Consider the following 198434-nt stretch of genomic DNA (forward strand, 5'->3'; position numbering starts at 1 on the left):
GGATAAAAAACGCGCCAATGCCCTTCACCGAATCCCCTCGCACCCCAACACCCTCAACCTCGCTCTCAACCCCAAAAAACCATCGAGCAATCTATTAATAGCTATCAATAACGACCCATCAACACCAATGACCAATAGCATCTCAATGGCTTAAGCTTGTTGTTTGAGGGCTGATGTTAGATGATTGACTATTCAATTAGATCGCTTGGCGGCCCGTAAGACTCGATATGAATATCAAATTGGTTTTTCTCATGATGGCGGCATTCAGTATTGGTCTGAGTGCCTGTTCTGCGGGGCCTATCAGTCGAGCAGACGCGCCAGGATTTTCACAGGAAGGTGAAGCCACCTTTTATGCGGATAAGTTTCAGGGGCGGCTGACTGCCAGTGGTGAGCGCTTTAATCAGCAGGCCATGACAGCTGCTCATCGGCGTTTACCCTTCGGCGTTAAGGTCAGGGTGACTAATTTGGCTAATCATAAAAGCACGATTGTGCGCATCAACGATCGTGGCCCTTTTGTGTCAGGTCGAGTGATTGATCTGAGTAAGTCGGCCTTCCGGCGAATTGCAAATATCCGAGCCGGTGTCGTGAATGTCAAAGTAGAGGTCGTAGATTAATTGGGTGTCGCTTTTAAGCTATTTGACGCTGATGTTCAGGGTGGGCGTTAGGGTTAAAACGATCATATTTAAAATGACCAGACTTGATATTGTGACTTAATATGAGTGAGAGCAGCTATGACATCGCCAGGTAAACTCTTTTTCTTCTGCGGCAAGATGGGCGCAGGCAAATCCACAATGTCGAAGAAAGTGGCTGATCAGCACCATGCTGTGCTGATTTCTGAAGATGATTGGTTGAGTGCACACTATCCCACTCAAATTAAGACATTGGATGATTACATGAGGCTCTCTAGCACAATTAAGCCTTTTATTCAGTCTCATGTTGAACAGATTTTAAAATCCGGTACAGATGTTGTGATGGATTTCCCTGCCAATACCGCTGCGCAACGGGCCTGGTTTGCGTCTATTGTCTCTGATGCCGAGTGTGATCATGAATTGATTTATTTGGATTTAACGGATGCCCAGTGCTTATCTCAGATCGGCCAGCGTCGGTTAGAACAGCCTGAGCGTGCTGCTTTTGATAATGAGACTACCTTCTATCAGGTGACTCAATATTTTGAAGCGCCACAGGATGATGAAGCTTTCCATATCGTGAGGATTGAACCTCGTATTAATTGATCAGGATATCGGGATGATTCGTACGTTTGTTCAAGATGACATGGAGGCTGTGCTCTCGATTTGGCTCGATGCATCGATTGAAGCGCATCACTTTATTGAAGCCGCTTATTGGCAATCGAAAGTCCAAGTGATGCGGGAGGTTTACCTCCCAGCCTCAGAGACCTTCGTTTTTGAGCGTGAAGACGGCGTGATCGGCTTTTACAGCCTCTATGGAGATCATTTAGCCGCGCTCTTTGTTGAGCCTCAGGCTCAGGGCAAAGGGATTGGAAGCGCCTTGCTGAGCGATGCCAAAAAGCGGCGGGCAGCGTTACAATTGACGGTCTACCAAGAGAATCCCCCCAGTGTTCTGTTTTATCAGCACCAGGGCTTTGAGATCCAGCAAGCACAGCAAGATGAGCATACTGGCCATGCTGAATGGCTTATGACGTATGCGCATCGCTAGCACATGGCTGAGCGCCATTGAGGGCGATGCTGGGATGCCTTGTCTCCTTGTCTCTACTGGATTACAGTGCAATGAATTAAACAACCGTTTGCTACGCTTATGACTTCTAATCAAAAGCTTCAAGGTATTCAACGTTTTGTCGATATGATTCCCCATTGTGCTGCTTTTGATATGCAGGCATTGTCGGTGACCGATGAGCTGCTGGTGATGACACTGCCACCCAATGAAGCGTTGGAGGGGAACGCCGATGACCATTTGGTGCATGGTGGTGTGTTGACGATGTTGATGGATACCTCCTGTGGCGCTATGGCGGTGCTGGCACTGCCTCAGCCGGAGTCCTGCCCGACGGTCGATTTACGGCTGGATCACTATCGACCCGCTGTGATGGGCGCCCCTTTGTTTTGCGAGGCTCGGGTGATGCGCTTTACCGATAAGATCGTGTTCACCGAGGGGTTGATTTACCAAGAGCGCGAGCGACCAGTGGCACGCGGTATCGGCACCTTTATGCGAATGGGCGTGGAACGCACGCCAAAAGGTTTTGCCGAATATCTGTTTGGACAGGAGGCAGGGCAATGAATGAGACGGAGCTGAACGGCCAGGAGCCGGTTGAGGGAAGTGCTTCGGCCGCGACTGTCATGCAGTGGCTTGCCCGTATTCCTTATGCTCGGTTTATGGATGTGCAGGTGCATGAGGCCGCTGACGGTTTATCTTTTGTGTTGGCACCGCATCGCCATAATGTTGGTAATCCGGCATTGCCAGCTTTGCATGGCGGTGTCATTGCGGCCTTTATGGAAACTTGTGCCGTCCTCGATGTGATGGCGCATACCGGCGGGCGACAAGTCCCTAGAGTGGTAGATTTCTCCATTGATTACCTGCGTTCAGGGCAGCTGCAACCGACTTATGCGCGTTGTCAGATGAACCGTCTTGGGCGGCGTGTGGTCAATGTCAGCATCACGGCCTGGCAGTCTGATGAGTCAAAGCCCATTACCATGGCCCGTGCACATTTAATCTGGCCTGAAACCTGAGGCGCCTGTCTTTCGGTCGTGGCTGTCATGAGGCTTTTGACTGTCATGATCCCCTTGAAATGTTGGCCTATGGCCCCATTTGTCTCTTCACGCTAAGTCGTTTTGTATTTTGGGAGAGACATCATCATGAGCCAGGCCGAGAAACAGACTCTTGGTTTCCAAACGGAAGTTAAACAGCTGTTGCACCTGATGGTGCATTCTCTGTATTCCAATCGTGAAATCTTCTTACGTGAGCTGATTTCCAACGCATCCGATGCGTGCGATAAACTGCGCTTTGAGGCGGTTCAGCAGTCAGATTTGTTGTCTGAAGATGCTGAGCTGCGCGTTCGGGTCAGCTTTGATGCGCAAGCCGGTACCGTCACCATTGATGATAATGGTATCGGGATGAACCGTGAGGAAGTGATTGCTAACCTCGGGACTATTGCACGCTCAGGTACCGGCGAGTTTCTGAAACAGCTCACCGGTGATCAGAAACAAGATGCCAGCCTAATTGGTCAGTTTGGGGTCGGGTTTTATTCAGCTTTTATTGTCGCCGATGAAGTTGAGGTGGAAACTCGTCGAGCGGGTGAAGCCCATGACCAAGGTGTGCGCTGGACCTCACGTGGTGAAGGTGAGTTCACTATTGAGCCGGTTGAAAAAGCCACTCGTGGAACGCGGATTACTTTGCATCTGAAAGAGGATGCAAAAGAGTTTGCTGATGGTTTCCGCTTGCGCCACATTATTCGCACTTATTCTGATCATATTGGTCTGCCGATTGAATTGCCGGTAGAGCAACAAGCTGAGGATGATCAGGAACCCACTGAAGCTTGGGAAGTGGTCAATAAGGCCAGTGCTTTATGGACGCGTCCGAAGAGTGACATCAGTCAGGAAGACTACGAAGAGTTTTATAAGCATATTTCCCATGATTTTGAGGCGCCGCTCACTTGGGCCCACAATAAAGTGGAAGGTAAGCAGGAATATACTTCTTTATTGTATGTACCTAAACGCGCACCGTTTGACTTATATAATCGAGATGCGCCGAAAGGGTTAAAATTGTATGTACAGCGGGTCTTTATTCTGGATAATGCAGAACAATTCCTACCGCTGTATCTGCGTTTTGTGAAAGGGGTAATCGATTCTGCTGATTTACCACTGAATATTTCGCGTGAGATTCTGCAGCAAAGTCCGCTGACGGATAGCATCAAATCGGCGTTGACTAAGCGTGTCTTGGATATGCTGGAAAAACTGGCGAAGAACAAGCCGGAAGAATATGCCAGCTTCTGGGCTGAGTTCGGAGAAGTGCTGAAAGAAGGGCCTTCAGAAGATCCGTCCAACCGTGAAAAAATTGCAGGATTGCTGCGCTTTGATTCCACCCACGATGACGGTGGCAAAAAAGCGGTTGCGCTGAAAGACTATGTTGAGCGAATGAAGGAAGGCCAGGATAAGATTTATTACCTGGTGGGCGATAGTCTGAGCCAGTTGAAATCTTCGCCGCATCTGGAAGGCTTCCGTAAGAAAGGGTTAGAAGTCCTGCTGTTGAGCGATCGTATTGATGAGTGGTTAATGAGCCATCTACATGAGTTCGACGGAAAATCTTTTGTGGATGTCGCTCGCGAAGGCGCAGACCTGACTGAGCTGGATTCTGAAGAAGAGAAGAAAGCGCAGGAAGAAGCCGCTGAAGAGAAAAAAGCACTGGTTGAACGTCTATCTAAAGCGTTAGAAAGCCGTGTCAGTGAAGTGCGTGTCTCGACCCATCTGACTGAATCACCCGCCGTACTGATGATTGGTCAAGGTGACTTAGGTCCGCAGATGCGTAAGATTCTCGAAGCGGCCGGTCAGCAGGCACCTGATAGCAAGCCGGTGTTGGATATCAATCCAAGCCACCCGCTGATTGCGCGTTTGGAAGCTGAGGCGGATGATAGCCGCTTTGGTGAGCTGGCAGGCATTGTGTGTGATCAAGCGGCGCTGGCTGCGGGCCAAGCGTTAGAAGAGCCTGGTGAATTTGTTCGTCGCCTGAACCGCTTACTGCTGGAAATGAGCCAGTAATCGGAAGCTTGCGTTGCGCTGAAGGCGCAAGATGTTGCTTACAGGAGGCCTTTGGGCCTCCTGTTTTGTTTGATGTCTTTAATGAGAGGCGATTGACGGATTTGATAAAATGATTCACGGAAATGTGGTATTTATTATGCTATTTTACGTCGTGTCTACATAGCGCTACACCTGGAAACGCAAGCGCATGATTTCGCTCATTTCAAGTGTCGCGAGCTATGGACAATTTCCTGTGCCCCCGTTATCGTTTTACAAGTGGCCTTTTTTCTTTCAATACCGGGGCAGCTGAAACCGGTTTAGGGATTCTCTGGAGACGTCGTGGAGCGTAGAACTCTTGTCAAAGCGCTGTCCGTGAGCGGCTTTGTGGCGCTCGGCAGTGGTTCTGTAATGCGCCAACTGCTTAATTCTGCGCCAGCCCAACAGGCTGCGCAATCACCTGTGTTGCTGCCCAAGAGTTTTGGGGTTGGGGCTGCTCAGGGGCAATGGGCGGGTGCTCAGCTGGCACATGGTATGGAAGATATGGGCATGCCGGGTTCAGCTTCGCAGCAGGCTGCAGGTTCTGCCGGGCGAATGTCGGTAGGTGAGCATCAGCTGGCTCAGCAGGATGCTGCGATCAAAGATCATATGCCTACCCAGGATATGTCCCCAGCGGACAAGGTCCGTTATTTTGAAAGTGTTTTTGATGATGACTTCTTTATTTCTGATGCCAAGCTGGCGTTGCTTCGAGAAACTCAGCGACGCTTGGATCGGCTTCAGCGCTTAGTGGGCCATGGTAATTTTAACCTTTTGTCCATGGATCAGGCCTTTCGTTATGCGCGTAACTACAGCCAGGTCGGCGATTTTACTGTTCAGGAAAAATCACTTTTTGAAGAGTTGTTTGAGGCGGATGCCCGACGTTATGGCTTTTATGGTAACAAGGTAGTTGACAGTCTGACCGCAACGATTCCATTGAAAGAAGTCGAGAAAATTCCTGGAACCGGCCACTTTTTATATCGTGATAAGTCGATCGATTTCTATAATCGGCTGCGTAATCAAGTCGGTGATACGTTAGTACTGACCTCCGGTGTGCGCAGTGTGGTGAAGCAGATGCACCTTTTCTTTGCCAAGGCTGACCAGTCTGCGGGTAACTTATCTAAGGCATCACGATCGTTGGCTCCGCCCGGTTATTCCTATCATGCGATCAGTGATTTTGATGTCGGTAAAGTGGGCTTTGGCTATCGTAACTTTACGGCCGATTTTGCTGAAACAGATGAGTACAAGCGTATTCAGGATTTGGGGTTTGTGAAAATCCGCTATACCGCCGATAACCACTTGGGTGTGCGTTATGAGCCTTGGCATATCCAGGTTACCTGATGATGGGCCTACCTCAATTCATATGGCTAATCCAAACACCGCCTCCGGGCGGTGTTTTGGCAAGCTGCTCTCTCAATGACTTAAACTGACGTTTTTCCTCAGTGACTCAAGCTGACTTAAAAGGACCGATATCGCTTTATGGCTGAGACTCCCACGCCCAAGATTTTTCATGCCCTTTTTTTGTTATGTGGTCTTGTGATCGCGATTGCTGCTTATCGCGAGATGACGCGCGAAGAGGTTGAGCCTGTTGAGGTGTTGCAGCGGCCTGATCCTATCCGCCATTGGCCCAACTTGGCCGATGCGGATAGTGTCGATGTGCGGAAAATGCAGTTTTTTGGTTTGCTCAAGCCCTTGGTTGATTATGAAAATGCTCGGTTACGTCAGGAACGGGCTCAGTTAATGGCACTGTATGTTGATCGTGACCAATTGACTGAACATCAACAGCAGCAGTTGTCGCAGTTGGCAGCACGTTTTAAAACGCCAGTACCGGAAGTGAATACCCAATGGCATCGATTGTTGCGCCGTGTGGATGAGCTTCCTGTGGCGCTGGTGTTAGTTCAGGGGGCAAATGAATCGGCCTGGGGAACGTCTCGATTTGCGGTCAAGGGCAATAATCTGTTTGGGCAGTGGTGTTTTAAACGTGGTTGTGGCTTGGTGCCACGTGCGCGCTCCGAAGCTGCTCGGCATGAAGTCAAACGGTTTTCTACCGTACTGGCTAGTGTGCAGAGCTATATGAATAACTTGAATACCCATCGAGCTTATTTTCAGCTGCGACAGCGGCGTGCTCAGTTGCGCGCTGCTGGGAAAACCGTAAGTGCTTTAGCGTTGGCCTCTGCGTTACAAAACTACTCTCAGCGTGGGCAAGCGTACGTGCGAGAGTTGAAAGCGATGATTCGAATTAATCGCCCTTTAATTGAGCAGCTTGCGCCTGCTGAGACGCCTTAACGATCAGTGGTCAAGCCGATTCCTTCGTGCTTGACCACTTGTCTTGCTTAAATGGCTCATCGAGCTTGAATCTCTCCTCTTCCTTGACCCCTTGTGTTCATTCTTGTGGCTATCTGCTTGCTGCACTGTACTTGAATGGACTCCCTGTGTTTTCCTGGCCGTGTTAGCCTGATCGCTATTGTCTGAAGAGCAGATCATGGTGTCATGAGGCGATGAGCCTTGAGGTCATCTGTTCTGAAGTTGTCATCGTTGGTCAGCCGAATGGTTGATCACTGAATGGCTATTGGGAGGTTTTATGCATACGTTGGCTCAGTTGCCATTTGAGTCGCGCTACACGCAGTTGCCGACGCGACTATATCAACGCCTACGTCCAACGCCTCTAACATCACCTGTTTTGGTGGCGTTGAGTGCTGATGCCGCGCGCCTGATTGATCTTGATCTTTGCCAATTACAACCTGAGCAACTAGCCGCGCATTTTGGTGCGGGTGAACCTCTTCCTGGGGATGATCCTGTGGCAATGAAGTATGCGGGTCATCAATTTGGTGTCTGGAATCCTCAATTGGGGGATGGGCGCGGCTTGTTACTCGGGCAAGTGCGCAATGACCGTGGTGAGCTTTGGGATCTACATTTGAAAGGATCTGGACGGACGGCTTATTCGCGCTTTGGTGATGGTCGAGCGGTCTTGCGTTCTTGCTTACGTGAGTTTTTAGGTAGTGAGGCGCTGTTTCATTTGGGCATACCCACGACTCGGGCATTGTGTGTGGTGATGGGGCAGGGACAAGTGCGTCGTGAAATGCCAGAGCCAGAGGCCACCCTGGTGCGGATGACCCGCTCTCATGTGCGCTTTGGACACTTTGAGCATTTGCACTACAGTGGTGATCGAGCGGGTTATGAAGCGTTAATGCAGCAGGTCATTGAAGATCATTGGCCTGATTTATTGGCGATACCCGATCAGGCTGAGCGCTGGGCGCATTGGTATGAAGAGGTGTTGAAGCGAACAGCTGAGTTAGTGGCCAAATGGCAAGCCTACGGTTTTTGTCATGGGGTGTTGAATACAGACAATATGTCTATTTTAGGGGAGACCATTGATTATGGCCCCTTCGCTTTTTTAGATGAGTATCGGCCGGATGCGGTATTTAACCATTCTGATGACCAAGGTCGCTATGCGTTTGATCGTCAGCCCAAGATTGTGCATTGGAACCTGACCGCACTGGCGGAAACATTAACGCCTTATGTGTCTGTTTCCACGCTCGAAGATATTCTGGCACGTTATTCGGATTATTTTCAGCAGGCCTATCGCCAGCAATTGAGCGCCCGCCTAGGACTTGCTGTTGAGCAATGGCCTCTAGTCGAGCGGTTTCTGCAGTTATGTCGTGAGCAAAGTGTCGATTGGACGTTGTTTTTACGTGATCTGGCCGAAAATAAGGATGAGAAACAGTTATTGGATCATGTGTCGGATCAGGATCTGTTTCAGCACTGGTTAAGGCATTGGCGAAAGGCTGTTGATGAACGGTTTGATTCTATTGAGCAGCGTGTCGAAGCGTTATGTGCGGTGAATCCATGGGTGTTGCCACGCACACATGTGTTACAGGTGGCGATTGAGGCTGCTGAACAGGGCGATTTTACCGAGGTCGCACGTCAGTTACGCAGTTATCGCCAGCCCTACCAGCGTTTACCCGGCCATGAAGATCACGCTGCACCGCCTCCCGCGGGGAATTTTGTCCATTTAAGTTGTTCTTCCTGAGGGGTAGGTTGCTCTTCTGGAGGGGTAGGTTGCTCTTCTGGAGGGGTAAGTTGTTCTTCTGGAGGGTTAATTGGCTCGTCTTGATGGCCTCTATATCGGAATCTGTATTCAGGCACAGACGTGAAAGGCGCAATCCGCTAGAATCAACCCTCTATTTCATGGGTGAAATGAAGGATCAACATGAGCCAGATGTTTCCGGTTACCGTACTGGGTGGTGGCAGTTTTGGCACTGCACTGGCGACCATTGCAGCAGAAAATGGCTATCCGGTGACCTTGTGGGTGCGTAATGCTGAACTTGCGCAAACGATTAACGAGACACGCTACAACCCACGTTATCAACCCGATTTGAAGTTGCCTGAATCGTTAACCGCCACCAGCGACCTTAAGGCCGCATTAACAGGCGCAGAGCTCGTCTTTATGTCGATTCCCAGTAAGGGGTTCGCCGATGTATTGGCGCAAGCGCGGTCTTATTTGACCCCAGACCAGATCTTGGTCAGTACCACCAAGGGGATCGAAGCCAATGGGTTTAAACTGATGAGTCAGATCTTGTCTGAAGAGACTGGCTCGACCCATATTGGGGTCTTGTCTGGGCCTAATCTTGCGGGTGAGATTGCCAAACACCAGCTGACGGCGACAGTGATCGCCAGTGAAGATGATCAGACCCGTTCACGTGTCCAACAAGTGTTGGGCTCGCACTATTTTCGTGTCTATGCCAATACGGATATCTATGGGGTTGAGCTAGGTGGTGCCTTGAAGAATATTTATGCCATTGCCGCAGGTATGGCCTCGGCACTGGGCATGGGGGAAAACACACGTAGTATGTTGGTGACACGCTCTCTGGCGGAAATGAGCCGTTTTGCCGTCAGTTTGGGGGCCAATCCCATGACGTTTCTGGGGCTGGCAGGGGTGGGCGATTTGATTGTGACATGCTCATCACCGCTATCACGCAATTACCGCGTGGGGCAGGCGTTGGGAGAAGGCCGTTCATTGGACGAAGCCGTTGATGCACTGGGGCAGGTGGCCGAGGGGGTCAATACGGTACGCTTGGTGAAGCATAAGGCCGAAGCCATGGGGATTTATATGCCTTTGGTGACGGGCCTTTATGAGGTGCTCTTCAATGATCATGATCCACGCGATATTGCTCACTTGATGATGAATAATCAACAAAGTACGGATGTGGAATTTGTTTTGCCCCGTGAGGAAGTGATTAAATCAGCACAAAAGGTTGCACGGATGCCTGCAGTCAAAGCATCAGGAGATCAAACTCATGAATGAACCTAAGCCTTCTTTAATGAAAGATGAGCAGTTTTGGCTGCGTCTACCCTTTATGCTGTTGTTTTTTCTCGCCTATCAAATCACCGAACTGGTGATTTTTGGGGTGATATTGATTCAACTGCTGTATCGCATGCTCATGGGTGAGCGGCAAATGCAGTTACTGCGTTTTGGGGCTCAGTTAAGTCAGTATGCGTATGAGTGCTTCCGTTATTTGACGTTTAATACCGAGACCAAACCGTTTCCATTTGCGGAATGGCCGCTAGGAGAAGCGCCGGAGCGCAACCCCTATATGCCGACGGCCGAAACCTCGACAACTGATGGCGTTGCGACGACCGGTAGGGCTGCGACGACTCAGGAAGCATCGACGTCAACGTCGGCTTCTGAGGAGAAAACGTCTAAGGTCGATCACTCGCAAGACTCTTTGGATGAAGGGGCTGACGCTGAATCGGGTCAGACCGGATCCCATCCAGCAGACCCTCGCGCATGAGCCGTTTCTGGTGGATGCGACATGCTGAGGCCGCGCCAGGTGCAGTGGATGCTCAGCGGGCTTTAACCCCCTATGGGCAGCAACAAGCTCAGCAAGTTGGGCAGTGGCTGCAGCAGCAATCGGTTCAACCCGAGGCGATTTATAGCAGTCATTACTTACGGGCACGGCAGACTGCTGAAGCATTGGGTCGCGCGCTACAGCTGGTGCCTGAGGTGCTGGCGGATGTGACACCAGAACACAGTGTTGATCAAGCGTTGGCACAATTATGGCCATTATCGGGGCGCCCAGTGTTGGTGGTGACTCACCAGCCGTTGTGGGGCGCCATGATGGCGCGACTATACTCTGAGCCCAATCAGCCTTGGGCGATTCCCCCAGCGGGCTTAGCTTGGATGGACGGCGAAGTGATTGCACCGGATTGCCTCCATCTAAAACAGGTGTTGGCTGAGGTGCTGTGCGAGCGTGATACTTCAACGGGGCATGGAGCGCCTTAAAGAAGTGTCTCAATGAAGTGCCTGAATGAAGTGTCTTCATGCGAGTGCATTAATCTTAATGCGAGTGGATAAGGATATAGACCGCGAATGATGGATGAATACTGGAACTGGCCTTTTAAAATCTGGCAAAGCAGTGCTGATGTGTTGGGTCGTCAATGGCTGGCAAGTCAATGTCGCCTGTTACGCCAACATTTGGATGAACTGGCACTCGCCCCGCGAGTGCCCCATGATATTCAGCGCGATCAGCTTGAGGTCGCTGGGCGACATGCCGAATTATTGAGCCCAATAGGCAGCGAAACGCAGCGCTATATTCTTTATCTTCATGGCGGAGGCTTTGCTCTTGGGTCCTTGGATACACATCGTGAGTTGGCTGCTTTGCTCGCTCGGGAGGCGCAGGCCCATGTGTTGTTACTGGATTACCGATTAGCGCCTGAACACCCCTGGCCTGCGGGGTTAGAAGATGCTCGGGCGGCCTGGCACTGGCTGCATGATACAGGTGTGTCACCGGAACGTTTGGTGCTAGCGGGTGACTCTGCTGGTGGTGCACTGGTGTTGGGATTGCTACAGCATCTACGCGATGCCCATTTACCTCAGCCTGCTGCAGCGGTGATGATGTCGCCCTGGGTCGATCTCACCTGTAGTGCGCTATCTATTGATTACAATGCGCCGACTGACTTGGTGATTCAACGCCCTCAGTTGAAAGCCTTCGCTGAGCTGTATGCCGGTCGTCGCCCTCTCAATGATCCCGGTATTTCACCGCTGTTTGGTGATTTATCTCAACTGCCGCCGATGTTGCTGCAGGTCAGTCAACATGAGTCATTACGAGACGATGCTGTGCGCCTGAAGCGCGGTTTGCAGCAGGCTGGAGGCGAGGTTGAGTTGGAAGAAGTGCCTTGGATGCCGCATGTGTGGCAACTGATGAGTAGCTGGTGGCCACAGGCTGCGGCATCATTACGTCAGGCCGGGCGCTTTGCGCGTCAGCATAGCGAGGCCTGATATCTCTGGTTATGACATCAGGTCAGACCGAGTTGGTGCAGCACAAAAATACCCATCGAGAGCGTCAATGTGGAGCCAACCGTGGTCATGGCCACAATATTGGCGGCTAAAGCGGCATTGCCTTTCATCGCCTGAGCCATGACGTAGCTGGCGGCAGCGGTTGGGCAACCAAAGAACAGCATCAGAATGCCCAGGGTCATGCCTTCATAACCGAGCCAAGCGGCGCCTGTCACCATTAGCATCGGTAGCCATAGCAGTTTGTAGGAGGAGGCCATTAAGGCGGTGGTCGATGTCCGTTGCAGGGCTGCCAAGTCCAAAGCGCCCCCAATGCATAGCAGCGCTAAAGGGAGTGTCATATTGGCAAAGTAGTGGCCGACTTTCAGGGCCAGTTGCGGAGGCTGCCAATGGAGTAATGACGCCGGGACCGCCAATGCGACCGCAATAATCAGTGGATTCTTGAGAATGCGGATCACAACGGCGCGCCATTCTAGACGTCGTTCATTTTGCCACAGGCTTAACGCGATGACCGACAGCAAGTTATAAAGCACAATCAGCTGCGCTAATAGAATCGCACCCAGTGCGATGCCGGCTTCACCATATTGATTGGCCACCAAGGCCAGACCAATAATCCCTAAATTGCCTCTAAACCCTCCTTGCACGAAAACGCCTCGATCGGCAGGATCAGGCAGCCGTCGTGCATGCCAGATCAGCACCCCAAAAGCGAATAATGTACTGACCAGTGCATAAATCATCAGGCCGGGCGCAAAGACGTCAGTGAGATCGGTTTTGAGAATATTCAAAAAGATCAGCACCGGTAAGGTGATCATAAACACCAGTTTGGATGCGGTGTGATTGAAGTTCTCGTTGATTAACCCGATGCGACGAAGCAATACCCCAAGAAATACAATGATAAACACGGGGGCGGTGACATTAAGGGTATAGCCCAGTGTATGCAGCAGATCATTGATATTCATGCGCTGATCAGGCCATAAGTAATCGCGGCAATGACGATCACTAAAAATAAACCATTACGTACTCGAGTATTACGTTGGGGGCGGCGGGCCATAAGGTCTCCTAAAGCTTGAATGGGGTGAGGTGGGGGTCTGTGTCAGCGTGCCCGATTACTGTGCCAGGTGATGTGATCAACGAACCCGCGATAATGGATATGAATAGTTTGCGGGAACTTTATGGCATGTTTTGGGTAGGACACTAGGCATACATTGTAAACGATCTGTTCGCAGATCGGACAAGGGCGGTCGTTTTTCTGTCAGTGATAGGCAGTCGATAGCAAGCACATCGATAGTAAACACATCGATAGTAAACACATCGATAGTAAACACATCGATAGTAGAGAACATCGATAGCAGAGAACATTGAGAGCAAGAATAGACCGGCGTTTTGTCTGACATGATCCGATGGAAGTTGAGTAATGATTAAAATAGAGGCCCTGGTTAAATACTTCGGCGCTTTAAAAGCCGTGGATGGACTGGCTTTTGAGGTGAATCCGGGGGATGTGCTGGGTTTTCTCGGCCCCAATGGGGCGGGCAAATCCACCACGATGAAAATGCTGACCGGTTATCTACATCCAGACAGCGGCTATATCAATGTGGCCGGTGTGGATGTCGTGCAAGAGCCCGCTTTGGCTCAGCAGCATATCGGTTATTTGCCTGAAGGGGCGCCTGCTTATGGCGATATGACCGTCGAGGCTTTTCTGCGTTTTATCGGTGAGGCCCGTGGAATGTCGGCAATCGCGTGTGAGTCGGCGATCAAGCGAGTGAGTGAGCAGGTTGAATTGCATAGTGTCTTGGCACGCCCCATCGACAACCTCTCGAAAGGGTTTCGACGCCGAGTCGGCCTGGCTCAAGCCCTATTACATGATCCGCAGGTCTTAATTTTAGATGAGCCGACCGATGGTCTTGATCCAAACCAAAAACGCCATGTCCGTGAATTGATCGCGGGGCTGGCGCAGGACAAGGTGGTGATCATCTCGACCCATATTCTTGAAGAGGTGATGGCCGTGTGCAATCGGGTGTTATTGATTGCCCAGGGCCGTTGCCGTTTTGAGGGGTCTCCTGCTGAGCTGGAAGCCTTATCACCTCACCACCAAGCCGTGAGCCTACATTTACCCGATCGTGATATTGCCGCAGATCAGGCCCAGCTCAAGACGTTACCAGATGTCGCTGATGTGGTCTGTGAACAAGCCCAGTGGCTGACGGTACTACCGCGTGCTGGCGCTTTCGTCTATCCGCAGGTGGATCAATGGCTGCGTGAACAGCAGATCACACCGCAAAGTGTACGGGTTGAATCTGGGCGATTGGATGAAGTCTTCACCACCTTAACCCGACCCGCCGCTGATGATGTCACGGGCGATGATGGACAAAACGGTGGCGGCAGCGGTGTAGGCGAAGGCTCTGATCAGCCTGATATTGATCAAAAGGGGATTGATAAAAAGGGTATTGATAAAAAAGGAGCCTCGGTATGACATCAACCCGTGGATTTCATGGCTTGAGGGCTTTATATAAACGCGAGTTGTCCGGCTACTTCAATACGCCATTGGCGTTGGTCTTTATGATCATCTTCGTGGCTTTATCGGGAGCGCTGACTTTTTATCTGGGCAATTTTTATGATCGTCGACAAGCCGATTTGTTGCCCTTCTTCCAGTTTCATCCCTGGCTTTACTTATTTCTTTTGCCTGCGTTGGCGATGCGCTTGTGGGCTGAGGAGCGTCGCAGTGGCACCTTGGAGCTGCTGATGACATTGGGCATTCCTTCCTATCAGCTGGTGTTGGGGAAATTTCTGGCCGCTTGGACGTTTGCCGGGCTGGCATTGGTGCTGACGTTTCCCCTGTGGGTGACCGTTAACTATCTCGGAGACCCCGATAATGCAGCCATTGTGACCAGTTACCTTGGGAGCTGGTTGATGGCTGGGGCTTATCTTGCGATCAGTCAGTGCTTGTCGGTGTTGACGCGTAGTCAGGTCATTGCCTTTATTTTGGCGGTTGCGGTGTGCTTTGTCTTGACCTTGTCTGGTTTTCCTATGGTGTTGGATGCTTTCCAGAGTTGGGCGCCAGGGGCGTTGGTTGATGCCGTGGCCAGCCTCAGTTTAATGACGCATTTTGAAGGCCTGAGTCGAGGGGTGATCACCTTCTCCGACGTGTGGTTCTTTGCCGTCACTATGGCCGTCTGGCTCTTGGCGAACCGTTGCTTGCTGGATATGAAAAAGGCGTAATCATGATGAGGACAATCCAACATTACTTCAAACAGGCGCCGGGTCGTATTCTGCTGGGCCTGGCGATGATTTTTGTGCTGGCTGTGGCCTTTGGCGATCATGCTTTTCGTAGCTGGCGCTGGGATATGACCGAAGACCAGTTATACAGCTTATCTCCCGCCACTGAGACATTGGTTAGCCAGATCCAAGAGCCTATGATCCTGCACTTCTATTATTCACGTGATCTGGCCCGCGATCTCCCTCAGATCCGCAGCTATGCTGAGCGTGTGCAAACGCTCTTACAACGCTATGCGGCGATTTCAAAGGGTAAACTCAAGCTGGAGGTGGTAAATCCTGAGCCTTTTTCTAAAGCCGAAGATGAAGCAGTTCAGTTTGGTTTGCAGGGCGTTGAAGTGGATAACAGCGGCCGTAAGTTATACCTCGGGCTGGCTGTGACCAATAGCGTTGATAAGACACAAACGATTCCTTTTTTACGGGCCAGCCAAGAGCCTTTTCTTGAATATGATATTGGCCGGATCATTGATGAGCTTTCCAATCGGCAAGCCCCGGTGATGGGATTGATGTCGGGCTTACCCATGGAAGGACAATTTAATTTCCAAACACGTCAGCCGCCTCAGCCATGGGCGATACTCAGTCAGTGGCGTGACCGCTATCGCGTTAAGGATTTGACCGCTGCGGCCAATGCTGATGTGAAACCGGATGTCCTGGTGCTGGTGGCGCCACAATATCTGGATCAAGCCACCTTGGATAAGGCGGATCAGTGGGTTAAAGCCGGTACACCGACGCTGGTTGTGGTTGATCCTAAGGCCGAGATGGCCGGACCTCAGCCGCCCAAAGCGGGAGCTGACGCGGTGCATCAATTATTAGCGGGTTGGGGAGTGCAATATGACCCCGGCCAGGTGGTCGGCGATTTGAACTTGGCGATGAAAATTGGTTTGCGTGATGGATCGACTCAGCGCCACCCGGCCCTGTTGCGCTTGGAAACACCGGAAATGGCGAGCCAAGCGCCGGTGAACCGAGATTTGGAGCAACTGGTGTTATCGACGGCAGGGGCTTTTTCCGTCAATGATCAAGGCCAACCCAATGCCTTTGAACCCTTGTTATCGACCACGCCAGAAGCCGCTCTTCAACCTATCTCGATCTATGCCGATGAGGATCCGACCCAAGCGCTGGATCAGTTCCAAGCGGGAGGTCAGACACAAGTTCTGGCCGCCCAATATCATGGTCATGTGCCGGGGCATGAGGATCAGGGGCTGAATCTCATTTTGGTTGGAGACAGCGACTTTCTTAGCGATCGGTTGTGGGCGCGCTACCAGCAATTTTATGGACAAACCGTATTGACGCCTTGGTCCGATAACGGCAGTTGGCTCAGTAATGCGGTCGATCAGTTGGCTGGTGGATCGGCGTTGATGGACTTACGCGGCCAGGGGCGTCATCAACGCCCGTTTGTGGTGGTCGATCAGCTGCAACGCCAAGCAGAGCAGCAATTTAGTCAGAAAGCAGAGGAACTCAAAGCCCAGTTGGCCGATACTGAACAACGGTTACAGGCGCTCCAGCAAGAACGGCAACAAACTCAACAAATGACGCTATCGCCTCAGCAGGAGAAAGAGGTTCAGCGCTTTATTGAGCGTCGGTCTGATATTCGTCAGGCCTTGCGACAGGTGCAGCATCAGCTGGATCGTCAGATTGATACGCTGGGGGCTTGGCTTAAGTTCATCAATATTGGGCTCGTGCCGTTGTTGCTGATATTGGCTTACTTATTCTGGGCATGGCGTCGTCGACACTCAGTGAGACATCAGTTGGCTGGACATCGGTCGACAGGGCAGCGGCAGGCTGGAGGTCAGTCATGAAAAAACCTTGGATGATGTTGGCTCTGGCGGTGATCGTGGTCGCTGGTGCCTTATCCCGTGAGTGGCTGGGGCAGCCGCCTATTGATACTGCTGTGGGGCAGAAATTATTACCTAATTTGCACAGTCAGTTAGACCAGATCAACCGAGTGGAAATTTTGACCGGTGATCACAAGTTACAAGTGGTATTGGCGCATGCTCCAAAGGGTTGGACGGTTGTGAATGCAGATCAGTATCCCGCTAACTTTCATATGATTCAAAAGTTAGTGACCGGATTGGCGAAGACTCAGCTGGTCGAGCCTAAAACTAAGCTTTCGCAGCACTACCCCACTTTGGGTGTCGAGGATCTGGGGCCGGATGCTCAACATGCCACGCTGGTGCGATTGATTGCTGATAAATCCCCCGTTGCAGAAGTGTTGATTGGGCTAAACCCTGAACTACGTTCGGGGCACTATGTGCGGTTATCCGGACATCAACAGAGTTGGTTGGTGGACCAAGCCTTTACCGTACCGAGCTGGCCTGGCGGTTGGTTGGCTCAACCCTTGGTGGACTGGCCGGCGGATCAGCTCAATCGGGTCATCTTAAGGCCTGCCCAAGGCAAGCCATTGGTGCTGGAGCGCCAACCGGATCAAATACGATTACAGCCCACACTGCCTGAAAGTTGGTCAGTGACTGATCCTGGCGCGCTGGCGGCACGAAGCCAGTTACTGAATCGCCTGAATATTGAAGCGGTCGCCCCTTGGCGCACTGAACATGATCGTGAGGGTTGGCAACCGCTTAAGTCGGCTGAGTTTGTCGCCAAAAGTGGCTTGCAGTTGACGGTGACACCGCTCAAAGGCGCTGAATCTAACTGGGTGAATATCGATTTAAACGTACCGGATGACTTACAACCGAGTATGCGAGAAACGGCCAAAACACTGCATCAGCGGTTGGACGGTCGTCGTTTTAAAGTCTCGGGCCGAGTTTATCAGCAGCTCCAAAGTGGAGTCTCTGATGTGGCGGGCCCTCCCGATCCGAAAACCACGACGCATCAGCAGTCAGCATCGCCCCAGTAAGCTCGGAGTGACGGCTACGACTCCTATGACCCGCCGATCGTTTGGCCGCGATCGGCGGGTTTTAGATGCCCTGATGATAAGCTTGCGGTGAGCAATACGAATGAATAAGTCTGATGATATTTACTTTAGTTTTCATTCTAACGTATGTTTGAACATCGATTGATCGCTATCGATTAAATGCTATCGATTAATCATTATCGATTAGAACGCTATTGATTAAACTCTAAAGTGGTGATCTGCTGGATCGGCGTCATCACTCTTCTTTGCCAGGATTATGCTGATGCCGGGGTTGTGCTGATGATGTCAAAACCTATTCTGAGCTTTGTTCATGCCAATGGCTTTCCCGGACAGAGCTATCGTAGTGTCTGGGCGCCTTTAGCGGAATATTTTGAACTTCAGATTGTCGATCGCCTAGGGCATCATCCGGATTATCCGATTGAATCTAACTGGTCACGTTCGGTTGATGAATATTTAGCACAGCTCCCGACTGATCGCGGCCCTATCGTGGCGTTGGGCCATTCTTTTGGCGGGGTTATCGTGTATATGGCCGCGCTAAAAGCCCCAGAACGATTTGCGGCAGTGGTGATGCTTGACCCGCCCTGGATGCGGGGGCCGGATCGCTGGTCGTTAAAACTAGGTAAGCGTTTGGGGCTGATTGACCGTATGACGCCTGCTGGCAAGACACGGGGTCGTCGCGCTCACTGGTCTTCACGAGATCAAGCCTCGGAGACACTGCGCCGTAAAGGTTTATTCCGTCGATTCACCGATACCTCTTTTAATGATTATATGACGGCCGGCTTGGAGGCCTCGCCGCAAGGTGGGGTGAAGCTTCGCTTTGATCCTGAGGTTGAGGTGAATATTTTTCGCAACCTGCCCGATCACTTGGGGCGACGCGCGAATCCGAGTGTGCCGGCGGGGCTGATTTATGGTCAACAAAGTGACTTACTTAACCCTAAGCGGTTGGCCCGATTGAAATCGCTGAATATTGCTTTTGATAGTGTGCCTGGCGGCCATATGTTCCCTTTTGAGCATCCTACGTTGGCCTGTCAGTGTGTATTGGACATGTTTCGTCGGCTGTGTCCATCAATGGTGGCCGCTTCTGCGCCGGATACTGAAACCGCTCTCGTATCGCAAGGGTAGTGTCTATGCCTGTTCATGAATTAATGCCTGTGCCTGAAGGCGCTCGGGAAGCCTGCTGGCACCTCCCTCACCGGCAATTGCGTGGTTTGGTTTGGGGGGAGCCTCAGGCGCCGCGAGTGCTGGCGCTGCACGGCTGGCTGGATTCCGCTATTTCATTTGCTCAAGTTGGGCCTGCTTTGGCTGCAGCGGGGTGGCAGTTGGTGGCTCCTGATTTCGCCGGCCATGGTTTTAGTGATTGGCATCCCGCTGGGCAGGACTATGCCATGGCCAGTTATGTGTCCGATATTTATGCGCTGATGGAGCATCAGCAGTGGGCGCCGATTCCCATTGTGGGCCACTCGATGGGAGCTGGCATTGCCGGTATGTTAGCAGCGGTGGCGCCAGAGCAGGTTAGCGCCCTGGTATTGTTGGATGGCTTGGGAACCTTACCCACCTCCGATGAGGAGGCGCCAGCTCAGATGGCACGTGCTTTGAAATTCTGGTGGCGGCGTTTGAATCAGCCGCCTAAGTTATCGCGGTTTGCTGATTTAAACGCTGCGACCCAGGCTCGCATGTTGGGCATTGGTGATGTCACTGAGGCGATGGCCTGGACGTTATGTCAACGCGCACTGAGACCGGTGACGGACGATGATCATGAGGCTGACGGTTGGGCCTGGCGTAGTGATCCGCGCTTGATGGCGCCTTCTTGGTTACGTTTGACCGAAGCACAAAATTTGGCTTTTCTGCGAGCGATCACTTGCCCCGTAACCATGCTGGAAGCGGATCAAGGTTTTCTGGTGGCGCGAGATTTTATGCCGCCACGACGTGAAGTCATCGAGCAGCTGACTTATCATCGACTACCGGGTGGACACCACTTTCATCTTGATGTCATGACTTGTGCATCAGTATGTGAGCATATTCGAGCGGCATTGAGTTCACTTTGAACGGTGTCGGTTAGAGGTGCAAAATGGTGAAGCCTGTGTATTTTTATAGGCGTCAATCTGTGTCTGGTGTGCGTTAATCGTCGTATGACGTGCTTCAATTTGAGTATGGCGTGCTTCAATGAAAGTATAGGAGCCCTCAGTGAAAGTCCCTAAGCCGTCTACTGCTGAAAGTGAGACTCATGCTGCTGATCAGCAAAGGGCTCATGCTGTGTCTCATGCTCACTCTTCGTCTCATGCGCAGTCTTCTGCCCACTCCTCGTCGCATGCTGACGCTTCGCCTCGAAAACCAACGATTGCATTAGTGCTGGGATCGGGGGGCGCGCGGGGTTATGCGCATATTGGCGTTATCGAGGAGGTGTTGGCGCGCGGCTATCACATTGCGGGGATTTCCGGCTGCTCCATGGGCGCTTTGGTTGGCGGCATTTATGCGGCGGGTAAACTCGGTGAGTACCGTGATTGGGCTTCTGATTTGCGTTATCTCGATGTGTTGCGCTTGGTGGATGTGACCTGGAGTGCTATGGGGGCGATGCGCGGTGAAAAGGTCATGCAGGTCATCAGTGATTTGGTCAATGGCATCCAGATTGAAGACTTACCGATTCCCTTTACCAGTGTGGCGACTGACTTAACCCGCAAGCGAGAAGTCTGGTTCCAGTCTGGTCCGTTGGAGCAAGCCATTCGCGCATCCATTGCCGTTCCCGGCGTCATTACACCGGTTCATCATCAAGGCCATATGTTGGTGGATGGCGGCTTAGTCAATCCGTTGCCGATTATTCCGGTGGTCAGTTATCACGCGGATATTGTGATGGCAGTGAATGCCACGGCACAGTACCCCGAGGTGTCACTGGAGGAGATGCTGCCGGATTGGACCATTAATCGAAATCGTACCAGCCCTTTTGGTGATTGGGTCGAGGGGCTGGTCGGTCGAGTGTCTGGCCTGTGGGGGCGTTTGGTGCCTGGCCACTTGGAGGCCACGCCACGTCGACAGGCCAAGGGCACCCCGGCCGAGGAAGAAAGCTGGAGTAAATTGGCCTTAATGCTGGAGTCTTTTGAGATGACTCAGGCCGCATTAACGCAATATAAGGTGGCCGGTTATCCACCGGATATTTTGGTGGATGTGCCGAAAAGTGTCTGTGCCGGTTATGAGTTCCATCGCGCTACAGAGCTGATTGAGTTAGGGCGGCGCTTAGCACGCAAAGCGCTCCAGGAACATGAGCTGATGCAACCGATCGCGCCGCGTGTTTGTCCTGAAACGATACGGACTCAATCTCCTGATGCGAAAAATGAAGCGTCTATTGATAAAAGCAAAGGCCCCGCTTCTGAGTCTGAGCGTTAGTCTGATGCGGTCTGCCGGTGCTTCACCCGCTATGATGCTGACGACCGTCTGGCAATCCCCCTGACGGTTCGTTGTCCCGCCATCGGTCTCGGTTATTCCCCATAGGTTTCGGTTGTACCCCATAGGTTTCGGTTGTACCCCATAGGTCTCGTGATTCTCACATCGACCGGTGCATGCCTGCTGAGGCGCCCTGGGCGGATGGCCGAGGGACAGCGCCGGTTCTGTCATGAGTCCTTTTTTAGTGCATTGCTTTGTTCTGGCAAGATATACTGCGAACAATTCGATTTTTGCGAGAAGAAAGGCCTTCCTGTTTCTTTCTTAGTTTATTTTGCTGATATAAGGGTTTGCACGTGTTGGAACAGTTAACACTACCTGAATCCTGGGTGATGGCGTTGAACGCCTTTCTGGATCAGGCGAATGGCTTATTGTGGAGTGGTTTAGCCTTTTTGTTGGTTGGCGTTGGGCTTTATTTTACCGTCGCTACTCGGGCCATGCAGCTGCGCTTTTTTGGTCACATGTTCAAAGTAATGGGCGCTTCCAGGCAAGGAGCCAATGGAGGCATCTCCTCCTTCCAGGCTTTCAGTACCAGTCTTGCGGCCCGAGTAGGGACAGGGAACTTGGCCGGTGTCGCGGTGGCCATCACCGCAGGCGGACCCGGTGCGGTCTTCTGGATGTGGGTCACCGCTATGGTGGGGATGTCGACCGCCTTTATTGAGTCGACCCTCGCCCAGGTCTTTAAGGTGAGTCACCATGATCAGACGTCTCGTGGTGGACCTGCGTATTATATTGAGCGCGGTCTCGGTCAGCGCTGGTTGGGCATCGTATTTGCGTTGTGTCTTATTGTGGCCTTTGGCTTTGCCTTCAATTCAGTACAGTCAAACTCGATTGCCCGGGCGATGGAAGGGGCATTCGGGTGGTCGCCGGGTTGGATCGGTTTGCTTCTGGTCGCGCTGTCAGCGCCGGTCTTTTTTGGTGGGATGAAACGCATTGCACGGTTGGCTGAGATGATTGTACCGGTGATGGCGCTGCTTTATCTGGCGCTTGCGGTCATCATTGTGCTGAGTAACCTGGATCAATTAGGCCATGTGATGGGGCTGATTTTTGGCGATGCCTTTGCGTTTGACAAGGTGGCGGCTGGCGGTGTCGGTTGGTTAACCTCGCAAGCCTTGGTCAACGGGGTTCAGCGTGGCCTCTTCTCTAATGAAGCGGGGATGGGCAGTGCACCTAATGCTGCAGCGACCGCAACGACAGCGCATCCGGCAGCCCAAGGGCTGGTGCAGATGATGGGGGTTTTCGTCGACACCTTGGTTATTTGTACCTGTACGGCGGCGATTATTTTGATGGCGGGAACGCCCGAAGCGTCCGAAGGGATCTCTGGCATTCAGTTGACTCAAGATGCATTGATCTTCCATGTGGGCGATTGGGGCGGCGATTTTATTGCCGTGGCCATTTTCTTATTTTGTTATACCTCACTGATCGCTAACTATTCCTATGGCGAGTCTAATCTAGAGTATATTGCGGGCCAACGTAATGCGCGCCCGGTGATTTTTCTGTACCGGTTACTGGTACTGGGCATGATCATGATTGGTGCGATCGCACAGCTGAAAACCATTTGGAGCTTTGCCAACTTGTCGATGGGCAGCATGGCACTGATCAATCTGATCGCGATCATGCTTTTGTCGCCGATAGCCATTCGTGTTTTGAAAGACTATGAAACACAACGTTTGACTCAAGATCTCCCCCGCTTTAAATCAGCGGATCATCCTCAGTTAGCGCCCAAGCTGGATCATGAAGTCTGGCCGGAAGGCGAAGAGCGCTGATGGTTTTATTCGCGGCGAGTGATCCCTTTTTAGCGCTTGTCGTTCTATGTTGGCGGTTTTGATTCCGTTTTAATGATCAGCCGTTGTTCAAAAAGCCCTGAATTTTTCAGGGCTTTTTTTGAAAACGAATAAATGGGTGAAATTTTAATAAGTGACTTCACGTATTTTTCCTGTTTTCTGGAATTTAGGTGGATTATTTTCCGAAAGTCCGGAATTGGCGTCTTAGACCATGGTATTGTGGCTATAGGCAGAATGATTTTCTGGGAATACACTGGAGTCATCTGAAGGACATAATCGAGGACAATCGATGTATCAGGACCGTGTTCGCTTGGCGTCCTTGCAAGGCAAGGTGATGAGTGCGGCTCAAGCCGCTGAAATGATTCAAGACGGTATGACGGTGGGGATGAGTGGTTTCACTCGTGCCGGTGAAGCGAAAGCAGTGCCTCAGGCACTCGCTGATCGCGCGGCGAAAAATCCCTTTAGTATCACTCTGATGACCGGCGCGTCACTGGGTAATGACTTAGATAAACAGCTCACTGAAGCCGGTGTGCTGGCGCGACGTATGCCGTTTCAGGTCGATACAACGCTGCGCAAAGCGATCAATGATGGCAAGGTCATGTTCACCGATCAGCATCTTTCTGAAACCGTTGAATTGCTGCGTAATCAGCAATTAAAACCGGTTGACGTGGCGGTGATTGAAGCTGTGGCCATTACCGAGGAGGGCGGTATTGTGCCCACGACCTCGGTCGGTAACTCGGCGAGTTTTGCGATTCTGGCCAAAAAGGTGATTGTTGAAATCAACCTGTCCCAGCCGATGACTTTGGAAGGGTTGCACGATATTTATATTCCGACCTATCGCCCTTTCCGTGAACCGATCCCGGTTGTGCGAACGGATAGTCGTATTGGTTTGCCCTATATCCCGATTGATCCATCGAAAATCGAAGCCGTCGTTATTTCTGAGAAGCAAGACTCTTGTTCGACGGTGCTTGAGCCTGATGATGAAACGCGGGCGATCGCTCGACACTTGGTTTCGTTCTTTGAAGGTGAAGTGGCTGCGGGCCGTTTGACTGAGCGACTGCTGCCCTTGCAAGCCGGGATTGGCAGTATTGCCAATTCGGTGTTGCATGGGTTGATTGATTCGCCCTTTAAAGACATGACGATGTATTCTGAAGTTTTGCAAGATTCGACCTTCGATCTGTTCGATGCCGGTAAATTACGTTACGCCTCTGGATGCTCCATTACCTTGTCCGAGCGCAAAAATGCAGAGGTTTTTGATCATCTACCGAATTACAAAGATCGCATTATTCTGCGTCCGCAAGAAATATCGAATCATCCCGAAGTGATTCGCCGGTTAGGGATTATTGCAATCAATACTGCGTTGGAGTTCGATCTCTACGGTAACGTGAACTCAACGCATGTGTGCGGTACCCGCATGATGAACGGCATCGGCGGCTCTGGTGATTTCGCGCGTAATGCGCACTTAGCGATTTTTGTCACCAAATCGATTGCCAAAGGCGGTGATATTTCCAGCGTGGTCCCGATGGTTAGCCATGTCGACCATACTGAGCATGATGTGGATATTTTGGTGACTGATCAGGGGTTGGCTGATTTGCGCGGTCTGGCCCCGCGTGAGCGTGCTCGCAAAGTGATTGATCATTGCGTGCATCCAGATTACCGGCCGCAGTTGCAGGATTATTTTGAGCGTGCTTGCGCCAAAGGTGGACATACCCCACACCTGCTCGGCGAGGCGTTATCTTGGCACCAGCGTTTAGAAGAAGCGGGCAGTATGCGTATCGAAGAGCCGATGCTGGCTTGATCGCCTTGTTGCAATATTGCGCAAGGTTTTAATGGTTCATATCGCTGTGATTGGCGCCCTTATATGGGCGCCTTTTTTGTTTGGCATATCAAATTGTTAGCGTGATTTAACCTGTTTTTATGGTCAGGGTGATATTTGCTTGTCTGCTACATTAGGTTTTTGAGATGATAGGCCGCCATTTGGTCGGGCTATGTTATGGCTGCCTGGTCTTGTCTGGGGTCTCAGTATCTTCGGCGTGTCTGGCCGTTTTTGAATCAGCTTCAGCCAGCTGTTCTAGGCGCGTTAGCACACCGCGTAGCAGGCTCAGTTCTTTGCGGTTTGGCCGTGCACGCCGGAAGAGGGCATGGAGCTTGTCCAGCGCTTGGCCTGAACGCTTATTCAGGAAGCCGCTGACGGTCAGCGCCTGCTCTAAATGGCTTTCAAAATGCTGAAGCTGTGATTGCAGTGGATAAGGCGTTTCTTGCGGCGCTGGAATGCTCTGGCGACGTGACGCCATATGAGTTTCATAGCACAGCACCTGAACGGCCTGGGCCACATTGAGGATATTGTAATCCGGATTGCCAGGAATATTGACCTGATGAGTACAGCAGGTGATTTCTTCATTGGTCAAGCCACTGCGTTCTCGGCCAAACACCAGTGCAACCGGGGTTTGCTGGCTTTCTTGGGCCATCAACTCGCCGGCTTGAGGCGGTTCCACTTCCGGTAGTGGAAAACTACGCAGGCGAGCACTCGCGCCAATCACCAGCCCGCAATCAGCGACAGCCTCTCGAAGCGAATCATAGCATTGAGCCTGCTCCAAAATGTCGACGGCACCGGCAGCCATTTGGGTGGCTTCGGGGTCGGGAAAGCAGCGTGGTTGTACCAGACGTAGTTGGGTGATGCCCATGGTCTTCATGGCGCGGGCGGCAGAGCCAATATTACCGGGGTGGAAAGTGTTCACCAGAATAACGATTTGATTGGCATTCATAAGCGTTGATGACTAAACCTTATTCATTAACGGCACCAAGGATGGCTCATTTGAAAACGATGCTCTGAAAGTCGCGGTTGTTTGACCCGTATCGCAATCAGTCATCGTGTAACCAGCACAGGTGTCTTTGCATGTTCAAAAGATTGACTCAACGTTTCCAGCTTTTTCTGGCCGCTGTTCTGGCGGCAGTTTTAGGCATCGCCATCGTGGGCGTACTGGCGATGCAGCACGTCATTAATGGCTATGATCGGCTGCTTGTGCACGACTTATCCCTAGAGCGTGATGTTTCGCACGTGGCACTGAATTTTAAAGTGCAGGTCCAGGAATGGAAAAATGTGCTGTTACGTGGTCATCAACCTGAACAAATGGACAAATACTGGGGACGCTTTCAAGCACGAGCGAAAGATATTCAATCGGCTTTAGCGCAAGTGGCGGCCCGTGTGCAAGATGATACCGTTAAGCAGGACATTCGTCAGTTCCTGTCTGCTTATCAAACGATGATGACGGCATACGCCGAGGGGCGAAACAAGTTTATTGCCAGTGGATTTGATCCTCAGGCAGGCGATCAAGCAGTACAAGGGATTGATCGAGAGCCAACAGCGCAAATGGAAGCGTTGGCCCAACACTTTGCTGATCAAGCCGCCGAATCATCGGTGATATTAGGCGAGCAAGCGGACAATCGGATTATGATGATTCTGACGGCTTTGTTGGTGGGCGCTGTGCTGGTCTTGTTGTTGGCCGGTTGGTTAGGACGTAAAGGCCTGGTCAGACCGATTCTCCATTTACGTGCTTCGGTGGTGGATTTATCCGAAGGTCGTTTTAACCAGCCTGTCCATGGGGTTGGGCGAGAGGATGAACTGGGCGATATGGCCCGAGCCACTCAGCGTTTACAGGATCACCTGAGAAGTTCGGTGACGAGTATGGAGGCTGCCGTTTCGGGGTTGAATCAGAGTGTGACTGAGTTGACCGAAGTGGCTGAGGGCATTCGCCATGGTGTGAGTGATCAGTCCCAGCGCACCGAGCTTGTGGCTGCGGCGATGAATGAAATGGTCTCGACCGTACAAGAAATTGCACAAAGTGCAGCGCATACAGCGGAATCGGCCAATGAAGCCGATCGGCATGCTGTTGATGGTGGCGAACGTATGGCCCAGGCTGCCAGCGATATGCAAACCCTGGAAAACGAAGTAGAGACATTGGCCGCTGACTTGGATCAATTGGTTCAGCATACGCGTGAGGTTTCCGGGGTACTGGATGTGATCAGTGGTATTGCTGAGCAAACCAATCTATTGGCTTTGAATGCGGCGATAGAGGCGGCACGTGCTGGCGAACATGGTCGAGGGTTTGCGGTTGTGGCCGATGAGGTGCGCCAGTTGGCCAGTCGTACTCAGGAGTCTACCGAGCAGGTGGCCCGTATTATTGATCAGGTGCAGCGTGGTGCCGGTAATGTTGTGGAGTCTATGCGGGTCAGTCAGGAGCAAACCCAGGTCAGTACTCGCAATGTACAGTCTGGCCACGAAATGTTGACGTTTATTATTGAGGCGGTCTCCAAAATGCGGGATATGACGACTCAGATTGCCGCTGCTGCAGAAGAGCAAGGGCAGGTGGCTGAGGAGATCAATCAAAATATTGTGTCCGTCTCAGAAGTGGCCCAACACAATGAATCGCAAACCGCATCTGTGGCGGGCACCGCCGATCAGCTGGCGCATTTAGCCCATGATGTTGAGATGGCGCTTAAATCTTTGAAAAACCAGGCAACTCATTGATTGAAGCACTTATTTAGACATCAACGCACTTATTCAGGCATCAAAGTATCTATTCAGACACCAAAACACTTATCAATACACTTATCAAGACATCAGGCGTATATGTTGAGTGGTTCATGTGCTGAGTGGCTTATATGATCAGTGGTTTATGTGATCAGTTGAGACTTGAGCCACTGCGCCAGTTGCTCATTGTGTGGCGCCGGGTGTGAGCCCGGCTGCCAAAGCGATAGCCAGGCCCCCGTTTCAACAAATCCCCATGGGGCTATCAGTCGGCCTCGTTCGAGTTCTGCGCTTACCAGGTATTCCGGCGCAATGGCAACGCCTAATCCAACCAAGGCAGCTTCCAGCAAATAATTCAGGTGTTCGAATCCCTCTCCGTAATGTAACTGTGTGGCATCCAACCCCATTTGTTGAGCCCATTGGGGCCAAGCACTTTGGCGGGAGCGAGTATGCAAGAGGGGCTCGTCCAGTAAAGCGTCTGCCGCAGGGTGATCGCCAAAGCGTTGGCAAGTCGGGCTCATGACCGGGCCAATGCGTTCCGGCATCAGGGGCCACACTTGCATATCATCAGGCCAGGGGGGATCAGCAAACTGAAGTGTGGCATCAATCCCTGATTGGCGAGGATCCAGTGTGCTTTCGCTTGCGGTTAAATGCAGGTTAAGGCTCGGCAGATCTTGTCTGAGCTGGTCTAAGCGCGGAATAAACCAGCGAGCCAATAAACTGCCCGGACAACTCAGTACCCAGGGGCGTTGGCTGGGTGAGTCGCTGATCTGTTGGCAGGTCTCTCGTAAGCGGGTGAAACTCTCGCGCGTGGTGGCTTTGAGCTGCATCCCTGCTTCGGTCAGCACTAAACCACGAGACTGTCGTTGAAAAAGCGTGACGCCGAGGGTGTCTTCAAGCAGCCGGATTTGTCGACTGACGGCCCCGTGAGTCACATTAAGCTGTGTGGCTGCATCACTCATGCTGAGCGTGTTAGCCGTTACATCAAAGGCATATAGCGCTTTAAGTGGCGGTATTCTTGAGGTTTTTGTCATTGCCTACAACACTTGTTTAAATAGGTTAGATGTCAGTTTTTCTCACAGGCTTGATTGATTTTATCGTTTTGGTTCCGGTCTTGTCTGCGTTAAAGTGCGTGACATAGTGATTTCAATTTAATCGACTGAATCGATCGACGTCTTGATGACCGATCACGCGAGGTTGTCCATGTCAGTGATATCGCAATCCCACCCAGCGGCTGCAGTGAGTGATGGTTTAAGAGCCGGTCCGGATGATCGGGGCTTTTTTGGTCGTTTCGGTGGGCGTTTTGTCGCCGAGACGTTAATGCCCTTGATTCTCGAGCTGCAGGCTGAGTATGAACGGGCTCAGCAAGACCCCGACTTTTACGATGAACTGCAAGCCCTACAAGCCGATTATGTCGGCCGTGCTAGCCCTTTATATTATGCCGAGCGGTTAACGGAGCATTTGGGCGGAGCTAAGATTTATCTCAAGCGTGAAGATCTCATGCACACCGGTGCCCATAAAATTAATAACTGCTTGGGGCAGATTTTATTAGCCAAACGCATGGGCAAACAACGCATCATTGCCGAAACGGGTGCCGGTATGCACGGTGTCGCGACCGCCACAGTGGCCGCTCGGTTCGGTATGGATTGTGTGATCTATATGGGCAGCACCGATATTCACCGCCAGCAGCCCAATGTCGACCGTATGCGACTGCTCGGGGCGCAAGTGATTCCGGTTGAAAGTGGCACTGGCACTTTGAAAGATGCCATGAATGAGGCGCTGCGTGATTGGGTGACGAATGTTGACTCAACCTTCTACATCATCGGCACCGTGGCAGGGCCACATCCATACCCGGCCATGGTCCGTGACTTCCAGTCAATTATCGGTCAGGAAGTGCGGGTTCAGATGCAAGCCAAAGAAGGTCGCCTGCCTGACTCATTAGTGGCCTGTATCGGTGGGGGCTCGAATGCCATGGGGCTGTTCCATCCTTTCCTGGATGATGCCGACGTCGCCATGATCGGGGTCGAAGCTGGGGGTGAAGGGGTCGAAACCGGTCATCATGCGGCGAGTCTGAATGGGGGCGTGCCTGGAGTGCTGCATGGCAACCGGACTTTCTTATTGCAGTCTGATGATGGTCAAATTCAAGATGCCCATTCCATCTCAGCGGGGTTGGATTATCCCGGCATCGGCCCTGAGCATGCTTGGTTACACGATATTCAACGTGTTGAGTATATCTCGATTACCGATACCGAGGCTTTAGAAGGCTTTAAAGTGCTATGCCGTCTGGAAGGAATTATCCCCGCCTTGGAATCTTCGCATGCGTTAGCCGAAGTGATGCGGCGTGCACCCTCATTACCGAAAGATCATCTGATGGTGGTGAACTTGTCAGGCCGTGGCGATAAAGACATGGCCACGGTGACTCATTATCTGGCCGATGAACTGGCCGCAGCGGCAGCAGAACAGGAGGGGCGGGCATGAGCCGTATTGAGCGTCGATTTCAGGCATTGAAAGCGGAGCAACGCGCCGCACTGGTGACCTTTGTTACCGCGGGTGATCCGAATCCTGAAGCCAGTTTAGCCACTTTGAAAGGCTTACCTGCTGCCGGGGCCGACATTATTGAGTTGGGGATGCCATTTACCGACCCGATGGCGGATGGGACCTCCATTCAAAAAGCCAGTCAGCGTGCTTTGGCTGCGGGTCAAGATATGCACAAAACCTTGGCCATGGTGAAAGCATTCCGCCAGGATGATCAGGACACGCCCTTGGTACTGATGGGATACTATAACCCGATCTACTGCTATGGCATTGACCGCTTTCTTGAAGTGGCCGCTGAGGCCGGCGTTGATGGATTGATCGTCGTCGACTTGCCCCCTGAGCATGATGATGAACTCTGCCTGCCTGCTGCCAAAGCCGGGATTCACTTTATTCGGTTGGCCACACCGACCACGGATGCCAAACGTCTGCCCAAAGTGTTGGAAAATACGTCCGGCTTCCTCTATTACGTCTCCAGTACCGGGGTGACCGGTGCTGCCGCCCCGACACCGGCCAAGGTTCAAGCGGAAGTTGAAGCGATTCGTCGTTCGACCGACATTCCCATTGCGGTCGGCTTTGGGATTCGTAAGCCCGAGCAAGCCGCTGAAATTGGCCGTTTTGCCGATGCAGTGGTGGTGGGGTCCGGTCTGGTTGACTGCATTGCACAAGGCGAAACGCCTGAGGCGGGAACGCAAGCCGTTCATCAACTGACTCAAGCCTTATCAAGCGCACTGAAACAAGCGCGCACTCCAGCCTAAGCCGGGTCTTGGCATGGCCTTAAGCGATGTTGAGCATTGATTGAGGCTGATGAAGGCCAAAATCTGACTCCGTGTGACCACGAGGCCTGCCTTAAGGCCTCGTGTGTCCTCTGTGGGTTGTCTGTATCCTTGTTCCTATCCCTGATTAAACCTGATGGAATCAATCAGGTATTTTGTCTTGTCTCAGAGTCTGCGATAATGCGCGCCCGCATTGTTAATCTTCAGGTCGTCTGTGTACCACATCAAAGAAGCATTTTATTCTCTGCAAGGCGAAGGCCAGCGCGCAGGTCGCCCGGCTATATTTTGTCGTTTTACCGGCTGTAATCTCTGGAGCGGCCGGGAGCAGGATCGCGCTACATCGCCTTGTACCTTATGTGATACGGATTTTATTGGTACTGATGGCCAGCATGGCGGCCGCTTTGGTGAGGCGCAAGATCTGGCCGACCACTTGCTGGCGCTGTGGCCGGATTCTGCAGAAGGGATTGCGGCGAAGCCTTACGTCGTTTTCACTGGCGGCGAGCCATTACTTCAGCTGGATGTTCCGTTGATCGAGGCTATGCAGACGCGCCGTTTCGAAGTGGCGGTGGAAACCAACGGGACTTTACCTTGTCCGCCACAAGTGGATTGGATCTGTGTCAGCCCCAAAGGGCATAGCCCCATTGTGCAGCGTCATGGTCATGAGCTTAAACTGGTCTATCCTCAGCCTGGGGTGAATCCCGCAGATTTCATCACGCTGGATTTTGAGCACTTCATCTTACAGCCGCTTGATGGCGAGCCTCAGGGATTAACGGAGAATTATACCCAGGCGGCACTGAATTATTGTCTGGCGCATCCTCGATGGACCTTGGGCTTGCAGACACACAAATTGTTGAATATTGACTGATGAATCTCTTTGTTAATGCCTTTACCCATTTGGATGCGTCACTATGGTGCCCTGAGCATGGCCTGACCGGAGCCAGCTGGTGGGTTGATTTGGAGTTACAGGGGCCGCAAGGAGACGACGGCATGATTCTCGACTTTGGCGAGGTCAAGCCTTGGACCAAACGGGCGATTGATGCCGGGCCGGATCATACCTTGCTGGTACCTGAACACGCTGAAGGCGTAACGGTTCAAACACTGCCTGATGAGCGGTTGTGCATCACCACACAAACCCCTTATGCCATGACCGTCACCGGGCCTGCTGAGGCGTTTACGCTGTTGCCTGTCGATCGCGTGACGCCTGAGGTGATTGCCCAGTATTTAATGGCCGAACTGAACCCCAAACTGCCGGTACCCGGTCAATTAACACTGGCCTTGCGCGCAGAACCGATCGAAGGTGCCGAGCTGCACTATAGCCATGGCTTGCGCCTGCACCAAGGGAACTGTCAACGCATTGCCCATGGTCACCGCTCGCGTTTACACATCTGGCGAGATGGTCAAGAAGCCCCTGAAGTTGCTGCCCGTCTTGCCGCCCGCTGGAATCATGCTTACCTCTATGATCAAGCCGATGATGTCTCACCATCACTCATGGGTGAAGCCCCTTCCGAGCCGCTGACTTCACTGGCCTATACCGCCGCTCAAGGCTTGTTTGAACTGACCTTGCCCACACATGTCTGCCATGCTTTACCGGTACAAACCACCGTTGAAAACCTGGCGGATGCACTGGCTCAGCAGTTGCATGAGATTGAACCGGGTCATCACTGGCGGGTGTGCCTGAATGAAGGCATTGATAAAGGCGCCTGTGCTCAACGATCAGCCTCATAAACGCGCATTGCTTATTGCCTCACCTGCCGGACAACATCGAATGAAAGTCCGGTAGGCCCTGCCCGGCGTGTTCTCTTTGGGTCGTTGTGCTTCTTTTGGGCATCAAGTAAAAGACGCTATGATGGCGTTTTGCCTGACTGGGGCCGGACGCTCTTATGTATACTCCAAGCGCATTGGCGATGACTGAAAAAGATGATATCGCCGCTTTTATCCATCACTTCGGGTTTGCTCTTCTGGTCACTCCTGATCTAGACGCTACCCATCTACCGCTTTTTCTGGATCGTGAGCAGAGCCCTATGGGGATGCTTTATGGTCATCTGTCGCGAGCGAATCCTCAAGCCCATACGCTGGACGGACAGCGTGTTCTTGCCATTTTTAGTGGGCCTCATAGTTATATTTCACCGACGTGGTATGCCTCTGCGCCTGCCGTGCCAACCTGGAACTACGCCGCAGTGCATTGTTATGGGCAGGTTGAGCTTTTAAGTGAAGCAGAGACGACCCGTTCGATGGACACACTCGTGACGCAATATGAGCCTGCTTTATTAAGCGATGATGCCGTCGCTCAGGCCCTCATGCCCAGCGCTTTTAAGCAGAAGCTACAGCAAGGGGTTGTGGGATTTCGGATTCTCCTGGACCAAATTCAGGGTAAAGAAAAGCTCGGCCAGCAGCGTCCTGATGCTGATCAACAAGGTGTATATCAGGCATTACAGCAAAGCGATCGACATGACGAGCGAGCACTGGCAGCCTATATGAAGCAGCGTCAATTGGGCACTGGCGCGCGTTGAGACCAATGCCTTGAATCGAATCGTGTCGGTGATAGCGGCCTGAATGAACAAGGAGTACATCGCATGGCCATGACAATCACAGCGCCAATGCCGACGCATTGGCATGCCATTCGCGCATTGATTCATGAATGGGGATATGAAGCCGATGAGGCGCAGGTGCAGGCATGGGTTGAAGCCTTAAACGCGTCTTCGCTGCATGCAATCTGGGTAGCCATTAGCGATGGTGAAGTCTGTGGCTGGCTGGTGGCTGAACAACGGATTGCACTGGGGGCAGGGCAGATCTGTGAGATCACCGGGCTTGTTGTGGGCGCACGGTTTCGTCGCCTGGGGGTGGGCCAGCACTTGATCAAAACGGCTGAACACTGGGCGCAGCAGCGACAGCTCAGTCAAGTCTTGGTACGCTCCAACATTACGCGTGTGGAATCCCACGTGTTTTACCCGTCGATGGGATTCTCGTTGAAGAAAACCTCGCATGTTTATGAGAAGGCATTAACGCTGCCTGCTTAAGAAGGCCTTGTGGGATACCGTGACGCTGAATCGGTACCGCCAGGATCACCGCACGAACGTCATGAAGGCTGCTGATGGGCATTTGGCAACAGTTAAAACATCGATGGGAACAGCGCCGGATACGCCAACTCGGGCTGAACCGTGAGCAGTGGGAAGCCGCCATTGCCGATTGGCCGGTTGCTCAGCGTTACCAAGGCGAAGCACGAGAGCAACTTTGGACATTAACGTTACGTTTTCTTGCCCATAAAACCATCGCTTCTGGCGGCGGTTATCCATTTGATGATACTCAGCGCTTAAAGCTCGCCACCATGGCGTGTGTGCCGATTTTGCATCTCGGTTTGGCTTGGTATGATCATTTTTATACCGTTATCTTGTATGAGGATGACTTTATCCCCAATCGGCCTTATCGCAGTGAAGATGGTGTGGTGCATGCTTCTGCCCCAGGGCTTAGCGGTGAGGCTTGGCAACAGGGGCCGGTGATTTTGTCTTGGTCTGCCATTCAGTCTGCTGGTGCCCATGGGCGTTACGGCCAAGCCAGCAATGTCGTGATTCATGAGTTTGCCCATAAGCTCGATATGCTCAGAGACGGGGCCAATGGTGCACCACCAATGCACCCGGATATGCGCGCAGGCGAATGGCATCAGGTGTTTTCCGAGGCTTGGCAAGCGCTTCATCAGGATCAATCCCGGCATCATCACTTGCCACTGGACCCTTATGCGCTGACTCATCCTGCTGAGTTCTTTGCCGTGTGTAGCGAGACCTTCTTTGAAGCGCCCTTGCAATTGCAACAGCACCTGCCTGATGTTTACCGGCTGTTATGCCAGTTTTATCGCCAATCTCCTGCGGATTAACGCGGCATCATACGTACGGCGGCCAGCTCTGTTAAGGGCTGCGGTTTGCCGAGATGGAACCCCTGTGCATAATCCACACCAATGCTTTGCAACGCCTCTAGAATGGCCTCATTTTCGACAAACTCGGCCACCGTTTTTAATCCCATTTCATGACCGATGTTGTTGATGGATGCCACCATGACGTGGGCAGTGGTGTCCTGATGAATATCCTTGACGAAGCTGCCATCAATCTTGATGTAATCGACGGGTAGGTTTTTAAGATACCCAAAAGACGAGACGCCCGAGCCAAAGTCATCCAATGCGAAAATACAGCCAATCGCTTTGAGGCGTTCCATCAACACAATGGCATTACTGAGGTTCGCGATGGCATTGGTTTCTGTAATCTCGAAACAAACGGCCGCTGGCGGCACTTGATAGCGTTCCAACCCATTGAGGACAAAGTCGAGAAAGTCCTCATCGTTGAGCGAGTCTGCAGTGAGATTAATGGCGTAATAGCCCTCAAAGTGCCCTTGCTGGCGCACATGATCACCTAACCAGGCCAAAGTGTTGGCAATGACCCAGCGATCAATCGCAGCGGCCACGTTATAACGCTCCGCTGCGGGCATAAAGGCGCCAGGGGGAATCACGCGATTTTGCTCATCAAGCATCCGAATCAAAACTTCATAGATGGGCGCCGTATTGTCTTGTAAACCGACAATCGGTTGCACATAAAGTCGCAATCGATCTTCATCCAAAGCCCGACGAATGCGGTTGACCCAGTGCATTTCTCCTTGCCGTTCCAGCAGCAGTTGATCATCCGGTTCATACAGATGAATACGATTACGACCGGCTTCTTTGGCGGCATAACAGGCGGCATCGGCCGCTCCTAATAAAGGGCTTAACTCATGTCCGAGCCCATCAATCGGGACAAGGCCAATACTGACCCCAATGGCAAAGCTTTTGTTTTGCCAAGAAAAGCGGAAGTTTTCCACCATGGCGCGAATATTCTCGGCGATTTGACGGGCTTCCTGCATCTCACACTGATAAAGCAGCACACCAAATTCATCACCGCCTAATCGAGCTAACTCATCAGTGGCGCGGAGTCGGCTGCGAAACAGGTTCGCCAATTGACGTAACAGTTCATCACCGGCGATATGACCGCAGGTGTCATTCACGATCTTGAACTGATCCAGATCGAGGTAGCAGAGTATATTGTGACGGCTCTTGGACTCACCATGAAGCGGGGCCGCCGGGTGATACTGAGACAATAGACTGTTCAGGCGGCGCTCAAACTCTTCACGATTAATCAGCCCTGTCAGGGCATCATGAGCGGCTTGATGAGCCAATTTACGCGCCAATCGACGAGAGACGGAGACATCACTGAAGGTGAGCACCGCGCCTATCAAATGGCCATCCGTATGGCGAATGGGGGCGGCGGCATCTTGTATCGGAATGGGTTCTCCTGAGCGCGGAATCAGGGCGCGGTGCTGCTCTCCTGTATGCTTGACGGGGCGATCCGGTCGATTGAATAGTTGAAATACCGGATTGGGCAGATTGACGTTTAGTTCGTCATCGATCAGCTGATAAACCTCATTAATCTTCTGACCTTCGGCCTCTTCTCTGGACCACCCCGTGAGTTGTTCGGCCATCGGGTTTAAATAAGTGACTTGACCGCTGCGATCGGTCGTGATGACCCCATCACCAATGGAGGCCAGTGTGACTTGAGCAAGCCGCTTTTCCTGCGACAACTGTTCTTCGATACGGCGCCGCTCGGTGATATCACGAAGAATGCCGGTATAGTGGGCTTGTTGGGCTGATTTTTCGCGGCTCACCGTAAGCTCGGCGAGAAAGGTACTGCCATCCTGACGTTGGCAAAGCACTTCGGCTTGGGCTTCACCCCCGGGTGGGGGCAGGAGTTGCTCGGGGAATCCTTCTTGGTGTTTAAGTAAATCCTGTAACGTGAGTGGTTTTGCGGCTTGGGCCAATGAAAATTCTGGGGCCAGTGCAAATAGCCGCACTGAGCCTGGGTTCAGACTGGTCAGGCGACCGTCTTGAGTGAAGGTGATGATGCCATCGCGAATGTCACGGACAATGGCCTGAGTCGTATCGACGGCATCGCCCAAGGCGCGAATCACTTTATTATATTGGCTGGCAATTTGGCCGACTTCGGTAAACGGCTCAACGGGCACTTCGCCATGAAAACCACCATTGCGGGCATCACCTTCCATGGCCTCAAGCAGCTCAAACAGTTCGGTGCGCGCGCCATGTTCTGCAATATTCAGGCCCAGGCGTTCGGCCTCCGGATTGATGCGCAGCGGCATGAACCGATTGAGCACCCACAATAATAAATAGGCGACACCAAAGCTCCATAAAGCGCAGATAACGATGCCTTCACATTGCACCCCGAACTGTGCCCAGCGATCAAGCCCCGTACCCAAACGCTCTGGATCGCCCAGTAAGGCCACAGCCAATGTGCCCCAAATCCCGGCAGCCAGATGAACCGGAACGGCTGCGACCGCATCATCAACCTGCCAGCGCAAGAGCCATGCATCCGCTAGCATCATCACGCCACCGCCGACCATACCAATGAGAATGGCGCTGCTCGCCTCGACCACATGCGCTGATGCGGTGATCGCCACAAGCCCGGCTAACAAACCGTTCATGATTTGAGTGGCATCAGTGTAACCCTTCAGCTTCCAGCTGATGACCAGTACAGAGGCAGTACCGGCCATACCTCCTAACAAGGTATTTACCATAATGCCGGGTATGGCCATACTCGCCGATAAAGTGCTACCGCCATTAAACCCGAACCAACCAAAAAACAAGAGCAAGGCGCCGAGCATGGCTAAAGGTAAGTTAGAACCGGGCATGGCATGAGGGGCAGTGTTAGCCGATGAGAAACGGCCCTGACGTGGCCCAATAATCAGCAAAACGGCTAGCGCGACCCAGCCGCCCACACTATGCACAACGGTCGAACCGGCAAAATCAACAAACCCCTTTAGGCCTAACCAGCCTGCGCCATTGGGGGTGCTACCGCCCCACGCCCAATGACCAAATACGGGATAAATTAACCCAGCGACCAGGGCGCTGATGATGATATACACCGCAAATCGCAATCGTTCTGCCGTAGCGCCAGAAATGATCGTAACAGCGGTGGCGCAGAACATCGCCTGAAAGAGAAAAAAGGCGGCAAGCCAAGCATCGCCGCTGCCCACTTTGGGTAGAAAGTCACTGGCGCCGACCCAGCCCTCGAGACTTTGACCGAACATCAAGCCAAAACCGTATAACCAATAGAGCAGTACCGCCAAAGCAAAGTCAGTCACATTTTTGACCGCGACATTAATGGCGTTTTTACTGCGAATGAGGCCAGACTCAAGACAGAGAAAGCCAATTTGCATGTTGAACACCAAAATCGCGCAAATCACCAGCCAGACAATATCAAACAAGGTGTTTTCCATGTGTGCTGAAGCCTCTGATCATGACGGTGTTTACTGCAACGGCGCTATCGCGTGATTCAATGGTCTATCGCCGTTCATGTCGCATCCGTTAAAAAAGTGAATCACACTCATGTCATCAGATAGAGCAAAATCTAAGCCAGTCTCTATTTTCAATCACGCAGAATCGCGAGGGCGCGGGTTAGGGTGTGCTGTCGTGATGCGCGGCGCACTGTCTTGATGCCATGGCCTGACTAGAAACGGGGATATGCCCCGATATTGGGCGTAAGCGACGGTTAAGTGAGGGGGAGCTATGTATGATAAAGCCCAGGCGTTTACTGTGATCCTGGCGAAGCGGCTGAATAGGCTATTAACGCATGGTCAACGAGCGTGCGGGTTTTTATCGGCATTGCTGTTCGCAAGTGTGTCGATGTCCAGCTTGGCGGCTGAACCTCCGCCTGGAGCTCTCGTGATTACACAGGCCTCTTGGCAACAGCGTCATACTGAATTTTTGGCCAAGCCTGCCAGCTTGATGAAGTTAGTGACGGCGACAGCCGCTTGGCAAACGCTCGGGCCCGATTTTCGGTTTGCCACTCAGTTGCGCTATCAACGTATTGATCCGCAAACAGGGCGCGTTCAGCTGTCTTTCTCTGGTGATCCGACCTTACGCATCGATGATTTGATCGCCTTGTTCCATCAATTGAAAAGCGCAGGTGTCACCCATATCACCGAGCTCACCATCGATGACTCACTGTATGCGGGCCACCCTTGGGGGACAGGGCAAGTCTGGAATGACCATGGCATCTGTTTTGCCGCACCGACCACCGCCATTATTGTGAGCCATAATTGCATTCGCGGTAATTTAAAACCGACCCAAGTGGGCCAGCCTGCACGCTTGCATATGGCCGATTATGCCGGTGTGGCGTTCACCAATCACGTGATCACCCAAGCACCAGGTGAACCGCCTTGTGAAGCGCTCCATCAGGTGACATCGGATAATCACTTTACCTTAAGCGGTTGTATTGATCGTCGGCGCCGAGTATTACCGCTTGCGTTTTCGGTCGTGAATGTACGGGCTTATCTCACTGCGATTATCCAGCGTATGACCGAAAACCAAGGGATTGAGTGGTCAGGACAGCCGACTTTCGCCGCCATTGATCAGGCGCTTTATCCCCAAGCCTTGACCCATCAGTCAGCGCCCTTAACCAAGCTCATACACCGAATGCTTAAACGATCAGATAACCTGATTGCCGATAGCCTGTTTAAACAGTTGGGGGCGCAACGATATGGTACCGGCACTTATCAAAATAGCGCTGAAGTGGTGTGGCAGATCTTGGCGGAGTATCAAATTGCCCGCCGCAATCAAGTCATCCAAGATGGTTCTGGGCTCTCACGGGAAAACCTGCTGTATGCCTCGACCTTGTATCAAATTTTAACGCTATGGCGCGATAACCCGGCCTTTTCTCCCCTGATTGATGCACTGCCTATTGCCGGGCGCGATGGCACTTTAAAATATCGACGTAGTGTGCAGAGCCCGGTACTGAAAGGGCATATTCAAGCCAAGACTGGATCGATGGCAGGCGTATCCAACTTGGCCGGATATGTGATCACCTCACAGGGTTTGAGCCCCTTTGTCTTAATCGCCAATCAGGTTTCAGCTGATGATGAGGCCCAAAGCGCGATCAAGCGAATGACGGATTATGAAACGGATTGGTTGTTACAAAGCATCGCCAACGCTAACGAAAGAGCAAGCGCTCATGCGGTTGAAACAGAACGAACGGTTAAAGCAGAACGAACGGTTAAAGCAGAACGGACGGTTAAAGCGGAACCTGCAACTGATATGACCGCCACATCGAAACCATGAGGCTGAGATGAAATATATTTTCGAAGTGCATATCAAACCGGGCTACAGCGCAGAAGACTATGCGGCGGTTTGGGTCGAGGCTAGCCAACGGATTCAACAAGCACCGGGCGCATTAGGCACAGCGTTGCACCGCCACATGGATGACCCTTCCGTGTTACTGGCGATTGCCCAATGGGAAAGCCGTGCATTACGTGATGCGATGGAAGCGCAACCCCAAGATGAAGTGAAACGGATCATCCAGAAAGCCGCGCCTTTTTGTGAAATCCGCCCCTTGGGCGCTTTTGATGACCCCGAGTGGGTCGTGATGCCGCCGGATCATTGAGCTGATCCGACGACATGAACAGCCCTTGTTGATGGGGGCTGCTGTTTACTGGGGCTGCTGACCCGATGAAGACGCCGCTTTTGCACGTTTTTCGGCGGCGTCGACACTCTTACGCAGCAACGGCGAGATGGTGCCCCCTTGAACGATAATCGAGAAGATCACCACAATATAGGTCATGATCAGAATCAGGCGGTGAATATCGACCCCATTCACAAACTCAAGATTACTGGGAATGGATGCCGCCATTGCCAGTGCCAGACCGCCGCGTAGCCCACCCCAAGTCAAAATACGCACTGAGTTCACATCATATTCGCGAAAACGGCGGAAACCGATATAAGGAATCGAGACGCTGACCCAACGCGCCAGTAACACCAGAGGCACCGCCATAAAGCCCAGCAACACCTGAGTTATACTGATCGGGAAAGTGACCAACAATAAGCCAATCAATAGAAACAACAGGCCATTTAAAAAGGCATCAGTGGCATGCCAAAAGGCCTGTAGATTGCGTTCGGTTTCTTCGCGTTGAGAGCTGGTGACATGGCGCATGGTGATATTGCCAATAAAAATACCACTGACCACCATCGCCAACGCACCGGAGACCTCCAAAATATTGGCCAGCGCAAACCCTGATGTCGGAATGAGCATCGTGATTAATAAGCGAATCCCTGGGCCGCGGGATTTACGCATCAACCAATGGGCCACCTGAGCCAGCAAAAAGCCAAACAGCACGCCGCCGACTGCATCGGTTAAAAACAGACTGGCGACACCGCTGAAAGTGGGGGCTGTGCCCATAAACGCAACTGAGAAAATGGTACTGAAAACGACCAGCCCGACCCCGTCGTTAAACAAGGATTCTCCTTCCACTTGAACGGAAATGCCTTCTGGCGCATTCATCTGTTTAATGATCGCCAACACCGCAATGGGGTCAGTCGGGCTGATCAGGGCGCCAAACAATAGACAATAAATAAAAGGCACCGACCAACCGACTAATGCCAATCCATAATAGGTGAGCCCACCGACCATAAAAGTCGACGTCAGGGTTGAGAAAAGCACCAGAATCGTAATTTCCCAACGTTGCTTTTTCAGCGCCTGCAAATCAATCTCCAGCGCCCCGGCAAACAGCAAAAATCCGAGCATGCCCTGTAACAGCAACTGATTGAAATTCAAACTGGCGACCGTATTGGAGATTTCATTGGCCAAATCGTTGTCTGCAAATCCCACGACAAAAATCAGGAGCAGCGAAATGACCACGGCCCCCGTAGTAATGGCGATGGTGGTTTGCAATTTAAGGATATATTGGTTGGTAAACGCTATAAAAACCGCTAGCGCCGATAGGAAGCAGATTAGATACCAGGCGTGCATTTTGATGATCTCATTATCAGCTTAAAGAAACCGGGGCGCAGGAGTCGAACGGCATTCATCAACACCTCATAAGCATTGCGCTGAGGGGGCCGGACTGGGTTAATCTCTGGGCTAACGAAGTGTTAACCACAGGGTTAACTAAAGTGTGTTGCTGCGCAGATGTCGCCTATGGTAACGCTATCTTTATCTGGATAGCAGGCTATATAGATGTATTTCCATAAAACGCCTGCTGAATAAGCTTCATCTGTGATGTAAACATGATTAAAAACAATAGGTTGATGAATTATGTCTTTTTGGAATAACTGTATGCAGGATCGAGCCGCCTGGCCATGATGCCCATGCCCCGGATGACCTTCTATCACCTTGATGCCGATACTTCTCAATAAGCGCTTGGTGGCACATGATCAAACACGAAAGTATGTGGCGGTGTTAGTATTGTAAGCAATCTGCATCATAGCGGGTTCAGAAAGCGCTTTTGTATATCCTGCTGAAGGCAAGGCCTCGGAGTTGATCTTGACACATAATGAGCAGCTAAGACGTTGTATGGACATCATCATTCAAGCGTCAACCGAGATCGAATGGGCATCGGCGTTAACGCGCACCAATATGCAGCCGTATTATCAAGCACGGGGCTTAGAGTGGGATTCAGCGCAATATGAAGCGCATTGGTCTCAATTTGAAAATTTCTCAGTGATCTATCAGGGCCAATGGGTGGGCATTATCCGCTTTACGTTTGATGAACAGGCCCTTTATTTACGCGATCTCCAAATTGAGCCTCAGTATCAACGGTTGGGCCTCGGCTTATCATGTTTGAATTACGCTGTTGAACACCTCAAGCGCCAACATCTAAGGCGTCTTCGGCTCAATGTGTTTGCTGAAAATCCTGCGGTTAACCTGTATCGCCGATTTGGCTTCGGCAAAGTGAGCGAGGATGACGGGGTGATCAGAATGGAGTTATGCATTTAACGCCTTTTGGCTTGTTAAAAACCACGGCTGATTTCAAGATCATATTTTAATCATGAGCTTACGGAAGTGAGACTGGCAATGAACTCCTTCTGCTTATTGATAAGCTCCACGACCGTCAGGGGGGGATATGCGGCAAGCGTTAGTTCTATCGAAGGCCTCATTGTCTTTGCGAAGCCCCCAGCCCTTTGATTATGAGGCGATAGCCTCCTGGGTTGTCGATCAACAGGCGTGTATTCGTTGGGCAGGCCCCGCCGTTCCGTTTCCATTGGTGCCCGCTACCTTACCTGAAATCCTTCAGGTTGAGGGTGGGGCGAGCTACTGCCTAGCGGAGGGGAATCAACCGTGCGTTGGTTTTGGCCAATGCTGGACAGAGGTTGAAGGGGCTGTGCATATCGGCCGAATTATGATTGCCCCTGAAGTTCGAGGTCAAGGGGTGGGGCGCCTGCTGTGCGAAAAGCTCATTCACCAAGTGGTCGAATCTACGGGGGCCCTAAGGGTGACTTTGCGCGTCTATCGCGATAATGCTAGAGCGCGTGCCTTATACTCAAGCCTTGGCTTCGCTGTTGTTGAGTCAAAATCTACTGATGAGCTCTTGTTTATGAGCGCTTGTTTATGAGTTGAGCCGGGTGCCAGCCCTGATCGTGCCAATCTACGCCCTTGATGGAATCTCCCTGCTGTGGGTCACATCACCTCATCAAAATACTGTGAAACGACATCAAAACTCTCCTCGGTTTTATTGGTCGTTGGCCCATCAATACTTGGCCTTAGTCATCGTTAGGTGAATCAAAACAGTAAATACATCGTGGAGGAGGATCGCCAGTGGTATGCTAGCTCGCTCCGTATCCCATGGACATTCTCAGTAAAAATAGGAGGGTCAATTGACTAAAAAACTGTTCGGTATTGTCTTGATGGCGATCGCAGGCTTAAGTGGCTGCGCCTCTGTCTCCTCTTCATCCTCCCCCGCTTTAGCCAAGAGCGAATGGACACAAGGCCCGGTATTTTTGACCACTGATGCGGTGCCAGCAAGCATTGACTATGAATTTGCTGGGGACGTTAAAGCCAATGCACGAGCGGGTTACGATAGCGTGGAATCTTTGTACCCTTTGCTGGTTAAAGAAGCGCGGAAGATTGGAGCGAATGCCGTCATTGACGTTCGGGGTGGACGATCGCCGTCATTATTCTCTTGGGCTGCACCGTTCACTTATGGTAAAGCCATCAAAGTGGAAGACCCAAAAGCATTAGAAACACTTGATGGTCGTTATTATCAGTAGTGCCATGATTTTGATCAGTGCTGTCATGATATTGATAGCCAGCGAGACAAGGCCGCGAACGACCGCGTAGCGGTTATGAGGTATGGCACTGGACGTTGATCGCATCGACGTCAAATCCCATCTAGGGCCTGAAGGGTTGCCGATCAACCCGTTCGCTTGATCGGCAAAATAAATCGCTAATCCGCTAATCCGCTAATCCGCTAATCCGCTAATCCGCTACACTGGCGCTGCTTGATCCACATGGCGATCGTATTCAGTGCCTCGGGTGAATAGGCGTAGGGGCCCAAGAATACAAATAACCCTTCTTTCCATAAGGGCCACTGTGACGGCAGCTGGTAATCAAATAACGCGCTACGCAAAAGCCCATGAGTCGCCTCTGGCACCTTTTTGATACACCGAGGAACACGCTGAGGCAGTAATTGACGCCAAACCGAAACCGTCGTGTCAGGGTCGACATTCCGATCATTGCCCCCCATTAAAAGCAAAACAGGGCTTTGCATGCTCGTAATGCTTTGTTTGGCATCTGATCGTGCATTCAAGCGCTCAAAATCTTGTCGAGTGCATTGAGATGAGCACGGCTGCATCGTGGCCGCTTGCGTATATTGTGCATCAAAGGCCTCCGATTCCTGCTGAATGGCAGTAGCGATATCCGCAGCAGCAAGCCCTTCGTGTTCTAGCCGCGCCTTCATATAATAAAGGCCTTGTGCTTTCCAATTAATCGCCGCCCCAATCAACACCACGAAATCCGTTTTGGCGCGCTGGCTGGCCTCAGGCACAACCCAACCCGCCTGAGAAAACCCCAGATAACCGCCACGGCTTTTTTTCAGCTCAGGTAGCTGCCTTAATCTCTGCATCGCTAACGCCGCTTCTTCGGCACGATCTGCCATCGTTTGCGACAACCAATTGCCCGTACTCTGACCAATGCCGGGTTTATCCCATGAGAAAACAGCAATCCCCTGCGAGACAAGAAAATTCACCAGCGGGGTATACCCCTCATTCGACCAACGATCTTGAGGGCCATCACCATGAACCAAAAGCACAAATGGCGGAGAGGGCTTATTCGAGGGGAGGATTAACGTGCCTTTCAGCTCATCGCCCTTATGGGTGAATGAGAGGTATTTATGCGTACCCGTGCCTGATAAATCAAACTCAAGAAAGCGGATAACCACAAATGAAACCAGTACAACAACAACGACAAGCCATAGCCTGAAAACGCTTTTCTTAGACACGTATTAACCTGCTTAGAGTGGCTCTGAATGAATACCAAGATGTTATATCAAGCATTAAAAATTAATCGTTAAGACTTTATGTCAAACGCTAGGGATTGCTCAATTGATCTGAGACCCCCCTGCTCAAAGAGTCTACCTCGTGGCCGACGGAGCAAAGTGACATAGCGCCTGTAGATAAGCGAGGTCCATACTTGTAAACGACCTGATATCCACACCCATCGCATTGAACTTCTCTGATACAGCGCCTTAAACCGTGGCACGACCATACGTCAACCTATGTCAATCAATGCACATTTTAGACTGGCATCATCGCTTAAGGTGTTTCTATATTAAGGTATCAGGGACATGACGTTGCGGAATAATGAGCATAGATTTTGATACAAATGCGCATGCGCACTTATCACAAAAATAATGGTTATGGATGTGCGAAAGATTTTAAAAATCAATTGGTTAATAGTTTTATTGGTTCGTTGTCTCCTTGAGGAAAACACGGATGCGCAATATTAAAAATACTAGACCTTTTACACCGCAAATAGAAGATGATCATGGATAGACGAAAATTCCTTAAGGTTGGTTCGAGTTCTCTTGCGTTAGGCGCTTTTGGCTTAAGCAAGCCTGCTTCTGCTCTTTTAAATTGCACACCGTTTAATTTTCAAGGTATACAGCAGTGTGAGGCGGGAATTGACTCTAGACTTGCTCATGTGAGTGCAGCTTCTGTCGGCGGGCAGCATATGACTCAATGGTGTTGGGCTGCCTGTATAGAAATGGTTTTCAGATACTATGGATTGCGCGTCCCCCAAGAAGAAATCGTTCAACAAACCTGGGGTGGGATAGTTAATTTACCTGGCCAACCTCATCAGATTCTCGCGAATCTAAATCGTTCTTGGAGAGACTCAAGAGGGCGAGGATTTTATGTTTCAGGTGATGCTTTCTCTGCCAATCCAATGACAGCAGCACAAGACTTATCAATCGATATGCCGTTAATTATAGGCACAATGGGGCACGCTATGGTTTTAACATCATTAATGTATGTACGAGATCACTTTGGTCGTGGAGATGTCACAGCTGCTGTAGTACGAGATCCATGGCCAGGTAACGGCAGACGAGTTTTATCTGCTCAAGAGTGGTATAACACTTCGTTTCTCGCTCGCATCAGAGTAAACCCGGCCTAGCAAAGTGCTGCTAGGGACAAACCTACGCTACGCTCCGGTTTGCCCCAGATCACTCGTTCAGGCTGTAGAAAAACCTCCGGAACTATGATGTGATCGGGTTTTGAAACGCAGGAGACGGTGATGGCTCGATTCAAGCACTACGATTACAACCCAACGACCCGCGAGCGACACCGACTGGATGAAACATCGCGTCGACCGTCCCCACGGTAAACAAATCTACAGCCACCGGATGCCCGTTGTAGAACCGGTATTCGGCAACATCGGCACAACGAAGGGGCTGAACCGCTTTAGTCTGCGGGGCAAGAAGAAAGTACAAGGTCAGTGGCAGCTTACTGCTTGATGCACAATATTGAGAAGTTAGCGAATTATGGTCGTTTGGTTGTGTCATGAAGTGTCATCAGGTGCGAAGTATATCGCTTTTTGAACCTAGCAGACCGCTTTCAGCGAGCCTAAGTTGGGCGCTCAAGTGACTAAATGCCAATATTAAAATGACTCAGCCAGATGACCGACTAGGCATAAGGACAAAAGGCGCTGGAGACGGCTCGAAATTGGGCTTTTCTACAGCCTCGTTATGCTTCCCTCGGCTAGCAGGATCAAGGATAAGAATTTCTATATGAGCAATAAATTTACATATCAATCAGATGATTATGATCGACAGTCGCAAAGATTCGTGATTCCTTTATATGTCAAGGATGAATTAGACAGTTACGAATATTCATCTACAGGGACACTCGTTAGTTATAAAGGATATCATTTTATAATTTTCGCTGCGCATGCGTTAGGCGGTGGGGTTGAGTTTGAGAATATCTACACTTTTGGTAGTGATGGAGATTTTTATCGGATCATGGATTTTGCAGATGATTATCAAGTGTTCAAAGAAGAGGATATAGTTATTGTTGATTGTTTTAATCGAGCATTAAAAAACAAAAACTACTTTAATCTTGATATAAAAAGTCTGAACGGTTTTGATAAAAAGCACTTTGCTTGGACTGGGTTTCCTGCAAGTAAAACTAAATTAAAGAAAGCACATAAAAGCAGTTCAAAAGAAGCTTTGGAAAATAAATTTGTATATATTGATGAAAGTGGAAATACTTTAAAAATGCCAAGTACTTTACGATAGTTTCGAAAATAGTAATAAATAACAAAGTTAAAATTTCTGGCGTTTATGATAGAAAGGGTTTGAATTTAAAATACCAAGGCAATGTGAGCATGGGGCCACACCCTCAAGGTATGAGTGGTGGTGCTATGTATTTTTTTTCAAAAAATCAGATGTTGAAATCAAACATTGATGACACCTTTCGGTTTGCAGGAATAGGTATCGAGTACAAAAAAGATAACTCGATTATCGGTGTTCCTAGGCTTAAAATAATTGAGTTAATAGAAATGCTTGATATCGAAAGACCTATTCAAGTCAAGCTGGTTCAAAATAGCTCAGCCAGGTAGATGCAACCGAACTTCGGCAATGCGGCGGATACAAGCGCCTCGATTGATGAAGACAAAGAGGCATGAGCTAGCTTTTTTCGCTTGCAAGCAAGCTCCCACAGCCCTTCAGATTACCCTCTGAACCTTCTGTGGGAGTCTGCTTGCAGGCGATTGTGTGAAGGGCTGCAAGCAGACCAGCAATAGCCCATCAACCCATGTCAATCAACGCGCATTTTTTACTGGCGCCATCGCCTAAGATGTTTCAGTATCAAGAGATTAGGGGCACAAAGTTGCGGCATAGTGAGCACAAAATTTGATATAAATGAGCATGCGCACTTTTCACAAGAGACAATGGTTAGGGTTATCTAAAATATCCTTGATATGACCCCTATAAATGAATCTGATGGTGAGGATGCTATATTCTTTGAAGAATACAATCGCTATCCCGGCACTAAGTTCGGAGGCTTTCCAAATTGTATTCAACACGGTCATAATTTAGATGGGTTCGTTTTTCAAATCGGCAGTGAGGAAAAGCCAAATTGGATGTGGGCTGATAACGGAATCGCCTATTTCAATAAAGACGAGTCTGGTGATTGGGTGTTCGAATGCCAGTTCTACTAACCACAGCTAACAAGCTTGTCAGTAAAGGCGCTCTTGATTGCGCGCCTTTACAAAAGCATTATGTTCCCGAGTGCCCCTGTGTTTAGAGAGAGATTGATTTTGCTAAAATTTGAACTGTCAGTAGGTACGATTAGTATTGATGATCGTTATGATGAATGTTTTACTGATCCAATAAAAGTCGCCTTTCTTGATGATAAGGAATGTGAGTTTTTAATTGAGAATTACAAGGATGATAAAGTTAAAGAAGATTTTCAAAAGGCAATCAATAACTTTATAAATCTAGACAAAAGCGTTCTCTATGGTGTCAGTGGATTGGTTTATCAATATTATTTGAAAACTTTGAAGTACCTGAGCCCTGAGGATGATGGCTATGTTGAAATTGAAAGGCCGCAAGATGTTTGGCAATTTGTTCGATTTGGATGTGAGCCAGCGGTGTCTCGTCGAGATGATGATAATACGATATACATTTCATTGGTATGCAGTTGTGATTGGGAGCGAGAGCATGGACTACAGTTAGTGTTCAAAGATGGTCGCTATGTCAACAAACTAGGGGGGTATGATGGTCATTTAACTCACTCGGATGCTTTTGATGATGAATCTCTAGAAGGTGTTATTTATAGATAAGAATAATAAGCTAGGTTGCTTACATCGGTAATCAAGTAACACTTGTAGCGATGGGCGAGATTGAAAAAATATAGTGGCATTTATTTTGCGGCTTAGCGGTTATGTCCTTTGTTTGGATGGCTTTCAATGACCCCAAAATTTTTCCTGCTGGCTGCGCGAAAGTTTAACATGACACCCTTAGAGTGCCTGTCGGCACCTTTTTTTGGCTGTTTTTTTGTTTTTTAATAGTCTTTTTATTGGAAGGTTTTTGGTAAATGATAGCCTTCGATTCAATGTTTTAAAAAGGTTGTAAAGTGAATAAAACTGATCAGTCATATTCTCAAGTGGATTTCGCCAGTCAAGATCTTAGTGAATACATTTTTTCTAACTGTAAATTCTATTGCTGTAGCTTTAAGCGCGCTTATCTGAGAGATACTCAATTTATTGATTGTCACTTTATTGAGCAAGGGGAGTTGGAAGGGTGTGATTTCTCTTACTCCGATCTTCGAGACGCCTCATTTAAGAGGTGTAAGCTAGTTATGTCCTGCTTTATTGGGGCAAACTGTTTCGGTCTTGAATTGAGGGAGTGTGATTTAAAAGGGGCTAACTTTTCTCAAGCTAGCTTCGTGAATCGAGTGTCTCATAAGATGTACTTTTGTTCTGCGTACATCACAGGCTGTAATCTATCCTATGTTAACTTTGAGAAACAGCTTATAGAAAAGTGTGACTTATTTGAGAACCGATGGATTGGTGCTCACTTAAGGGGCGCTTCATTTAAAGGCTCAGACCTCAGTCGTGGTGTCTTTTCGGAAGATTGTTGGGATCAATGTCGAGTGCAAGGCTGCGACCTGAGTCATTCTGAATTACATGGCCTAGATCCTAGAAAAGTGGATCTAACCGGTGTGAAAATATGCACTTGGCAACAAGAGCAATTACTAGAACAATTAGGTCTGATCATCATTCCAGATTAAGCGAAAGATTTGACTACGCATATTGGGAGGTCGAGCAAGATGCGGACTACGTCTCTATTCAAGAGGCTAAAGCTAACTTACCCTCTCAATACCAAAACGTAGCGGTCAATTGGCAAAAATATGGCTAAGCACATGACAAGTCGAGGCATGCCGCAAGAAGAAGATTTTCCTAAAGGAACGGCGTTTTACATTTTTGAGTGGGATGTCCCGTTATCAAAAGAGCCCAATGCAGATGGTCAAACGGTTTCTTATTTTAATTGGTTCGGTGGGGAGAAGAAGCCTTACCCGATAGAGCGATTAAAAATAGATAATCATTGGCCTGCAGATTCATACGCTCAGTGGATTAAGGTTATTGAGGCATCATTGTGAAAGGGCCTAACAAATGGTTGTGGCGGAGCAACTTTTCGCTGGTGCTACAAGCTGCCCACTATGCCAAGCGTTAGCGTTCAAAAGATTCTGAGATACGCTTAAGAACAGACAGTGTTGTCTCAAGCTCTGCTTTGGTGATACCCGTCGAGCATTCCATCGCCCATCCCGATTGCTTTTCACTCAACTTCGAAAATACCGTTTCCCCTAGTGCCGAGAGGCATATCAGTTTTGCACGTTTATGGTCTGGGTTGTTCTGGAAACACAGCAGTTCATCCTCACGCATGGCGTCAACAAGTCGTTGGACTGCTTGTCGTGTCAGCCCCATGCTTCTGGCTATTTGCGGCACGGTTTGCGGTTTACCCGCTAGGGAAAGTGCACCCAAAACCTTCCATCGGGCACTCGTAATGCCATATTCCTCACCCATGTGGTCACCTTCACTGACAAGAAGCCCTCCCAGCTTGAATACTTCAAGAACAATGTCGGTGAACACCGGGCCCTTCTGAGGGTCGTTCATATCCAATCCTTCTGCTTGTTTTGACAACATGTTGACATAATGAGTCTGTATTTTCATAATGACAACATGTTACCAAATTGGTCTTCCTGAGGAAACACAGATGCTCATTCTCCATCGATTTGCAGCATTCATCGCGGTCTTGTGCATTGCGACGTTTTTCTCGGCAACCATTTTGGTCGAGCTTTTGGGCACTGGAGAATCTATTGCTATTCTGAAAAGCCTCATTGTATGGCCCGGCTTGTTTATTCTTGTTCCTTCCATTGCCTTAACTGGGGGCAGTGGTTTCGCTTTGGCAAAATCTAGAAGTGGCCAATGGGTACGACAAAAGAAAAAGAGAATGCCGTTTATTGCTGCCAATGGCATATTGGTGCTCATTCCATGCGCAGTATTTCTGAATTGTTGGGCATTTGCGGGCACTTTTGATACCCATTTCTACATCGTGCAAGGCGTCGAGTTACTGGCGGGTGCAATCAATCTCATTTTGATGGGATTGAATATGAGAGATGGCTTTAGAATGAGCGGTAAATTTAGGCGATCGGCGTGAATAAACCGCTCACAATGCTGCCTTGCGGACGCAGCCGCTAAGCTCTGTTTGAACATTTCTCAGTGAAATATCAGGGGCAATGGGTCGGGGTTATCCGCATCGAAAGTTTGGTTTCGAGAAGGTCAAAGCAGTGGATGGGATGGTGAGAATGGAGAGAAGGCACAATAAGAAATGCGATGTCTATCACTTGCAGTATTTGGTTAACAAAGCAAAGAACTCATGAGTTTTGGGAAAGCTATTCAACAGATCTCATCTACCGCCACGAGACGTTATGGCGCACTGAGTCAATAGCCCTCGATTAGGAGGGCTTGTGGGTTAGGCGAAGGCGGTTGTTGTGGTGCTGGGACGTTCTGACAGGCCTGTCGCCCAGTTTGCCAAGTGTGGGTGCTGGTGCTGCCATTGTCGCTCAGGCAGCCGAAAATCGATGTAGCTCAAGGCCACGATGGTAATAATCTGGCCCAGGTTGATCTCGCCCCGCATGACGTCAGTGTCGACCTTATCTTCTAGCCTTTGCAGGCCTCTTGTGATGGCCTTTTGTCGACGTTCCCCGAGGACTGTTAGGTCACTCTCTTTGCCTAAATGCTTGCGGTTAATCACTGTTGTAAACGCTGCATCAGTCAGCCCCTGACTCAGGCCCGAGAGGGCAAGAACATCAGCGTAGTGAGGGGTATGCAGTAAGCTGTTGGCCGGGGAAAGGCTATCCAAATAGGAGGCAATAAGCAGGGATTCTGAAATGGCTTCGCCCTCATCGGTGACCAATACTGGAATCTTGCTGTTTGGGTTGGCAGTGAGCAAAGCTTTGTCGTCGGCCCAGGGGTCGACCCAGATCAGATTCACTTGCGGGTCCAGCTGTTTTTCGATCGCGCAGATTCGCGCGACTCTTGCGTAAGGGGACGTTTTGTTTAGGTACAATTCCATCGTTGTTTTACTCCGTCTGCGTGGCTTTTCGAAATAACACGTATTGGGCTGATAGCAATAGCACGCCGCTCATCAGGACCACCGCCCCAATGCTGAATAAGGGCGCGTAGGTCTCCTGCACGGCATAGATCGATGATAACGCGTACCCCCCAGCCGCTTGAGCGACTGCAAATATGGCGGTCGCCAGCCCCCATATTTTTTTATGGTTCGTCGGTCCGGCAATTTCTGAAAGCCGCCCTGCGGTGAGCGCGACAATACCCGGAATCATGGCCCCAACGACAAAGGAGGATAGGCTCAGGCTGACGATGGAGACCGATACAGTGGGTAATGCCGTAGCGATGGCTTTGGCGAGGAAGCCTGCGAGTAGCGCCCCATGCCAACCGAGCTTTTTGGCTGCTCGTCCGACAATAAAGGGCCCCATCATGGCGCCGATGCCCAGCACCGCCCATTGCTCACTGGCCATGGTTTGTCCCATACCGACTTCGCGAGCGAGATAATCGACCCAGAATACGGTATGGGGAACGAAGCCGATGGCGTCCATCGCATACGCCAGCATCACAATGCCGATACTCCATTTTTGAGCAGAGTTTAAGCCCTCAACGCCATTGTCTGGCTGAGGTGTGGCCGCTAATGCTTTCAAGCCTGTAAGCGCCCGATCAGCGATGAGGCCCGCAGCCGCCGCCAGGATGCCGAGACCCACCCACGTCACCATCAGCCCTGAGTTGAGGAGTAATGGAATAATCGTGGCGGATAAGAAAGCGCCGATGCCGATGCCGGTAAACACCATGGCTCCGGTCACGGGGCGCTGAGATTCGGGGGTATTGGATAGGGCCAACGATGGGCCGACGACCATGAGAGTGGCGCCAGCAAAACCAGAGACAAATCGCCAGACGAAGAACCACATGAAACTTGTCGGGCTCAAGCAAAGAAAAAAGCTCAATGCCACGGCTATATAAGCGCCTCCTAACACATGGCGATGTTTGTACCGTTCTGAAAGTGTGTGTGCGCCAACCGCTCCCCCGAGATAACCCAGCAGGTTCGCGGCGCCTAGGTAGGCGGCTTGGGAGGCGGTAAACCAGTGGGCGTCGACCAGTGCAGGAATCATGGGGGTGTAAGCAAATCGTGCAAGGCCAATGCCCACAAAGGTGGCCATGGCCCCAACGAGCAATGTCGAGAGATTAAATCGACCCGCTATCATCGTATTATGCCCCCGTGGCGCTCAGTGTTTCCGGCGCATGGCTTTGCGCTGGCCGTGCTGATTGCCGGATGTGTTGGAACAAGTTAGGGAAGCTTCTGTTTCATGGAAAGTGATTTATTTTGATATTAGATATCACTTATTGTGATAGTTAAGATGGGGAGGGCCGACAGGTGCAATTGAAGTCGTTAAGGGTATCTCGAGAAGTTGCCCGCAGCGGTAGCTTTGTGGCGGCCGCTGAATTGCTGCATACGGTTCAGTCCAACGTCACGGCTCATATCAAAAAGCTAGAAGAAGCGCTAGGTCTCTGCAGGCTGGGCCGACGTCGGATCTGATTCAAGGGATGATGGAGGGCGAGCATGATTGTATGTTTGTAGCCGGTAAGATCCATCACCCTGTCTTCATCTTTTCAAAGCCTTCGACGAGCCGTTGGTGCTTGTCGCCAACGCATCACTTCAATACCGCTCATCGATGAGGTGTTCTCCATGACTGAGTATTTTCCAGCGATGACCTAGGCACTTGGCTGTTGATCAGTGGGTATAGAAAGGGACCATATGAAAGTGATGATGCCCTTCATTATGGGCGTCAATGATGTGAAATATTTGCCAGTATTCTGAGCGACTTCTATCCATTAAGCTACTCCGAATCACACCCGTCAACATGATGAAGCGTGTGATTTTAATGACCTGAATGTCATCTCATTTTGTGAGTGTCTTTAGTCTATAAAGTGTTAGCTTTAGGATAACCATCATATGGAACAGAGTGATCAGGCGCTGAATCCTTGGATTTCAATGTGGACGAAACCGCGCGCCACCATACAACACATCATTGACACTAATCCCGAACAAAGTGTCATGCTTTTAGCCGCCATTTATGGCTTTTCTCAAGCACTTGATCGTGCAAGCGTCAGAGACCTTGGGAACAGTTTTGACTGGCCCTATATTCTGTTGATCGCGGCTGTTTTGGGCCCCATCAGTGGTATTATTTATCTTTATCTCGGTAGTGCCATCATGCGCTGGGTGGGCGGCTGGATGGGCGGCACGGCATCACCACAAGCTGTGCGCGCTGCGCTGGCCTGGTCTTGTATTCCGATGATATGGGCCTTGATCCTCTGGCTGCCAGAGCTGGCCTTATTCGGTCAAGAGATGTTCACAACGGCCACACCGACGCTCGATTCAACCCCATCGTTGTCATCTGTTCTTCTCGCACTGAGCACGATTGAGATGCTTATCGGGATTTGGGCCGTGGTTTTATTGGTACTGAGCTTAGCGCAGGTGCAAGGATTTTCTGCCTGGAAAGCGTTGGGCAATGTCCTGCTCGCCGTGTTGGTTGTGATGGTGCCTCTTTTGGTCATGGTTGTCGGGTTTTACAGTGTCAGGCAATGACGATGGGCTCAATTCGGAGCATCACTCGCCTACTTGAAAGAAACGCACGATAAGCATATTGAAAGAATATTGAAAGGGTATTGAAAGGGGGCTCAGCGTCCCCTTTATGCTTAAAGCCCCCTTAAGGCTTAGCCTTCTCTGAATACTCAGAACCTGTTTATTCAGCTGAATTCTGTCGAGCAACCGTTGCGTGCGGGGTCATCTTAGTATCGGACTTCTCTGCGATAGTGACTCGCTTCGGTTTGACTTTCTTTATCATCTCATCATTATCATCAGTTTTTTCGCCGCACTAGCGGTGAGGGGCTGATGCCGTTGTGCGGTCAGGTTGAGTGTTTGCCATGGCATGGGGTGCTTGTCTTGTCTTGGCATGGTGTTGGAGGTGGTGTGCTGTCAGCTTATTGGAATGCTTTATTTCCCGTTGTGTTTTGTGCCGGGTTGGGGGTGATGCTCGCGCGTCGAACCTCGCTATTGGATTCCCCCGAGTTATCTCGATTAGTGACATTGATTGGTTTGCCAGCGTTGATTCTAAATGCGCTGTTCACCATGACAACGTCACTTTGGGCGGTTTCGGATACGTTTTTGGCTATTGTGGCGACATTAGCGCTTTCGGCGGTGATTGGGGCGGCTGTGTTGCGTTTGGCAGGGTTGGATGTGCGTGGTTATCTGTCGATGTGGGTAAACCCTAATACGGGTAATTTAGGGCTTCCTCTGGTGTTTGCTTTGTTAGGGCCGCAGGCGATGGTGCATGCGGTGGTGATTTCAACGGTGGTTCAGATCAGCCATTTTACGTTGGGTGTTTGGCTGCTTTCCGGGCGTTTTTCGGTGAAGTCGTTGCTGTCTAACGCTTCTGTAATTGCTTTATGTTTCGGGGTGGCTTGGTCTTCGACCGGTTGGCAGGTGCCGACGGCGGTGTTGCGAACGGTTGATATTTTATCTGGGATGACGATTCCGGTGATGCTGCTGTTGTTAGGGCGCTCTTTGTCTTCGATCAATTTGCGAGAATTGACGCGACTGAAACGGATTGTTGGTCTATCGGTCGGTCGAGTGACGTTGGGCTTGGGGGCGGCTTTTTTAGTCACTCAAGCATTCGCATTAAGCCCTTTGGTGGCACATACGCTGATGATTCAAGCCAGTATGCCGGTCGCGGTGATCAGTTATATCTTGGCCGCGCATTACCATGGGCCCAAAGAGGATATTGCGGCAGTGATTTTAGTGAGCTTGCCTTTTTCGCTATTGGCAGTTTTGTTCCTGGTGGCACGATTCTGAAATGATCTATGACTTAAATATTTCGTACATGCTCATCAGCGAATGTCGTGTATGCTCAATATTGGCGGAATGATCAGTCTTTGTGACGTATCTTTGGTATATTAATGTTAAATCTTATCGGGGGAATGTGTGACGTCGCCCCGAACAGATTCGGACAGCATTGAAGACTGTTTGCTTATCACAGGATGCCAGGGGATATTGATTGCCATGATGTGGTTTCGTTTATTGGCCGTTTGCATCGGCATCTGGGGGATATCAGGCTGCGCATTTCAGGCTGAACGCGCTTCTTCTGATACAGCTAATCAAGCCTTTGAGGCCGATAAGGCTGCGGTTCAGGCGTTGTTTGATCAGCCTTATATTGATCCGCTCACACGCTTTCTCAAGCAGCCGCAAGGGCAGCAATTGCCGCAGGATTTGCAGAACAAAATTCGTGTTGAGCGCGACCGTCGTTGTCAGGCTGTGGCACAAGAGTATGCCCAGCGCCCGCTAACGGCCCAATCCCTTGCCCGCTATCGGGCCGGTTATCAATATTCATGCCCCGATGATGTCGATGCTTTTGCCGAGCGTTTAAAAGTGCAGTCTAAGGATTCGAACCAAGCGGCGGAAACGGCCAGCGGACAAAGTGATGAGGTTTCTGATGATCCGGATGCAGCCGCAGAAACACAGAGGCAACAGACGACTAGCACCGCATCGGTGGGTGCCGATGCGATCAGTTCGCAGCAGCTTAATGATTGTTACCTGCTGACTCAGATCCGCAATTTCAGTGATGCATTAGACGCGTGTCAGGAGCCCGCCGAAAAAGGCTACGTTAAGGCGCAGCGTAATATGGCGATGATGGCCTATACCCTGGAAGATTATGAGCGAGCACGACTCTGGGCGGAAAAGGCCGCTTCGCAGTCGGGGCAGGCTGCGAACATTTTGGGTGAAATGTATGCCCAGGGGCAGGGCGTGAATGTGGATTTGGCTCAAGCTCGCCACTGGTTTTTAGAAGCGGTGCGTTTAGGCTATGCCAAAGCCCAGAGCCGTTTAGAGACGCTACCGGCTGATGAATCACAATGAGCAACCAGTGGCCCACCGTTGTATTCGCTCGCCTCTGTCACTCATTGCACGGGTTGCGCCAGTACTGGGAAGTCTTCTATTCACGGTTAAGCCGTGTTCTAAGAGGGCGTGCTAGCGAAGCCACACAGTCCATTACGGGATTATTGATTCTGCTGATGGTGCTCTTTGTGGTGGGGATGGCGCTGTTATCCCATCTGAATCTGAGTTATTCCCAACAAGCCATGCATAAGCTCCGCCTGGAACAAATTCAGGATGTGGTGAAATCGGGGCTGTCTCGCATGAATACTCACCAGGCAGCGCTGGCCCGAAGGACCCAAGGGCTTGCCAATATGGGTGAGAGTTTTTATCGCCTTTCGTTATCGGCCTCTCGATCGCAGCGCGCGACTCTGCGCGAACAGTTGACGCTGACATTACGTGATTACTTGAAAGACATGCCTGGCGTCTCCGGTGGGGGGATTTGGTTTAATCCCAATATTTTGGCGGCTAAAGGGCAAACGTATGCGGTTCAGCTCAATAAAACGGCAGCAGGGTTTGAGCCCATCGAGCTGCCTCGGGATGTTGATTATCGTGCTCAGCGCTGGTTTGAGTTGACTTTTGGCAAGGATGGGCGGCCTGGCGAAGAAGCGGAGTTCAATACGGCTTGGTCTCCGGTTTATTTTGATTTTGTGACTGAACAAGCGATTTTGACTTTGGCGCGGCCCATGCTGAATGAAGCGGGGCAGATTATCGGCTGGGTCACCACCAACTGGTCATCGGAGCAACTGGTTGAGTTGGTCAGTCATGTTGAGGTGACCGCAAACAGTTTTGCGTTTCTCAATGATCGTAATAACCGTAATTTGTCGAGCTTGAGTGAAATCGCCGACCCTAAAGTTGAGCAGCATATTATCGATGCAATTTTGGCGAAGCGTCTGACGGCTGACACATGGACTCCGGCGTCTCGACAAGAGGGGGCGCTTCAAAGCGCTTTGCAAACGATGTCCCTCGATGTCGATGGTCGCACTTACGAGCTTTACTATGCGGGCACGCCGGCCGGTATGGTGTATGGCGCGGGGGTCCCGCAACAAGAGATTGACAGTGTTTTGGTGCCGATGCGCGATACCAACTATCGGATTCTGTTAGGTACGGCGGCGGTGATGCTCATTCTGGGCGGTTATCTGGTTTATCGTTTGTTGTTACTGATTCGAGAGTTAAAGGCCTCTTATACTGATGTGCTGACGGGGTTATATAATCGAACGCGCCTACTCAAAGATGCCGAGGCTCAGCCTGATGCGGCTTTGATGATTCTGAATCTCGACCGCTTTAAAGAGATCAATAGTTTATTTGGGCATGAGTGTGGCGATGAGGTGCTGAAAGAAGTGGCTCGTCGGCTGCAAGGATTTGTAAAACAGCGTATCGGGGAGTTGTGTACGGCGCATCAATGGCCTGTGCTCAAGGGGCGCCCTTTTCATGTCTATCGTTTAGGGGCGGATGAGTTTGCATTGTTGGGCCCGGCGATGGATGAGCCCGTAGCGGAGATGGTGGCAGGGGCGATGATTGAGAGCGTCCGGCAGCAGGCGGTGATCTGGCAGCATCAGAGTATCAGCCTTGAGACCAGTGTCGGGATTACTTTCCAGACGGCTCAATCCATGGTGATGGCATCAGATGTGCTGCTGAGTCAGGCGACGATTGCCGTTGTCCAGGCGCGTCAGCAGATTCGCCCCTATGTTTTTTATGATCAACTACAAGAAATTGAGAAAAGTTACGAGCGTAATCTTTATTGGGCTCGCCGCTTGAAAGAAGGGCTGGAGCAGGATCAGATGTTGCCGCACTTTCAGCCGATTTATGATAATCGCCTCAAACGTATCACTAAGTATGAATGTCTGGTGCGTATGCAAGATGCCGAGCAAGGGGTCATTGCCGCGGGGCAGTTTATCGGTGTGGCTGGGCGTTTGCGGCTGAATCGGCAAATTACGCGGGTGATGATTGAAAAATCCTTTGCCGCCTTTGAGCAAGCCCCTTACGAGTTTTCGATTAATCTATCTTATGCCGATGTGGTCGACCCTGAAATTCTTGATTTGATTATGACCCAATTGTCGCAGTTGGATATTGGCTCGCGTGTGATCTTTGAGATTTTGGAATCAGATGGGATCGACAACTATGAAGATGTGCTGCATTTCATCGAGAAGGTCAAACCCTATGGCTGTAAGATTGCCATTGATGATTTTGGTACGGGCTATTCTAACTTTGCGCACCTTCTTAAGTTGAACGTCGATATTATTAAGATCGATGGCAGTCTGATTCGTCATTTAGATGAAGATCCAACCGCTGTTCAGGTGGCCCGAGGTATTGTTCAGTTTGCCCATAGTCTGGGGATTAAAACGGTTGCTGAGTTCGTTCATAATGAAGCGGTTCAGACTCAAGTGGCGGCACTGGGTATTGATTTTTCTCAGGGCGGATTTTTCAGTATGCCACGGCCTGATCTAATGCAGCTTGAATCTCATGATGTGTAAGGTGGTGGGGCATGATATGGAGCGTCATCGGACGATTCTCCTCTTTACGGATGACTTTGGGGCTGGCCTGCTGTGTGTGGGCTTTAAGCCTAAGTGTGTCTGCGGCTTTTGCGGCGTCGGTTTCCGAACCCCCTGAATCTGACCGCTCGCCTGCTGCGGATGTGCTGAGCCTGCCCGCACATTTGACTCGGGGCGAGGGGCATTTTCTATTTCGCCTATCGCTTCAGCAAGGGGATTATATTCAGGGCCGGATACAGGGCGATGGTGCTTTTCATGCCTGGCTCAGTACTCCAAACCAAGCCTTTTGGCGCCACTTGAATCGATATGGCGAAACCTTTTCGCACTTTCAGTGGGTTGCCCCTCGAACGGGGGTTTATTTTTTAGAGGTGGATGCGGATCAAGTTTGGCAAATCCACCTGTCTCAATTGAATCGCTTACCTTTTGACCCTCTTAAGCCTGCCCATAAACGCCCTGAAAGCCCTCGCATTCAGGCGGCTATCGAGCGGCTTAAAGCAGGGCAGTCTGAGGACAAAGTGTGGTTTGATCTGGTGGCTGAGGGGACGCCACTGGTTGAGCCGCTGCCGCAATACGCTGAGTTGGCGCCTCATCAGCGCTTGGTGACTTTTTTATGGCGTGGTGCGCAACACAATGTCCAGTTCTTGGGCGCGCTCGGCGGCGTCAATAACGAGCTGTATCGTTTGCCCTATACGCGCGATATCTGGTTCCGGAGTTATCAAATGCCAGATGATACTCGGATGAGTTATCAGCTGGCGCCGGATGTGCCCAATGTGGTGGGGGATGCCCAAGTACAAAAAGAGGCGGCTCTGGCGACCGCGCAACGCGATCCCTATAACCGTGAGCCTTGGGGAGCCGATTGGGATGAGCCGTTTGATGCGCGGGCTGATCCATTCTTGCTTAAGTCCACGCTGGCGCTTGAGCGGGCGTCGCAAGACACTTTTCTCACACCGCCTGAGCACTCGATTCCCTTTATGCAACGGTATCATTTTCGTGGCACGTTGGATCATCAGTTGTCGAGCCTTGTGCATCATATTGACCTGTGGCAGCCCGATCATCTATTGGTGAAAGCGTATCTCGCTGCTAAAGATCCTCTCACTGGTAAAGATGCTTTTGCTGATAAGAAGACTCTTTCTGAGAAAAGCCATTTCGCTGAGGCCGAAGAGGTCTCGTTGCCGGTCGTGATTTTTCTCAATGGTCAGCGCTATCAAGATGAGATTCCAGCGATTCGAGTGCTTCATAATCTGATGCATGAAGGGTTAATTCCGCCCGTGGTGGCGGCTTTGGTCAGTTACCCCAACCAAGATGCCCAGCAGGATGCGCTGGCTTGTAATCCAGCCTTCTCTGATTTTATTGCACAAAAGCTGCTCCCTTTGATTCGGCAAGAAACGAGGCTTCGCCTTCGCAGGCGTCACATTATGCTGGTGGGGGCGGGGGATGGTGGCTTGGCGGCCGCTTGTGCGGCATACCGGTATCCCCAGTATTTTGGCATGGTGTTAAGCCAATCAGGCGCTTTCGGGTGGCATCCGAATCATCCGGATGAGTCTGAGGCATTGATCGCACGTTTTGAGCAGCGGTTGCCGCAAAGGCCTATTCGTTTTTATTTTAGTGCCGGTTGGTTTGAAAACGATTTTGATGAAGGGCCCGGTGTGCGCAGCTCAACTCAGCATTTAGCTCAAGTGTTAGAACACCAGGGATATCCTGTGGCATTAGAGATGTTTAATGCCGGGCATGATGCGTATCACTGGCGTGCCACCTTGTGGCGCGGTTTGGTGAAGTTGCTAGGGCCGTTATCCGCTGAGGTAAAAATGCCCCGGAGAGCCGGGGCGAATGACTGAATTGAACCAGAACGATGCTAACGCATCGGCAAACTGACGGCGCCTTAAGTTTCCTGTTCGGCTCATCAGCTTGCCGATGGGCCACCTCAAGCGCGGGTTAAGGTTTCCAGCACATATTGAGCGGCATCTTGAGTGCTGTAGCTTTCATGGCTCAACCAGACATTATCCGCTCGCCAAATCGTAATACAGGTGCCCTTCTTGGCATGCTCAATGCCGTAACGCCAGGGGCCATCCGAAGCGGTCAGCTGAAGATATTGGATATATTGATCCAACTGGGTCAACGGGTCGGCAATATCCAAGTCTGCTGGGGTGAGTAAGCCTTTATAAAGCATTTGTTCGTAAATTTCTGAACGCCATATCGGGATAAAGGCGGGGGCATCCACCGCGAGTTTCACTTTATGGTCACCCTGATTGATAATCCGGATGTTATTGCCAATTTGGATGCTGGTTTGGGGGCTACGCGTCAGTACCAGTGCCATTGTGATCTCCTTTTCACAGCAGTGATCCCTTGATCTCCATTTCGAACGACTGGCCCTGTTTCGAACGACTGGCCCTGTTGATTCAATGACAGGGGCTGTCGTCAGCGCCTATTATTATTGATATCAATTTTAGGTTGATGTCGTCAATAACTTTTGATTGGTTTTTTTGTGGGTGAGGGATAAGGGTATGGGCTCAGGGCCTCATGGATCAGAGGCATCACCGAGCGAGATCTCAGTTGATGGCAAGACGCTCAGTGAGCGTATTTGAGAATGGCGCTCATCGCATGCATACGCAGCACTGACGCTTCTGGTAGGTACAAAGGGGAGGTATCGTGATTGATGCTGTCAAAACGGTATTGACCGGCACGCAGCGCAATAAACTCACGAATTAGGCAACCTTCATTCTGGGTATAAATCAACACTTCATCGCCTGCCACATACTGACGGCTGGGTTCAATAATCAGGTATTCGTGGTGCTGCAAGCGGGGCGCTAAATGTGATCCGTTGATCTGTAGGGCATACGCTTTCTGGTCAGCGCTGCTAAAACGCAATGTCGTTGCAGTGGCGGTGCCCGGCGTATACGAAAAATGCTCAAGCCGACCTTCGTGGTCAGGGGTGACCGGCCCGACCATGGGGATGGCCGGGGCATGGAGCTGGTAATGACCGGCCTCTTCTGTCAGCTGTTGACGCCCGTATTCCAGCCACTCCTCGCGTGTTTCCAGCAATTCGGCCAATAATTTCAAATTGACTTTGTTGGGTGTGGCTTCGCCTTTAAGCCACTTGCCGATGGCCGTGGTGCTGTTATGGACACCTAAATGATTTAAAGCCTTTTGCAAATCCACAGCACGACCGCGCCGTCGGATTCCGACAGCGTCACAGGCCTTATTCAGCCGTTGGGCAAAAGCGTCACGCAATTGCTGTGCATTCATATGATCAACCATTGGTTGATCATAGAGGAATCTTGACGAAACTCGCAGTTGTTGTTTAATTGAAACTACCAGTTGATTCGCTGGGGTGGGCATCAATGCTATCGCGAGTTGATGATATCAGCGCGTGGAAAATGATCGCACAAGGATGATGTCGGTGAATGGGCGTCAATAAGTCGACATCGGTGAATAAGTGCCGATCAGTGATTGTAGGCTAATGCAAAGGAGGGGCAGGGACAATGCAGGAGACGTTGAGAAAGGCACAAGAACATCATATCAATCCGGTCGCTTATGCGGTGAAGTGTGTGGGCGGGCCGATTGAAGCCGCTCGGATTTGTGGGCGGTCGCGTCAGGCGGTCGATAAGTGGATAGTGAATGGTCGCTTACCTCGTACGGAGTATACCGGTGAAACGTGCTATGCCGAACAACTCGCGGCCGTTTCAGAAGGCGCTTTTACCGCAGAATGGCTCTTAGCTCAGAGTACCTATTCTTCATCATGATGGTCTTATCTCGATGGCCTTATTGCGATGGTATGTGTGATCGCGATGGTGTTATGACGAGGGCTTCATAGCCAGGGCTTCATAACTAGGGCTTCATAACCAGGGCCTCATGGCGATACTTTGAGATGGGTCGCAAAAGCTTGATGAAACCAGTCAAAAAGTTGTTGGTTTAAGGCATGTTGTCGACGATAAGCCGGCATCAGGAAGTAATAGCCATAACCACTGGGGTAACGTAGCCCTAACGGGTTGACCAGCCGTCCTTGGGTCAATGCTTCTTCAGCGAGAAAATCGGGAATCAATGCGATCCCTTGACCGCGTTGTGCCGCTTCCAGGGCCATAAAAAAATGTTCGAAGGCATGGTGATAGCGGGGCGCTTGAGTGGACCCAGTCGTTGTGAATAATGCCGCTAGGCACTGGGGCCAGAGCTGGGGACGGGTGGTCGGGCGAATAAGCTCATGTTGGAGTAAATCTTCCGCACGATGGATCGGGGTGCGCTGTAGCAGATCGGGGTGGATCAGCGGGATCAGTGTTTCTTTTAATAGCAAGCTGGCGTGTTGATGAGGTTTGGCGATGTCGCTGGCGATCAGGGGTAGGCAGCGAATCGCCAAATCGGCACTGTCTGGGTGGAATTGGTAGTCCCCATCCCCTGATACAATATGTAATCGCAGTTGTGGGAATTGCGCTTCTAAGGCGTCTAGACGGGGAATCAACCACAGACTGGTCAGTGATGTTGAGATGCTCAGGGTTAAATTCCGTGGTGCATCCTGCGCTTGTTGGAGTCGGTGAGTGGCTTGCTGAATTTGCCCCAGAGCTTGCATGACCGTCGGTAAGTACTGTTGGCCTGCCGGAGTTAACACTAAGCCCGAGGCGGTGCGTTCGAATAAGGTCAGTTGCAGGTATTGTTCCAGCGCCTTGATCTGCTTGCTGACGGCACTTTGGGTGACATTAAGCTCTTCAGCCGCTTGCGAGAAGCTGAGTTTTCGAGCCGCGACTTCAAAGACATTCAGGGCATTGAGTGGGGGGAGGCGGTGATGCATAAGAGACCCTATTCCTTTTTCTCATAGGGGCTGAAAATTGATCGTTTGCTGGGCTTTGTCAAGCCCCTTAGCGTAGTGGCTATTCCCATTGCCGAGTGCGGGATGATCTTAACCGCATGCCGCAAGCAAGCCACTTTTGCCAATATCTCAGTGAGTCGATCATGACCTCTCTTGCTCAGCCTTCGTCTTCTGCCCATCATCTTTTTTCTCGACACTGTCATGCTCAGCTGCCGGTCGCTGTGCGTGGGGAAGGGGTGTATTTATACGATCAGCAAGGCCGGCCCTATTTGGATGCTAGCAGTGGTGCTGCGGTGTCTTGCTTAGGCCATAGTCACCCTGCGATGCGTGCAGCGCTTCATGAGCAGTTAGATCAGTTGGCTTATGCGCACACGAGTTTTTTCAATACTGAAAAGGCGTTATTGCTGGCTGATAAGCTCAGTGCCCAGGCGCCGGGGGATCTGAATCAAGTGTATTTTGTCTCGGGTGGCTCTGAGGCGGTAGAAGCGGCCTTAAAGCTGGCACGGCAGTATTTTGTTGAACGGGGTGAGCTGCAGCGCGCTCGAGTGATTGCCCGAGAGCAAAGTTATCATGGCAATACCTTGGGGGCTTTGGCCGCCGGGGGAAATGCGTTACGACGGGCGCCCTTTATGCCGTTGTTAGTGCCCACGGAGCATATTCCGGCTTGTTTTGCTTACCGTGGGCAGCAGGCCGATGAAAGTGCCTGGGATTATGGTCAGCGGATGGCCAATGCACTGGAAGCTCGTTTGCTGGCGGTTGGGCCGGAGACGGTGATGGCGTTCATCGCGGAGACCGTAGTTGGTTCGACGGCAGGGGCGGTGACGGCGGAAGCGGGTTACTTTCAGCGTATTCGCGAGATCTGTGATCGTTATGGTGTCTTGCTGATTCTGGATGAAGTGATGTGCGGTATGGGACGAACCGGGCGCTTGTTTGCCCATGAAGATGAAGGCATTCATGCCGATATCGTCACGATTGCCAAGGGATTAGGGGCTGGGTATCAGCCAATCGGCGCGATGCTGGCGAGTCAGTCTATCTATGACACTATTGCGCAAGGCTCGGGCTTTTTCCAACATGGCCATACGTATATGGGACATGCGATGGCGGTTGCCGCAGGGTTGGCTGTGCTGGAGACCTTTGAGCGTGAGCAGCTCTTGCCTCAGGTCCGTGATTTAGGGGAGCAGTTGCAACAGCGGCTAGTAGCGCGCTTTGCTGATCATCCGTTTGTGGGTGATATTCGCGGACGCGGGTTATTTCAGGCCCTTGAATTGGTGTCGGATAAAGCTGAGAAAACGCCTTTTCCAAGTGCCACTCAGTTGCATCAGCGGATCAAGGCCGAGGCCATGGCGCAGGGGTTGATGTGTTATCCGATGTCGGGAACGGTCGATGGACAGCAAGGCCAGCATGTGTTGTTAGCACCGCCTTTTATTATCCAGCCGGCCCAGCTTGATGAGTTGGTGGAGAAGCTTTATCGCAGTATTGATAGTGTCACACGGCAGGCCTATCACACCCATGTCGCGACTTCTGTCGCGGTTTCGGCATGGGTTAAAAAGTCGGTATCGGTTAAAACATCGGCATCGGCTAAAAAGTGAGTATTGATGGGAACAGTGAATGAATAATATGTCAGCGCAGCGGTTGATTATTGTGGCGCCTAATGGGGCGCGCAAAACGAAGTTGGATCACCCCCGTTTGCCGATTACCGCTGCGGATATTGCTGCTGAAGTTAAAGCTTGTCAGCAGGCCGGTGCCGGGATGGTTCACCTCCATGCGCGTAATGAACGCGGTGAGCATTCGCTTGAGATTAAAGATAATGCGGCGGTGTTAGAGGCGGTGCGAGCGGTCGTTGGCGATGAGCTAGTGATTCAGCTGACGACCGAAGCGGTGGGTCGTTATACCCCCGATCAACAAATGGCATTAATTCGGGCATTACGCCCTGAGGCGGCTTCATTTGCATTATCCGAGTTAATTCCGGATGAGGCGGCCATTTCCAAGGCGCAGGTCTTTTTTCATTGGGTCGCTGAGGCCGGTATTATCGCGCAATATATTCTCTACTCTCCGGCTCAGCTGCAGCGTTACCACCAATTGTGTGCTCGTGGGGTCTTGCCATCCTCCCACCATCATGTGCTGTTGGTGCTGGGGCGTTATCAAGCCCAGCAACAGTCCCAGCCTGAAGATGTGACCCCTTTTTTGACATCATTGTCTTCCCTGCCTGTGCGTTGGGCATTGTGCGCCTTTGGTCAGCAGGAGCAGGCGTGTTTAATGCGTGCCGCTCAGTTAGGCGGGGATGTTCGTGTGGGTTTTGAAAATAACCTTTATCGCCCTGATGGTGGCGCGGCGGTCAGCAATGCGGATCAAGTCAGCGCTCTTCAGCAGGCATTATCTGATCACGGTATGAGTTCGATGTCAGCGGCAGCTTTTCGTGCATTGTGGCAGTGATTCACTGCCATAATCGTGCCGTCATATAATCGCGCCGTCATTAAGTGAGTAAGTCGCTCGGTGAATCCGCCATTAGCTCATTAAAGAGTGAGCGGTAAAATGAGCACGCACTGGGAATGTCAGCCTTGCTGATCTCTATCAATGAAATATTGTCTCAAATGATAATTTTTTTCATTGTCATTGATTTTCTCCTGAATCCCGATTATTTTTGCGCTTCTTTTTTTGGGGTGTTTCTTGAGGGAGACGATGTTCATGAGCAGATATCAAGTATTCAGCCGAGCAGTCATCGCCTTGTTGGCGGCTTGTTTAATGACGTTGACGGCTGTTGCGCACGCTGAGTTGCGCACGGTGAAGGATGTATTGGATCGCGAGGTCACGATTCCTACGCCTGCCAAACGGGTTTTTCTGGGGTTTTATTACACAGATTATATGGCTATTGGCGGTGTCGATGCCTTTGAGCATGTGGTGGGCTTTTCCAAGGATGTATGGTCTGTATGGACGCCCGCCAGCTGGGATTTATATCGTAAGGCTGTCCCGGCATTGAATGATTTGGCTGATGTGGGGGAAGTGGAAGCGGGCACTTTTTCGGTTGAGAAGTTGCTTTCGCTGAATCCCGATGTGGCGATTTTGGCTGATTGGCAGTTTAAGGCGTTAGGGCCGGATATTGACCGCATTGAAGAGGCTGGTATCCCTATTGTGGTGGTGGATTACAATGCTCAGACGCTTGAGCGCCATCTCCATAGTACTCGCCTGTTAGGGATTGTGGCGGGTCAGGAAGCCCGCGCTGAGACAATTGCCACCGAGTACCAACAAACAGTTGAATCCATCACGCAAACCATTGCTGAAGCGAACTTACCGAAGCCTCGTGTGTATATCGAATTCGGCAATAAAGGCCCTTCTGAATACAGTTTTACTTACGGTAAGAATATGTGGGGGGCCATGGTCAGCTTGACCGGTGGCGATAACATTGCCACTCCTTACGTTGAATGGTGGGGGCCGATGAACCCTGAGCAGGTATTGGCTTCACAGCCGGAAGTGATTTTGATCACGGGTCGTGAAACGGAAATGGGTAAAAATGATGAGGCGATGGTGCTGGGAGTCGGCATTGAGCGAGATGAAGCCAAACGCCGTTTAGCGGGATTTGCGCAACGCCCAGGGTGGGATAAATTGCCTGCTATCCAAAATGGACGTTTGCACGGTGTTTACCAAGGCGCATCCCGTACCATTGCCGATGCTGCCATGGTGGAGTACTTCGCTAAAGTGACGTACCCCGAGTTATTTGAACACTTAGATCCACGCGCGACTTATTTAGGCTTCCATCAGCGTTTCCTTCCGGTTGTACCCGAGGGGACTTTCATGGTGACGGCGGATTCATTGTAAGGCGCTATCCGTTCATTGCTCTGGTTACTGAATCATTCCGGTATTGAATCAGTCCGGTATTGAATGACTGGGGTATTGATCGATTGACCCTGTCGTGAATTCGACTACCGGACCCTTTCTTTTTCGAGATGGGCCCGGCTCTGGTGGACGTGTGTGTTTATGGATACCAAGGCTATTTTAGTTGAAACCATTCAACACCAGCGTCAACTGGAAAGTCGGCGCTGGCGCTTGATTATGTGGGTCTCGGCATTGGCATTACTGGCATTAGTGTTTGATATTGCCATTGGGCCTTCAATGTTGACGTTGGATCAAGTGTTGGCCGCGTTGATGGGGTTTGATGTCGCACCGATGACCAAGGTGATTGTTTATGATCTGCGCTTGCCTATGGCGTTGATGGCCTTGGTGGTGGGAGCCTCACTCGGTGTGGGTGGGGCTGAAATCCAGACCCTGCTGAATAACCCAATGGCGAGCCCTTACACCTTGGGGTTAGCGGCAGCGGCAGGGCTTGGAGCCTCTCTGGTGATTGCATTGGGGAGTTTCGGTCTGCCCTTGATTCTGGCGGTACCGATTGGCGCCTTTTCCATGACTATGCTGGCCTCGGGTGTGCTTTTTGTGCTGGCCTCGATGTCACGTATTTCGTCCCATATGCTGATCTTGGCCGGGATCGCTCTGCTGTTCTTGTTTCAATCGTTATTGTCGTTGGTGCAGTACCTGTCTGCTCCGGAAGTTAGCCAGCAGATTCTTTTCTGGTTATTTGGCAATCTCACGAAAACCACTTGGACCAGCTTAGGAGTGACGACCGCGGTCTCCGTTGTGTGCATTACTTTACTGATGCGTCATGCCTGGGCGCTGACTGCATTACGTTTGGGCGAAGCCCGCGCCGCCACGCTTGGGGTCAATACACACCGCTTGCGGCTTCAGGTGTTGTTTTTAGTGGCTGTGATGACCTCGGTGGCGATTAGCTTCGTCGGGGTGATTGGTTTTATCGGGTTGGTGGCTCCGCATATTGCGCGCATTCTGGTCGGGGAAGATCAACGCTTTTTCGTGCCTTTGTCGATGGTGACCGGTGCGGCCTTCTTGTCGATAGCCTCGGTGCTGTCGAAAGTGATTGTCCCCGGCGCTCTGTTCCCCGTGGGGATTGTGACCGCATTTGTTGGGGTGCCCTTTTTCTTCTGGATTATTCTCATCCGGCGATAACGATGATGATGATGCGCCTTCCTTTTGGAGACCTCCATGACTTGCTCTGATATCTCTGAGGCGGTATCTCAAACGACGATGCCTGCTTTGCGCCTGGATGAGATCAGCATTGTGCGAGGAGCGACACAAACCGCTCGTGCATTGAGTGCTGAGTTTAATGCGGGTCAGGTGTACGCCATCCTTGGCCCTAATGGCACCGGGAAATCTTCGCTATTGAAGGCGATTTTTGGCGAGCTCTCCCTGAGCCAAGGACGTATTCACTATGGCCCGCACCCGCTTTCAATGCGTCATCTGGCCTCGTGGCGGCAACGTATCGGCTATATGCCCCAGGGCACTGAAATTGACGTCTCGCTGACGGTATTGGAAGTGGTGTTATTGGGCAAATTGGATGCGCTGCATATGTATGTCGGCGATGAGTTGCTCAATGAAGCGCTGGAGATTATGCAGCAAGTCGGCATTGTCGATTTAGCCCACCGTGATATCCAGACCTTAAGTGGTGGTCAGCGTCAGTTGGCGATGTTCTGCCAAGTGTTGTTACGTGATCCCGCCATTATGTTGCTGGATGAGCCCGTGAGTGCGCTGGATATGCATCACCAGCTGAACTTGTTGGAGCAGGTCCACCAAGAAACCCGCCAACGGCGTTTAATTACGATTACGGTGTTGCATGATTTGAGCTTAGCGGCGCAATTTGCTGATCAAGTGATGCTGTTAGGTGAGGGGGTCCTCCAAGCTTCCGGCACACCGCATGATGTATTGACGCCTGAACGGCTATCGCCACTGTATGGCGTGGCTGTCGAACGATTGTATGACAGTGCAGGAATTCCTGTGATTCGGCCATTGCGGCAGATGAATCGCGGCTTAGTTAATTAATATACTAAGTTAATTAATAAGCTGAGTTAATTAAAACGCTGAGTTAATTAAGACGCCGGATTGCTTATGACGCCGGATCAATTGAGCGACTTGGCGTATTGAACGATTGAATGAAAATACTTTGGATAGGAGTGCGTTAACGTGAAGTCATGGACAGGTGTGGTATGTGGTGTGTTACTGAGTACCTTGTCGGTATCGGTGATGGCGGCTGATCATCAGATCCATATGTTGAATTATGGTGATCAGGGCGGCATGGTGTTTGAGCCCGGTTATTTACAAGTGGCGCCAGGCGATACAGTCACTTTTGTTCCCGATAACACGGGTCACTCGGTTAAAAGTCAGTGGCTGCCTGAAGGGGTTGAACCTTGGCAGAGCCCTTTGAATGAGCCTTTCACCGTGACCTTGGATCAGGAAGGGGTTTACCTCTATTTTTGCCCACCTCACCTGATGATGAATATGACCGGGGTGATCCAGGTCGGCGACTCGGCTGGACAGCAAGCCGAGGTCGAAAAAGCCGCCTCAGGCCTTAGCCGACGTGCATTTCAAAACAAAGGCCGGCTGGCTGACTATATGCAGAAGATTTCTTGGGCAAAATAACTCAGGTGAAATCACTTTAGCGAGAAATTCCTGGGTAAAATAAAGCCAAGCCAAAAGACTTTGATACGGGAGTGCTGAGGCTTTGATACGAAAGTATTATTTGAGGCTTCTTTAATGTTCGCTTGACTTATCATTTTGTTTTAATTGATTTAAACGGCCCTGATCGGGCCGTTTTTTTATATGGTCACATTATAGGCCGACGCAAGGCTTCACTTTAAATTGAGTTTGTGTTCTATACTGCATTTGATTCGAATCATGATTGATTCGATTTGGTGAGTGAATAACCCGAACGAAGTTGCCTATGCAAAACCGGGAGGTCGTTATGATTCATCATGTTTGGGGGTTACTGCATCACCCTGATCAAGAGTGGCGTAAGATCAGTAATGAGCACGAGTCTATCGGCCATCTCTATCTGCATCATGTGCTTTGGCTGGCCGCGATTCCTGTGATCAGTGCGCTTATCGGCACCACTCAGGTCGGCTGGACCTTTGGCGGCGCTGAAACCTACCAAGTGTCGTTGATCAATGGTATTGCACTTGGCATCGCCTTTTATGCTTTGATTCTCATGGCGGTTGGCTTTGTCGGTAGCCTGATTCACTGGATGGCCCGTTCTCTTGAGCAGCGTCCTAGCCGACGCGATTGCATCGTCTTTGCGGGTTACGTCGCGACGCCCATGTTTCTAAGTGGTCTCTTCGCGCTTTACCCTGCATTCTGGTTCTGTGTGTTAGGGATGCTCGTCGGTTTAGTCTATAGCGCCTATTTGCTTTATAAGGGCATTCCCAACTTTATGGGCATCAGCCACAAACGAGGCTTTATTTTATCAACGACAACACTGAGCATTGGCGTATTAGTGTTGGAAGCTTTACTGGTGGTGACAGTGCTCCTCTGGAGTATGGGCTCTGAAACCAGTGTGGTTTGGCACTTTTTTAAATAGCCACCTGTTGATTTAAATAATCCTATTGATTTAAATGATGTTGATTGATTTAAATGATATTAATTGATTTAAAGGGTGGTGAGTTGTTTATTTAAATCTTGTGGTTTGTCGATTTCACTGTTGTGTCATCTGATTGCTTCAAAGCCCTTGCCCGCTGGTGAGGGCTTTTTTTTATGGCTCGTATCATGAAAGCTCATCACCTTTGATGTGTGATTTCACGATGCTTTGGGCTGGGTCAGGTGCGCCAAGGTGTTGGAGCGATTAAGATACCTTACTTTCAACCTTCAAGCGCTGTGTCGTGACTGTGCAACCGGGACACACATGGGCTGAGAAGTGTGGCGCTCATTGAGTCAATATAGGAACCCTATGCGCGGATGGATTGAACAGCAAGTCATTGGATTGACTGGATTATCCCTTAAAGGGGTGAATTACCGTGAGCCCATTGGGGATGTGGGGCTCTATGGACCTGATTCCATGGTATGGCGGGTCCATTCTGATTTTACCTGTATGTTGTGTGGGGGTATTTCGGCGCTGTTACTGCAGATGTTAGAACCGAAGACGCTGGCGGGGGTATGGGATCACTCCAACTTTCGCGATGATATGTTGGGTCGATTGCGTCGTACCGGGCAGTTTATTGCGGCTACCTCATTTGGACCGCGAGACGACGCCTTGGCACTGGTGGACAAGGTGCGTCGGATTCATGATCGAGTGACCGGTTTCACCGCTGACGGCCGCCCCTATGCCGCCAATGACCCGCAATTATTGACTTGGGTACATGTGACTGAGGTGCGGGGCTTTCTAATGGCTTACCTGCGCTATAAAGGGTCGCTCACGCCTGCTGAACAAGATCGTTACTTTGATGAAGTCGCGCAGACCGCGCGCTTATTGGGCGCTGATAATGTACCGACTCGGCGAGTGGAGATTGACGCCTATATCGAAGAGATGCGGCCGCAATTGATGTGTGATGAGCGTACTCGCGTTGTCCGCGATATTCTAATGACAAGATTTGATCAGAAACCTCAAATGAAACCGATGCTTACAGTCTTTATGAGCGCTGGACTGGATCTATTACCGTCCTGGGCGCCTCCGTTGTTGGAAAAGCCAGTCGGCCCTGCTCAACGTATGGCCACACGCGCCAGTGTTAAAACCACGGCACAACTGCTGCGTTGGGCGGTACGAGATGGGGCCAGCTTTCGGGCTCGCCAACGGGTTTCGGGGACGAGTCTTAGCTGATGTCATGAGTCCATCAAGGATTCAGGCCTTGATGGACTCATCTTGAGGCATGATGATGAATCGATGTCCGTGCCTCAGTACTCGCGGCTAGCCAATACGGATCACCGGTTTGAGTGTAACGCCTTGCTCACTATCTTTGGCGGCTTCATTGATCTGCTCAAAGGGGTAGAATTTGATCAGCTTGTCGAATGGGAAACGCCCTTGTTGATATAACTGGACCAGCTTGGGAATAAACTCTTGGGCAATGCTGTCACCCTCGACAATCCCACGAATCGACTTGCCCCCTAACAGTAAATCGTTCACATCAAAAGTACTGTCGGTGCCGAGGGCTGGAGCGCCAACGACGCCAATCGTGCCCATTTTGCCCAGCGCATCTATGCCTTGACGGAGCACTTCCGGGCGACCGGTGGATTCAATGGCAAAATCAGCGCCACCGCCGGTAATGTCTTTAATGCGCGCCACAGGGTCTTCTTTAAGGCTATTAATGGTGTGAGTGGCGCCCAGTTCAAGGGCTAAAGTGAGCCGTGAATCGACCACATCGGTCACAATAATCGTGCTGGCACCACAGACACGCGCCGCCATGATCGCCGACAACCCCACCGCTCCACCACCATAGGCCACAAAGGTGCTACCGGGGCGTACTTGTAGCGAGTTAATCACCGCGCCGGCGCCTGTTTGGATACCGCACCCCAGTGGGCCCAGCAACTCGATAGGGGCTGAAGGATCAACTTTGACCGTATTGCTTTCACGACTGATGGCATATTCAGCAAATGAGGATTGGGCAAAGAAGTGATCATGCAATGGCTGATTCTCAGCATCAGTCAACGCATTGTTGCCTTCTTCATCCGCACCACTGAAGTTGCGCTCATAAAATTCGTTACAGTAGGTCGTGTGGCCGGTTGTGCAGGGCGTGCAATGATTGCAATAGCCGAAACTGAGGACAACATGGTCGCCCTTTTTGAGATTTTTAACATTCGGGCCTACTGATTCAATGATCCCTGAACCTTCGTGGCCAAAGACTGACGGCAGAGGCACTGGATACATCTGATCACGGCAAATCATGTCGGTATGACACATCCCGGTCGCGACAATCTGAACACGGACTTCGTCATCTTGAGGTTCACGAATTGAAGCCTCTTCCAGCTTGAACTCGCCACCTTTTTCGCGGACAACGGCCGCACGCATATGTTGTGACATGATGGGCTCCTTATATTTCGGTTGATCGATACACCGCTTTGTTAGCACAAATCATTAGACCGCAGCCATGAATGATTATTCGATAGATGTGATCGTTTTATCAAAAAGATGGGTGGCTATGCATTAGTTTTGTCATGCGGTCTCGATCGTGTCGAGTCCGATCGATAAGGTCGGAGTGAGGTCAGTCGAGCGGCTTCGGCAGCGAGCAAGACGGCTTCGTTCGCTGAATACGGCCCTGTGCCTGAAAGCTAAAACGAACACTGATATCGTTTTTCTGGCCTCACCGGTAATCGATCAAAATCCATCAGCGCTTATGCGTTAAACATACAAGCTCTTATGCGTTAAACATACAAGGAGCCTGCTTGCAGTCGAATACCTAACCCCCTTCGCGGCCAAGGCCGCTCCTACAAAACCCGTTATTCACCTTGATCGCTTTCAGTCGGGTTAGGCCCGAGTCGCGCGAATGAGTAAATTCCGAGGGGTGAGGTGGCGCGGGCAGAATTGTGTGAGGGTGACGTCGAAGCCTTGTTCTTCAAGATAAATTACGCGATCCAGTACGAGCCATATTTCCAGTGGGCGTCTGAAGATATGGCGTACCAGTTCCAGTCGTCGGGTGTCGCCATAGCGTTGCCAGCCGAGTTGCTCCCAGTAAGGCCAGTCAATTGAGGCGAGTAGGGCGATTGATTTTTGCTCGGCCGCCCATTCACAGAAGGCTTGAAAGCCGTCTTTTAGGTGTCGATAGCCTCGGCTGGGGATTGGGAGGTATTCATCATGCTGGCGGTAGTGACGTTGTAGGGCATCGAAGCCTTGCCGCCAGGCATTGGCGGTCAGGCGTTGTTGTTGCACTTTGCCTGGGGCGGTGACGGTTTCTTGTACGGCGAGCGCTAAATCTTGGCGTGAGAGGTGTAGGGCTTTTTGAGCGCTGAGTTGTTGGGCGTAGGCGGAAAGTGGTCGGTAGTGCGCGTCTACGGTGCGGTGATAGCAGCAGGGTGCGAGGGTGAGGCCTTGTCCTGTTTGGCTCAGTAGGGTGATGGCGCGCCGGTGTAAGTCGCCGCAGGCATGCAAGGCGAGGATGTGGCTGTGGTTGTGCAGATGCTCGATCACGCTGTCGTCCAGCACATCCTGATGAACGAATTCAATCGATGTCGTTTTCGCCGCGTCAGCGCCTTGCTGGCAAAGTTGTGCATCATACTCCAGTGCGGTGATGGGGCCTGTCGTGTGCTTGGCCCACAGTTGTGCGAGATGGCCCTTGCCGGCACACCAGTCGACCCAGTGTGTGTCGGTCTCAGTGCCTTGAGTAGGGGACGCGGCTTGAAGGTAGGCGTGAAGTTGTTGCCACTTGCGTTCGCTGATCCCTTCTGCCGTACCCGGTGAAGGGGCGTGACCCCGTAAAGCCTCGGGCCAATCTGTTAGGGTTTGGAGCCGCTGTAGTGGAAGCCCCTCAGCCAATGACCGCCAGGCGCTATCGCCATGTTCTGGGGGCGTGGCTTCTAGGTGGGCCAGGGTGTCATCGGAGAGGGCGAGGCAGCGGGCGTAAAGTTCAGGCCATTGGGTTTGCCAAGCGACGGGTTGCTGCATAAAGGGGAGTGGTCGCCACAGCCATTGCCAGTGGGTTAATAAGGTCGTTAATGCCGTGAACGTCTGCCGGTATCGGGTCGGTGGTGTGGTCATCAGTGGGATTACGCGCGTTGTTTAAGTACTCAGGGCGGCCGCTTCAATTAAACGCTGAGTGTACTCAGTCTGAGGGGCTTGCAGCACTTGTGCGGTGGCTCCTGTTTCGACCAGCTGGCCGTCTTTGAGTACGATGATTCGATGGCTTAAGGCCCTCACTACAGCCAAGTCGTGGCTGATAAAGAGGTAAGCGAGATGATGGCGCTGTTGTAAGCGCTTAAGTAAAGCCATCACTTGAGCCTGAACGCTACGATCTAATGCTGAGGTGGGTTCATCCAGCACCAGTACCCGAGGTTTCAAGATTAAAGCGCGGGCAATGGCGATGCGTTGGCGTTGGCCGCCAGAAAATTCATGGGGATAGCGGTGGCGAATCTCTGGCGTCAGCTCAACTTCACGGAGTGCTTGAATGACGGCTTGCTCAATGGTGGCATCGTCTAATGTCGGTTCATGTAAACGTAGGCCTTCGGCAATAATGTCAGTAATGGTCATGCGTGGGCTGAGGCTGCCATAAGGGTCTTGAAAGACCACTTGAAGCTGCCGCCTGAAGGGGCGCAGTTGCTTTTGGTTGAGGGGGTGTAAGGGCTGGCGGCCGAGCCAGACTTCACCTTCTGTGCTTTGCAGGCGCAAAAGCGCTAGAGCCAGTGTCGTTTTGCCTGAGCCACTTTCGCCGACCAGACCTAAGGTTTCACCCGCTTTGAGTGTTAGGTTGATGGGCGCGAGGGCTTCGAAGTCATCAGCTTTTTGCCAAAAACGCCAGCTTTTCTGCGCCTGTGCAAAACGAACGGTTAAATTGCGCGCTGCCAGCACGGTTTCGGCATTGTTTTTAATCGGTGTGGGTGTGCCCTGAGGTTCACTGGCCAGCAGCATTTGGGTATAGGCATGTTGGGGGTGTTGGAATAGCTCGGCCGTTGGGCTTGTCTCAACGGCGACCCCTTGCTGCATCACGGTCACATGATCGCTATAACGTTGCACCAGGTTTAGATCATGGGTGATCAGAATAATGCTCATTTGCCGCTTTTCTTGCAGCGATTTCAGCAGCTTCAGAATTTGCTGCTGAACGGTCACATCCAGTGCTGTGGTGGGTTCATCCGCGAGCAGGACTTCAGGGTTATTCGCCAGGGCCATGGCGATCATGACCCTTTGGCGCTGCCCCCCGGAGAGTTGATGAGGCCAGGCATCAATCAAGGTTTCGGGACGAGGCAGCTGAACATCTTCCAGCAGTTGCAAGGTCATCTGGCGTGCTTGATGACCGGTGATGCCTTGGTGTAAACGCAGCATCTCGGCGATTTGGCGGCCAATACGGTGTAACGGGTTCAACGAGGTCATGGGTTCTTGAAAGATCATAGCCATACGTTGGCCGCGAAGCCGTTTGCGGGCAGCGTCTGAGAGGGTTTCCAGCGCCAGTTCACCGAGTTGAAGATGCCCCGACATCTGCGCGCCTTGAGGCAAAAGCCCCATGATCGCCAATGCCGTCATGGATTTGCCTGAGCCGCTTTCACCGACCAAGGCATGGATCTGGCCTTTCTTTAAGGTGAGATCCAACGCTTGGATGACGGGGGCTGCATCACCAAAACGGACGCTGAGTTGCTGAAGTTGCAAGGTGATGGTGTCGGTCATACAGCGCCTTTCTGCGGTTGTGAGCTTCGGCGTGGGTCATAAGCATCGCGCACGCCTTCGCCAATAAACACCAAGAGCGTTAATAACAGGGCTAAGGTCAAGAAGGCGGTGATGCCCAGCCATGGGGCCTGGAGGTTATTTTTAGCTTGGCCAACCAGCTCACCCAGTGATGGTGCACCAGGGGGCATCCCGAAGCCGAGAAAGTCCAGTGAAGTTAATGTGGTGATTGCGCCAGTAAACAAAAAGGGTAAGAAGGTGAGTGTCGCGACCATGGCATTGGGGAGCATATGGCGCCACATGATCAGGTGGTTGGGCAAGCCCAAGGCTCTTGCTGCACGCACATACTCAAGATTTCGGGCGCGTAAAAATTCAGCACGGACGACATCCACCAATGCTGTCCAGCTGAATAGCAGCATGATCCCCAGTATCCACCAGAAATCAGGGGTGACCAGACTGGAGAGGATAATTAAGAGAAACAGTATGGGAAGGCCGGACCAGACTTCAATCAGTCGCTGTCCCCACAGATCAATTTTTCCGCCATAAAAACCTTGTATCGCGCCAACGGTAACCCCGACTAGGCTACTGCCTAAGGTGAGGATTAAGGCGAATAGAATCGAGAGGCGTAAACCGTAGATGACTCGGGCCAGTACATCACGCCCTTGGTCGTCGGTCCCTAGCCAGTTGGTGGCGCTGGGAGGTGAGGGGGCCGGTTGGTCTAAATCATAGTTGATGGTGTCGTAGCTGAAGTGAATCGGCGGCCAAAGCATCCAGCCCTCTGCCTTGATGAGGTCGGCGACATAAGGGTCTCGATAATCCGCTTCACTGGAAAACTCGCCACCAAAAGTGGTTTCTGGGTAATGATGCCAGAGCGGGGTGTACCACTCATTCTGATACTGGACCAGCAAGGGTTTATCGTTGGCAATCAGCTCTGCGCCAAGGCTAAGAATAAAGACGATGCTAAAGATCCAAAGCGAGATATAGGCCCGGCGATTATGCCGGAAAATCTGCCAACGCCGTTGCGCCAAAGGGCTGCGAAATAGCTTGGCGGTGCGGGAAGTGGGGGCAGGTGAAGCAGGCATCTTCAATTTTCCCGTGAGGTAAAGTCAATGCGGGGATCAATCAGCATATAAGTGATGTCGCTGATCAATTTGAGCAAAAGCCCCACCAGTGTGAAGAAATATAAGGTGCCAAATATCACAGGATAATCACGCTGTATGACGGCTTCAAAGCCGAGCAATCCCAAGCCGTCTAAAGAGAAAATGACTTCAATTAATAATGAGCCGGTAAAGAAAATACTGACCAGTGCTGTGGGCATTCCCGCAATAATGATCAACATGGCATTACGAAAGACATGGCCATAGAGAATACGTCGTTCGCTGGCCCCTTTGGCCCGTGCGGTGAGTACATATTGCTTATGGATTTCATCCAGAAAACTGTTTTTAGTCAGCATCGTCAGGGTCGCGAAACCGGCGATGGTGGTGGCCAGCACAGGGAGCGTGATATGCCAAACGTAATCTTTGATTTGCCCCCAGGTGGACAGTTGATCGAAGTTATCTGAGGTCAGTCCTCTGAGGGGGAAAATATCCCAATAGCTGCCGCCGGCAAACAGCACAATCAGCAAAATGGCAAATAGGAAGCCGGGAATTGCATAGCCGACAATAATCAACGAAGACGTCCAGACATCGAAGCGGCTGCCATGGCGTAAGGCTTTACTGATGCCAAGCGGAATGGAGATAAAATAAATCAGTAGTGTGGACCAAAGCCCAAGCGAAATGGAGACCGGGAGCTTATCCCAAATCAGTTGAGTGACGCTGCGGCCGCGGAAAAAACTTTCTCCCAGATCAAAGGTGAGATAATCGCCGACCATTGAGAAAAAACGCTCATAGGCCGGGCGGTCAAAACCAAATTGTTGGTTCAGTTCTGCGATTAAACGTTCATCCATCCCTTGACGGCCGCGAGAGGTGCCACCTCCGGCATCCGAGACCTCGCTGCTGTTATCCATCTGGGTCATACTTTGCCCGCCAATACCTTGCGATTGGGCCAGTATTTGTTCAATCGGGCCGCCTGGGGCGGCCTGAATGATCAAGAAATTAAGCAGCAAAATGCCAAAGAGTGTGGGCGGAATTAAGAGTAACCGACGCAGCAAATAACCCAACATGATTTATCGTGACTCCGGCTTGATCCACCAGCTGTCGAGATCGATTCCATAGCGTGGTATTTGTTCAGGATGTTGGAGTTTTTGGCTGCGGGCAATGCGATAACTATCCAGGTAAAACTGGGGGATCATATAGTTACCCCAGAGCAAAACGCGATCTAAAGCGTGCACACGAGTCACCAGTTGTTCACGGCTGTCGGCGTGAATCACTTTATTGATGAGATCATCCACCACTGGGCTGGAGACCCCGGCAATATTACGGCTATCGGGCCGTTCAGCACTTTCTGATCCCCAGAAGTCGCGTTGTTCGTTGCCCGGTGAAAGGCTTTGCGGAAAGCTACCGACCGTCATATCAAAATCAAAGTCACGCAACCGGTTGAGGTATTGTGTGGTATCGACCAGGCGGACTTTCATATCAATCCCCATGCGTTGGAGATTGCGCTTCATGGGTAACACAATACGTTCAAACTGGCTGCTGACTAATAGCATTTCAAACTCGAAAGGCTGGCCATTTTTGACCAATTTACCGCCTTGCATGGTCCAACCGGCTGATTTGAGCTGACGCAGGGCATCGCGTAACTGGCGTCGAATATTGCCATCGCCTTGGGTTACCGGTAGTTGATAAGGCTCTTTAAACAAGGCTTCAGGTAGCTGATCTTTCCACGGTGTCAGCAGTGCCAGTTCTGCTCCTTTAGGAATGCCTTGGCTGGCCAGTTCGGAGTTATCAAAGTAGCTGTGCAGGCGTTGATAGGCGCCGTGAAACAATTGCTTGTTAGTCCACTCGAAGTCAAATGCATTGAGCAGTGCCGCTCTGACTTTGGGGTCATCAAAGGGGGCGCGGCGGGTGTTATAAACGAAACCCTGCATCTGGGCCGGGTTATGATGGCGAATTTTTTCTTTCACAATGTCGCCTTGTTCCAGGGCTGTCCCGTTATAGGCCTCTGCCCATTGGCTGGCGCTATTCTCCAAACGAAAATCGAGTCGGCCTGCCTTAAAGGCTTCTAATGCAACGCCTTGATCGCGGTAATAATCAAAGGACTGTGTATCGACATTAAAGCGCCCGACATTGATGGGTAGATCTTTTGCCCAATAGTCCTTAACCCGCTCATAGGTGATCTTGCGGCCTGGGTCGACGTGGCTGATCCGATAAGGGCCGCTGCCGATCGGGACATCCAACCCTGGCGCAGTGAAGTCTTTATCCTGCCAGTAATGTTGAGGTAGCACTGGCAGCTGCCCCAAAATCATCGGCAGTTCATTGTTTGTGGTATTGGCAAATTCAAAGCGTACGGTATGGTCATCCGGTGCGCTGACTTGGGCCACATCATGATAATAAGCCCGGAAGAAGGGACGGCCCTGCTCTTTCAGGATGTTAAACGAGAAGATGACATCTTCAGCCGTAATAGGCTGACCATCATTGAAGCGGGCTTCAGGCCTTAACTTAAATTCAATCCAGTGGTTTTCTGGATCTAGCCGCATGCATTTTGCCACCAGCCCATACTCAGTGAAGGGCTCGTCAAGACTTTGAACGGTGAGGGAGTCATACAGCAATGTGCTGGTGCCAGCGGCAGGTGTGCCCTTGATAATAAAGGGATTGAGGCTGTCAAAAGTGCCAATGGCTGCTTGTCGCCAGCGCCCCCCTTTAGGGGCATCAGGATTCACATAGGGCAGATGTTTGAAGTCTTCGGGGAGGGCGGGCTCGCCATGAAGTGCCATCGCGCCTTGGCACTGCACCTGCTCTGAGTCTTGGGCCCAAGCATGATGACTGGTGATCGGGCTTATGAGTGTCGCAACGACCCCCCAGCAGCAGGCCCAAGTGAGATGTTTTAAACCACGTCGAGACAACTGCATCAATGTGGAGTGGTGCTGAGCATGATGAATGCTTACAGAGCTCACCGCCATTCAAAGGCTCCCCTTGTGATGTTGTTCTGGCCGCTGCCGGCTCAATAGCAAGCAAGGGGCCAGATGGGTCAATTTCAAAACTGAGACCGACAATTTTGGCTGTGGTTCGGGGTCGGGCCTCAATGAAAGTGCTTCACCTGTCAGTGACGGGTGACATCCACATACAAGGTAATATTCTGCCCTGGTTGTAGGTAATGGTTAGGGTTCAGGCTATTCCAGCGTGCAATTTCTCGCACTGAAACCTTGAAGCGGCTGGCAATGGCGGCCAATGAGTCGCCTCGTCTGACGGAGTAGTTCACCCGGCGAATGACTTCGCGGCTACTGTTCTGCGCCAGCAAGCGCGCATTTTTGGCTTGAGACCAGATCACCAACTTTTTACCCGCGACTAAAGGGTCGCCTGGGGCCATATTATTCCAGCGAGCGAGATCGCGGACCGATACATGGTGGCGGCGCGCCAGCAGCCAGAAGCTATCGCCGGGTTGAATTTGGTATTCGAGGCGTTGGCCGTTGCGATGAATGTTCTGGTTTTTCTGTAATCGTTGATTGGCACTGAGACTGTAATGGTTACGGTCTTGACTCGGGATCGGAATCAGCAATTCATTGCCGGCCCGAATCATATTGCTGCGCAGTTGATTGGCTTGGCGGATGAGCGTTGGTGTTGTGCGATATTGCCGTGAAATTGTCAGTAGGCTATCCCCACGCTTCACTTTATAGCGCTGCCAGGCCATCCGTTTTTTTGCGGGCATATCGCGCAAAGCAGCACGCAGTTGCTGGGCATGTGCCCTGGGGACTAATAAGCGGTGGGGGCCGCTGGGGCTCGTCGCCCATTGGCTGTATCCGGGGTTGAGCAGATAAAGCTCTTCTACGGTGATGCCGGCTAGGTCGGCGGCAAGTGCCAGATCAATTTGGCCGCCAGTATTGACCGCTTCAAAGTAGGGGCGATTGGGTAAGCTCTCAACCTGAATACCGTAGGCTTCGGGGTCAGCAAAAATACGTGCAACGGCTAACAATTTAGGCACATACGCTTCGGTTTCTCGGGGCAGGTTCAGATTCCAAAAGCGGCCATCGCCACCTCTGGCGAGGTTATGCCGACGAGCACGGTTCACATTGCCGCCTCCCGCATTATAGGACGCCAGCGCCAGTAGCCAATCATCGAAGCGGCCGTTCAATCTTTCCAGATAGGTGAGGGCTGCATCGGTTGAAGCGACGACATCTCGTCGTCCGTCATACCACCAGTTGTTTTTTAAACCAAAATAACGCGCGGTTCCGGGAATAAACTGCCACATGCCAGAGGCCCGGCCATGGGAGTAGGCGAATGGATCGTAGGCGCTTTCAATGATGGGCAGCAGGGCCAGCTCGCCTGGGAGTTGGCGTTTTTCAACCTCATCCAACACGTAAAACATATAACGATTCGCGCGTTTGACGACCCGGTCCATATAACTGGGATGGCGCTTATACCAGTTGAGTTGTGCGGTGATGCGAGGGTCATCATGGTAGTCATCGAGTTTGAAATTACTTCTCAACCGATCCCATAGATCATACTGAGGCAGTTCTGGGGCTTGCCAATGCCGCCAGTCAGGTTTATGCGGATCGTCCAGGGCGCTGCCCAGACCCAATTCTTCATCATGACGAAAGTAGCTTGCCAGCTGTTGTTGGCTGCTCAGTCGACTGATTAATGTTTCTGGAGAGGTTTGAGGCGCTTGGGTTGCGACTCCAAAATGTTGGGGCAAGCTTTGACACGCTTGAAGATAAAAGCCGCAGGTGGCGATGGCCAGCCATTTAACACTGCGTTTGACATAACAATGGATCGTGATGTTCATAAAATAGAAAGGTACCGAGGCTTAAATAATCGTCAGGGGTAACACCATCATAATGCAATCAAAATATTAAACTGAACATTTCTGCTGACTTAGATTCATGGTCTGTCAATTCATGGCCTGTGATGGCGCTGATGGTAAGGGGCGGATTCTAAGCAACCCCTTACCTGACAGCAACCGCTGTGATCTTTTAGGCCTCATCTTTCCATGCACGGAGTACGGCAAATGCGCGGCTGTCTTCCGGCAGTGTCATCTCGGCCCTTTGTTCTAACCGTTGTCGAATTAAGGGGTTACTGACCCTCAAAAAGGGATTGTAGGTCAGTTCTTCGGACAAGCGTACGGGCAAGGTGGGGGTTTGCGCATTGCGCTGGGCTTCTGTTTGCGTTATGCGTGCTGTCATGGCGTCATTATCAGGCTCGACTTGAGCGGCAAACCTCAGGTTGGCCTGAGTATACTCATGGGCGGGATAGATCTGTGTCTCGCCTGGGAGCTGGCACAAACGCTGTAGTGATGTGTGCATTTGTTCCGCGGTGCCTTCAAACAAGCGCCCGCAACCGGCTGAAAAGAGGGTGTCACCACAAAATAATAGCGGTGGTTGGTGATCGGCGAAGAGGTAAGCGATATGACCCAAAGTATGGCCGGGGACTTCGAGAACCTGAACGGTTTCTCCTAGCACTTGGAAGCGAGAACCTTCGGCGACCTGTTGGCTCAGCGGCGGTAAGCGGTAGACATCATGTACGCAGCCAACGAGGGTGACGCCTTCGCTCGCTAAGGCTTTGACACCTCCAATATGATCTGGATGATGATGGGTGAGTAAAATGCCCTCAAGTTGGAGCTCATGTTGTGCCAAATAGCGCTGCACGGGTTCTGCTTGGCCAGGATCAACGACCCAACAACGTGAACTTCCAGGTTGCTGTAACAGCCAAATGTAGTTGTCATTGAACGCGGGTAGGGGAGTCACTTTCAGCATCATGTTATCCTTTTGCCCTGATCGTGGGATGACATGCGATAACGCATGTTCGACATGGTCAGTGCCGATTATTGGCCAGTTCACGGTATGATCTTTTCTGACGTTAACTTAACGCCTGATCTGTGTACTGTCATCTTTAGGAGATGTCATGCCCGCTCAAATTTCTGGATCAGAAGATGCCCAGGCAAGGGTGCGACAGCAGTTTATACAGCGCTGGAAAGCTTGGCAGCAGTTTTGGTCGACGCCATTGGGTGAGGCTTTGCAGAGCGCTCAGCGGCGATCTTTATCGCCAACATTAGGGGCGGTTTTTGGACACCATCTGTTGTACTTGGGCGCCAGCGACCACTCGGCTTTAATTGATGGTGGGGATATTGATCACCGCATGGGCTGGTCGCCGATATGGCAGCCTGATTTGCCGGATGCCACGGTCGTTGCTGAGCCCGAGTGGCTGCCGTTGCCTGATGAAAGCCTTGATCTGGTCGTGATGCATCATTGGTTGGAGTTACAAATGAGTCCGCATTTGGCTTTGCGCGAAGCGGCTCGGTTGACGATGCCTAGAGGCCAGTTGGTGATTATGGGCATGAACCCTTTGAGTCTTTGGGGGGCTCAAAGTTGGTGGGGGCGTCATCGAGGGGGTAACCCACGGTATCAAGGGCCTCGACTTAGCTTTCGCCGCTTACAGGATTGGTTGAGCTTTCTGGATATGCGGGTCGAACGCTTAGAATGGGTGTTCCATCGACCGCCGGTGCAAATGCCGCGTTTGCTCAGCGCCACCCAAGGGTTTGATTACGCTTTAGATCGTTTGCGTTGTCCTTTTGCCGCCAGCTATATGATCTGGGCACGAAAGCGGGTGGGAAGCCCAATCTATAATGGTCGCCGGTTACGACAATGGGTGACCTCGACGGGGCTTGTACAGCCGATGCCACAAGGGCGCCATGCGGTCAATCGTACTGAGTCTTCGTCGAAATCGGCTCATGTTGGCACCATGCCGTCACCTGTTCGGGATTCGGACATATCTTATTGAATGTGTCGATTTGAATTTTTTTAACCAGTTAAGGCGTTATGAACGATCAAACCAAGCATGACTCTGTGGTGACTATTTATACTGATGGCGCCTGTAAAGGGAACCCTGGGCCGGGTGGCTGGGGCGCGGTGCTGTTTTATGGTGAGCATGAAAAGGCGCTTTGTGGCGGCGAAGCCGAGACCACCAATAATCGGATGGAGCTGATGGCGGCGATCCAAGCCCTTGAGGTGCTGAAACGCTCCTGCAGTATCGACTTGCATACGGATTCACAATATTTACGCCAAGGCATTACGCAATGGATGGCTGGGTGGAAGCGTAAGCATTGGAAAACGGCTGCGGGTAAGCCAGTTAAGAATCGTGATCTTTGGGAGCGACTTGATGCCCTGGTGCAGCGCCACGAGATTCGCTGGCATTGGGTTAAAGGTCATGCCGGTGATCCAGGGAATGAAAGAGCTGATCAGTTAGCCAACGAAGGGATTCAAACCCTTTAGCATCAACCGGTGGCGGTTGGCATCGACCGGTGTTGTGTCAATGCTTGTAATGCCTTGAGTCGAGTACTCTTCAAGGGGTTGTGAATACAGGGATTATGACTCAAGGGATTGTGAATATTAGAGGTTCTCATGCGACAAATTGTGCTGGATACAGAAACCACGGGGATTGACCCGAATCAGGGCCATCGGGTGATCGAAATCGGCGGTGTGGAAATGGTTGGGCGTAAACTGACCGGCCGTACCTTTCACGTTTATCTTAATCCTGATCGTGAGATTGATGCCGAAGCCATTGAAGTTCACGGCATTACCAATGATTTTCTCGCCGATAAGCCCCGTTTTGCTGATGTCGCCCAGGATTTCTTTGAGTTTATTCGCGGCGCACAGTTAGTGATTCATAACGCGCCTTTTGATGTGGGCTTTATTAACAACGAATACGCCTTGTATGAATCCCAGCAAGGTTCGATGGGTTTTGGCCAGGTGGATCAGCACTGCACGGTGTTGGATACCTTGGTGATGGCGCGTGAAATGCATCCAGGCGCACGTAATAATCTGGATGCCCTGTGTAAACGTTACGATATCGATAACAGCAATCGTGAATTGCACGGCGCCTTGCTGGATGCCGAAATTCTATCGGATGTTTATCTGGCGATGACCGGCGGTCAAACCGCCTTAATGCTGGATAATGAAACCTTTGACGATGATCATAACGGGGCGGAGCAAGCGGCCGGGGGAATTCACCGCTTAAATCGCGATCGTCCAGCGTTAGCGATCGTCCGAGCCAGTACTGAAGAGTTAGCCGCACATGATCAGAAACTGGCAACCGTGGCCAAGGCCTCAGGCGGTGACGTGATGTGGTTGTCTGAGACGCCATTGCATTAGCGCTTGAGTGCAGTGTTTTGAAAGCGCATGAGTATGATGAACGCTATCGCAGCAAGCAGACCTTCTACCCACAAGCCGAGCCTATACCGTCAAGTACACCTCTTCATTGACATGATAGACCGACAGGAGCAGCCTCATGTGGCATCCATTACAGGGGACATTTCCCCAGCAGCAGGTATCCAGCATTTTTGAACGAGGACCTGCCATGGTGTCGCCAGGCGAGCCCGCTTATTGGCTGTATTTAGCTGATGGCCGTTTAAAGCCTAGCCCTCGTGATACGGTCTTTCATATTGGTCAAGTGCCTCATCATCCGAATGCGGATCAAATCATGCTCGGGCGCTGGCAGGGGACACCGGTTTGGTTGCAGCTGTGTGGCCCTGGAAGTGAAACGCCCAGAGGTGAGCCACAGGTCGATGCCTCCTCTGCAGACACATTGCCGGTTGACCCGCAGCACCTTGACGAAGCATGGCCTACGCTCAGGCAATGGATTCTGGCGGCCGATGAGGATTTATTTGACTTGTTGGCGACGGCCAACGGTTTGGCCGCGTGGCGTTTGGAAAACCGTTTTTGTGGTCATTGCGGCCACCAAGGGATGCAGGCCCTGTCACATGAGTATGTGTTGGAATGCCCTCATTGCCGACATCATCGTTATCCCCGTATTGCGCCTTCGATCATTACGCTGGTGTGGCGGGATAATGAAGTCTTGCTGGGCCGTGGTCATCGATTTACCCCAGGGCGTTACAGCACTTTAGCCGGGTTTATTGAGGCGGGGGAATCGGCTGAACAAGCCGTTCACCGTGAGGTAGGAGAAGAAGTGGGTGTGGCTGTTCACAATTTGCGCTATCTGGCCAGTCAGTCATGGCCTTTCCCTTATTCTCTGATGCTGGGCTATTGGTCAGAATATCTGAGCGGCGATATTGTGTTGCAGGAAGAAGAGATTGAAGATGCGCGCTGGTTTTCGTTGGATAATTTACCTGATTTGCCCCCTAAGGCGGCTATTTCGCGCTACTTGATTGATCAGTTTCTGATTTGGAAGGGGATTGATCCTCAATAAAGACCTTCGGTCAAGGTCTTCAATAAAAGCTTTCAATCAAAACGGGCGCTGTCGACTGAGTCGCAGCGCCCGTTTTGAATCTCTCTTTGAGCCCCTGAATCATGATGGCTAGCGGTTTTATGGCTAGCCATCACGTACCGAGGTCAGACGTCGAGAATTTTCATGGTGTCTGTGCCGCCTACGACATAATCATAATCACCATGGGTGAGGATCACGCGAGTACCTGCGTGAAGCAGATCATGTGATCTCACGGCGGCAATGGCTTCGTTGATGGCTTGGTCTCGTGGATGATCCGTCAGGTCAAATAAGACCGGGGTGACACCACGGTACAAGGCGACTCGCCGCGCGACTCTCGGGTGGCGGGTGCAGGCCACGATAGGCAGCCCTGAGCGGATACGTGACATCAAGCGAGGGGTATTACCGCTTTCGGTCAGGCTGATGATGGCTTCCACCCCTTCCAAATGATTAGCGGCATACATGGCCGACATGGCAATCGCCATATCAGTGGTTGCCATGGATTCATGGATCCGGTGGTTTGATTGACGAATCGAAGGCTGATTCTCGGCCCCTAGACAGAGCCGGTTCATGGCTTCGACGGTTTCAACCGGGTAGCGGCCGACAGCGGTTTCCGCTGACAGCATAACCGCATCGGTGCCATCCAGCACCGCATTGGCCACATCGAAGACTTCCGCCCGCGTGGGGAGCGGGTTTTCGATCATGGATTCCATCATTTGAGTGGCTGTGATTACGGCCTTGTTCAAAGCGCGTGCACGCTGGATTAAGCGCTTTTGTACTCCAATCAAGGCGGCATCGCCAATTTCTACGCCAAGATCACCGCGAGCGACCATGACACCGTCGCTGGCCTTAATGATGGCATCCATGGTCTCAGGCTCAATGGCCTCAGCACGTTCAATTTTGGCGACCAATCCAATATGCTGGCCAGCTTCACCCAGTAATTGACGAGCTTCTTTCATGTCTTCTGCTGAACGCGGGAAAGACACGGCTAAATAATCAACGTCCAGCTGTAAGGCGGTTTTGATGTCGGCACGGTCTTTATCGGTTAAGGCGTCGGCCGACAAGCCTCCACCGAGTTTGTTGATTCCTTTGTTATTGGAGAGCTTGCCGCCTTGAACCACCCGGCAGATCACTTTTAGGCCTTCGACGGCGTCGACTTCCATGGTGATGCGGCCGTCATCCAGTAATAAGGTATCGCCTGCGATGACATCATGGGGCAGGTTTTTGTAATCGATACCGACACCACTGGCATCGCCACTTTGACCATCGCGCTCGGCATCCAGGACAAAACGTTCGCCTGTTTTAATCTGCACACTGCCTTCGGCAAATCGGGCAATACGAATTTTGGGGCCCTGCAGGTCACCTAGAATAGCGACATGGGCACCCAATGTCTGGCTGATGCGACGCACACGCTCGGCCCGGGCGGCGTGATCTTCCACGCTGCCGTGAGAAAAATTGAGCCGTACTAAATTAACGCCTGCCTGTATTAAGCGTGTTAATACTGCGTCGTCATCGCATGCGGGGCCTAGGGTCGCGACGATTTTGGTTCTTCGCATCTTGATTCATCTCCTTCAGGGTCTGCTGCTATATTACGCTCCGTATATGACAGTGACTAGACATCTACACCATCGCTTAGGCCTTAAATAATTCATAAACTTCAATGGGATGATTGAACTTATCTTGTGCGTCCCCCATTGTTAAGCCCGTCAGCGGGCTGTTTTGATCCTGGTGGCTTGAAGGCGTGATGGGTGGGATGTATTGACCGCACACTCATGGGTTCGCAAATGACCCTTTTTTAATGCTAAGGCTTGACAGCGTTGACCTGTATAAGCACGACTATAAAAGGAAGACAACATTTCGAGGCTGGAAGTTGTAGAAGGGGTGGGGTAGTGTATGCGCCCTTCTTGTCGGGTTCGCTTTGGATGCTTTTGATTGCACTGCCTTTGATTGCATCGCTTCGGATTGGTCTATGGTTGTTGGATACGTTGAGTCCGAATGATCAATTGGGCGTTGAATAATCGACATTGATATTTTTTACCCATGTTTTGATGCGCGCGTATTAATTACACGTTTTTGACGACTGAATAGGGTTTTATCGGTATGGGAAAGTCACTGGTTATCGTTGAGTCACCCGCTAAGGCCAAGACGATCAACAAATATCTGGGCAGCCAATATGTGGTGAAGTCCAGTGTCGGCCACATCCGTGACTTACCGGTGAGTGGTTCGGGCAAGTCCCGTGCTGATGGTCGTCGTAAGCCCGGCACCAAACTGACGCCAGAAGAAAAGAAGCAAAGAGCACATGAGCAGCTGATTGCCCGTATGGGGGTGGATCCCGAGCATGGCTGGGAAGCGCATTATGAAATCCTGCCGGGCAAGGAAAAGGTGGTGGCTGAGCTGAAAAAGCTGGCTAAGGAAGCTGACACTATTTATCTCGCGACCGATTTGGACCGCGAGGGAGAGGCGATCGCTTGGCACCTGCAGGATACCATTGGCGGTGATGACAGCCGGTATCGTCGTGTGGTGTTTAACGAAATTACCAAAAAAGCGATCACCGAAGCGTTTAAGGATCCGGGCCAATTGTCCATGAACCGGGTTCAGGCGCAGCAGGCCCGTCGCTTTTTAGACCGTGTTGTGGGTTATATGGTCTCTCCGCTGCTATGGAGCAAAGTGGCGCGTGGCTTGTCTGCCGGGCGTGTTCAATCCGTGGCTGTTCGTCTCATTGTGGAGCGTGAACGCGAAATTCGAGCCTTCATCCCGGAAGAGTTTTGGGATGTGACGGCCCACCTTAAGGCAGAGCAAATCGAACTGGCTTGCTTGGTGCACAAGGATAACGGCGAGACCTTCCGGCCACGCAACCAGGCTGAAGTCGATCAGGCGTTAGACAAGCTTTCTCCTGCGACTTATCAAGTGGCTGATCGAGAAGATAAACCGACTCAGTCCAAGCCTTCAGCACCGTTTATTACCTCGACGTTGCAACAAGCGGCCAGTACACGTTTGGGATTCTCCGTTAAGAAAACCATGACGTTGGCTCAGCGCTTGTATGAGGCGGGCCATATCACTTATATGCGTACGGATTCGACGAACCTGTCTGAAGAGGCGGTGACACATTGTCGAGGTTGGATCGAGCGTGAGCTTGGGGCTGATTATTTGCCTGAAGCGCCTAATGTGTATTCCAGCAAAGAAGGCGCGCAAGAAGCCCACGAAGCGATTCGCCCGTCGAATGTTGACGTCTTGGCACAAGAACTTTCCGGGGTTGAGCGTGATGCGCAACGCCTGTACGAACTTATTTGGCGGCAGTTTGTCGCCTGCCAAATGCCCCCGGCTCGATACTTGAGTACCACCTTAACGGTCTCGGCTGATCGCTATACCCTTCGTGCGAAGGGGCGAGTACTGAAGTTTGATGGTTTTACCCGGATTTTACCGCCTACAGGTCGTAGTGCTGAAGATCAGGTGTTGCCAGACCTTCAAGTCGGAGACTCATTGTCGCTGGCTCAACTGGAACCGCGTCAGCACTTTACTAAACCCCCGGCACGTTTTTCAGAAGCGGCTCTGGTTAAAGAGTTAGAAAAACGCGGTATTGGCCGTCCTTCGACCTACGCTGCGATCATCTCGACGATCCAGGATCGGGGGTATGTGAAGCTAGAAAGTCGTCGTTTTTATGCCGAAAAAATGGGCGATATTGTCACTGATCGCTTGAGTGAATCGTTTAGTGATTTGATGGATTACAGTTTTACTGCTCGCATGGAAGACTCATTGGATGATGTGGCCAATGGGGAGGAAAACTGGCGGCAGTTGCTGGATCGCTTTTACGGCAGTTTTAGGCAAAAGCTGGAACAAGCTGAAGGCCCTGAGGGGATGCGGCCAAATCAACCGGTCGATACGGATATTGAATGCCCGAACTGCGGCCGTCATATGCAGATCCGTATTGCTTCAACGGGGATGTTCCTAGGCTGTTCGGGCTATGCCTTGCCACCTAAAGAGCGTTGTAAACAAACCATTAATCTGGTGCCGGCAGACGAGTATGTGGATGCTGATGCCGATGACAACGCTGAAACGGATGCCCTGCGTGCCAAGCGTCGTTGTGGTCTTTGTGGCACGGCCATGGACAGTTTTATTATTGATGAGCAGCGCAAGCTACACGTTTGCGGGAATAGCCCAGATTGCGATGGTTACGAGATCGAGCAGGGGCAGTTCCGCTTGAAGGGCTATGAAGGCCCGACCATCGAGTGTGATAAATGTGGCAGCGAGATGCAGCTGAAAAATGGGCGCTTTGGTAAGTATTTTGGGTGCACCAATGACAGTTGTAAGAATACGCGTAAGCTGTTGAAAAATGGTGAAGTGGCGCCGCCTAAGATGGACCCTGTGCCGATGCCTGAACTGGCATGCCAAAAAGTCGATGACCATTACATTTTGCGTGATGGCGCTTCTGGTGTATTTCTTGCGGCCAGTCAGTTCCCGAAAAACAGGGAAACGCGTCCGCCCTTGGTGAAAGAATTGAAGCCGCATCGCGAAGAAATCGATCCTAAACATCATTACTTGCTGGATGCGCCTGAGGCTGATCCCGATGGCAATCCGACGGTAATTCGTTTCTCACGGAAAACCAAAGAGCAGTATGTTCAGGCCGAGAAAGAAGGTAAAGCGACGGGCTTTAAAGCTTTTTGGGCGGATGGCCGTTGGGATATTCAGGATAAGCGTAAATCATGATTCAGGCTCAACGTTCGCGGGTGAATCAAAAGCTGTATCACGCACGCTTGTTGCTTGATCAGGCGGATCAAAATGCTGATCCACTGGTGGCGCCGGCTTGGCAACAAGCGTGTGTGGACAGTGCCTGCTGGGCGTTAGAGCAGGTTCGTGTGGCGATGTTGCGTGAGTTGGCGGCACTGTATCGTTTGGATGTCGCGCGTGCTGATGATTTGGATGAATTAGTCCGTTTGGCAGCTCAGCGCGATCAGCACTTACCTGAAGTGGCGCTTTGGCGTGAAGCTCAGCAGCCTGAAGGGGTTTGGGGACGCTTGTCGCGACAGCTTGCTCAATTGCAGGCTGTCCCCGTAGGAGAGGGCAAAGCGCTGGGTGATTGGATGCCGGAGGCCGCTTCGTCTTCCTCTTTTTCTTCTCTTGGTGAGTCAACCGGGGCTGAGAATTTGTTACCTTTGACTCAGATTGATGATCCAGTCACAGGAATGCGCCAGTTGCTTCAGGACATAAAAAGTTTTATCGATCAATTACGTGCGTTCCAGTGGGAAGATTAATAGAGCACTGAACGTCAGAATGCAGGGGCGATTGACTTGCAGTGTGGCGTTATTGCTCTAGAATGTCGCGCCTGGCCTATGAGGGCCTTCTCATTTCTCTCGACTTTGCCCACTCTGAGGTGCGACTTGTCTAAAGACGCGCAAGATCTCCCTTTGCTGGATGATCAGCTATTTGAAATTATCGAAGTTTCTGATCAAGAAGTTGTTCTGCAAACGGCTGATGATGCAGACGAACCCTTAGTTCGGATTAGTTTCTCTTCGGGCGCCCAACGTCTATGGCGTCAAGACCCTTTCAAGGTCGCGCTTGAAATGTTGGATACCGCGATGCAACGAGGTGAGATGTGGGGGCCGGGGGAAGCGCCCTGGCTACAGGGGGAGACTGAGGAAGATCTCAGTGCTAAGCGAGAGGCGCCGCCAATATTGCATTGAGCCGATATGCAAAGGGGTGTCCACCTCGGCTCGATGTTATCGATGATCAGTCCGATAGGCCTTCATGTGCTGGCTGATGATATCGGGGTCTCTTGATCGGGCCGAAGTGGGTGTGATCCGCTGCTTTTTACCAACTTACCAACTTACCAACTTACCACGCCGATGCTGGCTCACTCAGCGGGCTGTTGCACCCAGCTTATCGCTTTTGACGTGATGTATGACGCTAGGTTAAGTGGCTCAATGGGTATTGCCTAGCCCATTGCGCAGCACGCCAACCGCTAGCCCTTCAATCGCGAGTGATTCGCTACTCAGATCCACTTTGATCGGTTCAAACTCATCATTTTCGGGTAGCAGCCACGCAGTGTCTCCTTCGACTTGTAAACGCTTGACGGTGACTTCATCGTTGACTCGGGCGACAACCACTTGGCCATTTTTGGCTTCTTGTGTGCGATGAACAGCCAATAAATCGCCATCTAGAATGCCGATTTTTTCCATACTGCGCCCTTTAACTTTGAGCAGATAGTCGGCTTCTGGGTTGAACATTTCGGCCTCTATTTTGATATGCCGATCAATATGTTCTTGAGCCAATAAAGGGCTCCCCGCTGCAACCTGGCCAATCACCGGGAGCCCCGCATTTACTTGGGCGGGAAGACGAATGCCCCGTGAGGTTCCTGGTAGCATTTCAATGGCCCCTTTACGTGCTAATGCGCGTAAATGCTCTTCTGCCGCATTGGCTGAGCGAAACCCCAGGGCTCGGGCTATTTCGGCTCGAGTCGGCGGGCAGCCATTGTCCTGCATGAACTGTTGTACGAAGCTAAACACTTCTTGTTGCCGTGCCGTGAGTTTTTGCATGAGGTCGTTTCCGGCTGAGTGATGGCTTAAGGCTATTGCAAATAGATATTGATCCACGGGGCATTGGCAATCTAAGGCGGCAATACAAAACGGTCATTGCCAAAAGGCCACGTGAAACGCTATCGGGTATTTGCCTTGATGTTTATCCAGTCGTGTTTTTATATCCAACTGTAAGGAATAACAGCATTCTAGCGATATCTTGCTTGGCCCACAATGTTGATGATGACTCAATGATCTTCTTCTCGAATCTTGAGATCTTTTAGACCCTCAAGCCCTTTCGATCCTTAAATCCTGTCAGGGTTTAAACCTTATAGCGCCTTGAAACCCTTGACCATCACTGTAAAGGGATTACTCTAGCGCACGATGAGCTTAAGGCCTGCCATTGTTGAGTGATCGCCTCTAGATGCCTGAAGAAGCATCGTTGAATGAGCTTGGTTGTTATATCACCATCGTGTTAGTACGGATCGTGATTAGTCCGGATCGTGTTAGTACGGTAGGAATAAAGCCCTCTTGATTCGGGTGCTTGACGCTTGCTTGAGCCCTGATTATTGTTTGAAACATTCGTTTAACTGGGGGCTGACATGGCGCAATCAGATACTGTGACGCGAATTCTCGATACTGCTGAAGCTTTGTTTGCAGAGCGAGGGTTTGCTGAGACTTCTCTTCGAACAATTACCGGTAAGGCCAGAGTCAATTTGGCCGCCGTGAACTATCATTTTGGCTCCAAGAAAGCCCTTATTCAGGCCGTTTTTGCCCGATACCTTGATCCCTTTTGTGCGCACTTTAATGCCGCTTTGGATGAGTTAGAAACTCAGCAACAAGCCCCAGATTTGGAAACCTTGCTGACGACATTGGCGAAAACCACGTTAAGTGTTCCGGCCAGTAAAGGCAGCTTGTCCGTATTTATGCGTCTGTTGGGGTTGGCGTATACCCAGGCGCAGGGGCATATGCGGCGTTATCTACAAGATCATTATGGCGATACCTTTGTGCGCTTTGTGCATCTATTCCGTGAAGCGACACAAGAGCTTCCGGAGGCGGAACGTTTTTGGCGCATGCATTTCATGTTGGGATCAGTTGTATTCACGATGTCATCTTTGGATGCTTTAAAAGATATGGCCGCAGCGGATCTCAATGAGAAAACACGGGTTCAGGATATTGTGCAGCGTCTGGTGCCCTTTTTGGCTGAAGGTATGCGTGCTGACCCAGTGGATACAGCGCTTTTTACGGCAGATGCATAATGTGCCCATCGGTTGTTTTAATTGAAAATCGGACTTGGCTGAAAGTCGATGCTCAGCATCAGCAACTGGTGATCATGAACGGAAGGCAGCCGGGCGATGTCTATCCTATATCCACTGGCCTGGCGGGATGTGGTCAGCAAGAAGGGAGTGGGGCAACCCCTTTAGGGTGGCACTATATTCGAGCTTGTATCGGTCATGGTGATGATCCTTATACGGTTTTCAAAGGTCGGCGCCCAACCGGAGAATACTGGTCGCCTGCGCTCAGTGCCCAAGCGCCTGACCGAGACTGGATCTTGGGTCGTATTCTTTGGCTCTGTGGATTAGAGCCTGGCGTGAACCGGGGTGGGCATGTCGACAGTCAGCGACGATTTATTTATATCCACGGAACCCCTGATGATCAACCTATGGGGCAGCCTTTGTCTCACGGGTGTATTCGTATGCGGGTGCATGATGTGGTGCGCCTGTTTGACCAAGTGTCCGTGTCGACTCCGGTATTGATACATGATGAGGCGCCATCATTTCTATTGAAATGAATCGCACCGCTGTCAATGCTTGAGCTTATTAGCGTTTCGTTTGTTTTGTTGTCATTTATAGGGGCTTTTGGCTGTTAGTGATGTGGGCTGAGAGCGCTTGAGTCTATTGATTTAAGGGTAGTCATCTAAGGGGCATTATCATGCAAGCGGGTCCTTTAATGCTGGATCTTGAGGGTCCACGTCTTCTTCCCCATGAAGCTCAATGGGTGCAGCAACCTGAAGTGGGGGGCGTGATTCTTTTTGCGCGTAATATTGAAACCGCCGTCCAAGTGAAGGCGTTGGCTGCCGAGTTGAAACGATTAAGACCTGAACTGCTGTTAGCTGTTGATCAGGAAGGGGGGCGTGTTCAGCGCCTGCGTGAGGGGTTTACACCCTTGCCGCCGATGGCTCTTTTGGGTGAGCTTTATCAGCAGCATCCATTGCTGGCGATGGCATCAGCGCAATGGTTGGGCGCTTTAATGGCGGCTGAAGTACGCCAAGTAGGGTTGGATTTTAGCTTTGCACCGGTGCTGGATGTTGCTTATGGCCAGAGCCAAGTGATTGGTGATCGTGCTTTTGCTTCTGAACCGGATCAGGTGGTTACGTTGGCAGGGGCGTTTATCGACGGGATGCAATCTCTCGGTATGGCGGCAACAGGGAAACACTTTCCTGGTCATGGTCATGTGGCCGGTGATTCTCATCTCGAATTACCCATTGATCAGCGGTCTTTGGCGGAGATTGAGCAGACTTGTTTGCGGCCTTTTCAGGCCTTAGCGCCTCGTCTCCAAGGGGTTATGCCAGCCCATGTGGTTTATGCGCAGGTTGATGATCAGCCCGCTGGATTTTCTCGATATTGGTTGGACCGGCTAAGACAGTCATTGGGCTTTACCGGTACGATCTTCAGCGATGATCTTGGCATGGCGGGCGCGGCTATGGCGGGTGATTTTGCCGCCCGGGCCGAACAAGCGCTGACGGCGGGTTGCGATATGGTGCTGGTGTGTAACGACCCTGGCGGTGCTGAGCAGGTATTGGCCTATTTGCGTCAGCAGCAGGATGGTCAACGCACTTTATCTTCTTTGTCGGCTTTATTAGGACGTGAAGAGGTGAACGCCCAAGCGTGGCTTCAGAGCCCTAAGGGTGAGACCGCTGTGAAAGTGGCTCAAGCGGTTGCGCAGCAGGATATCGATGCCTTAGAAGCCTTATATACCGAATAAACGGGTATACCGAATAACATGCTGTGCCCTTGTAAGTCTATTGAGCTATGTGTTGACGAGCATGTGCCGACGAATACGTGCCGACGAACATGTGGCGGTGAACTCATGGCTTGGCCTTATGAGGCGTTAGCAATGAAGGAGTGGTTATGGATGCACGTCTGAACGAGTGGTTAGAGCAGGCCTCTTCGTTATACGGCATGCTGCCCAAGGAGTATGCCTGGGTGATACAGCTGTTTATTGTCGTTTTGCTCACTTTGACATTGAACTACATCGCCAAGCGGTTTTTTGATCGTTTGGCGCAGCGTTTTGAACGCACCAAGAATCAATGGGACGATACCTTGTTGGATGCGGCGCGTAAGCCGCTTGGCATGCTGATCTGGTTGGTCGGCTTGTTTTGGGCCATGGATATTGTCAGAGCCAATTCAGACGTTGATTTATTTGATGCTGTTGAGCCGGTGCGCCGTATTGCGGTGATTGCCATGATGGCTTGGTTCATGATTCGGCTAGCGGCCGGTCTGGAGCAGCAGCTGATGGAGCCAGGGCCGAAGCGTCGGCCGATGGATGCGACAACGGCTCAAGCGGTCGGTAAGCTGCTCAAGGCTTCAGTATTGATCACGGCTTTGTTGGTGATGCTGCAAACGCTCGGGTTTTCCGTCTCTGGGGTCTTAGCCTTTGGGGGTGTTGGGGGGATTGCCGTTGGTTTCGCGGCACGTGATTTATTGGCCAATTTTTTTGGCGCTTTGATGATTTATCTCGATCGTCCCTTTAAAGTGGGGGATTGGGTGCGTTCACCAGATAAAAATATTGAAGGCACTGTGGAGGAAATTGGCTGGCGCCTGACGCGGGTGCGTACCTTTGATCAGCGGCCGTTGTATGTGCCTAATGCCACCTTTGCCAGTATTTCCGTTGAGAATCCTTCGCGGATGTTTAACCGAAGAATCTATGAAACGGTGGGGATCCGTTATCAAGATGCTGAACAAATGGCTTCGATTGTTGAAGCGGTTAAACAGATGCTGATTGAGCATGATCAAATCGAAACAGATAATCAGGTCTTGATTGTTAGTTTTGATAACTATGGTCCTTCATCACTGGATTTCTTCGTTTACACTTTCACTAAAACGATTAACTGGGTGCGTTTCCACGAAATTAAGCAGGAAATTTTGTTGAAGGTGTATGAGATTATTCGCGATCATGGTGCGGATATTGCCTTCCCGACATCAACACTCCATTTACCTGATCCGATTCAAATTTATAAGGACCAAGCTGAGCATGAATGAACAACTCGACGCCGAGCGTCAGCGTATTTGCCAAGTGTTGGCCGACTCTGACTGTCTGGTGAACGAGGCCGCTGTTAATCAAGCCTTTGATCAGTTAGCGCAAGCCATCACCAATGATCTAGCATCGGCGATGCCGGTCGTTTATTGCGTGATGAATGGGGGGCTCTTTGCAACAGCGGAACTGTTAAAGCGCTTGTCTTTTCCTCTTGAAGTTGACTATATGCAAGCCAGTCGTTATCGCCGGCAAACCACCGGGGGTGAGTTAAACTGGCGGGTATCCCCTGAAATTAGTATGCAGGGGCGTCATGTATTGATAGTGGATGATATCCTTGATGAAGGGGCAACGCTGGCAGCGATTCTAGACCACTGTCGGGCTCAAGGTGCTATTGATGTGCGTTGCGCTGTCTTAGTTGATAAGGTGCACGATCGTAAGGCAATGCCTGGCTTTAAAGCCAATTACACCGGACTTGAAGTGGAAGACCGCTACTTGTTCGGCTGTGGTATGGATTATCAGGGGTACCTGCGTAACTTGCCTGCGATTTACGCGCCCAAAGGGCTTTAATTGCGGCATGATTGAGTATGCTGAAGGGATAAAAAAGGCGCCATTAAGGCGCCTTTTTTGTTTTGAATCGGAGTGCATGAAGTGGATGATGATCGTTTATTCCGCACGCTGAATTCTGATCATGGCACCGAAGTAAGGGCTATCGATATAGTGAATTTCATTGCTGCGCATGCGTCGTGTCTGCTGTAGGTGGGCAGAGCTCACGGCACGGAACAGTGGTTGCGGTCCAGCGGCTTGAGCATCGGCGGCTGTTGGCAGCTGATCGCCCTCATGATCCACTTTTTGGAATTGGGTCAGGTAAGCATCTAGGTTGACGTGTAGATAACGCCCGACACTGACTTGTATTTTGCCTTGTAGTTCAGGACGACTCCCATACTGATCGCCTCCCTGAAACAAAATGGGGATGCTGCGATCACGGCCAACAACGTGCATTTTCCAGGCTTCATGGAAGAGGATGCGATGTTTTCCTGAGCGTTCCAGTTTTCGTGCCTCATAACTGAAACCTGGGCGGACCGGTGCATAGCGGGGCAGATGCTGATCCGTCATTTGTTGCCAAGCGCTGGCGTCACCCACAATGTAGGCGGGTACCGATGAGTCTTTGCCTTGCGTCTGCGGGAGTTGAGGCTGCCAGGGTTTGCCTGGTGCCTCGGTGGTGCCGGCTGCTGGGGTTTGAGTGAAGATGAGCAGCTCGACGGTGTAGTCTCGCTCATTAGGATTTTCAGCGGCGTTAACCTGCGTGGCCGGTAACAGGGAGAGGCATAGACTGAGCGTTAAGCATCGCCAAACCCGCGCCTGCCGGCGAAAGGTGATTGAATTGAACTTATGCAACAGTTTCATCGAAGCAGACTCCGGTAAGACGTTGATGTCGCTATGGCTGAATAGAGTTTCATTTTGTTAAATGGCGCGGTGTGCCATTGGTGTCGTTAATGCTGCTTGTTGTTAAGAGTATTGGTTGTTAATGGTGCTTTTGATTGATGGGGCTATCCATTGCCCAATATGGCCCTTAATTCGGCTATGCCGCTAACATCTCAATCAACTGCTCAACATGCTTCATGCGTTGTTCATGAGTGGCCATCTCGGCATAAAAGCGCAGTGCACTGGCGCCATCAAGGCGATAGCGCTCTGGGTGTTGCTGTACCATTTGCACTAGCTTGAAGGCATCCACATTCGGTTGCTCGCCAAATTCTAATAGGCCTCGGTCTTGACCCGCATCCAGCTTGGTAATGCCCAGTTTTTGCGCATCGAGCTTGATCCGAGAAACTCGGAACAAGTGTTTGACGGCCTCGGGCAACAAGCCAAAGCGGTCAATCATCTCGACCTGTAGTTCTTTCAGTACATTGGCGCTTTCAGCACTGGCAATCCTTTTGTATAGCGTCAGGCGCATATTAACGTCGGGCATATAATCATCTGGAATCAGCGCAGGCAGGTGAAGATTGATGTCGACGCCTCGTTTTAATGGCTGATCCAGGCTCGGTGTTTTGCCCTGACGAATCGCTTCAACGGCTTCATCCAACATATCCATGTAGAGCGTAAAGCCGATCGTTTCGATCTGGCCGCTCTGCTCTTCACCCAGCAGTTCACCTGCGCCACGAATTTCAAGATCTTGAGAGGCCAATGCAAAGCCCGCGCCGAGATCTTCCGCCATGGCAATCGCTTCCAACCGTTTTTCGGCATCGGCCGTCAAACTCTTCTTACCGGGGGTTAAGAGGTAAGCATAAGCCTGGTGGTGAGAGCGTCCTACGCGCCCTCTTAGCTGGTGCAGTTGTGCCAAGCCAAATTTGTCTGCGCGTTCAATGATCATGGTGTTGGCGCTGGGTACATCAATGCCCGTTTCAATAATGGTAGAGCAAAGCAGTACATTAAATCGCTTGTGGTAAAAATCAGACATGACCTTTTCAAGCTGCCGTTCCGGCATTTGGCCATGGGCTACGCCAATCCGCGCTTCAGGCACCCATTCCGCCAGTTGTTCGGCCATATTATCGATCGTTTTGACATCGTTATGCAGGAAGTAGACTTGTCCGCCACGTAATAACTCACGCAGGATAGCCTCTTTTATCAAGGCGCTATCTCGTTCGCGCACGAAAGTCTTCACTGATAAACGTCGGGCCGGGGGGGTGGCAATAATCGATAAATCGCGGATGCCCGACATCGCCATGTTGAGTGTGCGAGGAATCGGCGTGGCTGTCATGGCGAGAAGATCGACATTGGCCCGCAGGGATTTGAGTTTTTCTTTATGGCGAACACCAAAGCGATGTTCTTCATCGACGATGACTAGCCCCAAATCATGGAATTTAACGCTGGATTGCAGCAGTTTATGGGTGCCGATAATAATGTCGATCTTGCCTTCTTCCAGTCGTTCTAGAGCACTATTTTGTTCCTTGGTCGAGCGAAAGCGCGACATGACCTCGATTTCAACCGGCCAGTCAGCGAAGCGGTCACGGAAATTATCATAATGCTGTTGTGCCAACAGGGTGGTGGGCACCAGTACAGCGACTTGTTTGCCGCTGTGGGCCGCAACAAAGGCCGCTCTTAAAGCCACTTCTGTTTTACCGAAACCAACGTCACCGCAGACCACGCGATCCATGGGTTGTTTGCGGGTCAGGTCATGAATGACGGCCTCGATAGCCAGTTCCTGATCTGGAGTTTCCTCAAAGGGAAAACTGGTCGCAAAGCGATCATACTCAGCTTCATCCAGCTCAAAGGCGTAGCCTTGCTCTGCTTCTCGGCGGGCGTAAATATCCAGCAGTTCAGCGGCGGTATCGCGGATTTTTTCTGCCGCTTTGCGGCGCGCCTTGCTCCACTGGTCAGACCCTAGTCGATGGAGTGGGGCTAATTCATCCGAAGTGCCACTGTAACGGCTGATTTGATCAAGTGCTGAGACTGGGACATAAAGACTGGCGCTATCGGCATAAATCAGTTTGAGAAACTCTTGTGTCTCCCCTCCTGCGGAGAGGGTTTCCAGCCCTTGATAGCGGCCAACGCCATGCTCGGCATGAACGACGGGGGCACCTTCCACTAGTTCTGAGAGGCTGCGAAACACCAGTTCCTGTTGATGGTCGCTGTGCTGGCGACGGCGCCGTTGCATGACCCGCTCACCAAACAGTAAAGACTCAGTGATTAAGGTAACGGCGGGCGCGCCACTCATGAGCCCCCGGTCTAGTGGCGCAACGGTGAGCCCTAAACGGGGAGCGCTTGTTAGAAATGCTTGCCAGCTTGGTACCTGCTCCACTTTGATGTGGTGCCGATCGAAAAGCTCTAGTAAGGCTTCGCGTCTTCCGGTGGATTCAGCACAAATGAGCAGGTGTTGTTCCGGATGGCTCTCCATAAACTGAGTCAAGCGACCCAGCGGGTCTTGAGCCCGAGGGGCAATGGCGAGATCCGGCAGTGAGTCAGTCGCAAATTGGATGTCTCCACTGAGGGTGTCATCCGGTGTTTCTGTTGGAATAATTAAGCGAGCAAACTGATTGCGTGCACTATTGAGTTGGTCGGGCGGCAAATAAAGGCTTTTCGGTGTTAGGCAAGGGTGGCGCGGATCATGGCGTAAATTTTCATAGCGCCGTTCCACTTCTGCCCAATAATGCTGTGCTGCTTCGGCGACGGGGCCTACTTCAGCGATCAAGGTATGATCGGGTAGGTAATCCGTTAGGCGAGCGGTTTCTTCAAAAAAGAGCGGTAGATAGAACTCCAGCCCTGGGCTGACAATACCCGCCATGGTGTCTTGATAAATGGGCGCATGCCGTGGGTCGATATCAAAGCGTGTTTGGAATTCTTCGCGAAAGCGAGCCAGTGCCGCTTGTGTCATGGGAAATTCATGGGCCGGCAGGAGTCTGATGCGTGAGACTTTCTCTGTCGTGCGTTGAGTTTCTGGGTCAAATCGACGAAGTGATTCCACTTCGTCATCAAATAGCTCAATTCGAATCGGGTGGCGTTCGCCCATCGGGTAAAGGTCAATCAACCCACCTCGAATCGCATACTCGCCATGTTCCATTACCGTTGTAACGTGGCGGTAGCCAGCCTGCTCAAGATGCTGGCGTAGTTGCTGAGCATCCAGCTTTTGCTCAATATCCAGTGCCAGCGAGTGAGTGGCAACAAAATGCACCGGGGCCAGGCGTTGCATTAAGGTACTGACTGGCACCACTAAGAGGCCGCGCTTTTGCTCCGGTAGTTGGCGAAGCGTGGTTAAGCGCTCAGAGATAATGTCCTGGTGCGGCGAGAAGTGATCATAAGGCAGTACCTCCCAGTCTGGCAGGCTAAGAATAGGCAGCAGGGGGTGGTCAGTCGTTGAATCGGACGATATCGCTTGTTCACTGGGGGCGGTCTCGCTGAAAAAGCGCAGCTCTTCAGTGAGGGCTTGGGCGCTGCTGGTGTCCGCGCACACGACCATAATGGGCGCATTATGCTGGCGTGCGGCCTCAACTAGCGCCCAAGCTTGAGCACTCCCGTGGAGGTTGAGCCAGCGTTGCTGAAATCCAGAACGTGTCGGGAGCGATAAGTGATTAATGGCATCAAAAGTTAAATCAGTCATGGGCTCTTGGTCAGTGCGACGGAATCGAGCAGCATCATAACAGTCTGCTTTCAGCGGTGCATGCCAAGTGCGGTCGTTTCTGAGCAAAATCCACGTGGATAGACCAAAGCATGAATCACCGTATTTGCCAGCAGCGTTTTGGCGCCGCATAATATGCGCGCTTTCAAATCGGCTCGGTTCGATAGCATATGGGTTAATTGACCCTTGTTATTGAATGACGGTGTTATCGCATGACCGAGCCCTATCCTTTTCCCACGCCAACCGTGCAACCTGGCAAGCAGAGGGGCTGCCCGTGAGTGATCATAAGCTCGACACCTATATGAACGACTGGCAGGAGCGTGTTGCGACTGCTGAAGCGATGATTCCCCTGATCGGCGAACTGTATCGTAATTACAATGTTGTGCCGTCTATTTATGGCCGCGGTCTTATCAACCGTTCCGTGATCCGTACGATTAAGGATCATCGTTTTGTTCGTCAGGTCGACGGCAGCGAGCTGGATATCCATTTGAGCTTGCAGTTGTTGCAAACCCTGAAGGGATTAAACCCAGGACCTTGCCACGTTGATATTGGCAAACTGGGCGTTAAATTCCGCGAACAAGGCGGCGAAGATCTGGAAGCCTTCCTGAAAACTGAACTGGCACCGGTGATCGGTAAGTTCGGTGAAAATGGAATGGGCGGTGAGCCGCAAGATGTCATCTTATATGGCTTTGGCCGTATTGGTCGTCTCGTGGCCCGGATTCTGGTGGAAAAAGCCGGTGGTGGTAGTCTGCTGAATTTGCGTGCCATTGTGGTGCGCGGTCAAGGGGGCGACCTGGAAAAACGGGCTAGTCTGCTGCGCCGTGACTCTATCCACGGGCCTTTCATGGGCACTATTGCGGTGGATGAAGACAATAGCGCCTTGATCATTAATGGCAATTATGTCCAAGTGATCTACGCTGACAGCCCTTCAGACATTGACTACACCGCTTATGGGATTCAAAACGCGATTGTGGTGGATAACACCGGTAAATGGCGTGATGAAGAAGGGCTGTCTTTGCATACTCAGTGTCCGGGTGTTTCCCGCGTGCTGTTGACGGCACCGGGTAAAGGCGATCTGAAGAATATTGTCTATGGTATTAACCATAATACGATTGAGGACAATGACAAGATTCTGTCTGCAGCGTCCTGTACAACGAATGCGATTGTCCCGGTGCTGAAGGTTTTGAATGATAAGTACGGCATTGAGCACGGCCATGTCGAAACGGTTCACTCTTATACCAATGACCAAAACCTGATTGACAATTACCACAAAGCCGAGCGCCGTGGCCGGTCAGCCCCTTTAAATATGGTGCTGACCGAAACGGGCGCAGCCAAAGCTGTTGCGAAGGCGTTGCCGGAGCTGGGTGGTAAGTTGACGGGTAATGCGATTCGAGTGCCCACGCCGAATGTCTCCATGGCCATTTTGAATCTCACCTTGACTCAGGGCGTTGGTAAAGACGAGTTGAATGAATACCTGCGGTGGTCTTCACTTTACTCACCGATGCAGAAACAAATCGACTATGTCAGCTCGCCTGAAGTCGTGTCTTCCGATTTTGTCGGTAACCGACATGCGGGGATTGTGGATGGCAAAGCAACGATCGCGCAAGATCGCCAGGCGGTGCTTTACGTTTGGTACGATAATGAGTTCGGCTATAGCTGTCAGGTCGTTCGGATCTTGCAATCGATGTCGAGTGTTCAGTCGCTGGTGTTTCCGCAAGACCGTGGATGATCTATTGATCACTTTTTTTGATAGATGAAGTGAAATAGGGGTCGTCCAGCGATGGACGGCCCCTATTTTTATGTGGCTTTTCTTAATGCGGCTTTCATGCTGATGCGACTTTCTTGGAAGGCTTTATTACCTAGCGTTACAAGCTTACCGTAAAGCGTTGAGTGCCGATGTATTAAGCTATAGCGCTTTGATGTCGTTCCAATGTTTCTTTGTGACGACGATTGCTTTTTGTTGAAGTTTTGGATGGCGAGTAGCAACTGAAGGCGCGTCTCTTTATAATGAAAAAAATTTAGGCATTGGTTTTCTGTATAGCGCCTGTATACGCAACCATTTGACCGTCAAAGAATTTTTCCGGGGCCCAACGCGGGTGCTATTGGCCTGATTCAGGCGAACCTGGGTCCGGGATGTGTACTTACTTGTGATACTTAAAACTTGTGATACTTAAACTTGGTGATTGGGCGAGACCTATGATCAAAATAAAACGAGGACTTGATCTACCTGTCGCCGGCGCACCAGCACAAACCATCGAAGATGCGCGTGCAGTGCGTAACGTCGCTGTTCTGGGACCTGACTATGTGGGGATGAAACCCACGATGTTAGTGTCAGTCGGCGACAAGGTGAAAAAAGGTCAGATCATCTTCACTGATAAGAAGACCCAAGGTGTGAAATATACAGCACCCGGGTCGGGTGAGGTGGTGGCTATTAATCGTGGCTTCCGTCGTGCCCTGCAATCAGTGGTGATTCAACTGGATGAAACGGAATCCTCTGTTTCTTTCAAAGCATACGGGGCAGAAGGCCTGTCTACATTGACCGATGAGCAGGTGCGTGAGCAGCTGATCGATTCGGGCCTGTGGACTGCTTTGCGCACCCGTCCATTTAGTCGTGTGCCTGCAGTGGACGCGAAACCGCGTTCGATCTTTGTTACGGCGATCGATAGTCATCCACTGAGTGCTGATCCGGCCACGATCATTGCTCAAGACCCCGCCGCTTTTGAAGCGGGCCTGAAGGTGTTGAGCAAACTCACTGACGGTAAGCTATTCGTTTGTAAGCGTCCGGGGGCACAAGTGCCCAGCTTGCAAGAGAGCCGCTTTGAAGTCGCTGAATTTGACGGGCCACACCCTGCGGGTTTGGTCGGTACTCACATTCACTTCCTCGATCCAGTCGACATGAATAGCCAGGTCTGGCACCTGGGTTATCAAGACGTGATCGCGTTGGGTCACCTGTTTGTTTCTGGGCAGCTGCATACGGATCGTGTGATCGCTCTGGGCGGCCCGATGGTCAAACAGCCGCGTTTACTAAAAACGCGCATGGGGGCTTCTCTGGACGAGATACTGGCCGGTGAGCTGGAGACTTCGCCAGAAGGCGTTCGGGTGATCAGTGGTTCGATCTTTAGCGGATCGGCCGCTGAAGGTCCGCTGGCATATCTGGGCCGTTATCACAATCAGGTGAGTGTGCTGGAAGAAGGCACTGATCGTAAATTTATGGGCTGGCTCTCTCCTGGCGGCCATAAGCACTCTGTGATGGGCATTTATCTGTCTAAATTGACAGGCCTATCAAATTACAAGCCGACTACCACGACGAATGGTTCTGAGCGAGCCATGGTGCCGGTGGGAAGCTACGAAAAAGTCATGCCGCTGGACGTTCTGCCGACGCAGCTGCTGCGATCTTTGATCGTGGGTGATGTCGAGACAGCAATGAAGCTGGGATGCCTGGAGTTGGATGAGGAAGACTTGGCACTGTGTACCTATGCGTGCCCGGGCAAGTATGAGTATGGTCCCATCCTCCGTGACAACTTGACGCTGATTGAGAAAGAGGGCTGAGAATGGGCATCCGACAGATCCTCGATAATATGGAACCGCACTTTCATAAGGGCGGTAAATACGAGAAGTGGTACGCTCTGTTTGAAGCAGTCGATACCATTTTCTATACCCCACCGAGTGTCACTCGCACAACAGCTCATGTTCGTGACGGCATTGACCTGAAGCGGATTATGATCACGGTGTGGTTCTGCACCTTCCCGGCGATGTTCTTCGGGATGTGGAACACGGGTTATCAAGCGAACCTAGCGATTGCCGATGGCTATGGCGTTATGGAAGGTTGGCGTGAATCGCTGATTGCCTTGTTCGGTGCGGCGAGCCATGACCCGAATAGTGGCTGGGATAACTTTGTTCTAGGCGCTGCTTACTTCTTGCCGATCTACCTGGTCACTTTTGTGGTGGGTGGCTTCTGGGAAGTGTTGTTCGCCATGCGTCGTGGCCATGAAGTCAATGAAGGCTTCTTTGTGACATCAGTGCTGTTTGCATTGACACTGCCTTCGACGATTCCGCTCTGGCAGGTTGCGTTGGGCATCAGCTTTGGTGTGATTATCGGTAAAGAAGTGTTTGGGGGAACTGGCAAGAACTTCCTGAACCCCGCACTGACTGGCCGTGCATTCCTTTACTTCGCTTATCCAGCACAAATCTCTGGGGACTCCGTTTGGGTTGCCGCAGATGGTTATACGGGGGCAACAGCACTGTCATCCGCTTACCAAGATGGGATGTCGGCACTGACTCAACACTACAGCTGGTGGGATGCCTTTGTCGGCACTATCCCCGGCTCTATGGGTGAGGTGTCAACGTTAGCCATTTTGATCGGGGGCGCGGTTCTGTTGGTAATGGGTATTGCCTCCTGGCGTATTGTCAGTGGTGTCTTCCTGGGTATGGCCGCGACTGCGTTGCTGTTTAATGCGATTGGTTCTGAAACCAATGCCATGTTTGCGATGCCATTCTACTGGCACCTGGTGTTGGGCGGCTTTGCTTTCGGGATGATCTTCATGGCCACTGACCCCGTGTCAGCGTCTATGACCAATACCGGTAAATGGTTCTTCGGTGCGTTGATTGGCATCATGACGGTGTTGATTCGTGTCGTGAATCCGGCCTTCCCAGAGGGCATTATGTTGGCAATTCTGTTTGCTAACTTGTTTGCACCGCTGATCGACCATTTTGTGGTCGAGGCCAACATCAAGCGGAGGATGCAGCGCAATGGCTAAAAGTAACGATACCATCAGCAAAACGCTGATCGTGGCATTCCTGCTGTGTATTGTCTGTGCTGTGGTCGTGGCGGGTTCTGCGGTCGCATTGAAGCCGCAGCAGGTGAAAAATAAAGAGCTGGACCGACGCAGTAATATTCTGCTCGCGGCGGGTCTGCTTGAGCCTAACCAAGTGACTGCGGATAAAGTCACTGAGCTGTTCAAAAAAGTCACGGTCAAAGCAGTTGACTTGCGCACCGGCGAGTTTACCGATGCGGTTAACCCTGACAGCTACAATCAGATGAAAGCCGCGTCTGATCCGGATATGTCGAAAGTCCTGAAGAATGATCCGGCCGGTATTAAACGACGCGAAAACATCTCATTGGTTTATCTGATAGGCAATGTTGATCATCCGGACAAAATTATTTTGCCGGTACGCGGCTATGGCCTCTGGTCGACAATGTACGGTTTCCTTGCCCTCGAAGGGGATGCGAATACCGTGGCCGGTTTTGGCTTCTATCAGCAAGGGGAAACGCCTGGACTGGGTGGGGAAGTGGATAACCCCAATTGGAAAGCCTTATGGCCAGGTAAAGAAATCTATGCTGACAACAGCATGGATCCTGAAATCCATTTGGTTAAGGGTGGCGTGTCGCCGCAGACGCCAAATGCTGAGAACAAGGTGGATGCTTTGGCTGGGGCGACTTTGACCAGCCGTGGGGTCACACACTTGCTACAGTATTGGCTGGGTCGCGACGGTTTCGGGCCCTTCCTCGAGAAATATCGATCTGAGGGAGCGTAACAATGGCTGCTGATACTCCGAAAAGCGTTATTCTGACGCCCGTCTTTAAAAATAACCCGATTGCATTACAGATTCTTGGGATCTGCTCTGCATTGGCGGTGACGTCCAACCTGAATACAGCGTTAGTCATGGGGATTGCGGTCACGGTGGTGACTGCGTTTTCGAATTTCTTTGTGTCATTAATTCGAACTCAAATCCCTTCCAGCATCCGTATCATCGTGCAAATGACCATCATTGCCTCTCTGGTTATCGTGGTGGATCAGGTGTTGCGTGCTTATGCCTACGATATCTCTAAACAGTTATCTGTTTTCGTCGGGTTGATCATCACTAACTGTATCGTCATGGGTCGTGCTGAAGCCTATGCGATGAAAAATGGTCCGGTGATGTCTTTCCTGGATGGTGTCGGTAATGGGCTGGGTTATGCCGTTATCCTGCTATTGGTCGGTACCTTCCGTGAGTTGCTGGGATCTGGCAGCTTGTTCGGCCTGGAAATTCTGACACTTGAGAAAAATGGTGGTTGGTATGTGCCCAACGGGCTGATGCTGCTGCCGCCCTCGGCTTTCTTTATTATTGGGTTGCTGATCTGGGGCCTACGCACTTGGCGTCCGGATCAGAATGAAGCCAATGAGTTCAAGATTGCGCCGAATACTAAATCTCAGGAGGCGATGTAAGTCATGTTAGAACACTTTATCTCACTGTTTGTGAAGGCCGTGTTCGTTGAAAACATGGCCTTGGCCTTCTTCCTGGGGATGTGTACTTTCTTGGCCGTGTCCAAGAAGCTCCAGGCTGCGATTGGTCTCGGCGTTGCCGTGGTGGTTGTTTTGGCCATTACGGTGCCGGTGAATAACCTGATCTTCAACCTGCTGTTGCGTGAAGGGGCCCTGAGCTGGACCGGCATCGAAGGTGCTGACTCCATTGATCTGTCATTCCTGGGCTACCTGAGCTATATCGGTGTTATTGCAGCGATTGTTCAGATCCTGGAGATGTTCCTGGATAAGTTCGTGCCTGCTCTCTATAACGCGCTTGGGGTTTTCCTGCCGCTGATCACTGTGAACTGCGCCATCATGGGGGCCTCGCTCTTTATGGTGGAGCGTGACTACACCTTTGGTGAGTCTTTGGTGTATGGCATCGGTGCAGGTGTTGGCTGGGCGTTGGCCATTGTGGCTCTGGCTGGCATTCGAGAAAAACTCAAATACAGCGATGTGCCGGTGGGCCTGCAGGGATTGGGCATTACCTTTATCACGGTAGGCCTGATGTCTTTGGGCTTTATGTCTTTCTCCGGTGTCCAGCTGTAAGGCGCGGCAGATCAGATTAAAGGTGACCGAATATGGTAGGTTCTGAAGTCATTCTGCTGGGTGTGGTGATGTTTACCGTGATCGTGATTTCACTGGTCATGGTGATCCTTGCTGCTCGCAGCCAACTGGTCAGCTCCGGGGATGTCACGATTGAAATTAATGGTGATCCTGAGAGCACAGTGACCACTGCCGCGGGCGGGAAACTCCTGACAACGCTGGCAGCCAACGGTATTTTCTTATCCTCAGCGTGTGGTGGTGGTGGCTCTTGTGCCCAGTGCCGCTGTCGCGTCATGGACGGTGGTGGCTCTATTCTGCCGACAGAAGAGTCTGCGTTCACTATGGGTGAGCGCAAGGCCAACTGGCGTCTGGCCTGTCAGGTGCCGGTGAAGCAGGATATGAAGATTGAAGTGCCGGAAGAAGTCTTTGGGGTGAAAAAATGGGAGTGCACCGTGCGCTCTAACCCCAATGTGGCAACTTTTATCAAAGAGCTGACGCTGGAATTGCCGGAAGGTGAAGAAGTGGCTTTCCGCGCAGGGGGCTATGTGCAGTTAGAAGCGCCGCCCCATACCGTGCACTATAAGGATTTCCAGATTCAGGAAGAGTTCCGAGGTGATTGGGATAAGTTTAACCTTTGGAAGTTCACTTCCAAGGTGGATGAAACCGTTATCCGTGCTTATTCCATGGCGAACTATCCTGAAGAGAAGGGGCTGCTGAAGTTTAATATTCGTGTGGCCTCTCCGCCGCCTGGAAAAGACGATGTGCCGCCGGGGCAGATGTCCTCTTGGGTCTTTAGTTTGACCAAAGGCGATAAAGTGACCGTTTATGGGCCGTTTGGTGAGTTCTTTGCCAAAGAAACTGAAGCTGAAATGGTCTTTATCGGTGGTGGTGCGGGCATGGCGCCGATGCGATCTCATATCTTTGATCAGCTCAAGCGCCTTCACTCTAAACGCAAGATCTCTTTCTGGTATGGGGCTCGCTCTTACCGTGAGGCCTTCTATATTGAAGACTTCGACCATCTCCAGGAAGAAAACGAGAACTTTGAATGGCATCTCGCCTTGTCTGATCCTTTGCCAGAAGATAATTGGGAAGGGCCGACTGGGTTCATTCATAACGTCTTGTTTGAGAATTATCTGAAAGATCATCCGGCGCCTGAAGATTGTGAGTTTTACATGTGTGGGCCGCCCATGATGAACGCCTCTGTCATCAAAATGCTGGTAGACCTCGGGGTCGAGCATGACAATATCTTATTGGATGATTTCGGCGGCTAATGATGACTAAGGCAGGCGCATACCGCTTGCTACGTTCAGGGCTGGTCCTTATAGGGCTGGCCCTGTTCGTTGCAGGGTGTAGCGCTGAATCTGAAGGCCCCCAGATTCAGCGATTTGAAGGCCAGATTATGGGGACCTACTATCATGTCGCCGTGGTTGGACAGCGGGATGAACAAGCCCTATCTGAGCTGGCGGATCAGGTGCATGAGGTATTAGCCGATGTTGACCATAAGATGTCGACATGGAAGCCTGATTCAGAACTGTCTCGCTTTAATCGTGCTCCGGCTGATCAGTGGTTCAATGTCTCTCAGGAGACCTATCATGTGGTCGCTGAGGCGCAGCGAATTGCCGATCTGACACAGGGTCGGTATGACGTGACGGTTGAGCCATTGGTCAACCTTTGGGGATTTGGTCCTGACCGTCATCCAGATCGTGTTCCTAGTGATACCGAGATCCAGCAGGCATTTAAGAAGATCGGTTATACCCATTTGACGCTTGACCCTAGTGGTCCCATGTTGCGTAAAGAAGTGTCGGGGCTGGAAGTAGATTTATCCTCGATCGCCAAAGGTTATGGTGTGGATCAGGTGGCCGACTGGCTGGAGTCTCACGGTATTCATGACTATCTTGTTGAAGTGGGTGGAGAGATTCGCGCCAGTGGTGAGCGCCCAGGCTTGTCTCAAGGTGAGGGGGTGATCCCTTGGCGTATCGGTATTGAACGACCGGTATCGTCCTCTCAATCCATTCAATTGGTCGTGCCGGTGAGTCATTACGCAGTGGCGACATCGGGAGATTATCGTAACTACTTTGAAGAAGACGGTGTGCGCTATTCTCATACCATTGATCCGGCGACAGGACGGCCGATCACACATCGTTTGGCCTCCGTCACGGTCGTGACCAAAAGCTGCATGACTGCTGATGCCTGGGCGACAGCTTTGACGGTATTGGGTGATCAGGCCGGTATGGCGTTGGCCGAGCAGGAAAACTTATCTGTTTATATGATTGTCAAAACAGATGACGGCTTTAAAGTCGAGATGTCATCGGCTTTTAAAAAGCAGTTCTCAGAGGCGTTGGTGGCTCATCAAAAAGCCCAGCCTTGAACCAATACGTTATCTTCCGAAGTCTTGGCATCTATCATCGATGCTGTTGCTTAGCCGAAGATAATATGACTTTGCAGACGATAACGTCACAGCATCTGAAAAGGATGCAGGAGTAAAGATCATGCAAACCTTATGGCTGACATTGCTAGCCTTGGCCGTGATTATGTTGATCATGTCGGTCGGTGTTTTGATGGGGCGTAAACCCATCGCCGGTTCATGCGGGGGAATGAGCGCCTTGGGCATGGAAACCGAATGTGATGTCTGTGGTGGTGATAAGCAAGTCTGTGAAACTGAACAGCAAAAGCGCCTTAAAGGCGAGCCTTCTGCTTTTGATTCTGACCTTGCGCACGATGCAACACGCTCATAATCACCATAAAGGCCGGTCTTGAAACCGGCCTTATTGATTTATATTGGCCTTATATTTATTGGCTTTTTATGTCACTGATTTGGTGAGTTAATCGTCTCTTGTTACCGTTGTTTTTGAACTGTCTTGCTGACACTGTCTTATTGAAATGGTTTTGGCGCTTGGTGACCGAGATGTCTCATTGGACGTTCTTTCTCATTGGGTGTTCTTTAATGCGGCTAATGGTGATGAGAAGCCGATTGTAATGAGACCATTGTGAGTGGCATGCGTATAATGGTCATTTTATGACAGACGATTAAAGATCTCATACCCAGCGAGCGGTATGAGTCAAAGTATATTGTTTTAGGGGAGCATAACGGCTGATGGCTGTATACAACTATGATGTTGTCGTGATTGGAACCGGGCCTGCCGGTGAAGGCGCTGCCATGAACGCGGCTAAAAATGGTAAACGTGTCGCGGTCATTGAGGCCCAGCAGCAGGTCGGGGGAAACTGTACTCATAAAGGCACGATCCCTTCCAAGGCATTGCGCCATTCGGTTAAGCAAATTATGCAGTTCAATACCCACCGAATGTTCCGTGATATTGGTGAGCCTCGCTGGTTCTCTTTCCCCAAAGTATTGGAACGTTCGCAGCGGGTGATTGAAAAGCAGGTTCAGTTACGGACAGGCTTTTATGCGCGCAACCGAGTGGATGTCTTTTTTGGGCATGCACGCTTTGTCGATCCTAATACTGTCGAAGTGCGTGATAGCCACGGCGTTGAGTTCTTGAAAGCGCAAAAAGTGGTGATTGCCACTGGGTCACGGCCCTATCGCCCGGCAGATGTTAATTTTGAGCACCCACGTATTTACTGTTCCGACAGTATCTTAACGCTCTCACATACCCCGCGCAGCCTGATTATTTATGGCGCGGGTGTGATTGGTAGCGAATATGCCTCTATCTTCTCTGGTCTGGGCGTTAAAGTGGACTTGATTGATAACCGTGATCGGTTGCTTTCATTCCTTGATGATGAAATTTCAGACGCGCTGTCTTATCACTTACGCAACAACGGTGTGCTGATTCGTCATAACGAAGAATACGAAAAAGTTGAGACTGTTGATCAAGGCGTTGTGCTGCACCTGAAAAGTGGTAAAAAGCTCAAGGCGGATGCTTTCCTCTGGTGTAATGGCCGTTCAGGGAATACACAGGACCTGGGGCTTGAGCATATTGGTCTTGAGCCTAATTCACGTGGCCAACTTAAAGTGGATGATCATTATCGCACTGAAGTTGATCATATTTATGCGGTCGGTGATGTCATTGGTTGGCCGAGCCTGGCTTCTGCGGCCTATGACCAAGGGCGTTCTGCTTCTTCTGACTTCCTGGAAGATGAAGATTTCCGTTTCATTGATGATGTCCCCACGGGGATCTATACCATTCCCGAAATCAGCTCTATCGGGAAAACCGAACGTGAATTGACTGAAGCTCAGATCCCTTATGAAGTGGGACAGGCTTTCTTTAAAACCTTAGCGCGTGCACAGATTACCGGTGAAACGGCGGGGATGTTGAAGATCCTTTTCCATCGTGAAACGTTGGAAGTGCTCGGGATTCACTGCTTTGGTGACCAAGCCTCCGAAATCGTCCATATCGGCCAAGCCATTATGCATCAGAAAGGCGAGGCCAATACGTTGAAGTACTTCGTCAACACCACGTTCAATTATCCGACCATGGCTGAAGCCTACCGGGTTGCGGCTATTAATGGTTTAAATCGTGTTTTCTGATGCGATGAGATGAGGCGATTTTACTTTCAGTTTCACTTCAGTCTGTTGTGCCTATACTGAAGTTGATCAGGGTAAAGTCGTCATTGCAGCGTTAACCGCCTCCGTTTTGTGAGGCGGTTTTTTTATTTCGCTCGAGGTTTTAGGGGCATGCCATTGATCAATCGATGCGAACTTATTGATCGCGATAACGGTAGACACGCACCGAGGGGAGGAACGCCTCATCTTCGAGTTGGTTATCGCGCCGACGTTGTCGTTGCCGGGCGCTAGGCGGTTCTAGCGCGGGTTGGTTATGAAAAGGTAACTGCTCATCAGGGGATAGCACAAAAATCGGTAAGGCCACATTCATCGCTTTGCGGTCTCGGCCCTCTTCTTGCGGCTCTTGGTAAAAGAGATTGGCACGCATCAAAGGGGCTTGTGTTTGGACCTGGGCTAAGGGTTCGCTACTGGGAATGCCTGCTAAGCGTTGACGCTGAATTTGAATGTGCGGGGCCTCGTCATTGTATTGGCAAAGCAGCTGGTCGGCCTGCTGGACCGTGATTTTTCGGATACTACGGCCGCTGCTATACCAACTAAACCTGATTTGCTTTAAGGGCGCTCGAACGACCGCTAATTGCCGCCAAGCTTGCTTCAAATGTAATCGTGCCAGACCTGAGGCCATCATATGCTGATGTAATGCCTGATGTCTCTCTGCCAGTCGGCTGCGGGCCTCACTGAGCAGATCAGGGTTCTTACGCCGAATTACATCAATGGCCTCTTTAAACGATTGCTTGCAGTGATTCACCCCTTCGGCTTGCTGCATCAAGGCTTCACTGGCAGCGACAATGCCAACATGGCTGCGAGTTGCTCGCCCGTCTTGCCCTTCCTCATACCAAATATCCAGCAGAGCACGTGCAGCGGCATGATGAGGGGCTTGTTCGTCATTGAGCATCCAGACTTGTGGATTTTGCTGATCGAGTGCCTCAGCCATTGTCAGCAGTGATTGCACCAGCATATTAAAACTGGAATCGAGCTGACTGAGTAATCGATACTCTGACATCGTATGATCTCTTTATACCGTTATCTTTTGATGCGCTTGAGCATCGCACAACCCCCCGCCGTGTTCAACATTAAACCGCTGAGGCTGAGGGTATTGATTGGCACGGGTTACAGTTTGAGTGTTCCTGTGGGTAGCTGCATGGTCAGGCAGTGCAAGCTGCCATGCTGTTGAACCACAATACGGGCATCTATACCGATAATGTCATGAGCAGGAAAAGCCGTTTTTAACGCCGCTACAGCGTCGGCATCACATTCTGGATCATGGTGAGTGGGCATGATCACCGCTCCGTTAATGATGAGAAAGTTCGCATAGGTGGCCGGTAAGCGGTAGTGATCCTCTGGATGATATAACGCGGGTGCCATAGGCAAGGGGATTAACCGGTAGGGGTCGCCATTGGCCGTGGTAAAGGCTTCCAGTTCAGCCTCCATTTGTTTTAGCGGACCATAATGCGGATCTTCAGGATCATCACAAGTCACATAAGCAATCGTGTGTTCATCACAGAATCGAGCCAGGGTATCAATATGGCTATCGGTATCGTCGCCTTCAAGGTAACCATGATGCAGCCAAAGGAAACGTTCGATTCCCATATGCTCGCTTAAATAGTGCTCAATCTGTGCCTGAGACCAGGAAGGGTTTCGATTGGGGTTCAGCAGGCAGGCAGACGTGGTTAATAAAGTGCCTCGGCCATCTGTTTCAATCGAGCCGCCTTCAAGTATCAGGTCATGAGTGGACATGGGGCAGGCGAGTAACTGCTGTCGCATTAAGCCTGCGTTTAACGCATTGTCTTGCTCTGCAGGGAATTTGCCGCCCCAACCATTGAAGCCAAAATTTAGCGCATGAGGGGTTTGGTTTTGCATGACGGTGATTGGCCCGTGATCACGCGCCCAAGTGTCGTCGCTGGGTTGGAGGCTGAAGTGTTGATGGGCCGTGGGGACACCCGCTGCAGTCAACGCTTGATTTAGCCGTGTTTGAGTGGCCCAGTTTTGGCAAACAATGAGCAGATGTTGCCGTACGCCGATTTCGGTGGCGAGGTTCAACATGGTGGCTTCAATATGCGGCAGAACGGAAGCCCAATCGCTGTCGGCGTGAGGCCATGTCAGCATTACTGCATCTTGAGGGTGCCATTCGGCGGGTAGAAGGCAGGTCATGAATAGCTCTCCAATACAATAAGTCTCCAACAAAAGCCCTGTATCACAAAAGCCCTATAACAAAAGCCTTATAACAAAAGCCCTATAACAACGGCGCGCTAACAAACGGTTTGGGCCAGGCTAATCGAGATGAGGCCAACAGGCTGTTAATTTAGCTCCATGATAGGCCGCGCAGCACTTTATCAAAGTCTTGTTATCAAAGTCTTGTTATCTGTCCCGTATTCTATCGCTGGTGTTAGCAGATGGAATCCTTACAATGACGTCTGCTTCTTGCATCTTGCTGAAGTTATTTGCTGAAGTCTGTTGCCACTGACTAAGGAGCCCGGATGGCATCCATACCCTTAATGGTTGGCTTGCGCTATACCCGTGCCAAGCGACGTAATCATTTTATCTCTTTTATTTCGATGACCTCCATGATCGGTATGATGCTGGGCGTGGCGGTGTTGATTCTGGTGCTGTCGGTCATGAATGGTTTCGACCATGAGTTGCGACAGCGCATTCTCGGCATGGTGCCGCATACCGCCATTAAACGGGCTGATGGGTTTGCTCAGTGGCATGAGGTGGCCGATCAAATCCGGCAACGTTCGGATGTTCAAGGTGTTGCTCCATTTATCAGTACCCAGGGCATGCTGATGCATTCGGGCTATACGCGTGGAGCTTTGGTCAATGGGATTGACCCTGAGTTGGAAAACCAAGTGTCTATTGTCGGCCATCATCTGAAAAATGGCCTTGAGCTGACTGACCTAAAGCCAGGTCAATATGGGATTATCCTAGGCGACATTCTGGCACGATTCTTAAGGGTTGAAGTGGGCGATAAAGTCACCCTGCTGTTGCCTGAAGCGTCGATTACGCCCGGGGGTATTTTCCCCCGTTTAAAACGTTTTACGGTCATCGGTACTTTTAGTGTCGGGGCTGAGCTTGACAGTAATTTGGCGTATGCCAATTTGAAAGATATGCAGGTGCTCACCCGTTCTGGGGATGGCATCGAAGGGTTACGCCTGAAACTGAATGATCTGTTTAAGGCGCCGCAAATCACCTGGTCGATTTTGCAGGACTTGGGGCCGGGTTACAGTGGGTTAGACTGGACACGAACCCATGGCAACTTGTTCCAGGCCATTCAAATGGAAAAGCGCATGATTGGGCTGCTATTGCTGATCATCGTGGCGGTGGCCGCATTTAATATTGTGTCAACGCTGATCATGGTGGTGACCGATAAGCAATCCGATATCGCCATCTTGCGCACCTTGGGGGCGACGCCTGGCACTATCATGCGTATTTTTATTGTTCAAGGGTTGACCATCGGCGTGATCGGGATTGTATTGGGGGTTTCTCTGGGGGTCGTCTTAGCTTTGACGGTCAGTGATATCGTGGCGTGGATTGAGCAGGTCTTCCATATCCAGTTCCTGGATGCCAACGTCTACTTCATCAGCTATTTACCTTCCCAGCTGGAATGGAGTGATGTTGGTTTTATTACCGCTGCTGCATTATTGCTCAGTGCACTTTCAACCCTTTACCCCGCTTGGCGGGCATCTCGTGTTCAGCCTGCGGAGGCGCTGCGTCATGAATAAATGCGTCATAAATAAAGAGGTCTTGCGCTGTATTGATGTGCACAAAACTTATCAGGAAGGCCCTGAAGATGTCACGGTTTTGCAAGGAGTCGAGTTAAGTGTGCGGTCGGGTGAGCGGGTCGCGATTGTCGGCAGCTCGGGCTCGGGTAAAACCACCTTACTGAATATGTTGGGTGGGCTTGATTTGCCCTCTAAAGGTGAGATTCAGGTGGGGGGCGAAACGCTGGCCCAATTAGGCGAACGTAAGCGCGACCAGATGCGTAATCGCAAGCTGGGGTTTGTTTATCAGTTCCACCATTTGCTGTCAGAGTTTACCGCTAGCGAAAATGTCGCCATGCCGTTACTGATTCGTGGTGTTTCACGGACAGAAGCACAGCAGTCGGCAGAGACCATGTTAACTCGCGTCGGCTTGGGTCAACGTGCTCAGCATAAGCCTGCTGAGTTATCGGGGGGGGAGCGTCAACGTGTGGCGATTGCGCGGGCGTTGGTGACTGATCCGGCCTGTGTTTTGATGGACGAACCGACAGGCAACCTCGACCAGACCACCGCACAGCATATTCAACAGATGATTGTTGAATTGGCGCAAGGGGCAGGTACTGGTTTTGTGATTGTGACACATGATCTGGCGTTGGCCCGCCAGCAGGATCGTATTCTGCAACTGAATCAGGGACGGCTTGAAGCTTTGGCGCTTTAACCGTTATCAAGACTTCTAAAAAACGAAAGCCCCTGAAGTGACATCACTGCAGGGGCTTTCTTGTTGTTGGGCGCTAATTATTTGGCTTCATCAGAAGAGTTTGGCTCAGAGGTTTTAGGCTGTTCGTAACGTTTTTGCTGGCGCTGCTGCCAAGCTCGGGCGACGTGCCAACGCCAAATCAACCGAATGGCAAAGTGGCTCAGCAGGGCAAATACCAGCCCGGCGGCGATCGAACCGGTTAATAGTGGCGGCCAGATATCATTGAACTGGGTCATCATCCAATCCCAAACCCCTTGCGGCGGTTTTTCATGAGGGGGGATGGATAACATCCATGAGCCCAGCACATAGGTCGCATAAAAAATGACGGGCATCGTCAACGGGTTTGTAATCCAGACCAATCCAACAGAAATCGGCAGGTTACAGCGAAGAAAACTGGCTAAAACCGCGGCGGCCACCATCTGAAATGGCATCGGGAGAAATGCACAGAAAATTCCCACGCTAAAAGCCCAGGCAACAGAACGTCGAGTTAACATCCAAAGACTGGGGTCGGCGAGAAAGCGTGCCAAAAAGCGTAATGACTTTTGCTGCTGCAGCTTTTCAGGCTTAGGCATATAGCGCTTGATGAACTTGCGAGGCATGCGAGGCTCGATTCCTATCAGGTATCGGAAAGCCTACATTATGCCTGTCAAAGAAGCGTCAACCAAGCGGCTTCTTCGGTTACGGGTCTACTGTGTTAATGTCATTCGTTCGATCATCCTTTGGTTGATCATCAAAATGAAGTGGGCGTGATGGTTTAATGTGATGCGTGTGGCCAAGCATGATGCCTGGCAGACGTTAAGCTCATGCCGAACTGCCAAGCCATGACGAAAGGAGTCGACATGCACGGCAAAGCCATGATCAGGCATTGGCCGCCCCTATGGCAGGTGACTTTGGGGTTTGCGGCGGGGGTTGGGTTAACGTTATGGCAACCTGAGTGGCCCCCTTTGGAAACCCCTTTATGCCTTTTGGGCCTTGGGCTGGCATTGTTATTACGCCGTTATTGGGGGATCAGTGGTGTTTTCTTAGGCGCGGCTTGGGGGCTCCTGAATCTGGCTTGGCAACTATCCGCTATGCCGGATGTGAGTACTTACCGTCAGCCGGTTGTATTGACCGGGGTGGTGACCCAGCGTTTTGACGGAGACCCTGCTGGCTTTGTCTTACGCGTTGAGCATTGTTTTCAATCATCTGATGTTCCCTGCTCACGGAACGGACATTTTCTTCTGAGCGGTGCCGTTAGGCTCAATTGGTATGCATCGATAACGCCTCCTCGTGAAGGTGAGCGTTGGCGCTTGTCCGTACGATTGAGGCCGTTGCATGGCGCGATCAATCCTGGCGTTATGGAGAATGTGCCGCGACGCTTGGTATCAGGCGAACGGGCACGCGGCTATGTTCCGCGGCATGCCGATGCTCAGCGTTTAAATCCCGCCTCGGGGTGGCGACTTTGGCGGGCCGAGGCGTTACAGGCCTTGCATCAAAAAGGCGCGCAGTGGCCTGCATTACGTTGGGTCAGTGCTCTGGCGCTCGGCCATGGTGAGGCGCTGAGTGACGACGATTGGCAGCTGCTAAGGGAGACTGGCACCGTTCATTTATGGGTGGTATCAGGGCTACATCTTGGGTTGCTGTTTGCTTGTGTTGTTGGGCTTGGCCGCGGGTTGCGCTGGCCTTGGTGGCCCACGCTTGTGATTGGCCTGTGTGTGGCCGGTAGCTTCGCGCTGTTATCGGGCTGGGGGGTCGCTGCGCAACGTGCGTTTTGGATGTTGTGTTTATTGGCCCTGGGATTGTCGGGTTGGCGTGCATTATCGCCCTGGACGGGCATCGCCGTCGCGCTTTGGGGCGTGTTATTGCTGCAGCCATTGGCGATGTTAACAGCTGGATTCTGGTTGTCTTTTGTGGCTGTGGGTCTGCTGATCTGGACTTTTCAGGGGCGTGGGCGCTTACCTTTATGGCGTCAAGCGCTTATCGCTCAATGGGTGATGGCCTGGGGGCTGTTACCTTTTATCGCGGGATATACCGGGCATGTCAGCTGGGTCGCGCCGCTACTGAACCTTATTCTGGTGCCTTTAATGGGCGTGATTTTGCCCGTGGTGCTCGTGGCTTTGGGTCTATGGATGGGCGTGGGCGTTGAATGGGGGCTGCACATGGTCGCCTGGGGGTTTGATGCCTTAATGTCCGGCCTCGCTATCGCCAGCCATGAGCAGCCGGATACCCAGTTAGTGCGATTATGGCCCCTTGCATTAGGGTTATTGGTGTTACTTCCGCCCGGCTTTGCTTTGCGCTGGTTAGCGCCTTGTGGCGTGGTGTTGGCATTTTGGCCAGACACCTTGGGTTCAACAAAGACTGACCACTGGGAAGTGCTTTTTTTTGATGTCGGACAGGGTACAGCCGTGGGCTTAAGGCAAAATCAAGAAATCTTGATTTATGATGTAGGGCCTCGTTACCCCAGTGGTTGGGCCCCTTTGCTGAGACCTTTGCCGGTATGGCAGGGTGCTGATGCTTTACGTCATTTAGTGGTCAGCCATGATGACAATGACCATGCGGGGGCTTTGAGCCCGGTATTGGCGTTGATGTCGCCGGGATTACGGTTGGGAGCGGCAGGCCCGAATGCTCAGGGGTGTTATCCTGCAGGAGTGCAACGCTGGGGCGCGCTCACCTTGTATTGGGTCGGCGGTCCAGCCGCTGGACGGGTTGATAATGCCTCTAGTTGCACCTTGTTGGTGGTAGGGCCCGGCGGTAGTGTGCTGTTGACTGGCGATATCGATCAGGCCACAGAGCAACGCTATCTTGGTTTATGGCAACAATGGCTCGACGGGGAATCCTTGACTGTTTTATTGGCCCCCCATCATGGTAGCCGAACGTCAACTTCGGCGAAGATGCTGACGGCGTTACGTCCGCAATATGCAGTCCATACGGCTGGGTGGCATAATCGCTATGGTCATCCGCATGAGTCAGTGGTCAGACGGTTATCAGCCCACCGGGTTCAGCAATGGCAGACGGGCTTGATGGGCGCGATACGAGTACGTTTCAGCGCTACGTCAGCGTCTGAATGGCAGGCACTGAGGCATCACCAGCAACGTTTGTGGGATTGGGGCTGGCAACGAGTACCGGTGCGTCGTCGTTGAATCGATCCATGTCGCTGCGGTCAAATGGCAGGTGAATTGGATGGGCTCATTTAATAAGTCAATTTAAAAGGCTCATTCAAAAAGGCCAATTAGAAGGCACCCATAAGTCTGATCAATCAAGTCATGCAAGAGATCGACACAATGGGGTCATCACAAAGCCCCTGCCGATTATTTTGATCTTGTGTAAAATCAGCTGGTTACGGTTTGATATGAGGAGTGAATGTGCTGCAGCAAATGCTCGCAGGTGGCAGCCTGGTGGTGGTGTTATTGGGTTGCTCGGTTTTAGCGCTGGCGATTGTGCTGGAACGGTTATGGGCCTTAAGGTCTCAAGCCGTCACGCCCAGAGGGCTTGTGGATCGCGTGCTGGCCCGTCAGATCACCCTCAGTGAACTGCATAAGGGGTCACCATTAGGTCGCGTTTTAGTCGCCGGCTTAATGCGTCGTCGTCATGGCGTTGTGGCCATGCGTGAGGCGATGCAATCGGCGGGTGCTCAAGAGGTGCACCAGCTGGAGCGTTTTCTGAATGCATTAGGCACGGTTGCAACCATTGCACCTTTATTGGGGTTGCTAGGCACCGTCGTGGGGATGATCGAGGTGTTTCAGCAGCTGAATTTGGGCGGCGCAGGACAGCCGCAACAACTTGCTGGAGGCATTGCCAAAGCCTTGGTGACCACTGCGGCGGGATTGGCAGTTGCGATTCCGAGTGTCATTATGCACCGCTTTTTGCTGCGTCGGGTCAGTGATAATGTGGTCGTCCTGGAAGGGGAGGCTCAGCGGTTACTGGAGCGTTTAGGCGTACCCGCACCGGCACGTGAACTGGAGCTTGGGGAGAATACGGATGAAATTCCTACAGGCGATCATAACTGGGAATAGGTTCGATGAGCTGGGCATAATGGGAGAGTCATCAGCATGCAGTTTCGCCGTCAGGCACCAGAACCCGCCAGCTTGAACTTAACCCCACTGATTGATGTGGTGTTTTTGCTGCTGATCTTTTTTATGGTCAGCACAACGTTTCCGTCGTCGCGGATGCAAGTGCAGTTACCCCAAGCTGCATCCGGTCAGGTGCGGCATGAGCCGTCGCCTTGGGTCCTGAGTATTGATGCTCAGGGCCACTTTATGTTGGAGGATCGTCCGCTGAATGATTTAACTGCCTTGTCCCAAGCTTTGAGCGATTACCGTAAACAGGTGGCGCGTGAAGGTGTTGAGGGACAAGCCAAGAGAGCCCCAGTTTTGGAAATTCGCGCAGATAAGCAGGTGCCTTACCAGCGTGTGATTGATGTGCTTGATCTGGCGGCGCAGTTGAATATTCAACAGGTACGATTTGCCACTCAACCGATTCAACCTAGGAATTAGTCCCTTTGAGTCATTCTGATGTTAATCAAAACGCTCGGGTGAATATGGGGTTTAAGCGCTATATCCGCCTGATGAGCTATGTGAAGCCTTATTGGCCTGCATTTGTGCTCAGCGTCTTCGGCTATGCAATCTATGCCGGTTCCAGCACGGCTTTTGCTGAACTGATGAAGCAGCTGGTGGATTCCATTCAAAATGGCATGGTCGAGAATCGCTTGATGTTCCCTTTGATGGTGGTGGGCGTCTTCGCGCTACGGGGCGTAGGCACCTTCTTGGGCACTTACTTTATGGCGCATATTGCGCGTCAACTGGTGCACCATTTACGGGTTGACTTGTTCGAGCGTTATCTCGGGTTACCGGCCCGTTTTTATGACCAGCATTCCAGCGGCCACTTGGTTTCACGTCTCACTTTTAATGTGGAGCAAGTCACTGGCGCGGCCACCAATGCGGTGACGGTGGTGATTCGTGAGGGCCTTTTTGTGACGGGCTTGATGGGCTATCTGTTTTGGACTAACTGGAAGCTTTCTTTGGTATTCGTCGCGGTGACCCCGCTGATCGGATGCATCGTAGCCTATGCCAGTAAACGCTTCCGGCGGATCAGCCGACATATTCAAAATTCAATGGGGGATGTGACCCATGTGGCTTCGGAAGCCTTGAGTGGTTATCGGGTGGTCCGCAGCTTTGGAGGGCAAGATCACGAGCGCCGTCGTTTTTATCAAGCCAGTGATGATAACCGTCGTCAGTCCATGAAAATGGCCGTCACTAAAGCGGTGAGCACACCACTGATTCAGATTCTGGTGGCTATGGCACTGGGTATTCTGGTCTGGATGGCACTATCCCCCGATTTAATGGGACAAATGACCCCTGGTGAGTTTATTGCCTTTTTGACGGCGGCTTCTTTAATGGCTAAGCCCCTGCGACAACTGACCGATGTCAATAGCATCATTCAAAAGGGCTTGGCTGCTGCTCAGGATATCTTTGATCTGCTGGATACCCCGCTGGAGCGTGACGAAGGCACGCAAGCGCTGTCCCGAGCTCAAGGGGCCGTGACCTTCGATCAAGTGAAGTTTCGCTATGCCGATGACCAGCCCTGGGCTTTAAGTGGGGTCTCGCTTGATATTGAGCCGGGCCAGATGGTGGCTTTTGTCGGGCGTTCCGGCAGTGGTAAATCGACCATGGCAAGCTTGTTACCACGCTTTTATGAGCCGACAGAAGGCCAGATCTTACTGGATGGCATCCCATTACAAGCGTTGACGCTGAGTAGCTTGCGCTCTCAGATTGCGCTGGTGACTCAACATGTCACCTTGTTTAATGACACCATTGCCGCCAATATCGCCTACGGTATGCCCGATGCGAGCCGTGAGGACATTGAACGCGCCGCCCAAGCCGCTCATGTCACCGAATTCGTCCAGCATATGGAGCATGGGCTCGATACCCAAGTGGGTGATAACGGCGTCATGCTTTCAGGTGGACAGCGTCAGCGTCTTGCCATTGCTCGGGCGATGTTGCGTGATGCACCGATTTTAATTTTGGATGAGGCCACTTCCGCGTTGGATACTGAGTCCGAGCGTCATATTCAGCAGGCGCTGGAAGAAGTCTCTCGCAACCGGACAACCTTTGTGATTGCTCACCGTTTGAGCACCATTGAGAAGGCCGATCGTATTCTGGTGGTGGATCAAGGGCAGATTATTGAAGACGGTGATCACCCAACATTGATCGCCAAAGGCGGCTTGTATGCACAACTGCATGGCATGCAAAAAGAGACCCCGATGGATCTAGGAATCAGTTAATGCGCCATTGGGTTGAACAGCGATGGTATCAGGCTAACCCCGGAGCTTTGGCTGCGTTAACTCCGCTTGAGCAGTTATTCAGGCGACAGGTGCAGCGTCGAGGAAGACCGCTCAGAGGACGTGAATTCGGGGTGCCAGTGATGGTAGTAGGCAACCTCACCGTGGGCGGAAGTGGCAAGTCCCCCGTGGTTGCTACGCTGGCCCGATGGTTACAAAAGCAAGGCGTTTCGGTGGGGATTGTCAGTCGTGGCTATGGCGGTAAAGCACCGTCATACCCGTGGCCCGTCACGGCTCAAAGTGATCCTGTTGAGGCGGGTGATGAACCGGTGATGCTGGCTCAACAAACCGGCTGTCCGGTCTTTGTCGCGCCGAAACGGGCGGAAGCCGTCAAGGCCTTAGTCTCTGCGCACCCTGTACAGTTGATCTTGTCCGATGATGGCTTACAGCACCAAGCGCTAGCGCGGGAGATTGAATGGGTCATTGTTGATGGCCAGCGCGGGCTTGGCAATGGCCACTGCTTACCGGTTGGCCCCTTGCGCGAACCGGCGGCACGGTTAAGCACGGTGGATGCAGTGTTGCTGAACGGCGGACGCTCGGCGGCATGTGATCATCCTGAATTAACCTCAGCGCTGCCTTTTTCATTAGCCATCAGTCAATGGCGTCGGGGTGACGGTGTTGTCCAAAAGTCATGCCCTTTTTTACCTGGCCAAAGCGTGCATGCCTTGGCGGGCATTGGCCACCCGCAGCGTTTTTTTGATCAACTGACCCAGCTTGGGTTAGCGGTGACACCTCACCCTAAAGCTGATCATGCGGTACTCACTCAGGCAGACTTACAAGCTGAACCCGAACTCCCCTGGATCATGACCGCCAAGGATGCGGTAAAATTACGCCATCAACTCAATGCTCAGCACTGGGTGATGGATATTGAAGCCGTGCTTCCTGAAGCGCTGATGACAGCCTTCTCTCAGCAGCTACAACAGCTGGGAGTGAGCCTTCACTGGGGACGCAGCGATGAGCATACGGGGCCGCACCCTGCTGAATAACCCGAATAACCTGTGGTCAATCAGACCATGGATACTGGAGATATCAAATGGATAAGCAACTACTGGCTATGTTGGTATGCCCGTTATGCCATGCCAAATTGGATTATGATCGCGAAGCCCAAGAACTACTCTGCCGCTTTGATGGGCTGGCTTACCCTGTGCGTGACGGCATTCCTGTGATGTTGGAAGAAGAAGCGCGGCAGCTCAGCGCTGATGAGAAATTGGAGAAATCGTCCTGATGGCTTACTCCGTAATCATCCCGGCGCGCTATGCGTCATCGCGTTTGCCGGGCAAACCACTGCTGATGTTAGCCGGCCAACCGATGATTCAATGGGTCTGGCAGCTGGCGCATCAAAGTGATGCCCAACGGGTGATTATCGCGACTGATGATGAACGGATTCAAACCGCTGCCCAAGCCTTTGGCGCTGAAGTGGTGATGACGCGAAGTGATCATCTCAGTGGCACGGATCGCCTACAAGAAGTTGTCGCCCAAGCGGGCTTTGATGATGACGACATTGTGGTCAATGTCCAAGGGGATGAACCGCTACTGCCGACCCTTTTAATTCGTCAAGTGGCTGACAACTTGGCGGCACACCCCGAAGCCAGCATCGCGACCTTGTGTGAGCCCATTGATGACGTCGACGCCGTGTTCAATCCGAACATCGTGAAAGTGACGACGGACATCAACGGCTTGGCCTTGACCTTCAGCCGCAGCCCAATGCCTTGGTCGCGTGATCATTTTCAGCCTGGTCAAATCCCTAATAAGCTCCCCGGTGGGGCGCTGTTTAACCGCCATATCGGGCTCTATGCCTACCGAGTGGGGTTCTTGCATCGTTATGTGAGTTGGGCCCCGGCACCGATTGAACAATGCGAACAACTGGAGCAATTGCGCGCCCTCTGGCAAGGCGAGCGTATCCATGTGGCGCAAGCAGCCCAGCCTCATCCGCATGGGGTGGATACTGAAGCGGATGCCCGACGTGTTGAAACGCTGTTACTCAACCCAGTGCGTTAAGCAAAGCATGTTAAATGGCTAAATGGCTAAATGGCTAAATGGCTAAATGGCTAAATGGCTAAATGGCTAAATGGCTAAATGGCTAAAAATCCAACTCCGAGGTGACCATGTCGACTTCCCGTATTTTATTTGTCTGCTTGGGCAATATCTGTCGCTCACCGGCCGCTGAAGGCGTTTTTCGTGCTCGGGCCGAACAGGCAGGGTTACTGACACCGCTAGAGATTGATTCAGCCGGTACGGGTGATTGGCATGTCGGCCATGCGCCCGATGAACGCATGCAACAAGCCGCCAAGCGCCGTGGTTATGCCTTGGAAGCTTTGCGTGCGCGACAGGTCACAGCGCAAGACTTGGACAATTTCGACTTGATCTTCGCAATGGATGAACAGAACTTAAAGGATTTAAGAGCCATGGCCTCTAACGAGAACGCCGCGGCTAAAATCCAACTGTTCCTTAACCTTGCCCCAGATCTCGCCGAACATGAAGTCCCTGACCCTTACTATGGCGGGCCGGACGGTTTTGATCATGTGCTGGATCTGATTGAAACGGCCAGTGATGCCTTGCTCAAGCGTTTGGGTGCACAATGAGCCAGACCATACCTGTGAGCCTTTTCCGCCCCCAAGTTGATCTGACCTCACTCAATACTCTGGGGCTACCGGCGCGTGCGGATTATCTGGCTCAACCCGATAGCCTCACGGCCTTGCAAGCCGCATTAGCCGAAGCGGCCGAGGCGGTGCATCCCGTGCTGCTCTTAGGTGGCGGCAGTAATCTGATGCTCCCGCCTCAGCTTCACGCTTGGGTGATTCAACCTTGTTTAAACGGCATGGCCTGCCTGCAAGATGATGGCGATCACGTGATCTGGCGGGTTGAAGCCGGGGTGAACTGGCACCAACTGGTCATGCAGAGTGTACAGCAAGGCCTCTATGGCTTGGAAAACCTCGCCCTGATTCCTGGCCAGGTGGGGGCTGCACCGATTCAAAATATCGGTGCTTATGGTGTTGAACTGAAAGATGTCCTGCTTAATGTTGAAGTCATGGCTGTGGCCGATGGCCAGCACACAACCCTCAGCGTTGACGACTGCGCTTTAGGTTATCGTGATAGCCGCTTCAAGCATGACTGGCAAGATCAATGGGTGATTACCGCCTTACACCTGCGCCTGCGGCGCCAAGGGACTCCTGTCTTGGGCTACGGCGATCTTGCCGAGCGTTTAGCTGGGCAAGTGCCGACCCCTGAGGCCATCGCCAACACCGTCATCCAAATTCGCCAAGAAAAATTACCTGACCCAAAAGTACTCGGCAACGCGGGGAGCTTCTTCAAAAACCCCATCATTCCCGTTGATCAAGCCACCCGGTTGCGCGACACCTACCCACAAATGCCGCAACACCCCACCACCGATGGTCAAGTCAAAATCCCGGCTGCTTGGCTGATTGACCAATGCGGCCTCAAAGGCCTCCGACACGGCGCCTTTGGTGTTCACCAACGCCAACCCCTCGTCCTCGTCCACTTCGGTGGCGGCGACCTGCGGGGCCTCTTGAGCCTGGCACACCACATTCAACACCATATCGCCGACCGCTTTGGCATCCACCTCGAACCCGAGCCTCGGTTAATCCAATGATATTAGCTGTTGATGTGCAATATGATGGTAAATCAGCATTTGTCGCGGGCGTGTTATTTGATGAGTGGCATTCTGAGAAGCCTGTCGCAGAGTACACCTCAATCGTACAAGAGGTTGAAGCGTATGAACCGGGGAATTTCTACAAACGAGAACTTCCCTGCCTCTTAACGTTGTTAGATGAACATGAATTAGTGCCTACTTGTATCCTTGTTGATGGCTATGTTTACCTTGATGGTAAGCAAAAGCCAGGTCTGGGTAAAAGGCTCTTTGATGCATTAGCGCAAAAAGTTGAGGTTATTGGCGTCGCGAAGAAAGGCTTTTTAGGGATCAGTTCGGAGTATGAAATATATCGAGGTAGCAGCGAAAAGCCTCTCTATGTCACGACTACTGGTGAATTGGATATCGCCAAAAATAAGGTCTTAAGTATGGCTGGCCAATATCGTATTCCGACCTTACTCAAGCGTGCTGATCAAGCTTGTCGAGAAGCGGCTAAACAATCAAAGTGCTCGGCTGATTGTCCCAAGTGATCGTCGATACACATTTAGCCATCATTCGAGATCCAACTGACCAAGCCATATCCCATCATTGAGATTGCGTGGCCGATACAACTCAAGGGGTGAAAGACGCTAGAATGACCTCTATAGCGTGTTCTTTTATCACCTCGTGAGGCGAATGAATCAGTGAAGTTTCTATTAATCTCTCTATTAACCCCTTTATTCATGGCCTTTTCAGCCACTCTGTGTGCTGAGACGGGGTATCGTGTGCCGTCATTGCTGGATGACGGTGAGCGAGGCACTTATATGCCTCAGGCGAGTTACGATATTCTGGGAGTGTCGATAGCGGAGGGGTCATTAGAGCCAATTAAGGCCCAACTGGGGGATGCTAGCCTTTATGAAGGCCTTCATGGTGCCCGGAATCTTTGCTACCTCACTGGGCCACATCGAGTCGAATTCACGGTGTCTAATCTGGGGTTTGGTTATGAGGTCACGGCCGTTGATGAGGCTTGGCCTCAATGCGGTACAACGTCAACGCCTGCGGTGAATGGTATTGGGCTGAAAGTGGGGATGGGCCGGGCCGAAGTGGTTTCGGCGTTGGGATCGCCTAGCGAAACACAGGATGAAACGCTTTTTTATACCTATTGGGTACAGGAGCAACTCTCTCAACAAGACCAAGTGGCTTTTAAGGCGGCCCATAATCTACCCGGCGATGAAAGCGTGTGGATTGATGTGTATTCGACCATCAGTGTGGGCTTGGAAGATGAAAAGGTCGTCTGGTTCAGTATTAATACGACCAAGACGTATTGATCTGGTTTGGCCGAGCGAGCCAATAAGCTCTGCATGTGGCTCTAGTGGCCCTCTCTCGGGAGTTTCATTCTGCCCGTTAGGTGAATCGCTGGTTTTGTTTGAAGGGGTTCCTGTTTTCTTAATTTGATAACCGTGATGCCGTGGGGGAGTCCGGTACGACTCGTGTATCACGGATGAGGTTGACTACATGAAAAAACGCCACTGGCCTGTTCGGTCCGTGGCGTTTTTCGTTGTTGCGCTTAAAGCCGAAAGAGATGACCGCACCGGGGTGCGGTCTTAGCGCAGTTATTCGCCGTTATTGTCGCCGTTCTGACGGGCGGCGGCTTCGGCCTCACGCTGGCGTCGGCGGATTTCGCGGGGGTCGTTAGGTGCGCGACCTTTACGAGGCGCTGCTGCTGTGTTGCCTGTTGAGGCTTTGGCCGTTTCAGCTTTAGGCGTCTCGGTTGTTTGAGAGGCTTGGGCCTGAGGTGCCGTAGCGGTGGTTTCCGCCGGTGTTGGGGCTTCTGTTTTGGCCTCTTTGGGCGCCTCAAGATTGGCCTTATCTGCCACCGTTTTTTCGGATGCTGCTGTTTCATCCGTGACTGTCTCGGCTGTTGCTTGGTCAGACGAGGGTGTCGTGTCAGCAGTTTTCACCGCAAGCTGTTTCTCTTGAGCTTGTTTCTCTTGAGATTGCTTCTCTTCAGGCTGTTTGGCCTCAGCTGGCTTCGCTGTCGCTTCTTGGGTCACGGCAGTCTCAGGCTTCGCTGTTTTGGCTTCGCTGGTCTCTGCGTGCTGCTGTGCAGGCTGAGTGTTCGCTGTCGCCGCTTCAGGCTGTTGTTTAGACGCTTGTGCCGAGTCACTGTGTGGCGCCTTGCTAGACTCTTTTTTGTCCTCGGAAGTTTTGCCCTCCGGGCGACGACGTCGGTTGTTGCGTGGGCGACGTTCTTGCGGTTTGTCGTCACTTTTGGCTTGCTCAGCGTTGCGTTTGCCTTTAGCCGTGCTGTCGTTAGCCTTGTTGCCCTCTTGGCTGTCACTTTGGCTCGTGTCAGCGGTTGATGCGTTATGTTGGTTCGCATCGTTGTTAGAGGCGTTGTGCTGCGGCTGGGTCTTGGCTTCAGTTTTTTCAGCCGCTTGTTTTTCAACTGATTGCTTTTCAACCGATTGCTTTTCAGCCGCAGGCTGTTCAGTGGCTGCTTGTTCCATCACAGGGGTTTCCGTGGCGGCTTTTTCGGCAGCAGTGGCTTGAGCCGTTGTGTCTTTAGCGACTTTGTCTTTCGCGACTGTATCATCACTGATCTCGGCCGGCGGGTACTGGCTGAAATCAGGTGGTGTCAACGGATCGCCCGTTATGGCTTCATTACGGCGACGGCTGCGCGGGTTATTGCGCTGGCGTTTCGGCTTGCCATCGTTTTGGGTGTTATTGTCTTGGGCTTTGTTGTCCTGAGGCTTGTTGTCCTGGTTCCTGTTATCTGAGGATTTTTGGTCCTGAGATTTGGAACTCTGGTCCCTTTGAGATTTGTTTGTGTTGTTTTTGGATGCGCTCTCTTTTGCCTGTGCATCCCGGTCCTGGTTATCGTTGGACTTCTCCGCTGCGTTCTGCTTGTTCGAGCGGTTATCCTTTGGATTGTTTTTACGCTTATCTTGACGGTTGTCGTCACGATTGCGTTTTTTATCCCGGCCGTTATCGCGATTACCGCTGTCTTTATTCGCCGTGTCTTTAGACTGACCGTTGGAGCGAGAATCACGCCCTTTGCTTTGCTCTGTATCGTCTTTGTCTTTCTGACGATAATCAGGCTTATTCCGGCTGTTGTTGCGACGGTTGTCGTTTTGGCGTTGACGCGAGTTTTGACGCTCTGTGCGTTGGCTGTTGTCGCGCTGATTATTGTCGCGCTGACGAGAGTCCGTTTGCGTGCTGCGCTGTTCTTGGCGGTCTGAGCTGTCGTCTGAGCTGCCAAACAGCGCTTTGAACAGGCGGGTTAGCAAGCCGCCGCTAGGTGCCGGAGCTTTGCTGTTGGTCGGTGCGCTGTTCGCGGTTTTCTCGGGGGCTGGCGCGCGCGGAGCAATGCTTTTCACTGCGGCTTCTGTCAGGTTTCTGACGGGCTGTTCGCCGAGGTCAGGTTCCGGATCAGCATATTCGGACGTGTCGATTTCATGGCTGGCCTGAGGGCTGTCGCCTTCTTCTTCGACATGATCATCCCGCAACCGGTCAACCTGGTAGTGGGGCGTGTGCATGTTGGGGTTGGGCAGAATCAGCACTTCAACATCTTGGCGTTGCTCAATATCAGCAATTTGCGCGCGTTTTTCGTTCAGTAGGAAAGTCGCGACGGCCACGGGGACTACCGAGCGAATTTGTGCTGAACGCTCTTTCATTGCTTCTTCTTCGATCAGGCGCAGAATCGAAAGCGAAAGGGAGCGAACGTCACGAATAGTGCCTTGTCCATCACAGCGAGGGCAGACCACGCCACTGGTTTCGCCCAGAGAGGGGCGCAGGCGCTGACGCGACATTTCCAGCAAACCAAAGCGTGAAATACGGCCAATCTGAACGCGGGCACGATCCACCTTAAGCGCGTCGCGCATGCGGTTTTCGACTTCACGCTGGTTTTTCACCGGGCTCATGTCGATGAAGTCGATGACGATTAAGCCACCAATATCGCGTAAGCGCAGTTGGCGTGCAATTTCATCCGCTGCTTCGAGGTTGGTTTGTAACGCCGTTTCTTCGATATCGCCGCCTCTTGTGGCGCGGGCAGAGTTGATATCGATAGAGACCAGCGCTTCAGTATGGTCGATGACGATTGAGCCGCCAGAGGGCAGTTTAACGTTGCGCTCAAAGGCTGTTTCAATTTGGCTTTCAATCTGGAAGCGCGAGAAGAGGGGGACGTCATCCTGGTACAGTTTGATGCGGTTCTGATAGGCCGGCATCACCTGTTGAATGAAGGTCTGGGCCTCGGCGTACACTTCCGGGCTGTCGATCTGAACTTCGCCAATATCCGTGCGCAGGTAGTCACGCATGGCGCGAATGATAACGTTGGATTCACGATAGACCAGGAAAGGGGCTTTGTTTTCAGCTGTGGCCTGCTGAATGGCTTGCCAAATTTTGACCAGGTAATCGAGATCCCACTGGAGTTCTTCGGTGCTGCGACCGACACCGGCGGTACGAACGATAACGCCCATTTTATTAGGGATTTGAAGGCCGTTCATGGCTTCACGCAGCGCCGCGCGATCATCGCCTTCGATACGACGTGAAATGCCACCTGCACGAGGGTTATTCGGCATCAGCACCAAATAACGGCCCGCCAGACTGATAAATGTCGTCAGCGCGGCGCCTTTGTTGCCACGTTCTTCTTTATCAACCTGGATGGTGACTTCGGTCCCTTCACGCAGTACATCTTTAATATTGGGGCGGCCATCACCTCCATCTCGATAGAAGTATTCCCGCGAAATTTCTTTAAGCGGTAGGAAGCCGTGTCGTTCTGCGCCGAAATCGACAAAAGCGGCTTCCAGACTTGGTTCGATACGAGTGATTTTGCCACGGTAAATATTGGCTTTTTTGGATTCACGTGAACCCGATTCGATGTCCAGATCGTAGAGTCTTTGACCATCGACAAGCGCAACCCGGCGTTCTTCAGGTTGGGTTGCGTTAATTAACATTCGTTTCATGGAGCGTCCATTAAATTATGAGTAGCTGGGCTCCAAGCCAATGTTGCTGTTTGAGCGCTCATCGTAGCGCTTTATGTTATGTCGATAAGTAGTGACTTACCGCTGTCCTGCTCGCCCATTAACTTAATGGCTGATACAGTCCAGCCTGTACTGGTATGGAGTATCCCCGATACCAGTGGTGTTCATGGGTGGTCATGACGGGAGTTGGATTCGGCACGATGCAGCATGAGTCATCTTTTGTCTTCATAGGCATCGTCCGTTGGTATCTGTCCAATTCTTTTATTCCAGCACTCCGCCTGGTCCGCTTTTGCCACCAGACAAGCAACATAAAACGTTGTGCGTGAACGCGGGCTTGGTCCCACGGTTCAACTTGTGCCCGGCTGACCGGGCCTGATTCGTTATCCCAGCGGTCGATGAGCTCGCCAAAGGCGTATTCAATGGAGGCCTTTGTGATGAGCACAACCGACATGCGGTGGGTTGTCCTGCTTTTAGCTGTCTGCTTTAAAAACCTTTGCTTTAAAAATCTTTGTGTTAAAACCTTTTTGCTTTAAACCTTGAGATCTTGCTGTCAGGTTTTTTGTTTCTGTTTGGGCTTTTTCTGTTCGAGCGCTTTGCCATTCGATCTCTGACTTGCCGATCACTGACTTGTCATGATCGAGCGGGTCGACGCTTCACGTGAGCCCAGCTCGGCAATCACTAAATTCAAAGTGCCAGTTAATAGGCTGCTCAGATGCGTTTTTGGGGCATCTGAGCCAAAATTGTGTATGGACACGGGTTCATCACGCGTGTCCAACACCTGAATTTCAGGTGTGATGATTCATCCTGCTTGTTCAAATCCATGGCATACGTGATGCGTTGCCATGTCATTTGATTGACGCTTTTGAATTCAGTGTACGCCCGATAAACCCAACAAAGTTTGCGTCAAACTCTATGGGCAATGGGTTAGCTTCAGTTGTGAAACCCATTTTGCGCATTGACAATATAACAGCTCACTTTAAGAGCGGCAATTAAGACCCTTGTTCAGTCGTGAGTCACCATGATGGGGTGTCTGTAAGGTTTGTGTTTGATTTGCATAACGTTTTGGTCAGAATAATGGTGTTTTTGTGCGGTCATTTTGTTTGTGTTCAGAGGCGAAGGCCGGTGAGGACTGAGGCAGCATAAGGCGTTAAGGTAACGGTCGGATCTATTCCATGATGGAGTCCTGAAATGCTGAGGCAGAATTGGCCCACAGGTTTGATGGTGTTGCAGAGCAATCGCCTCGAATCACTGCGCGATTTGATGGTGGGGTGGATGCGGGAATATCCGCTTGCCCCCTTAGAGCCCGAAACGATCCTGGTGCAGAGCAACGGGATTGCGCAGTGGCTCAAGCTAGCGTTAGCGCGCTCGCCAGAAACCGGGGGCTGTGGTGTGGCCGCAGCGCTGAATATTGATTTGCCGGGGCGTTTTGTCTGGCAGGCGTATCGCAGTATGTTACCCCATTTACCGCAGCAGTCGCCTTTTGATAAAGGGCCGCTGACTTGGCGGCTATTGCGTCTGCTGGGGGATTTGCCCGCGTTAGGGGAGCGTTTGGCGCAAGTCAATGGCTTTTCGCCAGCGGTATTAACGCCCTTAAGTGACTTTCTTTTAGCGGATGATAACCCGCAGCGGTTATATCAGCTGGCCGCCCGGCTGGCTGATTTATACGACCAGTATCAAGTGTATCGGGCGGATTGGTTAACGGCTTGGGCAAAAGGCGAGGCGGTCAAGCTCGATTTAAACGGGCGGGCCCAGTCGTTAAATTCGGATGAATATTGGCAGCCTGCATTGTGGCAAGTGTTGGTTGAGGATATTCAGGCCGATGAGCGGTTAGGCAATGGGCCCTGGGATCGTGCCAGCCGAGCCTCAATTCATCAGGCGTTTCTTAACGCCTGCCAGCAGCGCCGTGATGCGCTGATGTCTGAATCTGTTTCATCTGCTTCAACAGAGGCGCATCGCCCGAAAGCCTTGCCGCGTCGAGTCAGTATTTTAGGTATCTCATCATTGCCATATCAGATTTTGGAAGTGTTGGCGGCGATCGCACCGTTTACCCAGGTGATGCTTTTTGTTGGTAATCCCAGTGAGCACTATTGGGGGGATCTGATTGAAGGGCGTGATTTGTTGCGGCGCCATTATGGCCGTCATCAAAGTGAGGCGTCGTCGCGTAAAGTGCCTGAAGGGTTAAGTCCTGATCAGTTGCATTTGCATGGACATCCTTTGTTGGCGGCCTGGGGCAAGCAAGGTCGTGATTATCTCCATTTGTTGGATGAGTGGGATCAGCCCGAGGCGTATCGACATCATTTTATTCATGAGCGGATTGATCTATTTGAAGATCCTGGCAGTGGGTCACTGCTTTCCCAGTTACAGCAGGACATTCTGGCCTTACGACCTTTGGCTGAGAGCCGTGAGCTGGCGCGTGAAGTCGACCCTGATCAAGATATCAGTATGCAATTTACGATAGCGCACAGCCCGCAGCGGGAAGTGGAGATTTTGCAGGATCAACTGCTGGATGCCTTTGAGCGGGATGCGACTTTGCAGCCGCGCGATATTTTGGTGATGGTGCCGGATATTCAGCAGTATGTCCCGCATATTGAAGCCGTATTTGGACGCTTGACTCGACAAGATTCGCGCTTTCTGCCTTACCACATTGCCGACCAAAGCCCACGACATCGGCAGCCACTGCTGGTGGCCTTGGAGCAGTTGTTGCATTTACCCCGTTTGCGGATGACGACGACGGAGTTGCTGGACTTGTTGGATATCCCTGCGTTAAGGGCACGTTTTGGGCTGGAGGCCAATGACTTACCTCGTTTGAAGCAGTGGGCCCAGGGGGCGCAAATTCGCTGGGGGCTGAGTGCTGAGCACCGCCATGGATTGTCTTTGCCCGAAGGGTTGGAGCAGAACACTTGGCGCTTTGGTCTTAAACGTATGTTACTGGGATTTGCCAGTGGTGATGCCGAGCCTTGGCAAGCGGTTGAGCCTTACAGTGAAGTTGGTGGGCTGGAAGCCGCCCAGGTTGGTCCTTTAATGCAGTTGGTGCAGGCCTTGGAATCGACTTGCCAAGAGTGGTGCCAGCCGACCACACCGGACCAATGGGGGGTGCGTTTACATCAGTTATTGGCGCGCTTTTTTGAGATTGAGGACGATAGTGATCTGAAAATTGTCACGCGGTTGGGTGAGCATTTGGATCAGTGGTTGCAACAGTGTCAGCTCAGTGGCTTAGCCGATCAGTCTTTGCCTCTGGATGTGGTGCGTGAGGCTTGGCTCGGCGGGCTCGAACAACCCACTTTGACGCAGAAATTCCTCGGTGGATCGGTCAATTTTGCGACCTTGATGCCGATGCGGGCGGTGCCTTTTCGCTGTATCTGGTTGTTGGGTATGAATGATGGCGATTACCCACGCCAGGTGCCGCAGCAGGATTTTGACTTGATGGTCGGGGATTATCGTCCGGGCGATCGCTCTCGCCGGGAGGATGATCGCTACTTGTTTCTGGAGGCTTTGCTGGCTGCTCGCGATCGGTTGGTGATCAGCTGGGTGGGGCGAGATATTCGTGATAACAGTGAACGGCCACCTTCGGTATTGGTTGGGCAGTTACGCGATCAGTTATCGGCCGGTTGGCACTTGGCCCGGCAAGATGACGCCAGTGAACCGCCCGAGTGCAGTGTGGCAGAGGCATTAACCCAAGTGCATCCGCTCCAGCCGTTCAGTGAGCGTTATTTCCAACCGGATCGTGCCGCCCGCTTATTCACTTATGCGCAAGAATGGCGTGAAAGTCATCACCGCGAGCAGCCTAGTCAGACCGTATTACCCGATTGGCAGCCAGATCAGGCGCTCAATCTGAATATGTTGACCGATTTTATCCGTGATCCGATGCGTCATTTTTATCGTCAGCGCTTGGATATTGCCGCATTTCAGGCCGATGAAGGGGTTGAGGATGATGAACCCTTTACACTGGATGCCCTAGACAGTTGGCAGCTCCAACAGCAATTGATTCTGAACGTACAGCGTCGTTTGCAAGAAGCCCCGATGGCGGCCAGTGAAGCACTGTTGGAGACGGCGGCTGAACAGCTGGCACGAGCCGGGCAGTTACCATTGCCGCCATTTGCTCAGGCGGCTAAAACCCTGTTGATGCACGATCTGGTCGTGCCGATCAGTCGCTACCAGCAATTATTACAGGCCTATCCCAAGCTGGAACCTTTACAGGTACATGAGTGGTCGCTGCCGGGGGGAGGTCATTTTCGTGATGGTCTGGCGGATCTGCGCTGCCATCCTGAAGGCGAACGGTTACGGCTATTTTTACAGCCCAGTCGCCTTTATAAAGGCGATCAATTGAAGTGGCATCAGATTGTGGTGTATTGGCCTGGGCATTTATTGGCTCAACGACAAGGGCCTGTGATCACACGATTACTTGGCCCTGATTCTGATCTGGCGTTGATGCCATTATCGCCGGATGCTGCGGCATTGGCATTGGATGCGCTGATTGAAGCTTGGCAGGCGGGCGTTCAGACCCCCTTGCCGGTGCCAAGGCGAACCAGTTTTGCTTGGTTGACTCAGCAGTCGCCTGCCACGGTCTATGAGGGAGGCTTTCAGTCAGAAGGGGAGAAGATGAGTCACCCTGGCTGGCCCTTGTATTGGCCGGACTTTGAGCATTTACAAGCTGATGAACGCTTTGTTCTGTGGGCCGAGCGTTTATATCGCCCCTTAATGAGTGCGGTCACAACACTGGATTTGAATGCGGATGTGCTGACCCCGATGGCGTCAGCATCGGTCGATCTGACAGGCTCTTCAGGGGAGGCGACCGATGCCGATTGAGCACGCCACACCGGCTCAGCCCATGGAGGTATTAAACTTCCCTCTTTATGGCAGTCGCTTGATTGAGGCCAGTGCAGGTACCGGTAAGACGTTCACCCTGGCGTTGCTCTATATCCGTTTGATTCTAGGGCGTGCAGGAGAGGCTGACGAAGTACCGGATGATTCGGTCTTACCCGACGGACAGACGCTAGCGGATAGCCCAGTGTTAGCCGAAGATCAGGCCCGCCCCTTAACGCCACGCGATATTCTGGTGGTGACGTTTACCGAGGCTGCCACCGAAGAATTGCGCGATCGGATTCGCCAGCGTTTGGTGGAGGCTGCTGCATGTTTTGGTGAAACGAGCTTCGCTGAAACGGGCTTAGGTGAAACGGGCGACGGTGAAGTGGATGTTGCTGGCGTGGGTTCGGCAGAAACCGCTCATGACGCCGGGCTCAGTACGGATGATCCTTTAGTGCGCTTGCGCGCCGCTTATCCGCAGGCACAGTGGTCGACTTGTGCCTGGCGTTTGAAATTGGCCGCGGAAGCCATGGATGAGGCGCGCATTCATACCATTCATGGCTGGTGCCACCGGGTACTGAGAGAGCATGCCTTTCGGACTCGTGGCTTATTTGAGCGGACCTTGCTGACCGATCAGCACGCTATGTTGACCCTGCTGGTGCAGGATTACTGGCGCCAGCACTTTTATCCGCTCTCCGAAGCGCAGGCTGCCTTGGTTCAAACATGTTTGGCCGGACCGGATCAGTTATTAGCACAGTTGAGGCCATTGCTGGGCCCTCATGCGCAAGGGGTTAGTTATGCGGGGCGACCATTGCCAGCACCGGATTTGGCCGCATTGTTGGGGCAGGCTGAGCAGGCACAGATCCGTCATCAGCAGCGAGCACAGCAGCAGGCCGAACGTCTTCAAGCGGCACAAGCTTGTTGGCAGGCGCATTGGGATGAGGTTGAAGCGGTCCTGTGGTCGTTACAACCTCACTTGTCGGGTACCCATCACGCCAGTGCGCAAACCGCCAAGTTCGAAGCTTTGTTAGGTGACATCAAGCGTTGGGCATTTGATCGGCAGCCCGCCCCGAAATTACTGCCTAATTTTGCCCAGGGCGCGTTTCGTTTCAAGAAAACGGCCAAAGTCCAAGCGGCGCCTGAGCATCCGGCATTTCAGGCGTTAGCGGCGGTGTATGCGCAAGAAGCATCTGAATCGGGGGGCTTACTTGAGGGCGACCGGCTCGAAGATGACCTGCTAGAACAGGCGCCGCTCTCTGCTTGGTTGCTGGCTCACGCCCATCAGTGGGTGACCCGCCAGCGCCAGCGTCGTATGGCTGAGCAAGCGGAGATGAGTTTTGATGATCTGCTCACAGAGTTGGATCATGCCCTTGATCCGGCCCAAGGTGAGGCCGCACAGGCGTTAGCCCAAGCGCTGCGTGCTCAGGCGCCGGTAGCGATGATTGATGAGTTTCAGGATACCGACCCGTTGCAGTACCGCATTTTTGACCGAATCTATCAGGTGGCTGCGCCTCACCCAGGCACCACCTTGATTATGATCGGCGATCCGAAACAGGCGATTTATAGCTTCCGTGGGGCCGATATTCAGACTTATTTGAAAGCGCGTGAAGCCACCGCTGGACGTCATTACACCTTGAGCCGCAACTTTCGCTCAACCCAGGCGGTGGTGTCGGCTTGCAATGGTTTGTTCGAGTGGGCTGAGCAGTGGTCGCGCGGGGCCTTTCGGTTTCGGTTAGCTGAATCTACGGATAATCCCATTCCGTTTGTACCGGTCTCGGCGCAAGGGCGTCAGGAGCAACTAAAGTTAGCGGGTGTCCCGGTGTCGCCTTTGAATGTCTGGTATTTCGATCAAGACGATGAACCGGTGAGTAAAGGGCGTTACTTGACGCTAGCGGCGCAGGCGGCCGCGGCCACGTTAAGTGAAGCACTGGCGCACCAGGCCAGTGGCTTCGAAGGGCCTGAAGGCTGGCAGCCGTTAGTGGCGGCAGATGTGGCCATTCTGGTTCGTAATCGTCAGGAAGCGGAGGCGATGCGCGAAGCCTTGTCTGCCTTGTCTGTGCCGAGTGTCTACCTCTCCGACCGTGAATCGGTGCTAGCAACGCCTGAGGCCCATGATCTGGTCTTTTGGTTGCGTGCCTGTGCTGAGCCGAATAACGAGCGCCGTGTGCGTCAGGCTTTGGGAACGCCCACCTTGGCCATTTCATTGGCTCAGCTGGCGCAGTGGCGAGATGATGAGCTGGCGTGGGAAAGCCAGATGCAGCAGTTTGCGCTGTTGCACCAAGTATGGCGTCGTCATGGTGTGCTGGCGATGCTGCGTCAGTTGATGGCGGCTTATGACTTGTCTGGGCGCTTATTAGCGACGACCGGCGGTGAGCGGGTGCTTACGAATGTGCTGCATCTGGCGGAGTGGCTGCAACATGCCGCGATGGAGCTGGAGGGTGAGCAGGCCCTGATTCGGTATTTGGCGGAACATTTGGACCAAGCTGATGAACAGCAGATTTTGCGGCTAGAAAGTGACGCGCAGCGGGTACGGATTATCACCATTCATAAGTCCAAAGGGTTGGAGTATCCGCTGGTGATGTTGCCATTCATTTGTACTTGGCGCGAAGTGAATGGGCGTGTTGGACAGGTGATGTGGCGTTTACCTGAAGGTGATCGCTTTTATCCCGAAGGGGGACGTTTTTATGAAGTGGCTGGGCCGAAGCACTTTGCCCAAGCCTGGATGGAGGCCGATGATCAGCGTTTGAGCGAAGATATGCGACTTTTGTACGTCGCACTCACGCGAGCACGGCATGCGCTCTGGCTCGGCTTAGCGCCGCTCAAATCCGGGAATGCCCGTAAGCCGCAGTTGGCTAAATCGGCGATCGGTTATCTGTTGCAGGGTGGAGGCTCTTTCGAGTCTGCTGAGGCCGTCAGATCAGCGCTTTCGGCTCTTGAAGCTGCGCTTGGCGATCTGGTGACTGAAGTTTCACCACCTGCCGGGCAACCACTGACGATGACATCGGCACCGCCACTGACTGACGCGCGAACGGTACGTCAGTTGCGTTGGCCGGATTGGTGGGTGGCCAGCTACTCGGCACTGGAGTTGGGGCGGAAGGAGGATCATGCCGCGCCGTTGAATGAGGCGGTGAGGCCTGACGGGACAAGCTATCTGGAACCGGAAAACGCACGAGAAGATCAGGCACGAGAGTATCTGTTGAACGACCCCCAGTTGAACGCCCTTCGGTTGATCGACTCTCAGGCCCTTGGTACTCCAGTTCAGGCCGCTCAAGGCGGGAGCCAGGGGCCTGCGCCTAGCCGTGCGTTACATGATCTACCGCGCGGTAGCCTCTACGGCACCTTCCTGCATGATCTGTTGGAGTGGATGGCTCAGCAAACGATTCAGCAAGCAGGTGAATCGCTGAGTGGCTATCAGGCGGCTTTGCAGATGCCTGAAGCACGTCGAGATATGCTGGCCCGACGTTGCCAGCGACGTGGTCTGGTGGAGTGGATTGAGCCGTTGGATCAATGGTTGAGTGATTTTCTGACCCAGCAATGGGGTTTGCCAGAGGCTGAGACCCCGTTTGTGCTGGGGCATTTGCAAGCCCCTGCGCTCTCGGTCGAAATGGAGTTTATGTTGGAGAGCCATCAAGTCAGTGCTGAAGTGTTGGATCGTATGGTGACCCCAGTGACATTCGAAGGCGCGTCTCGCCCACCGGTTTTGCGCAAGCAATTGAACGGCATGTTGAAGGGGTTTATTGATCTAGTCTTTGAGCATGAGGGGCGTTATTACGTGGCAGATTGGAAATCGAACGCTCTGGGGGATGATGATCAAGCCTATACACCAGCCGCTATGCAGCAGGCGATGCTGGATAAACGATATGACTTACAAGCGATTTTGTACTTGGTGGCGTTGCATCGGCAATTGCATTATCGCTTGCCGGATTACGATTATGATCAGCATATCGGTGGGGCTGTTTATGTCTTTCTGCGAGGCTACCGCAGTGAATGGGGCGGGCGTTTTATGTGGAAGCCACCTCGGGCGTTGATCGAGGCCTTGGATGCGTTATTCAGAGGTGAGCCTCCTGTTGCCGAGGTGACACAAATGGAGATGCCCTTGTGAACCGCTCCTCATGCGCTACTTATGCCACGGCGTCCTTCTTACCACCTTTTGATCTGGCGTCCTGGCAGGCAGAAGGTGCGATAAGGGCCTTGGATGTGGCCCTGGCTGACTTTATCAGTCAGGAAGTGAATCCTGACGATGACCCGGCCCAACACCATGCCTTGTGGTGGGCGACATTGTTGGTGAGTGAGCGCAATGGTCATGGTCATGTCTGCTTGGATCTGGCTTGGGCGTTGGCCCACCCTGAAGAGCTGTTATCGGGGCTGCGCGATGAGCGAGCCCCAGAGGCGGCTTTACTGATTCGTCAGCAGTTGCAGCAGGTTTTAGCGACGGTTGAGCTGGCCCAATGGCAGCGTTGGTTGGCGGCGAGCCCGGCGGTTGCCGTCGTTGATGATGAGACTGGTGAAGTTGATGGCACGACAGATGAAGTTGATGACGCGCTAGGTGGTGAGGCGGCGGGCGCTGTGAACGCCGCCGGGGGGGCTCCGTTGGTGCTTAGCGGATCGCGGTTGTATTTGCGTCGCTACTGGCAGTATGAAGAGATCATCCGGATAGGCATTGAGCAGCGCTTGGCCGACCCCGTCACCTTGCCTCATGTGGCTTCTACGCTATTGGCTGGGTTGTTCTCTGAGCCTGAGCCTGCTGATTCGACGGCCACGATTGATTGGCAGCAGGTGGCCTGTGCGCTGGCTGCCCGTCAACGTTTTGCGGTGATGACCGGTGGCCCTGGGACAGGTAAAACATTCACGGTGTTGAAACTGTTGGCGTTGGTCCAAGGGCTGTCACTATTGACCCAGGGGCAGGCGGCGGTCATTCGCTTGGCGGCCCCGACAGGGAAAGCGGCTGCCCGCTTGAATGAGTCCATCAGCCAGCAAGTGGGGCGACTTCAGTTGCCTGAGGTGGCTGGGTTGGAGCGGTCGCACTGGCTGGCGACGATTCCTCATGAGGTCTCCACCTTGCACCGGTTGCTGGGCGCGCGCCCGGATAGCCGCCATTTTCGTCATCATGCCGCCGCCCCTCTGCCGGTCGACTGGGTGGTTGTTGACGAAGCCTCCATGGTCGATGTGGAAATGATGGCGTCATTGATGCAAGCCCTGCCTGCCCAGGCGCGCTTGATTTTACTGGGCGATCAAGACCAATTGGCTTCTGTCGAAGCCGGTTCGGTGTTAGGGGATTTGTGTCGGGATGCACGTGATGGTCATTACACTCCGGCCACTTGTGATTGGCTATATACCATGACTGGAATAGAAATACCGGCGGCCTATCGAGACGTTCAGGGGCGACCCTTGCATCAAGCCATCACCATGCTGCGTCACAGTCGACGGTTTGCCGCTGACGGGGGGATTAGCCAGTTGGCGCGATTGGTGAACGAAGGACGCCGCTTGCCTGAAGCGCCTCCAGTGTCTGATCGCTTGCAGGCTGTGCTGGCGCTGTTTGATGAAAAACGGACAGATGAAAAACGAACAGATGAAAAACGTTCGGCTCAAAGCTCTGCGGACATTGACTGCCTGAAGGTGACTGCGGCAAGTGATCGCCTCTTTCAGCGTTGGATTGTGGCCGCCTATCAACCGTATTTACGGGCTATGAATGAGCTTCGACCGCCGATGGATGCACCGGCACAGGCCTTCGATGAGTGGGCGCTGGCGCTCTTTGAGCGGCGCAGCCGGTTTCAACTATTGGCCGCATTGCGTCGAGGCGAATGGGGCGTTGAAGGGTTGAATGAGTTGATTCGCCAATGGCTTCATCAAGCGGGCTTACTCTCGGAGCCTTGGGCTCTGTGGTATCCCGGGCGGCCTGTATTAGTGACGGCCAATGATTACGCGCTGGGTCTGATGAATGGCGATATCGGTGTATGTCTAGCGCTGCCGGTGGATGAGCGTGATGGCTCGCGAGTCACACGCCTACGGGTGGCTTTTCCTGACGGGCAAGGGGGCGTGCGTTGGGTCTTGCCCAGCCGTTTACAGGCGACAGAAACGGTATTCGCGATGACGGTGCATAAATCACAAGGGTCAGAGTTCTTGCATACCGCTCTGGTGTTGCCAGATCGGGTGAATCCAGTGCTGACGCGTGAGCTGATTTATACCGGGATTACCCGTGCGGGTGCGCGCTTTAGCCTGATTTATAGTCGTGATGATGTGTTAGGGGCGGCGTTGAATCAAGCGGTGGTACGTGTCAGTGGCCTGCGCTTTTAGGTATCATGCCGCAGCGCTTGATGGGGTTTTTGGGATACCTGCGGTTGGAATGAGGTGAGATGTGAAGCAAACAAGTGATGTGGACATGGGATTGACGAGACAAACAGGCCACTGTTATGGCCGATGATCACGCTCAGGTGCGGATGGTCACGGTGACGGCGAATGCGGCGGATCAGCGACTGGATAATTTTTTGCGTACCCAACTGAAGGGGGCACCGAAAACGCTGATTTATCGCATTATTCGTAAGGGTGAAGTGCGGGTCAATAAAAAGCGGGCAAAAGCGGATACGCGTGTGCAAATCGGGGATCTGGTGCGTATTCCCCCTATCCGTTTATCCGAAAAAGCGGCGGATAATCCCGTTGGTGAGGGGCTGAAAGACGCCTTGCGTGCGGCCATTATGTTGGAAACCGCAGAGCTGATGGTGGTGAATAAGCCTCATGGTCTTGCCGTCCATGGTGGCAGTGGTGTGCGTACCGGCCTGATCGAAGCCTTGCGTCAGGCGCGTCCTGAGTTGAGTTTCTTAGAGTTGGTGCATCGCCTGGATCGAGATACTTCGGGCTGTATCCTGCTGGCTAAGAGCCGTCCGGCACTGAATCACTTGCAACAGCAACTACGCGATAAGGTCATGACCAAGCGTTACCATGCGGTGGTGCTGGGCCAGTGGCCGCCTCAAGTGCAGACCGTTGAGGTGCCGCTCAAGCGTATTGAACGTGCTTCAGGCGAACGGATGGTTGAAGTGACGTCACGAGAAGCGGGCGGAAAGTGGGCGCAGACGCATTTTCGTATTTTGCAACGCTTGCCGGGGCTGACCTTGGTGGAGGCTGAGCCGGTCACCGGGCGAACTCACCAGATTCGCGTGCATGCGCAATATGCGGGTCACGTTTTGCTCGGTGATCCGAAATACGGGGATGAGGCTGTGAATGCGCAGTATCGCCAGGCAGGATTTGGCCGGATGTATTTGCATGCCCGCCATTTACGTTTTCAAGACCCGGCCGATGATCAATGGCGTGATGTTGAAGCGCCTATTGATGACAATTGGCAGCGCCTGTTGGTACAGCCGCCTAAACGCTCTCGTTAAGCCCTGAAGGGCTTGGTGACACCGCGTCGAGATTTTTTAATGGTGAGGTCTTGGTCTCAAGATCCTCTAACGAGAGGTGAGGTATGTACGCTCTGATTGTTTTTGACTGGGACGGCACTTTGGTGAACTCAGTGGCCAAAATCGTGGCCTCGATGCGCGGTGCGCTGACGGAATATAGCCCGACCGTTTCAGCTCAAGTGTCAGATCGGGAGATTGAGAACATCATCGGTTTGGCGCTGCCTGAAGCGATTGCTTTGCTCTGTCCTGAGCTGAATGCTGAGGATATCGAGCAGGTGCGCCAGGGTTATGTCCGGCATTTTCTCAGCTTGGAGCAGCATGCAACGCCCTTGTTTGAGGGTGTGCGCGAGGGCTTGTCACGGTTACAACGCGCCGGATATGAATTAGCAGTTGCGACCGGGAAAGCGCGTCGTGGGCTGGATCGGATGATGGATGAGCTCAATATGCGGCCATTTTTTGTCGACAGCCGCTGTGCCGATGAAACGCGCTCTAAACCGCATCCACTGATGTTGGAAGAGTTATTAGAAGCGCGCCGTATTGCACCTCATCAAGCCTTGATGGTCGGCGATACAGAATATGATCTGGCGATGGCGCGGGCTGTCGAGATGCCTGCTGTCGGTGTGCGTTATGGCGTGCATGACGATGACCGGCTGTGGCCTCAGCAGCCGGTGATGCTGGTGGATCGGTTCACTCAATTGGTCGATTGGTTAGAGCGCCGAGAGCCCGAGTGGCGTCCCCATGATGTGATGATTGAGCCGGCTTGATCGCCTTCACGGGGATCGGACGGAATTGAGTTTGTCGTGATTATGATCTAGGGCACGCGTCGTGCACTAAAAAGGAGATGGTCTATGCATCAGGATGAGGACCCGCGTGCAACGCACCAGGGTGATCGTACTCCCTCAGCCGGGGATGATTGGGGCGATAAAGCTAAACCCACTCGAGACCCCCAGGCCGAAGCAGAAGCGTCGGCGCAGGCGGGATTGGCTCAGCCGCCTGAGCAATGGATGCAGGTGTGGGTGCGTGAAGTGCTTCAGGAGCAGCGCCGCGCTCGCCGGGCGCGCTTTTGGGGCGGCCTGTTCAAGTTGTTGATGGCGGTGGTGGTGATTGGCGGATTGGTGACAGCCTCTTCCGGCTGGTTGCAACAAACGGCACCGCTGACGGGGCCTCATCTGGCCGTTGTGCGCTTGGACGGTACGATTAGTGCTGACAGCCCGGCATCGGCTGATCGTGTTTTGGATGGCCTAGAAAAAGCCTATGAGGCGCCAGGGGTTAAAGGGGTGGTGTTAAGAATTAACAGCCCGGGTGGCAGTGCGGTTCAAGCCGGACAGATTTATGAAGGCTTGCGCCGATTAAATCATCAGTATCCGGATATCCCCTTAACGGCTGTGGTTGAAGATATTGCCGCCTCTGGGGGCTATTATGCGGCCACAGGGGCCCCTACCATCATTGCTGATCGGGCCAGTTTGGTGGGGTCTATCGGGGTCATCTCCGGCGGCTTTGGCTTTGATCAAGTGTTGGAGCAACTGGGTATTGAACGGCGATTGTTTACGGCGGGTGAAAACAAAGCTTTTCTCGATCCCTTCTCGCCAATGAATGATCAGCAACGCGCTTTCTGGCATGAGGTACTGGAGAACACCCATCAGCAGTTTATCCATGCGGTAAAAGCTGGGCGCGGTGACCGTTTGAAGGACGATCCGCGTATCTTCTCGGGGCTGGTGTGGAACGGCCAGCAAGCGCTTGAATTAGGGTTGGTGGATCAGCTGGGGTCGCTGCGTGAGCTCGCCCATGAGATGGACCTGGAAACGGTCGATTACACCCCTCAGCCGACCTCCTGGGAGCGTATTCAGGGCCTGGCGAGTGAATCATTGGCTCAAGCGCTGGCGTTGATGGCCCGTCCACGGCTAGAGTGAGAAATGAATGCGACTGGTTTGCCCTCTGATGTCATCTGATCCGTGAAGGAGTCGACTGTGGAAACCCTGACCTTAAATGCTCACACATCGGCGTCTGAGATTCATGAGGCTGAAACTCATGAAATCGTAGCCTCTCGATTGCTGTCGGGCGGTGATAGCGCTCATGTTACTTGGCATCGGTTGTCTAACGGCCTTGAGGTGGTGTGTAAGCAATCGGATCAGGCGGGGATGCTGGAGGCTGAAGCGTCAGGGTTGCAAACTTTGTCTGAGACCGGTTGGGGGCGGGTGCCACAAGTATTGTCTTGTGAGCCCGGCAAGCTGGTGCTTGAGTATTTGATGCCTGCGATACCCTCTGACGCAGACTGGGAAGCCTGTGGTGATGCCCTAGCCGGTTTACATGGCTGTATGCGCCCTGCCTTTGGCGGGGATGCGGATAACTGGATCGGTGGCACGCCACAGCCCAACCCTCAAACCCTTGATGGCTTTGAGTTCTTTGCCGAGCATCGGTTGTTGTTTCAGGCACGCCAAGCACGCGATGCCGGGCTCTTATCGACTGCGCTGGTGCAGCGAATTGATCGTTTGACCCACCGCTTGGACCAATGGTTAGACCCTCAGCCTGCGGTGCAGTTACATGGTGATTTGTGGTCTGGTAATTTTCACCCGACCGAAGGGGGCGTCGCTTGGGTCGACCCTGCCGTCTATTGGGGCTGGGCCGAGACCGATCTGGCCATGACGGTTTTGTTCGGGCGCCAGCCCATGGCCTTCTACAAGGCTTATGAGCAAAAGCGCCCTCAGGTGCAAGGTTGGGAAGAGCGTGCGCCCTTGTACAATCTTTATCACCTGCTGAATCATTTGAATCTTTTTGGCAAGGTGTACCACGGCAGCATCGTGAGCACGCTGGATCATTATGTGCCGTAATATTGTCTATACCGATATCCCGCGATGGATGCCAGGTTGATGATGGATGCCAGGTTGATGATGGATGCCAGGTTGATCAAGAGGTCGGTGCCGCCAATGGGTTGACGCCCATTTTCTGCAGTAACTGGGTGAGCCGGATCAGGGGGAGGCCAATCAGTGTATTGGGGTCATCCCCTTCTAAGCGCTCGAATAAGGTGATCCCGAGGCCTTCGGCTTTGAAGCTACCAGCACAGTCTAGGGGTTGCTCCAGGGCGACGTAGTGTTCAATTTCGGCTCGACTTAATGTGCGGAAGTGAACCGTAAAGGGCTCAACAATCGTATGGGCTTCAAGGCTAGCGCTGTCGAAAAGACATAATCCTGTCAGCAAGGTGATGCGGCGACCGTTGAGCGCCATCAGCTGTGCCACGGCGCGCTCAGGGGTTCCCGGTTTGCCCAGAATCGTCGCGTTCTTTTCGTCAACTTTTTTGACCATGGGGTTGGCGGGATCTTGTGGACTGTCGTCTGCGATACAGACTTGATCCGAGCCGATGACCAAAGCATCCGGGTGTTGTTCGGCGACGGCTGCCGCTTTATGCCAAGCCAAGCGCTTGACTAGGGCGGAAGGCGTTTCATTGGCTAGCGGAGTTTCGTCGATGTCAGGGCTTGCCGTGACAAAAGGCAAACGCAGTTTTTGCAGCAGCTGCTGGCGATATATTGAGCCAGAAGCAAGAATCAAAGGTCTCATGAGTGACTTCCTGCGATAAGGAACTTACAATACGTGCTTTCGCGCAAGGTGCATTATGATTCAGGCGTTGGATTGATCGCAAAGATCATCTTGACGAGGACGTGTTTTGAGCACGTGTTTAATGAATTGTTTTGACAGCCTTGCATCGCATACCTATCATTGCGCGCTCGAATATCATGGCAAGTGACCAACTGCCCGACACTATCGATCCCTGGAAATACTGTCAGTCCGGCCGTGAGCTGAAACTGACACTGGACCAGGCGCTGTTTAAGCGAGCCAGTGAAATGCTGGTCGAAGTGAAAGGCCAAATGGAGTTTGAACTCCAGTTTGATATGGACCCGCAGCGTCAACCCTTTGTTAAAGGGCATCTGCGTGGCGAGGCCGTATTGACGTGTCAGCGTTGTTTGCAGCCGATGACCGCACCTCTTGATGATGATTTCATCTGGGGGCTGGTCCGCTCGGAAGAAGCTGCTGAGAATCTGCCGCGTCTTTATGAGCCTGTCATGATTGAGGATGAAAAGCTCGACCTGATGTCAGTGTTAGAAGATGAATTGATTCTGGCACTTCCGGTCGTGGCGCTGCATCCCGAAGAAGTTTGTCAGCTGACGCTTTCCGAGAAGGCTCGGCTGGAAGAGGCACCGAAGGCGGATGACGCCTCGGAAAACCCGTTCAGTGCTTTGGCTGACCTTAAGCGTTCGCTGCAGTCGAAGCAGTGACTAACATTGAGTCCAGGAGTAAATCATGGCCGTTCAACAGAACCGCAAAACCCGTTCTAAGCGCGGTATGCGTCGTTCTCACGATGCACTGAATAATACCGCTGCAATTTCCGTCGATGCGAACACTGGTGAGACTCATCGTCGCCACCACGTGACGCCGGATGGTTTCTTCAAAGGCCGCCAGGTCGCCGACAAGGGCTAAGTGCCCTTTTCGAGCCTTCCGGTCACCGGGTCGTCCGACTTTCTTGTGAAGATTGCGGTTGATGCCATGGGCGGGGACTTAGGTCCTCGCGTCAATGTGGCCGGAGCGCTTATTGCGTTAGCAGAGCACCCCGCTCTGGATATCCTCCTTGTGGGCGATCGCCCATCGCTTGAATCTGCCCTGGCGTGTCATGCGCTTGCAGCAGATTATGCTCATCGTCTCCAAATTCTTCATGCGCCTAGTGCCATTGCGATGGATGCGCGCCCTTCCTCTGTATTGAGAGGCAAGGCTGACTCGTCCATGCATATCGCATTGCAACAGGTGGCAGAAGGCAAGGCGATGGCGTGTGTTAGCGCCGGCAATACGGGCGCCTTGATGGTGTTGGGGCGACAGCTGTTGGGGATGCCGCCGGGGATTCAGCGGCCTGCGATCAGTACCGCTATCCCTACTCGTCAGGGACGCTGTTATATGTTGGATCTCGGCGCGAATGTCGATTGCGAAGCTGAGCAATTACTGCAGTTCGCGTTGATGGGGTCAGCCATGGTCGAGCTGGTGGATGGCGTCAAGCGCCCTCGTGTTGGTTTGCTCAACGTGGGGGTTGAAGATATTAAAGGCAATCTGCAGGTCCGTCGTGCCGCAGCGTTGATTGCGGCCTGTACAGACCTGAATTACATCGGTTATTTGGAAGGTGATCAAATCTTTCAAGATCAGGCGGATGTGGTGGTCTGTGATGGATTTGTGGGCAATGTGGCGCTGAAAACCAGTGAGGGACTGGCGCGACTGTTGTCATCACGAATTCGAGACCTGTTTGCTGAAAGTTGGTATGCCCGTCTGGTGAGTCTTATGGCCAGGCCATTGTTAAAGCGTCTACGGGCCCAGATGGATCCCGTACGTTACAACGGTGGCAGCTTGCTGGGGCTGCAAGGGACGGTGATTAAAAGTCATGGTAGTGCGGATGCACGAGGTATGGCTTATGCCATTGCGCGTGCATTACGAGAGGCTGAGCATGGACTTGCTGAAGGCCTTTATACACACATGACTGCTCGCATGGCCAAAGCTGCGACAGGTCATGCTTGATCAGTTCAGTCGCTGTCTTTAGGGCTGGCTGTGCTAGAATGCGCGACCGTTACTGCCTGATACAGGCAGTGTGGGTTAGTTAACAGGACGATATAACGATTAGGGTGACTTATGATTTCGTCACTGGCTTTTGTCTTCCCGGGTCAGGGCTCGCAACAAGTTGGCATGCTGGCGGCTTTAGCCGAACGCTATGCTGTAGTGCGAACCACTTTTGAGGAAGCTTCTCGGGTACTGGGTTACGATCTCTGGCAATTGGTTCAGGAAGGGCCGGCCGAAGATCTCAATCAGACCGACCGAACGCAACCCGCTTTGTTGGCCGCAAGTGTGGCTTTATGGCGAGTGTGGCAAGAATTGGAAGGTCCGCGACCTGTGTGGATGGCGGGCCATAGTTTAGGTGAATACAGTGCTTTAACCTGTGCGGGTGCCATGGACTTTGCGGATGCGGTGCGTTTAGTGCGGCTGCGGGGCGAGTTTATGCAGCAGGCAGTACCGCCGGGTGAAGGCGCGATGGCGGCGATATTGGGCCTGGATGATGCTCAAGTGCAGTCTGCCTGCGCTGACGCAGCGCAAGGTGAAGTCGTCGAAGCGGTCAATTATAATGCGCCCGGCCAAGTCGTGATTGCCGGTGGCAGCGCGGCTGTTGAACGTGCGATAGCGGCCTGTCAGGCGGCAGGGGCAAAACGTGCGATGGCTTTACCAGTGAGTGTGCCATCGCATTGTGCATTGATGAAGCCCGCTGCTGAGCAATTAGCTGAGGAGCTGACACGTATTGAACTGCGTGTGCCACGAGTGCCGGTTGTCCAAAATGTGCATGCGCGTCCTGAGCAGGATGTGGGGGCTATTCGTCAGAATTTAGTGGAACAGCTTTATCAGCCTGTACGCTGGGTCGAAAGCATTCAATTTATGGCCGAGCAAGGCGTTGAACAGTATGTTGAGTGTGGGCCGGGTAAGGTGTTGGTTGGCCTCAATAAGCGAATCGTCAAGCCCGCACGTTCTTTGGCGATCAACGATCCAGATTCTGTCAGTGCTGCGATTGAGCTGCTCGGTGACGATCAGGATGCTTAATGACACAAGGGGAATGCAATGAGTCTGCAAGGGGAATCTTTGCAAGATAAAGTGGCCTTAGTCACTGGTGCAAGCCGAGGGATCGGCCGTGCTATTGCTTTGGAGTTGGGCCGTCGTGGTGCGACAGTCATCGGAACTGCCACCAGTGAAGGAGGCGCTCAGCGTATTACTGAAGGGCTGAGCGAAGCCGGTATTCAGGGTGAGGGGCTTGTCCTCAATGTCACCGATGCCGACTCTGTCAGTGAAGCACTCAAGACCATCACGGAGCGTTACGGCGCCCCCTTGATATTGGTCAATAATGCCGGCATTACACGCGATAATATCCTGATGCGGATGAAAGAAGACGAATGGGATGACGTGGTTGATACCAATCTCAAGTCTGTTTACCGCATGAGTAAAACCTGTATGCGTGCGATGACCAAAGCGCGTTGGGGCCGTATCATTAATATCAGTTCTGTTGTCGCCACCATGGGGAATGCAGGACAGTCTAACTATGCTGCTGCGAAAGCCGGTATGGAAGGGTTTACACGTGCATTGGCAAGAGAGTTAGGTGCACGTAATATCACGGTCAACGCGGTTGCCCCAGGGTTTATCGCGACAGATATGACTGAGAGCTTGCCGGAAGCGCATAAAGAAGCGCTTTTGGCACAAATTCCGCTGGCCCGACTGGGGCAGCCGGAAGAGATCGCAGCAGCCGTCGGTTTTCTGGCTAGTGAATCAGCCGGTTATATTTCCGGTGAAACACTGAGTGTGAATGGCGGCATGAATATGCGTTGATTCGGTGTTGCAAGGTCACGTGTGTCTGCAATCTGCAGTTGCGTGGCATGCAGCCGGTTTATACACTACCGGGCAGTTCACGGCTGTGATCGACGGTTCCGACTGTTGACCCTCAGTCAGAGCTGTCCACCAACAGGACTCTAACCAGGAGCAAAAGAAGTCATGAGCACCATTGAAGAGCGCGTTAAGAAGATTGTTGCAGAGCAGCTGGGTGTTAAAGAAGAAGAAATCCAGACCGCATCTTCCTTTGTTGAAGATCTGGGTGCTGATTCTCTGGACACCGTAGAGCTGGTGATGGCTCTGGAAGAGGAATTTGAAACTGAAATTCCTGATGAAGAAGCTGAAAAGATCACCACTGTTCAAGAAGCAATCGACTATGTTGTTGCCCATCAGTAATTGATGAGGTTCACAACATTGAACAGCTAGCGGTGCCTTGGCCCCAAGTTGTTCGATAAAAGGCCGTACTGATGTGATCAGTGCGGTCTTTTTTTATGTCTGGTGATGTCTGTTAGTGGCCATCGTTGTTTTATCTCTATCTTTGTGCCTTTCTCTATTTGTGTCTTCACTTTCATTTCGACCTTGAATCTTTCGACCTTGAATCTTTCGGTTTTGAATATTTTGGTTTTTCATATAGTTGCTTTGCTAACGAACTATCGGTATGATCGATAGCATGGCAATTAAAAAAAGCAAGGTGGATCCTGATTCACCGGTAACGCCGTCGAATGTGATGGACTCTTCTAGTCAAAGCAAAGCACTTGGCTTGCGCTTACGCCACATTCATCGGCTCTGGCGCACCGTAGTGGATCATACCGTTAAACCATTACAGCTAACCCAGCCGCGTTGGATGACGTTGGTCATGTTGCATCATCTGGGACAGGGTGTAAGTCAACGGGTCTTAGCGCAAGCGCTGGAAGTTGAAATGTCGTCCCTATCCAGGACATTGGATCAGCTGAGTCGACAAGGCTTAGTTGATCGTAATGTCTGTTCTGCAGACCGTCGTGCCCGGGAAATAGGGTTGACCGAAGCCGGGCAGAAAGTTTTGATGCAGCTGGATCAGCAAACGGCTCAGGTGCGACAGGCACTTTTGTCGGGTATTTCTAAAGAGGCGCTTGAAGTGTTTGAGCAGGTATTGGATCAGATTGAGTGCAATGCTCAACGGTGTTTACAGCCTGTAGATGAATAATGTCTTGCAGTGAAATGGGTGGGGCTTTGCGCCGTTGAGCGGTGCGTCTGTGTGGTCATTAATACTGCTAATCTGACAAAGTCGATGGATTTCTTGGGGATAGTATGACTCCTGAACAGCGTTTTGCACGCTGGGTTCGCTGGTCGAGCCTGGTCTTTCTATTGTGTTTCATTTATTTCGTAATCGCCGATTCATTGATGCCGCTGACACCTCAAGCACGTTTTTTGCGTGAGGTGACTCAGGTGGCGCCCGTGTTAGGTGGGCGAGTGACGGAAGTGGCTGTTCATGATCATGATCATGTCAATCAAGGGGATCTGCTATTCAAAATAGACCCCGAGCCGTATCACATTGCGGTGGATAAAGCAGAATTGGCGCTTGAGCAGGCGCGCCGGGAGAATGCAGAGCTTGAAGCTTCTTTAGCGGCCGCCCGGGCGGATCTGCTGGCACGCCAAGCCGATGCCGATGAGCTGGCAAGAGAACAGCAACGTTCGGAGTCATTGCTGTCCAAACATAATATTTCTCAGCAGCAGTATGACCAGATTCAGGCCCAATATGCCGCAGCCAAGGCACAGGTTGCAGCGGCTAAAGCCCGTATTGATCAATTGGAAGTGCAGCGAGGGGAGTCGGGCGAGCAGAACTTGAAATTACGTCAGGCCCGTAATGCACTGAAGCAGGCGCGTCTCAACTTGTCCTGGACTGAAGTGAGGGCTGATCAGTCGGGTGTGGTGTCTAATATGCAATTGGATGTGGGGAGTTATGCCAATGCGGGTAGCCCCGTGATGGCTTTGGTGGGCGATACGCCAGAGGTCGTGGCTGATTTTCGCGAAAAAAGCTTGCGACATATTCAGCATGGCGATCGTGCCTGGGTCAGTTTTGATGCTTGGCCGGGTGAAGTATTTGCTGCGACTGCACAGCGCATCGATGCGGGGGTACGTGATGGCCAATTGCTGCCTAACGGTCAGCTCATTGATATTCCGACTACGAATCGGTGGGTACGCGACGCTCAGCGCTTAAGGTTGCATGCACGCTTTGATTCATTGCCTGAGCCGATGCCCGCCAGTGGTGCCCGGGTCACGGTGCAATTGGTGCCACATAATCATCCCATTGCCGCTTTCTTCGCCCGCATCCAAATTCATGTGATCAGCCTGATGCATTATGTCTACTAAGATGGGATCTGATCAAAACGGGTCGACGGTTCAGTCCGCAGATTCAGTGGAACCTGAAACAGGCCAGTCGGCTCAGGGTCAGGTTGATCGAGGGGCCTTATCCAGCTCACCGCAGCGGTTGCGTGATACGTTAGCTTGGCTGCTAGGACCTTTTGCGCCGCAAGGCGGGCATGCGATGCCTGGAGCGCCTAATCTTTCGGCCCCTGGCCTGAGGCGCGTACTGAGAACTGCGATTGGTGCAGTGCTGGGCTTTTTGATCAGTCAGCTGATGGATTGGAACTACGGCGTTTTCTTCACGGTATTTCCCATGTTTTTGTTGGGGATGGTGCCGCGTGTGAATGGCCATGTGATGCGGCAGTTTATCGGTAGCGCCTTGGTTAATTGTGTCGAAGTGAGTGTGGTGGTGGGCTTTTTGCACCATTGGCCCTTGATCATGACGGGTGTGGTCTTTGTGCTGTTTTATACCCGATTTGCGTTAATGGCGCGGGGGCCGATGTTTTTATTCGGGGCCAACGGTATTTTGACTTTAAGCGTGATGCTGCACTTTGGCAGTTATGTGAGTGTGGATCTCTTTGATCTGATGATGAGCACGGTCGTGGCCTCGGTGCTGGCTGTTGGGATCGCATTGCTGATGTGGCAACTGATTCCTGAGCATGAAGAGATTGCACTCCCAGCCAAAGGCCAAAAATCACTGGCTCAAATTCGCCATGAGACCGTGATGGGGGCGAGTATGGCCACCTTGTCATTTGTGGTATTCCAGACGCTGGATTTGCGTGATTCGCTATCGGCACAAATGGCCACAATCTTGATCCTCTTTTCTTTGCATTATCCCGGTGCCATGGTGTCAGCACAGAAGCGTGCGATGGGCACTTTTTTGGGCTCTTTGTTAGCTATTGTGATGCAGCTGCTACTGTATACTCATGCCGATAATCTTATGCTAGTGACGATGTTCTATTTTATTGGGCTCATGTTGTTTGCTCGTGCCCATATCCTCGAAGGGGGAGCGTCAGGTGTAGGCTTCGGTGGAATGACCACCATGGGCATTCTCTTCGGGCAGTATGTCTCGCCTCATCAGGATTTGGTTTATAGCGCTTTTTATCGGATTTCTTCGGTATCTTTTGCTTTGCTGGCGGGGCTGGTGGTGATGTCGGTAATGCATCGTATGTTGAACTGCTTTGAGCCTGTGCGCAGTGATGTCAGTTTTTAAAGCTCGGTGATTTTTAATTAAATGAAGGGCTTGGGATCACGCGCAAGAGGACTTTGTTTCACCCCATGAGTTGCAGAGGTCTGCAAGTGGCCGCGAATCGGGTATACTGCGCGCAATTGTAAAAGCCCGATGGGGCAATAAAGACTCTGGAGGAACAAGAATGCCGCGTAAACGCGTCGTGGTGACCGGGATTGGGCTGGTAACGCCGTTGGGAAATACGGTCGACGAAAGTTGGGAAGGCATCCTGGCTGGACGTAGCGGGATCAGCCCGATCGAGCATTTCGATGTCTCGTCTTTTAACACCCGGTTTGGCGGCCAGGTGAAAGGGTTTGAGATCAGCGATTATTTGTCGCCCAAAGATGCCCGCAAAATGGATACGTTCATTCAATACGGCATGGCTGCAGGCATTCAGGCCGTGCGCGACGCCGGGTTTGAGTGTTGTGAAGACAATGCAGGGCGTATCGGGGTGGCGATTGGTTCTGGCATTGGCGGGTTGCCGATGATCGAGAAACAGCATTCGGCCTTGCTGAAAAGTGGGCCGCGTAAGGTCTCACCCTTTTTTGTTCCTGGCTCCATTATCAATATGATTGCCGGTAATCTAGCGATTCATTATGGGTTTCAAGGCCCGAATATCGCGATTACCACGGCCTGTACCTCCGGTACCCATAATATTGGCTATGCTGCGCGCACGATCGCCTATGGCGATGCTGATATTATGTTGGCAGGTGGCGCTGAAATGGCGACGACGCCATTGGGTTTAGGAGGCTTCTCTGCCGCACGCGCTTTATCGACGCGCAATGAGGACCCTCAAACCGCCAGCCGTCCCTGGGATCAAGATCGCGATGGCTTTGTGCTGTCGGATGGCGCCGGCATTATGGTGCTTGAAGAATATGAACATGCTAAAGCACGCGGTGCTAAGATTTACGCTGAGCTGACAGGTTTTGGGATGAGCGATGATGCTTTTCACATGACTTCTCCGCCCGAAGATGGACGCGGTGCGGCGGCCTCGATGCGTAATGCGATTCAGGATGCTCACCTCAACCAGGATCAGTTGCATTATATTAATGCTCACGGCACTTCAACGCCGGCCGGTGATTTAGCCGAGAGTCGTGCTGTTGAGAAAGTTTTGGGTGAGGCATCACATCAGGTCGCGGTCAGCTCGACTAAATCTATGATCGGTCATCTGCTTGGCGCTGCTGGGGCTGTTGAGGCGATCTTCTGTGTATTGGCGATTCGTGACCAAGTGGCCCCGCCAACGATCAACTTGGACAATCCTCAAGAGGGGTGTGTGTTGGATTATGTCCCACACGAAGCCCGCTCTATGGCAATTCAACATGCCATGTCCAACTCCTTTGGCTTTGGTGGCACTAACGGTACCTTGATTTTCAGCAAAGTCTAATTGATGCCTGCATTAGCCTACTTGGATGGGGGCCCCCCCCAACCTGATGCGCTCGACTGGTTATTGACCAGTCGAGCGCTGGCGTATGGGGAAGGTGCTTTTACAACGGCGCGTATTTATCAACATCAAGTGATTTTCCTGGCCGCTCATTTACAGCGCTTGCAGGAGAGCTTGGCGGGGTTGAGTATTCCGCTTGATGTGGTGGATTGGCGGTTGTTAGAAGATGAGATGCGAGCACTGGCTCGACAGCAAGGCGAAGGGATGCTGAAAGTCATGCTGCTGGCGGGTACAGGGGGGCGTGGCTATCGTCGTGATGATGAGACGCAATGGCACCGTTATCTTCATACCCATGATCTTTCAGGGACCTTAGACGCTTACCAAACAGGCGTGAGTGTCTGGCGTTTAGATGCACTGGAATCTTCTGTGGCTACCCCTTATAAACATCTGAACCGACTTCCCCAAGTCTTATACTCGGCCCAGTTGCCTGCCGCCTACCCGGATGCCATCGTCGTCAATGACGGTGGCGAGATTGCAGAAGGCATTGCGCGTAACCTATTTTGGGTTGAAGGTTCGCGCTGTATGACGCCACCACTGGCCAGTGGTGCGCTGGCTGGTGTGATGCGGCGTCAGTTGCTGAAGACTCATGAGACAAGGGCCGAGGGCATAAAAGTTGAGGAGACAAGGGAGCAGGAGCAAGAGGTTCCGTGTTTAAAGACAGTGCAATCGTCCATCAACCTGCCGATCACCGAGGCGCCCCTGACTTTGGCCCGCCTTTTGGCGGCTGATGAGGTGATCTTAGTGAATGCATTGCAAGGGCTGTGGCCGGTCCGGTCGTTGAATGATGCGCAAGGCTGTTTACAGCAGTGGTCTGTTGGACCTGTGACACGCATGTTGATGAAGTGCTGGCACCCTCAAATGGGTTGGCCTGTGGGTATAAATGAGGGAGAGCCATCATGAAGGCCATGACGTCAAAGACGGTGTTGCTGATCAGTCTGGTTTTGGGCGTTGTGATGTCACTGAGTCTCATGACTTGGGGCTGGCGTCAGTTGAATACGCCCATGCAGCTGAGTGAACCCAAGATCATTGAGCTTTCGGCAGGGCGTCCGCTGTTGAAAGTGTTGGATGAGTTACACCGTGAGGATGTGATTCAGCAGACGTTGCCGTTGAAAATTTGGATTCGGTTAACGGTCGATGGTCAACATCTGCATGCGGGGGAGTATCGCTTAACGCCTGGAATGACGCCATTAGAGATGCTGTCGATCATTGAACAGAATCAATTGGTGACTTATTCCACCACTTTTGTTGAAGGCATCAACTTCAAAGAGCTGCGTCAGCAGTTAGCGCAGGCACCCAAGCTGAGACATGATACCGAGGGCTGGAGTAACGACACCATCATGAGCCGCTTGGGCGCCGAGGGTGTCCATCCTGAGGGACAGTTTTTTCCGGATACCTATGTTTACCGGAAAGGGGCTTCAGACCTTGATATTATGCGTCTCGCTTATGAACGTATGCAGTCGGTATTAAACCATGCATGGGCCGAGCGGGATGATACGTTACCTCTGAAGAGCGCTTATGAGGCTCTCATTCTGGCCTCTATCGTTGAGAAAGAGACTGGCGTGCCACGAGAGCGAGGTGAAATTGCCGGCGTTTTCATTCGCCGCTTACAGCGAGGCATGCGATTGCAGACTGACCCGACTGTCATTTATGGCATGGGTGAGGCTTATGAAGGCCATATTCGACGCAGTGATCTGCGACGCAAGACGCCTTATAACACTTATCGCATCAATGGGTTGCCACCGACGCCTATTGCCATGCCCGGTCAGGCAGCGATTGAGGCCGCAGTGCATCCACAACCCGGTGATAGCTTGTACTTTGTCGCTCGGGGTGATGGCTCCCATGTCTTTTCGGCCACGTTAGCCGAACATAATCAAGCCGTGCGACAGTTCCAGCTGCAACGGCGAGATGATTATCGCTCTTCTCCTGCACCGAATCCTGCACCTAAGAGCACATCGCCGGTAGATGATCCGGCCGAAGTTAATAAGGAATCCCAATAATGTCACGTCCTGGATGCTTGATTACCCTTGAAGGCAGTGAAGGGGTAGGTAAAAGCACCAATCTGGTGTTCGTTCAGCAGTGGCTGGAAGCCCGGGGCGTTGAGGTTGTGACGACTCGAGAGCCCGGCGGTACAGCCTTTGCCGAGCAGATGCGTGAACTCTTATTGGCTCCTCGTGACGAAGTGGTGGCGCCGATAGCTGAGCTGTTGTTGATGTTCGCCGCCCGCGCACAGCATTTGGCTGAAAAGATTGAGCCCGCATTAGCGGCTGGCAAATGGGTCGTCTGTGATCGTTTTACCGATGCCACTTATGCTTATCAAGGCGGAGGACGAGGGCAGTCAACCGAGGTGATTGCACAGCTTGAACAATTAGTGCAGGGCGATCGCCGCCCAGATCTCACTTTATTGTTGGATATGCCATTAGCCGCCGCTGCTGATCGTGTTCGCTCTCGCGGATTGCCGACAGACCGCTTCGAATCCGAGCAGGGTGATTTTTTTATGCGGGTACGGCAAGCCTATTTGCAGCGTGCCGAGACTCAACCTTATATCTGCGTGGTCGATGCTTCCGAAGATTTGGCCCAGGTGCAGCAATCGATTGTGACGCACCTGACTGCGTTATGGGATGCCTGTGGTGGCTGATGTGACTGAATCGCAAACGGCTAAACCCGCGATGCCGCTGCCCTGGCATCGCGATCTTTGGCATCACTGGTGGACCCTTTATGAGCCTAGGCAGATGCCCCATGCCTTGCTGATTAGTGGCTTGCCGGGGATTGGTAAACGTACTTTGGCGCGGGGGTTAGCGCGCTGGTTGTTGTGCCAAGCGCCTACTGCCGAAGGCGCTTGCGGTCAATGCCACAGTTGTCACATGGTGGAGGCGGGCTTTCACCCTGATTGGCATTGGCTGATCCCGGAAAGTGAAGGGAAGGCGATTCGGATTGATCAGGTCCGAGCTTTGAATGAGGTCGCTCAGCAAAGTGCGCAGCAGGGAGGTTTTAAGGTGATGCTGGTGGCCCCTGCTGAGGCAATGAATGCCTACGCCGCCAATGCGCTTTTAAAAACGCTGGAAGAGCCCCCGCAGGATACCCTTTTTTTACTGGTCAGTGACCAGCCCTCAGATGTGCTCCCTACCATTCGTAGTCGCTGTCAGCAATGGCGTTTGGGAGTCCCGACAGGGGCTGAGCCAGTGCAATGGCTGGCGCGACATTTGGGAAATGAAGATGAAGCGCGGTTATGGCTCAAACGGACCGGTGGGCGCCCTCTAACGGCTTGGAAGTGGTCACAATCCGGCACTTCGTCTCATTTGCAACAGTTATTTGAAGCGCTTGAAGCGGTGGCTTTTGGTGCTGAACCCACCGAGCAAGCCACGCGTTTGACAGATATCGGTTTGCTCGAATTATTGAATCATGTTCAGGATTGGTTGGCCGATGCCTTGCGTATGGCGGTAGCTGGCCCCATGTCTGTACGTGATGATGAACGTCGTCCACTGTATCAACAGTGGCTCACCCTGGCAGGGCCTCGTCAGCTTTTAATGCTGGAACAACAGTGCCGTCAATGGCGTCAGCAGCTTGTCCGTAACCCGAATGCTCAATTGTTGACTGAGCAGATACTGCTGGCCTTTTCACAAGTGTTGCGCGGCACTGATGCGCACGCCTGAGTTCGATCGCTTTGGTGTTGTTTCCAGAGTTTACGATGCTGCCTACCGCTAAGTGGTGAGGGTTTTGAGACAATATTCGAATACTGTTTATTGAATGATTTTAACTTTATTGAATGATTTTAACTGGATGAGGATATGACATGTGGCTGGTTGATTCACACTGCCATCTCGATATGTTGGACCTGACGCCTTGGAATGGTGATTTGGATGCCGCTCTCAATGCGGCTCGGGCAAGAGATATCGGTCACTTCCTATGCATTAATGTTGATCCCGCTAAGCTGGATCATCTCCGTGCGATTACTGCTGGGCGTGAGGATGTCTCCCTGTCGGTGGGCCTGCACCCGCTTCATGAGCCTGAAGAGCCTTTAACGTTGGAGCATCTGGTTGAGTTGGCCCGTGCCGATGATATTGTCGCGGTGGGTGAAACTGGGCTGGATTATCACTATAGTCCAGAAACCCATGAGGTTCAGAAGCGCTATTTTGAGATGCATCTCGACGCGGCCTTACAGGTCAATAAACCGGTGATTGTCCATACCCGTGAAGCACAAGCCGATACGCTAGACTTGCTTCGTCGCTTCACCGAACAAGGGGGGCAGGGCGTCTTACATTGTTTCACTGAAGACTTAGATATGGCGCGCGAAGCCATTGCGATGGGGTTTTATATTTCATTGTCAGGGATCGTGACCTTCAAAAGTGCTGCAGAGCTGCAGGAGGTCGCTAAAGTGCTACCTCTGGATCGTCTTTTAGTTGAAACCGACTCACCCTATTTGGCGCCGGTACCGCACCGTGGAAAGAAAAATGAGCCGCAATATGTCCGTGAAGTGGCTGCGTTTCTGGCCGAGTTGAGAGGGGATGACCCCGAGTTTCTGGCGCGCCAGACGACCGAAAACTTCTTCACGCTATTTGCGGGCGCTCGGGGTGCGATGAAAGAAATGATGACAGCGTGCTAATCTCGTGAATAAAATCACTGATTGAGTCACGAGTTACTTTGAGACCTACTATCAATAGCGCTGTGATTAATAGCGCTGTGATTAATAGCACTGTGGTCATTTGATGGCATAGGCTGGCCCGATTGAGGGTGTTGAGAGGTTCGAAATGAGCGAAACCGCAGTCGAAAAGCAAGCCCGGCGGGTTCGGGAGTTCAGGCAACGTGAAGCCCGTATTCTAGAGGCGGCTTTGGCATTGTTCCTTCAACATGGCGAAGATCGTGTCACTGTTGAAATGATTGCTGACCATGTCGGGATTGGCAAAGGTACGATTTATAAGCACTTCAAAACCAAGGCTGAAATCTATCTGCGCCTGATGCTGGATTATGAGCAGGAAATGGCTGATTTGTTCCTCTCACCCCATATTGCCGAAGACAAAGAAGCCTTGTCACGCGAATATTTTCGTTTTCGCATGCAACAGCCTGAAAAGTATTTGCTGTTTAATCGTTTGGAAGACAAATTGGTTAAAACCAATGCACTGCCAGACATGATTGAAGAGTTGCATGCGTTTCGGGCGCGTAATCTCGAAAGCTTATCTGATTTAATTCGCTCTCGTGTGGATGAAGGACATTTGGAAGATGTTCCTGCGTACTTCCATTACTGTGCCTCATGGGCCTTCGTGCATGGTGCCGCGGTACTGTATCAGTCCGGTTTTTTTCAGGACGTCATCGAAGATAAAGATGAGTTCTTTAACTTTTTGATGGATATCGGTGTTCGTATGGGCAACCGTGGGCAACGAGGGCGGCGCTTAGACCCCTTCAGTGATTCAGCGGCTGAACAGGTAACTCCTGACGATTGAAAACCCTGACGATTGAAAAGCGCAGCATTAATCGATGAAGAGACCGATTAAGTTGTGCTTTTTTATCTATGCTTTTTCATTGATGATTGCTTCATCGGTGCCTTCTTCATCTTACCTGGCCTTGAGGTGTGATATGTCAAAGCATGACCCCATGACGTTGGCCGCTCAGTTAATGTCTCAAGCGCCTGATCAGCGTCCGCCTGTTGATCAGTGGGACCCGCCTTTTTGTGGTGATATTGATATTCGTATTACCAGTGATGGCCAGTGGTTCCATGAAGGATCACCGTTTACGCGCCCGGCTTTGGTTCGACTGTTTTCCAATATTCTTCGACGTGAAAAGAACGGTGATTATTGCCTGGTGACGCCTCAGGAAAAGGTGCGGATTCAGGTCGATGATGTGCCTTTTGTGATTGTGCGATGGGCGTGGCAGTCAGGCTCATCGATACCTGTGCTGACCTTGACGACACAAGTGGGCGATGAGGTTGAGGTGGGGCCAGCTCATCCGATGACGTTGCAGGATGCGTTGGACGAGCCGGGCGATAGTGACCCTCTGCCCTATGTCCAAGTACGTTCGGGGCTACTGGCCCGGCTGGGGCGGAATGTGTTTTATCAACTGATTGATCAAGGGCGATTGGAGCCTGATGAGAGTGGTGAAGTGTTAGTGATCGAAAGCCATGGCCAATGTTATCCATTAGGTCATTTGCCGGATGAAGGTTCAGCCGTGTAATGCAGCCATGGCAGCCCCCGTCGTCATTAACCGTAGAACAGCAAGCGGTGATTCAGCATGCTCATGGCCATGCGCGAGTCAGTGCTGTGGCCGGGTCGGGTAAAACCACTACCCTGGTTCAGCGCGTACTTTATCTATTGCAGCAAGGGGTCTCCCCCAAGCGTTTATTAGTGGTGATGTACAACCGTGCGGCTCGGGATGACTTTCAGCATAAGCTGGAGCGCCTAGTGCGGGCCACGATTGGCCCTGCGTCGACATTACCACCGCTGCCGGATGTGCGGACATTTCACTCGTTAGGTCATCGCTTATCAACGACTTTGGTGCGCTGGGGCTATCTCTCATCGCGCAAGTTGTTGATGGAAGAGTGGCAGCATGATCGGTTGACCCGTCAGGCATTGACTCAAATGGCGCAATCGGAAGGTTCTCGGGCTGATGAATGGCTTGAAGATGATGCGCTTGAAGCGTTCAAAGCTTTTTGTACTCGGGTTAAAAGTTGTCTGGATGATCCCGCTGAGGTCTATGAACATCTTGCGTCACGTGAGGCGCAGCCTCATTTCGTGGCCGGATTTAAGGCATTGGAAACCTTGCTGGATGAGCAGCAGGTCATGTTTTTTGATGACCTGATCTGGCGACCAATGCAGGTGGTTCAGCAGCATCCTGAATTGCTGGTGCGGTTACAGGGCTATCTGGATCAGATTATTGTCGATGAGTATCAAGATATTAATGCGGTTCAGCAGGCGCTATTAAAAACACTGGCGGGTCAGGCGTCGTTGATGGTCGTGGGCGATGTTGATCAGTGTATTTATGAATGGCGTGGTGCGCGTCCTGATTATATGTTGACGCGTTTTACTGAAGACTTTCCCGGCCCCCATCAGGATTATCCTTTATCGACCACCTTTCGCTTTGGCCATGCTTTGGCTTTGGCTGCGAATGCCTGCATTCGACACAATCGTCAGCGTCCCGACCAGTTAACACTGGCCCAACCTGAGCAACGCACTGATTTGCTGGTCGGACAAGGCTGCGACTGGTTGCTGCAACAAGCCGTCGACTGGCAGGGTCGATTTCCCCAGGGACGACAGGCCATTCTGGTGCGCAGTTGGGCGCAGAGCCTGCCATTGCAATTAAGTCTGCTACAACAAGGGCGTCCTTTTGATTTAGGCCGCCAAGAGCACTTTGTGTTTAATCGGCCGCAAATTAGAGGGTTGCTGGCTTATGCCGCCTTAGCACTGATGGATCGTTCCGCCCTGGCTAATCCGTCACTCTCTGCATCTTATGCTGAAGCCCTGAACCAAGTGTTGAGTTTCCCAACCTTGTACTTGACTGAAGCGGATCGCCAACAGCTCGCACGCGCTTATCAAGCCGGAGATGTCGACTCATTGCTCGCTCAATGGCCCCCAGCTAAGCGTCGCCAATGCCGTCAGCGCTTGGCCCTGGTGGATGATTTGCCGCGTTGGCAGTCGTTAACGCCTGGGGATTTTGTGCGCCAGGTCTTATCTTCAACCAAGGCGCTGGATCGCGTGGTTAAAGCGGCCCCTACCCGTGATGCTGGGGACGAAGCTCGCCGTCTATTACTTGGATTACAACGACATGCTGAAGTCTCTCAAGAGACATCACTCGGCGCTTGGTTAGCTCAACTGCATGAAGCTCAGGCTAAAGGTGCTGCTGGGGGGCATGAAGGCATCAGTATTTTGACCGTCCATAGTGCTAAAGGCCTGGAATGGGATTGGCTGGGGGTTTATGGCTTGGATGAAGGCGACTTCCCTTATATTCAGAAAGGCGGGCGTTTGGATGCCCACCAGATTGAGGCTGAACGCCGCCTGTTTTATGTCGCGATGACCCGGGCGAAAACTCAATTGGTGCTGGCGCGCACGGAAGCGATTCAAGAACCCGCTCAGCCGTCTGCGGGGGGCGCCTCTCGCAGTGCTTCGCCCAGTCGATTTCTGGCCGAAGCTTGTATTGACGATGCGCAAACCATGGGCTGTTGGTGGGCTACTCAGTTGATGACTGAGGCTGAATCGACGGATCCTGAGCAATCGATCACGGTGAAAGACGCGGTTACGGTGAAAGCCCCTGAGGTGATTGAGCGTTATGCTCAGGCTTTAGCCCTCTCTCTGCCAGCGCTGACTCAGGCGGCCGCTAGCCCAGATCAAACAACCCCTCTCGCGCCAGGTGACCGGATTCGACATCATGTGTTTGGAGAAGGTGAGGTGGTGGCTTGTGAAGGGCAAGGAGAGCGTCGGATTCTCGATGTTGCTTTTGAATCGGCCGGCTTGCGCCGTCTCATGGAAGGGATGGTCAGGCTGGAACGCTTGGCGCCAGCCTGACGCTCAACAGGTTAGGCTTCTTCTACTTCCAGTTCTGGTGGTGGCAGACGGAAACCTTGTGTGAGCCACAGCAACCATGCCAATCCAACCGCGAGCCAAATAGCGCCCAAGACAATGGCCCGGTTGTCGAGACTAAACAACAACCAAATAATCGCGCCGGCACCGATGGCAGGTGCGATCAAATAACGGATAACATCCAGGCCTTGGCGACGATGTTCACGGCCAAAGTAGTGGCTGATCACGGACAGGTTGACCAACGTAAAGGCAATGAAAGCGCCAAAGTTAATGAAAGAGGCCGCGGAGAGGACATCCATGGCCAGGGCGAGCAATGCAATGAGCCCACTGAGGACCAACCCACCTGTCGGTGTACCAAAGCGGCTGAGGGTTCCCAACCACCGTTTAGACAAGACACCATCACGCCCCATCGCATAGATTAAACGAGCGCCACTGGCTTGGGCGGCAATGCCTGAGGCAAATTGGCCCACAATTAAGCCAATCAGGAAAATCGATACAAACAGATCGCCGCCAATATTGCGTGCAATTTGATAGGCCGCTGCATCTGGATTATCGAAATGAAAATCCGGCGTCGCCAGCTGTACGAAATAAGCCACACCGATAAAGATCAAGCCACCCACCACGGTAATCGCCAAAATAGCGCGTGGGAGTGTTTGACGTGGGGATCGAGTTTCTTCGGTTAAAGTGGTGACGGCATCAAAACCAAGAAAGGAATAGCAAGCCACTGCGGCACCGGCCATGAGTGTGGGTAACAAGGTCGTTGAGGTGCCAATGAAGGGGCGCAAATCCCATAGCGGCTGGGTCGGATCGCCAACAACATAATGAATGCTCAGGCTAATAAAAGCGATCAGCACTAATACTTGGACCAGCATCAGCAGGCTATTAATGCGACTGGCCAGCTTGAGGCCGACATAGTTTATGCCGGTTGTCAGTACAATAAACCCTAGCAGCCACAACCATTGAGGAATCGCCGGGAAAGCGGAATACAGATAGGCCGCACCAATTAGCCAGATTACCATCGGTAGAAATAAGTAATCGAGCAAAATGGCCCAGCCAGCCAGAAAACCAAGGCGATCATCAATTGCACGCCTGACATAGGTATAAGCGGAGCCTGCAACTGGAAAAGCCTTAGCCATCTGTCCATAGCTGTAGGCGGTAAATAACATGGCGATTAATGCGGCCAGATAGGCGCCAGCCGTGGCCCCTTGGGTGACGGTGGCAAGAACGCCAAAGGTGCCGAGCACAATAATCGGCGTCATATAGGCAAGGCCAAATAAGACGACTTGCCAGAGGGTTAACGTTGCGTTGCGCTTCTGGGTAGGGATTTGTTGAGTCTGATGATCAGAGGGCATCGTCATTGTCCTGATTATGTTTATTATCTTGGGGATGCATTTTCAATGACAGGCAGTCGTTTCGAGTATGTCTCTTTAAATCATGCCTTTTGGGGTGGAACGAATCGTATCGTGAGTCCGCCACGCAGGCGTCAGGCCATGCAGAAAGCCAGATTTACCATGCAATAGGCGCGCTCATGGTCATACTTAATGGTTGGGGGGTGAGTTAAGAGGCCACGTTTGTGGGTCTCGCGATGATGGTAATGTGGGGCTGGCTAGCGTTAATCGTCGATCGGCCAAGTAGTGATAATCGCGTTTGGCCTCTTCAAGTGCCGCGCGATCTAGGGTGATCGTCATCAGTTGATCGTCATGACCTGCTGATTGAAGGGTCTCGCCTGATGGGGCAAACACCGCACTTTCTCCTGCGAATCTCAAGCCCACACCCTCTCCACAGCGATTGGTCATGGCCACGAAATATTGATTGTCTTGTGCTCTGGCTTGAGCCGCACGGGCATGGACGGGGCCATAAGGGTCCATATTGCCATTGGTGACAATGAGTAGCTCTGTGCCCATTTGAGCCAGTGCACGGGCAGGCTCAGGAAATTCGATGTCATAGCAGATCAATAATCCCAGCTGCCAACCGCGCCATTGAGTCGACACCAGTTCGGTACCGGCTTCGACCAGGGGGCGCTCATCGGGCCATAAATGGGTTTTACTATAACGCGCTTGGATACCAGCCTCTGGCGTGATCAATATGGTGGTATTGAAAACTTGATGGTCACGCTGCTCAAGTAAGCCAATTGCCACTGCGGTATCGGTGCTCTGGCTGACCTCTATCAGGGCTTGGATCTGAGGGCTATCCAAGGATAGGGCTCGGTCTTCGGTATGACCGTGTTCAGCAAAGCCGGTGAGGTGTGTTTCGGGGAAGATGATCAACTGCGTTTCAGGTGCTGCTGAGTGAATCACCTCAAGGGCGCGATCCAGATTTTTTTGGATTTGGCCTTCTTGGCTTGATAATTGCGCTAATAATAACTGCATAAAACATTCACCGATTGTTATCTTAGTGATGACGGTGCATTCAGTATCGCTAAAGCGGGTGACATCGCCTATCCCCCTGGTGGGTTAACCTCACAGGGGGATCGTTTAGGGCGCAAAAAAGCCGTTCAGAGCGACAATAAAGTAAAGGCGACTCACATGATGACGAATTCAGATGCCCTCAATTTGCGCGCCGACCTGCTTCAGCGGGTCGGTTGGCACCGGGCTATTGGTGGTGTGATTCAGCAATTGGATACGCCATTATTTTGGTCAACGCTGATTCGTCTACTAGGCCAGCAAGTGCCATTTGATAGCTGGGTGGCCTTAATATTTAACCCTCACCAACCGCCCTTAATCCTGGCGGAAAGTGATGAAGACGATGGTACCGATGATGGGCTTTTTCTTGATTACCAACAAGGTTTGTATCTGTTAGATCCCTTTTATCTGGATCAGTCTCAGCACCCACGGTCGGGCCTCGTGACGCTGGCTGAAGTGGCGCCAGAACACTTTACACATACGGATTATTACCAACGCTATTTCAGCCGTAATATCGTGGCTGATGAAGTGCAATTTAATTGCACACTTGGATCGGGTCAGAGTTGCTGTTTATCGCTGGGGCGGCGCCATCCGTTTGATATGGGCGATATTGGTGCTTTGGCGTTGATGGAGCCTTGGGTGATCGGGCTATTACAACAGCGGACTCACTTTGAACCGGCTTATACCGCCGCCACCATCTCTGACGCTGCTCTGCCAATAGCCGCTAGAGAGGACACCTTAGCAGTCGAAGGCTCCCCGCTGGATGTCTTGACTGAGCGTGAACGAGATGTCTGCCAATTGATGCTCAGTGGCTGCTCGACTAAAGAGATTGCACGTCGACTCAATATCGCCATTGAAACGGTAAAGGCCCATAAAAAAAGGATCTACACGAAACTCGGCATTAATGCCCAATCCGAGCTTTTTTCGTTATTCATGCAAGCGCATAGTCGTTAGAGACAAGAGCGAAACGTGATGACCTCAATGACCCGTGTGCCCGTCTTGCGTCTGGACCTTAAGATTATTTAGGTGTTGTTAATGTGCTGCGTTATGATCCAGGGGTAACGTCAAAGAAAGATGGCGAATGCACTTATGGATCGGCAAGGAGGTAGCATGCATCCTTTAATTGCACCTGAAGCCTTATTGGCGGATGGTGAGTTTTATCGAGTTCTGGATTGTCGCGCGGTATTAGGTGATCCGCAGGCTGCGCGAGAGGGGTTTCATCAGGCCCATATTCCTGGGGCGATTCATGTTGACCTTGAGCAAGTCTTATCCGGGCAAGCTCATTCCGATGCACAGGGGCGTCATCCGTTGCCTGATCCGCAGGATTGGGTGCAGTGGCTCGCGATGCATGGGATTGGCCGTGAGACACCGGTCGTTTGCTATGACACCGCGGGTGGTATGATGGCCGCTGCCCGAGCTTGGTGGATGCTGCTGCAGGCGGGTGTTGAATCGGTGCAAGTATTGGATGGTGGTTTACAAGCCTGGGAGGAATCAGGAGGCATATTGGATAACGGCCCTTCCGACTTGATCCTAGAGTTAAACCCCGATGAATGCTGTGAAATGCCCAATGGCTGGGCTGTTCCTGGGTTAGTGACTGCGCGCGAGCTGGCCGCTTACTTGGATGATGTGACTTTAGTGGATGCTCGTAATGAAGCGCGTTTTGCGGGTCTTGAGGAGCCTCAAGATGCGGTCGCCGGTCATATCCCGGGGGCGGTATGCAGGCCTTGTAGCGAGAATTTAAGTGCTGATGGCCGTTTTTTGCCCGCAGAGCAGTTACATGAGCGTTTTAGAGCTCTTTATGAAGCCGCTGGTGACCAACTACCGATCTTTTATTGCGGCTCGGGGGTGACAGCGTGTCATAACCTGTTGGCGGCTCGTGCTGCGGGTTGGCCTCTGGGGCGCCTTTATGCTGGCTCATGGAGTGACTGGATCAGTGATACGGCCAGACCGGTGAACACTGACTGCCATAAGTGATTGATTGGCTTATGCGCTTGAGTGGGTAGAGCTTGAGTGGAAAGAACTTGTGTAGATAGAAAAGGGCGTGATGAATTTTCATCGCGCCCTTTGTGTATCGGTGATGGCTGGATTGTCTGGTGTTAAATAATGCGGTTGCTCGTGCAGATGAAGCCTTTGCTGATAGACCCATCAATGCTCATGCGGCGGTTTACGAGTTGAAAAACCCAGCAGTGAGTAAAGTGGGCAAAAGTTAATTAACCCGGTCGCTAACGGAATGATGCCTAACCACCCCCAGATCCCAATGACATTCGTCAGGGTCAAGATAATGAGTAATGCGCCAATGATGAGGCGTAATGCCTTATCGAATCCGCCAAGGTTGCTTTTCATCGTAAACTCCTTCGTGAGGTTGCTTATCTTATAATGGAATAAGCATATTATCATTTTTAGAATAAGTATATTCGAATTATTTGATGTTCTGCATGCAAGATTTTGTTGGGCGCCTTCGTCCTTGATCATCTCTGGGGCTGTGGCGTCCCTCATGCTAGTCTCAGAAGATAATGCTGACTGCTGATGGCTGAGGAGAGGCATGACAGAGACTGTGGATGGACAGACATATCAGGCGTTTGAGAGCGGCGAGCAGGATGATGATCGGCAAAGTGATGAGGCGCTGGCTTTTGATGTGTTGGCGGGCCCTATTTTACGCCGCCTAACACCTGAACGTCTGGTGATCTGGCTGGCGGCTACGCACCCACTGGCCACTCGCTGGCGACTGATTCCCCAAGGGGAGGGGTCGACGACTGAGGCGCTCGATGAAACGGTAGCTCATGAGATGATGCTATCGGCTGACACGATGGCAACGATGACACGCCATGTCAAAGTGGGTGAGCATCTTCATTTAACGCTACTGGATATTCGATTGCCGACGCCTTTACCGCATGATCGGCTCATCGGTTATGACGTTGAAGTGCGGCCCATTGAGGGGCAACATCCCTGGTCCAGCTGGCGTGATTGGGCAGCCGACTTGCCCTTTCCCGGTGCCCCGTGGCCTTGCTTTGTACTGCAATCTCATGTGTCGAGATTACTGCATGGCTCGTGCCGTAAGCCGCATTATTCGCAACCCAAGGGGGAGCATCCCGATCAAGCGGTGCTCACTGATGGGATGGCCCGTGCCGAACAATGGCTGTCTGAGCATTGGCAAGATCCAGGCCAATGGCCTGCGTTGTTGATGCTCAGTGGTGATCAGATCTACGCCGACGATGTGGCGGGCCCCATGCTCAGTGCCATTCATCAGGTCTGCCCTCGATTAGGGGTGATCAATGAATCCTTCCGTGAGTCGCTTCCTGAGATCGGTATTACCGATGCTGCACAATTGCATCAGGAGGCCAGCCTTTACTATCAGCGTGCACAGCTCTTGCCGAATACACCACCGCATCGAGAAATGATATCGCGTTTTTTTGGTGGGGTGAGAAAACCGATTTTTACGTCAGATAATGCGCATAATCACCTGATGAGCTTGGGTGAAGTCATGGCCATGTATTTGCTCGTTTGGTCACCGCGGTTATGGGCTGATATTTCTTTGCAGGCCCCGCAAGGGCTAAGCGAGGATCATCACGCCTTATGGCAGCGTGAGGCTGAAGCGATTGCCGGTTTTCGTGATCAGGTGAGTGCGGCACGTCGTGTGATGGCGCACCTGCCTACAGCCATGATGTTCGATGATCACGATATTACCGATGATTGGAATTTGACGATCGGTTGGGAGCAATCGGCCTATGAGCATCCGCTTTCTCGCCGCATTATCGGCAACGCGCTGATCGGTTATTTACTCTGTCAGGGGTGGGGTAATGATCCTGATCGCATTCCAGAGGCGCTTTGGACAGAAGTCGAGCAGGCGCTCAGTCATGGTGGTCAGGCGCAGGATGCCTTGATTGATACCTTACTTCGATTTGATCAATGGCATTATCAATGGCCCACAACGCCGCCATTAATGGTACTGGATACCCGGACTCATCGCTGGCGCTCAGAGCGAGGTATCGATAAACCTTCAGGGTTGATGGACTGGGAAGCCCTGACGGATTTACAGCATGCACTATTAGGTCATGACGCGGTGATCTTGGTATCGCCTGCCCCTATGTTTGGGGTGAAATTGATTGAGGCGATTCAACGCGTCTTTACTTGGTTCGGTAAGCCACTGATGGTGGATGCTGAAAACTGGATGGCTCACCCCGGTGCGGCCTATGCGTTGATGAACTTATTTCGCCACCCGCGTACCCCACGCCACTATGTGATTCTCTCCGGCGATGTGCATTATTCCTTTGTTTATGATGTAGAGCTGCGTGGCCATGATCGCGGGCCTGATATTTGGCAGATCACCAGCAGCGGCTTACACAATGCCTTTCCTCAACGGCTGTTGGATCTTTTGGATCGCTTGAATCGGTGGCTCTATGCGCCTTGGTCACCGCTCAACTGGTTAACCAAGCGCCGCCATATGCGCGTTATCCCGCGTAAACCTTCACCGGCTTCTCCTGGCGAGCGCCTGGTCAATGCCACCGGCATTGGCTTGGTTGATTTGAACCAACAGGGCCAACCCATTCGAGTGCTTCAGCTCTGCGCGGATGGCCGTGATATTCAATTTGATTTACACGAAGCTGAAGCGCGTTGGGAGTGAAGCGGGCAGGACCGGTCGTGCTTTGTCAGGGGCACAAATGAGTGTTGGGGTCACAAAAAAAGGCCGGTGTCAAACGTTTAGTGGAGGTAGCCTGATGGCCGAAAGTCTAAATGGGGCGCGGGGTTAGCTCTACTTCGGGCCGCTTTGCGAAGCTGCGGCGTTGTGGGCTGGGAGCCACATGGGAGCCTGGAGAAAGCAAGTCGAGGCGTGTGGTAGCGATGGAGATTGCCAAGGCTTGAAGACCATCATAGCTCACTCGATCGACCCCTCTCCAAAATATTGTTCGCCGACAGCATAGAGAGTCACAACCTCCCATTGCCGAGATCACACATTTCCGATATAGTCCAATCTTCGAAATCTTTAAAAGGTTTAAAAATGGATCCGCGTGAAAAAGCCAAGATGCTGGCGTATGTGCTGTTGAATGAATTCAATGCCAAGCAAGTGAACATTGCGAAGGTCCTCAACGTGTCTGAACCGACCATCAGTCTTTGGCTGAAGGAGATGAGATTCCGGGCAGAAATCCACAGTCTCAAGCAAGAGCTTGCCGAAGTTCGTCGTATCGCTCAGGACCTCCAAGAACAAGGCTTGATCGAACACCGGCAAACCTTCGGCGTTTTGCAGTAACCGTAGCCGCTATTCACAAATTGTTCTTGCTTTTGCCTAGGAGAAAAATATGTCCGACCCGACTGGAACCGCCAACATCCTCCACCAATTCACTGCGTACGACCAGCTGCGCGAGGATTACTCGCCTGAAGTTGCCAATGCGCTTACGCAGAAAAACCTCGCCCGCCACAACGTACCTGCGACTTCTGGGGAGGTTGAGGCATGGCATCGAATCAACACTGCTGCTGCGAACTCCAAGTTGGACATTCCAGCCGAACGTAGCACGGCGGATGCACTGGCCAACGCCGCAGTCGCAGCCATTTGGGAAACGGTCTCTACTTCTGCTCCAGCGCAAGCACTAGAAACGACGGGCGCTGCTGATGAAGACCTTGACGAGGATGAAGGCCTTGACGAGGATGAAGGCCTTGACGAGGATGAAGGCCTTGACGAGGACGATGCAGACGAACTCCCCTCGCTTAATGATATCTATGGTTACGAAGACGATGAGGACAATGAGGAAGCAGCACTGGACGATGTGCTCAAAGCTCAAGAACGTGCTGATTGATTGAGGCGATCAGCTTTTTCCTGAATCCCCAATCCCCCGCCATGAAGGCCTCTAGCATGTGCGGGATCAGCGTCGTGGCATCGATCGCCTCGCCATGCGCGTGCAGCGCGGCGTAGCGGTCGAGGTCGGCCTTGAGGCTGGCCGGGCAAGCGAAGGTCATCTTGATGCTTTCGGTTTTGGGCAGCGACACCAGCCGTAGTTTCTTGGTCGTGCTCATCGGGAAATCCCCTTGTTGAAGAACAGCGGCTGATAGGGCCGCAGCACCAGATCACGGTTCACGATGATGCGCACCGGCAAAAATCAGATCCCAATGCCAGTCCACGTCGTCTTCCAGGCCGGCATAGCCCGCCAGGTCGGTGCCGATCAGGTTGTCGAGTGTGAGAGTGGACGTGTCCGGCAGGGTGATGCGGTTCCACACCTCCTGCACGCGGCTCTGGCTGTAGCTGACCTGGCTGTTGTACTTGCCCAGGATGCGCGAACCCTGCGGGATCAGTAGTAACTTGCCAGTGGCCGTGCATAGATCGGCTCCGTCACCGTAGCGATCACGTCGCCCGGCAGGTCGGACTTGATGCCCGTAATCAGCGCACCGGCGATCACTGTGCCAGCCATCACCTGATACGGCGAGGTGGGCATTTGCAGGTTGCCGGATTTTATGGTGCACCGAGACATCAAGCGTGGCCGCTTAGTCTCTGTGCTAGATGAGTATATCGAGCATCAGGGAACGTTCAGGCTGTTGTGGCCTTCGAGCAAATACCTGTCGCCTAAGCTACGCGTATTCATCGATTTCATGGTCGAGACGCTTTTTACGGAGGCGCGATCACTTTAAATCGCCTATCGATTCGCCTCCACTATCCACTAATGTTACCCCACTGATCTTGGTCCATTCATATACGTCAACCTGCGTTTTTCTCCTGGCAAGTGATCCCTTCATACCTCTTGTATTCGTTAATTGATTTAAATCATTCAGATAAATCTAACCGGTTTGTCAGGGGCACAAATGAGTGTTGGGGTCACAAAAAAAGGCTCGTCGATATGACGCTTGATATGAACAATGAGCTAGGGGTCATGAATAACCTTTGGGCCACTCATCATATTGAGATCAGGAGTCTTTGATGCACACCATCGGGTTACTGGGGGGGATGAGCTGGGAATCGACGTTGAGTTATTACAAGGCACTCAATGAAGGGGTTCGGCAGCGGTTAGGGGGGCTCCATTCGGCGCCTATTCTATTGCACAGTGTTGATTTTGCCGAAATTGAACAGTATCAACGATTAGGGGATTGGGCGACGATGGCCCAGCAGTTGACTGATGCCGCTCAAGGGCTGGAAAAGATCGGCGCTGATTTCATTGTGCTGTGTACCAATACCATGCATAAGATTGCGCCTGAGATTGAAGGTCAGTTGCATATTCCCTTATTACATATTGCCGATGCCACCGGTCTACAGCTGAGACAAGATCAGCGACGCAAAGTCGGTTTATTAGGCACACGCTTCACAATGGAAGAAGACTTCTATAAACAGCGTTTGACTGACCGCTTTGGGATTGAAGTGTTAGTGCCTGATGAAACCGGTCGAGAGCAAATCCACCGAATTATTTATGATGAGCTATGTCAGGGCGTGATCCGAGAGGACTCCCGAGCGATTTACCTGGATGTGATTCAAGCCTTGCATGCACAGGGTGCCGAAGGGGTGATCCTAGGGTGTACAGAGATCGCACTGTTGGTACAACAAGGCCATACCGATATTCCACTTTATGATACGACGTACCTTCATGCTGAACAGGCCGTGAAGCAGGCTTGTGGTGTTGAATCATAAGCCAAGCGTTGCCCGTTCAGGGCACGCTTGGCTGTTCGGTTGGCTATTGGATCAGGTCTCGACCGCAACGGTGGCAGCGCCACGTTTGGCGAATGCGTAGCTCAAGCCCGTGACCAGTGAACCTGCCAAGATTGCCCCGATATAAGGCAATACGGGGTTAATCGCATTGGGAATGAGCAGCACAAAAATGCCGCCGTGAGGGGCCATCAGTTTCGCGCCCGCCAGCATGGAAAGGGCGCCGGTTAAGGCACCGCCAGCAATGCAACAGGGAATCACTCGAAGCGGGTCTTTGGCGGCGAAGGGAATGGCCCCTTCACTAATAAAGCAGAAGCCCAGTATCAGAGAGGCTTTACCGGCTTCTTGCTCCGGTTTGGAGAATTTATGCCGTGCAACAAAGCTGGCAATCCCCATGCCGATGGCGGGTACCATACCCGAAGCCATAATGGCCGCCATCGGGGCATAGGTTTGCGAGGAGAGTAGACCAACCCCGAAGGTGTAAGCGGCTTTGTTCACTGGTCCGCCTAGGTCAAAGCACATCATCGCGCCCAGTAATACACCCAACAGCACGGCGTTGGCCGTATCCATCGAAGCCAAAAATTCATTCAAGCCGGTGTTCAGCTTAGCGACCGGGCCGCCGATGATATAGATCATCACCAAGCCTGTGACGAGGCTGGCGATCAGTGGAATAATCAAAATAGGTTTGAGCGACTCGACACTACTTGGCAGTTTAACCCAGCGTGTGATCGCTTGAGCGACATAACCGGCCAAAAAGCCAGCCAGTATCCCACCGATAAAACCGGTGCCAATATCGGCCGCCAGGAGCCCGCCAATCATCCCCGGGGCGATACCGGGCCGGTCGGCGATGGAATAAGCAATATAACCGGCCAGCACTGGGATCATCAGTTTGAAGGCCGTGCCTCCACCGATTTGCATCAGCGCTGCTGCCAGTGTGCCTTTTTCTTTAAACGCTTCGATCCCAAAGACAAAAGAAAGCGCAATTAAAAGCCCACCCGCGACGACCATCGGCAACATGAAAGAGACGCCGGTAAGCAGGTGCTTATAAAGCCCCTTTTCTTTGAAGCTTTGGCTGGATTGGGATTGTGCTGTAGTGGCTTCGGCTGACTCAAAGGTGGCTTCTTTAAGGGCGGATTCAATCGTGAGTTGAGGTTTTTTTAACGCTTGACCGGTTGAGGTGCGGTAAACCCTTTTCCCCGCGAAGCGGGTCGGGTCGACTTCAATATCGCAGGCTAAAATCACCACGTCGGCAGCGGCAATTTCATCGGCGGTCAATTGGTCTTGAGCACCGACAGAGCCTTGTGTTTCAACCCGTATTGAATAGCCCTGAGTCTTACCCGCTTCCGACAGGGCTTCGGCGGCCATAAAGGTATGGGCGACGCCTGTTGGGCAAGCGGTAACCGCGACGATATGCGTGCGGTCTGCCTGAGCGCTGACGGCTGCGTTATCGGTCGGCGTTGATGACGTTTCAGTCCACTCAAAGGGGCTGGCGGCTTGTTCAGCTTGATCCAAAAAGACGTCTGGATCAGGCAAAGCGGCGGCAATGGGGGCTTGATAGAGGCGTTGGCCTTGGAAGCGCTCTGCTTGGGGAAGGTGGTCGGCCGCCACAATAATCAGATCTGCGCGGTCGATTTGTTCCGGTGTGGCATAGTCGACTGGAGCCAGTTCACTATGCATTTCCACATGGCATTGCCAACCGCGTCGTTGAGCGGCATGTTCCAGGCGCCGGGCGGCCAAAAAACTGGTGGCCAGGCCGCTGGGACACTGGGTGATTAAAATGACATTGTAAGTATTATGGGCGGTCATGAGAGGCTGCTCTCGGTTGCGGCGTTGTCCATAGACTCAACCTGAGTCAGGTTCAATAGTGTGGTGAAGTCACTGGCCTGCGGATCTCCCACGCCGAGGTGGCGAACAGACTCAGCGGATAAAGCGGTGGCAAAACGTAAGGTGTCGTCAGGCGCATGCTGGTTCAACAGGCCATGTAGCATGCCCGCCATAAAGGTATCCCCTGCACTGACGGTATTTCGAGCATCGACTTGGGGCGGCGTGGATTGCCAAATACCGGCGCTGCTGACCCACAGCACACCTTCGGCACCGGCGGACAGCAGCGCATGCTCAATCCCTGATTGGTGAAGCCGTTGTGCGGCCTCCAATCGATAGCGCTGGTGGCTTAAAGGCATACCCGCCCATTCAGCCAGCTCATGTTCGTTGGGCTTGATGGCGGCAGGCTGCTGGGCAATCGCGGTCGTCAACGCCGGTCCGCTGGTATCCAGCCAAAGGGGAATGCCTGTGGCTTTCAATGTTTGCAGGCATTGGCCGAAAGTGTCCGTGGAGATCCCTTGAGGCAGGCTGCCCGCAAGCACAATGGCTTCAGGACGCTGATGCTGGATATGTTGCTGCAGGGTTTGTAGCAAGGTTTGGATATCGGCCTCACTGATGCTAACCCCTGGGCCATTGATGTCGGTGACCCGGCCATCGCTTTCAGCCAGCTTGGTGTTGATCCGGGTTTGTCCGGGGACTCGAACAAACGCATCTTTGATGCCGTAGGTTTTGAAGACATGACGAAAGGGACCGTCATTATCTTCGCCAAGAAAGCCACTGGCGGTGACTTGATGCCCCAGAACGGCTAACATTCGCGCGACATTGACGCCTTTACCCGCCGCTTCCAATTGAGATTCAGCCGGCCGGTTCACCGCGCCCAGCATGAGTTGGTCGAGATAAAAGGCCAAATCAATGGCGGGGTTCAGGGTAATGCTCATAACGTGGGCCATTAGACGTTCTCCAACAAGTCGCGCACATCGGCGCTGGTGGCTTGTGTTAAGGCCTGTTGGGCCAACTGCTGACCGGTCATCAGGTCAAACTCACGTAAGCGTGCTTTCACCAGTGGAATCTGTCGGGCGCTGACTGACAACTCATCAACCCCCAATCCCACCAAGATGGGAACGGCGCCACTATCTGAAGCCAGTTCACCGCAAACACCCACCCATTTGTCTTGGGCGTGGGCAGCCTCTACCGTCATTTGAATTAAGCGTAGTACGGCAGGGTGAAGACCGTCGGCCTGAGCCGACAGCTCTGGATGGCCGCGGTCAATTGCTAAGGTGTACTGGGTGAGATCATTAGTCCCGATCGAAAAGAAGTCGACTTCTGCAGCAAGTGTCGGGGCTAAAAGTGCACTGGAGGGCACTTCAATCATGACGCCCAGTTGAACATCCGTGGCCCGCTCGGTTTCGGGGAGAGCGGCCAATAACTGATCAAAGCGTTCACGCACACGGCGAAATTCAGCAATATCCTTGACCATCGGCAACATGATGCGCAGTGGGCGATCTTTGGCGGCGATCAGTAAAGCTTCCAGTTGGGTGTCCAGCACTTCGGGTTGAGTGAGGGCCAAGCGAATACCGCGTAGACCTAAAAAAGGGTTGTCTTCTTGAGGCACGGGCCAGTAAGGCAACGGCTTGTCACCACCCACATCCAGCGTTCGCGCCACTAGCGGTCGGCCATCTAGAGCCTCAATGGCTTGACGATATTCTTGAATCTGAGTCTCACGATCGGGGGCACTGGCGTGAGCCATGAACAAAAACTCGGTTCGCAGAAGCCCAACACCTTCAGCGCCGCGCGTCACCGCATCGGCCGCGTGAGCGGTATTCCCCAGGTTGGCGGCGACTTCAATCCGATGGCCGTCACGGGTTTGGCCTTGTTCGAAACGGTGATCCCAAGCCTCAGCCGCACGCTGCTCTTGCTGGGCCAGCTGCTGACGGGCCGTTTCCAGGCGGGCGCTATCGGGATTGGGAATGATCTGTCCCCGCTGGCCATCCAGAATCATCATATCGCCATCGGTGAGCGCCATAATGGTTTCGCCTGCGCCAACCACTGCGGCAATCCCGAGCGCGCGGGCCAAAATGGCACTATGGGCTGTCGCGCCACCCCGTGCAGTTAAAATACCTTGTACTCGGGCGGTATCCAGGCGGGCTACATCAGAGGGGCCAATATCTTCCATCACCAGAATATAAGGATGTTCCGGCGGTGTCGGCGGATGTATACCGCATAACACACTCAGTACGCGACGACCCACATCACGCAGATCAGCCGCACGTTCGGCTAATAACCGATCAGCCAGCATTTCCTGGGCATGAGCCGCGGTGTCGATGGCTTCCCACCAAGCGGCTTCTGCTGAGCGGCCTTCCTGAATGGCCTCTTCGGCGGCTTGACGGAGTTCGGGATCATCCAGCATTTCCTCATGCATGGAGAGAATATCCGCCACTTCATCGCCTTGAGCATCACGAATCAGGGTTTGAAGCTGGGTTGCGCCTTGTTGGATCGCTTGCTTTAAGCGTTGACGCTCTTGTGCAGGATCACTGGCATTGTGTGGGTAGTCAAACTGTAGTGGGCGAACCACAAATAAAGGCGCAATGGCCATGCCGGGCGCTGCGGCAATGGCTTGATGGATTTGATCTGCCGCCGGGGCCGCCAGTGAATGCTCAGGCGTTAGGGTTTGAGGATGGTCATCTTGACGTTCATGCCAAGGGGAGACCTTCTCACCCAGACCGCTCTGTATGGCCTCACTGACGGCCGCCAGCGCGGTTTCGGCGCCCTCACCTTCGGCCGAGAGCACCAGCCACTGTCCGCGTCGTGCGCCTAATCCAATGACTTTAGTGAGACTGGCTGCCGAGACACTTTGGGCGCTGCCTTCTTCCAACCGAATATTGATCGCACAAGCTTGAGCCCGCGCCACTTGGACCAGTTGCTTGGCTGGACGGGCGTGCAAGCCATGGGGGTTCAGCACGCGGACTCGGGTGGTGTGAGTATGCTCATCTTCACCAGCAAGCTGCGCTAATAACCGCTGGGCATCAGCGTTTAGGAGCTGCTCGCTGTTCGCTTGGGTCAGCAGCGTATGCAATTGCTCCAGGAGTGGGCGGTGTGCCTGTCCTTGAGCCGCCAGGCAAAAGACCAGATGGACGGGGTGGCCCTGATGGCTGAACGTCTTGTCCGTATCCGTATGAGGCGTCGCGATACTCAGCGCGGGCTGCTTGACGCCTTGATCGGCAGACACCAGCCAAAACCCTTGCCCCAGCCAGATCGGCGATTGTGCTGCAATCTGATTGATAAAGGTGGGGTCAACATGCTCCGCTTGCCTTAATCGAGCCGCTGCGGCCACGGCCAGCTCATGGATATCACGGGCCGGAAACTTCAAACACAAAGTGTTAATATCCAGCCGCGGCGTCGCGACGGGCTTGGAGAGCTGTTGCGCCATGCGCTCGGTGGATTGGGTGTTAGCCAATTGTTCGGCGATACCGTCTTGGTCTAATACATGGGTGAGCTGGCGCAGAATGTCCAAGTGCTCGTCATTTTGCGCGGCAATGGCGACTAAGACATACACGCGTTGTCCATCATGCCATGTCACCCCTTGGGGAAACTGAATCACTCGAACCCCAGTGCGCCTGACATATTGGCGGCTTTCAGGCGTGCCATGAGGAATGGCAATGGCATTACCCAGATAAGTGGAGGATTGAGCTTCGCGTTGATAGAGCCCATGGCGATACTCGGCATCGACCAAACCGGCCTCGTGTAATGTCTGCGCCGCTAGATCTAGAGCTTTCTCCCAGTCAGCAGCTTGGCAGCCAAGCACAATGTCATTGGGGCCGAGTGTGAGCATACAGTTCTCCTGTAACACAATAGGTCATGTCTCAAGGCTAGACGGCTTAGGGTCATTCAGCTGTCTCTCAATGAGCCATTATGTTTTGGAATCGGCCATTAAATGAGCTTTCGCTTCAGCCTTGTTGGCGCCCTTGTGACTTGGCCCTCGATGAACAGGGGCCTTGTGAATAAGGGCACCATATTGAGGTTACGCGCTTGTGATGAGCATGATAACCCTTGACGATATAATGCTGAATCGATTCACTCATTGGCACAAGGGGGCAGTTTTTAGACTTTGGTTGAGCCGACGTCAACCGCTATTTGTTTTGTATTGCGCCTGTCTGTCTTGTAAAAGGGCATCGAAAGGAGATGATGAGCGTCCTATCGAATGCATCATGCCCTCAGGAAATGGAGCTTTTATGATGAAGTTAGTGGATATCGCCAAACTTGCGGGGGTATCCCGTACGACAGCCAGTTATGTCATTAATGGACAAGCTGAGCAGCGTCGTATCAGCCAGGCCACAATTGATAAGGTCATGGCGGTGGTGCAGCAGCACCAATATCAGATTGACCCGCAGGCCGCAGCGTTACGGCGTGGGGCCAGTCGTCTCTTGGGACTGATTGTGCCTGACTTGGAGAATATCAGTTATGCCCGTTTGGCCAAGCGCCTTGAACATGGTGCTCGGGCTCAAGGGTATCAATTACTCATCGTCAGTGCGGATGACAACCCTGATAGTGAGCGTGCTTTGGCATTGGCGCTGCGGGCACAGCGCTGTGAGGTGTTGATTACCGCGAGTTGCTTGGCTGTTGATGACCCTTTTTACGTGGATTTAATGAACGAAGGCTGGCCGGTTGTCGGGATCGATCGAGGCTTAGCCGCAGAGGTTTTAGCCAGTGTTGTCAGTGATGATCAGGTGGCCGCTGAGGCATTAACGGAGTCAATTTTATTGGGGCCTGATGCCCATTTACGCTGTCAGCATGTCGTTTGGTTAGACGCCTTGCCTGATGTATCGGTCACGCGTGCCCGAAAAGCGGGGTATGAAGCGGCTTTGCAGCGAGTCGGGTTAACGCCGAGATGTTTCAGTGCGGAGCATTATTCTCGAGAGGCGGGAATGCGCCTTGCTGACCAGGTTTTCCAATCCCAACATCAGCCTATTGATGCCTTAGTGACCGCATCTTTTACACTGATGGAAGGCGTGCTTGACTGGATGATGCAACAATCTTACTGGCCAAATTCGCTTCAGTTAGCCACTTTTGGCGACCATCCGCTGCTGGATCTGATTGCTCAACCGGTGAATACCGCATTACAGGATTACGATCGCATCGCGCAGTTAACGTTGGATGCGGTACTGGCGGCGACGCAAGGCCACTATCAGCCGGGCCTACAAGTGGTGCCCAGACAAATTAAACAGCGTATTTGAGGGGGGTTGACTGAAGATTCTTCATTGAGTCTTGCGGTCATTGTACATATCCGCCATCAACTTAATCGCTATTGCTCAGATCGGCGATCCATGCTCGACTGATCGATAACCCTTGATCGAATTGCTTTACGTCATGACCTGCCGTTTATACCCTGAACGGATAACACCCTAATCAAATCCAGCAAGCCTAGCAGGAGTTGAAGACCCAACAGAGTTGAAAATCAAAAGGAATTGAAAGCACACAGCAACAGCAAATGAAGCGCTGTTGGTATCTGTAAATCCCTGGGATATCGATGACCCCAGGGGTGCCCATCAAGGTTGAGTGGGGGAGTGAATCTATGAGCTTAAATAAACCGATGAGCTTAAAAGTCGCAATTAACGGATTTGGTCGCATTGGGCGGAATATTTTGCGCGCCTTGTATGCCCATCCTGATTATCGTCAAGTCATTGATGTGGTGGCGATTAATGATTTAGGCGATCCTGCGTTCAATGCCCATTTATTACGCTATGACACGGTTCACGGCCCTTTTGGGGTTGAGGTCTTACATGATGAAAGCAGCCTGACCGTGGCCGGTGATCGCATCATGATGTTGGCTGAGCGAGATCCGGCTCAATTGCCATGGGCTGATTTAGGTGTGGACTTGGTGATGGAGTGCACCGGCTTATTTACCCAGCGCGAGGCGGCGGCACGTCACCTATCGGCAGGTGCTGGGCGAGTGTTAATTTCAGCCCCATCGGCGGATGCGGATGCGACGGTTGTGTTTGGGGTGAATCATCAGGTGCTGCGACCTGAGCATCGAGTGGTGTCGAATGCCTCTTGTACGACCAACTGTCTGGCTCCCATCGCGAAGGTATTGCATGAGGCCATCGGTATCGAGCAGGGGCTCATGACGACCGTGCATGCTTATACCAATGATCAATCCTTGTGCGATGGTTATCATAGTGACCTTTATCGGGCGAGAGGGGCAGCGCAATCCATGATTCCAACGAAAACCGGTGCTGCCGCCGCAGTGGGGTTGGTGCTGCCGGAGTTGGCTGGGCGATTGGATGGCTTGGCTGTTCGGGTACCGGTGGTGAATGTATCCTTAGTGGATTTAACCTTTACCGCATCGCGTGAGACCAGTGTGGCGCAGGTGAATGAACTCATGACACAAGCGGCAGACCAGTCCACGATTCTGGATGTCAATGCGCTGCCTTTGGTGTCTGTCGATTTTAACCATAACCCTTACTCCTCAGTGTTCGATGTCAACCATACCCGAGTGTCAGGTTCATTGGTGAAGGTGATGGCCTGGTATGACAATGAATGGGGCTTTTCTAATCGAATGCTGGATACCGCGATGGCGATGGCCGCGATTCGATAACACAATAGGATCAACATGCACGCGGCAAATCTGGTAGCACACACCCAATCACTGGACCATCTACTGCAGATGGGGCCAGTGATTCCGGTATTAACGATTGAACGTTTAGAAGACGCCGAACCTATCGGACAGGCCCTTTATGATGGCGGAATTCGGGTGCTTGAGGTGACCTTAAGAACCGAGTGTGCGCTGGAGGTCATCGGCCTGCTTCGCCAAGCCTTACCCGATATTTATCTGGGCGCGGGTACGGTACTCACACCAGAGCAATTTCAACAAGCTGAAGCCGTAGGGGCCGATTTTGTGGTGACACCCGGCACAACGGAAGCCCTTTATGATTATGGCCAACAAAGCCATATCCCTTTATTGCCGGGCATCGCGACCGCTTCGGAATTAATGCACGGATGGAGCAAAGGGTATCGACGGTTTAAATTTTTTCCCGCTGAAGCCAGTGGTGGTGTGGCCATGCTTAAAGCATTGGCTGGCCCCTTTCCTGAAGCCATTTTTTGCCCCACGGGGGGGATCGGTACGGAACAGTTGGCGCAATATCTAAGCCTGCCCAATGTGCCTTGTGTTGGTGGCTCATGGTTAACGCCAAAAGATCACCTGCAGGCGAAAGATTGGGGGGCAATCCAATTGCTGGCTGAGCAAACGCTTGCCGTGTATTCTACGGCTAAGCGTTTCTCATCATGATGGGTTCTCATCATCAAGGTCCGTAGCCCCGGTTTTCCAGTAGGCCGAAATACGCGTATAGTCACTGGGGTGGCCCTTTTCAGTGACGATGAGCTGGCGCAATTGCTTCATCGTATGACCTTCACCGGCTCCCCAGACAAAGCCGTCGCCTTGAGGTAAGTCGAGCTGTTGCACCTGATCAAGTAAGGCCTCTAGACTGCTGACCCAGTGCACCTGGCGAGACGACGTTGATGCCATCATCTGGCGCTGGTCTTCAGGGTGATCGACCTGGGCAATCACGGTGATGTGGGCATCCAAGGGTAACTCTTCGATACGACGATGAATGGCGGGCAAGGCGGTTGGATCACCGATGAGCCAGTACCAATCATAATCCATTGGGATAATCATCGAACCGCGTGGGCCCGCCAAGTGTGCTTGATCGCCGATTTTAACCTGTTGGGCCCAATCGGATGCCGCCCCATCGGCGTGGACAACGAACTCAAGTTCTAAGATACCGGCTTCTGGGTTAAAAGCTCTGGGCGTATAATCCCGGTTCACCTCATTGCCCTGACCATCGGGTACAAACACCTTAATATGATCGTCGAATGACATGGAAGGTAATCCTACCAAGTCATCCCCTTCGAGTAATATCCGAATGAAACTCGGTGACAGCGACTCTACTTGGGTGACAATCGGGTAACGGTGTTGAATCTCATGCCGCACTTTTTGGATCTGGTGAGGCGGTTTGGGCTCATGAGCGGGGATGCGTTCATAAGCGGGGTGTGAGTGTTGCGTCATTGGCGTCTCCATGGTTGGCATTCATGCCTATTTGGTTGATAATGTCATCCAATATATTGTTCACCTATAAAGTTGATATTGTCAACCAATGGACCAGCCGACACCAGAAGCCATCTTTGATGCGATCAGTTTCCTGAATCACGAGATTCGCTCTCGTCATTATCAGGTCAGCCGTGAGCAAGGCGCAGGCATTGCGGGTATGGAATTTAAAGCCTTGCGCTTTATCGCGACCCATGCTGGCGCCACCCAGCGAGACCTTGTCGAACGTTCCGGGCGTGATAAAGGGCAAGTCGCGCGAGTGGTTGATAAGTTGAAGAAATCTGAGTTAGTGCAGGCTGTTGCCGATGAGCATGACCGCCGTATTGCACGCCTTCAAGTGACCGAGAAAGGCCAGCAATTGCACCACGAATTTCAACGCTTAAATGATGAAATTGCCCGCCAAGCGACATCGACCTTCACCGATGAAGAATGCGGCCAACTCTTACGCCTTCTGGAGCAAATGAATCAAAACTTGCGGTCTTCTGAGCAGGGGTAACGTCTCTTAGAGATGCACCGTATCGTTGAACAATACCGCCTGCTCCGGCGTTGGATGTGGCGCCATCAATTCAGTAATGCCTTGATATCGTTGAGTAACGCGGTAGGCACTTCGACAATCCCAGTGGCGGCGGTTTCCCGGCGTGCTTTGAAACGTCTTTGAGAAGGCAAGCGCGCGCCTTGGCCCTGGATAGACTCAAACAAGGTTTCCGCACGAACCAAGTGTTCAGCCGTTGTATCGCCTAGAAAGCGTGCCGGGTCCATCACGATAATCAGCTCACCGTGATAGGGCGAGGCATTTGCGCCATCATCCCAAGCCATCGATTCTGCACTGGTCATATCGCCAATCAGCGGCCCGGCAATAAGCTCGATCATCGCCGCTAATGCAGAGCCCTTATGCCCACCAAAAGTCAACATCGCCCCTTTAAGCGCCTCGACCGGATCGGTCGTCGGATGACCTTGCGCATCAATCGCCCACCCCTCGGGGATCGGCTGTTCATTGCGACGATGCAACTCAATATCACCGCGCGCGATCGCACTGGTGGCAAAATCGAAGACAAAAGGATCACTGTTGGGGCGGGGCCAGCCAAAGGCCAACGGGTTCGTGCCAAATACCGGGCGTGAGCCACCCGACGGCGCTACCCAGGCATGGCTCGGATTACAAGCGATCGCAACCAACCCCTGTGCGGTGAGCTGCTCAATTTCCACCCATAATGCAGAAAAGTGGACACAGTGATTAATCGCCATCGCCGCAATACCACAGTGTTTCGCTTTATCCACCAGTGAGGGCAAACCTCTGCGAAAAGCCAACGGAGAAAAAGCCCCTTTAGCATCAACACGGACAATCGCTGGCGCCTGATCAAACACCTCCGGCTCCGAGATCGGATCCGCTTTACCCGCTTGCTTAGAACTCACCAGGCCTAATAAACGATAAACCCCATGCGAGGCACACTGATCCGCCTGACCCGCCATTAACGTGGCCGTCAAAGCCTCAACATGGGGCTCAGAAAAGCCATGATGCCTGAGCACCTGTTGGCTTAATGCCGTGAGTTCCTTCAACGAAATTTGAGAGATGGGGACCGCCGACATGTAAACTCCTGATGATTCAGTAGTGATCAGTTTTTTTATTCGATCTTCTATTAACATTCGATCTTCTATTTAAGAGGCGATCTCATTGAGAAGCAAGTGGCATGGCCTAGAACACGTTTTTGGCCGGTCGGTCGCGTATGATGCAGGCCGATTTGGCTTATGGCACGCTTTCTATGGATAATGATTTGTAAGTTCTGACAACACGTTACCTGATGATGGGCTCAGTGTTGGCCGCCAAGATTAATCTGGTTTGCCGCCGACTCTTGTGGAATTCGTGGCGGTCATGAGTTTGATATCGATATGTCAGTTATCGATATCCCATGCTCTGCTTTACTTTGATTAGGCTCTGTTTGAAAAGTCAGCCCTCATACATTGCTCGATGCAGGCCCGCGTCACCATGGCTTTAAAACTAGTGGCCAGCTTATCGTAACGGGTATTGAGACAACGTTTTTCCTTTAGCCAGCTAAACAGACATTCCACTACATTACGCTGGCGATGATATTTTGGCCGATCAAACTGATGGGAAAACCCCAGTTTCGGGCATCGATGCATACGGCGCTGCGGGATGATCGGACGCATGCCGTAACGCATCACTGTCATACCCCTTGTCTGCCACGATGTAACGGCTGCGTTTGCGAGGCCGACCTGAGCGTCCCGGCAAGCGGACTTTTTCTAACAGTTCCGTCAGATAAGTCGAGTCGGCGCACTGGCCCGCCGACAAGGAAAAGGCAAGGGGAAAACCATGGCGATCACACACCATATGTATCTTCGTGGTCAGGCCCCCTCTGCTACGGCCAAGCGCACGATCTACGGGTTCTACCAATCCCCTTTTTTTCCGGCACCGCTGGCCGACCGAGTTGCTCTCATGGAGGTTGAATCGACCATCCATGTATCCAGATCCATGTTGCCATCTTCACACAGACGAATATGTAGGTGGGCCAGTATCTGGTCAAAAGTACCGTCATCGCGCCATTGTCGAAAACGTTGATAGACCGTTTTCCATGGACCGTAACGTTCCGGTAGATCGCGCCACTGTGCCCCCGAACAAAGAATCCAAAGAATACCGTTGAGCATCTGACGATCGTCACGCCGTGGGCGGCCCATTGTCTGTGGCTGAGAAACAATATCTTTAATCATCTCCCAACGCTGGTCAGAAAGCTCGTAACGGCCTGTCATATCTCCTCCTGTTCAATGAACTGGAATAGCATAACATTCATGTCTTTTTAGACAGAATCTAGTTTAAAGATGGTTGATCAGTTACTTGTTACGTGCGAGATCTATTACATATGAATGATAGATTAACCTGTTGAGAATACGGATTATATAGTGATTATTATTTTTAAAATAGATAAGCCATTGTTTTTATGTGTGAAAAAATATTTAATAAATCTTTGTTGAAAAAAATAATTGTTGGATGAGAATCTAATTGTGGGATGGATGACCCACTATTTAAAGTCTAAGGAGTGGCTGATCTATCATGCATACTAAAACTGCTTCTATGTGATTAGTGCTTCTTCGTCTTGTACCAAGGATGGTATGGTTAAACCCATTTACTATGGAAAGGAAAGGTGAAGGAAATGTCTAAAATATCAATTGAAACTACTAAAGATTCACAATCTACTAAGTTTGGAAGCGTAGAGTTTGTTAATAGTTCTGCCACAGACCAGTACTCTGACCAAGAACAACGCCGCGGTACTGAAGTTGGCAATCAGTCTGGCGGTAGCTGCCAAAATAGTGGCGGTGTTCATTAAATAGTTGGAGAGGGGGGGGGCTCTCCCCTCCCTTTTTTCTATAACTTAGACTGGTTTTTTAGGTGAATTATATGAAGAGTTATTATCAGAAGCCTTTTAATATACAAGAAGGTTCTAGTGGGTCTCTAGTGTATAGCTCTGGTGGAGCAGTAAATATAGAAAATGAACCGCTTGCAAAAATGATAATAAATTTTTTTAAAAAAGAAGGTCAATATATAAATAGCCATTCTCTACAGCAGTGGTGTTCAGCGAATGGGCTTGAAAGGAATGAGGTTATTTCATTTTTAATAAATGACGCGAAGCTCCTTTGCGAGATAAGCGAAGATAAAGATATCCATAAGGAGATAATCGTAGTTGCCAATTACAATAATATAGATGATCTCTCGGAAGCTCTTTCTGATGTGAGCCCTTATGATATAATAAAATGCCCTGAAAGTGATATTAAGGAGCTTTCTGGAATTATAAGCTCTTGCATCAAACCAATGGTTGTCTTTTATTCGGAAGACTACAGCAAAGAAGCCGTGTTGAGTTTGTACAGTGAAGGAAACAAGTCGGAGAATCCAGAAGTTTCATTCTCAACGTCTTATTTTCTTCATGACTCTTTTATAGTGGATGCTATTTTTTCTCCAAAAAAAAACACCCCTTGTCATTTTTGCCATTATGACATGTGGTATGATCAAGCATTAAATAGGGAGTTTACATCGAAATCTTCATGGTTTTCATTTTATAAAAAAGCAAATGATGCTAATTGGCCTATAAGAAGGTCGCTTCCAGTATCAAAAATTAATCGATATACATGTTTCTTTCATTTAAAAAGAAAAATATCACCATTCTTTGGTTCAAACTTAACTGGATCTTATCCTGAAGAGCTCGTGTCATTTTTCCAGCTAAGATTACCCAGTGGTCTTTCACACAGTGACATTGTCCCTCATTCAACTGCATGCTCTTGCTCCGGAGGAAAATATGTCATATAGGCTACTTAATTTAATTCGTCAGTTTTCAGATCAAAAAATTTTGTCAGATATAAGACGGTTTCATATGAAAACGTCTAGCACTTATGTCAGAGGTAATGAATACAACCCTCCTGCTACTCTTAAACCTATTGATGTAAATAAAAAATATCTAAAAATTATAGAGTTTTCTGATATACGCTATACTTTAGAAAATGACCACTCAATAATACTCCATAATAGAAGGAGAATAAAAAAAGAAAGAGCTCCTTCTGCATGTCATATAGAAGGAAAAAACCTCAGCTTTACTGAGATAAGTGACATACTCTATAACTCTTTTGGATCATATTCTAATGGACGTAGGCCATACCCAAGTGGTGGAGCGATTTACCCTATTGGATTCATTGTCTGTGTGCTAAAGGATATTTTATTAGAAGAAAATGGTGTGTTAGCTATCCAATCAGGGGTTTATCAATATAGACCATCTAAAAATAGTCTTGATGAAATATGGACGGGAGATATCAATACTCTAAAATCCTGTATTTTGAGTGGAAAGGATGGCGAGAAATATAACCCTACAATTGCTATCATTTATGTAAATCATCCAGAAAAAAACTCTATAAAGTATAGATATAAGTCTTACAGACTTTCTCTCATGGAAGTCGGTTCCGCATATCAATCTGCAATTGAAACAGCAAACCTACTTGGGATAGAACAAAGGTTATTAGCATCGTTCTGTGACTTTGAAATAGCAAAAGAACTAGGTCTAGATGCACGTTATGTGCAACCTTGTGTCGTGCAAATATTTTAGGAGATCACATGATTATCAACGAAGGAGTTTTTACTCCTACATTCTCCACAAACATGATCATACAAGACCAAATTACATTAGGGTGGCCTAAGCATATAGCTGCATATCTAGGGAAAGGTTATCTTGGCCTTTCATTTTCTGATGACCGTGATAATGCTTACCTCGCTGCATGTGGAGAATATGCCGAAAGGGCTTTTTTTAACAAGAGGATGCGAGGAGTAAGTAGAAAAAAACTTTCTGACTTACCTGATAGTAACAGACAACAGTTGTATTCGTTCATAAAACAAATGTGTCCACTCGACCTTGTCAATGAAATAAATACACATGAATTTGATTTGTGTTTGGTAGAGTCTATCACCGATGATGAAACACTTCTTGTTCCTACAGCAGTCATCTCCATTGGTGAACAACAAGATTCACAATTTATAGTAAGCAGAGATACCACGGGAAACTCTGTTCATTTTGACGAAAATAAGTGCTTCAATAATTCTTTGCTTGAGTTTGTAGAACGACAAAGCCTGATAACATCATTTCTTTACTCTAAGGGGCAAACTCGCTTTGACATAGATGATTTATCAATATTTGGGTCAAGCTGTAATCTCATAAAAAAAATATTGTGCTATGGGGAAGTTTATGCAGCTGACATATCTTTATTTGAGAATGCATATACTATTTTACTCTGTTTTTCTAGCTCTAAAGAAAATGCCTCCGTAATGTACTCTGTAGGATGCTCTTCCAGCTATAGTATAAAAGAGGCTTTTGAGAAATCCGCGCGCGAACTATATAGTTCATTTGTTACTATGCTTTCTATATATGATGAAGGAGATGGCTCCTATTATGAAGAATATGAAAAAAATATGGATTATTATTTAAAGCTTTACTATGATAAAAATCATCCTGATACTTATAAAGAGTTTGGGGTTTTTTTTAATAACTCTATCCCTGAAGTCAGAACATCCGAGGCTGTATTCTGTCCGAAAAAACATTTTGAGGATCTTCTTGAAGATATTTCAGAAATATCGGGCAGGGTATATAGCTATAGATCAGAAATTTTATTCCCCAGAAAAGAAAAGCTATACGTTTGCAAAATATTTAGTCTAGATATGTTCTACAATATGGATATCTCTAGGAAATGTAATCTGAATAATAAAATAACATCTTTGTATGGTGGGGTGAGTTCGCGTGATATAAAATTTATTCCTTTTCCATAATGAATATAAAAGTCTTAACTGAATTTTGTTTGTGTCTTTTTTAAGGAATGAAGAAGATGCTTGATAAAAGATTTATGGCGGAAGCCAGTTTAAAAAGTTTATTAGAGATAGATGATGTTGATTGTTTTCTGGATAAGCTAGGTGATAATAAGCCTTGTTTGATACCTAATGATGGGAGCTCATTAGGTCGACTGATTAGCTACGATGATGTTGCTCAACTATTAAAAAATAGCAGGCACTGCAACCCCGGGGTTAGGCTAGCCAAGAATGGAAATATTATACCCCATGAAGAATACACATATTCTTATAGTAATTTTCAGGGAGAAGCCGCCGAACTGCTTTGCCATAAAGCGATCTATGACTGTTTCTTAGATGGAGCGACAATAATATATGATAACATAGAGGAACGGCTTGAAAAATTGTTAAAATTGATACAGTCAATGGAATATTTGTTAGAAGAGTACTGTTCAGCTCATCTATATGTTTCTAAAGAAGAGGAATCAGGCCTAGATATTCACTGGGATGATCATGATGTGCTTGTTCTTCAGATACATGGTCAGAAAAAATGGACTCTGTATGAGAAAGACATCAAGTATCCTGTACGGTCTGATAGGCTGAGAAATCCAGGGATGCCCGGCGCCGAAATCTGGAGCGGTGTACTTGATCCAGGAAACATCCTTTACCTTCCTAGAGGATATTGGCATTTACCGGAAGCAACAGGCGAAATATGCTGCCATATAAGCATTGCAATAGACAGAAAAATCGGGAAACAGTACATTCATTGGCTAATGAATCATTTATCAGATGAGCTTATCTCTCGAGTGGATGTGCCATCTTCATCCAGTGAAAATCATCACTTGTTCACAAGTAAAATTAGTCAAATGCTGAATGAGGCGGTAAAAAAAAATGGTACGAAAGAATATCGAAATGCTTTGATGTTACATAGTCGGCCACGCCAGTTCTATGACTTTGTCATGTTAGGCGCGTTAGAGGTTGAAAAAATAATAGAGGAGGAGCACTACTACTTCAATCTTGAAAGCAGGTTCCCTCTGAATATAGAAAGTGATGATCATCAGGTTTGGTTCTATCAGTGCTCAAAAAAGTTTTCATACCCTATCTATGCTAAAGGTTTATTGGTTCTCCTTGTTGAATCTGCTTGGGTAGATTTCTCTGATATACAAAAAGCTAATCAAGGAAAATGCACTCGTGAAGAAATAAAATCCTTAATGATTGGGTTGATTCATGAGGGTGTCGCTAGGGTGCAGAATAAGCAGGGGTAATATATGCGTAGTTTTTATGAAGATATAAAACGGTTTTTTAGAGCGCTAAATTTTTCAGGGAAGTCTGAGGGACTACGCTTTTTCTTCATGTCTCTAATGTTTCTTTCAGTTTTCAGTTCCGTACTCACTGTGATTCAACCATTTCTTTACATGGAGTTAATTGATAGCATCGTTGGCGACTCAGGGTCACGATTAAGTCTATCGACAGAGTCTATTATCTTTATCTATGGAACATGCTTTATTATAGCAAGGGTTGCTGATGAGCTATGGAAGGCAGTTTTTACTGACTTTACATTGTCCGCACAGAGACAACTGGCAGATAAAGCTTTTGATCATATCATAAGGTTGCCAAGCGCTTTCTTTCTTGGAAAAGAGAAACATACGTTACCTAGCATTATTTCAAAAGCTAGGTATGGTGTGCACGAGATAATTTCAGTCTCTTTAGAAACGATCATTCCAGTGACTTTAGAGTTCCTTTTGGTGTCTTTGATAATTTATATTCTTTTCCCAGGGACAGTACTAACCATTCTAATTATATCTGTCGTAATATTTGTGTTTGTAGCCATTTGGGGGTCTGAGAAAATAAGACCATGGCAAAGAAAGTTTACTGAAGAAAATAATAAAACACACCAAGTTTTAGGCGAGATTCTCTCATCTGAGGAAGCTGTTAAGTCATTTAATATGGAAGATTGTTTCAAGGGAAAATATTTAGCTCATATGACTGCTTTTGAGAAATACTGTACTAAGTTTTTCAGGTGGTCTGCGTTCATTGGTTCTATGCAAATGCTTTCTGTTGGTGGCGCATTGATACCGATGCTATTGATTTCTTTTAAGTTGCTTGATAGTGGGGCTATAACGCTAGGGGCGTTCGTCATGATCAACGTCTTGACGATTCAGCTAATCATGCCGTTAAGACGTTTGGCTTTTGCCTATCGTCAAGTTAAAGAGGGCGCTGTCGACATAGAGCAGTTAGATAATGTTTTATCTATCCCTATTGAAACGGATAGAGTGGGTGGGGCGGATAAAAATATAGAGTCAGAGTCTCTCTCCATCTCATTCAAGAATGTATATTTTTCATATATGAATGATGACAAATATGTCCTTAAAGATGTTTCTTTTACTATTCCTCATGGAAAAACGTATGCATTTGTTGGAGCCTCTGGTGCAGGAAAGTCTACAATTTCAAGGCTGATAATGAGATATTATGACATTTCAGAAGGTGGAATAATTTTAGGCGATAAAAACCTTGAAAGCTTTTCTAGAGATGCGGTAAGGCGCTCTGTAGGAATTGTTTCTCAAGATGTTGTTCTGTTCAACGACACTCTGAGATTTAATCTTGATTTTGGTCAAGAGTTATCTGATCAAAAACTGATGGAGTCATTAAAATCTGTTGGTCTAGATGATTTTGTAAAATCACTTGAAAATGGTTTAAATACTGTGGTTGGTGATCGTGGAATGAAACTATCTGGAGGTCAAAGGCAGAGAATAGGAATTGCAAGAGCCGTGTTAAAAGAGCCTAAAATAATGATTTTTGACGAAGCGACATCTTCACTGGATATGCATACGGAAAAAACAGTTTCTAAGAATATAAATGCAGTTTCAAGAGAGAAGACGACTATTATCATTGCTCATAGATTATCGACCATTATGAATGCAGATAAAATCTTGGTCCTCGATCAAGGGAAGGTGGTTTCAAGTGGGACACATGATGAGCTTATCTCGTCATGTGAAATATATAAAAAATTGTATAAAACTGAAGATGTCTCCAAAGAAACAGCAACGCCATGCGTTGAGGGTGTTCATATTCCTGCGCCCCCCGGTGCTTAGAGACCTTACCTAGCCGCCAACGCGGGTCTCAACCTCGGCAATGAGGTGGACACAAACGCCTCGATTGCTGAAGACAAGAGGCATAAGCTAGCATTTCTTCGCTTGCAAGCAAGCTCCCACAACCCTTCGATGAACCTCTGAACTTCCTGTGGGAGCCTGCTTTCAGGTGATGATGAAGGGCTGCAATCAGACCAGCGATAGCCATCAACCCATGTCAATCAATGCGCATTTTTGACTGGCGCCATCGCTCAAGGTGTTTCAATATCAAGCCATTAGGGATGTGTCTTGGCAGCATAGCGAGCACAGACTTTGATACAAACGCGCATGCGCACTTTTCACAAGAGACAGTGGTTAGGGATATGTAAAATATTATCTAATTCAGTAGGTTATCGGCTTTTGTGCTCGTTGTCGCCTTGAGAAAAACACGCATGCGCGAAATTAAAAATGTTAGTTCAAAGAGGAGAATCAATCGTGACCTTATCGACGATCCTTTTATTCATACCTGCGAGCTTTGCTCTGAACATGGCTCCTGGGCCAAACAATCTCCTTGCTATGGCGAACGCCAAACGATACGGCATCAAGGCAGCCTGTTGTGCTGGCATTGGTCGGCTTGTTGCTTTTGTCGGCATGATTACTCTTGCGGCTACAGGCTTGGCAACAGTGTTGTATACATCGGAGAAGTTATTTCTCGTCATAAAAATCCTCGGCGGTCTATATCTACTTTGGCTGGCTTTTCAGCTTTGGACAGCAGACCCGGGCGGTGCCGATGATGAGTCACCAGCGGGTAAAAACATGCTCCAATTGGCGAAACAAGAATTTCTTTTGGCTGCGGGCAATCCAAAGGCAATTTTAATTTTCACTGCCTTTCTTCCTCAATTCGTAGACCCTTCAGGTTCAATAGGGCTTCAGTTCTTGATCTTGGGAGCTCTTTTTCTGATGCTAGAATGGATCGCGATAGGCTCCTACGCCTTCTTTGGTAAGGTGTTGCGTCATTGGTTTTCTCGTCCGGCCATGCGTCAATTGTTCAATAGGATCTGTGCAGGATTTCTTGGCAGTGCCGGGGTAGGGCTTCTTCTAGCTCGCCGTGAGTGAACTAACCAACCGCGTAAGGCGGACGTCCCTGACGGCCCGCCGCTTCGCTTT

176 protein-coding genes and 3 pseudogenes are annotated in these 198434 nt (G+C 51.6%); 138 read left to right on the forward strand and 41 right to left on the reverse strand.

Going from position 1 to position 198434, the window contains the following annotated elements; all coding sequences use genetic code 11:
• Window positions 1-227: 227 nt before the first annotated feature.
• From BFW38_RS04275 to BFW38_RS04335, 13 genes are all read left to right on the forward strand, one after another.
• Window positions 228-614 (forward strand): septal ring lytic transglycosylase RlpA family protein, encoded by a 387-nt coding sequence (locus tag BFW38_RS04275; RefSeq protein ID WP_068997280.1) that lies wholly within the window; start codon window positions 228-230, stop codon window positions 612-614.
• Window positions 615-731: 117 nt separating this feature from the next.
• Window positions 732-1232: a P-loop nucleotide/nucleoside kinase family protein gene (locus BFW38_RS04280; protein WP_068997281.1), complete on the forward strand. Its 501-nt coding sequence runs from the start codon at window positions 732-734 to the stop codon at window positions 1230-1232.
• 13 nt (window positions 1233-1245) lie between these two features.
• A complete protein-coding gene (locus tag BFW38_RS04285) occupies window positions 1246-1674 on the forward strand; it encodes an N-acetyltransferase (RefSeq protein ID WP_068997282.1) in 429 nt (142 codons plus the stop codon).
• Window positions 1675-1773: 99 nt separating this feature from the next.
• The gene (locus BFW38_RS04290; protein ID WP_068997283.1) at window positions 1774-2250 is read left to right on the forward strand and encodes a PaaI family thioesterase; all 477 of its coding nucleotides are present in this window, start codon (window positions 1774-1776) and stop codon (window positions 2248-2250) included.
• Entirely contained in the window at window positions 2247-2699 is a 453-nt protein-coding gene (locus tag BFW38_RS04295; protein WP_245686063.1) for a PaaI family thioesterase, read from the forward strand. Before BFW38_RS04290 ends, BFW38_RS04295 begins: the two co-directional genes overlap by 4 nt.
• A gap of 123 nt (window positions 2700-2822) precedes the next feature.
• Window positions 2823-4724, forward strand: coding sequence for a molecular chaperone HtpG (gene htpG, locus BFW38_RS04300; protein WP_139116671.1), 1902 nt, complete (start codon window positions 2823-2825; stop codon window positions 4722-4724).
• A 318-nt stretch (window positions 4725-5042) separates the two neighbouring features.
• The gene (locus BFW38_RS04305) at window positions 5043-6077 is read left to right on the forward strand and encodes a M15 family metallopeptidase (protein ID WP_084004446.1); all 1035 of its coding nucleotides are present in this window, start codon (window positions 5043-5045) and stop codon (window positions 6075-6077) included.
• Between the two features lie 138 nt (window positions 6078-6215).
• Window positions 6216-7022 carry a glucosaminidase domain-containing protein gene (locus BFW38_RS04310; RefSeq protein ID WP_068997285.1) on the forward strand — a complete coding sequence of 269 codons (807 nt, stop codon included), beginning with the start codon at window positions 6216-6218 and terminating at the stop codon, window positions 7020-7022.
• 295 nt (window positions 7023-7317) lie between these two features.
• Window positions 7318-8766 (forward strand): protein adenylyltransferase SelO, encoded by a 1449-nt coding sequence (locus BFW38_RS04315; protein WP_068997286.1) that lies wholly within the window; start codon window positions 7318-7320, stop codon window positions 8764-8766.
• Between the two features lie 180 nt (window positions 8767-8946).
• Window positions 8947-10041, forward strand: coding sequence for an NAD(P)H-dependent glycerol-3-phosphate dehydrogenase (locus BFW38_RS04320; RefSeq protein WP_068997287.1), 1095 nt, complete (start codon window positions 8947-8949; stop codon window positions 10039-10041).
• Window positions 10034-10528, forward strand: coding sequence for a DUF4389 domain-containing protein (locus BFW38_RS04325; protein WP_068997288.1), 495 nt, complete (start codon window positions 10034-10036; stop codon window positions 10526-10528). The genes BFW38_RS04320 and BFW38_RS04325 overlap by 8 nt, the downstream gene beginning before the upstream one ends.
• Window positions 10525-11019: a phosphohistidine phosphatase SixA gene (gene sixA, locus BFW38_RS04330; protein ID WP_084004447.1), complete on the forward strand. Its 495-nt coding sequence runs from the start codon at window positions 10525-10527 to the stop codon at window positions 11017-11019. The genes BFW38_RS04325 and sixA overlap by 4 nt, the downstream gene beginning before the upstream one ends.
• An 87-nt stretch (window positions 11020-11106) precedes the next feature.
• A complete protein-coding gene (locus tag BFW38_RS04335; protein ID WP_068997290.1) occupies window positions 11107-12015 on the forward strand; it encodes an alpha/beta hydrolase in 909 nt (302 codons plus the stop codon).
• Window positions 12016-12032: 17 nt separating this feature from the next.
• Here the strand turns inward: BFW38_RS04335 and BFW38_RS04340 are convergent, their stop codons facing one another.
• Window positions 12033-12989 carry an AEC family transporter gene (locus BFW38_RS04340; protein WP_068997291.1) on the reverse strand — a complete coding sequence of 319 codons (957 nt, stop codon included), beginning with the start codon at window positions 12987-12989 and terminating at the stop codon, window positions 12033-12035.
• Window positions 12990-13444: 455 nt separating this feature from the next.
• Here BFW38_RS04340 and BFW38_RS04345 point away from each other — a divergent pair, with 455 nt between their 5' ends.
• From BFW38_RS04345 to scpC, 9 genes are all read left to right on the forward strand, one after another.
• Window positions 13445-14497: an ABC transporter ATP-binding protein gene (locus BFW38_RS04345; RefSeq protein ID WP_068997292.1), complete on the forward strand. Its 1053-nt coding sequence runs from the start codon at window positions 13445-13447 to the stop codon at window positions 14495-14497.
• Complete coding sequence (locus BFW38_RS04350) at window positions 14494-15243, forward strand: ABC transporter permease subunit (RefSeq protein ID WP_068997293.1); 750 nt, start codon at window positions 14494-14496, stop codon at window positions 15241-15243. Before BFW38_RS04345 ends, BFW38_RS04350 begins: the two co-directional genes overlap by 4 nt.
• A 2-nt stretch (window positions 15244-15245) precedes the next feature.
• Window positions 15246-17093 carry a GldG family protein gene (locus BFW38_RS04355; protein WP_084004448.1) on the forward strand — a complete coding sequence of 616 codons (1848 nt, stop codon included), beginning with the start codon at window positions 15246-15248 and terminating at the stop codon, window positions 17091-17093.
• Complete coding sequence (locus tag BFW38_RS04360; RefSeq protein ID WP_068997294.1) at window positions 17090-18145, forward strand: DUF4340 domain-containing protein; 1056 nt, start codon at window positions 17090-17092, stop codon at window positions 18143-18145. Before BFW38_RS04355 ends, BFW38_RS04360 begins: the two co-directional genes overlap by 4 nt.
• A gap of 297 nt (window positions 18146-18442) precedes the next feature.
• Entirely contained in the window at window positions 18443-19285 is an 843-nt protein-coding gene (locus BFW38_RS04365) for an alpha/beta fold hydrolase (RefSeq protein WP_139116554.1), read from the forward strand.
• 5 nt (window positions 19286-19290) lie between these two features.
• Entirely contained in the window at window positions 19291-20208 is a 918-nt protein-coding gene (locus BFW38_RS04370) for an alpha/beta hydrolase (protein ID WP_084004450.1), read from the forward strand.
• Between the two features lie 292 nt (window positions 20209-20500).
• On the forward strand, window positions 20501-21541 hold the full coding sequence (locus BFW38_RS04375) for a patatin-like phospholipase family protein (protein ID WP_084004777.1): 1041 nt from the start codon (window positions 20501-20503) through the stop codon (window positions 21539-21541).
• A gap of 350 nt (window positions 21542-21891) precedes the next feature.
• On the forward strand, window positions 21892-23361 hold the full coding sequence (locus BFW38_RS04380; RefSeq protein ID WP_245686064.1) for an alanine/glycine:cation symporter family protein: 1470 nt from the start codon (window positions 21892-21894) through the stop codon (window positions 23359-23361).
• A gap of 307 nt (window positions 23362-23668) precedes the next feature.
• Complete coding sequence (scpC, locus tag BFW38_RS04385; protein ID WP_068997297.1) at window positions 23669-25177, forward strand: succinyl-CoA:acetate CoA-transferase ScpC; 1509 nt, start codon at window positions 23669-23671, stop codon at window positions 25175-25177.
• A 193-nt stretch (window positions 25178-25370) separates the two neighbouring features.
• Here the strand turns inward: scpC and BFW38_RS04390 are convergent, their stop codons facing one another.
• Window positions 25371-26144 carry an RNA methyltransferase gene (locus BFW38_RS04390; RefSeq protein WP_068997298.1) on the reverse strand — a complete coding sequence of 258 codons (774 nt, stop codon included), beginning with the start codon at window positions 26142-26144 and terminating at the stop codon, window positions 25371-25373.
• 131 nt (window positions 26145-26275) lie between these two features.
• Here BFW38_RS04390 and BFW38_RS04395 point away from each other — a divergent pair, with 131 nt between their 5' ends.
• Window positions 26276-27907 (forward strand): methyl-accepting chemotaxis protein, encoded by a 1632-nt coding sequence (locus tag BFW38_RS04395; protein ID WP_068997299.1) that lies wholly within the window; start codon window positions 26276-26278, stop codon window positions 27905-27907.
• A 146-nt stretch (window positions 27908-28053) separates the two neighbouring features.
• On the opposite strand, the gene BFW38_RS04400 is transcribed toward BFW38_RS04395, so the two are convergent.
• The gene (locus tag BFW38_RS04400; RefSeq protein ID WP_068997300.1) at window positions 28054-28941 is read right to left on the reverse strand and encodes a LysR family transcriptional regulator; all 888 of its coding nucleotides are present in this window, start codon (window positions 28939-28941) and stop codon (window positions 28054-28056) included.
• Window positions 28942-29110: 169 nt separating this feature from the next.
• Between BFW38_RS04400 and trpB the strand changes: the two genes are divergently transcribed.
• From trpB to BFW38_RS04435, 7 genes are all read left to right on the forward strand, one after another.
• Entirely contained in the window at window positions 29111-30385 is a 1275-nt protein-coding gene (gene trpB / locus BFW38_RS04405; RefSeq protein WP_068997301.1) for a tryptophan synthase subunit beta, read from the forward strand.
• Complete coding sequence (gene trpA / locus BFW38_RS04410) at window positions 30382-31197, forward strand: tryptophan synthase subunit alpha (RefSeq protein ID WP_068997302.1); 816 nt, start codon at window positions 30382-30384, stop codon at window positions 31195-31197. The genes trpB and trpA overlap by 4 nt, the downstream gene beginning before the upstream one ends.
• Before the next feature lie 232 nt (window positions 31198-31429).
• Window positions 31430-32080 (forward strand): 7-carboxy-7-deazaguanine synthase, encoded by a 651-nt coding sequence (gene queE, locus BFW38_RS04415; RefSeq protein ID WP_068997303.1) that lies wholly within the window; start codon window positions 31430-31432, stop codon window positions 32078-32080.
• Window positions 32080-32940 carry a 6-carboxytetrahydropterin synthase gene (locus BFW38_RS04420; protein WP_068997304.1) on the forward strand — a complete coding sequence of 287 codons (861 nt, stop codon included), beginning with the start codon at window positions 32080-32082 and terminating at the stop codon, window positions 32938-32940. Before queE ends, BFW38_RS04420 begins: the two co-directional genes overlap by 1 nt.
• A gap of 155 nt (window positions 32941-33095) precedes the next feature.
• Window positions 33096-33725 carry an FMN-binding negative transcriptional regulator gene (locus BFW38_RS04425; RefSeq protein ID WP_068997305.1) on the forward strand — a complete coding sequence of 210 codons (630 nt, stop codon included), beginning with the start codon at window positions 33096-33098 and terminating at the stop codon, window positions 33723-33725.
• A 63-nt stretch (window positions 33726-33788) separates the two neighbouring features.
• Window positions 33789-34232: a GNAT family N-acetyltransferase gene (locus tag BFW38_RS04430; protein ID WP_068997306.1), complete on the forward strand. Its 444-nt coding sequence runs from the start codon at window positions 33789-33791 to the stop codon at window positions 34230-34232.
• A 74-nt stretch (window positions 34233-34306) separates the two neighbouring features.
• Window positions 34307-35083: a M90 family metallopeptidase gene (locus tag BFW38_RS04435; protein ID WP_068997307.1), complete on the forward strand. Its 777-nt coding sequence runs from the start codon at window positions 34307-34309 to the stop codon at window positions 35081-35083.
• On the opposite strand, the gene amt is transcribed toward BFW38_RS04435, so the two are convergent.
• The gene (gene amt / locus BFW38_RS04440) at window positions 35080-38520 is read right to left on the reverse strand and encodes an ammonium transporter (RefSeq protein ID WP_068997308.1); all 3441 of its coding nucleotides are present in this window, start codon (window positions 38518-38520) and stop codon (window positions 35080-35082) included. The two genes, BFW38_RS04435 and amt, sit on opposite strands and share 4 nt — an antisense overlap.
• 289 nt (window positions 38521-38809) lie before the next feature.
• Between amt and dacB the strand changes: the two genes are divergently transcribed.
• Window positions 38810-40360, forward strand: a complete 1551-nt coding sequence (dacB, locus tag BFW38_RS04445; protein WP_068997309.1) for a D-alanyl-D-alanine carboxypeptidase/D-alanyl-D-alanine endopeptidase — start codon at window positions 38810-38812, stop codon at window positions 40358-40360.
• Between the two features lie 7 nt (window positions 40361-40367).
• Window positions 40368-40682, forward strand: a complete 315-nt coding sequence (locus BFW38_RS04450) for an antibiotic biosynthesis monooxygenase family protein (protein WP_068997310.1) — start codon at window positions 40368-40370, stop codon at window positions 40680-40682.
• Window positions 40683-40727: 45 nt separating this feature from the next.
• Here BFW38_RS04450 and BFW38_RS04455 read toward each other — a convergent pair whose 3' ends face one another.
• Window positions 40728-42044 (reverse strand): cation:proton antiporter, encoded by a 1317-nt coding sequence (locus BFW38_RS04455; RefSeq protein ID WP_068997311.1) that lies wholly within the window; start codon window positions 42042-42044, stop codon window positions 40728-40730.
• A 543-nt stretch (window positions 42045-42587) separates the two neighbouring features.
• Here BFW38_RS04455 and BFW38_RS04460 point away from each other — a divergent pair.
• The 3 genes from BFW38_RS04460 to BFW38_RS04470 all read left to right on the forward strand — a co-directional run bounded on the left by BFW38_RS04460 (window position 42588) and on the right by BFW38_RS04470 (window position 44281).
• On the forward strand, window positions 42588-43010 hold the full coding sequence (locus BFW38_RS04460) for a GNAT family N-acetyltransferase (protein WP_068997312.1): 423 nt from the start codon (window positions 42588-42590) through the stop codon (window positions 43008-43010).
• A gap of 127 nt (window positions 43011-43137) precedes the next feature.
• Window positions 43138-43626 carry a GNAT family N-acetyltransferase gene (locus tag BFW38_RS04465; protein WP_068997313.1) on the forward strand — a complete coding sequence of 163 codons (489 nt, stop codon included), beginning with the start codon at window positions 43138-43140 and terminating at the stop codon, window positions 43624-43626.
• A 262-nt stretch (window positions 43627-43888) separates the two neighbouring features.
• Entirely contained in the window at window positions 43889-44281 is a 393-nt protein-coding gene (locus BFW38_RS04470; protein ID WP_218186353.1) for a hypothetical protein, read from the forward strand.
• Between the two features lie 200 nt (window positions 44282-44481).
• Here BFW38_RS04470 and BFW38_RS04475 read toward each other — a convergent pair whose 3' ends face one another.
• Window positions 44482-45510, reverse strand: a complete 1029-nt coding sequence (locus BFW38_RS04475) for an alpha/beta hydrolase family protein (protein ID WP_068997314.1) — start codon at window positions 45508-45510, stop codon at window positions 44482-44484.
• Between the two features lie 545 nt (window positions 45511-46055).
• On the opposite strand from BFW38_RS04475, the gene BFW38_RS17620 reads away from it, so the two are divergent.
• The 8 genes and pseudogenes from BFW38_RS17620 to BFW38_RS04500 all read left to right on the forward strand — a co-directional run bounded on the left by BFW38_RS17620 (window position 46056) and on the right by BFW38_RS04500 (window position 50668).
• The gene (locus BFW38_RS17620) at window positions 46056-46682 is read left to right on the forward strand and encodes a papain-like cysteine protease family protein (RefSeq protein WP_175400931.1); all 627 of its coding nucleotides are present in this window, start codon (window positions 46056-46058) and stop codon (window positions 46680-46682) included.
• Between the two features lie 163 nt (window positions 46683-46845).
• Window positions 46846-47072, forward strand: a pseudogene (locus BFW38_RS18095) (transposase); the annotation flags it as partial.
• 223 nt (window positions 47073-47295) lie between these two features.
• Window positions 47296-47802, forward strand: a complete 507-nt coding sequence (locus BFW38_RS18040; protein ID WP_218186354.1) for a hypothetical protein — start codon at window positions 47296-47298, stop codon at window positions 47800-47802.
• A 59-nt stretch (window positions 47803-47861) separates the two neighbouring features.
• Complete coding sequence (locus BFW38_RS18045) at window positions 47862-48125, forward strand: hypothetical protein (protein WP_218186355.1); 264 nt, start codon at window positions 47862-47864, stop codon at window positions 48123-48125.
• A gap of 360 nt (window positions 48126-48485) precedes the next feature.
• Window positions 48486-48725: a DUF1963 domain-containing protein gene (locus tag BFW38_RS18420; RefSeq protein WP_068997315.1), complete on the forward strand. Its 240-nt coding sequence runs from the start codon at window positions 48486-48488 to the stop codon at window positions 48723-48725.
• A gap of 99 nt (window positions 48726-48824) precedes the next feature.
• Window positions 48825-49349: a DUF6985 domain-containing protein gene (locus tag BFW38_RS04490; RefSeq protein WP_218186356.1), complete on the forward strand. Its 525-nt coding sequence runs from the start codon at window positions 48825-48827 to the stop codon at window positions 49347-49349.
• A gap of 293 nt (window positions 49350-49642) precedes the next feature.
• Window positions 49643-50299 carry a Qnr family pentapeptide repeat protein gene (locus BFW38_RS04495; protein ID WP_068997316.1) on the forward strand — a complete coding sequence of 219 codons (657 nt, stop codon included), beginning with the start codon at window positions 49643-49645 and terminating at the stop codon, window positions 50297-50299.
• A gap of 147 nt (window positions 50300-50446) precedes the next feature.
• On the forward strand, window positions 50447-50668 hold the full coding sequence (locus tag BFW38_RS04500) for a hypothetical protein (RefSeq protein ID WP_218186357.1): 222 nt from the start codon (window positions 50447-50449) through the stop codon (window positions 50666-50668).
• Window positions 50669-50738: 70 nt separating this feature from the next.
• Here BFW38_RS04500 and BFW38_RS04505 read toward each other — a convergent pair whose 3' ends face one another.
• Window positions 50739-51182 carry a MarR family winged helix-turn-helix transcriptional regulator gene (locus BFW38_RS04505; protein ID WP_069000201.1) on the reverse strand — a complete coding sequence of 148 codons (444 nt, stop codon included), beginning with the start codon at window positions 51180-51182 and terminating at the stop codon, window positions 50739-50741.
• Window positions 51183-51282: 100 nt separating this feature from the next.
• On the opposite strand from BFW38_RS04505, the gene BFW38_RS04510 reads away from it, so the two are divergent.
• Complete coding sequence (locus tag BFW38_RS04510; RefSeq protein WP_069000202.1) at window positions 51283-51726, forward strand: hypothetical protein; 444 nt, start codon at window positions 51283-51285, stop codon at window positions 51724-51726.
• Between the two features lie 315 nt (window positions 51727-52041).
• On the opposite strand, the gene BFW38_RS04515 is transcribed toward BFW38_RS04510, so the two are convergent.
• The gene (locus tag BFW38_RS04515; protein WP_068997318.1) at window positions 52042-52644 is read right to left on the reverse strand and encodes a glutathione S-transferase N-terminal domain-containing protein; all 603 of its coding nucleotides are present in this window, start codon (window positions 52642-52644) and stop codon (window positions 52042-52044) included.
• Window positions 52645-52651: 7 nt separating this feature from the next.
• Window positions 52652-53842, reverse strand: a complete 1191-nt coding sequence (locus tag BFW38_RS04520; protein WP_068997319.1) for a YbfB/YjiJ family MFS transporter — start codon at window positions 53840-53842, stop codon at window positions 52652-52654.
• 170 nt (window positions 53843-54012) lie between these two features.
• Here BFW38_RS04520 and BFW38_RS17630 point away from each other — a divergent pair, with 170 nt between their 5' ends.
• From BFW38_RS17630 to BFW38_RS04545, 6 genes are all read left to right on the forward strand, one after another.
• Complete coding sequence (locus BFW38_RS17630; RefSeq protein WP_084004453.1) at window positions 54013-54174, forward strand: LysR family transcriptional regulator; 162 nt, start codon at window positions 54013-54015, stop codon at window positions 54172-54174.
• A gap of 417 nt (window positions 54175-54591) precedes the next feature.
• Window positions 54592-55224 carry a Yip1 family protein gene (locus tag BFW38_RS04525; protein WP_084004454.1) on the forward strand — a complete coding sequence of 211 codons (633 nt, stop codon included), beginning with the start codon at window positions 54592-54594 and terminating at the stop codon, window positions 55222-55224.
• A gap of 306 nt (window positions 55225-55530) precedes the next feature.
• Window positions 55531-56490 carry an AEC family transporter gene (locus BFW38_RS04530; protein WP_218186358.1) on the forward strand — a complete coding sequence of 320 codons (960 nt, stop codon included), beginning with the start codon at window positions 55531-55533 and terminating at the stop codon, window positions 56488-56490.
• Between the two features lie 207 nt (window positions 56491-56697).
• Window positions 56698-57549, forward strand: coding sequence for a tetratricopeptide repeat protein (locus tag BFW38_RS04535; protein ID WP_139116557.1), 852 nt, complete (start codon window positions 56698-56700; stop codon window positions 57547-57549).
• On the forward strand, window positions 57546-60038 hold the full coding sequence (locus BFW38_RS04540) for a bifunctional diguanylate cyclase/phosphodiesterase (protein WP_084004455.1): 2493 nt from the start codon (window positions 57546-57548) through the stop codon (window positions 60036-60038). Before BFW38_RS04535 ends, BFW38_RS04540 begins: the two co-directional genes overlap by 4 nt.
• Window positions 60039-60049: 11 nt before the next feature.
• Window positions 60050-61891 carry an alpha/beta hydrolase-fold protein gene (locus BFW38_RS04545; protein ID WP_084004456.1) on the forward strand — a complete coding sequence of 614 codons (1842 nt, stop codon included), beginning with the start codon at window positions 60050-60052 and terminating at the stop codon, window positions 61889-61891.
• 86 nt (window positions 61892-61977) lie between these two features.
• Here the strand turns inward: BFW38_RS04545 and BFW38_RS04550 are convergent, their stop codons facing one another.
• Together BFW38_RS04550 and BFW38_RS04555 are read right to left on the reverse strand one after the other, a co-directional pair.
• Window positions 61978-62370, reverse strand: coding sequence for a carbon storage regulator (locus BFW38_RS04550; RefSeq protein WP_068997322.1), 393 nt, complete (start codon window positions 62368-62370; stop codon window positions 61978-61980).
• A 251-nt stretch (window positions 62371-62621) separates the two neighbouring features.
• A complete protein-coding gene (locus BFW38_RS04555) occupies window positions 62622-63311 on the reverse strand; it encodes a S24 family peptidase (protein WP_068997323.1) in 690 nt (229 codons plus the stop codon).
• Between the two features lie 224 nt (window positions 63312-63535).
• Between BFW38_RS04555 and BFW38_RS04560 the strand changes: the two genes are divergently transcribed.
• Window positions 63536-63796 (forward strand): hypothetical protein, encoded by a 261-nt coding sequence (locus BFW38_RS04560; protein ID WP_218186359.1) that lies wholly within the window; start codon window positions 63536-63538, stop codon window positions 63794-63796.
• A 107-nt stretch (window positions 63797-63903) separates the two neighbouring features.
• Here BFW38_RS04560 and BFW38_RS04565 read toward each other — a convergent pair whose 3' ends face one another.
• Window positions 63904-64833 (reverse strand): LysR substrate-binding domain-containing protein, encoded by a 930-nt coding sequence (locus BFW38_RS04565; protein ID WP_068997324.1) that lies wholly within the window; start codon window positions 64831-64833, stop codon window positions 63904-63906.
• A 161-nt stretch (window positions 64834-64994) separates the two neighbouring features.
• Here BFW38_RS04565 and BFW38_RS04570 point away from each other — a divergent pair, with 161 nt between their 5' ends.
• The 8 genes from BFW38_RS04570 to BFW38_RS04605 all read left to right on the forward strand — a co-directional run bounded on the left by BFW38_RS04570 (window position 64995) and on the right by BFW38_RS04605 (window position 73495).
• Entirely contained in the window at window positions 64995-66440 is a 1446-nt protein-coding gene (locus tag BFW38_RS04570; RefSeq protein WP_084004778.1) for an aspartate aminotransferase family protein, read from the forward strand.
• A gap of 19 nt (window positions 66441-66459) precedes the next feature.
• Window positions 66460-67284, forward strand: a complete 825-nt coding sequence (locus BFW38_RS04575) for a beta-keto acid cleavage family enzyme (protein WP_068997325.1) — start codon at window positions 66460-66462, stop codon at window positions 67282-67284.
• A 252-nt stretch (window positions 67285-67536) separates the two neighbouring features.
• Window positions 67537-68664: an ABC transporter substrate-binding protein gene (locus BFW38_RS04580; protein WP_342668838.1), complete on the forward strand. Its 1128-nt coding sequence runs from the start codon at window positions 67537-67539 to the stop codon at window positions 68662-68664.
• 159 nt (window positions 68665-68823) lie between these two features.
• Complete coding sequence (locus BFW38_RS04585; protein ID WP_068997327.1) at window positions 68824-69861, forward strand: FecCD family ABC transporter permease; 1038 nt, start codon at window positions 68824-68826, stop codon at window positions 69859-69861.
• A gap of 36 nt (window positions 69862-69897) precedes the next feature.
• Window positions 69898-70731 (forward strand): ABC transporter ATP-binding protein, encoded by an 834-nt coding sequence (locus BFW38_RS04590; protein WP_245686066.1) that lies wholly within the window; start codon window positions 69898-69900, stop codon window positions 70729-70731.
• A gap of 141 nt (window positions 70732-70872) precedes the next feature.
• On the forward strand, window positions 70873-71328 hold the full coding sequence (locus BFW38_RS04595; protein ID WP_245686067.1) for a pseudoazurin: 456 nt from the start codon (window positions 70873-70875) through the stop codon (window positions 71326-71328).
• Between the two features lie 322 nt (window positions 71329-71650).
• Window positions 71651-72262 carry a Yip1 family protein gene (locus tag BFW38_RS04600; protein WP_084004457.1) on the forward strand — a complete coding sequence of 204 codons (612 nt, stop codon included), beginning with the start codon at window positions 71651-71653 and terminating at the stop codon, window positions 72260-72262.
• Window positions 72263-72628: 366 nt separating this feature from the next.
• Complete coding sequence (locus tag BFW38_RS04605; RefSeq protein WP_068997328.1) at window positions 72629-73495, forward strand: oxygenase MpaB family protein; 867 nt, start codon at window positions 72629-72631, stop codon at window positions 73493-73495.
• An 87-nt stretch (window positions 73496-73582) separates the two neighbouring features.
• Here BFW38_RS04605 and BFW38_RS04610 read toward each other — a convergent pair whose 3' ends face one another.
• The 8 genes from BFW38_RS04610 to gloB form a co-directional block, all read right to left on the reverse strand.
• Window positions 73583-74692, reverse strand: a complete 1110-nt coding sequence (locus tag BFW38_RS04610; protein ID WP_068997329.1) for an NAD(P)-dependent alcohol dehydrogenase — start codon at window positions 74690-74692, stop codon at window positions 73583-73585.
• A gap of 444 nt (window positions 74693-75136) precedes the next feature.
• Window positions 75137-76363, reverse strand: coding sequence for a methyltransferase (locus BFW38_RS04615; RefSeq protein ID WP_068997330.1), 1227 nt, complete (start codon window positions 76361-76363; stop codon window positions 75137-75139).
• A 21-nt stretch (window positions 76364-76384) separates the two neighbouring features.
• Entirely contained in the window at window positions 76385-77980 is a 1596-nt protein-coding gene (locus tag BFW38_RS04620) for an ABC transporter ATP-binding protein (protein ID WP_068997331.1), read from the reverse strand.
• Complete coding sequence (locus BFW38_RS04625) at window positions 77977-79059, reverse strand: ABC transporter permease (protein WP_068997332.1); 1083 nt, start codon at window positions 79057-79059, stop codon at window positions 77977-77979. The genes BFW38_RS04620 and BFW38_RS04625 overlap by 4 nt, the downstream gene beginning before the upstream one ends.
• 2 nt (window positions 79060-79061) lie before the next feature.
• Window positions 79062-80138: a microcin C ABC transporter permease YejB gene (locus BFW38_RS04630; protein WP_068997333.1), complete on the reverse strand. Its 1077-nt coding sequence runs from the start codon at window positions 80136-80138 to the stop codon at window positions 79062-79064.
• Window positions 80139-80141: 3 nt separating this feature from the next.
• Window positions 80142-82034, reverse strand: a complete 1893-nt coding sequence (locus BFW38_RS04635; protein WP_139116559.1) for an extracellular solute-binding protein — start codon at window positions 82032-82034, stop codon at window positions 80142-80144.
• 140 nt (window positions 82035-82174) lie between these two features.
• Window positions 82175-83854, reverse strand: a complete 1680-nt coding sequence (locus BFW38_RS04640) for a lytic transglycosylase (protein WP_068997334.1) — start codon at window positions 83852-83854, stop codon at window positions 82175-82177.
• Window positions 83855-84041: 187 nt separating this feature from the next.
• Entirely contained in the window at window positions 84042-84905 is an 864-nt protein-coding gene (gene gloB, locus BFW38_RS04645) for a hydroxyacylglutathione hydrolase (protein ID WP_245686068.1), read from the reverse strand.
• A 64-nt stretch (window positions 84906-84969) separates the two neighbouring features.
• On the opposite strand from gloB, the gene BFW38_RS04650 reads away from it, so the two are divergent.
• From BFW38_RS04650 to nudC, 4 genes are all read left to right on the forward strand, one after another.
• Entirely contained in the window at window positions 84970-85845 is an 876-nt protein-coding gene (locus tag BFW38_RS04650) for a methyltransferase domain-containing protein (RefSeq protein WP_068997336.1), read from the forward strand.
• Between the two features lie 38 nt (window positions 85846-85883).
• Window positions 85884-86336, forward strand: a complete 453-nt coding sequence (gene rnhA, locus BFW38_RS04655; RefSeq protein ID WP_068997337.1) for a ribonuclease HI — start codon at window positions 85884-85886, stop codon at window positions 86334-86336.
• A gap of 129 nt (window positions 86337-86465) precedes the next feature.
• Window positions 86466-87215: a DNA polymerase III subunit epsilon gene (gene dnaQ, locus BFW38_RS04660; RefSeq protein WP_068997338.1), complete on the forward strand. Its 750-nt coding sequence runs from the start codon at window positions 86466-86468 to the stop codon at window positions 87213-87215.
• Window positions 87216-87351: 136 nt separating this feature from the next.
• Window positions 87352-88269 carry an NAD(+) diphosphatase gene (nudC, locus tag BFW38_RS04665; protein WP_068997339.1) on the forward strand — a complete coding sequence of 306 codons (918 nt, stop codon included), beginning with the start codon at window positions 87352-87354 and terminating at the stop codon, window positions 88267-88269.
• Between the two features lie 143 nt (window positions 88270-88412).
• On the opposite strand, the gene pyk is transcribed toward nudC, so the two are convergent.
• Window positions 88413-89840: a pyruvate kinase gene (gene pyk, locus BFW38_RS04670; protein WP_068997340.1), complete on the reverse strand. Its 1428-nt coding sequence runs from the start codon at window positions 89838-89840 to the stop codon at window positions 88413-88415.
• A gap of 333 nt (window positions 89841-90173) precedes the next feature.
• Here pyk and BFW38_RS18295 point away from each other — a divergent pair, with 333 nt between their 5' ends.
• The 4 genes from BFW38_RS18295 (at window position 90174) to BFW38_RS04685 (ending at window position 93962) form a co-directional block, all read left to right on the forward strand.
• Entirely contained in the window at window positions 90174-90302 is a 129-nt protein-coding gene (locus BFW38_RS18295; RefSeq protein ID WP_281180359.1) for a hypothetical protein, read from the forward strand.
• Between the two features lie 82 nt (window positions 90303-90384).
• Complete coding sequence (topA, locus tag BFW38_RS04675; RefSeq protein ID WP_068997341.1) at window positions 90385-92988, forward strand: type I DNA topoisomerase; 2604 nt, start codon at window positions 90385-90387, stop codon at window positions 92986-92988.
• Window positions 92985-93533, forward strand: a complete 549-nt coding sequence (locus BFW38_RS04680) for a DUF6586 family protein (RefSeq protein WP_068997342.1) — start codon at window positions 92985-92987, stop codon at window positions 93531-93533. Before topA ends, BFW38_RS04680 begins: the two co-directional genes overlap by 4 nt.
• A gap of 126 nt (window positions 93534-93659) precedes the next feature.
• The gene (locus BFW38_RS04685) at window positions 93660-93962 is read left to right on the forward strand and encodes a hypothetical protein (RefSeq protein ID WP_068997343.1); all 303 of its coding nucleotides are present in this window, start codon (window positions 93660-93662) and stop codon (window positions 93960-93962) included.
• A gap of 237 nt (window positions 93963-94199) precedes the next feature.
• Here BFW38_RS04685 and lexA read toward each other — a convergent pair whose 3' ends face one another.
• Window positions 94200-94814 carry a transcriptional repressor LexA gene (gene lexA, locus BFW38_RS04690; protein ID WP_068997344.1) on the reverse strand — a complete coding sequence of 205 codons (615 nt, stop codon included), beginning with the start codon at window positions 94812-94814 and terminating at the stop codon, window positions 94200-94202.
• Between the two features lie 581 nt (window positions 94815-95395).
• Here lexA and BFW38_RS04695 point away from each other — a divergent pair.
• The 5 genes from BFW38_RS04695 to BFW38_RS04715 all read left to right on the forward strand — a co-directional run bounded on the left by BFW38_RS04695 (window position 95396) and on the right by BFW38_RS04715 (window position 99617).
• The gene (locus tag BFW38_RS04695; protein WP_068997345.1) at window positions 95396-96052 is read left to right on the forward strand and encodes a TetR/AcrR family transcriptional regulator; all 657 of its coding nucleotides are present in this window, start codon (window positions 95396-95398) and stop codon (window positions 96050-96052) included.
• Window positions 96052-96585, forward strand: a complete 534-nt coding sequence (locus tag BFW38_RS04700; RefSeq protein WP_068997346.1) for a L,D-transpeptidase — start codon at window positions 96052-96054, stop codon at window positions 96583-96585. Before BFW38_RS04695 ends, BFW38_RS04700 begins: the two co-directional genes overlap by 1 nt.
• Before the next feature lie 140 nt (window positions 96586-96725).
• Entirely contained in the window at window positions 96726-97778 is a 1053-nt protein-coding gene (gene nagZ / locus BFW38_RS04705; protein ID WP_084004458.1) for a beta-N-acetylhexosaminidase, read from the forward strand.
• A 146-nt stretch (window positions 97779-97924) separates the two neighbouring features.
• The gene (locus BFW38_RS04710) at window positions 97925-99055 is read left to right on the forward strand and encodes a mechanosensitive ion channel family protein (RefSeq protein ID WP_084004459.1); all 1131 of its coding nucleotides are present in this window, start codon (window positions 97925-97927) and stop codon (window positions 99053-99055) included.
• Window positions 99048-99617, forward strand: coding sequence for a hypoxanthine-guanine phosphoribosyltransferase (locus tag BFW38_RS04715; protein ID WP_068997348.1), 570 nt, complete (start codon window positions 99048-99050; stop codon window positions 99615-99617). Before BFW38_RS04710 ends, BFW38_RS04715 begins: the two co-directional genes overlap by 8 nt.
• 96 nt (window positions 99618-99713) lie before the next feature.
• Here BFW38_RS04715 and BFW38_RS04720 read toward each other — a convergent pair whose 3' ends face one another.
• Both BFW38_RS04720 and mfd read right to left on the reverse strand, forming a co-directional pair.
• Window positions 99714-100454 carry a CsiV family protein gene (locus tag BFW38_RS04720; RefSeq protein ID WP_068997349.1) on the reverse strand — a complete coding sequence of 247 codons (741 nt, stop codon included), beginning with the start codon at window positions 100452-100454 and terminating at the stop codon, window positions 99714-99716.
• Between the two features lie 175 nt (window positions 100455-100629).
• Window positions 100630-104142 carry a transcription-repair coupling factor gene (mfd, locus tag BFW38_RS04725; RefSeq protein ID WP_069000212.1) on the reverse strand — a complete coding sequence of 1171 codons (3513 nt, stop codon included), beginning with the start codon at window positions 104140-104142 and terminating at the stop codon, window positions 100630-100632.
• A gap of 292 nt (window positions 104143-104434) precedes the next feature.
• Between mfd and BFW38_RS04730 the strand changes: the two genes are divergently transcribed.
• The 10 genes from BFW38_RS04730 (at window position 104435) to sthA (ending at window position 115473) form a co-directional block, all read left to right on the forward strand.
• A complete protein-coding gene (locus BFW38_RS04730; protein ID WP_245686069.1) occupies window positions 104435-105889 on the forward strand; it encodes a glyceraldehyde-3-phosphate dehydrogenase in 1455 nt (484 codons plus the stop codon).
• Window positions 105890-106356: 467 nt separating this feature from the next.
• Window positions 106357-107709: a Na(+)-translocating NADH-quinone reductase subunit A gene (locus BFW38_RS04735; RefSeq protein ID WP_068997350.1), complete on the forward strand. Its 1353-nt coding sequence runs from the start codon at window positions 106357-106359 to the stop codon at window positions 107707-107709.
• A gap of 2 nt (window positions 107710-107711) precedes the next feature.
• Complete coding sequence (locus tag BFW38_RS04740; protein WP_068997351.1) at window positions 107712-108917, forward strand: NADH:ubiquinone reductase (Na(+)-transporting) subunit B; 1206 nt, start codon at window positions 107712-107714, stop codon at window positions 108915-108917.
• Complete coding sequence (locus BFW38_RS04745; protein WP_068997352.1) at window positions 108910-109695, forward strand: Na(+)-translocating NADH-quinone reductase subunit C; 786 nt, start codon at window positions 108910-108912, stop codon at window positions 109693-109695. The genes BFW38_RS04740 and BFW38_RS04745 overlap by 8 nt, the downstream gene beginning before the upstream one ends.
• A 2-nt stretch (window positions 109696-109697) precedes the next feature.
• Entirely contained in the window at window positions 109698-110366 is a 669-nt protein-coding gene (locus BFW38_RS04750) for an NADH:ubiquinone reductase (Na(+)-transporting) subunit D (RefSeq protein WP_068997353.1), read from the forward strand.
• 3 nt (window positions 110367-110369) lie between these two features.
• Window positions 110370-110990: an NADH:ubiquinone reductase (Na(+)-transporting) subunit E gene (gene nqrE, locus BFW38_RS04755; protein ID WP_068997354.1), complete on the forward strand. Its 621-nt coding sequence runs from the start codon at window positions 110370-110372 to the stop codon at window positions 110988-110990.
• A gap of 32 nt (window positions 110991-111022) precedes the next feature.
• Window positions 111023-112258: an NADH:ubiquinone reductase (Na(+)-transporting) subunit F gene (gene nqrF / locus BFW38_RS04760; RefSeq protein ID WP_068997355.1), complete on the forward strand. Its 1236-nt coding sequence runs from the start codon at window positions 111023-111025 to the stop codon at window positions 112256-112258.
• Entirely contained in the window at window positions 112258-113355 is a 1098-nt protein-coding gene (locus tag BFW38_RS04765) for an FAD:protein FMN transferase (RefSeq protein WP_218186360.1), read from the forward strand. The genes nqrF and BFW38_RS04765 overlap by 1 nt, the downstream gene beginning before the upstream one ends.
• Window positions 113356-113476: 121 nt before the next feature.
• Complete coding sequence (gene nqrM, locus BFW38_RS04770) at window positions 113477-113722, forward strand: (Na+)-NQR maturation NqrM (RefSeq protein WP_068997356.1); 246 nt, start codon at window positions 113477-113479, stop codon at window positions 113720-113722.
• Window positions 113723-114081: 359 nt separating this feature from the next.
• Window positions 114082-115473: a Si-specific NAD(P)(+) transhydrogenase gene (gene sthA, locus BFW38_RS04775; RefSeq protein ID WP_068997357.1), complete on the forward strand. Its 1392-nt coding sequence runs from the start codon at window positions 114082-114084 to the stop codon at window positions 115471-115473.
• 172 nt (window positions 115474-115645) lie between these two features.
• Here sthA and BFW38_RS04780 read toward each other — a convergent pair whose 3' ends face one another.
• Complete coding sequence (locus BFW38_RS04780; RefSeq protein WP_068997358.1) at window positions 115646-116509, reverse strand: DNA replication terminus site-binding protein; 864 nt, start codon at window positions 116507-116509, stop codon at window positions 115646-115648.
• Between the two features lie 107 nt (window positions 116510-116616).
• Window positions 116617-117657 (reverse strand): agmatine deiminase family protein, encoded by a 1041-nt coding sequence (locus tag BFW38_RS04785; RefSeq protein ID WP_068997359.1) that lies wholly within the window; start codon window positions 117655-117657, stop codon window positions 116617-116619.
• A gap of 326 nt (window positions 117658-117983) precedes the next feature.
• On the opposite strand from BFW38_RS04785, the gene BFW38_RS04790 reads away from it, so the two are divergent.
• Together BFW38_RS04790 and lolD are read left to right on the forward strand one after the other, a co-directional pair.
• Window positions 117984-119225 (forward strand): lipoprotein-releasing ABC transporter permease subunit, encoded by a 1242-nt coding sequence (locus tag BFW38_RS04790; RefSeq protein WP_068997360.1) that lies wholly within the window; start codon window positions 117984-117986, stop codon window positions 119223-119225.
• Window positions 119218-119919, forward strand: coding sequence for a lipoprotein-releasing ABC transporter ATP-binding protein LolD (gene lolD / locus BFW38_RS04795; RefSeq protein WP_068997361.1), 702 nt, complete (start codon window positions 119218-119220; stop codon window positions 119917-119919). The genes BFW38_RS04790 and lolD overlap by 8 nt, the downstream gene beginning before the upstream one ends.
• A gap of 77 nt (window positions 119920-119996) precedes the next feature.
• On the opposite strand, the gene BFW38_RS04800 is transcribed toward lolD, so the two are convergent.
• On the reverse strand, window positions 119997-120557 hold the full coding sequence (locus tag BFW38_RS04800) for a DUF2062 domain-containing protein (RefSeq protein WP_068997362.1): 561 nt from the start codon (window positions 120555-120557) through the stop codon (window positions 119997-119999).
• Window positions 120558-120797: 240 nt separating this feature from the next.
• Between BFW38_RS04800 and BFW38_RS04810 the strand changes: the two genes are divergently transcribed.
• From BFW38_RS04810 to BFW38_RS04860, 11 genes are all read left to right on the forward strand, one after another.
• The gene (locus tag BFW38_RS04810) at window positions 120798-123077 is read left to right on the forward strand and encodes a DNA internalization-related competence protein ComEC/Rec2 (protein WP_175400932.1); all 2280 of its coding nucleotides are present in this window, start codon (window positions 120798-120800) and stop codon (window positions 123075-123077) included.
• 222 nt (window positions 123078-123299) lie between these two features.
• Window positions 123300-123950: a MotA/TolQ/ExbB proton channel family protein gene (locus tag BFW38_RS04815; protein ID WP_068997365.1), complete on the forward strand. Its 651-nt coding sequence runs from the start codon at window positions 123300-123302 to the stop codon at window positions 123948-123950.
• A gap of 36 nt (window positions 123951-123986) precedes the next feature.
• On the forward strand, window positions 123987-124430 hold the full coding sequence (locus BFW38_RS04820; RefSeq protein WP_068997366.1) for an ExbD/TolR family protein: 444 nt from the start codon (window positions 123987-123989) through the stop codon (window positions 124428-124430).
• A 44-nt stretch (window positions 124431-124474) separates the two neighbouring features.
• Complete coding sequence (msbA, locus tag BFW38_RS04825; protein WP_068997367.1) at window positions 124475-126217, forward strand: lipid A export permease/ATP-binding protein MsbA; 1743 nt, start codon at window positions 124475-124477, stop codon at window positions 126215-126217.
• Window positions 126217-127260, forward strand: a complete 1044-nt coding sequence (lpxK, locus tag BFW38_RS04830) for a tetraacyldisaccharide 4'-kinase (protein WP_068997368.1) — start codon at window positions 126217-126219, stop codon at window positions 127258-127260. The genes msbA and lpxK overlap by 1 nt, the downstream gene beginning before the upstream one ends.
• A gap of 47 nt (window positions 127261-127307) precedes the next feature.
• Entirely contained in the window at window positions 127308-127499 is a 192-nt protein-coding gene (locus BFW38_RS04835; protein WP_068997369.1) for a Trm112 family protein, read from the forward strand.
• Entirely contained in the window at window positions 127499-128272 is a 774-nt protein-coding gene (gene kdsB, locus BFW38_RS04840; RefSeq protein ID WP_068997370.1) for a 3-deoxy-manno-octulosonate cytidylyltransferase, read from the forward strand. The genes BFW38_RS04835 and kdsB overlap by 1 nt, the downstream gene beginning before the upstream one ends.
• Window positions 128273-128379: 107 nt before the next feature.
• Entirely contained in the window at window positions 128380-128856 is a 477-nt protein-coding gene (locus BFW38_RS04845; RefSeq protein WP_068997371.1) for a low molecular weight protein-tyrosine-phosphatase, read from the forward strand.
• The gene (gene murB, locus BFW38_RS04850; protein ID WP_068997372.1) at window positions 128853-129884 is read left to right on the forward strand and encodes a UDP-N-acetylmuramate dehydrogenase; all 1032 of its coding nucleotides are present in this window, start codon (window positions 128853-128855) and stop codon (window positions 129882-129884) included. Before BFW38_RS04845 ends, murB begins: the two co-directional genes overlap by 4 nt.
• Entirely contained in the window at window positions 129881-130411 is a 531-nt protein-coding gene (locus tag BFW38_RS04855) for an endonuclease V (protein ID WP_068997373.1), read from the forward strand. The genes murB and BFW38_RS04855 overlap by 4 nt, the downstream gene beginning before the upstream one ends.
• Window positions 130412-130564: 153 nt before the next feature.
• Window positions 130565-131188 carry a hypothetical protein gene (locus BFW38_RS04860; RefSeq protein WP_068997374.1) on the forward strand — a complete coding sequence of 208 codons (624 nt, stop codon included), beginning with the start codon at window positions 130565-130567 and terminating at the stop codon, window positions 131186-131188.
• Between the two features lie 285 nt (window positions 131189-131473).
• Here BFW38_RS04860 and rne read toward each other — a convergent pair whose 3' ends face one another.
• Together rne and BFW38_RS04870 are read right to left on the reverse strand one after the other, a co-directional pair.
• A complete protein-coding gene (gene rne, locus BFW38_RS04865; protein ID WP_068997375.1) occupies window positions 131474-134824 on the reverse strand; it encodes a ribonuclease E in 3351 nt (1116 codons plus the stop codon).
• Window positions 134825-134942: 118 nt separating this feature from the next.
• A complete protein-coding gene (locus BFW38_RS04870; RefSeq protein ID WP_068997376.1) occupies window positions 134943-135293 on the reverse strand; it encodes a hypothetical protein in 351 nt (116 codons plus the stop codon).
• Between the two features lie 737 nt (window positions 135294-136030).
• On the opposite strand from BFW38_RS04870, the gene recC reads away from it, so the two are divergent.
• From recC to BFW38_RS04905, 7 genes are all read left to right on the forward strand, one after another.
• On the forward strand, window positions 136031-139648 hold the full coding sequence (gene recC / locus BFW38_RS04875; protein ID WP_068997377.1) for an exodeoxyribonuclease V subunit gamma: 3618 nt from the start codon (window positions 136031-136033) through the stop codon (window positions 139646-139648).
• The gene (recB, locus tag BFW38_RS04880; protein WP_068997378.1) at window positions 139638-143747 is read left to right on the forward strand and encodes an exodeoxyribonuclease V subunit beta; all 4110 of its coding nucleotides are present in this window, start codon (window positions 139638-139640) and stop codon (window positions 143745-143747) included. Before recC ends, recB begins: the two co-directional genes overlap by 11 nt.
• Window positions 143744-145939 carry an exodeoxyribonuclease V subunit alpha gene (gene recD, locus BFW38_RS04885; protein ID WP_068997379.1) on the forward strand — a complete coding sequence of 732 codons (2196 nt, stop codon included), beginning with the start codon at window positions 143744-143746 and terminating at the stop codon, window positions 145937-145939. The genes recB and recD overlap by 4 nt, the downstream gene beginning before the upstream one ends.
• A 116-nt stretch (window positions 145940-146055) precedes the next feature.
• Entirely contained in the window at window positions 146056-147018 is a 963-nt protein-coding gene (locus BFW38_RS04890; protein WP_068997380.1) for an RluA family pseudouridine synthase, read from the forward strand.
• Window positions 147019-147101: 83 nt separating this feature from the next.
• Window positions 147102-147800 (forward strand): HAD family hydrolase, encoded by a 699-nt coding sequence (locus BFW38_RS04895; RefSeq protein WP_068997381.1) that lies wholly within the window; start codon window positions 147102-147104, stop codon window positions 147798-147800.
• An 84-nt stretch (window positions 147801-147884) separates the two neighbouring features.
• Window positions 147885-148946 carry a signal peptide peptidase SppA gene (gene sppA, locus BFW38_RS04900; protein ID WP_084004462.1) on the forward strand — a complete coding sequence of 354 codons (1062 nt, stop codon included), beginning with the start codon at window positions 147885-147887 and terminating at the stop codon, window positions 148944-148946.
• 57 nt (window positions 148947-149003) lie between these two features.
• Window positions 149004-149864: a fructosamine kinase family protein gene (locus BFW38_RS04905; RefSeq protein ID WP_175400933.1), complete on the forward strand. Its 861-nt coding sequence runs from the start codon at window positions 149004-149006 to the stop codon at window positions 149862-149864.
• 76 nt (window positions 149865-149940) lie between these two features.
• Here the strand turns inward: BFW38_RS04905 and BFW38_RS04910 are convergent, their stop codons facing one another.
• Window positions 149941-150588 carry a Maf family protein gene (locus BFW38_RS04910; protein ID WP_068997382.1) on the reverse strand — a complete coding sequence of 216 codons (648 nt, stop codon included), beginning with the start codon at window positions 150586-150588 and terminating at the stop codon, window positions 149941-149943.
• A gap of 176 nt (window positions 150589-150764) precedes the next feature.
• On the opposite strand from BFW38_RS04910, the gene BFW38_RS04915 reads away from it, so the two are divergent.
• From BFW38_RS04915 to BFW38_RS05000, 18 genes are all read left to right on the forward strand, one after another.
• A complete protein-coding gene (locus tag BFW38_RS04915) occupies window positions 150765-151304 on the forward strand; it encodes a YceD family protein (protein ID WP_069000216.1) in 540 nt (179 codons plus the stop codon).
• Between the two features lie 25 nt (window positions 151305-151329).
• On the forward strand, window positions 151330-151506 hold the full coding sequence (rpmF, locus tag BFW38_RS04920) for a 50S ribosomal protein L32 (RefSeq protein WP_068997383.1): 177 nt from the start codon (window positions 151330-151332) through the stop codon (window positions 151504-151506).
• A 45-nt stretch (window positions 151507-151551) separates the two neighbouring features.
• Window positions 151552-152583: a phosphate acyltransferase PlsX gene (plsX, locus tag BFW38_RS04925; RefSeq protein WP_245686070.1), complete on the forward strand. Its 1032-nt coding sequence runs from the start codon at window positions 151552-151554 to the stop codon at window positions 152581-152583.
• A gap of 111 nt (window positions 152584-152694) precedes the next feature.
• Window positions 152695-153648, forward strand: a complete 954-nt coding sequence (fabD, locus tag BFW38_RS04930) for an ACP S-malonyltransferase (protein ID WP_068997385.1) — start codon at window positions 152695-152697, stop codon at window positions 153646-153648.
• An 18-nt stretch (window positions 153649-153666) separates the two neighbouring features.
• Entirely contained in the window at window positions 153667-154425 is a 759-nt protein-coding gene (gene fabG / locus BFW38_RS04935) for a 3-oxoacyl-ACP reductase FabG (protein WP_068997386.1), read from the forward strand.
• Between the two features lie 162 nt (window positions 154426-154587).
• Window positions 154588-154821 carry an acyl carrier protein gene (gene acpP / locus BFW38_RS04940; protein WP_068997387.1) on the forward strand — a complete coding sequence of 78 codons (234 nt, stop codon included), beginning with the start codon at window positions 154588-154590 and terminating at the stop codon, window positions 154819-154821.
• Window positions 154822-155095: 274 nt separating this feature from the next.
• Window positions 155096-155608: a transcriptional regulator SlyA gene (gene slyA / locus BFW38_RS04945; RefSeq protein ID WP_245686071.1), complete on the forward strand. Its 513-nt coding sequence runs from the start codon at window positions 155096-155098 to the stop codon at window positions 155606-155608.
• 104 nt (window positions 155609-155712) lie between these two features.
• The gene (locus BFW38_RS04950; RefSeq protein ID WP_068997388.1) at window positions 155713-156774 is read left to right on the forward strand and encodes an HlyD family secretion protein; all 1062 of its coding nucleotides are present in this window, start codon (window positions 155713-155715) and stop codon (window positions 156772-156774) included.
• 175 nt (window positions 156775-156949) lie between these two features.
• On the forward strand, window positions 156950-157981 hold the full coding sequence (locus BFW38_RS04955; RefSeq protein ID WP_069000218.1) for a DUF2955 domain-containing protein: 1032 nt from the start codon (window positions 156950-156952) through the stop codon (window positions 157979-157981).
• Between the two features lie 160 nt (window positions 157982-158141).
• A complete protein-coding gene (gene fabF, locus BFW38_RS04960; RefSeq protein WP_068997389.1) occupies window positions 158142-159380 on the forward strand; it encodes a beta-ketoacyl-ACP synthase II in 1239 nt (412 codons plus the stop codon).
• Between the two features lie 3 nt (window positions 159381-159383).
• On the forward strand, window positions 159384-160337 hold the full coding sequence (locus BFW38_RS04965) for an aminotransferase class IV (RefSeq protein WP_068997390.1): 954 nt from the start codon (window positions 159384-159386) through the stop codon (window positions 160335-160337).
• Window positions 160334-161434: an endolytic transglycosylase MltG gene (gene mltG / locus BFW38_RS04970; RefSeq protein ID WP_218186361.1), complete on the forward strand. Its 1101-nt coding sequence runs from the start codon at window positions 160334-160336 to the stop codon at window positions 161432-161434. Before BFW38_RS04965 ends, mltG begins: the two co-directional genes overlap by 4 nt.
• Complete coding sequence (gene tmk / locus BFW38_RS04975) at window positions 161434-162072, forward strand: dTMP kinase (RefSeq protein WP_068997391.1); 639 nt, start codon at window positions 161434-161436, stop codon at window positions 162070-162072. The genes mltG and tmk overlap by 1 nt, the downstream gene beginning before the upstream one ends.
• Window positions 162065-163087 carry a DNA polymerase III subunit delta' gene (locus BFW38_RS04980; RefSeq protein WP_175400934.1) on the forward strand — a complete coding sequence of 341 codons (1023 nt, stop codon included), beginning with the start codon at window positions 162065-162067 and terminating at the stop codon, window positions 163085-163087. The genes tmk and BFW38_RS04980 overlap by 8 nt, the downstream gene beginning before the upstream one ends.
• A gap of 140 nt (window positions 163088-163227) precedes the next feature.
• Window positions 163228-164037 (forward strand): TatD family hydrolase, encoded by an 810-nt coding sequence (locus BFW38_RS04985; RefSeq protein WP_068997392.1) that lies wholly within the window; start codon window positions 163228-163230, stop codon window positions 164035-164037.
• A gap of 145 nt (window positions 164038-164182) precedes the next feature.
• Window positions 164183-164872, forward strand: coding sequence for a TetR/AcrR family transcriptional regulator (locus BFW38_RS04990; RefSeq protein ID WP_068997393.1), 690 nt, complete (start codon window positions 164183-164185; stop codon window positions 164870-164872).
• 133 nt (window positions 164873-165005) lie between these two features.
• Window positions 165006-165599 (forward strand): DUF1285 domain-containing protein, encoded by a 594-nt coding sequence (locus BFW38_RS04995; protein ID WP_068997394.1) that lies wholly within the window; start codon window positions 165006-165008, stop codon window positions 165597-165599.
• Complete coding sequence (locus BFW38_RS05000) at window positions 165599-167923, forward strand: ATP-dependent helicase (protein ID WP_068997395.1); 2325 nt, start codon at window positions 165599-165601, stop codon at window positions 167921-167923. Before BFW38_RS04995 ends, BFW38_RS05000 begins: the two co-directional genes overlap by 1 nt.
• Before the next feature lie 11 nt (window positions 167924-167934).
• On the opposite strand, the gene BFW38_RS05005 is transcribed toward BFW38_RS05000, so the two are convergent.
• Window positions 167935-169290, reverse strand: coding sequence for an APC family permease (locus tag BFW38_RS05005; RefSeq protein WP_068997396.1), 1356 nt, complete (start codon window positions 169288-169290; stop codon window positions 167935-167937).
• 186 nt (window positions 169291-169476) lie between these two features.
• Entirely contained in the window at window positions 169477-170307 is an 831-nt protein-coding gene (locus BFW38_RS05010; RefSeq protein ID WP_068997397.1) for a nitrilase-related carbon-nitrogen hydrolase, read from the reverse strand.
• A 156-nt stretch (window positions 170308-170463) separates the two neighbouring features.
• On the opposite strand from BFW38_RS05010, the gene BFW38_RS05015 reads away from it, so the two are divergent.
• Together BFW38_RS05015 and BFW38_RS05020 are read left to right on the forward strand one after the other, a co-directional pair.
• Window positions 170464-171294, forward strand: coding sequence for a response regulator transcription factor (locus tag BFW38_RS05015; RefSeq protein ID WP_218186362.1), 831 nt, complete (start codon window positions 170464-170466; stop codon window positions 171292-171294).
• Window positions 171295-171450: 156 nt separating this feature from the next.
• Window positions 171451-172314: a sulfurtransferase gene (locus BFW38_RS05020; protein ID WP_068997398.1), complete on the forward strand. Its 864-nt coding sequence runs from the start codon at window positions 171451-171453 to the stop codon at window positions 172312-172314.
• Between the two features lie 171 nt (window positions 172315-172485).
• On the opposite strand, the gene BFW38_RS05025 is transcribed toward BFW38_RS05020, so the two are convergent.
• Entirely contained in the window at window positions 172486-172683 is a 198-nt protein-coding gene (locus BFW38_RS05025; protein ID WP_068997399.1) for a YgaP family membrane protein, read from the reverse strand.
• 199 nt (window positions 172684-172882) lie between these two features.
• On the opposite strand from BFW38_RS05025, the gene BFW38_RS05030 reads away from it, so the two are divergent.
• From BFW38_RS05030 to BFW38_RS05040, 3 genes are all read left to right on the forward strand, one after another.
• Window positions 172883-174961 (forward strand): alkaline phosphatase D family protein, encoded by a 2079-nt coding sequence (locus BFW38_RS05030; protein WP_245686072.1) that lies wholly within the window; start codon window positions 172883-172885, stop codon window positions 174959-174961.
• Between the two features lie 375 nt (window positions 174962-175336).
• On the forward strand, window positions 175337-175585 hold the full coding sequence (locus BFW38_RS05035) for a hypothetical protein (protein ID WP_068997400.1): 249 nt from the start codon (window positions 175337-175339) through the stop codon (window positions 175583-175585).
• Window positions 175586-175634: 49 nt separating this feature from the next.
• Window positions 175635-176129, forward strand: coding sequence for a hypothetical protein (locus BFW38_RS05040; protein WP_068997401.1), 495 nt, complete (start codon window positions 175635-175637; stop codon window positions 176127-176129).
• Here the strand turns inward: BFW38_RS05040 and BFW38_RS05045 are convergent.
• Window positions 176104-176346, reverse strand: coding sequence for a DUF2274 domain-containing protein (locus BFW38_RS05045; RefSeq protein ID WP_068997402.1), 243 nt, complete (start codon window positions 176344-176346; stop codon window positions 176104-176106). The genes BFW38_RS05040 and BFW38_RS05045 overlap by 26 nt on opposite strands.
• 51 nt (window positions 176347-176397) lie before the next feature.
• A pseudogene (locus BFW38_RS05050) lies at window positions 176398-176798 on the reverse strand (TraB/TrbI/VirB10 family type IV secretion system protein).
• Between BFW38_RS05050 and BFW38_RS17635 the strand changes: the two are divergent.
• Together BFW38_RS17635 and BFW38_RS05055 are read left to right on the forward strand one after the other, a co-directional pair.
• Window positions 176782-176955: a LysR substrate-binding domain-containing protein gene (locus BFW38_RS17635; RefSeq protein WP_084004782.1), complete on the forward strand. Its 174-nt coding sequence runs from the start codon at window positions 176782-176784 to the stop codon at window positions 176953-176955. The pseudogene BFW38_RS05050 and the gene BFW38_RS17635 overlap by 17 nt on opposite strands.
• 286 nt (window positions 176956-177241) lie before the next feature.
• The gene (locus BFW38_RS05055) at window positions 177242-177943 is read left to right on the forward strand and encodes an aspartate/glutamate racemase family protein (RefSeq protein ID WP_068997404.1); all 702 of its coding nucleotides are present in this window, start codon (window positions 177242-177244) and stop codon (window positions 177941-177943) included.
• A 51-nt stretch (window positions 177944-177994) separates the two neighbouring features.
• Here the strand turns inward: BFW38_RS05055 and BFW38_RS05060 are convergent, their stop codons facing one another.
• The 3 genes from BFW38_RS05060 to ptsP are packed head-to-tail and all read right to left on the reverse strand — an operon-like array spanning window position 177995 to window position 183608.
• Window positions 177995-179764, reverse strand: coding sequence for a PTS fructose-like transporter subunit IIB (locus tag BFW38_RS05060; RefSeq protein ID WP_068997405.1), 1770 nt, complete (start codon window positions 179762-179764; stop codon window positions 177995-177997).
• Window positions 179761-180729 carry a 1-phosphofructokinase gene (pfkB, locus tag BFW38_RS05065; RefSeq protein WP_068997406.1) on the reverse strand — a complete coding sequence of 323 codons (969 nt, stop codon included), beginning with the start codon at window positions 180727-180729 and terminating at the stop codon, window positions 179761-179763. The genes BFW38_RS05060 and pfkB overlap by 4 nt, the downstream gene beginning before the upstream one ends.
• Complete coding sequence (gene ptsP / locus BFW38_RS05070; RefSeq protein WP_068997407.1) at window positions 180729-183608, reverse strand: phosphoenolpyruvate--protein phosphotransferase; 2880 nt, start codon at window positions 183606-183608, stop codon at window positions 180729-180731. Before ptsP ends, pfkB begins: the two co-directional genes overlap by 1 nt.
• Window positions 183609-184011: 403 nt before the next feature.
• Between ptsP and cra the strand changes: the two genes are divergently transcribed.
• The 3 genes from cra (at window position 184012) to BFW38_RS05085 (ending at window position 187061) form a co-directional block, all read left to right on the forward strand.
• On the forward strand, window positions 184012-185010 hold the full coding sequence (gene cra, locus BFW38_RS05075) for a catabolite repressor/activator (protein WP_069000223.1): 999 nt from the start codon (window positions 184012-184014) through the stop codon (window positions 185008-185010).
• Between the two features lie 356 nt (window positions 185011-185366).
• Window positions 185367-186371, forward strand: coding sequence for a type I glyceraldehyde-3-phosphate dehydrogenase (gene gap, locus BFW38_RS05080; protein ID WP_069000224.1), 1005 nt, complete (start codon window positions 185367-185369; stop codon window positions 186369-186371).
• 15 nt (window positions 186372-186386) lie between these two features.
• Window positions 186387-187061 (forward strand): bifunctional 4-hydroxy-2-oxoglutarate aldolase/2-dehydro-3-deoxy-phosphogluconate aldolase, encoded by a 675-nt coding sequence (locus BFW38_RS05085; protein ID WP_068997408.1) that lies wholly within the window; start codon window positions 186387-186389, stop codon window positions 187059-187061.
• Here BFW38_RS05085 and BFW38_RS05090 read toward each other — a convergent pair.
• Complete coding sequence (locus tag BFW38_RS05090) at window positions 187056-187838, reverse strand: siderophore-interacting protein (protein WP_068997409.1); 783 nt, start codon at window positions 187836-187838, stop codon at window positions 187056-187058. The genes BFW38_RS05085 and BFW38_RS05090 overlap by 6 nt on opposite strands.
• Window positions 187839-187926: 88 nt before the next feature.
• On the opposite strand from BFW38_RS05090, the gene BFW38_RS05095 reads away from it, so the two are divergent.
• Window positions 187927-188373, forward strand: coding sequence for a MarR family winged helix-turn-helix transcriptional regulator (locus tag BFW38_RS05095; RefSeq protein ID WP_084004468.1), 447 nt, complete (start codon window positions 187927-187929; stop codon window positions 188371-188373).
• Window positions 188374-188438: 65 nt separating this feature from the next.
• Here the strand turns inward: BFW38_RS05095 and BFW38_RS05100 are convergent, their stop codons facing one another.
• Together BFW38_RS05100 and BFW38_RS17640 are read right to left on the reverse strand one after the other, a co-directional pair.
• Window positions 188439-189461, reverse strand: coding sequence for an Ldh family oxidoreductase (locus BFW38_RS05100; protein WP_218186363.1), 1023 nt, complete (start codon window positions 189459-189461; stop codon window positions 188439-188441).
• A 339-nt stretch (window positions 189462-189800) separates the two neighbouring features.
• Window positions 189801-190637 (reverse strand): annotated as a pseudogene (locus tag BFW38_RS17640) (IS5 family transposase).
• Between the two features lie 401 nt (window positions 190638-191038).
• On the opposite strand from BFW38_RS17640, the gene BFW38_RS17915 reads away from it, so the two are divergent.
• From BFW38_RS17915 to BFW38_RS05135, 7 genes are all read left to right on the forward strand, one after another.
• The gene (locus BFW38_RS17915; protein ID WP_175400935.1) at window positions 191039-191212 is read left to right on the forward strand and encodes a hypothetical protein; all 174 of its coding nucleotides are present in this window, start codon (window positions 191039-191041) and stop codon (window positions 191210-191212) included.
• A gap of 71 nt (window positions 191213-191283) precedes the next feature.
• Window positions 191284-192186 carry an McbB family protein gene (locus tag BFW38_RS17645; protein ID WP_084004469.1) on the forward strand — a complete coding sequence of 301 codons (903 nt, stop codon included), beginning with the start codon at window positions 191284-191286 and terminating at the stop codon, window positions 192184-192186.
• A 64-nt stretch (window positions 192187-192250) separates the two neighbouring features.
• On the forward strand, window positions 192251-192973 hold the full coding sequence (locus BFW38_RS05115) for a SagB/ThcOx family dehydrogenase (RefSeq protein WP_175400936.1): 723 nt from the start codon (window positions 192251-192253) through the stop codon (window positions 192971-192973).
• A gap of 8 nt (window positions 192974-192981) precedes the next feature.
• Window positions 192982-194184 carry a YcaO-like family protein gene (locus BFW38_RS05120; protein ID WP_068997412.1) on the forward strand — a complete coding sequence of 401 codons (1203 nt, stop codon included), beginning with the start codon at window positions 192982-192984 and terminating at the stop codon, window positions 194182-194184.
• 56 nt (window positions 194185-194240) lie between these two features.
• On the forward strand, window positions 194241-195464 hold the full coding sequence (locus tag BFW38_RS05125) for a JmjC domain-containing protein (protein WP_068997413.1): 1224 nt from the start codon (window positions 194241-194243) through the stop codon (window positions 195462-195464).
• 3 nt (window positions 195465-195467) lie between these two features.
• Entirely contained in the window at window positions 195468-197291 is a 1824-nt protein-coding gene (locus BFW38_RS05130; protein ID WP_068997414.1) for an ABC transporter ATP-binding protein, read from the forward strand.
• A gap of 471 nt (window positions 197292-197762) precedes the next feature.
• The gene (locus BFW38_RS05135; RefSeq protein WP_068997415.1) at window positions 197763-198383 is read left to right on the forward strand and encodes a LysE family translocator; all 621 of its coding nucleotides are present in this window, start codon (window positions 197763-197765) and stop codon (window positions 198381-198383) included.
• The last annotated feature ends 51 nt before the right edge of the window (window positions 198384-198434 follow it).

Source organism: Terasakiispira papahanaumokuakeensis (genome assembly GCF_001709345.1).
Lineage (GTDB): Bacteria > Pseudomonadota > Gammaproteobacteria > Pseudomonadales > Halomonadaceae > Terasakiispira > Terasakiispira papahanaumokuakeensis.

What these genes read in the sequence shown, in the direction of transcription:
- BFW38_RS04275 (WP_068997280.1), top strand. Translation starts at nt 228, where the DNA reads ATGAATATCAAATTGGTTTTTCTCATGATGGCGGCATTCAGTATTGGT.
- BFW38_RS04280 (WP_068997281.1), top strand. Translation starts at nt 732, where the DNA reads ATGACATCGCCAGGTAAACTCTTTTTCTTCTGCGGCAAGATGGGCGCA.
- BFW38_RS04285 (WP_068997282.1), top strand. Translation starts at nt 1,246, where the DNA reads ATGATTCGTACGTTTGTTCAAGATGACATGGAGGCTGTGCTCTCGATT.
- BFW38_RS04290 (WP_068997283.1), top strand. Translation starts at nt 1,774, where the DNA reads ATGACTTCTAATCAAAAGCTTCAAGGTATTCAACGTTTTGTCGATATG.
- BFW38_RS04295 (WP_245686063.1), top strand. Translation starts at nt 2,247, where the DNA reads ATGAATGAGACGGAGCTGAACGGCCAGGAGCCGGTTGAGGGAAGTGCT.
- BFW38_RS04310 (WP_068997285.1), top strand. Translation starts at nt 6,216, where the DNA reads ATGGCTGAGACTCCCACGCCCAAGATTTTTCATGCCCTTTTTTTGTTA.
- BFW38_RS04315 (WP_068997286.1), top strand. Translation starts at nt 7,318, where the DNA reads ATGCATACGTTGGCTCAGTTGCCATTTGAGTCGCGCTACACGCAGTTG.
- BFW38_RS04320 (WP_068997287.1), top strand. Translation starts at nt 8,947, where the DNA reads ATGAGCCAGATGTTTCCGGTTACCGTACTGGGTGGTGGCAGTTTTGGC.
- BFW38_RS04325 (WP_068997288.1), top strand. Translation starts at nt 10,034, where the DNA reads ATGAATGAACCTAAGCCTTCTTTAATGAAAGATGAGCAGTTTTGGCTG.
- sixA (WP_084004447.1), top strand. Translation starts at nt 10,525, where the DNA reads ATGAGCCGTTTCTGGTGGATGCGACATGCTGAGGCCGCGCCAGGTGCA.
- BFW38_RS04335 (WP_068997290.1), top strand. Translation starts at nt 11,107, where the DNA reads ATGATGGATGAATACTGGAACTGGCCTTTTAAAATCTGGCAAAGCAGT.
- BFW38_RS04340 (WP_068997291.1), bottom strand. Translation starts at nt 12,989, where the DNA reads ATGAATATCAATGATCTGCTGCATACACTGGGCTATACCCTTAATGTC.
- BFW38_RS04345 (WP_068997292.1), top strand. Translation starts at nt 13,445, where the DNA reads ATGATTAAAATAGAGGCCCTGGTTAAATACTTCGGCGCTTTAAAAGCC.
- BFW38_RS04350 (WP_068997293.1), top strand. Translation starts at nt 14,494, where the DNA reads ATGACATCAACCCGTGGATTTCATGGCTTGAGGGCTTTATATAAACGC.
- BFW38_RS04355 (WP_084004448.1), top strand. Translation starts at nt 15,246, where the DNA reads ATGATGAGGACAATCCAACATTACTTCAAACAGGCGCCGGGTCGTATT.
- BFW38_RS04360 (WP_068997294.1), top strand. Translation starts at nt 17,090, where the DNA reads ATGAAAAAACCTTGGATGATGTTGGCTCTGGCGGTGATCGTGGTCGCT.
- BFW38_RS04365 (WP_139116554.1), top strand. Translation starts at nt 18,443, where the DNA reads ATGATGTCAAAACCTATTCTGAGCTTTGTTCATGCCAATGGCTTTCCC.
- BFW38_RS04370 (WP_084004450.1), top strand. Translation starts at nt 19,291, where the DNA reads ATGCCTGTTCATGAATTAATGCCTGTGCCTGAAGGCGCTCGGGAAGCC.
- scpC (WP_068997297.1), top strand. Translation starts at nt 23,669, where the DNA reads ATGTATCAGGACCGTGTTCGCTTGGCGTCCTTGCAAGGCAAGGTGATG.
- BFW38_RS04390 (WP_068997298.1), bottom strand. Translation starts at nt 26,144, where the DNA reads ATGAATGCCAATCAAATCGTTATTCTGGTGAACACTTTCCACCCCGGT.
- BFW38_RS04395 (WP_068997299.1), top strand. Translation starts at nt 26,276, where the DNA reads ATGTTCAAAAGATTGACTCAACGTTTCCAGCTTTTTCTGGCCGCTGTT.
- BFW38_RS04400 (WP_068997300.1), bottom strand. Translation starts at nt 28,941, where the DNA reads ATGACAAAAACCTCAAGAATACCGCCACTTAAAGCGCTATATGCCTTT.
- trpB (WP_068997301.1), top strand. Translation starts at nt 29,111, where the DNA reads ATGTCAGTGATATCGCAATCCCACCCAGCGGCTGCAGTGAGTGATGGT.
- trpA (WP_068997302.1), top strand. Translation starts at nt 30,382, where the DNA reads ATGAGCCGTATTGAGCGTCGATTTCAGGCATTGAAAGCGGAGCAACGC.
- BFW38_RS04420 (WP_068997304.1), top strand. Translation starts at nt 32,080, where the DNA reads ATGAATCTCTTTGTTAATGCCTTTACCCATTTGGATGCGTCACTATGG.
- BFW38_RS04425 (WP_068997305.1), top strand. Translation starts at nt 33,096, where the DNA reads ATGTATACTCCAAGCGCATTGGCGATGACTGAAAAAGATGATATCGCC.
- BFW38_RS04430 (WP_068997306.1), top strand. Translation starts at nt 33,789, where the DNA reads ATGGCCATGACAATCACAGCGCCAATGCCGACGCATTGGCATGCCATT.
- BFW38_RS04435 (WP_068997307.1), top strand. Translation starts at nt 34,307, where the DNA reads ATGGGCATTTGGCAACAGTTAAAACATCGATGGGAACAGCGCCGGATA.
- amt (WP_068997308.1), bottom strand. Translation starts at nt 38,520, where the DNA reads ATGGAAAACACCTTGTTTGATATTGTCTGGCTGGTGATTTGCGCGATT.
- dacB (WP_068997309.1), top strand. Translation starts at nt 38,810, where the DNA reads ATGTATGATAAAGCCCAGGCGTTTACTGTGATCCTGGCGAAGCGGCTG.
- BFW38_RS04450 (WP_068997310.1), top strand. Translation starts at nt 40,368, where the DNA reads ATGAAATATATTTTCGAAGTGCATATCAAACCGGGCTACAGCGCAGAA.
- BFW38_RS04455 (WP_068997311.1), bottom strand. Translation starts at nt 42,044, where the DNA reads ATGCACGCCTGGTATCTAATCTGCTTCCTATCGGCGCTAGCGGTTTTT.
- BFW38_RS04460 (WP_068997312.1), top strand. Translation starts at nt 42,588, where the DNA reads ATGGACATCATCATTCAAGCGTCAACCGAGATCGAATGGGCATCGGCG.
- BFW38_RS04465 (WP_068997313.1), top strand. Translation starts at nt 43,138, where the DNA reads ATGCGGCAAGCGTTAGTTCTATCGAAGGCCTCATTGTCTTTGCGAAGC.
- BFW38_RS17620 (WP_175400931.1), top strand. Translation starts at nt 46,056, where the DNA reads ATGGATAGACGAAAATTCCTTAAGGTTGGTTCGAGTTCTCTTGCGTTA.
- BFW38_RS18040 (WP_218186354.1), top strand. Translation starts at nt 47,296, where the DNA reads ATGAGCAATAAATTTACATATCAATCAGATGATTATGATCGACAGTCG.
- BFW38_RS18420 (WP_068997315.1), top strand. Translation starts at nt 48,486, where the DNA reads ATGACCCCTATAAATGAATCTGATGGTGAGGATGCTATATTCTTTGAA.
- BFW38_RS04500 (WP_218186357.1), top strand. Translation starts at nt 50,447, where the DNA reads ATGCCGCAAGAAGAAGATTTTCCTAAAGGAACGGCGTTTTACATTTTT.
- BFW38_RS04505 (WP_069000201.1), bottom strand. Translation starts at nt 51,182, where the DNA reads ATGAACGACCCTCAGAAGGGCCCGGTGTTCACCGACATTGTTCTTGAA.
- BFW38_RS04510 (WP_069000202.1), top strand. Translation starts at nt 51,283, where the DNA reads ATGCTCATTCTCCATCGATTTGCAGCATTCATCGCGGTCTTGTGCATT.
- BFW38_RS04515 (WP_068997318.1), bottom strand. Translation starts at nt 52,644, where the DNA reads ATGGAATTGTACCTAAACAAAACGTCCCCTTACGCAAGAGTCGCGCGA.
- BFW38_RS04520 (WP_068997319.1), bottom strand. Translation starts at nt 53,842, where the DNA reads ATGATAGCGGGTCGATTTAATCTCTCGACATTGCTCGTTGGGGCCATG.
- BFW38_RS04525 (WP_084004454.1), top strand. Translation starts at nt 54,592, where the DNA reads ATGGAACAGAGTGATCAGGCGCTGAATCCTTGGATTTCAATGTGGACG.
- BFW38_RS04530 (WP_218186358.1), top strand. Translation starts at nt 55,531, where the DNA reads ATGCCGTTGTGCGGTCAGGTTGAGTGTTTGCCATGGCATGGGGTGCTT.
- BFW38_RS04535 (WP_139116557.1), top strand. Translation starts at nt 56,698, where the DNA reads ATGATGTGGTTTCGTTTATTGGCCGTTTGCATCGGCATCTGGGGGATA.
- BFW38_RS04540 (WP_084004455.1), top strand. Translation starts at nt 57,546, where the DNA reads ATGAGCAACCAGTGGCCCACCGTTGTATTCGCTCGCCTCTGTCACTCA.
- BFW38_RS04545 (WP_084004456.1), top strand. Translation starts at nt 60,050, where the DNA reads ATGATATGGAGCGTCATCGGACGATTCTCCTCTTTACGGATGACTTTG.
- BFW38_RS04550 (WP_068997322.1), bottom strand. Translation starts at nt 62,370, where the DNA reads ATGGCACTGGTACTGACGCGTAGCCCCCAAACCAGCATCCAAATTGGC.
- BFW38_RS04555 (WP_068997323.1), bottom strand. Translation starts at nt 63,311, where the DNA reads ATGGTTGATCATATGAATGCACAGCAATTGCGTGACGCTTTTGCCCAA.
- BFW38_RS04560 (WP_218186359.1), top strand. Translation starts at nt 63,536, where the DNA reads ATGCAGGAGACGTTGAGAAAGGCACAAGAACATCATATCAATCCGGTC.
- BFW38_RS04565 (WP_068997324.1), bottom strand. Translation starts at nt 64,833, where the DNA reads ATGCATCACCGCCTCCCCCCACTCAATGCCCTGAATGTCTTTGAAGTC.
- BFW38_RS04570 (WP_084004778.1), top strand. Translation starts at nt 64,995, where the DNA reads ATGACCTCTCTTGCTCAGCCTTCGTCTTCTGCCCATCATCTTTTTTCT.
- BFW38_RS04575 (WP_068997325.1), top strand. Translation starts at nt 66,460, where the DNA reads ATGAATAATATGTCAGCGCAGCGGTTGATTATTGTGGCGCCTAATGGG.
- BFW38_RS04580 (WP_342668838.1), top strand. Translation starts at nt 67,537, where the DNA reads ATGAGCAGATATCAAGTATTCAGCCGAGCAGTCATCGCCTTGTTGGCG.
- BFW38_RS04585 (WP_068997327.1), top strand. Translation starts at nt 68,824, where the DNA reads ATGGATACCAAGGCTATTTTAGTTGAAACCATTCAACACCAGCGTCAA.
- BFW38_RS04590 (WP_245686066.1), top strand. Translation starts at nt 69,898, where the DNA reads ATGACTTGCTCTGATATCTCTGAGGCGGTATCTCAAACGACGATGCCT.
- BFW38_RS04600 (WP_084004457.1), top strand. Translation starts at nt 71,651, where the DNA reads ATGATTCATCATGTTTGGGGGTTACTGCATCACCCTGATCAAGAGTGG.
- BFW38_RS04605 (WP_068997328.1), top strand. Translation starts at nt 72,629, where the DNA reads ATGCGCGGATGGATTGAACAGCAAGTCATTGGATTGACTGGATTATCC.
- BFW38_RS04610 (WP_068997329.1), bottom strand. Translation starts at nt 74,692, where the DNA reads ATGTCACAACATATGCGTGCGGCCGTTGTCCGCGAAAAAGGTGGCGAG.
- BFW38_RS04615 (WP_068997330.1), bottom strand. Translation starts at nt 76,363, where the DNA reads ATGACCACACCACCGACCCGATACCGGCAGACGTTCACGGCATTAACG.
- BFW38_RS04620 (WP_068997331.1), bottom strand. Translation starts at nt 77,980, where the DNA reads ATGACCGACACCATCACCTTGCAACTTCAGCAACTCAGCGTCCGTTTT.
- BFW38_RS04625 (WP_068997332.1), bottom strand. Translation starts at nt 79,059, where the DNA reads ATGCCTGCTTCACCTGCCCCCACTTCCCGCACCGCCAAGCTATTTCGC.
- BFW38_RS04630 (WP_068997333.1), bottom strand. Translation starts at nt 80,138, where the DNA reads ATGTTGGGTTATTTGCTGCGTCGGTTACTCTTAATTCCGCCCACACTC.
- BFW38_RS04635 (WP_139116559.1), bottom strand. Translation starts at nt 82,034, where the DNA reads ATGGCGGTGAGCTCTGTAAGCATTCATCATGCTCAGCACCACTCCACA.
- BFW38_RS04640 (WP_068997334.1), bottom strand. Translation starts at nt 83,854, where the DNA reads ATGAACATCACGATCCATTGTTATGTCAAACGCAGTGTTAAATGGCTG.
- BFW38_RS04650 (WP_068997336.1), top strand. Translation starts at nt 84,970, where the DNA reads ATGCCCGCTCAAATTTCTGGATCAGAAGATGCCCAGGCAAGGGTGCGA.
- rnhA (WP_068997337.1), top strand. Translation starts at nt 85,884, where the DNA reads ATGAACGATCAAACCAAGCATGACTCTGTGGTGACTATTTATACTGAT.
- dnaQ (WP_068997338.1), top strand. Translation starts at nt 86,466, where the DNA reads ATGCGACAAATTGTGCTGGATACAGAAACCACGGGGATTGACCCGAAT.
- nudC (WP_068997339.1), top strand. Translation starts at nt 87,352, where the DNA reads ATGTGGCATCCATTACAGGGGACATTTCCCCAGCAGCAGGTATCCAGC.
- pyk (WP_068997340.1), bottom strand. Translation starts at nt 89,840, where the DNA reads ATGCGAAGAACCAAAATCGTCGCGACCCTAGGCCCCGCATGCGATGAC.
- topA (WP_068997341.1), top strand. Translation starts at nt 90,385, where the DNA reads ATGGGAAAGTCACTGGTTATCGTTGAGTCACCCGCTAAGGCCAAGACG.
- BFW38_RS04680 (WP_068997342.1), top strand. Translation starts at nt 92,985, where the DNA reads ATGATTCAGGCTCAACGTTCGCGGGTGAATCAAAAGCTGTATCACGCA.
- lexA (WP_068997344.1), bottom strand. Translation starts at nt 94,814, where the DNA reads ATGCAAAAACTCACGGCACGGCAACAAGAAGTGTTTAGCTTCGTACAA.
- BFW38_RS04695 (WP_068997345.1), top strand. Translation starts at nt 95,396, where the DNA reads ATGGCGCAATCAGATACTGTGACGCGAATTCTCGATACTGCTGAAGCT.
- BFW38_RS04700 (WP_068997346.1), top strand. Translation starts at nt 96,052, where the DNA reads ATGTGCCCATCGGTTGTTTTAATTGAAAATCGGACTTGGCTGAAAGTC.
- nagZ (WP_084004458.1), top strand. Translation starts at nt 96,726, where the DNA reads ATGCAAGCGGGTCCTTTAATGCTGGATCTTGAGGGTCCACGTCTTCTT.
- BFW38_RS04710 (WP_084004459.1), top strand. Translation starts at nt 97,925, where the DNA reads ATGGATGCACGTCTGAACGAGTGGTTAGAGCAGGCCTCTTCGTTATAC.
- BFW38_RS04715 (WP_068997348.1), top strand. Translation starts at nt 99,048, where the DNA reads ATGAATGAACAACTCGACGCCGAGCGTCAGCGTATTTGCCAAGTGTTG.
- BFW38_RS04720 (WP_068997349.1), bottom strand. Translation starts at nt 100,454, where the DNA reads ATGAAACTGTTGCATAAGTTCAATTCAATCACCTTTCGCCGGCAGGCG.
- mfd (WP_069000212.1), bottom strand. Translation starts at nt 104,142, where the DNA reads ATGACTGATTTAACTTTTGATGCCATTAATCACTTATCGCTCCCGACA.
- BFW38_RS04735 (WP_068997350.1), top strand. Translation starts at nt 106,357, where the DNA reads ATGATCAAAATAAAACGAGGACTTGATCTACCTGTCGCCGGCGCACCA.
- BFW38_RS04740 (WP_068997351.1), top strand. Translation starts at nt 107,712, where the DNA reads ATGGGCATCCGACAGATCCTCGATAATATGGAACCGCACTTTCATAAG.
- BFW38_RS04745 (WP_068997352.1), top strand. Translation starts at nt 108,910, where the DNA reads ATGGCTAAAAGTAACGATACCATCAGCAAAACGCTGATCGTGGCATTC.
- BFW38_RS04750 (WP_068997353.1), top strand. Translation starts at nt 109,698, where the DNA reads ATGGCTGCTGATACTCCGAAAAGCGTTATTCTGACGCCCGTCTTTAAA.
- nqrE (WP_068997354.1), top strand. Translation starts at nt 110,370, where the DNA reads ATGTTAGAACACTTTATCTCACTGTTTGTGAAGGCCGTGTTCGTTGAA.
- nqrF (WP_068997355.1), top strand. Translation starts at nt 111,023, where the DNA reads ATGGTAGGTTCTGAAGTCATTCTGCTGGGTGTGGTGATGTTTACCGTG.
- BFW38_RS04765 (WP_218186360.1), top strand. Translation starts at nt 112,258, where the DNA reads ATGATGACTAAGGCAGGCGCATACCGCTTGCTACGTTCAGGGCTGGTC.
- nqrM (WP_068997356.1), top strand. Translation starts at nt 113,477, where the DNA reads ATGCAAACCTTATGGCTGACATTGCTAGCCTTGGCCGTGATTATGTTG.
- sthA (WP_068997357.1), top strand. Translation starts at nt 114,082, where the DNA reads ATGGCTGTATACAACTATGATGTTGTCGTGATTGGAACCGGGCCTGCC.
- BFW38_RS04780 (WP_068997358.1), bottom strand. Translation starts at nt 116,509, where the DNA reads ATGTCAGAGTATCGATTACTCAGTCAGCTCGATTCCAGTTTTAATATG.
- BFW38_RS04785 (WP_068997359.1), bottom strand. Translation starts at nt 117,657, where the DNA reads ATGACCTGCCTTCTACCCGCCGAATGGCACCCTCAAGATGCAGTAATG.
- BFW38_RS04790 (WP_068997360.1), top strand. Translation starts at nt 117,984, where the DNA reads ATGGCATCCATACCCTTAATGGTTGGCTTGCGCTATACCCGTGCCAAG.
- lolD (WP_068997361.1), top strand. Translation starts at nt 119,218, where the DNA reads ATGAATAAATGCGTCATAAATAAAGAGGTCTTGCGCTGTATTGATGTG.
- BFW38_RS04800 (WP_068997362.1), bottom strand. Translation starts at nt 120,557, where the DNA reads ATGCCTCGCAAGTTCATCAAGCGCTATATGCCTAAGCCTGAAAAGCTG.
- BFW38_RS04810 (WP_175400932.1), top strand. Translation starts at nt 120,798, where the DNA reads ATGCACGGCAAAGCCATGATCAGGCATTGGCCGCCCCTATGGCAGGTG.
- BFW38_RS04820 (WP_068997366.1), top strand. Translation starts at nt 123,987, where the DNA reads ATGCAGTTTCGCCGTCAGGCACCAGAACCCGCCAGCTTGAACTTAACC.
- msbA (WP_068997367.1), top strand. Translation starts at nt 124,475, where the DNA reads ATGGGGTTTAAGCGCTATATCCGCCTGATGAGCTATGTGAAGCCTTAT.
- lpxK (WP_068997368.1), top strand. Translation starts at nt 126,217, where the DNA reads ATGCGCCATTGGGTTGAACAGCGATGGTATCAGGCTAACCCCGGAGCT.
- BFW38_RS04835 (WP_068997369.1), top strand. Translation starts at nt 127,308, where the DNA reads ATGGATAAGCAACTACTGGCTATGTTGGTATGCCCGTTATGCCATGCC.
- kdsB (WP_068997370.1), top strand. Translation starts at nt 127,499, where the DNA reads ATGGCTTACTCCGTAATCATCCCGGCGCGCTATGCGTCATCGCGTTTG.
- BFW38_RS04845 (WP_068997371.1), top strand. Translation starts at nt 128,380, where the DNA reads ATGTCGACTTCCCGTATTTTATTTGTCTGCTTGGGCAATATCTGTCGC.
- murB (WP_068997372.1), top strand. Translation starts at nt 128,853, where the DNA reads ATGAGCCAGACCATACCTGTGAGCCTTTTCCGCCCCCAAGTTGATCTG.
- BFW38_RS04855 (WP_068997373.1), top strand. Translation starts at nt 129,881, where the DNA reads ATGATATTAGCTGTTGATGTGCAATATGATGGTAAATCAGCATTTGTC.
- rne (WP_068997375.1), bottom strand. Translation starts at nt 134,824, where the DNA reads ATGAAACGAATGTTAATTAACGCAACCCAACCTGAAGAACGCCGGGTT.
- BFW38_RS04870 (WP_068997376.1), bottom strand. Translation starts at nt 135,293, where the DNA reads ATGTCGGTTGTGCTCATCACAAAGGCCTCCATTGAATACGCCTTTGGC.
- recC (WP_068997377.1), top strand. Translation starts at nt 136,031, where the DNA reads ATGCTGAGGCAGAATTGGCCCACAGGTTTGATGGTGTTGCAGAGCAAT.
- recB (WP_068997378.1), top strand. Translation starts at nt 139,638, where the DNA reads ATGCCGATTGAGCACGCCACACCGGCTCAGCCCATGGAGGTATTAAAC.
- BFW38_RS04890 (WP_068997380.1), top strand. Translation starts at nt 146,056, where the DNA reads ATGGCCGATGATCACGCTCAGGTGCGGATGGTCACGGTGACGGCGAAT.
- BFW38_RS04895 (WP_068997381.1), top strand. Translation starts at nt 147,102, where the DNA reads ATGTACGCTCTGATTGTTTTTGACTGGGACGGCACTTTGGTGAACTCA.
- sppA (WP_084004462.1), top strand. Translation starts at nt 147,885, where the DNA reads ATGCATCAGGATGAGGACCCGCGTGCAACGCACCAGGGTGATCGTACT.
- BFW38_RS04910 (WP_068997382.1), bottom strand. Translation starts at nt 150,588, where the DNA reads ATGAGACCTTTGATTCTTGCTTCTGGCTCAATATATCGCCAGCAGCTG.
- BFW38_RS04915 (WP_069000216.1), top strand. Translation starts at nt 150,765, where the DNA reads ATGGCAAGTGACCAACTGCCCGACACTATCGATCCCTGGAAATACTGT.
- rpmF (WP_068997383.1), top strand. Translation starts at nt 151,330, where the DNA reads ATGGCCGTTCAACAGAACCGCAAAACCCGTTCTAAGCGCGGTATGCGT.
- fabD (WP_068997385.1), top strand. Translation starts at nt 152,695, where the DNA reads ATGATTTCGTCACTGGCTTTTGTCTTCCCGGGTCAGGGCTCGCAACAA.
- fabG (WP_068997386.1), top strand. Translation starts at nt 153,667, where the DNA reads ATGAGTCTGCAAGGGGAATCTTTGCAAGATAAAGTGGCCTTAGTCACT.
- acpP (WP_068997387.1), top strand. Translation starts at nt 154,588, where the DNA reads ATGAGCACCATTGAAGAGCGCGTTAAGAAGATTGTTGCAGAGCAGCTG.
- slyA (WP_245686071.1), top strand. Translation starts at nt 155,096, where the DNA reads ATGGCAATTAAAAAAAGCAAGGTGGATCCTGATTCACCGGTAACGCCG.
- BFW38_RS04950 (WP_068997388.1), top strand. Translation starts at nt 155,713, where the DNA reads ATGACTCCTGAACAGCGTTTTGCACGCTGGGTTCGCTGGTCGAGCCTG.
- BFW38_RS04955 (WP_069000218.1), top strand. Translation starts at nt 156,950, where the DNA reads ATGCCTGGAGCGCCTAATCTTTCGGCCCCTGGCCTGAGGCGCGTACTG.
- fabF (WP_068997389.1), top strand. Translation starts at nt 158,142, where the DNA reads ATGCCGCGTAAACGCGTCGTGGTGACCGGGATTGGGCTGGTAACGCCG.
- BFW38_RS04965 (WP_068997390.1), top strand. Translation starts at nt 159,384, where the DNA reads ATGCCTGCATTAGCCTACTTGGATGGGGGCCCCCCCCAACCTGATGCG.
- mltG (WP_218186361.1), top strand. Translation starts at nt 160,334, where the DNA reads ATGAAGGCCATGACGTCAAAGACGGTGTTGCTGATCAGTCTGGTTTTG.
- tmk (WP_068997391.1), top strand. Translation starts at nt 161,434, where the DNA reads ATGTCACGTCCTGGATGCTTGATTACCCTTGAAGGCAGTGAAGGGGTA.
- BFW38_RS04985 (WP_068997392.1), top strand. Translation starts at nt 163,228, where the DNA reads ATGTGGCTGGTTGATTCACACTGCCATCTCGATATGTTGGACCTGACG.
- BFW38_RS04990 (WP_068997393.1), top strand. Translation starts at nt 164,183, where the DNA reads ATGAGCGAAACCGCAGTCGAAAAGCAAGCCCGGCGGGTTCGGGAGTTC.
- BFW38_RS04995 (WP_068997394.1), top strand. Translation starts at nt 165,006, where the DNA reads ATGTCAAAGCATGACCCCATGACGTTGGCCGCTCAGTTAATGTCTCAA.
- BFW38_RS05000 (WP_068997395.1), top strand. Translation starts at nt 165,599, where the DNA reads ATGCAGCCATGGCAGCCCCCGTCGTCATTAACCGTAGAACAGCAAGCG.
- BFW38_RS05005 (WP_068997396.1), bottom strand. Translation starts at nt 169,290, where the DNA reads ATGCCCTCTGATCATCAGACTCAACAAATCCCTACCCAGAAGCGCAAC.
- BFW38_RS05010 (WP_068997397.1), bottom strand. Translation starts at nt 170,307, where the DNA reads ATGCAGTTATTATTAGCGCAATTATCAAGCCAAGAAGGCCAAATCCAA.
- BFW38_RS05015 (WP_218186362.1), top strand. Translation starts at nt 170,464, where the DNA reads ATGATGACGAATTCAGATGCCCTCAATTTGCGCGCCGACCTGCTTCAG.
- BFW38_RS05020 (WP_068997398.1), top strand. Translation starts at nt 171,451, where the DNA reads ATGCATCCTTTAATTGCACCTGAAGCCTTATTGGCGGATGGTGAGTTT.
- BFW38_RS05025 (WP_068997399.1), bottom strand. Translation starts at nt 172,683, where the DNA reads ATGAAAAGCAACCTTGGCGGATTCGATAAGGCATTACGCCTCATCATT.
- BFW38_RS05030 (WP_245686072.1), top strand. Translation starts at nt 172,883, where the DNA reads ATGACAGAGACTGTGGATGGACAGACATATCAGGCGTTTGAGAGCGGC.
- BFW38_RS05035 (WP_068997400.1), top strand. Translation starts at nt 175,337, where the DNA reads ATGGATCCGCGTGAAAAAGCCAAGATGCTGGCGTATGTGCTGTTGAAT.
- BFW38_RS05040 (WP_068997401.1), top strand. Translation starts at nt 175,635, where the DNA reads ATGTCCGACCCGACTGGAACCGCCAACATCCTCCACCAATTCACTGCG.
- BFW38_RS05045 (WP_068997402.1), bottom strand. Translation starts at nt 176,346, where the DNA reads ATGAGCACGACCAAGAAACTACGGCTGGTGTCGCTGCCCAAAACCGAA.
- BFW38_RS17635 (WP_084004782.1), top strand. Translation starts at nt 176,782, where the DNA reads ATGGTGCACCGAGACATCAAGCGTGGCCGCTTAGTCTCTGTGCTAGAT.
- BFW38_RS05055 (WP_068997404.1), top strand. Translation starts at nt 177,242, where the DNA reads ATGCACACCATCGGGTTACTGGGGGGGATGAGCTGGGAATCGACGTTG.
- BFW38_RS05060 (WP_068997405.1), bottom strand. Translation starts at nt 179,764, where the DNA reads ATGACCGCCCATAATACTTACAATGTCATTTTAATCACCCAGTGTCCC.
- pfkB (WP_068997406.1), bottom strand. Translation starts at nt 180,729, where the DNA reads ATGGCCCACGTTATGAGCATTACCCTGAACCCCGCCATTGATTTGGCC.
- ptsP (WP_068997407.1), bottom strand. Translation starts at nt 183,608, where the DNA reads ATGCTCACACTCGGCCCCAATGACATTGTGCTTGGCTGCCAAGCTGCT.
- cra (WP_069000223.1), top strand. Translation starts at nt 184,012, where the DNA reads ATGAAGTTAGTGGATATCGCCAAACTTGCGGGGGTATCCCGTACGACA.
- gap (WP_069000224.1), top strand. Translation starts at nt 185,367, where the DNA reads ATGAGCTTAAAAGTCGCAATTAACGGATTTGGTCGCATTGGGCGGAAT.
- BFW38_RS05085 (WP_068997408.1), top strand. Translation starts at nt 186,387, where the DNA reads ATGCACGCGGCAAATCTGGTAGCACACACCCAATCACTGGACCATCTA.
- BFW38_RS05090 (WP_068997409.1), bottom strand. Translation starts at nt 187,838, where the DNA reads ATGACGCAACACTCACACCCCGCTTATGAACGCATCCCCGCTCATGAG.
- BFW38_RS05095 (WP_084004468.1), top strand. Translation starts at nt 187,927, where the DNA reads ATGGACCAGCCGACACCAGAAGCCATCTTTGATGCGATCAGTTTCCTG.
- BFW38_RS05100 (WP_218186363.1), bottom strand. Translation starts at nt 189,461, where the DNA reads ATGTCGGCGGTCCCCATCTCTCAAATTTCGTTGAAGGAACTCACGGCA.
- BFW38_RS17915 (WP_175400935.1), top strand. Translation starts at nt 191,039, where the DNA reads ATGTCTAAAATATCAATTGAAACTACTAAAGATTCACAATCTACTAAG.
- BFW38_RS17645 (WP_084004469.1), top strand. Translation starts at nt 191,284, where the DNA reads ATGAAGAGTTATTATCAGAAGCCTTTTAATATACAAGAAGGTTCTAGT.
- BFW38_RS05115 (WP_175400936.1), top strand. Translation starts at nt 192,251, where the DNA reads ATGAAAACGTCTAGCACTTATGTCAGAGGTAATGAATACAACCCTCCT.
- BFW38_RS05120 (WP_068997412.1), top strand. Translation starts at nt 192,982, where the DNA reads ATGATTATCAACGAAGGAGTTTTTACTCCTACATTCTCCACAAACATG.
- BFW38_RS05125 (WP_068997413.1), top strand. Translation starts at nt 194,241, where the DNA reads ATGCTTGATAAAAGATTTATGGCGGAAGCCAGTTTAAAAAGTTTATTA.
- BFW38_RS05130 (WP_068997414.1), top strand. Translation starts at nt 195,468, where the DNA reads ATGCGTAGTTTTTATGAAGATATAAAACGGTTTTTTAGAGCGCTAAAT.